Annotated in this window: 190 protein-coding genes and 3 pseudogenes (2 of these 193 only partly in view); 77 read left to right on the top strand and 116 right to left on the bottom strand. The window is 70.9% G+C overall.

Annotated elements, in window-relative coordinates; all coding sequences use genetic code 11:
* On the bottom strand, positions 1 to 217 hold the beginning of the coding sequence (gene rocD / locus K1X13_RS14335; RefSeq protein ID WP_221025696.1) for an ornithine--oxo-acid transaminase. The gene continues 1031 nt to the left of window position 1, outside the view; only the first 217 of its 1248 coding nucleotides appear in the window; it begins with the start codon at positions 215 to 217; its stop codon lies off the left edge, out of view.
* Positions 218 to 440: 223 nt separating this feature from the next.
* Here rocD and K1X13_RS14330 point away from each other — a divergent pair, with 223 nt between their 5' ends.
* The 3 genes and pseudogenes from K1X13_RS14330 to K1X13_RS19195 all read left to right on the top strand — a co-directional run.
* Complete coding sequence (locus K1X13_RS14330; RefSeq protein ID WP_221025695.1) at positions 441 to 728, top strand: amphi-Trp domain-containing protein; 288 nt, start codon at positions 441 to 443, stop codon at positions 726 to 728.
* Entirely contained in the window at positions 725 to 2056 is a 1332-nt protein-coding gene (locus K1X13_RS14325; RefSeq protein ID WP_221025694.1) for a diacylglycerol/lipid kinase family protein, read from the top strand. Before K1X13_RS14330 ends, K1X13_RS14325 begins: the two co-directional genes overlap by 4 nt.
* Positions 2057 to 2220: 164 nt before the next feature.
* Positions 2221 to 2535, top strand: a pseudogene (locus K1X13_RS19195) (phosphatase PAP2 family protein); the annotation flags it as partial.
* Between the two features lie 74 nt (positions 2536 to 2609).
* Here the strand turns inward: K1X13_RS19195 and K1X13_RS14320 are convergent.
* On the bottom strand, positions 2610 to 3653 hold the full coding sequence (locus K1X13_RS14320) for a YihY/virulence factor BrkB family protein (RefSeq protein ID WP_221025693.1): 1044 nt from the start codon (positions 3651 to 3653) through the stop codon (positions 2610 to 2612).
* Between the two features lie 217 nt (positions 3654 to 3870).
* On the opposite strand from K1X13_RS14320, the gene K1X13_RS14315 reads away from it, so the two are divergent.
* Positions 3871 to 5211: an acetamidase/formamidase family protein gene (locus K1X13_RS14315; RefSeq protein WP_221025692.1), complete on the top strand. Its 1341-nt coding sequence runs from the start codon at positions 3871 to 3873 to the stop codon at positions 5209 to 5211.
* Positions 5212 to 5221: 10 nt separating this feature from the next.
* Positions 5222 to 5446, top strand: coding sequence for a MoaD/ThiS family protein (locus K1X13_RS14310; protein ID WP_221025691.1), 225 nt, complete (start codon positions 5222 to 5224; stop codon positions 5444 to 5446).
* 13 nt (positions 5447 to 5459) lie between these two features.
* On the opposite strand, the gene K1X13_RS14305 is transcribed toward K1X13_RS14310, so the two are convergent.
* The 22 genes from K1X13_RS14305 to K1X13_RS14200 all read right to left on the bottom strand — a co-directional run bounded on the left by K1X13_RS14305 (position 5460) and on the right by K1X13_RS14200 (position 32928).
* Positions 5460 to 5843 (bottom strand): hypothetical protein, encoded by a 384-nt coding sequence (locus tag K1X13_RS14305; protein ID WP_221025690.1) that lies wholly within the window; start codon positions 5841 to 5843, stop codon positions 5460 to 5462.
* Positions 5830 to 6453, bottom strand: coding sequence for a hypothetical protein (locus K1X13_RS14300; protein WP_221025689.1), 624 nt, complete (start codon positions 6451 to 6453; stop codon positions 5830 to 5832). Before K1X13_RS14300 ends, K1X13_RS14305 begins: the two co-directional genes overlap by 14 nt.
* 27 nt (positions 6454 to 6480) lie before the next feature.
* Complete coding sequence (eutJ, locus tag K1X13_RS14295; RefSeq protein WP_221025688.1) at positions 6481 to 7347, bottom strand: ethanolamine utilization protein EutJ; 867 nt, start codon at positions 7345 to 7347, stop codon at positions 6481 to 6483.
* On the bottom strand, positions 7344 to 7907 hold the full coding sequence (locus K1X13_RS14290) for a cupin domain-containing protein (protein ID WP_221025687.1): 564 nt from the start codon (positions 7905 to 7907) through the stop codon (positions 7344 to 7346). Before K1X13_RS14290 ends, eutJ begins: the two co-directional genes overlap by 4 nt.
* A gap of 35 nt (positions 7908 to 7942) precedes the next feature.
* Positions 7943 to 8239 carry an ethanolamine utilization microcompartment protein EutM gene (gene eutM / locus K1X13_RS14285; protein ID WP_221026088.1) on the bottom strand — a complete coding sequence of 99 codons (297 nt, stop codon included), beginning with the start codon at positions 8237 to 8239 and terminating at the stop codon, positions 7943 to 7945.
* A 118-nt stretch (positions 8240 to 8357) separates the two neighbouring features.
* Positions 8358 to 9896: an aldehyde dehydrogenase family protein gene (locus K1X13_RS14280; protein WP_221025686.1), complete on the bottom strand. Its 1539-nt coding sequence runs from the start codon at positions 9894 to 9896 to the stop codon at positions 8358 to 8360.
* A gap of 3 nt (positions 9897 to 9899) precedes the next feature.
* The gene (eutL, locus tag K1X13_RS14275; protein WP_221025685.1) at positions 9900 to 10556 is read right to left on the bottom strand and encodes an ethanolamine utilization microcompartment protein EutL; all 657 of its coding nucleotides are present in this window, start codon (positions 10554 to 10556) and stop codon (positions 9900 to 9902) included.
* A complete protein-coding gene (gene eutC, locus K1X13_RS14270) occupies positions 10556 to 11572 on the bottom strand; it encodes an ethanolamine ammonia-lyase subunit EutC (protein ID WP_225914982.1) in 1017 nt (338 codons plus the stop codon). Before eutC ends, eutL begins: the two co-directional genes overlap by 1 nt.
* Positions 11573 to 11582: 10 nt before the next feature.
* The gene (locus K1X13_RS14265) at positions 11583 to 12950 is read right to left on the bottom strand and encodes an ethanolamine ammonia-lyase subunit EutB (protein WP_221025684.1); all 1368 of its coding nucleotides are present in this window, start codon (positions 12948 to 12950) and stop codon (positions 11583 to 11585) included.
* Between the two features lie 27 nt (positions 12951 to 12977).
* Positions 12978 to 14414: an ethanolamine ammonia-lyase reactivating factor EutA gene (locus tag K1X13_RS14260; RefSeq protein ID WP_221025683.1), complete on the bottom strand. Its 1437-nt coding sequence runs from the start codon at positions 14412 to 14414 to the stop codon at positions 12978 to 12980.
* Positions 14415 to 14422: 8 nt separating this feature from the next.
* On the bottom strand, positions 14423 to 14713 hold the full coding sequence (locus tag K1X13_RS14255; RefSeq protein WP_221025682.1) for a EutN/CcmL family microcompartment protein: 291 nt from the start codon (positions 14711 to 14713) through the stop codon (positions 14423 to 14425).
* 18 nt (positions 14714 to 14731) lie between these two features.
* On the bottom strand, positions 14732 to 16183 hold the full coding sequence (eat, locus tag K1X13_RS14250; protein ID WP_221025681.1) for an ethanolamine permease: 1452 nt from the start codon (positions 16181 to 16183) through the stop codon (positions 14732 to 14734).
* Between the two features lie 198 nt (positions 16184 to 16381).
* Positions 16382 to 17239, bottom strand: coding sequence for a hypothetical protein (locus K1X13_RS14245; RefSeq protein ID WP_221025680.1), 858 nt, complete (start codon positions 17237 to 17239; stop codon positions 16382 to 16384).
* Positions 17240 to 17713: 474 nt separating this feature from the next.
* Positions 17714 to 19474: an exodeoxyribonuclease V subunit alpha gene (recD, locus tag K1X13_RS14240; RefSeq protein ID WP_221025679.1), complete on the bottom strand. Its 1761-nt coding sequence runs from the start codon at positions 19472 to 19474 to the stop codon at positions 17714 to 17716.
* Complete coding sequence (locus K1X13_RS14235) at positions 19471 to 23010, bottom strand: UvrD-helicase domain-containing protein (protein ID WP_221025678.1); 3540 nt, start codon at positions 23008 to 23010, stop codon at positions 19471 to 19473. The genes recD and K1X13_RS14235 overlap by 4 nt, the downstream gene beginning before the upstream one ends.
* Positions 23007 to 26429: an exodeoxyribonuclease V subunit gamma gene (gene recC, locus K1X13_RS14230; RefSeq protein WP_221025677.1), complete on the bottom strand. Its 3423-nt coding sequence runs from the start codon at positions 26427 to 26429 to the stop codon at positions 23007 to 23009. Before recC ends, K1X13_RS14235 begins: the two co-directional genes overlap by 4 nt.
* 51 nt (positions 26430 to 26480) lie before the next feature.
* Positions 26481 to 26963, bottom strand: a complete 483-nt coding sequence (locus K1X13_RS14225) for a nucleoside deaminase (RefSeq protein WP_308249560.1) — start codon at positions 26961 to 26963, stop codon at positions 26481 to 26483.
* A gap of 42 nt (positions 26964 to 27005) precedes the next feature.
* Positions 27006 to 28310 (bottom strand): HNH endonuclease signature motif containing protein, encoded by a 1305-nt coding sequence (locus K1X13_RS14220; protein ID WP_221025675.1) that lies wholly within the window; start codon positions 28308 to 28310, stop codon positions 27006 to 27008.
* A gap of 150 nt (positions 28311 to 28460) precedes the next feature.
* A complete protein-coding gene (locus tag K1X13_RS14215) occupies positions 28461 to 29360 on the bottom strand; it encodes a carbohydrate ABC transporter permease (RefSeq protein WP_221025674.1) in 900 nt (299 codons plus the stop codon).
* Complete coding sequence (locus K1X13_RS14210; protein ID WP_221025673.1) at positions 29357 to 30457, bottom strand: carbohydrate ABC transporter permease; 1101 nt, start codon at positions 30455 to 30457, stop codon at positions 29357 to 29359. Before K1X13_RS14210 ends, K1X13_RS14215 begins: the two co-directional genes overlap by 4 nt.
* Before the next feature lie 64 nt (positions 30458 to 30521).
* Positions 30522 to 31796: a sugar ABC transporter substrate-binding protein gene (locus K1X13_RS14205; RefSeq protein ID WP_221025672.1), complete on the bottom strand. Its 1275-nt coding sequence runs from the start codon at positions 31794 to 31796 to the stop codon at positions 30522 to 30524.
* Between the two features lie 58 nt (positions 31797 to 31854).
* The gene (locus tag K1X13_RS14200; RefSeq protein ID WP_221025671.1) at positions 31855 to 32928 is read right to left on the bottom strand and encodes a LacI family DNA-binding transcriptional regulator; all 1074 of its coding nucleotides are present in this window, start codon (positions 32926 to 32928) and stop codon (positions 31855 to 31857) included.
* A 229-nt stretch (positions 32929 to 33157) separates the two neighbouring features.
* Here K1X13_RS14200 and K1X13_RS14195 point away from each other — a divergent pair, with 229 nt between their 5' ends.
* Both K1X13_RS14195 and K1X13_RS14190 read left to right on the top strand, forming a co-directional pair.
* Entirely contained in the window at positions 33158 to 35038 is a 1881-nt protein-coding gene (locus K1X13_RS14195) for an amylo-alpha-1,6-glucosidase (protein WP_221025670.1), read from the top strand.
* Between the two features lie 72 nt (positions 35039 to 35110).
* Positions 35111 to 35707 carry an endonuclease gene (locus K1X13_RS14190; protein WP_221025669.1) on the top strand — a complete coding sequence of 199 codons (597 nt, stop codon included), beginning with the start codon at positions 35111 to 35113 and terminating at the stop codon, positions 35705 to 35707.
* 61 nt (positions 35708 to 35768) lie between these two features.
* Here the strand turns inward: K1X13_RS14190 and K1X13_RS14185 are convergent, their stop codons facing one another.
* The 6 genes from K1X13_RS14185 to K1X13_RS14160 form a co-directional block, all read right to left on the bottom strand.
* Positions 35769 to 36218 carry a nucleoside deaminase gene (locus K1X13_RS14185; protein ID WP_221025668.1) on the bottom strand — a complete coding sequence of 150 codons (450 nt, stop codon included), beginning with the start codon at positions 36216 to 36218 and terminating at the stop codon, positions 35769 to 35771.
* 42 nt (positions 36219 to 36260) lie between these two features.
* On the bottom strand, positions 36261 to 37160 hold the full coding sequence (locus tag K1X13_RS14180) for an ABC transporter permease (protein ID WP_221025667.1): 900 nt from the start codon (positions 37158 to 37160) through the stop codon (positions 36261 to 36263).
* On the bottom strand, positions 37157 to 38251 hold the full coding sequence (locus K1X13_RS14175; protein WP_221025666.1) for an ABC transporter permease: 1095 nt from the start codon (positions 38249 to 38251) through the stop codon (positions 37157 to 37159). The genes K1X13_RS14180 and K1X13_RS14175 overlap by 4 nt, the downstream gene beginning before the upstream one ends.
* Positions 38248 to 39813 carry an ABC transporter ATP-binding protein gene (locus K1X13_RS14170; protein WP_221025665.1) on the bottom strand — a complete coding sequence of 522 codons (1566 nt, stop codon included), beginning with the start codon at positions 39811 to 39813 and terminating at the stop codon, positions 38248 to 38250. Before K1X13_RS14170 ends, K1X13_RS14175 begins: the two co-directional genes overlap by 4 nt.
* A complete protein-coding gene (locus K1X13_RS14165; RefSeq protein ID WP_221025664.1) occupies positions 39810 to 40883 on the bottom strand; it encodes a BMP family protein in 1074 nt (357 codons plus the stop codon). The genes K1X13_RS14170 and K1X13_RS14165 overlap by 4 nt, the downstream gene beginning before the upstream one ends.
* Positions 40884 to 41042: 159 nt before the next feature.
* Positions 41043 to 41810, bottom strand: a complete 768-nt coding sequence (locus K1X13_RS14160; RefSeq protein WP_221025663.1) for an IclR family transcriptional regulator — start codon at positions 41808 to 41810, stop codon at positions 41043 to 41045.
* A gap of 77 nt (positions 41811 to 41887) precedes the next feature.
* On the opposite strand from K1X13_RS14160, the gene K1X13_RS14155 reads away from it, so the two are divergent.
* From K1X13_RS14155 to K1X13_RS14135, 5 genes are read left to right on the top strand one after another with little or no spacing between them, the layout of a single operon-like run.
* Entirely contained in the window at positions 41888 to 43219 is a 1332-nt protein-coding gene (locus K1X13_RS14155) for an MFS transporter (protein ID WP_221025662.1), read from the top strand.
* A gap of 45 nt (positions 43220 to 43264) precedes the next feature.
* Complete coding sequence (locus K1X13_RS14150) at positions 43265 to 44407, top strand: cupin domain-containing protein (RefSeq protein WP_221025661.1); 1143 nt, start codon at positions 43265 to 43267, stop codon at positions 44405 to 44407.
* Between the two features lie 53 nt (positions 44408 to 44460).
* A complete protein-coding gene (locus K1X13_RS14145) occupies positions 44461 to 45303 on the top strand; it encodes a fumarylacetoacetate hydrolase family protein (RefSeq protein WP_221025660.1) in 843 nt (280 codons plus the stop codon).
* The gene (locus K1X13_RS14140) at positions 45300 to 46028 is read left to right on the top strand and encodes a maleylpyruvate isomerase family mycothiol-dependent enzyme (protein WP_221025659.1); all 729 of its coding nucleotides are present in this window, start codon (positions 45300 to 45302) and stop codon (positions 46026 to 46028) included. The genes K1X13_RS14145 and K1X13_RS14140 overlap by 4 nt, the downstream gene beginning before the upstream one ends.
* A 34-nt stretch (positions 46029 to 46062) precedes the next feature.
* On the top strand, positions 46063 to 47376 hold the full coding sequence (locus K1X13_RS14135) for an FAD-dependent oxidoreductase (protein ID WP_221025658.1): 1314 nt from the start codon (positions 46063 to 46065) through the stop codon (positions 47374 to 47376).
* A gap of 437 nt (positions 47377 to 47813) precedes the next feature.
* Here the strand turns inward: K1X13_RS14135 and K1X13_RS14130 are convergent, their stop codons facing one another.
* On the bottom strand, positions 47814 to 53273 hold the full coding sequence (locus K1X13_RS14130; protein ID WP_225915235.1) for a DUF3320 domain-containing protein: 5460 nt from the start codon (positions 53271 to 53273) through the stop codon (positions 47814 to 47816).
* Positions 53274 to 53290: 17 nt separating this feature from the next.
* Positions 53291 to 55558, bottom strand: a complete 2268-nt coding sequence (locus K1X13_RS14125; RefSeq protein WP_221025656.1) for a HelD family protein — start codon at positions 55556 to 55558, stop codon at positions 53291 to 53293.
* A 508-nt stretch (positions 55559 to 56066) separates the two neighbouring features.
* Here K1X13_RS14125 and K1X13_RS14120 point away from each other — a divergent pair.
* Together K1X13_RS14120 and K1X13_RS14115 are read left to right on the top strand one after the other, a co-directional pair.
* Entirely contained in the window at positions 56067 to 57854 is a 1788-nt protein-coding gene (locus K1X13_RS14120; protein ID WP_221025655.1) for an alpha/beta hydrolase, read from the top strand.
* Positions 57855 to 58214: 360 nt separating this feature from the next.
* Positions 58215 to 58700 carry a protein DA1 gene (locus K1X13_RS14115; protein WP_221025654.1) on the top strand — a complete coding sequence of 162 codons (486 nt, stop codon included), beginning with the start codon at positions 58215 to 58217 and terminating at the stop codon, positions 58698 to 58700.
* A 5-nt stretch (positions 58701 to 58705) separates the two neighbouring features.
* Here K1X13_RS14115 and K1X13_RS14110 read toward each other — a convergent pair whose 3' ends face one another.
* The 6 genes from K1X13_RS14110 to K1X13_RS14085 all read right to left on the bottom strand — a co-directional run bounded on the left by K1X13_RS14110 (position 58706) and on the right by K1X13_RS14085 (position 64491).
* On the bottom strand, positions 58706 to 59485 hold the full coding sequence (locus K1X13_RS14110; RefSeq protein ID WP_221025653.1) for a hypothetical protein: 780 nt from the start codon (positions 59483 to 59485) through the stop codon (positions 58706 to 58708).
* A gap of 392 nt (positions 59486 to 59877) precedes the next feature.
* Entirely contained in the window at positions 59878 to 60738 is an 861-nt protein-coding gene (locus tag K1X13_RS14105) for a protein kinase family protein (RefSeq protein WP_221025652.1), read from the bottom strand.
* Between the two features lie 92 nt (positions 60739 to 60830).
* Positions 60831 to 61781, bottom strand: a complete 951-nt coding sequence (locus tag K1X13_RS14100) for a protein phosphatase 2C domain-containing protein (protein ID WP_221025651.1) — start codon at positions 61779 to 61781, stop codon at positions 60831 to 60833.
* A 206-nt stretch (positions 61782 to 61987) separates the two neighbouring features.
* Positions 61988 to 62659 (bottom strand): vWA domain-containing protein, encoded by a 672-nt coding sequence (locus tag K1X13_RS14095; RefSeq protein WP_221025650.1) that lies wholly within the window; start codon positions 62657 to 62659, stop codon positions 61988 to 61990.
* A gap of 2 nt (positions 62660 to 62661) precedes the next feature.
* Entirely contained in the window at positions 62662 to 63015 is a 354-nt protein-coding gene (locus K1X13_RS14090) for a hypothetical protein (protein WP_221025649.1), read from the bottom strand.
* A 204-nt stretch (positions 63016 to 63219) separates the two neighbouring features.
* Complete coding sequence (locus tag K1X13_RS14085) at positions 63220 to 64491, bottom strand: hypothetical protein (protein ID WP_221025648.1); 1272 nt, start codon at positions 64489 to 64491, stop codon at positions 63220 to 63222.
* A gap of 1625 nt (positions 64492 to 66116) precedes the next feature.
* Here K1X13_RS14085 and K1X13_RS14080 point away from each other — a divergent pair.
* The 4 genes from K1X13_RS14080 to K1X13_RS14065 all read left to right on the top strand — a co-directional run bounded on the left by K1X13_RS14080 (position 66117) and on the right by K1X13_RS14065 (position 73363).
* Complete coding sequence (locus K1X13_RS14080; RefSeq protein WP_221025647.1) at positions 66117 to 67922, top strand: DUF262 domain-containing protein; 1806 nt, start codon at positions 66117 to 66119, stop codon at positions 67920 to 67922.
* Positions 67919 to 70198: a DUF262 domain-containing protein gene (locus K1X13_RS14075; RefSeq protein ID WP_221025646.1), complete on the top strand. Its 2280-nt coding sequence runs from the start codon at positions 67919 to 67921 to the stop codon at positions 70196 to 70198. Before K1X13_RS14080 ends, K1X13_RS14075 begins: the two co-directional genes overlap by 4 nt.
* A 1433-nt stretch (positions 70199 to 71631) precedes the next feature.
* Positions 71632 to 72246 carry a GTPase gene (locus K1X13_RS14070; RefSeq protein ID WP_221025645.1) on the top strand — a complete coding sequence of 205 codons (615 nt, stop codon included), beginning with the start codon at positions 71632 to 71634 and terminating at the stop codon, positions 72244 to 72246.
* A gap of 337 nt (positions 72247 to 72583) precedes the next feature.
* Positions 72584 to 73363 carry a Rossmann-fold NAD(P)-binding domain-containing protein gene (locus K1X13_RS14065; protein ID WP_221025644.1) on the top strand — a complete coding sequence of 260 codons (780 nt, stop codon included), beginning with the start codon at positions 72584 to 72586 and terminating at the stop codon, positions 73361 to 73363.
* Here the strand turns inward: K1X13_RS14065 and pglZ are convergent.
* The 8 genes and pseudogenes from pglZ to K1X13_RS19855 form a co-directional block, all read right to left on the bottom strand.
* On the bottom strand, positions 73360 to 75576 hold the full coding sequence (gene pglZ, locus K1X13_RS14060) for a BREX-2 system phosphatase PglZ (RefSeq protein ID WP_308249590.1): 2217 nt from the start codon (positions 75574 to 75576) through the stop codon (positions 73360 to 73362). The two genes, K1X13_RS14065 and pglZ, sit on opposite strands and share 4 nt — an antisense overlap.
* 56 nt (positions 75577 to 75632) lie before the next feature.
* Complete coding sequence (locus K1X13_RS14055) at positions 75633 to 79304, bottom strand: DUF6079 family protein (RefSeq protein ID WP_221025642.1); 3672 nt, start codon at positions 79302 to 79304, stop codon at positions 75633 to 75635.
* Between the two features lie 4 nt (positions 79305 to 79308).
* The gene (gene pglX, locus K1X13_RS14050; protein WP_221025641.1) at positions 79309 to 82857 is read right to left on the bottom strand and encodes a BREX-2 system adenine-specific DNA-methyltransferase PglX; all 3549 of its coding nucleotides are present in this window, start codon (positions 82855 to 82857) and stop codon (positions 79309 to 79311) included.
* A gap of 13 nt (positions 82858 to 82870) precedes the next feature.
* Positions 82871 to 86959 (bottom strand): BREX system serine/threonine kinase PglW, encoded by a 4089-nt coding sequence (gene pglW, locus K1X13_RS14045; protein ID WP_308249559.1) that lies wholly within the window; start codon positions 86957 to 86959, stop codon positions 82871 to 82873.
* 35 nt (positions 86960 to 86994) lie between these two features.
* A complete protein-coding gene (locus K1X13_RS14040) occupies positions 86995 to 87960 on the bottom strand; it encodes a PD-(D/E)XK motif protein (protein WP_221025639.1) in 966 nt (321 codons plus the stop codon).
* Positions 87960 to 90170, bottom strand: a complete 2211-nt coding sequence (locus K1X13_RS14035; protein WP_221025638.1) for a Z1 domain-containing protein — start codon at positions 90168 to 90170, stop codon at positions 87960 to 87962. Before K1X13_RS14035 ends, K1X13_RS14040 begins: the two co-directional genes overlap by 1 nt.
* Positions 90171 to 90195: 25 nt before the next feature.
* A complete protein-coding gene (locus tag K1X13_RS14030) occupies positions 90196 to 91752 on the bottom strand; it encodes an ATP-binding protein (protein ID WP_221025637.1) in 1557 nt (518 codons plus the stop codon).
* A pseudogene (locus tag K1X13_RS19855) lies at positions 91716 to 91997 on the bottom strand (hypothetical protein); the annotation flags it as partial. The gene K1X13_RS14030 and the pseudogene K1X13_RS19855, both read right to left, overlap by 37 nt.
* Here K1X13_RS19855 and K1X13_RS14025 point away from each other — a divergent pair.
* Positions 91902 to 92285 (top strand): very short patch repair endonuclease, encoded by a 384-nt coding sequence (locus K1X13_RS14025; RefSeq protein ID WP_221026086.1) that lies wholly within the window; start codon positions 91902 to 91904, stop codon positions 92283 to 92285. The pseudogene K1X13_RS19855 and the gene K1X13_RS14025 overlap by 96 nt on opposite strands.
* On the opposite strand, the gene dcm is transcribed toward K1X13_RS14025, so the two are convergent.
* Both dcm and K1X13_RS14015 read right to left on the bottom strand, forming a co-directional pair.
* Complete coding sequence (gene dcm, locus K1X13_RS14020) at positions 92282 to 93625, bottom strand: DNA (cytosine-5-)-methyltransferase (protein ID WP_221025636.1); 1344 nt, start codon at positions 93623 to 93625, stop codon at positions 92282 to 92284. The two genes, K1X13_RS14025 and dcm, sit on opposite strands and share 4 nt — an antisense overlap.
* A 64-nt stretch (positions 93626 to 93689) precedes the next feature.
* Positions 93690 to 93896 carry a hypothetical protein gene (locus K1X13_RS14015; RefSeq protein ID WP_221025635.1) on the bottom strand — a complete coding sequence of 69 codons (207 nt, stop codon included), beginning with the start codon at positions 93894 to 93896 and terminating at the stop codon, positions 93690 to 93692.
* Positions 93897 to 94536: 640 nt separating this feature from the next.
* Between K1X13_RS14015 and K1X13_RS14010 the strand changes: the two genes are divergently transcribed.
* The gene (locus tag K1X13_RS14010) at positions 94537 to 94704 is read left to right on the top strand and encodes a hypothetical protein (RefSeq protein WP_221025634.1); all 168 of its coding nucleotides are present in this window, start codon (positions 94537 to 94539) and stop codon (positions 94702 to 94704) included.
* A gap of 669 nt (positions 94705 to 95373) precedes the next feature.
* Here K1X13_RS14010 and K1X13_RS14005 read toward each other — a convergent pair.
* The 3 genes from K1X13_RS14005 to K1X13_RS13995 all read right to left on the bottom strand — a co-directional run bounded on the left by K1X13_RS14005 (position 95374) and on the right by K1X13_RS13995 (position 99937).
* Complete coding sequence (locus K1X13_RS14005; RefSeq protein WP_221025633.1) at positions 95374 to 98232, bottom strand: vitamin B12-dependent ribonucleotide reductase; 2859 nt, start codon at positions 98230 to 98232, stop codon at positions 95374 to 95376.
* Between the two features lie 104 nt (positions 98233 to 98336).
* Positions 98337 to 98834, bottom strand: a complete 498-nt coding sequence (gene nrdR, locus K1X13_RS14000) for a transcriptional regulator NrdR (RefSeq protein ID WP_221025632.1) — start codon at positions 98832 to 98834, stop codon at positions 98337 to 98339.
* 458 nt (positions 98835 to 99292) lie between these two features.
* Positions 99293 to 99937: a PadR family transcriptional regulator gene (locus tag K1X13_RS13995; RefSeq protein WP_308249558.1), complete on the bottom strand. Its 645-nt coding sequence runs from the start codon at positions 99935 to 99937 to the stop codon at positions 99293 to 99295.
* Between the two features lie 73 nt (positions 99938 to 100010).
* Between K1X13_RS13995 and K1X13_RS13990 the strand changes: the two genes are divergently transcribed.
* Both K1X13_RS13990 and K1X13_RS13985 read left to right on the top strand, forming a co-directional pair.
* On the top strand, positions 100011 to 100871 hold the full coding sequence (locus K1X13_RS13990; RefSeq protein WP_221025631.1) for a class I SAM-dependent methyltransferase: 861 nt from the start codon (positions 100011 to 100013) through the stop codon (positions 100869 to 100871).
* A gap of 142 nt (positions 100872 to 101013) precedes the next feature.
* On the top strand, positions 101014 to 101982 hold the full coding sequence (locus K1X13_RS13985; RefSeq protein ID WP_221025630.1) for a TAXI family TRAP transporter solute-binding subunit: 969 nt from the start codon (positions 101014 to 101016) through the stop codon (positions 101980 to 101982).
* On the opposite strand, the gene K1X13_RS13980 is transcribed toward K1X13_RS13985, so the two are convergent.
* A complete protein-coding gene (locus K1X13_RS13980) occupies positions 101921 to 103417 on the bottom strand; it encodes a sensor histidine kinase (RefSeq protein ID WP_221025629.1) in 1497 nt (498 codons plus the stop codon). The two genes, K1X13_RS13985 and K1X13_RS13980, sit on opposite strands and share 62 nt — an antisense overlap.
* A 4-nt stretch (positions 103418 to 103421) precedes the next feature.
* Entirely contained in the window at positions 103422 to 104099 is a 678-nt protein-coding gene (locus K1X13_RS13975) for a response regulator transcription factor (RefSeq protein ID WP_221025628.1), read from the bottom strand.
* A 108-nt stretch (positions 104100 to 104207) separates the two neighbouring features.
* On the opposite strand from K1X13_RS13975, the gene K1X13_RS13970 reads away from it, so the two are divergent.
* The 11 genes from K1X13_RS13970 to K1X13_RS13920 all read left to right on the top strand — a co-directional run bounded on the left by K1X13_RS13970 (position 104208) and on the right by K1X13_RS13920 (position 117030).
* Positions 104208 to 106418 carry a TRAP transporter permease gene (locus K1X13_RS13970; RefSeq protein ID WP_221025627.1) on the top strand — a complete coding sequence of 737 codons (2211 nt, stop codon included), beginning with the start codon at positions 104208 to 104210 and terminating at the stop codon, positions 106416 to 106418.
* A gap of 51 nt (positions 106419 to 106469) precedes the next feature.
* Positions 106470 to 107459 carry a TAXI family TRAP transporter solute-binding subunit gene (locus K1X13_RS13965; protein ID WP_221025626.1) on the top strand — a complete coding sequence of 330 codons (990 nt, stop codon included), beginning with the start codon at positions 106470 to 106472 and terminating at the stop codon, positions 107457 to 107459.
* A gap of 126 nt (positions 107460 to 107585) precedes the next feature.
* Positions 107586 to 108806 (top strand): acyl-CoA dehydrogenase family protein, encoded by a 1221-nt coding sequence (locus tag K1X13_RS13960; RefSeq protein WP_221025625.1) that lies wholly within the window; start codon positions 107586 to 107588, stop codon positions 108804 to 108806.
* The gene (locus tag K1X13_RS13955; protein ID WP_221025624.1) at positions 108803 to 109933 is read left to right on the top strand and encodes a CaiB/BaiF CoA transferase family protein; all 1131 of its coding nucleotides are present in this window, start codon (positions 108803 to 108805) and stop codon (positions 109931 to 109933) included. Before K1X13_RS13960 ends, K1X13_RS13955 begins: the two co-directional genes overlap by 4 nt.
* Positions 109930 to 111165, top strand: coding sequence for an L-2-hydroxyglutarate dehydrogenase (gene lhgD, locus K1X13_RS13950; protein ID WP_221025623.1), 1236 nt, complete (start codon positions 109930 to 109932; stop codon positions 111163 to 111165). Before K1X13_RS13955 ends, lhgD begins: the two co-directional genes overlap by 4 nt.
* Entirely contained in the window at positions 111162 to 112070 is a 909-nt protein-coding gene (locus K1X13_RS13945) for a dihydrodipicolinate synthase family protein (protein ID WP_221025622.1), read from the top strand. Before lhgD ends, K1X13_RS13945 begins: the two co-directional genes overlap by 4 nt.
* A gap of 1 nt (position 112071) precedes the next feature.
* Positions 112072 to 112845 (top strand): SDR family oxidoreductase, encoded by a 774-nt coding sequence (locus tag K1X13_RS13940; RefSeq protein WP_221025621.1) that lies wholly within the window; start codon positions 112072 to 112074, stop codon positions 112843 to 112845.
* A gap of 139 nt (positions 112846 to 112984) precedes the next feature.
* The gene (locus tag K1X13_RS13935) at positions 112985 to 113800 is read left to right on the top strand and encodes an ABC transporter ATP-binding protein (RefSeq protein WP_221025620.1); all 816 of its coding nucleotides are present in this window, start codon (positions 112985 to 112987) and stop codon (positions 113798 to 113800) included.
* A gap of 2 nt (positions 113801 to 113802) precedes the next feature.
* Positions 113803 to 116352, top strand: a complete 2550-nt coding sequence (locus tag K1X13_RS13930) for an ABC transporter permease (protein WP_221025619.1) — start codon at positions 113803 to 113805, stop codon at positions 116350 to 116352.
* A gap of 28 nt (positions 116353 to 116380) precedes the next feature.
* Complete coding sequence (locus tag K1X13_RS13925) at positions 116381 to 116620, top strand: hypothetical protein (protein ID WP_221025618.1); 240 nt, start codon at positions 116381 to 116383, stop codon at positions 116618 to 116620.
* The gene (locus K1X13_RS13920; protein ID WP_221025617.1) at positions 116617 to 117030 is read left to right on the top strand and encodes a hypothetical protein; all 414 of its coding nucleotides are present in this window, start codon (positions 116617 to 116619) and stop codon (positions 117028 to 117030) included. Before K1X13_RS13925 ends, K1X13_RS13920 begins: the two co-directional genes overlap by 4 nt.
* A gap of 172 nt (positions 117031 to 117202) precedes the next feature.
* Here K1X13_RS13920 and K1X13_RS13915 read toward each other — a convergent pair whose 3' ends face one another.
* The 3 genes from K1X13_RS13915 to K1X13_RS13905 form a co-directional block, all read right to left on the bottom strand.
* Positions 117203 to 118534, bottom strand: a complete 1332-nt coding sequence (locus K1X13_RS13915) for a DUF2254 domain-containing protein (protein WP_221025616.1) — start codon at positions 118532 to 118534, stop codon at positions 117203 to 117205.
* Between the two features lie 61 nt (positions 118535 to 118595).
* Positions 118596 to 119690 (bottom strand): calcium:cation antiporter, encoded by a 1095-nt coding sequence (locus K1X13_RS13910; protein WP_221025615.1) that lies wholly within the window; start codon positions 119688 to 119690, stop codon positions 118596 to 118598.
* Between the two features lie 12 nt (positions 119691 to 119702).
* Positions 119703 to 121028 (bottom strand): MFS transporter, encoded by a 1326-nt coding sequence (locus K1X13_RS13905; protein WP_221025614.1) that lies wholly within the window; start codon positions 121026 to 121028, stop codon positions 119703 to 119705.
* 234 nt (positions 121029 to 121262) lie between these two features.
* Here K1X13_RS13905 and K1X13_RS13900 point away from each other — a divergent pair, with 234 nt between their 5' ends.
* From K1X13_RS13900 to K1X13_RS13885, 4 genes are all read left to right on the top strand, one after another.
* On the top strand, positions 121263 to 121826 hold the full coding sequence (locus K1X13_RS13900) for a DUF6318 family protein (RefSeq protein ID WP_225915221.1): 564 nt from the start codon (positions 121263 to 121265) through the stop codon (positions 121824 to 121826).
* Positions 121826 to 122683 (top strand): hypothetical protein, encoded by an 858-nt coding sequence (locus tag K1X13_RS13895; RefSeq protein ID WP_221025612.1) that lies wholly within the window; start codon positions 121826 to 121828, stop codon positions 122681 to 122683. Before K1X13_RS13900 ends, K1X13_RS13895 begins: the two co-directional genes overlap by 1 nt.
* A gap of 114 nt (positions 122684 to 122797) precedes the next feature.
* Positions 122798 to 124294 carry an HNH endonuclease signature motif containing protein gene (locus K1X13_RS13890; protein ID WP_221025611.1) on the top strand — a complete coding sequence of 499 codons (1497 nt, stop codon included), beginning with the start codon at positions 122798 to 122800 and terminating at the stop codon, positions 124292 to 124294.
* 58 nt (positions 124295 to 124352) lie between these two features.
* A complete protein-coding gene (locus K1X13_RS13885; RefSeq protein WP_221025610.1) occupies positions 124353 to 125048 on the top strand; it encodes a lysoplasmalogenase in 696 nt (231 codons plus the stop codon).
* A gap of 197 nt (positions 125049 to 125245) precedes the next feature.
* Here the strand turns inward: K1X13_RS13885 and K1X13_RS13880 are convergent, their stop codons facing one another.
* Both K1X13_RS13880 and K1X13_RS13875 read right to left on the bottom strand, forming a co-directional pair.
* The gene (locus K1X13_RS13880) at positions 125246 to 125665 is read right to left on the bottom strand and encodes a LysM peptidoglycan-binding domain-containing protein (RefSeq protein WP_221025609.1); all 420 of its coding nucleotides are present in this window, start codon (positions 125663 to 125665) and stop codon (positions 125246 to 125248) included.
* A 157-nt stretch (positions 125666 to 125822) separates the two neighbouring features.
* Positions 125823 to 126623: an SDR family oxidoreductase gene (locus K1X13_RS13875; protein WP_221025608.1), complete on the bottom strand. Its 801-nt coding sequence runs from the start codon at positions 126621 to 126623 to the stop codon at positions 125823 to 125825.
* 101 nt (positions 126624 to 126724) lie between these two features.
* Between K1X13_RS13875 and lexA the strand changes: the two genes are divergently transcribed.
* Positions 126725 to 127429, top strand: a complete 705-nt coding sequence (lexA, locus tag K1X13_RS13870; RefSeq protein ID WP_221025607.1) for a transcriptional repressor LexA — start codon at positions 126725 to 126727, stop codon at positions 127427 to 127429.
* Between the two features lie 30 nt (positions 127430 to 127459).
* Here lexA and K1X13_RS13865 read toward each other — a convergent pair whose 3' ends face one another.
* A complete protein-coding gene (locus tag K1X13_RS13865) occupies positions 127460 to 128209 on the bottom strand; it encodes a metallophosphoesterase (RefSeq protein WP_221025606.1) in 750 nt (249 codons plus the stop codon).
* Positions 128210 to 128352: 143 nt separating this feature from the next.
* On the opposite strand from K1X13_RS13865, the gene K1X13_RS13860 reads away from it, so the two are divergent.
* Genes K1X13_RS13860 through K1X13_RS13850 form a run of 3 tightly spaced genes read left to right on the top strand, consistent with a single transcriptional unit; the run spans position 128353 to position 132323 of the window.
* A complete protein-coding gene (locus K1X13_RS13860; protein ID WP_221025605.1) occupies positions 128353 to 130035 on the top strand; it encodes an alkaline phosphatase D family protein in 1683 nt (560 codons plus the stop codon).
* The gene (locus K1X13_RS13855; protein ID WP_225914980.1) at positions 130035 to 131282 is read left to right on the top strand and encodes an alkaline phosphatase family protein; all 1248 of its coding nucleotides are present in this window, start codon (positions 130035 to 130037) and stop codon (positions 131280 to 131282) included. Before K1X13_RS13860 ends, K1X13_RS13855 begins: the two co-directional genes overlap by 1 nt.
* Before the next feature lie 39 nt (positions 131283 to 131321).
* On the top strand, positions 131322 to 132323 hold the full coding sequence (locus tag K1X13_RS13850; protein ID WP_221025604.1) for a M28 family metallopeptidase: 1002 nt from the start codon (positions 131322 to 131324) through the stop codon (positions 132321 to 132323).
* Here the strand turns inward: K1X13_RS13850 and K1X13_RS13845 are convergent.
* The 4 genes from K1X13_RS13845 to dapF all read right to left on the bottom strand — a co-directional run bounded on the left by K1X13_RS13845 (position 132311) and on the right by dapF (position 138509).
* On the bottom strand, positions 132311 to 133825 hold the full coding sequence (locus tag K1X13_RS13845; RefSeq protein WP_221025603.1) for a CapA family protein: 1515 nt from the start codon (positions 133823 to 133825) through the stop codon (positions 132311 to 132313). The genes K1X13_RS13850 and K1X13_RS13845 overlap by 13 nt on opposite strands.
* Before the next feature lie 26 nt (positions 133826 to 133851).
* Complete coding sequence (locus K1X13_RS13840) at positions 133852 to 135915, bottom strand: ATP-dependent DNA helicase (protein WP_308249557.1); 2064 nt, start codon at positions 135913 to 135915, stop codon at positions 133852 to 133854.
* A gap of 87 nt (positions 135916 to 136002) precedes the next feature.
* Entirely contained in the window at positions 136003 to 137559 is a 1557-nt protein-coding gene (gene hflX / locus K1X13_RS13835; RefSeq protein ID WP_221025602.1) for a GTPase HflX, read from the bottom strand.
* A gap of 65 nt (positions 137560 to 137624) precedes the next feature.
* A complete protein-coding gene (gene dapF / locus K1X13_RS13830) occupies positions 137625 to 138509 on the bottom strand; it encodes a diaminopimelate epimerase (RefSeq protein ID WP_221025601.1) in 885 nt (294 codons plus the stop codon).
* Between the two features lie 64 nt (positions 138510 to 138573).
* Here dapF and K1X13_RS13825 point away from each other — a divergent pair, with 64 nt between their 5' ends.
* Positions 138574 to 138774, top strand: coding sequence for a hypothetical protein (locus K1X13_RS13825; protein ID WP_221025600.1), 201 nt, complete (start codon positions 138574 to 138576; stop codon positions 138772 to 138774).
* 33 nt (positions 138775 to 138807) lie between these two features.
* Here the strand turns inward: K1X13_RS13825 and ggt are convergent, their stop codons facing one another.
* Entirely contained in the window at positions 138808 to 140628 is a 1821-nt protein-coding gene (ggt, locus tag K1X13_RS13820) for a gamma-glutamyltransferase (protein WP_221025599.1), read from the bottom strand.
* A 50-nt stretch (positions 140629 to 140678) separates the two neighbouring features.
* Positions 140679 to 141629, bottom strand: coding sequence for a tRNA (adenosine(37)-N6)-dimethylallyltransferase MiaA (gene miaA / locus K1X13_RS13815; protein WP_221025598.1), 951 nt, complete (start codon positions 141627 to 141629; stop codon positions 140679 to 140681).
* A gap of 17 nt (positions 141630 to 141646) precedes the next feature.
* On the opposite strand from miaA, the gene K1X13_RS13810 reads away from it, so the two are divergent.
* The 4 genes from K1X13_RS13810 to K1X13_RS13795 are packed head-to-tail and all read left to right on the top strand — an operon-like array spanning position 141647 to position 142979.
* The gene (locus K1X13_RS13810) at positions 141647 to 141850 is read left to right on the top strand and encodes an antitoxin (RefSeq protein ID WP_221025597.1); all 204 of its coding nucleotides are present in this window, start codon (positions 141647 to 141649) and stop codon (positions 141848 to 141850) included.
* Positions 141851 to 141886: 36 nt separating this feature from the next.
* Entirely contained in the window at positions 141887 to 142234 is a 348-nt protein-coding gene (locus tag K1X13_RS13805; RefSeq protein WP_221025596.1) for a hypothetical protein, read from the top strand.
* Positions 142235 to 142270: 36 nt separating this feature from the next.
* Positions 142271 to 142483, top strand: a complete 213-nt coding sequence (locus tag K1X13_RS13800; protein WP_221025595.1) for a hypothetical protein — start codon at positions 142271 to 142273, stop codon at positions 142481 to 142483.
* Positions 142484 to 142514: 31 nt separating this feature from the next.
* On the top strand, positions 142515 to 142979 hold the full coding sequence (locus K1X13_RS13795) for an NUDIX domain-containing protein (RefSeq protein WP_221025594.1): 465 nt from the start codon (positions 142515 to 142517) through the stop codon (positions 142977 to 142979).
* Between the two features lie 30 nt (positions 142980 to 143009).
* Here K1X13_RS13795 and miaB read toward each other — a convergent pair whose 3' ends face one another.
* From miaB to K1X13_RS13780, 3 genes are all read right to left on the bottom strand, one after another.
* The gene (gene miaB, locus K1X13_RS13790; RefSeq protein WP_221025593.1) at positions 143010 to 144566 is read right to left on the bottom strand and encodes a tRNA (N6-isopentenyl adenosine(37)-C2)-methylthiotransferase MiaB; all 1557 of its coding nucleotides are present in this window, start codon (positions 144564 to 144566) and stop codon (positions 143010 to 143012) included.
* A gap of 51 nt (positions 144567 to 144617) precedes the next feature.
* On the bottom strand, positions 144618 to 146216 hold the full coding sequence (gene dacB / locus K1X13_RS13785) for a D-alanyl-D-alanine carboxypeptidase/D-alanyl-D-alanine endopeptidase (protein WP_221025592.1): 1599 nt from the start codon (positions 146214 to 146216) through the stop codon (positions 144618 to 144620).
* Between the two features lie 249 nt (positions 146217 to 146465).
* Entirely contained in the window at positions 146466 to 147695 is a 1230-nt protein-coding gene (locus K1X13_RS13780) for a hypothetical protein (protein ID WP_221025591.1), read from the bottom strand.
* Positions 147696 to 147805: 110 nt separating this feature from the next.
* Here K1X13_RS13780 and K1X13_RS13775 point away from each other — a divergent pair, with 110 nt between their 5' ends.
* From K1X13_RS13775 to K1X13_RS13760, 4 genes are all read left to right on the top strand, one after another.
* On the top strand, positions 147806 to 148582 hold the full coding sequence (locus K1X13_RS13775; protein ID WP_372450700.1) for an amino acid ABC transporter ATP-binding protein: 777 nt from the start codon (positions 147806 to 147808) through the stop codon (positions 148580 to 148582).
* Between the two features lie 96 nt (positions 148583 to 148678).
* Positions 148679 to 149566 carry a glutamate ABC transporter substrate-binding protein gene (locus K1X13_RS13770; protein WP_221025590.1) on the top strand — a complete coding sequence of 296 codons (888 nt, stop codon included), beginning with the start codon at positions 148679 to 148681 and terminating at the stop codon, positions 149564 to 149566.
* Positions 149567 to 149678: 112 nt separating this feature from the next.
* Positions 149679 to 150320: an amino acid ABC transporter permease gene (locus K1X13_RS13765; protein WP_308249556.1), complete on the top strand. Its 642-nt coding sequence runs from the start codon at positions 149679 to 149681 to the stop codon at positions 150318 to 150320.
* Positions 150317 to 151156, top strand: a complete 840-nt coding sequence (locus K1X13_RS13760; RefSeq protein WP_221025588.1) for an amino acid ABC transporter permease — start codon at positions 150317 to 150319, stop codon at positions 151154 to 151156. Before K1X13_RS13765 ends, K1X13_RS13760 begins: the two co-directional genes overlap by 4 nt.
* 6 nt (positions 151157 to 151162) lie before the next feature.
* Here K1X13_RS13760 and K1X13_RS13755 read toward each other — a convergent pair whose 3' ends face one another.
* The 8 genes from K1X13_RS13755 to K1X13_RS13720 all read right to left on the bottom strand — a co-directional run bounded on the left by K1X13_RS13755 (position 151163) and on the right by K1X13_RS13720 (position 158310).
* Complete coding sequence (locus K1X13_RS13755) at positions 151163 to 151636, bottom strand: hotdog fold domain-containing protein (RefSeq protein ID WP_221025587.1); 474 nt, start codon at positions 151634 to 151636, stop codon at positions 151163 to 151165.
* A gap of 29 nt (positions 151637 to 151665) precedes the next feature.
* The gene (locus K1X13_RS13750) at positions 151666 to 152400 is read right to left on the bottom strand and encodes a GNAT family N-acetyltransferase (protein ID WP_225914979.1); all 735 of its coding nucleotides are present in this window, start codon (positions 152398 to 152400) and stop codon (positions 151666 to 151668) included.
* Complete coding sequence (rny, locus tag K1X13_RS13745; RefSeq protein ID WP_221025586.1) at positions 152397 to 153896, bottom strand: ribonuclease Y; 1500 nt, start codon at positions 153894 to 153896, stop codon at positions 152397 to 152399. Before rny ends, K1X13_RS13750 begins: the two co-directional genes overlap by 4 nt.
* 257 nt (positions 153897 to 154153) lie before the next feature.
* On the bottom strand, positions 154154 to 154846 hold the full coding sequence (locus K1X13_RS13740) for a regulatory protein RecX (RefSeq protein ID WP_221025585.1): 693 nt from the start codon (positions 154844 to 154846) through the stop codon (positions 154154 to 154156).
* Between the two features lie 7 nt (positions 154847 to 154853).
* Entirely contained in the window at positions 154854 to 155897 is a 1044-nt protein-coding gene (gene recA, locus K1X13_RS13735; RefSeq protein WP_221025584.1) for a recombinase RecA, read from the bottom strand.
* A gap of 222 nt (positions 155898 to 156119) precedes the next feature.
* Entirely contained in the window at positions 156120 to 157508 is a 1389-nt protein-coding gene (locus tag K1X13_RS13730) for an MFS transporter (protein ID WP_308249555.1), read from the bottom strand.
* Positions 157509 to 157703, bottom strand: a complete 195-nt coding sequence (locus K1X13_RS13725; protein ID WP_221025583.1) for a DUF3046 domain-containing protein — start codon at positions 157701 to 157703, stop codon at positions 157509 to 157511.
* A 79-nt stretch (positions 157704 to 157782) separates the two neighbouring features.
* Positions 157783 to 158310, bottom strand: a complete 528-nt coding sequence (locus K1X13_RS13720; protein WP_221025582.1) for a DinB family protein — start codon at positions 158308 to 158310, stop codon at positions 157783 to 157785.
* 30 nt (positions 158311 to 158340) lie between these two features.
* Here K1X13_RS13720 and K1X13_RS13715 point away from each other — a divergent pair, with 30 nt between their 5' ends.
* Positions 158341 to 158871 (top strand): GNAT family N-acetyltransferase, encoded by a 531-nt coding sequence (locus K1X13_RS13715; RefSeq protein ID WP_221025581.1) that lies wholly within the window; start codon positions 158341 to 158343, stop codon positions 158869 to 158871.
* A 129-nt stretch (positions 158872 to 159000) separates the two neighbouring features.
* Positions 159001 to 159807 (top strand): patatin-like phospholipase family protein, encoded by an 807-nt coding sequence (locus K1X13_RS13710; RefSeq protein WP_221025580.1) that lies wholly within the window; start codon positions 159001 to 159003, stop codon positions 159805 to 159807.
* Positions 159808 to 159890: 83 nt separating this feature from the next.
* Here the strand turns inward: K1X13_RS13710 and K1X13_RS13705 are convergent, their stop codons facing one another.
* From K1X13_RS13705 to K1X13_RS13695, 3 genes are read right to left on the bottom strand one after another with little or no spacing between them, the layout of a single operon-like run.
* Entirely contained in the window at positions 159891 to 160697 is an 807-nt protein-coding gene (locus K1X13_RS13705; RefSeq protein WP_221025579.1) for an ABC transporter permease, read from the bottom strand.
* A complete protein-coding gene (locus tag K1X13_RS13700) occupies positions 160697 to 161509 on the bottom strand; it encodes an ABC transporter permease (protein WP_221025578.1) in 813 nt (270 codons plus the stop codon). The genes K1X13_RS13705 and K1X13_RS13700 overlap by 1 nt, the downstream gene beginning before the upstream one ends.
* Entirely contained in the window at positions 161509 to 162489 is a 981-nt protein-coding gene (locus K1X13_RS13695) for an ABC transporter ATP-binding protein (protein ID WP_443678920.1), read from the bottom strand. The genes K1X13_RS13700 and K1X13_RS13695 overlap by 1 nt, the downstream gene beginning before the upstream one ends.
* 111 nt (positions 162490 to 162600) lie before the next feature.
* Here K1X13_RS13695 and K1X13_RS13690 point away from each other — a divergent pair, with 111 nt between their 5' ends.
* Both K1X13_RS13690 and K1X13_RS13685 read left to right on the top strand, forming a co-directional pair.
* Positions 162601 to 167328, top strand: a complete 4728-nt coding sequence (locus K1X13_RS13690) for an ATP-dependent helicase (protein WP_308249554.1) — start codon at positions 162601 to 162603, stop codon at positions 167326 to 167328.
* On the top strand, positions 167321 to 168121 hold the full coding sequence (locus tag K1X13_RS13685; RefSeq protein ID WP_221025577.1) for a DNA-formamidopyrimidine glycosylase family protein: 801 nt from the start codon (positions 167321 to 167323) through the stop codon (positions 168119 to 168121). Before K1X13_RS13690 ends, K1X13_RS13685 begins: the two co-directional genes overlap by 8 nt.
* A 178-nt stretch (positions 168122 to 168299) precedes the next feature.
* Here the strand turns inward: K1X13_RS13685 and K1X13_RS13680 are convergent.
* Together K1X13_RS13680 and K1X13_RS13675 are read right to left on the bottom strand one after the other, a co-directional pair.
* A pseudogene (locus K1X13_RS13680) lies at positions 168300 to 168533 on the bottom strand (helix-turn-helix domain-containing protein); the annotation flags it as partial.
* 132 nt (positions 168534 to 168665) lie between these two features.
* Positions 168666 to 169181 (bottom strand): CinA family protein, encoded by a 516-nt coding sequence (locus tag K1X13_RS13675; protein ID WP_221025575.1) that lies wholly within the window; start codon positions 169179 to 169181, stop codon positions 168666 to 168668.
* A 70-nt stretch (positions 169182 to 169251) separates the two neighbouring features.
* Here K1X13_RS13675 and K1X13_RS13670 point away from each other — a divergent pair, with 70 nt between their 5' ends.
* Complete coding sequence (locus K1X13_RS13670) at positions 169252 to 171030, top strand: glycoside hydrolase family 15 protein (protein ID WP_221025574.1); 1779 nt, start codon at positions 169252 to 169254, stop codon at positions 171028 to 171030.
* Between the two features lie 30 nt (positions 171031 to 171060).
* Here K1X13_RS13670 and pgsA read toward each other — a convergent pair whose 3' ends face one another.
* The 4 genes from pgsA to K1X13_RS13650 all read right to left on the bottom strand — a co-directional run bounded on the left by pgsA (position 171061) and on the right by K1X13_RS13650 (position 175621).
* Positions 171061 to 171678, bottom strand: coding sequence for a CDP-diacylglycerol--glycerol-3-phosphate 3-phosphatidyltransferase (pgsA, locus tag K1X13_RS13665; RefSeq protein WP_308249553.1), 618 nt, complete (start codon positions 171676 to 171678; stop codon positions 171061 to 171063).
* Positions 171679 to 171688: 10 nt separating this feature from the next.
* Positions 171689 to 173179 carry a 30S ribosomal protein S12 methylthiotransferase RimO gene (gene rimO, locus K1X13_RS13660; protein ID WP_221025573.1) on the bottom strand — a complete coding sequence of 497 codons (1491 nt, stop codon included), beginning with the start codon at positions 173177 to 173179 and terminating at the stop codon, positions 171689 to 171691.
* A 97-nt stretch (positions 173180 to 173276) separates the two neighbouring features.
* Positions 173277 to 173954 (bottom strand): response regulator, encoded by a 678-nt coding sequence (locus K1X13_RS19725; protein WP_221025572.1) that lies wholly within the window; start codon positions 173952 to 173954, stop codon positions 173277 to 173279.
* A complete protein-coding gene (locus K1X13_RS13650) occupies positions 173951 to 175621 on the bottom strand; it encodes a sensor histidine kinase (protein ID WP_221025571.1) in 1671 nt (556 codons plus the stop codon). The genes K1X13_RS19725 and K1X13_RS13650 overlap by 4 nt, the downstream gene beginning before the upstream one ends.
* Positions 175622 to 175780: 159 nt before the next feature.
* Here K1X13_RS13650 and K1X13_RS13645 point away from each other — a divergent pair, with 159 nt between their 5' ends.
* The 6 genes from K1X13_RS13645 to rraA are packed head-to-tail and all read left to right on the top strand — an operon-like array spanning position 175781 to position 180999.
* On the top strand, positions 175781 to 176782 hold the full coding sequence (locus K1X13_RS13645; protein WP_221025570.1) for a Bug family tripartite tricarboxylate transporter substrate binding protein: 1002 nt from the start codon (positions 175781 to 175783) through the stop codon (positions 176780 to 176782).
* Positions 176779 to 177282 carry a tripartite tricarboxylate transporter TctB family protein gene (locus K1X13_RS13640; RefSeq protein WP_221025569.1) on the top strand — a complete coding sequence of 168 codons (504 nt, stop codon included), beginning with the start codon at positions 176779 to 176781 and terminating at the stop codon, positions 177280 to 177282. The genes K1X13_RS13645 and K1X13_RS13640 overlap by 4 nt, the downstream gene beginning before the upstream one ends.
* Positions 177283 to 178899: a tripartite tricarboxylate transporter permease gene (locus K1X13_RS13635; protein WP_221025568.1), complete on the top strand. Its 1617-nt coding sequence runs from the start codon at positions 177283 to 177285 to the stop codon at positions 178897 to 178899. It begins immediately after the preceding gene.
* Positions 178896 to 179294: a universal stress protein gene (locus K1X13_RS13630; RefSeq protein WP_221025567.1), complete on the top strand. Its 399-nt coding sequence runs from the start codon at positions 178896 to 178898 to the stop codon at positions 179292 to 179294. Before K1X13_RS13635 ends, K1X13_RS13630 begins: the two co-directional genes overlap by 4 nt.
* On the top strand, positions 179291 to 180448 hold the full coding sequence (locus tag K1X13_RS13625; RefSeq protein WP_221025566.1) for an MFS transporter: 1158 nt from the start codon (positions 179291 to 179293) through the stop codon (positions 180446 to 180448). Before K1X13_RS13630 ends, K1X13_RS13625 begins: the two co-directional genes overlap by 4 nt.
* A 47-nt stretch (positions 180449 to 180495) precedes the next feature.
* Positions 180496 to 180999 carry a ribonuclease E activity regulator RraA gene (rraA, locus tag K1X13_RS13620; protein ID WP_221025565.1) on the top strand — a complete coding sequence of 168 codons (504 nt, stop codon included), beginning with the start codon at positions 180496 to 180498 and terminating at the stop codon, positions 180997 to 180999.
* A gap of 60 nt (positions 181000 to 181059) precedes the next feature.
* Here rraA and K1X13_RS13615 read toward each other — a convergent pair whose 3' ends face one another.
* The 4 genes from K1X13_RS13615 to K1X13_RS13600 form a co-directional block, all read right to left on the bottom strand.
* Entirely contained in the window at positions 181060 to 183129 is a 2070-nt protein-coding gene (locus K1X13_RS13615) for a helix-turn-helix domain-containing protein (RefSeq protein ID WP_225915209.1), read from the bottom strand.
* A gap of 5 nt (positions 183130 to 183134) precedes the next feature.
* Positions 183135 to 185717 (bottom strand): FtsK/SpoIIIE family DNA translocase, encoded by a 2583-nt coding sequence (locus K1X13_RS13610; RefSeq protein WP_221025563.1) that lies wholly within the window; start codon positions 185715 to 185717, stop codon positions 183135 to 183137.
* Positions 185718 to 185781: 64 nt separating this feature from the next.
* On the bottom strand, positions 185782 to 186711 hold the full coding sequence (locus tag K1X13_RS13605; protein WP_221025562.1) for a M56 family metallopeptidase: 930 nt from the start codon (positions 186709 to 186711) through the stop codon (positions 185782 to 185784).
* Between the two features lie 10 nt (positions 186712 to 186721).
* Positions 186722 to 187102 carry a BlaI/MecI/CopY family transcriptional regulator gene (locus tag K1X13_RS13600; protein WP_221025561.1) on the bottom strand — a complete coding sequence of 127 codons (381 nt, stop codon included), beginning with the start codon at positions 187100 to 187102 and terminating at the stop codon, positions 186722 to 186724.
* Between the two features lie 98 nt (positions 187103 to 187200).
* On the opposite strand from K1X13_RS13600, the gene K1X13_RS13595 reads away from it, so the two are divergent.
* The 3 genes from K1X13_RS13595 to cydD are packed head-to-tail and all read left to right on the top strand — an operon-like array spanning position 187201 to position 193158.
* Complete coding sequence (locus tag K1X13_RS13595) at positions 187201 to 188643, top strand: cytochrome ubiquinol oxidase subunit I (RefSeq protein WP_221025560.1); 1443 nt, start codon at positions 187201 to 187203, stop codon at positions 188641 to 188643.
* A 31-nt stretch (positions 188644 to 188674) separates the two neighbouring features.
* On the top strand, positions 188675 to 189697 hold the full coding sequence (cydB, locus tag K1X13_RS13590) for a cytochrome d ubiquinol oxidase subunit II (RefSeq protein WP_221025559.1): 1023 nt from the start codon (positions 188675 to 188677) through the stop codon (positions 189695 to 189697).
* A complete protein-coding gene (gene cydD, locus K1X13_RS13585) occupies positions 189694 to 193158 on the top strand; it encodes a thiol reductant ABC exporter subunit CydD (protein WP_221025558.1) in 3465 nt (1154 codons plus the stop codon). The genes cydB and cydD overlap by 4 nt, the downstream gene beginning before the upstream one ends.
* 119 nt (positions 193159 to 193277) lie before the next feature.
* Here the strand turns inward: cydD and K1X13_RS13580 are convergent, their stop codons facing one another.
* The 4 genes from K1X13_RS13580 to K1X13_RS13565 form a co-directional block, all read right to left on the bottom strand.
* Positions 193278 to 194969, bottom strand: coding sequence for a ribonuclease J (locus K1X13_RS13580; RefSeq protein WP_221025557.1), 1692 nt, complete (start codon positions 194967 to 194969; stop codon positions 193278 to 193280).
* On the bottom strand, positions 194966 to 195883 hold the full coding sequence (gene dapA, locus K1X13_RS13575) for a 4-hydroxy-tetrahydrodipicolinate synthase (protein ID WP_221025556.1): 918 nt from the start codon (positions 195881 to 195883) through the stop codon (positions 194966 to 194968). The genes K1X13_RS13580 and dapA overlap by 4 nt, the downstream gene beginning before the upstream one ends.
* Positions 195884 to 195984: 101 nt before the next feature.
* Positions 195985 to 196530, bottom strand: a complete 546-nt coding sequence (locus K1X13_RS13570) for a dihydrofolate reductase (protein ID WP_221025555.1) — start codon at positions 196528 to 196530, stop codon at positions 195985 to 195987.
* Positions 196527 to 197321 (bottom strand): thymidylate synthase, encoded by a 795-nt coding sequence (locus K1X13_RS13565; protein ID WP_221025554.1) that lies wholly within the window; start codon positions 197319 to 197321, stop codon positions 196527 to 196529. The genes K1X13_RS13570 and K1X13_RS13565 overlap by 4 nt, the downstream gene beginning before the upstream one ends.
* A gap of 52 nt (positions 197322 to 197373) precedes the next feature.
* Here K1X13_RS13565 and K1X13_RS13560 point away from each other — a divergent pair, with 52 nt between their 5' ends.
* On the top strand, positions 197374 to 197994 hold the full coding sequence (locus K1X13_RS13560) for an L-threonylcarbamoyladenylate synthase (RefSeq protein WP_221025553.1): 621 nt from the start codon (positions 197374 to 197376) through the stop codon (positions 197992 to 197994).
* 40 nt (positions 197995 to 198034) lie between these two features.
* On the opposite strand, the gene K1X13_RS13555 is transcribed toward K1X13_RS13560, so the two are convergent.
* Entirely contained in the window at positions 198035 to 198412 is a 378-nt protein-coding gene (locus tag K1X13_RS13555; protein ID WP_221025552.1) for a hypothetical protein, read from the bottom strand.
* Positions 198413 to 198573: 161 nt separating this feature from the next.
* Here K1X13_RS13555 and K1X13_RS13550 point away from each other — a divergent pair, with 161 nt between their 5' ends.
* The 4 genes from K1X13_RS13550 to K1X13_RS13535 all read left to right on the top strand — a co-directional run bounded on the left by K1X13_RS13550 (position 198574) and on the right by K1X13_RS13535 (position 200554).
* Positions 198574 to 199125, top strand: a complete 552-nt coding sequence (locus K1X13_RS13550; protein WP_221025551.1) for a GNAT family N-acetyltransferase — start codon at positions 198574 to 198576, stop codon at positions 199123 to 199125.
* Positions 199126 to 199238: 113 nt separating this feature from the next.
* Positions 199239 to 199478, top strand: coding sequence for a hypothetical protein (locus K1X13_RS13545; protein WP_221025550.1), 240 nt, complete (start codon positions 199239 to 199241; stop codon positions 199476 to 199478).
* 30 nt (positions 199479 to 199508) lie between these two features.
* Entirely contained in the window at positions 199509 to 200258 is a 750-nt protein-coding gene (locus K1X13_RS13540) for an AzlC family ABC transporter permease (RefSeq protein ID WP_221025549.1), read from the top strand.
* The gene (locus K1X13_RS13535) at positions 200255 to 200554 is read left to right on the top strand and encodes an AzlD domain-containing protein (RefSeq protein WP_221025548.1); all 300 of its coding nucleotides are present in this window, start codon (positions 200255 to 200257) and stop codon (positions 200552 to 200554) included. Before K1X13_RS13540 ends, K1X13_RS13535 begins: the two co-directional genes overlap by 4 nt.
* 182 nt (positions 200555 to 200736) lie before the next feature.
* Here the strand turns inward: K1X13_RS13535 and K1X13_RS13530 are convergent, their stop codons facing one another.
* Entirely contained in the window at positions 200737 to 200943 is a 207-nt protein-coding gene (locus tag K1X13_RS13530) for a hypothetical protein (RefSeq protein ID WP_221025547.1), read from the bottom strand.
* 420 nt (positions 200944 to 201363) lie between these two features.
* Between K1X13_RS13530 and K1X13_RS13525 the strand changes: the two genes are divergently transcribed.
* A complete protein-coding gene (locus K1X13_RS13525) occupies positions 201364 to 201933 on the top strand; it encodes a P-loop nucleotide/nucleoside kinase family protein (protein WP_221025546.1) in 570 nt (189 codons plus the stop codon).
* 338 nt (positions 201934 to 202271) lie between these two features.
* Here the strand turns inward: K1X13_RS13525 and K1X13_RS13520 are convergent, their stop codons facing one another.
* Entirely contained in the window at positions 202272 to 202673 is a 402-nt protein-coding gene (locus K1X13_RS13520) for a VOC family protein (RefSeq protein WP_221025545.1), read from the bottom strand.
* 355 nt (positions 202674 to 203028) lie between these two features.
* Positions 203029 to 203514, bottom strand: a complete 486-nt coding sequence (locus K1X13_RS13515; RefSeq protein ID WP_221025544.1) for an HIT family protein — start codon at positions 203512 to 203514, stop codon at positions 203029 to 203031.
* 140 nt (positions 203515 to 203654) lie between these two features.
* Here K1X13_RS13515 and K1X13_RS13510 point away from each other — a divergent pair, with 140 nt between their 5' ends.
* Positions 203655 to 204038, top strand: a complete 384-nt coding sequence (locus K1X13_RS13510; RefSeq protein WP_221025543.1) for a hypothetical protein — start codon at positions 203655 to 203657, stop codon at positions 204036 to 204038.
* Positions 204039 to 204195: 157 nt separating this feature from the next.
* Here the strand turns inward: K1X13_RS13510 and K1X13_RS13505 are convergent, their stop codons facing one another.
* The 9 genes from K1X13_RS13505 to K1X13_RS13465 form a co-directional block, all read right to left on the bottom strand.
* Entirely contained in the window at positions 204196 to 204642 is a 447-nt protein-coding gene (locus tag K1X13_RS13505; protein ID WP_221025542.1) for a VOC family protein, read from the bottom strand.
* A 114-nt stretch (positions 204643 to 204756) separates the two neighbouring features.
* Complete coding sequence (locus K1X13_RS13500) at positions 204757 to 206391, bottom strand: M4 family metallopeptidase (RefSeq protein WP_221025541.1); 1635 nt, start codon at positions 206389 to 206391, stop codon at positions 204757 to 204759.
* A gap of 109 nt (positions 206392 to 206500) precedes the next feature.
* Positions 206501 to 206953 (bottom strand): hypothetical protein, encoded by a 453-nt coding sequence (locus tag K1X13_RS13495; RefSeq protein ID WP_221025540.1) that lies wholly within the window; start codon positions 206951 to 206953, stop codon positions 206501 to 206503.
* The gene (dapB, locus tag K1X13_RS13490; protein ID WP_308249552.1) at positions 206950 to 207705 is read right to left on the bottom strand and encodes a 4-hydroxy-tetrahydrodipicolinate reductase; all 756 of its coding nucleotides are present in this window, start codon (positions 207703 to 207705) and stop codon (positions 206950 to 206952) included. The genes K1X13_RS13495 and dapB overlap by 4 nt, the downstream gene beginning before the upstream one ends.
* Positions 207706 to 207772: 67 nt before the next feature.
* A complete protein-coding gene (locus K1X13_RS13485; protein ID WP_221025539.1) occupies positions 207773 to 209131 on the bottom strand; it encodes a M16 family metallopeptidase in 1359 nt (452 codons plus the stop codon).
* Positions 209128 to 211356 (bottom strand): polyribonucleotide nucleotidyltransferase, encoded by a 2229-nt coding sequence (locus tag K1X13_RS13480; RefSeq protein ID WP_221025538.1) that lies wholly within the window; start codon positions 211354 to 211356, stop codon positions 209128 to 209130. The genes K1X13_RS13485 and K1X13_RS13480 overlap by 4 nt, the downstream gene beginning before the upstream one ends.
* A 294-nt stretch (positions 211357 to 211650) precedes the next feature.
* Entirely contained in the window at positions 211651 to 211926 is a 276-nt protein-coding gene (gene rpsO / locus K1X13_RS13475; protein ID WP_308249551.1) for a 30S ribosomal protein S15, read from the bottom strand.
* Between the two features lie 99 nt (positions 211927 to 212025).
* A complete protein-coding gene (locus K1X13_RS13470) occupies positions 212026 to 213141 on the bottom strand; it encodes an HAAS signaling domain-containing protein (RefSeq protein ID WP_221025537.1) in 1116 nt (371 codons plus the stop codon).
* Positions 213138 to 213470 carry a PadR family transcriptional regulator gene (locus K1X13_RS13465; protein WP_221025536.1) on the bottom strand — a complete coding sequence of 111 codons (333 nt, stop codon included), beginning with the start codon at positions 213468 to 213470 and terminating at the stop codon, positions 213138 to 213140. The genes K1X13_RS13470 and K1X13_RS13465 overlap by 4 nt, the downstream gene beginning before the upstream one ends.
* A 71-nt stretch (positions 213471 to 213541) precedes the next feature.
* Between K1X13_RS13465 and K1X13_RS13460 the strand changes: the two genes are divergently transcribed.
* Together K1X13_RS13460 and K1X13_RS13455 are read left to right on the top strand one after the other, a co-directional pair.
* A complete protein-coding gene (locus tag K1X13_RS13460) occupies positions 213542 to 215725 on the top strand; it encodes a molybdopterin-dependent oxidoreductase (RefSeq protein ID WP_221025535.1) in 2184 nt (727 codons plus the stop codon).
* The gene (locus K1X13_RS13455) at positions 215722 to 216297 is read left to right on the top strand and encodes a mycothiol transferase (RefSeq protein WP_221025534.1); all 576 of its coding nucleotides are present in this window, start codon (positions 215722 to 215724) and stop codon (positions 216295 to 216297) included. The genes K1X13_RS13460 and K1X13_RS13455 overlap by 4 nt, the downstream gene beginning before the upstream one ends.
* Before the next feature lie 28 nt (positions 216298 to 216325).
* Here the strand turns inward: K1X13_RS13455 and K1X13_RS13450 are convergent, their stop codons facing one another.
* Together K1X13_RS13450 and ptsP are read right to left on the bottom strand one after the other, a co-directional pair.
* Complete coding sequence (locus K1X13_RS13450) at positions 216326 to 216613, bottom strand: DUF1905 domain-containing protein (protein WP_221025533.1); 288 nt, start codon at positions 216611 to 216613, stop codon at positions 216326 to 216328.
* Positions 216614 to 216641: 28 nt separating this feature from the next.
* Positions 216642 to 218348 carry a phosphoenolpyruvate--protein phosphotransferase gene (ptsP, locus tag K1X13_RS13445; RefSeq protein ID WP_221025532.1) on the bottom strand — a complete coding sequence of 569 codons (1707 nt, stop codon included), beginning with the start codon at positions 218346 to 218348 and terminating at the stop codon, positions 216642 to 216644.
* Between the two features lie 114 nt (positions 218349 to 218462).
* Between ptsP and K1X13_RS13440 the strand changes: the two genes are divergently transcribed.
* From K1X13_RS13440 to K1X13_RS13425, 4 genes are read left to right on the top strand one after another with little or no spacing between them, the layout of a single operon-like run.
* Positions 218463 to 219230, top strand: coding sequence for a DeoR/GlpR family DNA-binding transcription regulator (locus K1X13_RS13440; protein WP_372450699.1), 768 nt, complete (start codon positions 218463 to 218465; stop codon positions 219228 to 219230).
* Positions 219227 to 220183 carry a 1-phosphofructokinase family hexose kinase gene (locus K1X13_RS13435; protein WP_221025530.1) on the top strand — a complete coding sequence of 319 codons (957 nt, stop codon included), beginning with the start codon at positions 219227 to 219229 and terminating at the stop codon, positions 220181 to 220183. The genes K1X13_RS13440 and K1X13_RS13435 overlap by 4 nt, the downstream gene beginning before the upstream one ends.
* A 7-nt stretch (positions 220184 to 220190) precedes the next feature.
* Positions 220191 to 222293: a PTS fructose transporter subunit IIABC gene (locus K1X13_RS13430; protein ID WP_221025529.1), complete on the top strand. Its 2103-nt coding sequence runs from the start codon at positions 220191 to 220193 to the stop codon at positions 222291 to 222293.
* A gap of 59 nt (positions 222294 to 222352) precedes the next feature.
* Positions 222353 to 222610 (top strand): HPr family phosphocarrier protein, encoded by a 258-nt coding sequence (locus K1X13_RS13425; RefSeq protein WP_221025528.1) that lies wholly within the window; start codon positions 222353 to 222355, stop codon positions 222608 to 222610.
* Positions 222611 to 222692: 82 nt separating this feature from the next.
* Here the strand turns inward: K1X13_RS13425 and K1X13_RS13420 are convergent, their stop codons facing one another.
* The 8 genes from K1X13_RS13420 to rimP form a co-directional block, all read right to left on the bottom strand.
* Positions 222693 to 223712, bottom strand: a complete 1020-nt coding sequence (locus K1X13_RS13420) for a hypothetical protein (protein WP_221025527.1) — start codon at positions 223710 to 223712, stop codon at positions 222693 to 222695.
* Positions 223709 to 224662, bottom strand: a complete 954-nt coding sequence (locus K1X13_RS13415; RefSeq protein ID WP_221025526.1) for a bifunctional riboflavin kinase/FAD synthetase — start codon at positions 224660 to 224662, stop codon at positions 223709 to 223711. The genes K1X13_RS13420 and K1X13_RS13415 overlap by 4 nt, the downstream gene beginning before the upstream one ends.
* A gap of 89 nt (positions 224663 to 224751) precedes the next feature.
* Positions 224752 to 225651, bottom strand: coding sequence for a tRNA pseudouridine(55) synthase TruB (gene truB / locus K1X13_RS13410; RefSeq protein WP_308249550.1), 900 nt, complete (start codon positions 225649 to 225651; stop codon positions 224752 to 224754).
* On the bottom strand, positions 225648 to 226127 hold the full coding sequence (gene rbfA / locus K1X13_RS13405; protein WP_221025525.1) for a 30S ribosome-binding factor RbfA: 480 nt from the start codon (positions 226125 to 226127) through the stop codon (positions 225648 to 225650). The genes truB and rbfA overlap by 4 nt, the downstream gene beginning before the upstream one ends.
* Positions 226128 to 226303: 176 nt before the next feature.
* Positions 226304 to 229180 carry a translation initiation factor IF-2 gene (gene infB / locus K1X13_RS13400; RefSeq protein ID WP_221025524.1) on the bottom strand — a complete coding sequence of 959 codons (2877 nt, stop codon included), beginning with the start codon at positions 229178 to 229180 and terminating at the stop codon, positions 226304 to 226306.
* A gap of 122 nt (positions 229181 to 229302) precedes the next feature.
* Complete coding sequence (locus K1X13_RS13395) at positions 229303 to 229566, bottom strand: YlxR family protein (RefSeq protein ID WP_308249589.1); 264 nt, start codon at positions 229564 to 229566, stop codon at positions 229303 to 229305.
* An 88-nt stretch (positions 229567 to 229654) separates the two neighbouring features.
* Positions 229655 to 230656, bottom strand: coding sequence for a transcription termination factor NusA (gene nusA / locus K1X13_RS13390; RefSeq protein WP_221025522.1), 1002 nt, complete (start codon positions 230654 to 230656; stop codon positions 229655 to 229657).
* 3 nt (positions 230657 to 230659) lie between these two features.
* Positions 230660 to 230686, bottom strand: partial view of a ribosome maturation factor RimP gene (gene rimP, locus K1X13_RS13385; protein ID WP_221025521.1) — the final stretch only. The gene runs 441 nt beyond the window's last position; 27 of the gene's 468 nt are visible here — the last part of the coding sequence; its start codon lies beyond the right edge, outside the window; its stop codon occupies positions 230660 to 230662.

Below are 230686 nucleotides of genomic sequence, written 5' to 3'. Positions count from 1 at the left end.
GCAGACGCGGGTGGCCGTGGCCGAAGTTCAGCGCCGAGTAGGAGGCCAGGCAGTCGAGGTAGCGCCGGCCCTCGACGTCGGTGACCCACGCGCCCTCGGCCGCGCTGAGCACGACCGGCAGCGGGTGGTAGTTGTGCGCTACCCGGCGCTCGGTCAGCTCGATGTGCGCTGCGGTGCCGCCGGACTCGAGGGCCGGCGTCAGGAGCGGCTCGCTCATGAGGTCATGCTGCCACCCGGCCGCGCGCCGCGTGCCCCGATCGGCCCGACCCGGCGCGCCCGGGTGACGGCGCCCGGCCCTGGCGCGGCGCCGACTTCATCCCGGCGAGGTGATGCGCGGCTCCGCCGCTCCCCGCAGGGTGAGCAAGGACGGTCGGGCAGCCGGTGGTCGGGCTTCGTGGTGAGGCCCGCCGCTGCCCTCCGACGTGGAGAGGATCGCGAGGATGTCTGACGTCAAGCTGGAGCGCAAGCAGTCGTTGTCCCGGGAGGAGGCGGCGGTCTGGCTCAAGGCGCTGTCCGAGGCGTTCGCGAAGGGCGGGCACGCGCAGCTGCCGCTCGGCCGCGCCACCGTCGACCTGCACATCCCGGACCGGGTCCAGGCGGAGTTCGAGGTCGAGGTCGAGGGTGACGAGGTCGAGGTCGAGGTCGAGTTCACCTGGTCCACCTCGCACCCGGCGGCCGGGCGTGAGGCGACGTCGACCCAGGACGCCGCGGCCGCAGTCACGCCTTGACCCTGCGGTCCGAGCGCGAGGGACTGTCCCGTCAGCGATGGCTGGCACGGCTTGTCTTCGCGCTCCTCGGTGTCTCGCTCGCGCTGCTCCTCGCGTTCACCTCGCGCGCGGACGGTCGCCTGCTCCTCGCTGCGGCCCTCGGCCTGGTCGTGGTCGTCGCGGCGACGTACTGGTTCCTCTCCCGCCGCGGGCTGGTGCGCTGGCTGGCCCTGGCGCTCATCGTCCTCACGCCGCTGGTCGTCATCGCGATCTTCGTCGCGGCCGGCCTGCTCGTGCTGACGGTCGTCCTGCTCGCCCTGCTGGCGGGTGTCGTCCTCGCCGGACGGGCCGCGCTCGCGCCGGACAACCGGCAGACCCCGATGCCGGAGCACGTGGTCCCGCCGCCGCGTCGCTCGTTCCTGATCATGAACCCCCGCTCGGGCGGCGGAAAGGTCGGTCGCTTCGGGCTGAAGGAGAAGGCCGAGGCGCTGGGCGCCGAGGTCGCCCTGCTCGGGCCGGACTCGGTCGACGTACGGACCCTCGCCGAGGACGCCGTGGCCCGGGGCGCGGACCTGCTCGGGGTCGCCGGCGGGGACGGCACGCAGGCGCTCGTCGCCGGCGTGGCCGCCGAGCACGACCTGCCCTTCCTCGTGGTCAGTGCCGGCACCCGGAACCACTTCGCGCTCGACCTCGGGCTCGACCGCGACGACCCGTCCACGTGCCTGGCCGCGCTCACCGAGGACGCCGTCGAGCTGCACGTGGACCTCGGCACGGTCGGTGGCCGCACCTTCGTGAACAACGCGTCGTTCGGCGCGTACGCCACGGTGGTGCAGAGCCCGGCGTACCGCGACGACAAGAGGCGGACGACGCTGCGGATCCTCCCCGACCTGATCAGCGCGCACGCCGAGCCCCGCCTCACCGCGCGCGCGGACGGGGTCGTCGTGGAGCAACCCCAGGCAGTGCTGGTCAGCGACAACCCGTACGGCCTGGGCGACGTGGCCGGGATGGGGCGCCGGGCCCGGCTCGACGGTGGGCTGCTCGGCATGGTCGCGGTCACCGTCGACAACGCCGTGCACGCGGTCGGTCTGCTGCGCGGCGGCAGCGACCGCGGACTGATCTCGGTGGCGGCCGCGGAGGTCGTCGTCGAGGCGGACACCCCGCAGATCCCGGTCGCCGTCGACGGCGAGGCGCTCGTCCTGCCGACCCCGGTGCGCTGCACGGTGCGCCCCCGGGCGCTCCGGGTCCGGGTGCCCCGCGACCGCCCGGGTGTGCCCCGGCACCGCCCCCCGTGGAGCTGGGTCCGGCTCCGCGAGCTCGCGTCGTTCTCCTCCCGGCGGTCGGTTCGGTGAGCGCGGCCGAGACGCTCCGGCAGGCGGGCCGGGAGCTCGTCGTCCTGGACCGCGCGGTGTACGACGCCGTGCACGCGACGCCCTCGCCGACCCTCGACCACGCCCTCGCCCGGATCTCGCACGCCGCCGACCACTCGCGGCTCTGGGTCTCGATCGCGCTGGGGATGAGCCTGCTCGGCGAGCGGCCACGTCGCGCCGCGCTCACCGGTCTCGCGGCGCTCGGAGCCACCTCGGCCATCGTGAACCTCGCGGTGAAGCCGGTGTTCCGGCGGGAGCGGCCGCTGCGCCTCGAGACCGTCCGCACCCACGTCGTCACGATGCCGCGGTCGGCGTCGTACCCGTCGGGCCACGCCGCCTCCGCGTTCGCGTTCTCCACGGCCGTGGGGACCGCCGTACCCCAGCTGGACTCGGCCCTCCGCGCGCTCGCCACCGTCGTCGCCTACTCACGGGTGCACACCGGGGTGCACTTCCCCGGGGACGTGGTCGCCGGCGCCACGATCGGGGCGGGCGTCGGCGCCGTGGTCCATCACCTCGCGGAGGGCCGGACGCTCGGTCACCTGGCGGCGTCGGTCGCCTCGGGGTCGCCCGTGCCCTCCGCCCCCGCGTCGCCCTCGGGGCCGGCGGTGTCCTTGGCGAAGGTGACCGACACGTGCTCGAAGCCCTTGTGGCGGGTGCTCTTCGCGGCGTCGGTGTAGACCCGCCGGTCGGCCTCGGTGAGGTCGACGTCGTCGGTGAACGGGGTGAGCAGCGAGCGCGGGTAGAGCCGCTTGGCGAGCACCACGTTGATCTCGATGCCGAGCACCGCCATCACCGCCGCCACGTAGAGCAGGGCGACCAGGCCGAGGACCAGGGCGAAGACGCCGTTCATGTCGCTCGCCCTGCTCAGCACCCGGGCGACGTAGATGCCGCCGAGGACCTGGAGCAGCTGCCACATCAGCGCCATCGCCACCGCCCCGGGGAGGACGACGCGCAGCGGGTGGTGCTCCGCGGTGGCGTGGCTCATCATCAGCGCGAGCACGAGGGCGCTGAGTGCCACCGCGGCCACCCGGAAGACCAGCCGCACGCTCAGGTCCACGTCGGTGCCGAAGACCTCCAGGTGGCTGGCCACGCTCGACAGCAGTGCCACGGCGAGGACCGCGAAGCCGGCCAGGACGAGCAGGAGGAAGCTGCGCACCCGGCTCACCACCGGGTTCAGCCGGCTGTTGCGCGGCACCGCCCAGGCCGCGTTGACCACGTTCTGCGCCGCCTGCCCCAGACCCACGACGCCGTACAGCGCGGCGAGCGAGCCGACCACCACGGCCGACGTGCTGCCCTGGAGTCCTTCGGGCCGGCCGAGCTGGGTGCCGACGATCGGGAACTGGCTGAGCGCCGAGGACAGGATGTCCCGCTCGAGCTCCTCGTTGCCCTGGAGCACGAAGCCGAGCACAGACGACGCGATCAGCAGCAGCGGGAAGATCGCGACGAAGGAGTAGTAGGTGATGATCGCGGCCAGGTAGTTGCCCTGGTCGTCGAAGAACTTGTAGACCACGGCCAACGGGGCCCCCACGACGCGGTGGCGTCGCTGGTAGTCGTCCGCGCGGTCGACGAGACCTGCCATACCTCGCACGGTACGGGCTCCGGGCGCCGGTGAGGTGGTTGTTCCCATGGTCGTCGCGGCGGCTCCGTGCCGGGACCTTCGGCCCTGTCGAGCCCCGGTCCCCCGTCGTACGTTCGACGCACGGGCACCCCCGGCGCGGGTCGGTGCCTCCAGGCTCCTCCCGCCGCGGCGGCCGGTGTCCCGACGACACCGCCACCTGCCCCGAGGAGGTCTTTCGATGACCGTCGAGCTCACCCACGACCTGGCCCAGGACCACGTCCTGGTGGACCGCTACACCGACATCGTCGGTCCCAGCAACGAGATGCTCGGCCCGGTCAAGGACGGGGGCCACATCGAGTACATCACCGTGCCCGGCTGCTGGGGTCCGATGATCACCCCGTCGATCCGCAGCGGCCACGAGGTGACGCTGCCGGTACGCGTGGACGGCGCGAAGGTCGGCGACGCGGTCGCGCTCTACATCGAGACGCTGGAGCAGACGTCACGTGCCACCACCTCGGGCACCCACGTCGGCGTGGAGGACCGGTTCATCAGCGACCCGTTCGTCGCGAACATCTGCCCGACCTGCCGGGACGACGGCCGCCACTTCCTCTACCCCGACACCTATCTCGACGGCATCGGCGAGTCCGCGGTGAAGTGCGCGACCTGTCACAGCGAGGTGATCCCGTTCCACATGATCGAGGGCTACACGATGGTCTTCGACGACCCGAAGGGCATCGGCGTCACGGTCGCGCCGGGCCGCGCCGAGGAGCTGGCCCGCGACGCCCGGGCGATGGTGGCGCTGACCGAGCACTCCACGCAGCACCCGATCGTGGCGCTCGGCCGGGCGGACCTGGTGGGCACGATGACCCGGTGCCGGATCTCCGCGGGCAACCTCGGCTCGATCCCCGCGATCGACCTGCCGAGCTCGCACAACTGCGGCGACTTCGGCGCGTTCCTGGTCGGCGCGGAGCACGAGTTCGCGGTCACCGAGGAGCAGCTCGAGATGCGCACCGACGTGCACATGGACGTCGACTCGGTGCGTCAGGGCAGCGTGGTGATCGTCCCCGTCAAGGTCGACGGCGCCGGCATCTACGCCGGGGACGTGCACGCGATGATCGGCGACGGCGAGGTCGCGGTGCACACCACCGACATCGGCGCCCGGCTCGTGGTCCGCGTCGACGTGATCAAGGGCCTGGAGCTCGACGGGCCGTTGCTGCTCCCGCCGGTCGAGGACCTGCCGTTCCTGGCCCGGCCGTTCACCGCGGACGAGGTCGCCCGCGGCCAGGCACTCGCCGCCGCGAACGCCACCTCGCTGGAGGGCCCGATGCTGCCGGTGCAGGTGCTCGGGTCCGGGCCGTTCCTCAACGCCGCCGTCGACAACGCGGTGGCCCGGGCGGCGAAGCTGTTCGAGATGACCGTGGACGAGGTGAAGAACCGGTCCACGATCTCCGGCGCGGTCGACATCGGCCGGCTGCCCGGGTTCGTGCAGCTGAGCCTCCTGGTGCCGCGGGAGCGCCTGGAACGGCTGGGCATCGACCACCTGGCGGAGGCGCAGTACGGCGAGCCCGCCGGCTGGTGAGGCGTCCCCGATGCGGGTCAGCGTCACGTTGAAGGGGCACCTGGCCGAGGGCCGGGCGCCGTACGACGAGCCGGTGACCCTCGCCGAGGGCGCGCGGACCGCCGACCTGCTCGCGGCGTGCGGCATCGACCCGCGCGCGTGCATCGTCGTGGTGAACGGGGTCGCGCTGACCCGCGGCGCACCGTTGTCGGACGGCGACCGCGCCCAGCTCTACCCCGCGCAGGCGGGCGGCTGAGCCTACCTGCGGCTCAGCGCGAGCGGCGCTGCAGCACCCGGTCGATCGCCGCGTCGAGCCCCGGTGGTTCGCTGCCGAGCTCGGCGACCACGGCCGCCCGGACGGCGCGACGCAGGTCGTCGGGCGACGCGTTCGCGGACCCGCCGGACGCCGGGTATGCGGGCCTCGCGGACGCCGGGGATGCGCTCGCGGCGGACCGCGTCGCGGACCTGGCGCCGCCGGCGCCCTCACGCTCGACGGCCACGCCCAGGTCGTTGGCCCGCTGGGCGGCCTCGTCGGTGAGCACGTCCCGGCCGCGCACCCGGATCGGCTGCCCGGCGTCCGCGGCGTCCTCGACGTCGTGCCGGGTGATGAACCGGCGGCGCTCGTGCCGGTCCCCGCGCTCACTCCCGGCCATCGATGCCCTCCAGCCCGGCGACCGCGGCGTTGCGCGCGGCCAGGATGTCGGACTCGGTCCCGGCCATCCAGAGCCGCCCGAAGACCCCGACCGAGGTGACGTGCATGAGGTTCACCGCCGCGGCCTTCTCCGCCTCGTTCGCGGCGAGGTTGATGTAGGCGGCGGGGGTGCACTCGATGACCAGCATCGTCTGGCCGGCGACCAGCATCATGCCGCGGGTGAACCGGTTGAGCAGCTGCGACTGGTAGGGGCTGACGTTCGTGATCACCTGCATCGAGGCGATCTGCGGCCGCTTGCGCTCGCCGACGTGCAGCCCCAGCTCGCCCAGCACGGCGTCGCCCGCCTGGAGCACCTCGGCCTGGGACTCCGAGTGCAGCTCGAACATGCCGAACTGCCGCTCGACGATCTGTGCGCCGGGCCGGGCCATGGTCGCCTTCACGGCGACGTCGACGACGCGGAACACGTGGTTTCCGGGGGCCATCTCGACGTACAGCGCGGCCATGCCCTCGATCGGCAGGTCACCCTGGGTCACGGTCCCCACGAAGGCGGCGTACTGCGGCTGCATCCGGTCGATGTAGCAGTACGCACGGAGCTCGAAGTCATCGGCCACGGCGGCACTTCTCCTCGTCATAGGGGGTCATCGGGACAGCTCCCGGGTGGGGGTGGGTCCGTACGCCGGCGCGGGGGCGGGAGCGCTCAGCGCGATCCCGAGCGGCGTGACGAACAGGGGCGACACGGGGACGACCGCCTCGCGGCGGAGGCTCTCCGAGACGACGTCGGCGAAGCCGGGGAACGTCACGCTCCCCCCGACCAGGCAGACCGGCGACGCCGGCCATCCGGCGGTGGCGCGGGCCACGATGCTGGCGACCTTCTCCATCACCGGGCGCACCAGCGGGAGGAGCCGGGACTGCTCCGCCGGGTCCAGCTTGAGCGCCTCGGCCTCCTCGAAGGAGATCCCGAGCGCACCGGCGACCACCAGGGTCAGGTGCGTCCCGCCGGTCGCCTCGTCGGCGGTGTGCACGACCTCGCCGTCCCGTACGACGGCGACCCCGGTCGTGCCTCCCCCGACGTCCACCACCACGCCGTCCCGGAGGCCGAGGACCGCGTTGGCGGCGGTGGGCTCGTCGACCAGGCCGCTGCACTCCAGGTCGGCGGCCTCGATCACGTGCCGGACGGCGCGCACCTCGCTCAGCGGTACGCCGGGCGGGTAGGCGCCGTGCGCGGAGCCGACGGTCGCGCCCAGCCGCGACTCGACCTCGCGCTTCAGCCGGCGGACCACGTCGATCGCGCCGAGGTAGTCGACGACGACCCCGTCGCGGACCACGTCCGCCCGTTCGTAGGCCACGGCGAGCGGGCGGTCCTCCTCGTCGAGCGCCACCAGGACCGTGTAGGCGGTGCCGAGGTCGACCCCGGCCCTGGCCACCACGGGCGCCTCGACGGGCGGACCGGACGTGCACGCCGCCTCCACCGCCGCCATGGTCTGCGCGAGCACGGACCCGTTCATGCCGCGCCTCCCCAGTCGGCCGGGTAGGTGACGTAGAGGAAGCGCGTCCACGACGGCGTCCCGAACGTGATCGAGGAACCCTTGGGCACCGCGATCACGTCACCGGGGTGCCCGACGACGGCCTGGTCGGCGGTGGTGATGTGCAGCTCCCCCTCGATCACGTACTCCACCTCGTCGTAGTCCAGCGTCCACGGGAAGCTCCCCTCCCGCAGGCTCATCACCCCGGCGGCCATCGGCAGCCCGTGCTCGGCGCCCACGACGTCGCGCAGCCGGACGTCCATCTCCGGCCGGTGCAGCTCCACCGGGAACGGCGCCAGCGGCATGGTGTGCACTCCCTTCACGTGCTGGAGCCGGGTGGTCCGCGGACGCGCCGGCCTCCCCCGGTCCCCGCCGGCGGGCCCGCCGCGGGGTTCGTCCGACACCACGACCCTCACCCCGCGCTCGCTCGCCACGTCGCGGGCCAGCGGCGTGAGCAGGTCTCCGGGCGCGACCACCAGCTCCGTCGCGCCCGTGAGCGCATGGCGGAGCACCTCGTCGGCGGTGTGGACCCGGCGGCTCATCGCGGTCTCCGGGGCTCAGCCGTCCGCTCGCCCGGTCACGTGGTGGTGGTCGCGGTCCCGGGATTCTGCCGGGGCAGGATGAACTCGACGTCGCCGTGCGGCCGCGGGATCACGTGCACGCTGACCAGGTCGCCGACCCGCTGGGCCGCGGCCGCGCCCGCGTCGGTGGCGGCCTTCACCGCACCGACGTCGCCGCGGACCATGACCGTCACGTAGCCGCCGCCGATCTGCTCCTTGCCGATCAGCGTGACGTTCGCTGCCTTGACCATTGCGTCGGCCGCCTCGATCGAGCCGACCAGGCCCCGCGTCTCGATCATGCCGAGCGCGATCATCTGGGGATTCGCCACTGGAGTGTCCTCTCACTGTGAAGCTGTTGCTGGGATGCTGCGGTTGTCGTGCGCCGGAGGGTCGGGTCCGCGCCCGGTGGCGGGCGGCCCGTGGTGGGGCATCTCATCGACCACCCCCCAGCTCCTGGAGCACCCGGCGGACGATCCGGTCCACCCGGTCGTCGCCCGCGCCGGCGGACGGTCCCGCGGTCGACGTACCGGACGCCGCGCCCGAGCGGGGCCGACCATCCTCCTGGCGGGGCGCCCCCCGGACGTCGGGTGCGTGCTCGTACGCCCCGGCGGGCGGGTCCTGCAGCGGGTAGGCGAGCCGCTTGACGTTCAGCAGGTGCGTCACCGTGATGTTGTCGCTGACCACCGCGCCGCCGATGCCGCCGGGCGCGAGCGTCATCGCCGGCATCACCCCGGTCGTGGCGCCGATCGCGCCGAGCGTGCCCCACGAGTTGACGACGATCCGGAAGGCCGGCTTCTCGATCCCGAAAGCGAGGATGACGTCCTCGTCGGTGGCGTGGATGACCAGCGAGTGCCCGTCGCCGCCGTACCGGAGCAGCTCGATCGAGCGTTCGCAGCCGGCGCGCCAGCCCTTCTCGACGTACCAGCCGAGCACCGTGGTCAGCTTCTCCGCGCTGAGCGGCTCCTCCCGGCCGACCCGGTCGAGCTCGGCCACCAGGATCCGGGCGTGGGCGGGGACGTCGATGCCGGCGAGTGCAGCGAGCTGCTGCGGGGTCTTGCCGACCGCGCGCGGGTTCATCCCCCCGCCGGGGTTGAACACGGTCCGGCCCAGGGCCTCCTTCTGAGCGGGGCTGACCCAGTACGCCCCGAGCCGCTCCATCTCGGCGCGCAGGGTGCCCGCGACCGGCTCGTCGGCGACGACCGACTGCTCGGTGGCGCAGATCGTGGAGCAGTCGAAGGCCTTGCTGTTCACGATCGCCTCGGCCGCCGCGAGCACGTCCGCGCTGCGGTCGACGTACACCGGGACGTTGCCGGGACCGACGCCGAGCGCGGGCTTGCCGGCGCTGTGGGCCGCGCGCACCATCGGCGTGCCACCGGTGGCCAGGATCAGCGAGGTGGCGTAGTGCCGCATCAGCTCCTGCGACCCGGGGAGGCTGACCTCCTGCATGCAGGCGACCAGGCCTTTGGGCATGCCGGCGCGCTCCCCCGCCTCGGCCATCAGCCGGACCGCCTCGTACGTGCTGCGCTTCGCCGACGGGTGCGGCCCGATGATGCAGCCGTTGCGCGCCTTGACCGAGATCAGCACCTTGTAGACCGCGGTGGAGTTGGGGTTGGTCGACGGGCACAGGCCGACGACCACACCGACCGGCCAGCCGATCTCGACGAGCCGCCGCTCCGGGTCGCGCCGCAGCACGCCGACCGTGGGGATGTCTTTGATCGACTCCCACACCGTCTTCGACGCGAACTCGATCTTGATCCGCTTGTGCCCGGCCACCCCGTAGCCGGTCTCCTCCTGCGCCATCTGGCCCAGCCGGGCGGCGTCGCGGAACACCGCGTCGGCCATCGCCGCGCAGATCCGGTCCACCTCGGCCTGCGAGGCGGAGGCGAACTCGCGCTGCGCGGTGCGGCAGGCCACCGCGAGCCGGCGCGCCTCCTGCACCGACCTCAGGTCGCTGTCGTACTCCTCCGGCATCGGTCACACCTCCCGCGGCATCGCCGCCACCTCGAGCACGGCGTCCCGGAACGCCCCGCAGGCCGCCACGACGGCGCTCTGCGGGCCGACCAGGTAGCCGCCTGAGAAGTTGGTCTCGGACGGCGGGGCGAACCACACCGCCAGCTCCACCTCGGCCGCCTTCAGCGCGGCGTCGAGGGCGTACGTCGCCTCCAGCGGCGGCGCGATCAGGTAGGCCATCGACGAGCCCTGCGCGACCTCCGCCTCCCGGCTCAGGTAGCTGCCCGTCCGGGAGATCGTGTGCGCGAAGAAGGCCAGGTCACCGGCCTCGTCGGCGGTGTGGAACCACGCCTCGTCCTGGGCGTAGGCGACGCAGGCCGCCAGACCCGCCCGCGCCTCGGCCGGGGAGGGGGCGGCGAGGATCCCGATGATCTCCCCGGACAGGGGCCCGGAGGCGTGCGCCGACCCCGCGTAGAAGCTGTGCGCGTAGACGACCTCGACGTCGGCCATCTTGGTCGCCTCGTCGAGGGAGACGTAGAGGCTGTCGTCGATGTCGCAGGTCACCAGCGCGATGCTCCGCTGGTCCTCGCGCAGGCCCAGCCGCGCGGCGAGGCCCCGGTCCACGTTGGGGATCACCCGGGCGGCCAGGATCGTCGGCTTGATCGGGTCCAGGACGGCCATCACCGGCTCCCGCTCTGCTTCAGGCGCAGCTCGACGCCGCTGGCCTGGTTCGCCACCACGTTCTTGGCGTGCTCGACCACGAAGGCGCCGGCCTCGAGCGGGTTGGTGCCGCCGTGTGCGGTGATCATGCAGATCACGTCGCGGTGCGCGTCGGACTTGCCCGTCTCGGGACGCCAGCCGGAGTAGACGCTCAGCGCGTCGGCGACGCCAAGGCCGGGGCGCTCGCCGATCAGCAGCAGCACCACGTCGGCCTGGATGATGTCGTTGAGGTCGTTGATGACGCCGACCCGGCAGTAGCGCACGAAGAATGGCGTGCCCAGGCTGAGTCCCGCGCTCTGCAGCCCCTGCTCGATGACCGGATAGATCTGCGGCAGGTTGTTGGTCACCGCGGCCGCCGACAGCCCGTCGCCGACCACGATCTGCACCTGCGGCTTCTTCACGCAGCGCTCGGCGACGACCGTGCGTGACTCGTCGTCGAGCTGCCGGCCGAGGTCGGGGCGCAGCAGGTACTCGTCCTGGTTGGTGACCCGGGTCTGCACCGTGAACAGGCCGAACTGCTCGAGCAGCTCGTGCGGGACGTCGCCGAAGATCGCGTCCTGGGTCACCGCGTGGTCGGCGCCGAACAGCAGCACGGTGCGGGTCCGCGGCCGCGGGCCGGCACGGCCCACCGCGAGGCGGGCGCCGGTCGAGCCGGCCAGGTTCGCGAGACCGCTGGCGTTGGCCGGGTGCTCGACGCCGATCCGGCGGCGCTCCTCGGGGGCATCCGGGTCGGGGACGTCGATGTCGCCGCCGTCCGACGTACCGCCGGCACGGCTCGGGCTCTGCGGGGCGGCGGACGCGGTGGCCCGGGCCTGCTCGGCCGCCGGCGGGGCGGTGGCGGCCGCGGCCGGCGGTGCCGCCGCTCCCTGCCCGTTCGTCGTCGAGGTCCGGGCGGACCCACCGTCCGGGTTGCGGGACAGCTCGGCGAGCACCGCCTCGACGATGCTGCGGATCTCGCTTGCGGACACGCTGCTCATCCCGTCCCCCTCACCGGCTCAGGAAGAAGGAGGCGTCGCCCGCCTTCTCGGTCAGTCGGCCGTCGCGCAGGAGCCCGATGTCTTCCATCCAGGCCTCGAACTCGGGCAGCGGGCGGAGGTGCAGCAGCTGGCGCAGGCTCGGCGCGTCGTGGAAGCTCGAGCTCTGGTAGCTGAGCATCGAGTCGTCGCCCATCGGGATGCCCATGATGTAGTTGACGCCCGCGGCGCCGAGCAGGACGGCGAGGTTCTCGAGCTCGTTCTGGGTCGACCGGGCGTGGTTGGTGTAGCAGACGTCGGCGCCCATCGAGATGCCGGTGAGCTTGCCCATGAAGTGGTCCTCGAGCCCGGCGCGCGTGATCTGTGTGGCGTCGTACAGGTACTCCGGCCCGATGAACCCGACCACGGTGTTGAGCTGGAACGGGTCCCACCGCTTCGCGAAGCCGTAGCAGCGCGCCTCCATCACCAGCTGGTCGGCGCCGTGGTGCGCGTCGGCGGACAGCTCCGCGCCCTGCCCGGTCTCGAAGTACATGAAGTTCGGCCCGGTCGCGACCGAGTAGCGCTTCGCCAGCGCGTACGCCTCGTCGAGCATGCCGGCGTCGATGCCGAACGACTCGTTGCCCTTCTGCGACCCGGCCAGGCTCTGGAACACCAGCCCGACCGGGGCCCCCTTGCGCATCGCCTCCATCTGGGTGGACACGTGGGCCAGCACGCAGTTCTGGGTGGGCACCTCCCAGCGGGTGATCACCTCGTAGGTCATCTCCAGCAGCTGCGCCACGCTGCCCAGCGAGTCGTCGGAGGGGTTGATCCCGATCACGCTGTCGCCGGAGCCGAAGCTGAGCCCCTCGTAGATCGCGGCCCGGATCCCCTCGACCGAGTCGGTCTGGTTGTTCGGCTGGCAGCGCGACCCCAGCGTGCCCGGCAGCCCGATCGTGTTGGTGGCGTGCTTGACCACCCGGATCTTGCTCGCGGCGAGCATCAGGTCCATGTTCGACATCAGCTTGGTGACCGCGGCGACCATCTCCGACGTGAGCCCGTTGCTGAGCCGCTTGATCATGTCCTCGCTGGTGGTGTCCGCGAGCAGCCACTCGCGCAGCTCGCCGACCTGCATGCCCTTGATCTCGGCGTAGACCGCCTCGTTGACCGCGTCGTCGATGACCCGGGTGACCTCGTCCTCCTCGTACGGGACGGCCGGGTTCTGCCGCAGCGTCTCCAGGGTGACCTCCGAGAGCACGAACCGGGCCGCCATCCGCTCGGCCGCGCTCTCGGCGGCGACCCCGGCGAGCTGGTCGCCGGACTTCTCCTCGTTGGCCTTGGCCAGCAGGTCCTTGATGTCGCGGAACGCGTAGTGCTCGCCGAACAGCGTCGCGGCCAGTTTCATCGGCTGCCCCCTGGGTGCTCCGCGGGCTCAGTCATAGAACACCAGCGTCTTGATGGACAGCGGGACCGCGCGGCCGTCCAGGACGGGCAGGCCGATGTCGATGAAGTCGCCCTCGCCGAGGCCGACCTGGTCGATCACGACGAGCGGAAGGCCCGGCCGGATCGTCTGGATCGTCTGGCCGAGGACCTGCGCGTAGTCCTGCTGGAGCACCAGCACGAGCGGACGGTGGCTGTGCCCGGCGTCGTGGTAGTCCACGATCTCGGCCGCCACGGCCTGCAGCGCCGCGTAGCCGAGCTCCTGGGGCAGGTCGACCACGACCGCGGCCTGGGCGTCCTCCTCCAGGTCCCAGCGGCGCAGCGCCTCGTGCACGGCGGCCGCGAACGACGGCCCTCCCCCGCGCCCGGGCATCGCGGGGCGCAGCACCGGCAGGTTCCGCAGCGGCAGCAGCTCCCGGGCCACCCAGATCGTCGAGCCGCTCAGGGTCACCGTCTGCCCCGCGGCCCCGAGCACCGTGGCGCGCAGCGTCTCCGGTGGCCGCCGTACGATGAGCCGCTGCAGCCGGTCGTTGCGACGCAGGGAGTCGGCGAGCAGCGGCCCCACGTCGCCGTACAGCGCCACCTCGGCCGTCGTGGTCACCGGCGTCGGCTCGTAGTAGCAGGCGCCGATCCCGCCGGTGAGGAACACCGACGAGGACGCCGCGGTCTCCTGGAGCGGCGGGGTGAGCTGCACGCCGTGGCCGACGCGCACCTCCCGGCCCGTCGCCAGGTCCACGATCAGGTCCGCCATCACGTCGCAGAACGCCCGCAGCTGTTCGAGCGTGGCGCGGGTGCCCTCCTTCACGCCCAGGCCGAGGTCCTCGATGATCGAGCGGCCGGGCGGCGCCACGTGCTGCACCAGGCCCGAGGGGTCGATCTCGACCTGGCGGCCGCCGACCGCGACCGCGGACGAGCACAGGTGCCGGCCCATCGTGAACACCGCCGCGTTCGACGTGCCGCCGCCGATGTCGACGCTGGTGACCTGCTCGTAATGGTCGCTGGACCAGCGCGCGGCCCCGGAGCCGCGCCCGGCGATCTGGGCCTCGGCGTTGGGGCCGGCGATGGTGACCACGAAGTCGCCCGCCGCCGCGGAGAGGGCCTGCAGGATGGCGTCGGCGTTCTTGGTCCGGGCCGTCTCCCCGGTGATGATCACCGCTCCGGTCTCGATGGAGTCCGGGGAGATGCCGGCCGCGTCGTACTCGCGCCTCACCAGCGTCGCGATCGCGTCGGCGTCGACCTGGTCGGGGGCCGACAGCGGCGTGGGGTGCACGTCCCCGCGGGAGAGCACGGACTTCTCGTCGACCTGGATCCGCGGTACCTGCCCGGGACGGGCCACGTCGCGCAGCAGCAGCCGGGAGAATACGACCTGCGTGGTCGTCGTACCGACGTCGATGCCGACGCTGAGGACCTCCCGCTGGGCGATGGGCACGGGACCGCTCAGCTCTTCCGGAACGTGACGGCGCCGTCGACCTCGAGTGAGTCCAGGATCCCCATGATCACCGCGTCGACCGGCTGGCCGGACGTGGTCCCGCTCTCCCGTGCCGCGCTGCCCTCGGAGACGAGGACCAGCTCCCCGGTGCCCGCACCGACGACGTCGACGGCGACGAACACCGGGCCGGTGAGCTCGCTGCGCTCGTCGGCCTCGCGGACCAACAGCAGCTTGTGCCCGACCAGGCTGGCCTCCTTCACGGTCGAGACTGCCGAGCCGATGACCCGCGCGATGCGCATGCGTTTCTCCTCGTGGCGTCAGTGCAGCTCCGACTCGGCGGACTCGATGAGCTCGAACTCCTCCTCCGGGGCCGTGGCCACGATGTGCTTGCGGCTGTAGAGGCCGAAGTAGGCGATGAAGATGGCGTAGACGATGGCGGTCGGGATGAGCACGCGCGGGTCGACCAGGAAGCCGGCGATCAGCGCCACGACCGCGAGCACGAGGGCGATCCCGGTGGTGACCACGCCACCCGGGGTGCGGTACGGCCGCTCGAGGTCCGGCTCCTTGAACCGCAGGATGATGTGCGACAGCGTCATCATCACGTAGGAGATGGTCGCGCCGAAGACGGCGACGAGGATGAGCAGGTCGCCCTGGTTGAACACGGCCATGACGAACCCGATGATGCCCGGCACGACCAGCGCCAGGATCGGGGTCTTCTGCTTGCCGGTGATCGACAGGATCTTCGGCAGGTAGCCGGCGCGGGAGAGCGCGAAGGTCTGCCGCGAGTAGGCGTAGATGATCGAGAAGAAGCTCGCGATCAGGCCGAGCAGCCCGACGACGTTGACGAAGCCGCTGACCAGGTTCTGGCCGTCGTAGGCGAGCGGCGCCTCGAGCGCCTCGACCAGCGGGTTGCCCGAGTCCTTGAGCAGGTCGGAGCCGGCGGCGCCGGGGGCGACGAGGAGGATGGCGGCGGCGAAGACGATCAGGGTCAGCATCGCGCCGATGATCCCCTTGGGCATGTCCTTGGCCGGGTCCTTGGACTCCTCGGCGGCCAGCGGCACACCCTCGACCGCGAGGAAGAACCAGATGGCGTACGGCAGCGCGGCCCAGATCCCGATCAGCCCGAACGGCAGGAACTCGCTCGACCCCACCGCCGAGGTGTCGACAGGGATGTTGTTCAGGTTGCCCGGGTCGAAGTGCGGGATGGCGGCGATGACGAACACCACGAGCGCGAAGACCGCGACCGCGGTGATCGCGAACATCACCTTGAGCGCCTCGCCCACGCCGAAGATGTGCAGGCCGACGAAGATCAGGTAGAAGAAGAGGTAGACGTACCAACCGTCGAGGCCGATCAGCGAGTCGACGTAGGCGCCGATGAAGTTCGCGATCGCCGCCGGGGCGATGGCGTACTCGATCAGGATGGCGGTGCCGGTGATGAAGCCGCCCCAGGGGCCCATGGCCCGCCGGGCGAACGCGTACCCGCCGCCGGTGGTGGAGATGGTCGAGGCGAGCTCGGCGAGCCCGAAGACCATGAACAGGTACATGATCGCCATGATGATCGTGGCGACCATCAGACCGCCCCAGCCGCCCTCGCCGAGGCCGAAGTTCCAGCCGGCGTAGTCGCCCGAGATGACGTAGGCGACGCCCAGGCCGGCCAGCAGGATCCAGCCCGCGACCCCGCCCTGGAGCTGTCGTTTCTCGAAGTACTCCTCGCTCTCGACGGTGCCCCTGACGCCGACGTGGTGAGCGTGTTTCGGTGTTTCTGCCATGACCGGGACCTCCATCGGCGACGCACACACCTGGTTCCCAAGCAACCGAGAACTCGACGCTAGACCTGCGCTGGCGGGCTCGGCAAGACACGTGTTGACCAGGTCATCTCGACAATCCGGGCATCCCCTGACCTATCGCACCACTCTCTGTGGCGGAGGGCGGAAGTCACCCGTCTTCCGGGTGCTCCTGGGGCGTTTTCAGTCGCTCGGCGCGGCGCTGGTGGGGGCCGGCTCGCTGGGTACCGCGGTGGTCTTCGTGGGGGTGGGAGTCGGTGTGGGGGCCGCGGTGGGCGTGGGGGTCGGGGTCGCCGTTGCGGTCGCCGTCGCCGTCCGGGTCGGCGCCCGGGTCGGCGCCGTCGTGCTGGTGCCGGCGACGGTCGGCTCGGTGGGAGGTACGGACCGGTCGCCGCCCTCCTCGTCCCCGGTCCGCGTGGGTCCGGAGGGGCTCGAGGTCGGGGTCGGGGTCGTGTCCGAGGCCGGGGCCGGCTCCTGCTTGCCGCCGCCGCCGAGCCCCGGGATCGAGGTACGCGGCCCGTTCGCGTCGCTGCCGCCGGTGTAGCTCGACACGGCGCGGCCGGTGAGGAGCTCGAAGGTCACGATGACGACCATCGCGGCCACGAAGACCACGGCCGCGACCGGGAGGATCTTGCGCCACGGGAGGGTGGCCAAAGCCTCCCGCCAGTGCACCGGCTCGGCCGCGGTCTCCTCGGCGACGTCCAGCCCGTGCTCGGCCTGGTCCAGCTCGCGCTGCGCCTCGTCGAGCCGTTCCTCCGCGCGCGGTGTCTCCGGCTCGGTGGCGGCCTGGTGCACGTGGGCGCGGGCACGCCGTACCCGCATCCGCGTGGAGGCCACCGCACCGACCCGCGACCGGCTGGCGTGCAGGGTGGCGGAGTAGACCTCGGCGCCGATCGTGACCAGCACGCTTCCCAGGGCGGCGCCGATGATCGTGCCGGCCACCCCGACGGTGGAGAGCAGCACGGCGGAGGACATCGCGGCCAGCGCACCGGCCGACGCCTGCACCCAGTTGATCTCGATCTTGCGCTGCTCGTCGCTCACCGGGTCCAGTGTGCGGGTGACCCTCGGGTAAAGACAGCCGGTCGGAAGAGTCGACGGGTTGGTGGCGGTTCGACCTCTCGGGGGTGGCTTGCCCTCGTATCTGTGGGGACGAAACCTCGGTGCTCCGGCGCATACCGGGAGGTGCGACGGGCACCGTCTCCTCAACACAAGAGAGGGAGGGAATCACATGAGCGGACTGATGAACATGGTGTCTCGCTTCACCCGGGGCCGCGGCGCGGCCGCCCCGACCCGCGGTCGGAAGCCCGCCGCCACCCGAGGAGCCGGCCGCGTGGGCGCACCGGCGGCCCGCGGACGCGGTGGCGCGGCGAGCGTCGAAGGCACCGCGCGCCGGTTCCTCAAGCGCGCACGCTGATCACCAGACGAAGCGAGCGTCTGCCCAGGCCGGGCGGGCGCTCGCTTCGGCGTTCCGGGACGCCCGGAGTCCCTTGACCCGGCCACCCGAGCACGCTGCGCCTACCCGGCCACGCCGGTCGCGTGCAGTCGCTGCCGCAGCCCGCTCGCGCGCTGAGCACGCCGCTCGACGGCGGCGCGCACCGACTCCTCCGAGCCGACCACCCGGACCTTCTTCTTCGCCCGGGTGACCGCGGTGTAGAAGAGCTCGCGCGTCAACAGCCGGGAGTCCTCCGGCGGCAGCAGCACGGTCACCTCGTCCGCCTGGCTGCCCTGGCTCTTGTGGATCGTGGTGGCGAACATCGTCTCCACGTCGCTCATCCGGCTGGTCGCGAAGGCGGTCAGCCCGTTCGCCCCCGCGATCACCGCCCGACGGCCGTCCGCCTCCCGGACGACCACACCGGCATCGCCGTTGTAGACGCCGAGGCCGTAGTCGTTGGCGGTCACCATCAGGGGCCGTCCGACGTACATCTCCTCGTAGAGCGGGTCACCGGTCGCCTCTGCGAGCCAGTGCTCGACCTGCCGGTTCCAGTGGCGGACGCCGTAGGGCCCCTCGCGGTGCGCACACAGCAGCCGGTGCCGGTCCAGCGCGGCCACGGCTTCCTCGGCCAGGCCGGCCTCGGCGGCCGACCGGACGGCGAGAGCAGCCGCGAGGATCGGTGCCCTCAGCAGCGAGGCGGGGTCATTGCTCTCCACGAACTCCACCTCGGTCGAGCCTGCCTGCAGCGCCGTGACCACATCGTCAGCCGAGCCGTCCCGCAGAGCAGCGGCCAACCGGCCGATGTCCTTGCCGAACCGGTGCGTCGTGGCGAGGCGCACGACCGGGCTCTCCCCGGCGTCGCCGAAGCCGGTCACCAGGTCGGACAGCACTGCCCCGGCGTCGACGGAGGCCAGCTGGTCGGCGTCACCGACGAGGATCAGCCGGGCATCCGGACGGACCGCCTCCACCAGCCGGGTCATCATCGTGAGCGAGACCATCGACGTCTCGTCGACCACGATCACGTCGTGGGGCAGCCGGTTCGCGCGGTGGTGGCGGAATCGGGTGCCGTTGTCGCGACGGGAGCCGAGGAGCCGGTGCAGCGTCGAGGCTTCGAGCGTGCCGAGCCGCTGCTGGTCCTCGGGCGCGAGCCTGGCCGTCGCCTCGGCTACCGCCTCCTTCAACCGGGCCGCGGCCTTGCCGGTCGGCGCGGTGAGGGCAACCCGCATCTCGTCGCCTAGGCCTGCGGCCTGCTCGGCCAGCAGCGCCAGGAGGCCCGCGACGGTCGTCGTCTTGCCGGTGCCCGGCCCACCCGTGAGCACCGTGGTCCACTGGGTCGCGGCGCGTCGCGACGCCGCCCGCTGCTCGACGTAGGTCGGCTCTCCGAAGACTCGGTCCAGGCCGGCGTCGAGGATGTCGTGCGCCACCATCGGGGGCGGCTGGGCGAGCCGCCGTCCCAGATCGGCGCAGACCTCCACCTCCTGGTGCCAGTAGCGGTCGAGGTAGAGCAGGTCGAACTCCCAGCGCAGCACGCCCTGGCTGACCAGCGCGCTGCCGGAGACCGCCCGCACCCACGCGTCGTACGCCGGCCAGGGCAGCGCGGGCGCGACGTCGCCCACCGTGGCGAGGTCGAGGCACACCGACCCGTGCCGCACCGCCCGGGTGGCCAGGGCCGCGGCCAGCAGGACGCGCTCGTCGGCCTCACCCGTGAGCTCGCCGAGCCGCCGTGCGACGTGGACGTCCGCGGCGGTGAGGACGCCTGCCTGGTTGAAGTCCCGAAGCATGCCGGTCGCACCGAGGGCGAGGCGTCGGTCGAAAGGCTCGGTGATCTCGAAGAGCTCGGTCATGCGGCGCCTTCCCTTCGGCTGGGCGGCCCCACGGCCGCCGTCGTGCGACCGGCCGGCCGGCGACCGCCCGGCGCGACCCCGTCGAGCAGGTCGGAGAGCGCCTCGACGAGGGCCACCGGCGGGTGCCAGGAGAACACCCCGCACGGATGCCCGTTGACGACCGGTGTCGAGGGACCGCACATCCCCCGCAGGTAGAGGTACAGCACCCCACCGAGATGGACGGCGGGGTCGTAGCCCGGCTGTCGCCAGCGCAGGAACCGGTGCAGCACGACGGCGTACAGCAGCGCCTGCAACGGGTAGTCGGAGTGCGCCATCGCCTCGCGCAGGGCCTCGGGACGGTAGTCGTCGGACGTCAGGGGCGGGCCGCCCTCGCCGGGGAAGCCACCGAGCCAATTGGTCTTGTAGTCGACCACGAGATACCGGGTGGCCTCGCCGGACAGGATCCGCAGGACCACGTCGACCGACCCGGTGAGGTAGCCACGCAGGTCCTGACCGCCGAGGGCGGGCGCGGCCAGCGCGTCGGCGTACCCCAGCAGCGGGTCACCCTCCGGCAGGTGCGCGCGCAGCAGAGGCGCCACGTCACCGAGCGTCACGGGGGCGGTCGGGTAGTCGCGCACGTCGCCCCCGGACAACGGGAGCTCGAACTCCATCTCGCGCAGTCGGTCGCGCAGCGGGATCTTGCGCAACGCGGTGTCGCCCGACAGCGGCCCGAGCGGGCTGTCGCACACCTGGACCAGGGCGTCGGCGAGCTCGTCGGGGTCGAGGGCGACCGGCCACCGCACGAGCTGCTCCTCGATGTGCGCGAGCAGCTCTGCCCGGAAGTCGTCGGCCTCGGGGTCGGCGTGCTCCAGGACGGCGTGCACCAGCGAGCCGAACGTCGCCCCCACCGGCAGCCCTCCCATCGGGGATGCCACCGCGTCCGGAGACGGTTCCGCGGGAGCCGGAGACGCGCTCTCCAGGAGGGTGCTCAGGTCGGGCTCGTCATCCTTCGGGCGCTCCTCGGGCTCGCTGCCGACCGGTGCCTGTGAGGGTTCGGAGTCGGTGGGCACCGAGCTCAGTGCGGTGTACGACGTGCGACGCCAGGTCGTGTCGATCGACCGGGTGAACGTCCGCACCGACAGGGGACGCTCGTCGGCCGGGAGCGCCACCTCGGGCAGCTGGGGCCACCGGGCCTCCTCCCACGACGGCCCGCCGAGGCCCTGCCAGATGCTGAGGATCCTGGCGACGTCGGCCTCGTCGTGCAGATCCTGGCTCGGAGGCACCGACGCCCAGCCCGGCTGGCGTCCGAACAGCATCCGCTGCAGCGCCGACCACGGGGTGTTGCGCGGCGCAGGCGCCCACCAGGCCACGACCTGGGACCGCGCCCGCGTCATCGCGACGTACAGCAGCCGCAGGGACTCGCCGTCGTCCTCGGCCATCGCCCGCGCCACGTTGCCCGACCATCGCGGGCCCCCCGCCCCGACGTCGATGCACCGCCGGCCGCGGTCGTCTCCCTCCGCCGAGTGGAACAACGGCACGTCCGGCTTCTGCGGGAAGCGGTCCCACAGCGTGGGCAGGTAGACGACCGGGTACTCGAGGCCCTTGCTGCCGTGGATGGTGACCAGCTGCACCGCGGCGGCGTCGCTGTCGAGCCGGCGGGTCCGGTCGCTGGCCACCTCGACCTTGTCGTCGGCCATCTGCGCGCGCAGCCAGGTCAGTGTCGCGACCAGACCCAGCCGCTCCTCCGTGGCGACCTGGTGCAAGGACTGTCCGACGTGGCGGAGGTCGGTGAGCAACCGTTCGCCGTCGACCCGCGAGAGGACTCGTGCGGTCAGTCCGCGCGCCGCGGCTGCCTCGAGCACCGCGGCCACGCCCCGGCTCGCGAACAGCTCGGCCCAGTCGCGGAGGAGGTCTGCGACCTCGTCGGTCAGGCTGTCGCCGCCGGCGTCGAGCTCGGCCGCGGAGTGCCCGACGAACCGGGTCAGCGCCGCGGACCGGACCCGGGACGACCGGTGCGGCTGCTCGAGCGCCTCCAGCAGCTGCAGCCACTCGGTCGCGGCCGGGGTCGCGAAGACGCTGCCGCTGCCGGCGACCACCGCAGGCACGCCGATGTCGGCGAGCGCGCGCTGCACCTCCTGGAGGTCGTTGTTCCTGTAGGCGATCACGGCGACGTCGCGCGGCTGCAGGGCACGCCCCTCGAACCGTGCGTCCGAGGTGAGCAGCCGTTTGATGTCGCGGGCAACGTCGGCGTATACGTGCGGGCGGATGTCGGGGACACCGAGCTTGGCGTTGGGACGCCTGCCGAGCACCTCGCGGTTGACCACGCGGAGCCGGAACGGCGCCCCGGCACCGGTCAGGCGCGAACCCTGGTGCGACGCGCCGACGTCGCGCACGACGATCCGGTCGTCGCCGAGCGCGGCGCCGCGCAGCATCACCTGCAGCGAGTCCACGAGGGCCGCGTCGGAGCGCCAGTTGGTGCCGAGGGTCTTGCGGGTCGTGGCGGTGGCGGCGGCCTGGAGGTACGTCGTCACGTCACCGCCGCGGAAGGCGTAGATCGCCTGCTTCGGGTCACCGATCAGCACCATCGTGGAGTGGCCGGTGAAGGCCCGGTCGAGCACCTGCCACTGCACCGGGTCCGTGTCCTGGAACTCGTCGACGAGCACCACGCTCCAGCGCTGACGCATCCGCTGCCGGGCGGGTGCGTCGTCGGAGGTGAGCGCGTCGGCGAGCTGGGACAGCAGGTCGTCGTAGCTGAGCACCCCCAGCCTGCGCTTGCGACGGTCGAGCTCGGTCCGCGCCTCGGCGGCGAACGCCAGCCTCCGGCCGGGGAGGGTCTCCGGGTCGGCATCGCGCGGCTCGAGCCGGGCCTGCGGGTCCCCCACCGCTTTCCGGGCCAGCTTCAACGCCTCCCGGTGGGTGAACGGAGGGTCGGCATCGCGCGGCTCGAGCCGGGCCTGCGGGTCACCGACCGCTTTCCGGGCCAGCTTCAACGCCTCCCGGTGGGTGAACGGAGGGTCGTCGTCGCTGCCGGCGAACGCGCGCAGGTAGAGGTCGTCGACCACGTCCTCGAGCAGGTCGTCGAGATCCTCCACCAGCGTGGCATTGGCGTCGGTGTCGCCCGCGACCCCGAGGCTGCGCAGCACCAGGTGGCAGAACTGGTGGGTCGTGGCGATGGTGGCGGCGTCGAAGGAGCCGAGGGCGTCGCGCAGCCGCTGCCTGCGTCGGTCTCGCTCCTCCGGCGTCGTGTCGAGCAGCAGCGTGACCAGGTCGCTGGAGCTGTGGTCGGCGTCCGGGTGGGCCAGGGCGTGCTCGGCCTCGACGAGCTGGGCGCGCACGCGCTCGCGGAGCTCCTGGCTCGCCGCCCGGCCGAACGTGACCACGAGCATCTGCTTGAGCGTGGCGATGCCTTCAGCGACGTACCGCGTCACGAGCGCCGCGATCGTCCAGGTCTTGCCGGTGCCGGCGCTGGCCTCGAGCAGGGTGGTGCCGGTCGGCAGCGGGTCGCAGATGTCGAAGACCTCGGGCTCGACGGCCGTCGTGCTCGTCTGCTCGTTCACAGCGCCCCCACGTTCTCCGCGCCTTCCAGCAGCGGCTGCCACAGGCGCCAGGCGTACTGCCCGAGCCGGTGCGGCTCGTCGTTCCAGGACTCGTCAGGACGCGGCGGCGTCATCAGCATCTCCAGCGGCGCCGCCTGGCCGAACACCTGGACGTGCGCCAGGTCGGCGTCCTCCCCCGGGATGCCCGTCGGAGAGAACCGGTCGGTCTCCCATTCCTTGTTGGCCTTCCACACCGGGTCGACGTGTGCGCCTCGACGCTTGGTGAAGCTCGCCTCGGCATAGGCACACGCGGCCTTGACGGGCAGCGGCAGGGGCTCGCGCATCCCCCGGTCGTAGATGTCGACGAGATCGCGCAGCCAGGCCTCGGCGCGATGGTCGAGCGGACCCGTCAACGCCCGGGTGGTGCCGGCGCGGCCGCGGCCGAGGGCGTGCGCTGTCCAGCTCTCGTCGGGGCGGCCTGCGCTCAACGCGAGCAGGTCGATCCAGGACCGGAGCCGGTGCTTGGCGGCGAGCCGTGAGTAGGTGACGGTCACGATCCGGTTGCCGAAGACCGACGACACGGTGCCGGTGAGGCGCCTGCCGCCGCCGAGGTCGACGTCCACGTCGAGGGTCCGCGGCGCACCCTGGCGCAGCCCGTTGGCCTGCACGACGAGCGGGCGGACCTGATCCTCCACCTCCTGCAGCGTGCGCGACCCCAGCGCTCCGGGCGGGAGGACACCGCGCAACCGCTCGGCCCGGACGCTCCTGGCGGGGTCCGTGCCACCGAGCACGGCGGCCAGCAGCCGGTCGCCGATCTGCCACTTCTCCAGGCCCTCGAGGCTGATCGGGATCGCGTCGCGGGTCTCCTCCGCCTCCAACGGCGAGGAGACGTCGAGGCGAGAGCGCAGGAACGCGCGGACCGGGTGGGCGAAGAACGCCTGCAGGTCCTCCAGGGCGACGTCCCCGACCGGCCGGGCGGGAAGCGGACCGGGGACGAGGGCGGCCACGGGTTCCCTCGGCTCGCGGGCGGCCTTCGCTCCGGCGAGTGCCGCCCGGTCGAAGCTGAACGGCTCGGCGCAGGCCAGCTCGCCCGGGACGAGGTTGCGTACGTCGAACGGCTGCAGCGGGTGCTTGACCAGCACGTGATCGCGCACCGGCTGCGCCGCGGTCACGTCGAGGGCGTCGAGCAGCTCACCGAGCGGCACCGCCGGGGGCCGCACGGCACCGGTGTGCTCGTTGGCGCCGGTGTACGTGACGACCAGCGTCTCCCGGGCCGCGAGGATCGCGTCGAGGAACAGCTGACGGTCCTCGCTGCGCATGTCGCGCTCCCCCGTCACCGGGTTGCGGGCGAGCACGTCGTCGCCGTCTGCGGAGCTGGTGCGCGGGAAGACTCCGTCGTCGAGACCGACGAGGCACACCACCCGGTGCGGCACCGAGCGCATGGGCACCATGGTGCACACCGTGAGGGTGCCGGTGCGGAAGTTGGACCGCGTCGGTCGGCCGCCGAGACGGTGGGCCAGGAGGTTGCGCACGTCGGCGAGGAGCAGCGGCGTGCTGCCGCCCCCGCTGGTCGCGACCCCGCTGGTCGAGCTCGTCGACACCCCGCCCGCGGAGTCGTGCATCCGGGCGAGCTCCCGGTCGAACTGCGCCGTCTGCCAGGCGTCGCGTGGCGTCACCGCCGCCACCTGCCCCACCGCCGTCGCGAGTGCGGTGGTCCACTCGGTGATCGTCGATGCGGACTCGGCGGCCCGGACGAACGCGTGGAGGCGGTCGACGTACTCGCTGAAGCGGCCGACTAGGTCGATGTCGCCACTCGAGACGTCGTCGACCGGCAGGGTCGCGTCGACGAAGCGCAGCTCGTCCTCGGCCATCGCGACGCCGAGCAGGATGCGTCCGAGGCCGGACCACCAGGTGTTGTCGGCCAGGTCGAGGCCGTAGGAGCCGCGGTGGCTCGCGTCGAGCCCCCAACGGATGCCCGCCTGGTCGACCCACATCGCGAGCTGGGCGAGGTCGTCGTCGCTGAAGCCGAACCGTCGCCGCACCGGGTCCGCCGAGGCCAGGTCGAGCACCTCCGTCGCGGTCACCCGGCCGCCCGCAAGCTCGACGAGGACGGCGGCCAGGCTGAGCAGGGGGTTGGTGCTCGACGGGGCCCGGTCGGCGAGGCGCACCCGCAGCCGGTGCGCCGGATGTCCCTCCCCCGTGCCGGTGACGTCGGCCAGCCCGAACCCTGCGTGCACCAGAGGCGCGTACGCCTCGATGTCCGGGCACATCACCAGGATGTCGCGAGGCTCCAGGGTCGGGTCGTCCGCGAGCAGACCGACCAGCACCTCGCGGAGTACGTCGACCTGACGTGCCGCGCCGTGGCACGCGTGCACCTGCACCGACCGGTCCCCGTCCCGGAGAGCCCGTGCCTCCCGCGTGGCCGCACCCGGCTCGGTGTTGGCCCGCAAGTCGTGCTGCAGCCAGCCGAGCAGCGTGTCGGCATGGTCACCGGCCGGCGGCAGCGGGGTGTCCCCTCCGCTGGTCGAGCCTGTCGAGACCACCGACAGCGTCCGCTGCAGCTCGCGTGCGTCCCGTCCGAGCGACCCGAGCAGCGGATGCCGGACGAGCCCCCCGGCCGTGTCCTCCTCGCGTGGCACCGGCCCGGACGCCGCACGACCGGCAAGGTCGTCCCACAGGGATCCGGAGACCTGGGGGAGCCACAGGTGCACGTCGCGCAGCTCCCCGAGCGCGCCGAGCAGCTCCACCTCGGTGACCGACAGACGGGTGTGCCCGAAGAGCGACAGCCGGGGCGGCAGGTCGAGGCCGTCACCACCACTGCGCAGCCGCTCCAGCGTCTCGGTGTGACGGATGTCGGGCGGCAGCTCACCCACCCGCTTCACGAGGCGGCGCCACAGCTCGGCCTGCCACAGGAGGTCGTCGTCGAGCTTGTTTCCGGCGCCGTCGAGGTCCTGGCCCTCGCGCCAGTCGGTGACCAGCCGGGGCCGCTGGACGGCGTACGACGCGAAGAGCCCGGCGATGCGACGGGCAACGGAGTAGCGGCGGCTGCGCCGAAGCTCGCCCTCGTCGCCGTTCACGCCGAACCCGAGGTGCGCCGAGAGCGTCGCACACCAGGGCTCTCCCATCGCCTCGTCGATGACCTCGAGCAGCGGCCAGACCATCCGGTCGGGGTCCCAGGCGTCGTCGCGATCCTTGCCGAGCAGCATCGCCACCAGCGAGTGCGGGCTCAGGAACCGGACCCCGGCGCACACCCCGTCACCGCCGCGCGCGCCGACCCCGAGCCGGTGCGAGAGCCGCTGCGTGAGCCAGCGCTCCACGCCCCGTGCGGGCACGACGACGAGCTCCTCGGCGAACGGGTCGTCGAGCGGCGTCGCGAGCAGGTCGCCCAGACCGTCGGCGAGGAGGTCGGTGCGCTCGGCACGATGGATCCGCAAGGTCACGGTCTGCAGGATGTCACGTCGTGCCGACACCTCGAGGAGGCACGCGCAGGCTCACCGACGCGCGAACCGCTGACGCTGCAGCTCCTTGATCTCCTCGACCAGTTCGTCCACCGGACCCTGCACGACGGCGCCGGGCACGAGGTCCGTGATGGGCAGGGTCGCTACCGGGCCGGCCGGCACCCCCCATTCCTCCAGCCACGACGCCAGCTGCGCGGACGACGCGACGTACACGATGCGCCCGAGGCCCATCCAGCCGTGCGCCGCAGCACACATGGGACAGTGCTCGCCCGACGTGTACACCGTGGCATCGCGGCGCTCTTCGGGCGTCAGGTGGTCGGCCGACCAGCGCGCGATCGCGAACTCGGGGTGTCGGGTCTCGTCGCCACCTTTGACCCGGTTGCGGTCCTCGAAGCGGACGGCGCCGGTCACGTCGACCAGCACGGATCCGAACGGCTCGTCGCCGTCCTCGAGCGCCTCGCGGGCCAGCTCGATGCACCGTCGCAGGTGGGTCAGGTCGGTCTCGGTGAGCTCCACGACGCCGAGTCTGCCAGGCATTTCTCAGAGCCCGCCGCCGGCCTATTGGCGTCGGCGGAACCGTACCGAGCCGTCGGGGTGACGGATCATGTCCCAGGACTCGGGGTGGTCGGCCATGTGGTGGTGCGGCGGGCAGAACGAGATGCCCTTCTTGGCGTCGGTGCTGCCGCCGAGGTGCCAGGGGTCCTCGTGGTGGTACTCCATCCACGCCTGCGGCCTGTCGCAGTTGTGTGCGGCGCAGCCGTGGTAGCGATGGTTGATCGCGATCTTCTGGTAGCGGTCGAACAGCCGCTGCTCGCGGCCGACGTCCAGCGCGGCCGAGTCGGCCCCGAGCACCATCGGGATGATGCCGGACTTGCAGGCGAGCCGACGCGCCTCGCCGGCCGAGATCCGGTGCCCCGTGTCCAGGGCGGCCACGCCGATTCCCGACATCAGCGCGTCGATCCCGATCGTGACCACGAGCGTGAACGGCGACCCGTTCACGCTCGGCATGTCGCTCAGGTGGTCCTCGAGCAGCTCCATGAGGCCGTGGCCGAGCACGGTGCCGTGCGGGAGCGTCTTCCCGGTGGCCGGGTCGAGGCGCCCGTCGCCGACCCGGCGCGGACTGGTGAGCGACTCCAACGCCTTCTTCAGCAGCTGTGCGTGCAGCGTGGGCAGCCTGAACCTTCCCTCGCTGGTGCCGTCGCCGTGGTCGCGGACCGAGAAGTGCGCGAGCGCACGGGCCTTGACCTCTTCTTTCTCCAGTTTCCTGCCCTCGGCAGCGTCGGCTGCCTCTGGACACACGACCTCGAAGAGCCGCTTGCCCATCTGCCTCAGGGTGGGAGCGTCGAAGCGGGTCGCCAGCTCGATCATGTGTGCCTCGGCGACCTCATGCGTTCCGGGCGGCAGGTCGTCGTACTCCGTGGTCAGGGACTCGACCGCGGCGGTGATGATGCCCGCCTTCTTGGCGTCGATGATCCCGGACGCCAGTGCCGCCCGCGTCGCGGTGAACCGGTCGTCGAGCTTCCTCGCGAGGTGCAGGTCGCGGTGACAGCTCGCCCCGGTGGTCCTGGTCGCATGCGCCAGCCACGCAGGGGTGCTGACCGCGCCGGAGTCCGCACCGATGTTGTCCCGGTCGGCCTGCACCAGCACCCGCAGCTCCAGCTCCTCGAGCCGCGCGCGCTGCCGGCGCAGCTCCACCAGCGCCTCCCGCTGCTCCGCCGGCGTCATCGACCAGGTCGGGACCTGCGCGAGCCGGTCCAACGCGCCCGAGAGCGAGGCGGCGAACCGCACCACCGCGTGCCCGGCCGGGGGCGGCCCAGCGGGTGGTTGCCCGACGGGCGGCGGAGGTGCGATCACCGTGGTCATGCCTCCACGCTAGGAGCGCAGAGTCAACGCCGCAGAACGGACGTTCGAACGGTGCAGATGCACCCGCCCCCGTTTTCTGGGGACGATTTCCGGCCAGTTTCCGCGCGACATCGAGCGCCGGCGGCGACGCACGGGCAACGGACGGTGAAGCTACTCCTTCAACGCCCCCGCGCTCGCGTTCATGATCCGCTTCTGGAACACGAAGAACACCACCGCGACCGGGATCGTCATCAGCACGGCCGCCGCAAGCTTGAGCGGGTACTGCGTGCCCTGGCTGAGCTGTCCGGACGCCAGCTGTGCCACCCCCTTGGTGAGCACGGTCAGGTCGGGGTCCTGGGTCGCGACGATGAAGTGGTTCAGCTCGTTCCACGACCCCTGGAACGACAGGATGACGATCGTCATCACCGCCGGCGCCGCCATCGGCAGCACGATCGACCAGAAGATGCGGAAGGTGCCGGCGCCGTCGATGCGGGCCTGCTCCTCGACGCTGACCGGGATCGACTCGAAGAAGTTCTTCATGATGAACACCCCGGCCGCGTCCGCGAGCAGCGGCACGATCATGCCCGTGTAGGAGTCGTAGATGCCGAGCTGGTTGATCACCAAGAACTTCGGGATCAGCAGTACGACGCCCGGCACCGCCATCACCGCGATCAGCAGCGCGAAGACGACGCCGCGTCCCCGGAACGGGATCCGCGCCAACGCGTAGCCGGCCAGCGAGTCGAAGAACACCCGCCCGGCGGTGACGACCGTCGTCACGATGATCGAGTTCGTCCCCCACTGCACATAGTCGGAGAAGCGGAACAACCGCTCGTATGCCGCCGTCGTCCAGTTCTCCGGGATCAGCCCGATCGGGTTCACCGCGGCCTCGGGCTCGGTCTTGAACGACGTCGAGATCTGGATCAGGAACGGCAGGATGTAGATCAGCGCCAGGACGACGAGCAGCAGGTACGTCGGTCCGCCGCTCGCCACGAAGCGGGAGCGTCGACCCGGGGCGGTCGACGTGGCGACGGCCGCGTCGGGTCGGGTGGCCTCGCGCATCGTCGTACTCATCGCTCCCCCTCCACGGCCACCGCACGGGCCCTGCGGCCGCGAGTCGACACCTTGTCCCTGTCCCGCAGCACCCAGCGCTGCACGAGCGTGAAGAACACGATGATCGCGAAGAGCAGGAACGCGATGGCGGCGCCCTCGCCCCAGTCCTGCTGGTTGAAGGCGGCGTTGAAGGAGAGGTACGCCGGGGTCAGCGTCGTCTTCGCCGGCCCTCCCCGCGTCCCGGTGTAGATCTGGTCGAAGACCTGCCACGTGCCGATCAGACCCAGCGTGAGCACGGTGAACAACGTTGGCCGCAGCATCGGCAGGGTGACGTGCCAGAAGCGCTGCCAGGCGTTGGCCTGGTCGATCATCGCCGCCTCGTGGATCTCCGGACCGATGTTCTGGAGCGCCGCGATGAAGAGCAGCATGAACGTGCCCGACGTCGTGAAGATGGCCATCATGATGAAGGCGCTCATCGCGACCGAGGGTCCGGCGAGCCACTCCCACCACGAGATCCCCAGGAACTCACTGCCCGCCAACGCCGAGGGCGCGGTGTCCACGCCGAGCACGCCGAAGACGATGTGGAGCACGCCGCGCGGGTCGGCGAACCAGTTGGGCCCGTCGATGCTCACCCACGAGAGGATCTTGTTGATCACTCCCGTCGCGTTGAACAGGAACAGCCAGAGCACGGTGATGGCGACCGAGCTGGTCACCGACGGGAAGTAGAAAGCGGTCCGGAAGAACCCCCGACCGCGCAGGATCCGCTTGCTGACCAGCACCGCGAGGAAGAGCGACAGGGCCGTCTGCAGCGGCACGACCAGCAGCACGTAGTAGAAGTTGTTGCGGATCGCCGTTCCGAAGTCCTGCGTGTCCAGCCCGCCGCCGAACAGGATCCGCGAGTAGTTCTCCGCCCCCACGAACCCGACGTCGGAGGAGAACGGGCTGCCGCGGCCGGTCCAGTCCGAGACGCTCACCCAGGCGGCCATCAACACCGGCACGAACAGGAAGAGGCCGAGCAGCACGACCACCGGAGCGATGAAGATCCACCCGGCGAACGCCTGCCGTGCCTTGTTGCTGCCCAACCCTCCACGGGCCCGGACCTTGCCTGGTGATGCCATCTGCCACTCCTGGGTCAGCGGTGGTCCCCGCCGCGGAGAGCGGGGACCACCGGACGGGAACCGACTACTGGGAGACGACCGCTTCCATGTTCTTCTGGACGCTGTCGAGGATCTGCTGCGGCTCCTTGTCCTTCAGCGTGGCGAGCTGCGCGTTCATCTCGGAGATGACGTCGGCCGCACCCTCCTGCGTGGGCAGGTTCGCCGCGGTGTCCGCACCGTCGATGAACGCCGCGAGGTCCGGGTACTTCGCCCTCCACTCGTCGGCGACCTCCTCGACGGACGGCATCACGCCGAACGCCTCGGCGAACGCCATCTGCTGCTCGGGCGTGGTCAGGTGCTCGACCAGGGACTTCGCGCCGTCGATGTTGTCGCTCTGGGCGGCGACGCCCCAGCAGTTGGTGTACTGCAGGGTGGCTTCGCCGGCGGGACCGGCGGGCAGCTTGACGACCTTGTAGTCGACGCCGGGGAAGTCGTTCTTCATCGCGCCTTCGATCCAGTTGCCCTCGATCGTCATCGCGCCGAGCTCCTTGCCGAACGCCTCACCGCCCCAGCCGGCGCCGACGTCGGAGGAGTACGCCGCGACGCCGTCCTTCATCATGTCCTTCACGAAGGTGAGCGCCTCGACGTTCTCCGGGCTGTTCACGGTGGCCTCGGTGCCCTCGTCGTTGGTCAGCCCGCCGCCGTTCTGCTCGAAGAACGTGCCGATCCGCTGGTACTCAGGACCGAACACCAGGCCGACCTGCTTGCCCTTGGTCAGCTTCTCGGCCGCCGCGCGCAGCCCGTCCCAGTCGGTGGGGATGTCTGCGTCGGTGAGACCGGCCTGGTCCCACAGCTTGGTGTTGATTACCAGCGCGAGCGTGGAGAAGTCCTTGGGCGCGCACCAGAACTCGTCGTCGTAGGTGAACGCCTCACGCAGCGACGGGAAGAACGCGTCGGCGTTCTCCAGGTCGGCCGCGTAGGGCTCGAGCGAGCCGTTCGAGGCGTACGACGCCAGCGAGTCGGTCGACAGGTAGAACACGTCCGGCGGCTCGCCACCGGCGAACCCCTGCGCAAGTTGCTGGTTGAGGTCCGAGGCCACCTGCACCTCGGCCTTGACGCCGGACTCGTCCGACCATGACTTCACCGAGTCCTCGACGGCCTTCGTCTCGGCGTCCCCGGAGGAGCCGATGAGCACGGAGATCGGGGCGTCGCTCTTCTGCTCGGCGGCGGCTCCCTGGTCCTCGAAGCCGGATCCGCCGCCGCATGCGGCGAGCATCATGGTCGCCGCGGCTCCGACCGACATGAGCGCGAGCCGGCGCCCCCTGCGTGTCCGACGGATCGTGTCCCCGTGAGGGTTCATCTACTGACTCCTTCATTGCTGCTATTGCGTGGACTGGTGGATGGCCTGACTCCCGGGGTCATGGGCGGGGGTGCCCCGGTCCCGGTGGCGGCAGGCCTAGGAGGTGGGGATCGGGCGTGCGCAGGACCAGCGACGCCGGCAGCAGCACGTGCTCGGGAGCCGCGGTGCCGCCGGCGCCTCCGGTGAACCGCTTCAGCAGCAGGGTGACTGTCTGCTCGGCGACCTGCTCGATCGGCTGGCGGACGCTGGAGAGGCCGAGGGCGGCGGCGACCGGGGTGTCGTCGAAGCCGATCACCGGCACCTCCGCGCTCGCGTCGGGTGTCCCCTGGCGCCAGGCGGCGACGGCGCCGATCGCCAGCGAGTCGCTCGCGCAGACCAGCGCGGTGGCGCCGCGGGCGAACAGGTCGCGGGCTCCCCGGGCACCCTCGGCCACGCTGTCCTCGACGCCGAGGGAGAGCTCGTCGGTCGCCGGATCGACCCCGGCGGCGTCTAGGGCGCGTTGCCACCCCCCGCGGCGGTCGTCGCCGACGCCGGACCCGGCCGGCCAGCCGAGGAACCCGATTCGGCGGTGGCCGCGTTCGAGCAGGTGGACGGTCGCGTCCGACGTACCGGATCCGCCGTCCACGTCCACCCACGGATGCGGGGCCTCGAACGGGTCCTCGCTGCTCCACGGCCGGCCAAAGGCGACGAAGGGTACGTCGTGCTCGAGCAGCCAGGCGGTGCGCGCGTCGTCGTGGTGGGTGCTGGTGAGCACGAAGCCGTCGATGTCGGCGGTGGAGAGCAGCTCGTCGATCGCGGCGACCTCGCCCTCGTCGTCCGGGGCGGTGAACAGGGTGAGCCGGTAGCCGTCGCGCTGGGCGGCCTCGGTGAGCGCGTGCAGGAACCGGTCGAGGATCGCGCCGTTGATGCCGTCGGCCGATGCGAAGAGCCGCATCGCGAGGTTGCGGGAGCGGCGGGTGCGCAGCTGGCGGCCGGCGACGTGCGGGCGGTAGCCGGACTCCTCGATCGCCGGGAGGACGCGCTCGAGGGTGCGGACGTTGACCCGGTGCGGCGCGTTGAGCGCGTTGGAGATGGTCTGGCGGGACACGCCGAGCTCGCGCGCGAGGGAGACGAGGGTGGGCTTGCCTGCCATCGTCCGCATCCCCCTTCCAACCCGAGATCGCCGCCCCGAGCAGTGGCGATCAGTGGTGCTGACGTGCGTACGATGAACGTTCAAAAGCCATACAAATCAGATTTTGAACGTTCAACGCGCTACCGGCATCGTGGTTTCACGCAGTCGCCCCTGTCAAGAGGTCGTCTCGCAGACGTGATGTAGCGATGTACGAACCGACCGTCGATCCATCCGCTCCAGGAGGCGCTGCATGACCCTCACCCAGCCGTACCTCGCCCATCTGACCGGTGTCTTCCACGCCCCGGTCCAGGCCTGGTCGCAACCGGACGGCGCGATGGGTGACGGCGCCGAGGGGATCTACTGCGGCGACGAGCGGATCGTCTCCGACGCCCGCCTCACCGTCGCCGAGCACGAGCTGCGGCACGTCTCGACGCAAATGCGCTCCGCGACCGAGGTCAGGTTCGTGTACGTCGTGACCGCGCCGGCCGAGGTGCCCGATCCCCTGCTCACCATCCACCGCACCCGGCGCGCCTCGGTCGACGGCGTGTCCGAGGAGCTCCGGATCGGCTCGGCGCTGCGCGAGCAGGTCGACCTCGACCTCGAGCTCGTGCTCGGCCTGGACCGGACGTCGATGGAGCAGATCAAGTCCGGTCGCAGCGCACGGGACCGGCCGCAGCCCGGCGGCTTCCGGTGGTCGTGGCGCGACGACGACACCACCGCCGAGGTGACCGTCGACGAGGGCGAGGCGGACGTGTTCGGCTCTGAGGTCGCCGTTCGGTGGCAGGTGAACCTCTCCCCCGGCGCCGAGGTCACCGTGGGCTGGTCGCTGCGTGCGGACGACGCGGCCGCGCCCATCCTCGGCACGCCGGCGCCGCCGGTTCCGACGCCGAAGGTCGACACCTCCGACCAGCGGCTCCAGCGGCTGGCAGACCGGGCCTTCTCGGACCTCAACAGTCTGCGCATCGCCGACCGCTCGCTTCGGGACGCGGTGTTCCTGGCCGCCGGCGCGCCGTGGTTCTACACGATGTTCGGCCGCGACTCGCTCATCGCGGCCCGGATGCTGCTGCCGGTGGACCGGTCCCTCGCCGAGGGAACGCTGCGCGCGCTCGCGGCACGGCAGGGGACGAAGGTCGACGAGGAGACGGCGGAGCAGCCCGGCAAGATCCTCCATGAGGTGCGGCGTACCGATGTCGCCCACGACTCCGAAGGCTTCCATCTGCCGCCGGTCTACTACGGCACCATCGACGCGACGCCGCTGTGGATCAACCTGCTCCACGACACCTGGCGAGCCGGCATGCCCGACGCCGACGTCACCGCGCTCCTCGACAACCTCGAGGCGGCGTTGACCTGGCTCGGGGAGTACGGCGACTCCGACGGCGACGGCTTCCTGGAGTACCTCGACACCACCGGCCACGGCCTGGCCAACCAGGGCTGGAAGGACTCCGGAGACTCGATCCGCTGGCACGACGGCACGATCGCCGAGGGTCCGATCGCGCTGTGCGAGGTGCAGGCCTACGCCTACGAGGCGGCACTGAACGGCGCGGCGCTGCTCGACGCCTTCGGCCGCTCCGGCGGCGACGCATGGCGCTCCTGGGCCGCAGCGCTGAAGGAGCGGTTCCGCACGGCGTTCTGGTGCTTGGACCAGCAGGGCCGCTACCCCGCCCTCGCACTCGACGCCAAGAAGCGACCCGTCGACGGGGTGAGCTCGAACATCGGGCACCTGCTCGGCACCGGCATCCTCGACCCCGAGGAGCAGCGGATCGTGGTGGAGCGCCTGCTCGACCCGACGATGTTCTCGGGCTACGGCATCCGCACGCTCTCGACCACCAACGGCGCCTACTGGCCGCTGCGGTACCACGCCGGCTCGGTGTGGTCGCACGACACCGGCATCGTCATCGACGGGATGCTTCGGGACGGGTTCACCGAAGAGGCAGCCCAGGTCGCCGAGGGCCTCCTGACCGCGGCCGAGGGGTTCGACTACCGGCTGCCCGAGCTGTTCGGCGGCCACCGGGCCGACGAGGTGTGGCCGCCGGTCCCCTACCCGGCCTCGTGCCGCCCCCAGGCCTGGGCCGCGACGTCAGTCGTACCGGTCGCACGAGCACTCGGGCGACGTGCGGGCAGGCGATCCTAGCCACAAGTGCTGGCGCTCCCGCCGTTTGTCCGCCGTGCTCCCCGGGTACGCCGCGGCATGTCGCGTCAGTCCGTGGTCGACGAGCTCCTGCGGGAGCACGGCACGACGTACGCCGAGGCCGCCGGGATCGAGCTCGCGGACAAGCCGTCCCCGCTTTTCGAGCTGCTGGTGCTGACCATGCTGTCCTCGACCCGGATCTCCGCCGACATCGCCGTGAAGGCCGCGCGGGAGCTGTTCCGCGCCGGCTGGCGCACCCCGCAGAAGATGCTCGACTCGACGTGGCGGCAGCGGGTCGAGGCGCTGGGCCGCGGCAGCTACCGACGCTACGACGAGAGCACGGCGACCAAGCTCGAGGAGCTGTCGAGGATGGTGCTCGACGAGTACGGCGGCGATCTGCGCCGGATCCGGCCCCAGGGCGAGAACGCCGCCGACGACCTGGCGAGGGTGATCGCGTCGTTCCCCCGCATCGGCCCGACCGGAGCCCGGATCTTCTGCCGCGAGGTGCAGGACGTGTGGCCGGAGGTGTGGCCGTACTTCGACGACCGTGCCTTGAAGTCGGCCGAGAAGCTCGGGCTTCCCGCCGAGCCGAGAGAGCTGGCCGACCTGGCACCCGAGGGCCGCGTCGCCGTCCTCGCCGCCGCACTCGCGCGCGTCAAGCCGAAGGAGTGACCCCGGCCGGGCCGGTTCGCGCTCGCCACGAGACCGTGGTCCGGCGGAGTGATGTGGTGGGTCAGGTCGACTCACCGATGTCCTCGTTCCAGAGCTCGGAGTTCTGGGCGATGAACTGTTCCATCATCGACACGCACTCCTGGCTGTCGAGCACGACCACCTCGACACCGCGAGAGCGCAGGTAGTCCTCCCCGCCGTAGAACGTCTTGTTCTCCCCCACGACGACCCGCGGGATGCCGTACAGCAAGATCGCGCCGGTGCACATGTCGCACGGTGACAGCGTGGTCGCCATCGTCGACTCGCTGTAGACCGTCGCGGGGAGCCGCCCGACGTTCTCCAGGCAGTCGGTCTCGCCGTGCCGGATGGCGCTGCCCATCTGGACGCGGCGGTTGTGGCCGACGCCGAGGAGCCGGTCTCCCTGGGCGAGCGCGGCGCCGATGGGGATGCCGCCTTCGGCCAGGCCCACCCTGGCCTCGGCGATCGCGAGGGTGAGGAGCTCTTCGTCTGTCATCGGTTCTCTCCTTGGTCGGTGGCATCAGATCGTCGGGTGGCGTCAGCCGCGCCGATACGCCTGCAGGTACGACGCCGGGTAGTGCACCTTGCGACCCCACACGGCGAGGGCCGCGATCACCGCGAGGTACGGCAGGGCGAGCATGAGCTCGCGCGGGATGTCGCTGAAGGTCTTCGTGATCGCCAGCTGCAGCTGCAGCGCATCCGTCCCGGCGAAGATCAGGGCGCCGAGCACGACCGGCCACACCCGCCACTTGGCGAAGATGACGAGCGCGATGCAGACCCACCCGCGCCCGTTGATGATGTCGAGGGTGAAGTTGCCGAGCACCGCGAGCGTGAGGAACGCGCCGCCGATCGCCATCAGTGCCCCGCCCACCATGAGCGCGACGTAGCGGGTCGCCGTCACGGAGATCCCCGCCACGTCGGCGGCCTCGAAGTTCTCCCCCACCGCCTGGAGCCGGTACCCCATGCCCGTGGCGCGCAGCACCCACCAGGCAGCCGGCGCGAGCACCAGGAAGGCGACGTAGGTCAGCCAGTGCTGGTCGAGCACCGGCACGTCGGGGAGCAGCACCTGGAACTTGTCCTCGAGGGTCGGACGAGCCCCGGTGTAGAGCAGGCGGAACGCGAACTCGCAGGCCGCGATCAACAGAAGCGTCACGCCGAGCCCGGACACGTGTTGGTTCAGGCCCAGCGTCACGGTGAGCAGCCCCATCAGGAGCCCTGCGACCACGCCTCCGCCGATCGCGGCGATGAGCCCGAGCCACGGCGAGCCGCTGCGCAGCGCGACCAGGAAGCCGATGAACGCCCCGAGGTACATCGTGCCCTCGATGCCGAGGTTGAGGACCCCGGTCTTCTCGACGATCAGCTCGCCGATGCCCGCCCACACCAGCGGCGTCGCGATGGTCAGCATGGCGCTGAGCAGCGCAAGGACGTTGATGCTCATGATGCCTCCTCCGCGGACACCGGCGTCGCTCCATGTCTTCGCCGACCCGATCGGGCGAGCCGGTAGTGCCGCAGCTCCATGGCGGAGAGCACCGTGAGCAGCAGCAGTGCCGCGAAGATCGCACCGAGCTGCGTTGGCACCTGGAGGACGAGCGACACGTTCTCCGCTCCCACCGCGATGTCGGCCAGGAGTACGGCGACCAGCACGACGCCCACGGGGCTGAGCGCGGCCAGCGTCGCGACGATGATGCCGGTGTAGCCGTAGTTGTTGGAGATGCCCTGCGTCAGCTGGTGCTGCACGCCCATGACTTGCGACGCCCCTCCGGCGCCGGCCACCGCACCCGACACCAGAGCGGAGCGAAAACGCAGCCTCGCGACGGGGATCCCGCTGAACTTCGCCGCGTCGGGCGCCTGCCCTGACGCCCGGATCTGCATCCCCACAGCGGTCTTGGTGAACACGAACCAGGTGATGACGACGATCACCACGGCCACGCCGAACCCCCAGTGCACGCGGCTGCCCGAGATGAGAGGCGGCAGGTCGTAGCCGGCCCCGAAGCGGTCGGAGTCGGTGAAGCCGGTCTCGCTGTTGCGCCACGGTCCGTTCAGAAGCCCCTGGACGACGAGCAGGGCGACCGGGTTGAGCAGCAGGGTCGTGACGACCTCGTCGATGGCCCCACGCCGCTTCAGCCAGGCGGGCAGCCAGGCCCAGGCCAGCCCGCCGAGCCCACCGGCGACGAACCCCAGCGGCAACGCGGCCCACGACGGGAGGTCGGGTGCGTTGAGCGCCACCGCGGTGGTGCCGACAGCACCCATGAGGAACTGCCCCTCGGCACCGATGTTCCAGTAGCCCGCCCGAAACGCGATCGCCACCGCGATGCCCGTGAACAGCAACGGTGTCGCGGTCAGCATCACCTCGTACAGCCCGAGGGTCGAGCTCAGCGGGACGAGGAGGTACCGCTCGAACGCCGCCCGCGGGTTCGCCCCGGCCAGCCGGATCGGGATCGCACTCAGCGCCACCGTGACCAGGACCGCGACGGCGACCGCGGCGACCGGCAACCACGCCGGCTCGTGGCCTCGACGGACGAGCCTCATACCTCCACCGACTCCCCCGTCATCATTGCGCCGAGGCGCTCGCTGGTCGCCTCGGCCACGGGCAGACCGCCGGTGATGGCGCCCCGGAACAGGACGAGGATCCGGTCGCACAGGCTGCGCAGCTCGTCCAGGTCCTCGGAGATGACCAGCACCCCGGCCCCCGTGTCGCGCAGCTCGTGGAGCTGCTCGTGGACGTAGCGGTACGCGCCGACGTCCAGGCCCCGGGTCGGCTGCGCCGCGACGAGCACCTTCGGCCGGCGCGAGAGTGCCCGCGCCAGGAGCACCTTCTGCATGTTGCCGCCCGAGAGGCTGGACACGGGGTCGGTCGGCGTGGCCCGGATGTCGAACCGCCGGATCACCTCCTCCGCATGCGCCCGGATCGCCGCCTTGTCGAGCATGCCGCGGCGCGTGAACGAGGGCAGGTCCTCGAGCACCAGGTTGTGCTCCACACTCAGCTGCGGGACCACGCTGCCGCGCCGGTCCTCGGTGAGCCGTCCGAGGCCGGCGTCGAGGCGCCCTCGGACATCGAGCCGCGTCACGGCGGCGCCGTCCACCTCGACGCGACCGCTCGTGGGCAGCTCCACCCCACCCAGGACGTTCATCAGCTCCGTCTGCCCGTTGCCGCTGATCCCCGCGAGGCCGACGATCTCCCCGGGCCTGACCTCGAAGGTGAGGTGGTCGAGAGCCGGTCGGCCGGGACGTTCGAGGGTCACGTCGGTCAGGATCAGCACGGGCCGACGCTCCGCCGTACCCGCGCCTTCTCGGGGCGCGACCGGCGCCTCCTCCGGAACCTCAGCCACAGGCAGGCCCACGGCCGAGGCGACGTCCTCCTCTGGCGCGGTGCCGCCCATCATGAGCGACGCCAGCTCGTGCGTGGTCACCTCGGCGGTCGCCCGCTCCCCCACCAGGCTGCCACGCCGGAGCACGACGACGCGGTCGGAGATCTCGGCGACCTCGCGCAGCTTGTGGGAGACGAACAGCACGCCGAGCCCGGTACGCCGCAGCCGCTGCACCGTCTCGAACAGCGCCCGCACGTCCTGGGGCGTCAGCACCGCCGTGGGCTCGTCGAGGATCAGCACCCGGCACTCGTGGAACAGCGCCTTCACGATCTCGACCCGCTGCCGCTCGCCGATGGACAGCGTGGAGATGAGCCGCTCGGGTTCGATCTGCACGCCGACGCGGTCCATGGCGTCGACGACACGCTGACGGGCGGCGCGTACGTCGACCCGGCCCAGCCCGACCGACGAGAGCGCGACGTTCTCGGTGACGGTCATGGTCTCCACGAGGGAGAACTCCTGGGTCACCATCCCGATGCCCGCCGCCATGGCGTCGCGCGGCGAGGAGATGTCCAGCGGCCGCCCGTCCATGGTGATCGTGCCGCCGTCGGGACGGACCAGGCCGTACACGATCTTCATCAGCGTCGACTTGCCCGCGCCGTTCTCGCCGAGCATCGCGACCACCTCGCCGGATGCGACCGAGAGACTCACCGCGTCATTCGCGACGAGGTCACCGAACCGCTTCGTGATGCCGCTCAGCTCCAGCAGCGGGCGGGTGGGGGTCACTGCTGCGAGACGTCGATCGAGCCCTTCGGGGCGGACTCGTCGACCGGTGTGGTGAACGAGCCGTCCAGGATCTCCTGCTTCTTGTCCTCCACCTGCCTCACCAGGTCGTCGGGGACACCGCCGACGATGTCGGTGTTGATCGGGGCGATGTCGCTCCCGCCCTCCTTCATGAAGGAGTACGTGCCGAGGTCCTCGGACGCCGGCTTCCCGGTCGCCTGCTCGGTGACGGCGTCGACGGTCGGGCGGACGTTCCAGAGCAGAGAGGTGACGACGTTCTTCGGCGCCTCCTCCTTCTGGTCGACCATCATGCCGACCACCGGGAGGTTCGCCTCCTCGGCCGCGGAGATGACGCCGTCCCGCTCGGCGAAGAGCACGTCCGCGCCGGCGGAGATCTGAGCCTGCGCTGCCTGCTTCGCTGCGGCCGGGTCGAAGAAGGTGTTGATGAACGAGACCTTCACCGTGGCGTCGGGGTTGGTCTCCTTCACGCCCAGCACGAACGCGTTGACGATCCGGTTGACCTCGGGGATCGGCATGGCGCCCACGACACCGATGATGTTGCTCTTGGTGAGCCCGCCGCACAGCATCCCGGCGAGGTACGCCGGGTCCTGGAGCCAGTTGTCGAACACGCTCATGTTCGGGTCGACCGGCTTCTCGCCCGAGCCGAACGCGAAGGGGATGTCGGGGAACTCCGCGGCGGCCTTGCGCACCGCCTCCTCCGCGGCGAACGCGTCCCCCATGATGGCGTCAGGCTGCTCGTTGGTCGCGATGTCGCGGAGCGTGCGCTCCATCGCGTCGGAGGTGCTCACGTTGTCGATGTGCTTGTACTCGATCTGGCCGTCCTCCACGGCGCTCTGGAGCGCGGAGTGGATGGCGCCGTCCCACGGCTCCTCGAGCGGGGTGGCGAAGACGCCGTAGATCAGGGGCAGCTCCTCGCCGCCACCTCCGCCGCCTCCCCCGGAGGGCTCCTCGCCTGTCTCGCCGCCGCAAGCCGCGGCGAGGAGCAACGCGGCGGTGCCCGCCAGGGCGGCGAGCCGGTGGTGCCCGCTCGACGTACGACGGATCTGAGCCATGGCGACCTCCGACTAGACGAGAAGGCCACTAAACCGCCCTGTTCCGTCCCGCGGCAAGACTCATTCGGCTCATCACCCCGACGGCTCGGTACGTTTCCGCCGGTCGGGGACCTGCGCGGGCCGGTCGGAGAGTCTGCGACTTCTGCGACTGACGTCGGCCTACCGCAGACCGTTCTCGATGGCCCGCGTCGCGAAGCCGAGCGCAGCGACGTGTGACCTGAGCTGGTGCGGGTCGTAGCGCACGCTCGGCATGGAGATGGACAGTCCGGCGAGCGCCTGGCCCTCGGCCCCGCGCACCGCCTTCCCCACGGCGACCACCCCGCGCTCGGAGCGGCCTTCGTTCAGCGCGAACCCGTTGGTGCGGATCTTCTCCAGGTCGCGGTGCAGCCTGGCCAGGTCCGGACGCTCATCGGGACGTTCGACGTACCGCTCGGGCGCGTAGACCGCCTCGACCTGCTCCTTGCTCAGCTCCGCGAGCGTGACCAGCCCGCCGGTCACCCGGTGCGCAGGGAAGACCATCCCCTCACGGTTGCCGACACGCAGCGCCTGCTGGCACTCGACCGAGGCGATGAACCGCGCGGTGTCGCCGGTCCTGATCATCAGGTTGGCCGACTCACCGACCACCTCCACGAGCTCCTCGAGGTGCGGCAGCGCCAGCGTGCGCAGCCGTGAGGTCTCCGACCGCGAGTGCGCGGCCAGCTCGAGGACCGGGCCGGCGCGGTAGGTCCGACTCGCGTCCTGCACCGCGAAGTCCCGGTAGACCAACATCGCCAGGAGCCGGTGCGCGGTCGACCTGGCGACACCGAGCCGCTCGGCGACCTCCGCGACGGTCAGCTCGCCCTCGAGCTGCAGCATCGTGGCGATCCGCAGGGCGTGGTCCACGCTGGCGATGGCGTACGGCGGGCGCTGCTTGAGCTCTCTCTCCACCAGACCACTCTAACGCAGGATTCTGCTATCCAGAATCTACTGTTCTTCCATGTGGTCGGCGTCTCACCATCGAATGCATGACCGAGACCGCTGTAACCCCCGTCACACCTCGCCTGGCCGGCACCCGCCCGGCCTGGCTGGTGATCGCGCTCTGCTGGCTGATCGTCGTCTTCGACGGCTACGACCTCATCGTCTACGGCACCACCATCCCGTCCCTGCTCGAGGAGCCCGGGTGGAACCTCACCCCCGCGAGCGCCGGCACGATCGGGAGCCTCGCGTTCGCCGGCATGCTGGTGGGCGCACTCGGCGCCGGCAACCTGGCCGACCGGCTCGGCCGCCGCCGGACGATCCTCGGGTCGGTCGCCTGGTTCACCGTGTTCACCGGGCTGAGCGGGCTCGCCCCCAACCCGGAGACCTTCGGCATCCTCCGGTTCGTCGCCGGAGTCGGCCTCGGCGGGCTGGTCCCGTCGGCCAACGCCCTCACCGCCGAGTTCGTGACGCCCCGGCTCCGCTCCGGTGTCTCGACGATCATGATGTCGGGCGTCCCGATCGGCGGTTCCATCGCGGCGCTCCTGGCGATCCCGGTGATCCCGAACCTGGGCTGGCAGTTCATGTACCTCTTCGCCTTCAGCGGCGTCCTCCTGCTCGTCCTCGCCGTCGCCCTGCTGCCGGAGTCGCCGACCTGGCTCCGCGCCCACGGCCGCGTCGAGGAGGCCGAGGCGGTCGAGCAGCAGTACGGCGTCGGGCATGCCACCACGCACTCGACCGAGCACCACCACCCGAGCATCCGCACCCTGTTCAAGCCGCGCTTCGCGCTCGCCACCTCGCTGTTCGCGCTCGCCTCGATCGCCACCCTCTTCGCCTGGTACGGCCTCGGCACCTGGCTCCCCAAGCTGATGGCCAGCGACGTCCGGTTCGACCTCGGCAGCAACCCGTTGACCTTCCTCCTCGCGCTCAACATCGGCGCCGTCGCCGGCTCCGCGGTGACCGCCTACGCGGCGATCAGGGTCGGTCCGTTGCGCAGCGCCATCGGCGCGGCAGCGGCCGCCGCCGTCGGGCTGTCGTTCCTGCTGACCTACCCGAGCTCGGCCACCGCCATCTACGCCGCGCTCATCCTGGCCGGTGTCGGCACACACGGCACCCAGTGCCTGATCATCGCCGCCGTCGCGTCCCACTACCCGCCGAAGCTGCGGGGTACGTCGCTCGGGTTCGCGCTCGGGGCGGGCCGCCTCGGCGCCGTGGCCGCTCCCCAGGTCGCCGGGTGGCTGCTCGCGGCGGGCCTCGGGGTCGGCTCGAGCTTCCTGCTCTTCGCCGGAGCAGCAGGCCTCGCCGCCGCGGTCCTGCTCGTCACCTACCTCGCCACCAAGCCGGCCACCACCAAGGTCGTCGTCGGCGAGCTCGCCCACTGACACCTACCCCTGACCAGACCCACCAGCCAACGAACGGAGACGACCATGACCACCACGCCGAACCCCTCCCCCGTCCAGCTCCACGCCGCCGACGAGCCGGGCCAGCCGACACCGACCCCGGCGCTCGAGGAGCTCTACCGCGGCTTCGAGAAGGAGCTGCTGGTGCCGCTGTGGACCGAGATCGGCGACCTGATGCCGGCGCACCCGCGGTCGAAGGCGCAGCCGCACCTGTGGCGGTGGAACGACCTGCTCCCCCTGGCCGAGCGCGCCGGCGAGCTCGTCCCGGTCGGCCGGGGCGGTGAGCGCAGGGCGATCGCGCTGGCCAACCCGTCCCTGGGCGGGCGGCCGTTCGTGGCCCCGACGCTCTGGGCGGCGATCCAGTACCTCATGCCCGGTGAGGATGCACCCGAGCACCGACACACCCAGCACGCCTTCCGCTTCGTCGTCGAGGGCGAGGGCGTGTGGACCGTCGTGGGCCGCGACCCGGTCCCGATGCGCCGCGGCGACTTCCTGCCGCAGGCGGGGTGGAACTGGCACGCGCACCACAACGCCTCGAGCACGCCGATGGCGTGGATCGACGGCCTGGATATCCCCTTCCAGTACGCCTCGGAGGCACAGTTCTTCGAGTTCGGCCGCGACGAGATCAGCGACGAGGAGCGGATCACCCCCGACCGGTCACGCTCCGAGCGGCTCTGGGGCCACCCGGGCCTGCGTCCCCTCGGCGCCCCCGCGACCGGCCCCGGCACGCCGCTGCTCGCCTACCGCTGGGAGCACACCGACCGCGCCCTCACCGACCAGCTCGAGCTCGAGGTCGAGGGGTACCCCGGGACGGTCGAGCCTGGCCACGCCGCGGTCCGGTTCAACGACCCGCGCACCGGGGTCGACGTACTCCCCACCATCCGCGCGGAGATGCACCGCGTCCGCCGTGGCGCCGAGACCGCTCCGGTCCGCGAGGTCGGCGCCTCGGTCTACCAGGTCTTCGACGGCTCCGGCACGGTCACGGTCGGCTCGGAGCAGTGGACCGTCACCCGCGGCGACCTGTTCGTCGTGCCGTCGTGGCAGCCGTTCAGCGTCCGCTCCGAGGCAGGCTCGACCGACTCCGACTCGGGCGCGCTGGACCTGTTCCGGTTCAGCGACTCCCCCGTCTTCGAGGCGCTCCAGCTGCACCGCTCCGAGACCACCCGCTGACACCTCCCGCAACCCCACCACCCCACGACAGACCCAACCCGAGAAGGATTCTCATGAAGCTCGCAACCGCCCGCATCGACGGGACCACCCGCGCCGTCCGCGTCGACGGGGACACGCTCGTCGACCTCGGCCACGCCGACCTCGGTGAGCTGCTGGCTCAGGACAACTGGCAGACGAAGGCCGAGTCGGCCACCGACCCGTCGTACCCGGCCGACGGCGTCGACCTCGCGCCGCTGGTCCCGCACCCGTCGAAGGTGGTCTGCGTCGGCCTCAACTACAAGAACCACATCCAGGAGATGGGCCGCGACCTGCCGGAGTACCCGACGCTGTTCTCGAAGTTCGCCGACACCCTGATCGGCGCGACCGACGACATCGCGCGTCCCGACGAGACCGACGCCTTCGACTGGGAGGTCGAGCTCGCCGTGGTGGTCGGCACGCAGGTGCGCCGCGCGTCGACCGCCGAGGCCGAGGCGGCGATCGCCGGCTTCACGGTCCTCAACGACATCACCGCTCGGGACTGGCAGTTCCGCACCCGCGAGTGGCTCCAGGGCAAGAACTGGGACTCGACCACGCCGGTCGGCCCCTACCTGGTGACGCCCGACGAGCTGCCCGGCGGCGTGCGGCCGACCCTCGACGTACGCCTGCTCGTGGACGGCGAGGTGATGCAGTCCGACACCACCGGCGACCTGCTGTTCGACCCGGTCGCACTGGTCGAGTACGTCTCCACCATGGTGCGGCTGAACCCCGGCGACGTCATCGCCACCGGTACGCCGGGCGGGGTCGGCCACGCTCGCAAGCCGGAGCGGTACCTCGTGGGTGGCGAGACCGTCGTCGCCGAGATCGACGGCATCGGCCGCCTCGAGAACTTGGTCGTCAAGGAAGGTGCGGCCCGATGAACCGCACCCTCCCCGACGCGCGCCTCTGGGTCGACCAGGGCACGAAGCTCGTCGCCGACGCACTCATCGGCCGGGACGAGGAGGATCTCGCTGCGCCGTCCGGACTCCCTGGCTGGAGCCGCAAGCACCTCCTCGCCCACCTGGCGGCCAACGCCGAGGCGGTCGGCAACCTCGTGCACTGGGCGGCCACCGGTGAGCGCACCCCGATGTACTCCTCCCCCGAGCAGCGCAACGCCGACATCGAGTCCGGCAGCAGGCTGGCCGGGTCGGAGCTCGTCGCGTGGTTCGGGCGCTCCGCCTCGGCCCTCGCGACCGCGATGGACTCGCTCTCTTCGGAGGCGTGGGAGGCCGAGGTCGTCACCGCCCAGGGCCGCACCGTGCCGGCCTCCGAGACGCCGTGGATGCGTGCGCGTGAGGTGATGGTGCACGCCGTCGACCTCGGGGTCGGCGTCAGCTTCGAGCACCTCCCGTCTGACTTCCTGGTGGCGCTGTGCGACGACATCGCTGCGAAGCGCAGCGCCGCCGCGGGCGGTCCGTCGGCGGGGCCGGCCCTCGCCGTCGCCGCGACCGACACCCCGAGCCGGTGGGACGTCGCCGGTGTGGGCGAGCCCGTCCTCGTCGAAGGCACGCTCGCCGCGGTCGCGGCGTACCTCGCCGGCCGCTCGGCCGACGGCGTCCGCACCTCGGGCGCAGACCCCGCCCCCGAGCTCCCCGCCTGGCTGTGACCGGGCATCCCTGACCTGACCTGAGGAGAACCCCATGAACACGCAGAACCAGCACACCGGACAGCCCGACGTCATCGTCGTCGGCGGCGGCATCGGCGGCCTCAGCGCCGCGTACGCCCTTGCTCGCAAGGGGTTGAACGTCCGCGTCCTCGAGCGGGCCAAGGAGTTCGGCGAGGTCGGGGCGGGCATGCAGATCGCGCCGAACTGCACGCGGATCCTGCACGAGTACGGCCTGCTCGACGAGGCCAAGCAGCTCGGCGTGCTGCCCGAGAGCATCGTGATGAAGGACGCCGTCGACAGCAGCGAGCTGACCCGGCTGGACCTGAAGGACCTGGAGCAGAAGTACGGCTTCCCCTACATGGTCATCCACCGCAGCGACCTGCACGGCATCTTCCTGCGCGCCTGCCGGCGGGCAGGTGTCGAGCTGCTCACCGACCAGGTGGCCGTCGACTTCCAGAACAGCGGCCGCGGCGCCCGGGTCACCTTCGAGGACGGACACGTCGAGGAGGCCGGCGTCGTCATCGCCGCCGACGGGCTGCACTCGGTCGCCCGGAAGCTCCTCGTCGACGACCAGCCGGTCAACAGCGCGTACGTCGCCTACCGCGGCGCCATGCCGATCGAGCAGGTCCGCGACAACGACATCTCCGAGACCGACGTCGTGCTGTACGTCGGACCGCAGTGCCACTTCGTGCAGTACCCGCTGCGCGGCGGCGCGATGTTCAACCAGGTCGCGGTCTTCGAGTCACCCAAGGCGATGGCCGGCGAGGACGACTGGGGTACGCCGGACGAGCTCGACGCCGCCTTCGAGGGAACCTGCTCGCAGGTCCAGCAGGGGCTCCCGCTGATGTGGCGCGACAAGTGGTGGCGGATGTTCGACCGCGACCCGATCATGAACTGGGTCCACGGCCGGATCGCCCTGCTCGGCGACGCCGCGCACCCTCCCCTGCAGTACATGGCCCAGGGCGCGATCATGGCGATCGAGGACGGCTGGGTCCTCGCCGAGCACGTCGGGCGGCAGCTGGCTACGGGGGCCGGCGTCGCGGACCTCGACTGGGCCGTTGCCCTGTCGGCGTACAACGCGGTGCGGCCCGAGCACTGCCGACGGGTGCTCACCACCGGCCGGGTCTGGGGCGAGCTGTGGCACCTCGACGGCATCCAGCGCCTGCAGCGCAACGCGATCATGCGTGCCCGCGACACCTACGACTACACCTTCACCGAGTGGATCTACGGCAACACCGCACTCTTCCCCGACGACGAGCCGCCGATGTACCCGACCATTCCCCTCGACTCGGTCGAGGTCGCCGAAGAGCAGGCGCAGGAGCCACGGGAGCTCGTCACGGTGGAGTGATCGGAATGACCGCATCCCGACAAGGTAAGCAGTCGGGTGAGGCCCCACCGGGTTCGGTCGACCCGACTCCGCCCCCGGCCGGCTCTTCCTGAGACTTGCCGGGCCTAGTCTCGCCTGCCTGTCCGGCCTGTTGATCTCGTTCGGCAGCACCCCGCCTCGACCCGTCCGCCAAGTTCTCATCACATGTCGGACATGTCGGCGGAGGAATCAGATCCTTCGTGAGCTGCTCGGCGAGCATCCCGCCGACGGCGGTGGAGATCTGCGGACCGTATGCCACGAAACCGGCCAGGAGAACCAATGACAGCACGAACTGCCTCAGCGACATCAACCCGGAGACGACACACCGCCGAGCTCGGTTGCCGCGACTCGGTCAGCGCTGACATCGTAGTTGGAATCTGCCGTATCGCGATCGCTCCGCGGCAACACCGCAGTCGGTATCAGCTCGTAGCGCGCAGTGCCCCGCGGGAGGTTCTCTCGAGCTTTCCGGCAGCCAGGCAACGCGCGACGGATGCGTTCACGGCCGCTTGGATGTCATTGCCCGCGCGACGCCAGCCGAAGAGCGCACGGAGCGCAAGGATGAGCCCACTCTCCTCCACGGTCACTGCATCTCTGACGACGCGACAGACCGCGGCGTCCATCTCTTCCGTTGGTGTCTGACCGACGGTCCGGATGTCGTCCTCGTTGGCGGGGACACGCACCCGCGTCTCTCGCCCCTTGAGCCTGAAGAATCCGTCGCCCCAAAGCCGCACGTGTTCTCCGTCTACAGTTAGTCGACTCGCGACGAAGTCGATGTTCTTCTTGATCTGATGCCCGACTCGGCCGACGCCGAAAGCTTCGCGAACCCTCTTGTACAGGAGGTCGGTGTGCAGCGGCGCCTCCGCCGCAAGCACACTGCCGATGTACGTCTGGAGGTGTGGACGGGCCTCAACGCTGGCGAGGGGAAAGCCACAGTAGGGCGCGCGCTCGGGTCCCCTCTCGTATGTCTCCGCCCACTCCGGGGGCGCGGTGTGGTCGATCTCGTCCATCTGAACCTCGACCGGCTCTTCCACCGCGTGAGGCAGCGAGTCCAAAGTTGGGGCGTTGCCTGCCACCGCTTGCGCGAGTGCCTGTTTGAGGAGGGCGGACTGCCCCTGCCTGTCGCGATACCAGCTGATACCCCAGATCCGGTAGATGTTCCAACCGAGGCCCCGAAGCACACTTGCACGCAATCGGTCTCGGTCCCGGGCTGTGGCTGCTGAGTGATACGCCGCGCCGTCACACTCGACCGCCAAGACGTACTCCCCCGGCCGGTCCGGGTGCCGAACCCCGAGGTCGATCCGGTAGCCGGCGCTTCCCACCTGGGGCACTACGTCGTAGCCCCAGGAGGAGATGACGCGCATGACGTCCTCCTCGAACGGGCTTTCTGCGTCGCCCTGGCTGCCATCGAGGTCGATGCCGAGCGCCGGCATCCCCCGTTCTGCAAAGTCGAGGTATCCACGTAGGTGACGCAATCCTGCGGATGCCGTGTCCCGCATGTCACCGGCCCGGAAGGAGCTCACGACCTCGACACGCTTTTTAGCGCGGGTGATCGCGACGTTCAGACGCCGCCACCCGCCGTCGCGGTTGATCGGACCGAAGTTCATCGCGAACTTGCCGTGCTCGTCCGGACCGTACCCGATGCTGAAGACGATGATGTCTCGCTCGTCCCCCTGAACGTTCTCGAGGTTCTTGACGAAGAAACCCGTCAGACGGTCGTGGTCGTCGAGGAGACCAGCGAGCGCTCTCTCACTCGCTGCCCTCCTCTCGAGCGCGGCGGAGATCGCTTCCTCCTGCGCCGACGAGAACGTGACGACCCCGATCGAGAGACCCGGGTGGTGGCTCCGATGGAACAGGATCCTGTCCACGACCGCCTCTGCCTCGATCGGGTTGTCGCGGGCTCCGCCCCGTCGGTAGACACCGTTGACAACGAACGACTCCACGCCGAGGTCCGGTGACTGGAAGGTCGCGCCGGGGAATGTCTGGAGTGCGTCGCCGTCAGGTGCGTAGAAGCGGTAGTTGGAGTAGGTGATCAGCGACTCGTGCTGACTCCGGTAGTGCCACGACAGTGGCAACGACGGCATCGAGCTCTTGCATAGCTTGAGCACGGACTCGAAGAGGTCGACCTCGTCGTCGGCCTCTTCGTCGCTGACCGCCTGGGTGAAGAAGGCTGTCGGTGGCAGCTGCTTTTCGTCGCCTGCCACGATCAGCTGACCACCACGGTAGATGCAATTGACAGCGTCTGATGGCAGAACCTGGGACGCCTCGTCGAAGATCACGGCGTCGAAGGTCATCTCGCCCGGCAGGTACTGCGACACCGAGAGTGGACTCATCATGAAGCAGGGCTTGAGCTCCTGGACAATCTCGCCGGTGCGGCTCAACAGTTCCCGAATCGGCAGGTGGCGGGTCTTCTTCTGCGCCTCTCTGCGGATGAGTTGCGCCGACGTACCCGCGAACGAGCTGGGGCGACGCGCGCTGCAGGCAGCAGCGACGCTGACGTTCGTCTTGCGGACGATCTCGGCGTCGAGCTCGCGAAAGCGGGCTACCAGCGCGTTCCGGTCGGTTGCCCGGTGCCGGGTAAGCCGTGAGTCGGCAGCGACGTGAGCCTCGACCCACGCCTGCAGCATTGCCCATTCGACGGTCTCAGCCACGATCGAGCGCTCAGCGACCCGCCCGCGCAGGTAATCCAACGTTTCGCCGAGCCCTGCCGCGGTCAGCTCGGTCACAGCACCCCCGTGGGCGTCCCACTCCTCGACGTCCGCGACGCACGTGTCAGCCATCTCTTGGAGAAGCTCGTGAGCGCCTGGCAGGTCCGACTCCAGATCCGCTGCGAGCTCGGCGCCACGTGCCTCGTCGAAGTGGGCCGTGAGGTCGTCCCGCGCCCTGCCCCACTTGGTCAGTCGATCCACCATCTCCTGTGGCAGAACGACGGGCGCTGCCATGCGGGCGGCGGACTCCTCCGACACCGGGGTGTGAACGATCTGGCGGATCGCGTTGGCCCACGCAACCGCTGTCTCTAGGGCGCGCCAGGCGGTCGTCAGACCTTCGTAGCGCTTGCCGAGAAGCGTCCGGTCCTCCTCGTAGCTGTCGTAGATGGTCGCCGACGCGTTACTTACCAGGGTCGCCAGGTGACGGGCCCGCTGCCCGCGCTCCAGCGTCAACGGCTGCCCTGCGACGTCGGTGACGTAGCGGGACGCTTCCACAAGCGGATGAAGGTATTCGGCCGCCTGACCGCTGAGCTCGGCCGCCTCGACGAACGGCCTCGCTGCCAGCGAGTCCGCCGGGGCGGCGCCGAGCTTTCCGTGCGCCTCCTTCAGCCAGGCCTCGCACCCGCGCTGGAGCCGACCGGCGACGATGGTCAGCCGGGGGTCGGGCCTGCCGTCGACGCTCAGCTGCTCCGCCAACGGGCCGGCGTTGAGGTCATTGCCTGCCAGTTCAACCGCTCGCTGGGCGATTTCGATTGCCTGAGCGACGCGGGAGAAGTTCGTCTCGGTCCGCTGGTAGTACCTGCCAAGCCTCGGAGCATGCTCGCTCTCGGCAGAGTTCAGCCGCTTCTCCGCTTTCTGCCACGCGACAGCCTCGTCCAGACGGGCGAGCACACCCTTGTCCACCTTGCCCGTGACCGTCACACCCTTGAGCAGCTTCTTGTCCGCGCGGGCCTGGCTGCTCCATCGCCGCAGACCCGTATGGGCCTCCTTGAACCGGGTGTTGAGTATCGCCAGGTCCAGCTCAAGCGCGTCGGGAGTGAACACCTGCTCGACAGCTTCCCGACGCTCGTTGACGACCTCCACGAGCGAGGCAAGAACCTTGTGCGACTCATTGAGCGCAGACTGGACCGACGGATTCAACCAGCCGCGCTCCGGCATCGCCGCGGCCCCGCCCAAGGCACCAAGGTGGGCGAGCTCAATGGCGCGCCTGAGCGATAGCGCGTCTGTGCTGATCCCGAGCATGGCGCCTAGTTGGCGTGCTTCCTCGACGAGAGGCGCCAGCTTCATCGGTGCCTCTGCGAGGAAGGAGACGGAGTCCGCGAACTCATCGGATCTCATGGAGCGCTCCGGCACCCACACGCCGGCTTCGGCGCGACCCAGTCTGTCGAAGCCCTGTGCCAACTCGGGATCCAAGCGGTCCCATGCCTCCCCGACGACGTCACGCAGATCATCGACGGAGCGCTCGTAGAGGGTGACCGCCTGCTTCAGCTCCTCGACGCGCCGAGGGAGAACTGACGGATCGGCCATGACAAGCCAGGATTGCTCAGCCTCGGGCCACTGGCTCAGGAGCTCCAACAGTCTCGCGCGTCTGCGCATCGAGGCGATGTCCATGGGCCAGGTGAGCAGCAGGTCCGCGTCCACGGCCCGCGCTCGGTCGATCAGCTCCTCGGTCGACTTCAGGAGGTGCTGGGTGCCCCGCTTGATCCGGTCGATGCCATTGGCGGCGTGCTGGTGCTCGGCCAGGCCTCGCCACAGGAAGTCGTCTCCTTCACTGATCGGGCGCCACGCCCGCTGCAGCCGGTGCCCAGCCGACAGGATCGACTCGAGCCTCCCCGGTGACAGGTCTCGCCAAGCGTCGGGCCTGTCCAGCGGCTTGTGGCCGACGTGCTGCAGCTCCATAAGGCGGCCGAGCACGTCGAAGATGCTGCGCCGCAGCGGCGCTCGCTCGTCGTTCATAGCGGCCGCAAAAGCAGACAGCTCCTCACGGGCGCTCTGCAGGCCAGCCCGCTGGCTAGTGCTGAAATCGCCCTTCACCTTGGCTCGCTGGGTGAGCGCGCGGTCGAGCTGCGCCACCACTTCCTTGCGCGTCGCCGCATGGCTGTGCAGCTCGAGCACGAAGTCGCCGAGTCCCTTGCTGGTCAGTCGGTCGCGCACGACGTCGAGCGCCGCAGCCTTCTCACTGACGAACAGGACGCTCCGACCCGCGGCCATCAGCTCGGCGATGATGTTAGAGATGGTCTGGCTCTTGCCGGTGCCCGGAGGTCCGTCCATGACGAAGCTCTTGCCGTCGCGGGCAGCGAGGACACATCGACGCTGGCTGGAGTCCGCATCAAGGATCGTCATCATCTGCTCGGGGGGCCAGACCGTGTCGAGGTCCCTGTCCTCCGGCGACTCGAACGCGAAGCGGGAGGCGAATGGCGCGTCCGGGCCGAGCGCGATCATCTGCACGATCGGGTGCGCGGACACCGTTGCCTCGTGGTCCGAGAGGTCTCGGTAGATAGCCTCCTTGTGGAAGCTGAAGGTGGTCAGGACCACGCGCGCGGTGACTGACCAGCCGTCCCAGCCGCTGACGGCCACCCGCACCTCGTCGAGCAGCTTGTCGACGTCTGGAGCGAACGGATCCGCCTGAGGCAGCTTCACGGAGAAGTCCTTCTCCATGTGCAGCCGGAGGGCGGGATTGACCACGGCCTCGTCCTCGTTGCGCGTGACGAAGTAAGGCGACTGGGCGCCGCTGCGAGCTACCTCGACCGGGCAGAGCAGCAGGGGGCTGTCGACCGACTTGCCGTCCGCTGGGTCGACCCAAGTAAGCATGCCGATACCGAGGTACAGCGTCCAGAAACCTCTGTCGGCGTACACCTGCTGGGAGAGTAGGTCGAGCCGGCGGCATGCGTTGCGCAGCTCGGTCTCCGTCTTGCCCGCAGCGACCAGGGAACCCGGGGGAGCAGTGGACTGCTCACCGTCCTGCGGCTGATGGGAAATCAGCTGGCGGCGTCCACTCACGCGCGTGAGGATCTCGGCCGCGGATGGTTCGACGATTTCGAGCGACGCCGACTTGGAGTGCTTGAAGTAAACGAGCCGCTGCCGGCGATCCAGTGTGAGGAGATCCTGCCGCCATGTGTCGAGTTGCTGCCTGAGGCGCTGAGCCAGCGGATCCGGCAGGTTCGACGCCTCCATCGTGTCCACGCCCGAGCTCACTGCGTGCAGTTCCCTTCATCGTGTTCCTGCTCCGCGTCGGTCAGGAGGCGCCGTACCAGTGCATGCACCATCTCACGATCCGACTTGCTGAGACGGTCGATGAGGACGGCAAGGTCGTCCATCCGATCGTGGTCCGGCCCGAGGGTCTCACGACGGTGCCGGCTTCCGCTGTCCGAGTCCTCGGACAGCGGACGGGTCTCCGGCTCATCCGCCGAGGCAGCGGGCGCAGCCCGGTAAGCCTCAAACCCTGGGGGCAGCGGCTCTGCATGCACGACTCCGAGCCGCTGGGTGCACCGGGTCATGGTCACGTAGAGCTGTCGTGGCCCCTGATCGGCCTCGCGCGCGATCGCTGCCGGTTCGACGAGAAGTACGGCGTCGAATTCCAGGCCCCTGCTCTGGGAGGCAGGCACAAGGGTCACGTCCCTCGAGAAGTCGCCGTCGCGGCCGTCGCCCGGGACGAGTCCGCCCTCCGTGAGAACCTGCAAATACTCGTCGAACCACGGATCGGCGACGATCACGGCGGTGGAGAGCCCACCCTCGGTCGTCGTCGCGGCCTGGTGCACGACAGTGTCCGCTAGGACCTCGGCCTCCGTGTAGACGACAAATGGCGGACCGAGCCCGTCACGGATGGATCGCGGAGGCACGAGGTCTGGCGAGGCAAGTGGGAGCTGCCGGGCGGCGAGATCCAGGACCGGGGCGGGTACCCGGTAGCCGATCGACAGCGAGAACTCAGCCTGTGACTCGGAGCCGTCGCTCAGGTGTGCGGTCAGCTCGGCCCAGGAATCACGAACCCAAAGGCCCGTGGCCTGAGCAAGATCACCCAGTACGGTGAAGGAGGAGCTCGGGCAACGCCGCGCGAGCGCGCGAGCCTGCATAGGTGACAGGTCCTGAGCCTCGTCCACCACGATGTGGCCGTACGTCAGGCGGTCGCGGCTGAGGAGGCCAGCAACCTCGTCCAGGCAGTAGAGGTCCGCTTCGGTCCAGGGTTCGTTGGCGACGCTGTCCGTTACGGGCCGGAAGAGCCGGGCGCGCTCGTCGACTGTCATGACTCCCTCCGCCGCAGCGACGAGCCAGGACTGGGTGCCGTAGAGACTGCGAAGAAACTCCTCCGGCGTGAAGGAGGGCCACATGCGGTCGACTGCGTTCGCGAAGGCGGAGAGCCGACGGATGGTCGCCTCGTTGGCACGAACCGGTCTGCCCAGGGCTTGCTGGTCCTCACGGTGCTTGTTCGCGGCGAGCGCGGCCAGAGCGTTGCGGACGAAGTCACGTCCCTCCGCGTAGGGCAGGTCTCGCATGCGCGCCTCGTCCAGCAAACGGTGCAGGTCCTCGGCGGACACACGGATCCGGTCCGCGCCAAGGCTGAGCACCAGGTCGTCGTCTCCCCACCCGACCCGGGCCTCTAGTGCTCGGCGGATGAGGACAGCCATTGACTCGGTGCCTTTCACACGAGCAGCCTCCGGCGGATCGGCGCCCACCACCCGCGCCTCACCGGCGTACAGGGCCTGGATCTCGACCTGGTCGACGTCGGTGACGTCGAGAGAGGGCAGGACACCGCTCACGTAAGTCAGGAATGTCGTCGACGGCGCCACGACGAGGATCCCGGCCCGGCGGAGCTGAGGGTAGTTGAACGCCAGCCAGGCGGCCCGGTGAAGCCCGACGACCGTCTTGCCGGTGCCAGGCCCACCCTGGACGACGACGACGCCGTCAAGGGGATGGCGAACGATCTGGAACTGCTCCGCCTGGATGGTCGCCACGACCTCCCGCATTGCGCCATCACGCGAACGCTCGAGCTCGTTGAGAAGCGCGTCGGAGATCGCCAGCTCACCGAGTCCGTCGGTTGCCGCATCCGCCGCGGCCACGAGGCTGATCTCGTCGAACATCCTGACCAGGCGACGCTGCTCCTCGGTGAACACCCGCTTTAGGGATAGATCACGAGGCTCTCCGGGTGACGCCTCATAGAACGGCTGAGCCGCCGGGGCGTGCCAGCCGATGACGACGGGGTTGTAGTCCTCATCGCGGACTCGGCGGCGACCGATGTACGACGTCTCACCGTCGCGCTGCATCTTGCCGAACACGAGCTGACCCGAACCCCTGGAGTCACGCAGGATGTCGAGCGCACGCTGAAGCGCACGAGCCGTCGACGCGTGCTGGGGGCGGTACTCCCCCACGCTGCGCTCGGTGTCCGCCAATCCCTTGTCGAACAGCGCGTAGGCACGGTCGACGAAGACCTGCTCCTCCTCGACCTCCGGATGAACAGCCGTCACAGATGGGCTCCTTAGTCAGTCTCGACTTCGCGGCCCGTCGCGGAAGTCCCCGTCACAACAAACCGCCTCACCTGAATCTCCAATGACAGCTGCCTCGCGTCGCCGTCACGGAGCCGACGCTCAGGATAGGAGAACACATCGGTTCGCACCGACAAGTCCCCGGCTATCGCCAGGCGGAGTCCATGCGGTCTCGACAGAAGTGTTATGGCCCTCGGCGAGCGCCTCACAGTCAGGAGCGTGGTGGTAACGGCCGCCCTTCGCCGTAGTCACCACGATGGTCATTTCCTGTGTCCTCCCCGAGACCCGTTGCTGGTCAGAGTAGGACGAACGGGACGCTGACTGTGGCCGAATCGTCGGAATCTCTGCCGTTCGACGAGACGCTCAGGTAACGGCAACGAACCCGGGATCGGGGGCCGTGGGCGCGACTATTCATGGCAGATAGAACTTTCTGCCCATATGGTGTCATTGGACTCGGATCGGAAGTAGCGGACCGTAGGGAGTGATAAGCGTGTCGGCGACGTTGCTGTACCTGCACGGTGTGGGACAAGGCGTTCGCAACGACCGCTGGTTGTCCGGGCTGAACGAAGCCTGGGCCGCAGCAGGCTTCGATCGGCTGGACCTCGAGTCTCGCTCGGTGGCTGCACCCGACTACGTCGACCTCCTCAAGACGCCCCCCGATGCCAGGGTCACTTTCCCGGAGGAGACCTTCTTCCCCTCCGAAGACCGCGCCGAGCGACTGACAAGCATCACCTCGTATGCGAGGGAACAGCGCCGGCTCGGCGATCTGGCATCCGACGATGCAGTAGCTGGCGGGTTCGGCACTTTCGGTCAGCGCATCACGGACGGTGCCGCACGGTGGGCCCCTCCGGTCAGTGACCTCGAAGACGCGGACCGGTATCTGCACAGCAAGCCGTTGCGGGCCGCAGTTCTTCAACGGGTTCTCAGCTGCCTCGGTGCGAGACGAGACCTCGTCGTGGTGGGACACAGCCTCGGTTCGTTGGTCGCCATCGATCTCATGGCTCATCTGCCCGAACGGGTCCGTATTCGAAGGATGGTCACCATCGGCAGTCCGGCGGGCCTCATGCCCATGCACCGAATGAGCCCGGACCGGCTGCTTCGTTCGTTCCCCCACCATCAGGTCCGCTCCTGGCTCAATGTCCTCTCCCGGTGGGACGCCGTCACCGGGGGCCGAGGCATCAGCTACCTGTTCCCCGCGGCACATGACATCCGAGTCGCCCTCCCTCCGCTTTCGCACAGCGCAAGCGCCTACCTTGCGCACCCTGTGGTCGCAGGCGCGGTCGCCGACGCATGGTCGAGGACCGTTACAGCGTCCGTGACCACGGGCCGCGCCGTGGACGTCCGTCTTGGAGACGACGAGAAGCAAGTGCTGCTGGGCGTGGTCTTCGCTCACCACACGGGGGAGCTGATCAAAAGCAAGTCTGAAAAGGACAGGGTTCGACTTGCTCTGCAAGACGTACAGTCCGGCGTCGCCCGGCTCCTGCAGGAACAGCGACTGGAGCAGGGCCGTCCGGTGCCCAATGCATTGGTCGATCTCGAGAAGGCCAAACGTCCTGCTGCGCCAGCTGGCTGGGATATCGAGACAGCGCTCCGCTCCGTCATCGTCGCTGCCACCACCAATCAGGTCGCGCCCTACGATATCGATGTCTCACCGAGCGACCTCAACGCTGTCCCGTCAGTCTGGCGCGACCTGGGCTTCACGAGCGCCGCAGGCGGGAAGGTACGTGACTCTCTGAAGGCGGCCATGAACGAGTTCTCCTCCACTGGCTGGGGCCGCTTCGCGGTCGGCGCTGTTGGTCTGGCTTTGCTCGCGACCGGCCCGATCGGGCTCATGCTTGCCGCTCCCGCGGGCCTCGCTGGGGCTGCGGCGATCACTGCTTCCCTCGCCGCGTTCGGGCCGGGAGGCATGGTCGGCGGAATGATTCTGGCCGGCGGACTCGTCGGGTCTGGCTCGGTCACGGCAGCTACCGCGGTACTCGCCCGAGACGTCTCCGCTCAGACGCTGGAGACGGAGATCGTACGGCGGATGGCAGTGGGCCATGCTCGCAAGGCCCTCGGCTTGGACCCGGACCACTCGAGCTGGCTTGTATTCGCCGAGATCGAGAGCTACTTGGCTGCCGAGCACGCGCGACTCTCGCCGTTGTCAGACGAGAAATCGGCAACGATCCGAGAGCTGAACCGCAAGGTCAGGATCGTGCGCAAGGCGATCGACTGGATGGTCCGACATGGACTCACCCCCACCGTCGACTGGTGCCCGGGACTTGCACGAAGCAGATAATTTCTTGGAGTTCGCGCTTGGTTTGCCCCGCAACTATTACAAGACCGCCCCATTCTGCGTGCGTGGAGTTAGGCTCTCGATGACATCTCGATGAGGCTTCCAGGGGCAGACGTGGCCGGTGGGCTGGCATCTCGTGGCGGAAACTGTGCCGTCTGCGGACTCGATGTCGGATTGCAGTGGATGGTGTCATCCACCGGCCAGGTCTGGTGCGTCTCTCACCGTCAGTTGCCGCTGTGCCGGTGGTGCGGACTGCCCGTGCGAAACGCCCTCTCGCATCCCGCGAGCTGTGAGAGCTGCAGCCGTCAGGCAGTGGAGAGCGTTGCGGACCTGGGGCAGCCGCTGCACCAGGTGGGGAGCCACATGGCATCTCTTGGCCTCACCATCCGTCATCCCGTCAAGCTGATTCTCAAGCCACCGGCGCAGCTCACATCGGCAGGGCTGTTCACGACGGGTCCTGACCAGCTCGGTGTGACGCAGTGGACCCACGACGGATATGGACGTCTCACGGGAGCAATCACGATCGGCATCGCTGCAGGGCTCCCTCGCCCACACTTCCGACGAGTGCTAGCGCATGAGTTCGGCCACGCGTTGCTCGCGCAGGCGGGCCCAGCGAAGGTATCACCGGTTGTTGCCGAAGGATTCTCAGAGGCACTCGCGCTGGAGCACCTGCGCGGATCAGGCGCGGGGGCGGTAGAGCGCCAGATCGCCGCCCAGATGATCGCCAGCGAGGACCCTCTCTACGGCGGAGGTTTACGCCTTGTAGCCTTTGCCGTCGACCGTTACGGACTGAAAGCGGTGCTCCATGCCCTCGAGACTGGTCGCGCTGCCGCCGTCGGCCTGCGGTGAGCTTGTCACCGCTGGAGTACGGCGAGCCATTCCGAGATCTGCGGCCGGGTTCCGGCGTGTCCTGCTGCACGCCTGAGCAAGGACTGCAAACCGTGCACGCCGCGTTGATCCAGACCAGAGATCGAGCCGACCCGTGTGGCGTCTTCCGGCCGAGAATCGAAGTCATGGGCGACAAGTAGCCGGTACACCAGCAGTGCGAACTTGTACCGGTCTGAATCGAAACTAGCGACCGCCCTGGAGCGGTCCTCCGGATCGTTCCAGTCAACGGTCTGCGCAGGGCGCTGTCTGGTGAAGGCCGGTCGACCGACTTGTCGTGTTGAGTCGAAGTCGAAGACGCAAAGCTCCACCTTGTCTCCGACGCTAAAGGCAAGATTGCCCCACGACAGGTCGCCGTACACCAGTTCTTCTCGGTGCATCGCCTCGAGGAATGCTGCAACGAGGCGAACCAGCTCCAATCTGTGGGTGTCGTCAGCTCGAAATGGGATCGAGACTGCCGACTCTCGCCGCACGGCGTACTGGAGCTCGCGCACCCTGCGTTTACCGCGGAAGAACTTCTTGTCCTGCCAGTAGAACTGGTCAGGTATCGAAGGCATCACATAGCCCGTGATCTCGCGCCCCGAGACGACGATCTCCTGCGGCCACGCCAGGGTGATGGGCTCGCCGGCAAGGAGCGCCCGAACATTCGCGCCGGCTAGCACGAGGCCCTCGAAGACTTCGTCCATCTCGGAGATCGGAGTGATGAAGTCCTTGACGACCCGCGACGGTTCACCAGCCAACTCGTGCACCTGTCCTTGACCCCCATCACCCAGCAAGACGCCGCGCCTGAGCCGACCGCTTTCGCGCCTGCGTGCTTGCACGGCTCGACGTCCCACGCTGCTCGGATAGGTGACTATTGGCAAACCGTTGCAAGTGGGTCGCTCTGCGGACACGACATCAAGTCGCGCGATGCACTGCTCCCGCGTCACGTGCCTGAATGACGGTGACGACTGCCCAGTCGCGTCCTGGCCTCCTGTCAGCATGTGGCCATCCTCTGGCCCCTGCTGCACCAACAGGTCGCCGTCGCCCACCGCTGCGTCCATCGGGGACCGACCGGTGTCCCCGGAGGCGTCGAGGCTGTCCCTTCGACCAAGCGATCTTCGCAACAGCCAGCCTGCCAGTCGTCGCCACCAACGCACGGTCACACCACCGGGGGCTCGACGGGGCGGTACTGGCGCGGCTGCGATGATCGGAGCAGTCCAGGTTTGGGGTCTGGCGCGGCACCCTTCGAACGAGTCGACGTCGATCCGACAGGACGCGAGTCTCGACCACTCAGGAGAGCAGCCCATTCATGCGCGCTCGGCCTGGACCCCACCGGTCCGGCTGCACGACCGAGGAGCTGGTTGACACTGCTGGCGAGACGGTCGCTGACGCCGGTGGGTGCTGGCTCCACGCGGTCCGCTCCGGGCCTGGCATCAAGACTCTTCGTCAGCACACGTATCACGGCAAGTGCGAGCTTGTAGCGGTCGCGGTCCATGTCGGTCCCTGCGCCAGGGGACGCCAAAGGATCGTTCCAGTCGATCGTCTCAGCCTGGGGTAGGACAGGCCTGGCGCCTTGTTTGCACATGCCGTCACAGTCGATCAGCATCATGCGGCCGGCTCCTCGTGCCGACCACAGGATGTTTGCGAAGGAGATGTCACCCAGGACGACCCCGCGCTGGTGGAGCGCCTGCACAGCCCCGGCGAGGTTGTGGAGAATCGCAAGTCGCTCAGGCAGCGTTGGCAGACGCAGGTCGCCCCAGAGCGGACTGGACTGCGCTGCGAGAAAGCTGAGCTCTGCCGGGTGGCGACGTCCGGATATCTGCACGAAGAACTCGTCCGGCACCCGTCGCATCAAGAAACCCACCGTGCTCGGGCCATCCACGACGACCTCGTTCGGCCACGCGGCCCATTCGTCGACCGGTTGCCCCGCGTAGGAGATCTTGTGCCGCTCCATCACGAGCTTGACGAGCGCATCGGAACTGAACGCTGGATTCTGCGGGTCGTGGTACCGCTTGAACACGACGTCCCGGCGACCCTCCACCTCGAGGACCGACCCCTGCCCGCCCGAGGCCAGCTCGCGCCCGACTCGTAGTGTGCTGAGCGCAGTGAAAGTCATGACTGTGCCGGGCCGGGGAAGTGGATGCCCACGAACGTTCGATCGTCGTCGAACGATTTCACCGTGGCATCGACGACCTCGAGCAACCGGGAAGGCGTCGGCGCACCGTCTTGCCACAGGCCGGCAAGAACGGACGCGTAGTCCGAGTTGGCCTGGAACATGTTCCCGACGCCGTCCGACACCAGGGCGAGCGTCTCACCGGCCTCGAAGGTCTCCCTCCACACCCGGGCCTCGTGATGAAGTGGCAGCGGGTCGACGGCGGTGCTGATGAGGGTCGAGCGATCGTCTGGCTCTTCACCGAGCTTGACCCATCCACCCTCCTCAGAGGAGCACCGCCAGGCGGTGGAGTCGCCGACCTGCAGCAGTGTCACCTCGAAAGCGATGCCTTGCTCAGACATCTGCCTAGTACGGACGGCCGCGGCAACCAAGGTGGTAGCAACTTCGCGAACGTCGACCCCGCGGTCAGCGGCCACGGCGGCGAGCTCTTCGGCCAGAGCCTCCATGGACACCGTCTCGAAGGGGGCGGCGTCACCGCAGGTCAACTCGAGAAAGCCTTTCCAACGAGCGGCTTCGGCGCTTGCCACGGCAGACCCCATGTGGGACCACTCCGCACTGCCAAGCCCGTCAGCCACCGAGATAACTAGGACATCCTCAACCAGTCCGAGCCCGTATGAGTCCTGCCGCACTTCCCCCAGATAGCGGTGCATGTGGCCACGCGCAGACACAGCGCGAACGTGACCGACCTCCGTATCGAGCCAGTCGATGGCGGTGTCAGGTACATGTTCCATGGCCGTATGCGGCCAGTCGGGCAGACGCGGCGGTTGAGGCTTGAGCACGGCTGCCGGTCCGAACGACAGTGGCTTCGTGACATCGTGGATCCCAGGAGTTCCGGCCGCAGGAAGTCCGGGTAACACCGCAGGGGTGAAGACTTGTTCAGTGGCCGCCATCTCCTGATGGGACTCGCAAGGGCTGCCTCCCATGGGGGCCGCGTCATCAGCTTCGAATCCGGGGCCCTCAGAAGCGAGCGCCCCATGCGCAGTCCGCGTTGACAACGGCTCATGCCGCACATCCGGACCAGTCGCGTTCCTGACGAGGTCCTCGGACTCTGCCTGCGCGGGGCCCTCATCAGGCTGCTCGGTTGGTTCGACGTGAGTCACAGAGCATCCACACTGAGGCTTGTGAACCCAGGGACCTGGTCAGGCGCTTGGAGAACCATTCCGCCGTCTCCAGCAGGCGTACTTCCGCTGCGCACGATCGACTTCGTCAGTGCCTTGGCGAACTCGTTCAAGGCGTCCGCAGGTGACGTGGAGTTGTCCGACATGAACGCTCGGAACGTCGCGATCGACGAGATGACGGTCGGGTCGGCCTCACCGATGCCGAACGCCACGATGTTGGGGTGGTACGGGAACGAAGGCGACGTCAAGGCTTGGTGATCGTCGCGCCAGTTCTCACCGTGGTTGGGGTAGCCATCGGTAAGGAAGAACACCACCGGACGGTAGACCTGGTGCCCCTCGCTCTTCAGGCGTGAGACGTCGGCCTCGATCTCGTCCTTCACGCAGCGCAGTGCGGCCCCGAAGCTGGTGCTGCCCTTGGTGCTGAGCACAGGAAGCGATGCCACCTGGCTCAGGTTGGAAAGTGGCAGGAGCACCTCGGCTCGATCGCTGAACCCGATGATCGCGAACTGCGTCTTGTCCGCGACGACGGGGTTGATGCCGATCTCATGGTGCAGTTCGGGCAGTGCCGTGTTGATGGCATCGATGGGCTCCCCGTCCATCGAGCCCGACTCGTCGCAGACGAGGTAGAAGGGGAGGATGTTCTGTCCCATGGTCAATCTCCTGTTGTTGTCTTCTGCTTGGTGGTGAAGAGGAACACCTCGAGCCGTGCCTTCCCGAGTGGCAGGGTGCCGTCCCAAAACGCCCTTGTCGCTGGGTTCCGGGCGAAGACGTTCGGGTCTGCACAACGGAGCTGTCTCGCCACTGCACGCGCGACGGCCTGCCCCGTCGAGACTTCGGGAGCTCCACCGAAAACCAGCACCATTGCTGCGCGATCACCGGCCATCGGCCGCGCCTTGCGTCCGAGGCTCCTGCAGATCTCCGCTCCCTCCCGGCGCGCTGAAGCAGCCCCTGCAAGGAGACCGCCTCCGTCGAAGGAGATGGAAAGCAACTCGGGGTTGGTCTTCATGCCGACGATGGGCGGAGGTTCCGGCGACTTCGAGACCTTGGGCTCCGGTTCAGGTGCTGGCGGCGGCTCCACCGGTACAGCTGTTCCCAATCCGACGATGAATAGCACGAGAAGTAGGTCAGCGAAGACCCACCCCGCCACAGACTCGATGGTCAGAAGGCGACCACGCCGCGCATCCCCTTGCAATGCCATCCAAAATCACGCTCAGAACGTTCTGGCGTGGCCGTTGGTCGACGCCTGCTGCTCCAGCTGAAGGAGCATGCGCTCTGCGGCATCCCGGGCAGATGTCAGCTCCGATACCTGCGCTTGCATGGCACTCTCGTGTCGGACCAGTGACGCGTCGACCTCCCTTACCGTCTCCTGCAGAGCGGCGATGAGCGTCTTCACGTCAGCACTGAAGTTGGTGCTCGTAGCGGACAATCTCGCGATCTCGTCGACGACACCACGCTGGACTTCGGCTACGGAAGTCACGCTCGAAACGACTTCATCCGCTGCGGCGCGAGCCGCTGTCCCGGCTGTATGGAGGGCACCCTGCGTCTCGCGTCGAAGCTCGGCCACGTGGGTCCCGACAGAGCTGGCGAACTTGTCGGTGTGCGCGCTCAACGAGGTGGCGAAGTGCTCGACGCGCGCTCCGAGGGAGTCGCCGAGATCCCCCATGATCCGCTTCAGGCCGGACTCTGTCTGGTCGACCGCGGCGATGAGGGCCTCGCTTGCCTGCTTCGCGCGTTCCGCAGACGAAGCCGACTCGGCGCTCGTGGCCTGGAGCGACGAGAGCACGGGTGTAAGGGCGTCCCGCACCTCCACCATTGTTTCCCGGAGTTCCTGAGCGCCTGCCTCGGTGGCGTCATGCGCCCGCAGCAACCGGCGTACAGACTCCTTGACCATTGCCCCGATCTGCTGATGGTTCTCCGCCCGCCGCGAGTTCAAGACGCGCTGAGCGTCAGTGAGGCAGGAAGCCAGTTCAGCTTGAGCTTCGCTGAGGCGTGCATCCTCGCGACGTACGTTGTACGACGCTGCTAGCCGGTGGGCCACGATGAACAGGACCGCGAAGATGATCAGCCCGACGGAGACAAGGGACATCGGGACGAGCAGGTGGCGGTCCTGGAGCCTGCCGTCGAACCCCGTGGTCCAGAGAGAGAGGAAGGTCCTTCCTTCCTCGGAGCCGGTCTGCAACAGGTTGTTGTACGCCTGTGAGGCACGGTGGAAGCTGAGCCAGGTCCAGGCCACCGGCATGAACACGGTTATGCCCGCAAGCACGCCGAGAAGATGCTCAAGACCGTCGCGGTGCCCGACTGTGACCGTTGACTCCTTGGGAAACGCCGCGAAGAGGTCGATGCCGCCCCAGGACTTCGGCGCGTCCATGTCGTCCGTCCCGACGTCCTCCGCCAGGGAACGCAGGTCCTCTGACCGCGACGCGAATCGTGGATCGGCTGACAACGCCGCGAGCCGCGCCGCGCAGTCGCTGGCAGGATCCATCACACGCCCCCCCGGGTACCGTCAAATCATGATATTTGCTGGCACCGAGGCTACTTGTCAGATGCAGTCAGCGTGGGACAAACGCACATAATCTCGGCAGCCATTCGGCGAGAATTGTTACCTCGAAGCCCGGGATCTTCCGGGCTTGCTATCGAGTCGTCGGGCGTCCCCTCATCGGGAGAATGCAGATCGAAGCACTCCCTCGGTCTTCGTGACCCGGCAGAGGACGTCGTCCGCACGATCTCCAGCCCTGGCGGTCCGCCGAAAGCCAACAGAAGTTGGGTCGCAGGGCCGATCGACCTGATCGGCGCGGGATGGCGGGGCCGTACCACGATCGACAACCAGGCGGTGGCGAAGTGTTCGCCTGATGAGGGGTCGTCGTCGCTTGGGATGAGCGTTAACCTGTCGCTCCTTCGCTGCCTCAGGGATCGGCGCGTCAATAGACGTAACCCAGAACTCAAGTGCCGCAGCCTAAGCAGACGTCACGCTCCATGCGGCCCTCGGGAGCCAACGGAGTGGCGCAGTATCGGCACGAGGAGAAGTTTCGCCACAGACGGCGGAGCAGATCTCTGACAAAGGACTCGATCACGGGCTGCGGCATGCTGGCGTCCAACGGGACAGGGTCAGGGATGTCGAACTCCAGGCCGGGACCGTTCCACCTTCCGGCAGAGAGACCGACACGTAGCCGGCCCCCCACGTCGATCTCCGCGGCAAGTTGAACCGGGTCGCCCCAGAGGAACGTGTCCGGGGCAAACAGCTCATCCCGGCTGCTCGACTCCACGCCCCGCCAACCGAGTCCGAAGAGGTCGCAGAACTCCTCGTCCGAGAAACCTTTAGCCGGCCGCCAGCCGCGAGTCGGGCGTCTCCGGTGTCGCCGTATCGCCTCGCCCTCGCACGCCTCCGGGAACAGCGACTTTGTCGACCGGGAGCAACACCGTGGGGCCGCTCCAAGGTCGCGCGCCGGGAGCCTCCAGGAGCTGTCCGGCACTCGAAGCCGAATCCACAATGCGCCTTGCCAGTGCCAGCCATCCCGCAGCATCACCTCGTACGTGCGCTGACCCGAAGCTGACGACGAGCTCATCCCGCTGCCAACGGAGGGGAAATTGCGGAGCCGAGCGGCGCCGCCTCGACCATCCAGGACATCCATCAGCTCCCCGGTCGAGATCGTTGCCATCCAGGATTTCCAGGGACGTCGAGACGACGACATACGTCTCTGGCCACGGATCATCCGGCGACGCCAGCCTGCTGAAATAGCCTCGCATCCCACGGCCGCCGGTTCCATCAAGCCGCGCGAGGTACCTCGCCGGACGCCGACTCTCAGGTGTCCGCCGACGTCCTTTCCATCGCTCCCAGTGCGTCCAGGAGATGCGCCCGCGGCGACCCCGGCAGTGCTCGGCGTACGTCGGCGGCCAGCGTCTCGGCGACTTACACACCGCGCAGCATGCTGTAGCGCCCGGCGACCGAAGGCGTTCGGCTCTGCGCGGCCGCGAGGTCGGTGCCCTGGACGACCGTGTCGAGCAGCCGGAGGTCCAGCGGCCACCCTCAATGACGCGGGCAGCGTTGACACGATCTTCGCCGTAGAGCGGCGAACCGGACCCGCGCAGTGTTGCACGAGATCTGCCGCATTGAGTATCGGATTCCCGATTTACTTCCGGTTGCCGGATTCCTTCGCCAAGATGGGCGGCATGTATCTTGGCACTCCCGCAATCCTGAAACCGCGCAAAGTCGGCGACCTCGAAGGAACCTTCTTCGTCCCCGATTATCAGCGCGGTTACCGCTGGGGCGAGGCCGAGGTCCGGCAGCTTCTGGACGACATCAAGGAGGCCGGAGCCTCGAACTACTACCTGCAACCGGTCGTGGTGAAGCCGATGGAGGACGGGTGCTGGGAGCTCGTGGACGGTCAGCAGCGCCTTACCACGCTCTATCTCATCCTTCGGAGCATCAAGAACTACTTGCCACAGTCAGAGCTGCGCTACACGCTCACATATGAGACCCGACCGGGCAGCGCAGAGTTTCTCGACGACCCTCAGGCAGAGGCGAGCTCGAGGAACATCGACTACTTCCACATGTATGAGGCGTTCGTCGTCGTACAGGCATGGTTCGCGGAACAGGAAAACGCGACCTTGGCCGCTATCAACCTCTTCCAGGCACTGACCAGTACGGTCTACGTCATCTGGTACGAGGCACCCCAGGAGCCTGAGTTCGACTCGCGTGCCTTGTTCACACGGCTCAATGTGGGGCGAATCCCGCTCACCGACGCCGAGCTCGTGAAAGCCTCACTGCTCTCGCGGATCGAGCGCGAGCATGAGACTGCGGCGCAGTGGGACAGCATCGAGCGCGATCTCTGGTCGCCGGAGATCTGGGCGTTCGCCACGGGCTCCTCGACCGGCCCAGCCACCCGCATTGGGCTGCTTCTCGACACCCTGGCCGACTCCATCTCGGGGAAGCAGCCCCGGCACCGGGTCCCGTTCCAGACGTTCGAGACGCTTCGGCCTCACATCGTGGCCGACCCCCAAGAGTTGTGGGACCAGGTGATCGACCTGCACTCTCTTGTCCTCGGGTGGCACGACGACCGGAACCTCTTTCACAAGATCGGTTATCTTGTCGCGTCAGGGCGGGCCACGTTCTTCGACCTCGTCGCACTCGCTCAGGGACTCGCCAAGTCGACCTTCGAGGCAGCCCTTGACTCACTCATCGCGAAGAGCCTCGATCTTCCGTGGCATGGGGTCGCCGCCCTCACGTACGGCGGCACCAAGACGAACCGGACCCTCCTGCTGATGAACGTCGAGACCATACGTCGAAACGAGCACTCGTCCGAGCGGTATTCATTCAACGCACATGCCCGCCAGCTCTGGTCCCTCGAGCACATTCATGCCCAGAACTCCCAAGGTCTGAATACCGTCGAGCAGTGGACGGCTTGGCTGAAAGAGCATCGAAAGGCTTTGGACGCCTTGGACGTCTCGTCCGACGAACGAGAAGCCCTGCAGAGCCGAATCGATGCAGCGCTGCCCACAATCTCCAGCGACACCTTCGAGCCGCTGCATCGTGAGATCGTCGCTTTGTTCACGCCCGGCGCGGACTCCGACGGAGCAGACGCACCAGAAGCAGCCGACCGAGACGAGGTCGATTCAATCGCGAACCTCGCTCTGTTGTCGCGCGAAGACAACAGCGTGCTGAGCAACTCTGTCTTCGAGGTCAAGCGCCGGCACATCATCAACCTCGACCAAAGCGGGTCGTACATTCCGGTGTGCACACGCAATGTGTTCCTGAAGTACTACGACAAGCGTTCGGCCGCGCAGCAGCTCCACTTCTGGGGGCCACGCGATCGGGAAGCCTATCTGGAGGCAATGCGCGCGACTCTGGACCCTTACCTTCTCGAAGACATTCCTGAGAACGACCAGCTCGACGAGTCCGAGGAGGTTGCCGCATGAGCGACAGGGGTATGACCGGCTATCGGACCAGCTTCCACCGCATGTTCGGCGAGCAGGTCGCAGGCGCACCTAGCGTTGATCAGGTGGAGATCCCGCTGATCCAGCGAGACTACGCCCAGGGCCGCCAGGACGCTCGGACCAACGCCATTCGTGGGACATTCCTCGATGCCCTACATACCGCGCTCACCGAGGACGTCGCGGTCGGACTCGACTTCATCTATGGCGAGGTCCGTGACGGCAAGTTCGAGCCTCTCGACGGACAGCAACGCCTCACCACACTCTTCCTCCTGCACTGGTACGTCGCCTTCCGCCGCGGCGGTCTGGATGGCCGGCAGCCGTGGGCAAGCTTCACTTACGCCACGCGTCCGAGTGCTCGTCTCTTCTGTGAGCGCATCGTGAAGTATCCGCCTCCCAGTGACCTCGCAGGACCGCCGTCCGCGTGGATCACGGACCAGAGCTGGTATCTGCATCTATGGCGCTTCGACCCCACGATCCGCGCGATGCTGGTGACCCTGGACGCTATCGCAGAGCGCTTCTCAGATGAGGACGCCGAAGAACTGTGGACACGACTCACGGACGACACGCACCCCGCCATCTGGTTCCAGTTGCTGCCCATCGACGAGATGGGCGCTGCCGAGGACCTGTACATCAAGATGAACTCGCGCGGGAAGCCCCTCACCGCATTCGAGGCATTCAAGGCCCACCTGGGCCAACTGGTCGCCGAGTCCGGAGCCGCTGACGACTTCGGACACAAGATCGACGGGGTGTGGACAGATCTCTTCTGGCCCTACCGCGGCGACAACGACATCGTCGACGACGAGTTCATGCGCTACTTCGACTTTCTCGTCGAGGTGTGCGAGTGGCGCGAGAACCGGATTCGAGGCGAAGAAGTCCTCACGCCCGAGCAACGCATCAATGCCTTGCTCAGCTGCAGCAACCCACGACGTAAGGAACATCTCGACTTCATCTGCGCCGCGTTCGATACCTGGGTTGCGGATCGCACGATTGCTGACGTCTTCGCCGACCTGTTCAAGAGCTCCATCGAAGGCGACGGCGTGCGGCTCTTCGGAGCACCCTCCACCGACCTGTTCCACGCCTGCTGTGAGAGGTACGGCGCGACGCGCGGCACGACACGACTGTTCTCACTGACCGACACGCTGCTCCTGTTCGCGGTTCTCACGCACCGGATCGACAAGACCGAAGATGCACGGACCCGGTTGCGCAGCCTGCGCAATGTCAATGAGGCATCCCAGTTCGAAATGCGTGTCCAGAACATGCCAAAGTTCATCGCTGAGGTAGCCGAGTTCATGCACAGCGGTGACCTCGCCAGCCTCGCCACCTTCAATCAGAACCAGGTGGCCGACGAGAACGCCAAGCGTGCGCTGCGAGGTCGCCACCCCGAGCTCGCTGCCTCGCTGGCTCGCCTCGAGGACCACAACATCCTGCGGGGCACCCTGTCAGCATTCGACCTGGGTTCCTCGATCGAGGCCCGTGCCGGGGCGTTCGAGGCCGTCTTCGACCCCAAGCATTGGCCTCTACTCACGGGTGCTCTCCTTGCGACGGGTGAGTACCAGCGCGACTACCCGGACTCGGACCGACACCGGTTCGGGTCCCCCACAACCGAGAGCGTGTGGCGGTTGCTCCTGGTAGACCGCGGTGACCGAGTCGCACTCACACGCGCTCGCACAGTGCTCGGCAAGCTTCTCGACCGCGTTGCCGGCTCCAACGCAGAGACCGATGTGTCGCTGTGCGCTATCAGCGACGAGTTCATCAACGATCGCTCCGCGAAGAACCACTACGACTGGCGTTACTACCTGGTTCGCTACTCGACGATGCGAGAGGGCAACTCCGGCATCTACTACGGCGCCGCCGAAAGACTAGGCTACGAGCTGACCATGTTGCGGAAGACGGTGCAGCGCAGCTGGTACCGAGACGCCTACCTCTATGCCATCTGGTGCCGGGCGGGCCAGCCGAGCGAAGCGGAAGATCCGTGGTTCTACGGCTACTCGACCACCCCACGGTGGATGAAGCTGACCCGGTCAGGCGTCGGCCTGCGCAGCGTGCCGACTGGTATCGCCATTCAGGTTCCTGCGTCGCCCGAAGCCAAAGAGATCCTCGAGAAGGTACTACAAGGCACAGCAGGAGCAGTCCCGTCCGACGACGAGTGGCTCCTGTCGATTCCGCAAGTCGATCTGAACGATGAACTCATCGACTCGGTAGATCGTGTGCAGGTCGGGGCTCGCTTCCTTCAGGACCTCATCAACGCCGGACTATGATCACAACTCGATCTCCGATATTTCTCTGCAGCCCTAGGTGTGGTCGGTCAAACATTTCCGGTCGACGGTCACAATGACATTGCGGGTCCCCGTTTGCCCGCCGCGCTACCCCTGCCTGATCCTGACGGCCGGACGTTCGACACCCTCGTTTCGCCGCATCGTGGCGAACTTGCCCGGATGGTGAACGCCTTGCCCAGGGGGATCGACCCTCGTCAGCGGCTCCTTCCGGATGTCCCAGCCGTCGATGTGGATCGCTCTGAGGGTGTCCTTGGCGTTGAGACCTTCTCGCGTGACGGTGCCCAGACCATGCCGCGCGGGTTCGAGGGCGGAGTAGAAGGAGACGTGCCCGTCGCGGAAGGTGCGAGCTCGTGGGACGAGGCGCGCCCATTTCTGTCGGGGGTACAGCTTCTCCCCGGGCACCGACAGTCGCCCGTCGCAGCGCCTCACTCACCACTGGAGCCGACCCCCGAGACGCTCCAACGCAGCACCTAGACGGCCAGCCGCCTGCTTCAATAACTCGCAAGCACTTGCGCTGACCAAGACTGACGATTGAGGTTCGCTGATGTCAGGCTCATTCCCCTCGCAAGCTCGAGACGAGAGCATGAGCGCCGGCGAGGACACCGTCGCAGGATACGGCGACGTCTTCGTGGTCAGATGAGACATCAGGAAACTGGCGTGTCACGCGTGGTACCTACCTACTGACACGGAGTGCAACCTGAGGTGGGCGTGGCTGCAGGAGGACCCCCAGCTAAAAGCCACCCTGAGCGCGTTTCGCATCGCCGACCGGCCAGCTGGATGGGGAGTCGACGGCAAACGAGTACACCCCTTGAACTCGAGGACAGTCGCCGCGCGACTCCTATCCTCGCCGCCATTCCGGTCGAGGGGACGAACGATCCCGCCTACCATCGCGAGACGCTGCGCCAGTTCGTCGTCGCGGCCAAGGCACTCCCTGGTCCACAAAAGACAGCACGGGCTCGGCCGCTCTGACCGTGCCCGTGATCGGTACTCGGCAGAGCGGCGGCTACTGGCACCGAGGCGCTCATCTTCGCTCCCTGCTCACGGGACTGGCCGAGGAAGCAGAGAAGCCAGGGGGTCGACATCGCTCTTGTCACGAACGACGGAGCCACTACTGCGGCCGCTCACGCGGTGCGTCGAAGCATGCCGTACTCGGCTCTCAGGTGGGAGGACCTGGATAGTGGTCTCAAAGAAGAAGCCGAAAGGCTCGCTGCGCTGGCACGCCGCGGTCGCCCCCGCGACGCCTCGTCCTTCGGCCGCAGGCCCGCTCCGCGGGCACGACTGTGAGGCCGCGCATCCGATCGCCCTCGCTGCACCGCTACCCCTATCCCCTGGATAGCGTCGCCGCGAAGAACGTCCCCAAATCCGGTGATTCCGCATATGCTCGTTTCGTCCCAACTGTCTCGGAGGCTCAACCGGTGCTACCGCTCCTTTATCCCGCCATCGTCGCCGGCGCCGTGGGCGTCTCCCTCGCGGGCTATCTAGCTCTCAAGTCGAAGGTCGCTGGCAAAAAGGTCGTTCTCATGGGTCCGAGCGGAGCCGGCAAGTCCACGCTCCAGGACCGGCTGACGAGCGACCAGCTCGCGCTCACCGAGATGGGAGCGGTGCAGGAGACCTTCGACCTGGGAGTCAGCAAGAAGAGCTTCAAGGACCTGGGCATTGAAGTAACCTTCGTCGACTCGTCCGGTCGAATCAGTCGAGTCAAGGAGGCACTAGACGCAGCCGCGGACGCAGACTTGCTGATCTTCGTCGTAGACGTTCGCGCTCTCCAGCGGCCGCGATACCAGTCCTTGGCCCGGTCTCAAGCCGTTGTTGTCACCAACCGCTACCCGGAGAAACGCAAGATGCTTGTGCTCTCTCACGCCGACCAGGCGCTCGGAGACCGGCCGTACCAGCATGAAGATCTCTCGGCAGTCCCGGAGCATGCCGAGATCGCCAAGCTGCTCGGCGACGAGGACCCGACTCTCGTCAACCTCCTCAGCGAGAAGTCCACCGAAGTTGTCCTACGGCGAGTGTTGGGGAGGCTCACGTGATTCGTTTGTCCGTCACCGCGCAAGCCCAGCCCGTCGACCCGGTGTTGGACGAAGTCAGCGTCACCGATGGAAGCGCCACCGTCGAAGGCTCTGGTGTCGCTACGCGCGGGCGCGCCTTCCGCGTACCGACGTCAACACTATCGGGGGGCAGGCGGCACGAGGTGCAGGTGACCGTAGGCCGTACCCGGTGGACGGTGCCTGAGCTTCGGGACCGCATAGTGCGAGACGTGGTTCTCGCAGCCGACGCGGCGGGCCTCGAGATCGACGTTGAGACGGTACGCCAGCATGCCGAGCGGTTCGCACGCCGCGAGCTCAGCTGGAGGCGGTGGTTCCAGTGATGCTGCTTCCTGAGAACCCGGCCGAGCGCAGGGTGCTGCTGGTGCTTGACGCCACGTCGTACACCGAGCTCGGGGGCACGGACCTGGCCCAGCTGCAGCGGAACAACGACGTACATGTCGTGAACCTCGCTGAGGCGACCGTGGCCACCGACGACACCCTGGCGGCCGACCTGATCGACCAGGGTCTCCTGGCGGCGGGTCGCGTGCTCATCCAGAGTCCGTTCGACCCGGGTGCCTACGCCGACGCCAACGAGGCAGTGACCACCTTCGCGTTGGAGAAGGCGACCACGTTCGCGCTCCTGTGCCAGTACCTGGGCGCGACGTCAGTGCGCATCAATCACCTGGAGGACGTGGCCGAGACCATGTCCAGGAGCGGACGTGCAGAGGGCGAACACGTCACGGGCACGGCTTCTGGGGGAGGGGGGTCGGAGACCAGCAGCCTCGAGAAGCGGGTGCTGGCGCTGGCCGACACGTATAGCGGCTCCAGACCCTCGGTTGAGAAGGCTCGCTCGCTCCTCGAACGGAGGCGACTCACCCACGACCCTGTGCTCATGGCTCTGCTGGAGAGCTTCGAGTTCACTGACAACCCGATGTGGGAGCGCTCCCTATCGTTGTCCCTGACGCAGGAGGCAAACCGCCGAATCGAAGCCTGGCTCGCGGTGAACGTGAAGGCAGGGCCCGTGCGGAGTGCACTCTCGGGCAAGTACGACTCGTTAGGTAAGCACCGTCGCGAGGTCGAAGCGTCGTACTCGCTCGTCTTCCGGGACGAAGCCGGCTAGCCGAACAGCCCCGGCGCCTGCACGTCCTCCGAACGTAGGTCCGGCTCGGCCGGACGGGTCCACCACGTGGGCTGACGGTCGCCTGCAGGCGTCCAGCCAGGCAGACTCTCCCCGCGCCGGGCGAGAACCACGAAGGGGATCGCCATCTCTGCCAGCGCCGCTCCGCCGTGGTACCCCTCGCTACGGGCGCGGTAGCGGAGCGTCTCCTTGACCGCCGCTACGACGTCACCATCCCCCAGGACCACGCGGCGTCCACGAAGGCGCACCTCGTCATTGGCGACCTGGCCGTCGAATGGCCGCCACCGCGCGCCACCACCGGACGCAGAGCGGAGTTCACCCTCGGTGGCGTCATCAACCACGTGACCGTGGTCGGAGGTGAGGACCACTACCCGGCCGGCCGCGCGGGCGCGCTCGAGAAGCGCTTGCAGGTGCCTGACCGCGGCGACGTCCCAGCGAGTCCGGCCGGGGTCACCGCCGGAGAGGCTGTCGTCGACGGCGTTCAGGACAGCGGCGACGACGCTGACTGACGTGTCCTGCACCGCCTCACGCACCTCGTCCGGCAGGTCCTGGCCGGGACGAGCCTCCAGGTCCCGGAGGTGGAAGAGACGCGACCTCACCCCCACGACCGCGCGCAGCCCGTCGCGCTCCTCACGTTGGCCGCCGCGCTGCAGCCTGCCGGTGACCAGGCTCGTGCGTGAGACCTCGGTGACGGTCGGCAAGCCAGCCATGAGGACGGTACGACGCTCGCTCCCCTCGGCCACGTGCTCCACCCAGCCGAGTCCCACAGCGGAGGCGACCACCTCGTTGGCGACCGCAGCCGACATCCCGTCGAGCACGAGCAGCAGGACCGGGCTCTCCCCTGCGAGCGGGGCCACGAGTCTGGTCAGGGCGTCCTCAACCGGGACAAGCTCGCCGAAGGGCTGGTCGTCCTCCACGGCAGTAGCCACGAGTCCTGCCGCAGCCGCGTCGATCGCACCACGCCGAGTCGTCGCAGCCTCGTGCACCGCTCGCAGGTGGCCGGCCACGACCGCGTCGTCTGCTCCGTTGGCCACCACCTGGCGTGCCGCGTCCACCCATCCACCCTCGGCCACCTGCCAGGCGAGCGCACCTTGCGCGTGCACCGGAGCTGAGGGGTTCGTTGCCAGCCAGCGCACCAGGCGGACTGCCATAGCCACGGCCTCCACGTCCTTGTGCCCCAGCGCCGCGAGCCGGTGCCGGCCCAGGCTCCGGAAGGCGGACTCTGCCCGCTCGACGTTCACCGGAGTCGCCGAGCTCGAGGCGGCCGCAGCAGCCTCCGCCGCGTCACGGGCTCGAGCCTGCAGCCCGCCCGGGAGGAGGTGGCTGGTAGCGACGTGCTGCGTGGCATGCACCTCGTCCATTAGCTGCTCCGCACGCTCGAGCATCCCACGGGCAGCCTCAGGGTCGCTGACCAGCCGCCGCTCCACCCAGCCCTCGCTGAGCTCGGACCAGTCCTTCGCTTCGCCAGCGGTCAAGGGCCGCCCGACCTTCTGGTCGACCCATCCTTGAGAGCGGGCAGCACCTGGGACGGTCCACAGGATTCCTGCCACGACGCCGAGAGGTACGGCGTCCGTGCCGTGTCCGTTCGCCACAAGGTCGAGGACCGGCCTGGTGGCGGCCCCTGTGTGCTGGAGGAGCCAGCTGACGACGCGGCTTCGAAGTGTCTCCTCCATGTCGTGAAGTGCCAGGACACCGGCGGGCTCAAGGGTCCAGTCCAGCAGGCCTGCCGCGTCCAGCTGGCGGGGCTTCAGTCCCAGCGTCGCTTCGACCAGCGAGCGGTAGGCGTGCTCCCGGGTAAGAACACCGGAGGGTGGTGGCGGCCAGCCACCGGGTGGAGCCTTATCCAGCAGCGCCCGAGCAAGGACCTCACCCTCACGTGCGACGCTGCCGTCGACGATCGCGGTCGCGCTCACGCCAAAGGCCGCACGAACCGTGTCCCAGGTGTCCACCGAGTTGACCCGCTGCCTGATTGCCAGCGACAGCAGATCCGGGCCGATCTCCGTCTCGTCGACGTCGGTGAGCACGACGAGGCGGTCGTAGGTCTCGCGGGTGATGAGATCCCTGAGTGCCAGGGGCGAGACGGCCGTGCCCACACGCACCCTGACCCCGGAGACGTCAACGTGGTCGTCGCCGTCCCACTCGGGCCGCCCGTGCAGGAGCAGCAGCCGCTGCTTGTACCGCTGCGGCTGCTGCACCCAGTAGCGCTCGACCACGGCTCTGACGTCGCGCGCCGACACTCGCTGCGCTGTGGTCACTCCTCGACCTGCCAGGTCACCTTGATGTTCTTGCCGGGATGCTCCTCGGCAGTCTTACGAACCCGCCCGAGCGCTTCCTCGATCTCGCCGGCCGGCACCTTAAGGCTGCCCCCACCACCCGGCGGCGGAGGCGGTGGTGGCGGCAGAGGGGGCGGGGTCACGGTGAAGAGCCTGATCGCCTCCCGCTGGATCACCGGCAGCTCCGACACCAGGCTGGCGGAGAGCTCATCGCGCGCGGCGGCGTCGCTCAACCGCTCAAGCAGGGCAACAGCCTCGTCCTTCCGATTGTCCGCGACGGTGCGAAGTGCGCGGAGGACGTCCCAGTTGGCGTTGTGCAGGGTCCGTCCGACCTGCTCTGCAGTCTCGAGCGAGCGCTTCGCCGCAGCGGCGCTCGTCGGCCACGCCGCCCGGGCGAGCTTCTCGATGAGCCTCTTGTCGTCGCTCTCCGTCATCAGGGAGTCGAGCAGCGCGCTGACTGCCGACGCCGTGGCCCAGCGGTCTGCGTCAGTGCGCTCCACGCCAAGGTCGGCGGCGTGCTGCGCGAGCAGACGCTCCAGGTCCCGCACGTTGCCGGCGTTCCGCTGCGCGAGCTCGCGAGCACCTGTCGCGAGCCGCACGACGTTGGCCGCGTTGAGGAGGTCGGTGACCTTGATGCCGAGGGCGTCGCGGCCGTTCTTCGCGGCGGCCTTCCAGACCGCCTCGTCGGGCAGGTCGGGCTTGCGCAGCTGGTAGGAGGTCGTCACCTGGTCCACGGCCGGCGGCTCCACGGCGACCGCGTCGCGAAACCACGCCAGGTCCTCCATGAGCGCGAACAACCGCAGGATGAGTCCGCTAGTGCCGCGGTCGAGACCTCGTGGCTCGGGCTCGTCAAGGTAGCCGAGCAGCGAGCTGACCGGGTACACGTCCTTGAGCCCTTCACGAGCGGCTGCCTGCTGCAGCCGCCTGCTCCAGGGGAAGGTGCTCTGGTCGAGCTGCAGGTGGTTCTCGTGGAACTTGCCGACGTCGAGCGTGTTGCAGATCCGGCGCAGGACAGGCCGGTCCCGCTGCTCGACCTGGTGACGTCCACCGGGGGCGTCGAACGCCTCCTCGCAGTGCTCCAGCACCTTCCGCAGGTCCGTCGTACGCACCTCCTGGTCGCCTGGCTCGAACCGCGGGTGCGCCGGCCACTGGAAGGTGAGTGCCTGGTCGACCAGGTGCCGTAAGGCGTCCTGGAGCGTCGCACCCACGGGTGCCTGCGGCCGGAACCCCTCGGCGAGGGTGTGGAAGGGCGACTCCAGCGAGTTGCCCGTGTCGATGTCCGCCTCGACGCGTGCGGCCGCGCCGTACGCCTGCTTGAGCACTCCGTCGAGCTTCTCGCGCAACAGATCGCGCCGCTGCCGCAGGAGCGCACGCGCCTGCTCCCGGTCGACCGGGCTGAGGTGCTGGGCGTGCTGGTGGAACCGGTCCCCCGTCCCGCCGAGAAGGTGGTCGAGCACGACGAGGGTCCCGAGGTCCTCGAGCCGCTGGCGGGTCAGGAAGGCTGGGATCCAGACCAGCGTGTTGCTGCGCACCCCGCTCTGCTGAAGCGTCTCAACGCGGGATAGGTCACTCAGAGGGCTCTGCCCCTCGGAGTCGAAAGGGTAGTCGACGACGACCTTCCAGCGCTCGCCCTCCGACATCAGGGCGGCGTCGGGGAGGTCGCCGTGGTCGCGGACGTTGCCGAAGACCAGGTCGACACTCACCCTTCGTCCACGCCAGGTCATGCTCTGTGCCTGGACGCCGTCGAGGGTGCTCTCCTCACGAATCCCGAGCTGCTTCCAGACCATTTCGCGAAGAGCACGGCGGCGGTTGCCCTCGTTGTCCACGCCTCGAGCCCGCTCGATGACTCCTTCGTAGTCGACCTCGGTCAGCTCGACGGTGATGACCGGGTCGTCGCCCTCGCCGACCTGGACCTCGCCGACCTGGGCGGCAATGTTTTTCATCTTCTGCAGCACCACCGCGACCTCCTGGCCGGGAAGCCAGGCCTGGATGGTGCCGTGGTTGAGCGCAGCGAGCCTGCTGGCGGTGAGCCCGGACAGGGCAGGGACGTCCGGCGCGAGTGCCGAGAGCAGGAGCGTCTTCACCAGCCGGTCGTCAGCGTGGAACGCGTGGTTGCGCGGCAGCTCCTGAGCCTGCTCGTCTGTTAGCTGGTGCAGGTCGAGCAGGACCCTGCGCAGCTTGACGTGGTAGAGCCGACGCGCGGTCTCGAACTGCTTCTTGAGCTCGTCGGTGACGGCCTGGGCCTGGCTGTCGACCAGCACGTCGAAGAGGTCCCCGACTGGGACCAGGTCGTTCACCTCGAGGTCGTCGCGGCCGTCGACGAGCAGCTGCAGCATCACCTTCAACGCGGTCCGCTCACGCTGCAGCGCCTGCGACAGGGCCACGAGGGTGGCGACGAGCGCCGGGCTGAAGGGATAGGTACGTCGGAAGGCGTCCTGGTCCGAGCCGGTGCCGCCGCCCTCGACCTGGGAGCCGGTCAGGAGCACGTCCCAGACCTCGGGGCGGCGCTCGACCTGCGCGAAGGCGTCGTCGATGACCTTGCGGGCGGATTCGTCCTTCGGCTTCAGCAAGCGCTTCTCGGCGATGACCGGGAGATTGCGGTCCTCGAGGCGGATGTCGTCGAAGCGACCTCGCGACCAGCCGAACACGTCCGCGAAAGCCGCGCGCTCCGCGCCAGGCACGTGGGTGCCGAGGAACTCGGTGATGTCCCGCTGCCGGGCGATCAGGCTGACCAGCGGGATCGCCCGGCGAGCATCCTGGGACTCGACAAGCTTGGCGAGCTTGGCGCCCTCGTTGGTGACGAACTCCCGGTTACCGAGGTGGGAGGCGAGCCAGAGGATCAGCTCGTCGAGGAACAGCACGACGGCGTCGTACCCGAGGTCGTGGGCGTGGCGGGAGATGACGGCGAGCCCGGTGTCGAGGTTGACGTACTGATTGCTGGACGCGAAGGCGGAGAACATCGTCCTGACCAGGTCGCTGACGAGCCGGTCACGTCGCGGATCGCCCTGGCTCCGCGACCGGGCGTCGGCGTAGGACTCCGCGTCCCAAATGCCGGCGCCGCCGCTGGCTACGGCACCCATTCCGCCGAAACCGCCGCTGGTCGCGGGCTTGTCGTTGAGCGCCTTGAAGAACGCGTCGTCCCCGAGCAGCTCGCGCTGCCGGTCGGCGTTGGCCATCAGCTCGTCGCTCTGGTGCAGCGCGGGGAGGTCGCATCCCGGGTGCGCCGCCCTGATCTGGCGGATGTAGCCCTGGAACAGCGCCTGCTCGAGGCTCTCGGCCCCGATCATGTGGAACGTGAGCGGCAGGACCCGCTTGCCCTGTAGGACCGCGTCATGCCTGTCGACGACCTCGGCGAGCTCGGGGACCGCCCGGGCGTCGGGGTCGTGCTCGAGCAGCATGTAGAGCACGGCCATGAAGTGGCTCTTTCCGGAGCCGAAGGAGCCGTGCAGGAACGCCGCCTGCGAGCGCTGGTCTTGCACCGCCTCGGAGACCAGCCCAAGCGACTTGTCGAAGCACTCCGCGAGCTGCGGGGTGACGACGTAGGTGGAGAGCGTCTCCTTCTTGTGCTCGACCCCCTCGGCCAGGCCGACGACGAAGTCGCTGGCGGTGACCCGCTCGGGGATGGAGATGACGTCGCGGAGCAGTGTCACTGACTCAGTCCTCCTTGGTCTTGCGTCGTCGCCCGCGCGTGGTGGGCTCCGGTCGCCAGGCTGTCAGGTCCTCACGGGTCAGGCCGAGCCGGGTCAGCTGCTGCTCCAGGGTTGCGGTGACGGCCTGTGCCGGGGACATGCCCATCCGAGGGTCAACGTCGGCGTGCCACTGGTGCACCCACGGCTCGAGCTCGGTGATGCCCGCGAGCAACGGTGTAAGCCGGACGGCGTCCCAGCCGTCCTGCTGGGCACGGTTCAGCGCGAGCGTTGCAAGTGCCATCGCTTGCTCGGCGTGGTCCCACCCTGCCCAGCCGAGCACGAGCGTTGCGTCAGCGCCGCGCTCGGCTCCCGGGTAGGAGATGAACCGCTCCTTGGGCACGTCGAGCTTACCGCGGTTGCGCCAGTACGACGTCCGCAAGAAGTCACCCGTAACGTATTTCGCTGGCACGGGGATCGTCCCGACGTCCTCCCGCGCGTCCTCACGACGCTGCAAGTCCCACGTCTGCTCCCACTCCGCACGCTTGCGCAACCCCGAGGGCTTGTACCGGTGCGCTGCCAGGAACGGCACGTGTTCCTCGCCGACGAGACGGCCGAGCTCGGCGGCCACGTCGGAGATGGTCCGCCCAGCCCACAGTTCAAGGGTGGCGAGGAACTCCTGGTCCGCGGCGAGCCGGTCCGTCAGCTGGGCAATGGACTGCGCGACAGGTCTTCCTGCTGAGTCGCGCCAGAGTTGCTCGTTCTCGAGACGGTCGAGCAACCAACCCTCCTGCGCCTCCCGGACCATGACGTCCCACGGGTCGGAGGCCCAGCGCCGCTTGCACTCTGGCCGTTCCAGGAGTGTCAGATGCGGATGACTCTCGAGCAGGTCCAGCCGTCGCTGCACGAGTTCACGGTACTCACCCGGCCAGTGGTCCGGGATCTCCGTGGTCGGCTTAGACCTGTGCCGGGTGAACCAGGCGTCGTCAGCCTCTCCGGCCGCAACCTTCCTGGCAAGTGCGATCTCGAATGCACGATGGCCGAGCTCTACACCTGGCAAGAGGTGCACCGGGCACGAGAGATCCTCCTCCACAAGCCCGTAGAGCCAGTAGACCGCCCAGTCCATCTCCTCCTGAAGGGAAACCATGCGAGCGCGTGCCGCAGCATAGCCGCGTTGAGCATCCAGCAAGATGTCACGGTCTCCGACGCTCCCGAACTCGGCATGGTGGCGTGGGTGATGGTGCCATAGCTTGAGGAGGGCCTCCTCCATCTCGCGCACGAGCTCCAAGGGGGATCCGTCGGGGAGCGGGAACTCATTGAGCTTGGTGCCGGTGAACTCGTAGAAGTTCTCCCAGTCCACTGTGGTCTGCCGCGCGCCACGCTGATCGACCGTACTGCCCTTGTTGTGGCTTACCTGTTTCAGCCAGAAGCAGGCGGTGGACGAGTTCAGGACCCCAAGCAATGCGAGGTGGTCGTCCTCTGTGGCTGATTCGGGCAGTTTGACCACCGGGGCAGAGCGGTTGCCGACTTGGCCGCTCTGGTCAAAGACGAAGTGGTTGTGCGTCGCCACAAACGCATAGGTGAGAGACCGAGGGTCCTTCAGTCGTTCATGGGCGACTTGATGCCACTCAAACCACGGCCGGCCCTCCGTGAAATACGTCAGGCGCGAGAAGGTGGCCCGATTTCCAAGAATGGTCCTGTTCGGCCAGAGGTACTTGAAGGCCTGTGAGCCCTCAGCAAGAGCGGGCCGAGCTCCCTGATATGGGAAGATTCCGCGCACCATTTCGCTAATGCGGAAGTCGCGCACTGCGTCGCCGACCGCGACATCACGCAATATGTGCTCCTCCACTCCTGCGCGAGTCATTGCCGACCCGTCAGCGAAGAATGCATCATCAGCGTTGGTTTGAGCGATGTATCCGATTGCGCTTGCCAATTGGCCGAGCCTAGTGCGATCTGATTCGACAATGGCCTTCAACTCGTCAGCACCGCCGCCGGCAAGTGACCATGGGTGCGCGTTGAGCCGGTCTCGAGGGAGGTCGCTGACAGAGATGTAAGCGTTCTCGAACCCAGGCTCCGTGAGGTGCTCAACGATCGAGCGCCAGACGGAGCCCTTGGCCGGGTCGCCTGGAGCGGATGGTTCGCCACGGATCCCCAGCACTGCCCGAAGGGTTTGGGTCCGCGGGATCCGGCGGCGACCTACCAAGATCACGGTAGGCGTCCCGTGTCCAGGGATGTACGCACCCGAGGTGTCGATGACGTGAGTGAGGTCCTGGCGGGGAAAGAACTCCTCGACGAGCTTCTTGCCGAACTCCCGCTTCATGAACGAGTTCGAGGTGATCTGACCGACGTACCCCGGTCTGCCTGGGTCCGAAACCGCCAGTTTGAAGAAGAGCTCGGCGAACGGCACCGAGAGCGCATACGACCGGTAGCAGGTGTCGTACCCGGCGCGGTAGGCCTCGTTGAGGGCCTTGTCCTTGACGGTGATGTAGGGCGGGTTGCCGACGACGACGTGGTACCGGCCGCGCTTGAGGATGCTCGGATGCTCGTCCAGGTCCTCGCTGGCGTACTGGTGGTGGGCGAGGCCAGAGTCGAAGAGCTGGCCATCGGCCTTGCCGTGGAGCAGCGAGTCGCCGGTGCCGATGTGCAGCTTGTAGCCCGGTGCGTCCTTGAGCCTGCTCAGGCCCGAGGCCCGCAGGGCGGACACAGTCAGGCGGAACTTCGCGATCGCGCTGGCGAACGGGTTCACGTCCACGCCGTGGATAGAGTCGAGCGACCTCTGCACGCGCTCTCGCAGGTCCATGCCGGGTGCATGCTTGGTCCAGCGGTCGAGCAACCGGTCGAACGCGCCTGTGAGGAAGTGCCCGGACCCACAGGTCGGATCGATCAGTTTCAGGTCCTCGAGGCCGAAGGTGTCGATCGCCGGGTCAAGGGTGAGGTCAAGGATGAGCTCCTCGACGAACTCCGGGGTCTGCAGGAGCGCGTACATCTTCCGCGCCGCGGCGGACAAGTCCTGGTAGAGGTCACCGAGGAACCGCGTGGACAGCGCCGCGTCGGTGAAGTCGTGGACGACCGCTCCGTCGTCGCCGCGCTTCCGCCAGAAGGCGACGAGGGACTCGGTCCCGTCCGCCGAGATCTCCAACCGGTAGAGCGGGTTGTGGTCGCGGTTGAACAGCGGCGCCACAGCCGGGTGCTCCGCCAGGTGCCCGAACGCGGCGAGCAGCCAGTCGCGGTCGTTCAGGTGCGGCTGGTCGATGAGGAACTGGGTCTGCCGCTCCCCCGCCTCACGCATGCGGTCACCTGGGCCAGAGATCCACGCGTCGTCGATCAGCCGGTTGTCCTCGCAGAACCGCACGAAGACCGTGCCGAGGACCCACGCCACCGCCGCCTGGGTCACCTGGCTGTCGAGCCACTCGGTGTACCCGGTGGCGGTGCGGCCTACCTCGAGAGCCCTGCGGTGCTCCTCCGCGAGCCGCGCCTTGACCTCGGGGGTGGCGGCGGCGCGCTCACGGATGTCGTCCTCGAAGAGCAGGACCTGCTTCTGCAGGTCGGCGAGGAGGGCGCGCTGGTCGACGGTCACGGAATGCTCCTGGTCAGGCGGGGACGGACGTGGGCGTGGAGACGGCCCAGGCGATCGGGATCTCGACGGCCTGGGTGGGCGCCGCCAGCGGCAGAGCCTGACCGTCGAGAGTGGGAGGGAAACTAGCGCTGGAGCGTGGCACGAGGAGCCACACGGCGTGCGGGCGGGCTGCGTCCAGCGCGGCGAGAGGCTGGAGCAGGTCGACGCAGCCGTGTCGGGCAAGAACCCCGGCACCGGTCAGCAGCACAGGTCCCTCCTGCCCATTCACCAGCTCGGGAAGTGCCTGGGCGACGTGTCGGACGATGCCGTTGAGCTCAGTGCGCTGCGGGTCGTGCCTGTCTTTGCTGTCCGCTCGCAGAACGAACTGCCAGTCCGCCCCTGTGCTGCTGGCAAGTTCCCGCAGCCGCTCCAGGAGCCATCGGTTCAGGTCGAGGTGGACCAGGTCGTGCTCGGCGAGGAGTCGCGTCTGGGCGTCGACGGCGTACCTGTGGGGCACCGACAGTGCAAGGAAGCCGCTCTCCTTCAGGCTGCGCTCCAGCCGGGCGCCGACGGCTGCCAGGTCACCCGTTGCCTGATCGCCGTGCCAGGTGCTGCTGACGCTGGAGGCGGCCCCAGTCAGTGACGCCTTGGGCGCGTACGCGTCGCCGTTCCAGTGCAGGTCGAGCCCAGCCTGCTCGATGAGCCTCGTAAGCTCCGGTCTGTTGGGAAGCTCCTGAGCCTCGGGGAACCGGGAGCGCACCCGCGCCCGGACGGTGGCCTCGTGCAGGCCTGACGCTCCGGCGACCAGAGCACCGCCGGCGAGCCGGAGAGCGCGCGCTGCGGACATGCCCGGCGGGTAGAGCTCTCCCCTCGCGCTCACAGCAACCCCACCAGCGGCAGCCGCGAGCGAGAGCAGCCGCGAGTCCGAGAGGACGCTGAGCGGCGTCTGCTCAGCCGTCTCGCGCAACCGCTCCTGTACGGTGGCCGGACTCGCCAGCGCATCCCCCTGGCAGAGCGTCTCCGCGGTCTGTCCGAGGAGCCGAGCTGCGTCGAGGTTCTCGTCCGCAGATGTCTGGTCGAGGTCGGGCCCGCCCGTCACCAGGACGCGGTCCCCGGTGCGTCGTACGGCGGTGGTCGCGGACGTGCCGGGCAGCTCGAGGGCGACCCTTACGAGGCCCTGAGTCTGGGCGGTGCGCAGCGGCTCATCCGCGTGTGACCCCCGGCGATCGAGGAGGCGCAGCGCGAGCTCGTCGACCACTGCCGTCCCGCGCAGGGTGTCCAGGATCTCGAGCACCTGGTCGTGAAGCGCAGCGACCGCCGGGCGGTCGGCGAGCGTCGCCAGGTGCTCCTGCCATGCCTGGGTGACCTCGGCGCGGGTGACGTCGAGCTCGTTCTCCACCTGCACGGCCGTGGGCCAGGACAGCGGACCACCCTGGGTGAGCGGGTCGACCTGACCCAGCATCAGCCGCACCACGCGGTCCTGGACAGTTCCCGCGTCGCCGGCCGGCAGCAGCAGCTGCACGAGGGCGTCGACCCCGCTGGCCTGGAGCTCGGTTCCGGTGACGAGCCGGCGACGCCACTGCTTCGCCAGCCGGACGACCTCGTCCTTCGTGGACTGGGCGGCGCCCGAAATGCGCGAGAGCTCCAGCGGCGGAAGGTCGAGCAGGTCCTTGACCGTCGCTACGACGTACTGCTCCAAGGCGGACAGTGCCTTGGCCGACAAGCCGGACTGGGGCAGCGGCGTGGTCAGGGTCGCGCGTGCCGCCTCCTCCTCAGGGTTGCGCGAGGACTCGCGCTGCTCGGCCGCGATGAAGACCGCGTCCCACGCCCGCGCCATGTCCTGCGGGTTGTGAAAGCGGGAGCCGGCGTCACGCGCGAGGGCCTTGCTAAAGAACGTCACGAGCCCGTCCGCGACCGTCTCGTCGAACGCTGATCGCTCGAGGGCGACCTCGGTGTGCAGCATCGCCGGATCGGTGCGCCCGTCGCCCCAGCGTGGCAGCGCACCGGTCGCCATCTCGTGCAAGGTCACTGACGCGCTGAACGTCTCGGCGGCAAGGTCGTAGGAGCGTCGCGCCGGTGCCCCCAGGAACGGGTCGCGGTAGCCGGCGGTCCCGGCCTCGAGATCGCTCGATGGCACCCCGGACAGGGAGAAGTCGAACAGCACCAGATGTGGCTGGCCGTCGCTCTTGCGGGTCACGACGCCGAGGTTTGCCGGTTTGATGTCGCGGTGGACGACGCCCTCGTGCTCGAGCAGCGCGACGATCTCGAGGAGGTCACGGCCCCACCGGCGAAGGCGGTCCAGGGTAAGGCGGCCGCGACTGATCTCGGCTGCGAGCGTGCGCTGCCCCGCCATCCCCACCAGCAGACAGGTCCGACCCCCAACCTCGACCGGGCCCTCGACGAGGTTCGCCACGAGGTTGGAGCCGGGCAGCTTCTGCAGAGCTGCCGCCTCCTCGTGGAGACGACGGGCCTTGCTGTCGTCCCGGGCTGCCTTGAGCACCAGCTCGGTGCCGTCCGGACGACGGACGAGAAGCGCCTTTGACGTGGCTCCCTCGCCGAGCCGTCGTACGACGGAGAGACCGCCTTCCAGCTCGTCGCCGGGCTGAGCGTCCAGGGGGTCGACCGTCCTCCTCGGCTCCTCGGGTGCGGTCAGCTCCTCGAGCACCAGGTCCAGCCCGGCGACGAAGTCCTCGACGCTGGCGGTGCGGCTGCTCACGACGGGACGGGTGGCCTCCAGCACCAGGTCGGCGACGTACCGCGGAGGGGCGTCCATCACCGCGCTGACGTCGAGGCCCCCATCCCGCTGGAGACGCTGGCGGAGCGACACCGGCTCGTCGGCCGGAGCGACGCCGGTGAGCACGAGGTAGGCCAGAGCGCCGAGCGAGAAGACATCCGAGGCCTTGCGATCGGTCGCGCCGCCCATGACCGTCTCTGGCGCTGCGTAGAGGGCGGTGTGTCCCTCCTTGTCGTGGACCAGGAGGTCACGGGCGTGGTGGGTCTCCGTCGTGGTCGTGGGGTCTGCGCTGCCGGCGGTCTGCCAGTCCTTGACCCGCACCTCGCCGCCTGGAGTGACGAGCACCGACGACGGGCTGAGGCCGCGGTGGACCAGGCCGTGCTCGTGGGCATAGCGGATCACCTCAGCCAGGCCCGCGAGCAGATCCAGCTTCGTGTCGATGCCTGCGCTGCCGCCGCGACGCTCCACCCACCGGTCGAGCGTGACTGCATCGGGGTCGTAGTCGTAGACGAGCGCGGCGACCGCACCCTCCATCTCGAGGTAGGCGTTGGGGCTGACCAAGCCTGGGTGGTCCAGGCCGCGCAGCATGCGGTACTCGCGCTCGGCAGCCCGTCGTACGGCGGCCTCGTCACCGGCAGATGAACCGGCCGGCACGAACCAGCGACGGACGCGTGCCACCTCGTCGGAGAAGCGGTCGTGGTGGGCGATGTTGTCGTGCCACCCCCAGCCGCTGTCGACCGGCTCCGGGTCGAGGACCCAAGAGCCAGCCCTCAGCTCACGGGTCTGGCGCCGTACCCCCGTCTTCTTCAGCAGCTCGACGAGGGCGCGCTCCCGGTTCGGTCCGAGAGGAGCGCCGCGGCCGGGCGGCATCGTGAGCCGGTCAAGCACGATCCGCCTCAGGTGGTTGCCCGTCACGTCGTCGCGCCCGAACACGCGCTGCTTGATCCGCTCGGGAAGCCGGCAGTCGACGGCCTGGCCGTGCAGGAAGAGCGACTCGTGGACGAAGGGCACGTTGACCGAGCCACCCTCACGGCGAGCGTGGTGCTCCAACCAGGAACGGAACGCCTGGGCCTTGCGCCGGGTCAGGCCGAGCGGATTGCTCCTGGTGATGACCCGGCCAGCCCCAGGGTTGTGCTCCTGCCACTCCAGCTCGTCACCGCGGATAGTCCCGGACCATGCCTTGAGCTCGACGAGATGGAAGCCTGCGGGACCGAGGACGAGCAGGTCGACCTCGTAGGGCGAGCCGTCGAGTGCGACGAACTCGAAGTTCGTCCAGGCGTGGTACGGCGACGCGTCCGGCAGCTGGTCCCGGACGTGTTCCAGACCCTCGCGCTCGTGGGGGTAGCGCGACGGGGACACCTCAGTCCAGCGCCCCGAGTCCGCTCGCACTGGTGTCGGCCCCCTTGCTTGTCTAGAACTGGTTACTAGCTGGTCACTGAACGTATCAAAGCGGCCAGCCCTTTCGGGTGGTATTCGGGTGGTACGTCGGTGCAGTCAACGGTGAGCCGGACGTCGATGACCGCGGGCGGCGGCGATGCTACGCGTGGGATCGCCGCCGCAGGAAGAACGACGAGCGACTGTATCCCCTGCTGCTCGTCAAAGCGGCGGTCGGTGTGCCTCACCCAGTCGGGACCCAGGGTGGCGGCCACCTGCTCGTGCACTCGCATCTGGCGTGTGGCGTCCCCGTCCAGGCGGCGTTCGACGCGCGAGACCAGCTCACCTATTGCGGTGCCCGCGTGGGTCTCCGTGGTCATGACGCTGGCTACCAGCACCTCGGCGCCCTCGACAGGCACCAACTGCCTGAGCGCGAACTCGTGCACGCGGGCGTCCCTCGTGGTCGCCTTGACCTCCAGGCGACTGCCTGCGGCAGCGAAGTCGAACCTGGCGTCTACGTACGCGTGCCAGGCGTCCACCATCCCAGCCACGTCCGTCGACCGGTCGATCACCAGGAGCTCGGCCCACAGCCCCAGAACGCTGCCCCGTGCCGGCTCGGCCCGGTCGAAGAGCCGGACCAGCCGGCGCATCGCCGTGCTCACCTCGCCCGGTGCCGGGGACTTGCCCAGCATCCGGATCACCGCGGCGGCGACGTCGAGGAACGGCTGGAGCAGCGCCTCGTCGTCGACGTGGAACTGCACCACGCCGAAGTCGTCCTCCAGTGTGCTCCCCTCGGCCTCGACGCGGCACCGCAGCCGCGGGTCCAGGGAGAGGCGCCTGAGCCGGGTGGGCGGTTCTGGAGCCTGGTCAGCGGGGGTCAGGAGCGCCACGGCGTTGTCCGCTCCCCTTCCCACGCGGTATCCGTCGGCCCCCGGGACCGGGAGGACGCTGAACCCGTGGTCCGCCGGAGGCGTGACGCGCTGAAGCGTGGCCCGGAGGTCGGCCCCCGTGGTCATCAGTCGTCCTCGTACTGGATGAGGACGCCGCCGGCGAGCGTGGCGGGGACCCGGAGGTTCACACCAGGCACAGGGTCACCCATCGGCTTCTTGTCCTCGCCGATGGGCTGGACCAGGTGCAGCTGAACCGAGACCCGCCCGTCGGTGAAGAAGTGCTGGTCCCCCTTGTAGGAGCCATCGGGGCTGCGACCCTGCTGGAGCGTGACGGTCGAGCCGTCAGCACCCACGGACCGCTTCCTGACGCCCCAGCTGTCCATGAGGTAGACGTCGGCCACCAGGTCCGGCTCCTCGTCGAGCCTGGCCCGCAGCAGCAGGACGGCCTGGTTGACCAGGGCCCGGTCGTCGGGGTGCCCCTGCCAGTCGAGGAGCAGCTGCTCGATCAGCTCCGCGACCGGCAACGAGAGGACCTTGTGCTTGGCCTCGGTCGTCCGCTGGTCGCGCGTGTCGGTGGTCAAGGCGGCCTTGTGCTTGCTGATGAGGGCCTGGACGGTGTGCCGGTTGCTGGCGCCCTCCTTGCCGTATCTGCCTAGCCGGTTGACCGAGACCCACCTGTCGCCAGGAATTCGGCCGTGCATGTAGGGCAGGTCGATCACGGCCTTGCGGGTCGGCTTGTACTTCGGGTCGAGCAGCATCATCCGCGTCCACTGCTTGAGGCTGATGCCCTTCTCCACCACATCCTGCAGCTCCTGCCGCAGCAGCTGCTCGTGCTCCACGTAGTGCTCGAAGGCGTCCGCCGTACCGCCTGCGAGCCAGGCACGGCATAGCAGCCCGTAAGAATTCTTGTAGCCGAAGAACCGGGCGCGCTGCTGGACGGAGTCGACCTGGCCGGCGCCCAGCTTGCGTGGCATGTAGGTGACCGCGAGCCCCTCGACCGTGAAGCCGCGGTCGAGCTTGTTGCCACCGACCAGGATCCAGCTCGGCGAGGCGTTCCACGCGATGTCGCTGTCGGCCGGGGTGCCGGAGTTGACGACGCGCACCTGGGTGGTGCCGATCCAGTGCGCCATGTGCTTCAGGAGCTCGTCGAGCGGCTTCAGATCGGCGCCGCCCTTGGCGAGGTCCTGGTACGCCGGGACGAACCAGGTCTCCACGAGCTCCCTGCGGTCCGGGTCGCCCTCGGGCCGCTTCAGCAGGTCGTGCCAGCTCGAACGGAGTGCCTGCACGAAGCCGCCGTACCTGTCGTGGAGGTCAGTCTTGTGGGAGGGGTGCACCAGCATCGAGACCGGCCCTTTGCCCCGGTTGGCCAGGACCAGGAAGTAGGTCGCCATGCTCTGCTGCAGGTCGTCCGGCGGCTCCACCAGGCCGGGGTCGAGCGCCTCCGTGACGGCCACATCGGTCAGCCGCTTGACGAAGGTCCCTTTGTGCTCGTCGAAGAAGTACTGCCCACCGGTGTAGCCCTCGCCCGGCTCCAGCACCGTGACGAAGTCCGGGGACAGGGTGTCCGCGAGGTTGACCAGCAGGGGGGCCTGCGGGGTCGCGGTGTACATGACGTAGCTGTGGTGCGGGAGCGCCTTCCTCAGGTCGATGATCCCCTGGTACGTCGCAGTCGTGTCGTCCTTGGCTACGCCTGCGTTGAGCCCCGCCTGGTCTGCCTCGTCGTCGACTACGAGCACCGGGACCTTGTCTAGGTCGACGCCGTACTGCTCGAGCTCCTGGATGAACTCCCTGACCCGCTTTAGCCTGGTCGGGTTCTTCATCACCGTGAGGACCGTCGTACGGCGGAACTGCTCCGGCGTCGAGCTGTCGAGCATGCCGGTGACGAAGTCGGCCACCGACTGGGCCTGCCCGGAGTGCGGGTTCGGGTTCTGAAGGGTGTACCACGGTGACAGTCCCCCGGCCCGCTCGACCGCCAGGTCCCTGGCCAGCCGGCTGGCTGTCTGCTCGTGGAGGTTCTCCTTCGTGCCCGCGAGCAGGACCACGAGCGGGAAGCCGTTGTCACGGGCGAGCCCGATGACCGTCGTGAACGACATGGTCTTTCCGCTCTGGACGTAGCCGACCACCAACCCGGTCCTGCTGCCGCCCTTGGCCCTCGGTGGGGCGCACCGCTGCAGGACCTCGACCGCCTGGGTCACGACGCTGCCCTGCGCGTTCTCGTCGAGGTCGGAGTCAGCCAGAAGCCTGGTGGTCTCCTCCCCCACGACAGGCTGCCAGAGGACCTGCTGGTTCTGGGCAACCGGCTCGTGGACGACCTCGACGTGCTGCTGCTGGGACATGCTCTCCTCGTTCATCGATCTCGGGTCAGCTCTTGTGAGACAGGACGGTACGCAGGAGCGTGTTGACCTTCTGGACCACCAGACCGGGCATCTTCGCGCCCCCCAGACGTGCTTGCTCCTGCGCCAGTCCGAGAGCGATCGCCACGCGCCACACCGGCTCCAGCTCCTGCCCGGGGAGCTCGCAGAACGCCCTCATGAACGGGTGCGCCTGGTTCACGCTCAGTGTGATCTGGTCGTGCCCGTCGTTCGTGTGGACCGTCAGCCAGTTCTGGTTCGCCTCGTCCGCGACCAGCCGCAGCGACACGTCCCACTTCTGTCCCTCGGTCGTGACCTCGAAGTCGCGGTCGACCTCGACGGCCTCGACGGTGGCGGGCTCCGGCTCCGCGCCCTCCTTGGGGGACAGTTCCTCGATCGGGAGCGTTGGCTCGCCACCGACCGGTGCGTCGACCTTCTCGAGGTCGAACTCCACGACGGAGAACGCCTCGACGATCTGGTCCAGCATGGTGCCCGCGACGTCCTTCGGCGGGATGGTCACCTCACGCGCGCGGTAGTTCTCAGCCTGCTTGAGGAGGGGCTTTGGCTCGGCCTCCAGGTCCGTCCTGAGGAGCTCGAGGAACTCGTCCTCCTCGTCGTACCAGACCAGCGCGTCCTTGGTGTAGGTGACGTTGAAGTCGTCCATGTGCAGCTCGCCGAAGACACGCTGGGAGGAGAAGCTGTTGGAGCGGCCGAAGATGTACTCCGGCTTGTACATCTCCTCTCCAGACCCGGTCACGACCTTGTGGCGGTAGAAGAGGGCGAGCCCAGCCTGTGAGGTCGAACCCTTCTCACGGATGCCGACGAAGCCGGTGACGCGCCGCCCCGAGCTCAGCCGGACGTCCACGTCCTTCCGCCACTCGATCGGCTCGCCGCCGCGGTCGTTGTAGCGAGGTGCCTTGAGGACCGGGGGCTCGTCGTACGCCACCTGCGAGCCGTTAAAGACGATGTCGACGTCGCCGTTGCGCAGGAACTGCCGGTAGATGCCACCTAAGTAGGTCCTGATCTTGTCCAGGGTTCGCGTCTGCGGGGCTCGGTAGAGGTTCGACATCCGGATCTCAGTGAAGTGCGTGCGCCAGTCCGTCGGCTCCTCGATCACGTCGAGCGTCTCGTCCCGGCTCGCCACGATCACCGGCACGTCGAACTCGACGCCGCGGATGACCTGCTCACCCAGGTGCGTCGTACGCAGTGACCACTCGCGGGAGAACCAGCAGCAGGCGGCCTTCATGCCGACACCGAACTGCGAGAGACCACTGTTGTCCGACGGGGGTTCGGCGACCTTGAAGGCGCGCTCCCAGTCGGTGTGGGCGATGCCGGCCGCGTTGTCCCGGACGACGATCAGCCCGCCGTCCTTGCGGTCGACCTCGATCTCGATGCGGAGCCTGTACCCCTCCGGGTTCGCCTCGTGCAGAGCGTCGCGGTTGGAGAGATAGCTCTGGATGGCGTTGTCGACGAGCTCACCCAGGGCGTACCAGGGCTGGTACTTCATGTGCGGGAACAGTCCCAGCATGGCTACCCCAGGCCGGATGCTGATCTCGTGCTCAGCCACGTGACTCCCCTCGACGATGATGACCTGACGGTCGAGCCTAGTGCGACGTCCTGTGTCGTTGACGCACATAAGACACTGGTTACGTGACTGATACCAGTGCGGCTGCCGAACCGGAGCGAGTTCGCCCAGGTCCGGAGCTCTCGGGCCGCATGTCTCGCTTGGCGCGTCGTCACACGAAGCCAGAGGTCGCGCTTCGGCGGGAGCTCCATCGGCGGGGGCTCCGCTTTCGGGTGCAGCTCCCCGTGCCAGGCAACAGACGCCGGACGATTGACATCGCCTTCACTCGGGTAAAGCTGGCGGTCTTCGTCGACGGCTGCTTCTGGCACGGCTGCCCGGAGCACGGGGTGAAGCCCTCGACGAACCCTGAATGGTGGCGCTGGAAGCTGGCCCGCAACCAGGAACGTGACGCCGACACGACTCGGCTGCTCGAGGAGGCCGGCTGGACAGTGCTTCGTCTCTGGGAGCACGAGGACGTGCTGGCCTCCGCCAGCACTGTGGAGCTGCGCTGGCGTGCGGCCGCTCCGGACGGCTAGCCCGTCTCTGCCGCGACGTCTGAGGCTGCTCGTTCAGCCTCGACCACTTGCATGACCGCCTCCACAACCGGATGGCCATCGACCTTCGCACCCGCTGCCTCGGCTGCTTCTATGTCATCGGCGTTCTGCTCGACGTACCTGGAGAAGACGTACCGCGCGGTCCCGATGTTGATCGCGTTGCCAAGCTGGCGATAGCTCAGCGAGTCGACCTGGCCCCCGAACTTGAAGCCACGCGGGAAACCTTGAAGCACCGCGGCTTCCTCGACGGTGAGCCGACGTCTCTCCGGGCCGTAGATTGACGTCTGTCCCATGGCGACCAGTGCAGGGGCGTACGTCGGACGTTTCGCACGGATCCCCGACGGTCGGAGGTGGAGGAGCAGCTGCCAGAGGTCCCGAGGGGCGTCCTGCGCCTGCCACTCCAACTTTCGCCGGCTGGCGGGAAACGTCCGCAGTCGCGGCTTCTCCTCCAGCCAGGCGTCGATCTGCTTCTTGTTGTCCACGTAGAACTGGACGTTCTTCGCGATGAAGCCCTTCTTCCAGTCCGGGTCCTCCGGCTTCGGCTGGAGGACACCCGTCCAGACGTCCGCCCAGAGGGGGTGGCCCGGCAGATGCGCACCAGGAGGCAGCAACTTCAGGAACCGGTTCCAGGTGTCGATCCACTCGATCTCGTCCGGCGTGAGCCTGTAGTTGCGGAGGTGTGTCGTCGGCTGAGCCGCAGCAACGACATGCTCCTTGATGGACCAGTGTTGGGGATCCCAACCCAGCTGTGGGCGATGCTCGACTGCGGGCGGCACGTCAACCTCATTGTGCGCTCGCTCAGGACCGACGTAGGTGGCCAGGATGTAGACACGCTCCCGCACCTGTGCCGCACCTCCTGCCTCCGGCGGCAGGAGGTGCGGGGAGAAGACGCACGGCTGGTCCGAGACCTTGTAGCCAACTTCTCGCAGCCCGTCCACGACTGCACGCCAGGTCGCGCGTTGCCGCGGTCCCGCGATGTTGCGGACGTTCTCCAAGAAAATGACTGGTGGCTTTTTGGCCTCGAGGATCGTCACGATCTCGTGGAAGAGCGTTCCTCGCTCCTCCGACATGCCTAGCTGACGGCCCGACTTGCTGAAGGGCTGACAGGGAAAGCCCGCTGCCAGCACCGCGTGGTCCTCAAGCGAGCCAGCCTCTTGCGCAAGGTCTCTGACGTCCTTGTCTGGCATCAGGTGCCAGTTCGGCTTGTACACCTCGCGGGCACGTCGGTCGAGCTCAGCCGCCCTTACGCCGCGTCCACCTAACGAGGCCAAAGAACCATGGAAGCCGCCGATGCCGGCAAAGAGGTCTACGAAGTCGAACACGGGACAAGCTTAAGCCCTTGCACCCTCATGAGCCTGGCGCCACGTGGAGGCCGTGGCAAATGCCTCAGTAGATGACGCGCCTGTCGGGCGTGCCGCCTTTCTCCACACCGAGGAAGTCGGGCAGCTCCCACGCGTCGACGCCAGCGCGGCGCGCAGAAGACAGCACGGCACGGTACGCCTCGCCCAGCTTCGCGAGGTCGTCGAGCAGGGCCTCGGAGACGGCCGGGTCGAAGCGCCCGCCGTGGCTGCGAGACCCGTCCAGGTTCGCCATCTTGGCGAGGATGCTCGAAGGGGGACGCCGGAACAACCGGGCCAGTTCTTGCACCGGGCTAGGCGCACCGGGTGCCGTCGAGCTTCCGAAGCGTCGATGGTCAACCCGCAAGGAGGCGCAAAGGCAGAGAACCGTTTCGCTAGGCAAGAAGACGCTCTGGCGCTTGCCCGGCGCGGGCCAGTCTCGCGACCGCAGCTCTCGCCACTCCTTGTCCAACGTCTGGCGGACCGGACTGAGGTAGTCGTTGAGAGTAGTAGGCATTCGAGCACGGTAGACAACGGCTCAGGGCGGCCCTCGAAGGATCCGCTGCGTGTCCCGAACCGTTACCCAGTAGTGATGAACCGCGATCCCGGATGCGTCCCCAAACGCAGGTCCGGGCGAACGACAGGTGGGAACGGCGCGGTCCCGCACCATCACCTCGGGTGACTGGTAACGCGAGTAGAGGCTGGGCAGCTTGGACTCGGCGGCAGTCTCTCATCCAGATCGTGAATCAGCTGCTCCGCCACAGCAACCCGAACCGCGTTGGAGAACGCGCCCGACCAGTGGTCGTAGCGCAGGGATCGGACAAGACCCGTACTCGCATCGACCAAGATGGCCCGGAACAAGACTGTGTCCGCCGACGAGCCGGTGCACGTCTGGCATGCTGAACGAGGACGTCCCGCCGAGCCCGACGCTCTGGTGGGAGATGAATGAAGTGAATCAGGCTGCACTCATTTGCCGCTGCTACTGGGCTGATAGACGCGTTGTGTTCGAGCACGAGCTCGTCAGCCAGGACCCGGACTACGCGGCGCTCGAGCGCGCCTTCTAGGCCTTGCACGCAACGGCTCGGAGTCCATCAGCACCGCAGGCACCCGCTTCTCTGCCTTGCTACTCCCACAGCCGAGCAGGTCCATGAATTCCACCAAGCGCTTACTCGAGATGACCAGAGCACCTCGTCTGCCACTGATTTTGATTCTGCCGCGCAAGCCGAACACCGCCTCCGCGGCAGCACGGACCTGTTCGAGCACGTCGAGAAACCAAGTTCGTGATCACCACGGACCAGGTCGAGCGACTCGTGTGCCCTTCCGAGAGATAGGCACTGCCTCGGCAGCTCAATGCTCTTTTCTGAGCCGTAGCGTGGGCGAGCTGGAAGGACGGGGAGGGCTGTAGGTTCAGAGCTCCAAGCCGCGCCATAGCTGATCGCGAGGTAGTCGCCAGCGACGACATCTTGGGCGAAGGCGATGGTTGGCTTTCCTCGCCCCGGCCCGCTTTGACACCAGGAGTGGCTTATCGGTTCGAAGAGCCGTGCCCGGCTTCCTCGGAGGCGCAGTGTGAGCGCAGGTCGGGATGCCATGTCTTGCTCCAGTCCCGACCCCTGGTTGCAGCGACGCGAAACATCCGATCAGTGGCCACCGACAAAAGAGGAGCGCCCGACCTCGCATCGAGGTCGGGCGCTCCCTTGGGGACTACTAAGTCAGTCTCTCGGGTCTCAGCAGGGTCAGCTGCAGCCGCTGGTGCTGCCGCAGCCTTCGCAGACGTAGCAGCTGCCCGCGGGGCGCATCTTGGTGCCGCAGGTGAAGCAGAGCGGGCTGTCAACCGCCGTACCGGTGATCGCCTCCATCAGCTCGGCGGAGGTGTGCGCCTGCTTCGGCGCCTCCTTGGCCTTGGCCTCGACGACGTCCTCGGCCTGGGCGACCTTGACCGAGGTCGACTCGAGCTTCAGCTCGGCCGGGGTGGTCTTGAGCGACTCGGCCTCGGGGGCCTCGACCTCCGCCGCCTCGTACGAGCCGGTCTCGAGCTGGCGCTGGCGCTCCTCCGCGGAGTAGATGCCCATCGCGGAGCGGGTCTCGAAGGGCAGGTAGTCCAGCGCGAGACGACGGAAGATGTAGTCCATGATCGACTGCGACATCCGCACGTCCGGGTCGTCGGTGAGGCCGGCCGGCTCGAACTTCATGTTGGTGAACTTCGAGACGTAGGTCTCCAGCGGGACGCCGTACTGCAGGGAGATGGAGATCGCCATCGAGAAGGCGTCCATCACACCGGCGAGCGTGGAGCCCTGCTTGCCGAGCTTGAGGAAGACCTCGCCGAGACCATCGTCGGGGTAGGAACCGGCGGTCATGTAGCCCTCGGCGCCACCCACGGTGAACGAGGTGGTGCGCGACGGACGCGACTTCGGCAGGCGCTTGCGGACGGGGCGCTCGACGATGACGGGAGCGACCTCCTCCTTCTCCACGGCCTTGGCCTTCGCCTTGCCGTCGGAGAGCGGCTGGCCGACCTTGCAGTTGTCGCGGTAGACCGCGGTCGCCTTGAGGCCGAGCTTCCACGACTGCAGGTAGATGTCCTCGATCTCCTCGACCGTGGCCGTCTCCGGCAGGTTCACGGTCTTGCTGATCGCACCGGACAGGAACGGCTGCGCCGCCGCCATCATCCGCACGTGACCCATCGGGGCCAGCGCCCGCGCACCCATCGCGGTGTCGAAGACCTCGTAGTGCTCGGTCTTCAGGCCGGGGGCGTCGATCACGTGGCCGTGCTCGGCGATGTACTCGACGATCGCCTCGATCTGCTCCTGCTGGTAGCCCAGCTTCTTCAGCGCACGCGGGATGGTCTGGTTGACGATCTGCATCGAGCCGCCGCCGACGAGCTTCTTGAACTTCACGAGGGAGAAGTCGGGCTCGATGCCGGTGGTGTCGCAGTCCATCATGAAGCCGATGGTGCCGGTCGGCGCGAGCACGGAGGCCTGCGCGTTGCGGTAGCCGTTCTTCTCGCCCAGCTTCACGACCTGGTCCCACGCCTTGGTGGCCAGCGTGTGCACGTCGCGGTCGTGGCTGTGGATCGAGCGGATCGCGTCGTTGGCGGCCTGGTGCTTGCGCATGACCCGCTTGTGCGCGTCGGCGTTGCGGGCGTAGCCGGTGTACGGGCCGACGACCGCGGCGAGCTCCGAGGAGCGCTTGTAGGACTGACCGGTCATCAGCGACGTGATCGCGGCGGCCATCGCGCGGCCACCGTCGGAGTCGTAGCCGAGACCCATCGCCATCAGCAGCGCGCCGAGGTTGGCGTAGCCGATGCCGAGCTGACGGTAGTCGCGGGTGGTGTCCCCGATCGACTCGGTCGGGAAGTCGGCGAAGCAGATCGAGATGTCCATCGCGGTGATGATCAGCTCGACGGCCTTCGCGAACAGCGGCGCGTCGAAGGTGTCGTCGTCCTTGAGGAACTTGAGCAGGTTCAGCGACGCGAGGTTGCAGGACGAGTTGTCCAGCGACATGTACTCCGAGCACGGGTTGGATGCGGTGATCCGGCCGGTCTCGGGGTTGGTGTGCCAGTCGTTGATCGTGTCGTCGTACTGCAGGCCCGGGTCGGCGCACTCCCAGGCGGCCTTCGCGATCTTGGTGAACAGCTCGCGGGCGTCGACCTCCTCGATGACCTCACCGGTGCCGCGGGCACGCAGGCCGAACGACGTGCCGTCCTCGACCGCGCGCATGAACTCGTCGGTGACGCGGACGGAGTTGTTGGCGTTCTGGTACTGGACGGAGGTGATGTCCTTGCCGCCGAGGTCCATGTCGAAGCCGGCGTCGCGCAGCGCGCGGATCTTGTCCTCCTCGCGCGCCTTGGTCTCGACGAACTCCTCGATGTCGGGGTGGTCCACGTCGAGGACGACCATCTTGGCCGCGCGACGGGTCGCACCGCCGGACTTGATGGTGCCCGCGGACGCGTCGGCGCCGCGCATGAACGAGACCGGGCCCGACGCCGTACCGCCGGACGAGAGCAGCTCCTTCGACGAGCGGATGCGCGACAGGTTCAGACCCGCGCCCGAGCCGCCCTTGAAGATGAAGCCCTCCTCCTTGTACCAGTTCAGGATGGAGTCCATCGAGTCGTCGACGGAGAGGATGAAGCACGCGGAGACCTGCTGGGGAGACGGCGTGCCGACGTTGAACCAGACGGGAGAGTTGAAGGAGAAGTACTGGTGCACGAGCAGCCAGGTGAGCTCGTGCTCGAAGAGCTCGGCGTCGGCGACGGAGGCGAAGTAGCCGTTGTCCTCGCCGCCCTTGCGGTAGGTCTTCACCACGCGGTCGACGAGCTGCTTGAGGCTCCACTCACGCGCGTCGGTGCCGACCGCGCCGCGGAAGTACTTGGTGGTGACGATCGTCGAGGCGTTCACCGACCAGAAGTCGGGAAACTCCACACCGCGCTGCTCGAAGACGGCCTCGCCGGTCTTCCAGTTGGTCTGGACGACGTCGCGACGCTCCCAGGTGATCTCGTCGTAGGGGTGCACGCCCTCGGTGCTGAAGACCCGCTCGATCTTCAGACCCTTGGCGCCCTTGCGCCCTGCACGTGCGGACCCGCTCACCGTCTCCGTCATGGTTCTCCTTCTCCCCGATTCTGACTCTCGTCGTCTGTCTTGGTACTTCTAAGTTGGTTTGCCCGACGCGCCGCTTCCCCACGACGCGCCGGGCAGTCTGGGGGTCAGCCCGTGCTCGACGGCACCGGCTGGGTGGGTATGGCGGTCTGCTCGACCGACCGCTCAGCGCGGAGGATGGCGATCTCCTCCTCGAACGCCTCGGCGCTCTCGAACGCCTTGTACACGCTCGCGAACCGGAGGTAGGCCACCTCGTCGAGCTCGCGGAGCGGACCGAGGATCGCCAGGCCCACCTCGTTGGCGGGCACCTCGGCCCAGCCGCTGGCGCGCAGCGCGTCCTCGACCTTCTGGCCCAGGCAGGCCAGGTCGTCCTCGGAGACCGGCCGGCCCTTGCACGCCTTGCGCACGCCGGCGACGGCCTTCTCGCGGGTGAACGGCTCGGTCGCGCCGGAGCGCTTCACCACGACGAGCTGCATCTGCTCGACGGTGCTGAACCGCTTCTCGCAGGCCGGGCAGGTGCGGCGACGGCGGATCGCGCCACCGTCGTCGGCGACCCGGCTGTCGACCACGCGGGTGTCGGTGTTGCGGCAGTACGGGCAGTGCATGTGATGCCGCTCCTCTCCCTCGGGTGACGCTTGTCTGACGTGGCTCCGAGACCGTCGGAGACCCTCTTAGTGCAACACCCCGCACCGACAGTTTCTGCCCGCCTCCGGGAGGCCTCGGCCAGGGGCTCGAGACGCCGGGTTGTGGGTGGATCTGTGGATGACTTGGGGACAACCAGCCCGTTGCCTGTGCGTAAGTGACCACTACCTGTGGAAACTTACATCCGTGTAACTACTAGATGTAGTGGTAACCCTAGGTGGGCGCACAGGGGCACGCAAGCCGAACCGCGAAAGTCGTCCAGGTTCTTCGGCAATGCGGACAAACCCGCAGGTCAGGGGCGTGACGCGACCTCGACGACCGGCGTGTCACGGTTCGCCGGGCGTGTCGGCGGAGGGGGCCGGGGACGGCGTCCGGCGGCGCCACAACCGCCCGTCCGGGTGGTTCTCCCTAGTCACACCCGTCACTGCGACGGGTCGGCCTCCGACCAGCCGGCGCGCTCCACGATGCGCGCGAACGCCTCCGCGTCCACGACCGCCCCTGCCGGGTCGTCCGGCCACCGCTCGACGAGGGCCGTCGCCCAGTCCGCCCACTCCGCGACCATCCGGTAGTACTCGGTCAGGAAGGACCCGCCGAGCATGTTCTGCGCCACCCGCGCCTGGAACTCCCCCTCGCCGGCGAGGTAGGCCCGGCCGGTCGCGAGGTTCTCCTCATTTCGCTCGACCGCCCAGGCGCGCACGGCGGCGAGGTGGGCGAGCGCGTCGCCGCGGGTGCCGTGCTCGGCGAAGGAGACCTTGAGCAGCCCCTCGAACTCCAGGCTCGGCCCCGCGGCCGGCTCCGCCATCCAGTCCGCGAGCGCGCGACGCCCCTCGGCGGTGATCCGGTAGACGGTGCGCGGCCGGTCGCCGACCCGCTCCTTCCGGGCCGTCGCGAGTCCGTGGTCGACGAGCTTCTTCGGCTCCTCGTAGAGCTTGCTCTGCGCCCGCGGCCAGAACCGGCCGAGGCTGTGCCGCATCTGCTGGGCCAACTCGTAGGTGGACATCGGCCGGACCGCGAGCAGGCTGAGCACGGCGTACGACGTGGTGGTGAGCCGCGGACTGCTTGACACGGAACCTCCTCGGGAGCAACCTGAGAATGATAGTCCCAAAGGGAGGATGGAGCATCGGGAAGAAGGTGCCACCGTGGGACACACCCAGCTGACCCGCGTGGACGAGACCAACCTCGAACAGGCGAAGGCCTGGGACGGGGACGAGGGGGACTACTGGGCCCGGCACGCCGAGCGCTTCGACACCTCGGTCGCCGCGTACCACGCCCACCTCTTCGACACGGTGCGGATCCGGGCCACCGACGCGGTGCTCGACCTCGGCTGCGGCACCGGCCAGACCACCCGCGACGCCGCCCGCCGCGCGATCGCGGGCTTCGCCCTCGGGGTGGACCTGTCGGCGCGGATGCTCGACGTCGCCCGCCGCCTCGCCGAGACCGAGGGGGTGCCCAACGCGCACTTCCTCCGGGCCGACGCGCAGGTCCACCCGTTCGAGCCCGCGGCGTTCGACGTGGCGATCAGCCGGACCGGGGCGATGTTCTTCGGCGACCAGGCGGCGGCCTTCGCCAACATCGCCCGTGCTCTGCGTCCCGGCGGGCAGCTGGCGCTGCTGGTCTGGCAGGGACCCGAGCGCAACGACTGGATGCTCGCCTTCGGCACCGCGATGGCCGCCGGGCGGAACCTGTCCCCTCCCCCGGTCGGCGCCCAGGGACCGTTCGGGCTGAGCGACCCGGACCTGGTGCGGGACGTCCTCACCGGGGCCGGCTTCACCGAGCCGCGCTTCGAGGACCTCACCGCCCCCATGTGGTTCGGCCCGGACGCGGACGACGCCACCGCCTTCGTCGGCGGGTTGCTGGCGTGGATGGTCGCGGACCTCGACGAGGCCGCCCGGGCCCGCGCGCTCGACGCCCTGAACGCGACGATGGTGCTGCACAGCACCCCGCGCGGCGTGGAGCTCGGCTCGGCGATGTGGCTGGTCACCGCCGTACGCCGCGGCTGACGCCCGCCTCGCTCGAAGCCGCAACCGTTCACGTGCGCCGGCGCGGCCCCTCCCACCCGTCCGACCCGGGCCACAACCGCTCGCGTGCGCCGTTGCGGCCCGGGCCCGGTGAAGCGGAGAGCCTGCGTGGGATGCTGGCGCGATGGTGGTCCGGGTCTCGCGGCGTACGGCGCTGTCCGCGCTCACCCTCCCCCTCGTCGCCTCCGCCACCGGCTGCCTCGCGCAGCGCTGGGACGACCTGCCGCCGAGCACGGTCACCATCGCGACCGGCAACCCGGGCGGGGTGTTCACCCGGTACGGCGCCGCGCTGAGCACGGTCCTCTCCGACCGGCTGACCAACGTCACCGCGGAGATCCGCCTCACCGACGCCTCGGTGCAGAACCTGCGCCTGGTCAGCGCCGGCACCTGTGACCTCGGCCTCTCCCTCGGCGACACCGCCTCGGACGCGGTGCGCGGCACCGGCCCGTTCGACGAGCCGCTCGACGTGGTCGCGCTGGCCCGTACCTACGACAGCTTCGTGCACCTCGTGGTCCGCGACGACTCCGGCATCCGCACCGCCGAGGACCTGCGCGGCCGCCGGGTCGGCCTCGGCGCCCCCGACTCCGGTACCCGGGTCGTCGCGCGGCGGGTGCTGAAGCAGTACGGGCTCACCCTGGCCGACATCGAGGTGGCGTCGGAGTCGCTCCAGGCCTCGGCGCAGGGGCTGCGCGACGGGCGGCTCGCGGCGTTCTTCTTCGTCAGCGGCCTGCCCAACCAGGCGGTGCTCGGCCTCAGCCGCGAGATCGGGATCCGGCTCCTCGAGCTCGACGACGTCGTGGGGTCGATGGTCGACGCCTACGGTCCGGAGTACGTCGCCGGGCCGGTCCCCGCGTCGACGTACGGTCTGCCCGGCGCCGTGGACACCGTCAGCGTGCGGAACTTCGTCGTGGTGCACCCGGAGATGCCCGACGACCTCGCCTACGCGATCACCCGAACCATGTTCGAGGCGCAGGACGCGATCGAGCGGGTCTCCCCCGGCGTACGGCAGCCGACCCTGGGCGCGGCGATCTTCACCTCGCCGCTGGACCTGCATCCGGGGGCGATGCGCTACTACCGGGAGCAGCGCCCCTGAACGCGGGCAGCCGTACGGCGACCTGCAGCCCGCCGCCCTCGGGACGGCTCACCTCCAGCGCTCCCCCGATGTCGAGCACCCGGGCGCGCACGATGGCCAGGCCCAGGCCGGTGCCCGCCACGTTCTGGTGCTGACGGCCGCGGAAGAACCGGGCCCCCACCTTCTCCACGTCCTCGGCGTCGAGCCCTGGCCCGTGGTCGCGCACCCGCAGCAGCACCTCGCCGGCGGCCCCGTCCGCACCACCGTCCGCGGCCCCGTCCGCGGCCGGCGGGGCCGTCACCGCGACCTCCACCGGCGCCCCGGCCGCGAACTTCGCGGCGTTGTCGAGCAGCGCGTCGAGGACCACGTCGACGATGTCGTCGCTGGCCAGGGCGAGCACGCTGGGCGGCGACTCCACGTCGAGCCGCTCGAACATCGGCGCCCACATCTCGCACCGGTGCCGGGTCTGCGCGGCCACGTCGACGCAGCCGGTCTCCACCCGGTGCGCGCCGACCTGGCTCAGGTCGAGCAGCGACTCCACGATCGTGTTCAGCCGGTCGGTCTCCTCCAGCGCCGTGTCGACCTGGTCCGGGTCGGCCCCCGCGACGCCGAGGTTCTCCACGCGCAGGCGCAGCGCGGTCAGCGGGTTGCCGAGCTGGTGCGCGGCGTCGGCGACGAGGTCGCGTTGCTGCTGCTGGGAGGTCTCGACGTGGTCGGCCATCACGTTGAACGAGGTGGCCAGGTCCTGCAGCTCGGGCGGCCCCGTCTTGTGCGGTACCCGCGAGCTGAGCTCGCCGTGCGCGAGCCGCCGGGCGGTGAGGTCGAGCTCGTGCACCGGGCGCAGGATCCAGCCGACGAACGGCACCACCACCCCGTAGGCGGTGAGCAGCAGCGTGGCCAGCCCGGCCACCACGAGCAGCAGCAGCCACCGGCTGACGCTCTCCTGGACCGGGGAGGTGGGCGCGACCAGGACGACCGCGCCGAGCACCTGGGCGTCGCGCCCCACCGGCGACCCGATCACGACCGGTTCCTCCACCCACGGCCAGGCGGTGCGCGGCGGCTCTGACCCGCTGCCGGACAGCGCGCGGTCCACCACCTCGGCGACCTGCGGGTTCTCGGGTACGCCGGACGCACCACCGGCCACGGACGCACCACCGGCCCCGCCCGAGGCACCACCGGCCCCGGCCGACGCGACGACCTCCCGGTTCGCGTTCGTGACGACCACCTGGCCGCCGTACACCTCGACGTAGCGCTGCAGGTCGATGGTCAGCCCGTCGAACCCGCCGCCCTCGAGCGCGTCCTCGGCGAGCACCGCGAACCGGGTGACGTCGCCGAGCCGGCCGACGAAGAGGTCCTGGGTGCGGTCCTCGGCGTGGGCGTTGAGCAGCGGCACCATCAGCGCGAGCAGGACGACGCCGACCAGCGTCATCGAGACCACGAGCAGCCTTCGGCGCACCGGCTCAGGCCTCGGCGCGGTCCGCGGTGTCGCTGGCCACGCGGTAGCCGACCCCCCGGACGGTCTCGATCAGCTCGGGCCGGCCCAGCCTGGCGCGGAGCGTGGCCACGTGCACGTCGAGCGTGCGCGAGGCGCCCACCCACGCGGTGTCCCAGATCCCCTCCATCAGGGCCTCCCGGGTGACCACGTCGCCGGTGCCCTGCACCAGCATGCTGAGCAGGTCGAACTCCTTGTGCGACAGCGTCACCGGCTCCCCGGCGACGTACGCCTGCCGGGAGCCGTGGTCGATCCGCACGTCCCCCACCTCCGCCACCGGCTCGACGGCCCGCTGCCCGAAGCGGCGCATCACCGCGTCGATCCGGGCCAGCAGCTCGGCGAGGCTGTACGGCTTGGTGACGTAGTCGTCCACCCCGGCCCGCAGCCCGGAGACCACCGCGGACTCCTCGCGCCGCGCGGTCACCGCGATGATCGGTACGTCGCTGGCGGAACGGATCTGCCGGCACAGCGCGAGGCCGTCCTGGTCGGGCAGCCCCATGTCGAGCAGCACCAGGTCGACGTCGGCGTACATCGCGCTCGCCTCCGCCGCCGTGGCGGCCCGGCGCACGTGCAGGTGGGCCCGCTGCAGCGCCGGCACGAGGGCGGCGACCACCCGGTCGTCGTCCTCCACCAGAAGAACCCGCATCCCAGCCTCTCCGCGCCCGAACGGCCCCATCGGGCGAACATCAAGCCTGTGTAAAGTCTGTGTGACGGCCGACACGATGTGACGGCGACCACGCCTACGTTACCGGGCATGCCTACGCAGAGCCCCACCCGCGTGCCGACCGAACGCCTCGACGTCGACGAGCTGGTCGCCGACTACGACGAGGAGCGTCCGGCCCGCCACCTCTCCCCCCGGGTCGACCGGTTCGTGGGGATCTGGTGCTTCGCGGTGGCGCTGTTCGTGCTGCGCCAGGTGTTCGCCCCGCTGGAGCAGGGCAGCCAGTACTACCTGATCCTGTTCCTCGGTGTCACCCTGCCGCTGGTGTTCCTCTGCTACCGGGTCCGCGCCACGAAGAAGGCCGTCTCGGACACCCCGGACACCACCCCCACCGAGGGCGCGGCCACCACCGCAACCGCCGTGCCGGCACCCGCGCGCAAGGACAACCCCGGGATCCTCGACTGGGTGCTGGCTGCGGTCGCGCTCGTCGTCGGCCTCTACCCGATCCTCCCGCTGCCGCTCACCGACCTCGGCGGCGGAGGCTTCACCGGCTTCCTCGACCGGCAGGGCTCGCTGCTCCTGCTCGACGTCGTCGCCGGCACGGTGCTGCTGGTGCTGGTCCTCGAGGCCACCCGCCGTACGACGGGCGTGGTGCTGCCCGCGGTCTGCCTGGTGTTCTTCGCCTACGCCTACTACGGCGGCTACCTGCCGATCGACTGGACCATCTCGCACATCGGCATGGACCTCGAGCAGATCATCAACGGCCTCTACAACGAGGCCAGCGGGTTCTTCGGCGTCCCGCTCGACGTCGCCGCGACGTACATCGTGCTGTTCACGATCTACGGCGCGGTCCTCGACCGGATGGGCGCGGGACGCTTCTTCGTCGAGTTCAGCTTCTCGCTGTTCCGCCGCTCCGGCACCGCCCCGGGCCGCACCGTGGCCACCTCCGGCTTCCTGCTCGGCACCGTGTCCGGCTCCGGCACGGCGACCGCGGTGACGCTGGGCTCGTTCGCGTGGCCGATCCTCAAGCGGGCCGGCTACCCCCGCGAGGCGGCCGGCGGCATGCTCGCGGCCTCCGGCATCGGCGCGATCCTCTCCCCGCCGACCCTGGGCGCGGCGGCGTTCATCATCGCGGAGTACCTCGGCGTCTCCTACATCTCCGTGCTCGGCTGGGCGATCGTGCCGACCCTGCTCTACTACCTCGGCATCTTCCTCGCCGTCGAGATCGACGCCCGCCGCTTCGGCGCCCGCCGGGTCGAGCTGGCGATCGGCAGCCCGCTGCGGCTGCTGGCCCGCTCCGGCTACCACTTCATCAGCCTCGGCGTGATCGTGTTCTTCCTCGCCATCGACGTCCCACCGTTCCGCGCGGTCGTCTACGCGACCGGGGTCGCCGCCCTGTTCGGCCTCCTGGAGGCGGTCCTCTCGCGGCGCCCCGTGGTCAGCGGCTTCGACGACCCGGACTACGAGCTCGAGACGATGCCGCTGAAGGAGTCGGTGACCTCCTACCTGCACCGGCTGTACGACGCCCTCTCTGGAGGCATCCGGTCCGGGCTGCCGGTGATCGCGGTCTGCGCCGCGGCCGGCGTGATCACCTCCACCATCGCGAAGACCGGCCTCGGCCAGATCCTCTCCGACCTGCTCGTCTCCGCGGCCGAGGCGATCGCCCCGAACGACGCCACCCTGCTGGTGCTCTCCGCGCTGTTCTCCGCGGCCGCGATCCTCATCCTCGGCCTCGCGGTCCCGGTCACCGCGTCGTTCATCCTGAGCTGGGTCATCATCGGCCCGGCGCTGATCTCGCTCGGGGTGGGCAGTCCCGAGGTGGCGATGTTCATCTTCTACTACGCCGTGCTCTCCGAGGTCTCCCCGCCGACCGCGCTGGCTGCGGTCGCCTCCGCCGCGATCACCGGCGGCAAGGTGATCCCGACGATGATGCAGGCCTGCAAGTACACGCTGCCCGCGTTCCTCGCACCGATGGCGTTCGTGGTCTCCGACAACGGCAGCCTGCTGCTCTCCCGCGGCGACCTGGTCGACGTGGTCTGGGCGACGCTCGTCTGCGCCGCCGCGGTCGCCGCGCTGGCCGTGGTCACCACCGGCTGGATGTTCGGCCCGACCGGCATGGCCGAGCGCATCCTGTGCGTCCCCGCGGCCCTGCTGCTGCTCTACCTCGTCCCGACCTCCATCGTCGCCGGCTTCGTCCTGCTCGCGGCCGCCGTGCTGCTGCACCTGGTCCGGCGGAGGAAGTCGACCTCGCGGCCCGCCGAGGTGTCCACGACCGACACCGCCGGAACCCCCGTGAACCCGTAACCGCACCACCCGCCCACCGCCGTACTGGCCCCTACCGGATTGGGAAACACCATGAAACGCATCACCACGCTCGCCGGCATCGCCCTCGCCTCCGCGCTGACGCTCAGCTCGTGCGGCGGCCAGCAGAACCGCGCCGCGGCCGGCTCCGGCGCCGACGAGAGCAGCTGCGACGCCGGCACCGGCAGCGTCAGCATCGCCACCGGCAACTCCACCGGCGTGTACTACGTCGTCGGCGGCGGCCTGGCCAAGGTCATCAACGCCGAGACCGACCTCCAGGCCACCTCCGCGGAGACCGGCGCCTCGGTGCAGAACATCCAGCAGCTCGTCGAGGGCGACTACGACATCGCCTTCTCCCTCGCCGACACCGCCGCGGACGCGGTCAACGGTGCCGGCGACTTCGACGGCCCGCAGGACGTCTCCACGCTCGGCCGGATCTACAACAACTACACCCAGGTCGTGGTCCAGGCCGACTCCGGCATCGACTCGGTCGAGGACTTCAAGGGCAAGCGGATCTCCACCGGCTCCCCCGAGTCCGGCACCGAGGTCATCGCAAACCGGATGATCGAGGTCGCCGGGCTGAAGACCAGCGACGTCAAGGCCCAGCGTCTCGACCTCACCAAGACCGTGGACGGCATGAAGGACGGCTCGCTCGACGGCTTCGTCTGGTCCGGCGGCCTGCCCACCCCGGCGGTCACCGACCTGTTCACCTCGATGGGTGAGGACGTGAAGTTCGTCGACGTCACCCCGCTGCTGCCGAAGCTGCAGGAGATCAGCCCGGTCTACGAGGAGGCGAGCATCCCCGGTGACACCTACGGGCTTGGCGAGGACATCCCCACCTTCCGGGTGCCGAACCTGCTGATGGTGCGCAACGACGCCCCGGACAACCTGACGTGCGCGCTGACCACCCTCATGCTGGAGAAGAAGGCCGACCTGGTGCAGGTGCACCCGGCCGCCGAGGAGATCAGCGTCGAGAACGCCGCGAAGACCGACCCGGTCCCGCTGCACCCCGGCTCCGAGCGCGCGCTCGAGAACCTGGGCTGACGCGTACGGCGTGACCTCACGTCACCCGCGTGGGCCGCTCCGCACCCGGGGCGGCCCACGCAGCACCCGTTCCACCGCCTGACCGAACCCGTGAAGACCAGCACCACCCGAGACGAGGAGAGCACGTTGTCCAGCAAGACCCCCCAGTCCCCGCTTGGCCTGTTCGGTACCGATGCGTTGGTCGGGGAGGAGGAGCTGGCGATCCGGGACACGGTGGCCCGGTTCGTGGAGCAGCGGGTCCGGCCGGAGGTGGCGGGCTGGTACGAGGCGGCGGCGTTGCCGGTGCGGGACCTGGCCAGGGAGCTCGGGTCGTTGGGGGTGCTGGGCATGCACCTGGACGGCTACGGCTGCGCGGGCACCTCGGCGACCGCGTACGGGTTGGCGTGCATGGAGCTGGAGGCCGGTGACTCCGGGCTGCGGTCGCTGGTCAGCGTGCAGGGGTCGCTGGCGATGTATGCGATCTACCGGCACGGCAGCGAGGAGCAGAAGCAGGCGTGGCTGCCGGCGATGGCCGCGGGGGAGGCGATCGGCTGCTTCGGGCTGACCGAGCCCGACTTCGGGTCCAACCCGGCCGGGATGCGCACCCGCGCCCGCCGGGACCCGGGCGGGGACTGGGTGCTGTCGGGGTCGAAGATGTGGATCACCAACGGGTCGGTCGCCGACGTCGCGGTGGTCTGGGCCCAGACCGACCCCGACGACGGCGACGGCACCGGCGACGGGCGGGGTGGGCCGGTGGTCCGCGGGTTCGTGGTGCCCACCGACACTCCCGGGTTCTCCGCCCCGGAGATCACCCGGAAGATGTCGCTGCGCGCCAGCGTCACCTCCGAGCTGGTCCTGGACGGGGTGCGGCTGCCCGCGGACGCGGTGCTGCCCGGGGCCAGGGGGTTGTCCGGGCCGCTGTCGTGTCTGAACGAGGCCCGGTACGGGATCGTGTTCGGTGCCCTGGGCGCGGCCCGGGACTGCCTGGAGACCACGATCGCCTACGCCGGCGAGCGCGAGATCTTCGACAAGCCGCTCGCCGCCTACCAGCTGACCCAGGCCAAGCTGGCCGACCTGACCCTCGAGCTCGGGAAGGGGATGCTGCTCGCGCTGCACCTCGGCGCGTTGAAGGACGCCGGGCGGCTGCGCCCCGAGCAGGTGTCGCTGGGCAAGCTGAACAACGTCCGGGAGGCGATCGCGATCGCCCGGGAGTGCCGCACCATCCTCGGCGCGGCCGGGATCACCCTGGAGTACCCGCTGATGCGGCACGCCAACAACCTGGAGTCCGTGCTCACCTACGAGGGCACCTCCGAGGTCCACCAGCTCGTCATCGGCCAGGCCCTCACCGGCCACGGAGCCTTCCGGTGACCGGTGCGCTCGACGGGGTCCGGGTCGCCGACTTCAGCCGGGTCCTCGCGGCGCCGTACGCCACGATGCTGCTCGCCGACCTCGGCGCCGAGGTGGTCAAGGTCGAGCGCCCCGACGGCGGCGACGAGACGCGCACCTGGGGCCCGCCCTGGTCCGGCGGCGAGTCGACGTACTTCCTCTCGGTCAACCGCAACAAGACCTCCCGGGTGGTGGACCTGCGCACCGAGGACGGCCGCCGCGAGGCGCGCGAGCTGGTCGGCACCTGCGACGTGCTGGTGGAGAACTTCCGGGACGGCACCATGGGGCGCTTCGGCCTCGGCTACGAGCAGCTCGCCGAGCGCCATCCCGGGCTCGTCTACTGCTCGGTGACCGGGTTCGGGCCGCACGCCGGCGCCGCGCTGCCCGGCTACGACCTGATCGTGCAGGCCGTCGGCGGGCTGATGTCGGTCACCGGCGACCCCGAGACCGGCCCCACCAAGGTCGGCGTCGCGCTGGTCGACGTGGTCACCGGCCTGCACGCGGCGCTCGGCGTCCTCGCCGCGCTGCGGCACCGCGACCGCACCGGCCGCGGCCAGCGGGTGGAGGTCAACCTGCTCTCCTCGCTGCTGTCCGCGCTGACCAACCAGTCCTCCGCGCACGTGACGACCGGGGCGGTGCCCGCGCCGATGGGCAACCGGCACCCGAGCATCGCGCCCTACGAGGTGCTCGCCACCGCGGACCGGCCGTTCGCGGTCGCCGCGGCCAACGACAAGCTGTTCGCCCGGCTCGCCGAGGGCCTGGGCCGTCCCGACCTCGCCGCCGACCCACGGTTCGCCACCAACGCGCACCGCGTCGCGCACCGCGAGGAGCTGGTCGCCGACCTCGAGGCCGAGCTGCGCCGCGAGAGCGCGGACCACTGGTTCGCCCGGCTGTCGGAGCTCGGCGTCCCCTGCGGCCCGATCAACGACCTCGGGCAGGCGTTCGCGCTCGCGGAGAGGCTCGGGCTGCAGCCGGTGCGGTACGTCGACGACCCGGGTCGTGACGCGCCCGTCGCCCAGGTCGCGCACCCGATCACGCTCTCGGAGACGCCGGCCACCTACCGGGCCGCTCCCCCGCTGTTCCTCGAGCCGCAGGCGGCGTCCCGGTGAGCGGGGTCCGCGTCGCGGTCGTCGGCGGCGGCATCATCGGCACCGCCGTCGCGCGGCACCTGAGCCGGCGTCTGGAGGGTGCAGAGGTCACTCTGTTCGAGAAGGAGGACGGCCTCGCCGCGCACCAGACCGGGCACAACAGCGGCGTCGTCCACGCCGGGCTCTACTACGACCCGGGCAGCCTCAAGGCGACGCTGTGCCGGCGCGGCGTCCACCTCCTCCAGGAGTTCGTGCAGCGCCACGACATCGCCTACGACGAGTGCGGCAAGGTCGTGGTGGCCCTCGACGAGCGGGAGTCCGCGCGGCTCGACGCGATCCACGCCCGCGCGGTCGCCAACGGAGTCCCCGACGTGCGGATCATCGACGCCGACGAGATCCGCGCGGTCGAGCCGCACTCCCGCGGCATCCGGGCCCTGCACTCCCCCCACACCGCGATCGTCGACTACCCCGCGATGACCACCGCGCTCGCCGCTGAGCTCCGCGACGCCGGCGGCACCCTGCGCCTCGGCCACGAGGTCACCGCCCTGGAGCAGCGCGGCAGCACGGTCCGGGTCGGCACCGCCGGTGGCACCGACGAGTTCGACCTGGTCATCACCTGCGCGGGGCTCCAGTCCGACCGGCTCGCCCGCCGGGCCGGGGAGACCCGCGACCCGCGGATCGTGCCGTTCTACGGCGACTACTTCATGCTCGCCCCGGCCAAGCGGCACCTGGTCAACGGGCTGATCTACCCCGTTCCCGACCCGCGCTACCCGTTCCTCGGCGTGCATCTGACCAAGCGCGTGGACGGAGCGGTGATGCTCGGCCCGAACGCGTTCCTGTCCCTGGGCCGCGAGGCGTACCGGCCGCGGCAGGTCGTGCCGCGCGACGTGCGCGACGCCGTGGGCTTCCCCGGCTTCTGGCGGTTCGCGGCCGGCAACGTCGCGGCCGCCGTACGGGAGTCGCGGACCGCGCTCAGCCCGGCCGCGTTCGTCGCCGAGGCCCGCAAGTACGTGCCCGGCATCGACACCGCCGACGTCACCCGCGGACCGCGCGGGATCCGGGCCCAGGCCATGGACGCCCGCGGCCGGCTCGTCGACGACTTCGTGATCACCGGCACCGACCGGGTCGTGCACGTGCGCAACGCACCCTCGCCCGGCGCCACCTCCGCGCTCGCGATCGCCGAGCACATCGTCACCGAGGCGCTCCGGCGCGGCCATCTCGGCACCTCCGCTGAAAGGAACCAGGACCGATGAACACCACTCCCCTGCGTCACGGGCTGTGGGGCGTGCTCGCCACCCCCTTCCACGGCCCCGCCCTCGAGGTGGACCACGACTCGCTGCGCCGCGAGGTCGACCTCTACCTCGGGGTCCCTACCGACGGGCTCGTCGTGCTCGGCGTCTTCGGCGAGGGTGTCGCGCTCGACTCCGCGGAGCAGTCCGCCGTCGTCGAGACGGTCGCGAAGCAGGCACCGGGGACTCCGCTGGTGGTCGGCGTCTCCGCCCGCACCACCGCGGTCGCCGTGGAGCAGGCGCGTACGGCGGCCGCCGCGGCCGGCCCGGCGCTGGCCGGGGTCATGGTGCAGGCCAACACCGCCGACCCGACCGTCCTGGCCCGGCACCTCGACGCGGTCCACCGCGTCACGGGCGCCGGCATCGTGCTCCAGGACTACCCGGAAGCCTCGGGCGTGCGGATCACCGCCGCCGCGGTGCTGCAGGTGCTCGCCGACTGCCCGTTCGTGGTGGCGGTGAAGTCCGAGGCTCCCCCGACCAGCGCGGCGATCGGCGCGCTCACCGCGGGGACCGACGTCCCCGTCTTCGGCGGGCTCGGCGGGGTGGGCCTGCTCGACGAGCTCGCCGCCGGCGCCGCGGGAGCGATGACCGGCTTCTCCCACCCCGAGGGGTTGCGTGCCGCGCTCGACGCCTGGGCACGTGGAGGCTTCACCGAGGCCCGGGCGGCGTTCGCGCCGTGGCTGCCGCTGGTGAACTTCGAGGCCCAGCCGGGCATCGGGCTCGCGCTGCGCAAGGAGATCCTGCGACGACGCGGGGTGTTCGCCGAGTCCTCGGTCCGGGCACCCGCGCGCACGGCGCCGGAGACGATACTGAGCCTGATGCCGGCGCACCTGGCCGCCGTCGCCGACTCGACAGAAGGAGCTTCCTGACATGGACACCGGACTCCGCGGGCGCACCGTGCTCATCCCCGGATCGACCTCGGGCATCGGCCTGGCCTGCGCCAAGGCCTTCGCCGCCGAGGGTGCCAACGTGGTGGTCGCCGGCCGCCGCGGCGACGTGGCGAAGGAGCAGGCGGCTGCGCTGCCCTCCGCGATCGGCGTCGCGGTCGACCTAGCGGACCCCGAGGCACCGGCCCGGCTCCACCAGCAGGCGGTCGAGGCGTTCGGCGCCGTCGACGTACTCGTGCTCAACGGCGGCGGACCGCCGCCCGGCACCGCGGCGGGCTTGGCCACCGACAAGCTCGAGGCCGCGCTGCAGACGCTGATGGTGCAGCACCACCGGCTCGTCGAGGCGGCGCTGCCGTCGATGCGCGAGCGCGGGTGGGGCCGGATCGTCGCGGTCGGCTCCAGCGGGGTGCAGGAGCCGATCGAGATGCTGGCGCTGTCGAACACCGGCCGCGCGGCGCTCTCGGGCTACCTCAAGACCCTTGCCGCCGAGGTCGCCGCGGACGGGGTCACCGTGAACATGGTGCTGCCCGGCCGGATCGACACCGACCGGGTCGCCGCGCTCGACCGGGCACGCGCCGAGCGCAGCGGGTCGACCCCGGAGGAGGTCCGCGCCGCGTCGGAGCAGGCGATCCCGGCACGGCGGTACGGCCGGCCCGAGGAGTTCGCCGCCGCCGTCGTCTTCCTGGCCAGCGAGCCCGCGTCGTACGTCACCGGGGTCCGGCTTCGCTGCGACGGCGGCATGGTCCGCTCCTTCTGAGCCGGGGTCGTCCCTGACCCGTCCCTGACCACACCCCGGTCCTCCCCCACAGTTCCCCTCGGCCGGCCCCAAAGCGGGTGCAGCGCTTCACCTGCCTCACTACGTTGGAGGGGCTACTTCAGCCGGGAGGGAACCCCTGATGACCAACAGCAACGGCGTGGCCGCGCGAGCGGTGGACCTGCACAAGGTGTACGGCGAGGGCGAGGCGGCCGTGGCCGCGGTCGACGGGGTCACCGTGGACTTCCTCCGCGGTGAGTTCACCGCCGTGATGGGGCCCTCCGGCTCCGGCAAGTCCACCCTCATGCACTGCATGGCGGCGCTGGACTCCCCCACGAGGGGGCAGGTCTACCTCGGCGGGACCGAGCTCGGCTCGCTCAAGGACAAGCAGCTGACCACCCTGCGTCGCGACAAGATCGGCTTCGTCTTCCAGAGCTTCAACCTGGTGCCGACGCTGACCGCGCGGGAGAACATCGAGCTGCCGCTGTCGATCGCCGGCCGCAAGCCCGACCCGGACTGGTTCGACGCGGTGATCGACACCGTGAACCTCCGCGACCGGCTGCACCACCGGCCCAATGAGCTCTCCGGCGGCCAGCAGCAGCGGGTGGCCTGTGCCCGCGCGCTCATGTCGCGGCCCGAGATCGCCTTCGCCGACGAGCCCACCGGCAACCTGGACTCCACGTCGGGCGCCGAGGTGCTCAGCCTCCTGCGACGCAGCGTCGACGAGTACCACCAGACGGTCGTGATGGTCACCCACGACCCGGTCGCGGCGGCGTACACCGACCGGGTCATCTTCCTCGCCGACGGACGCATCGTCGACGAGCTCCGCGACCCCACCGCCGAGCGGGTGCTCGAGGTGATGGGCACGCTCAGCGCCCACGCGGTGCCGGGCACGACCTCCGGGGCGGTCACCGGCGCGGTGACCGGCGCCGGCACCGGCACCAGCGCGGGGGCCTGACCATGTGGCGGGTCACCTGGCGCAACCTGTTCGCCCGCAAGGTCCGGCTGCTGCTCAGCGCCTTCGCGATCGTGCTCGGCGTCGCGTTCGTGGCGGGCTCGTTCATCTTCACCGACGCGATGGGCGGCGCGTTCAGCGGCATCATCAAGGGCGGGACGGCGGACGCCGAGATCGCCCCGACCGGCGCCAACGACTTCGACTCCCAGCAGGACAACCGCACCATCCCCGCGGCCGTCGTGGACCGGCTCCGCGCGCTGCCCGAGGCCGACGGGGTCCACCCGTACAACCAGCTGCAGAGCCTCTACGTGATCGGCAGCGAGGGCAAGCTCGTGGGCGGCAACGGCCCGCCCGGGCTCGCGTTCTCCGACGTGGACACCCGGTCGGTGACCGGCAACCGGATCGTGGAGTACGTCGAGGGCGAGCACCCGTCCGGCACCGGCGAGGTGGCGATCGACGTGGGCACCGCCGAGAAGGGGAAGCTCGAGGTCGGCGACACGATCACGCTGGTCACGCCGGGCGACCCGCCCACGATGAGGGCGAGGCTCGTCGGGCTCGTGGAGTTCGGGGAGGGCTCCCTGGCCGGCGCGACGCTGACCATCTTCGACCCCGAGGCGATGCAGGAGCTGTTCTTCGACGGCCGCGACGTCTACAACGGCATCTCGCTCAACGCCGCCGAGGACGTCTCGCAGCAGCAGCTCGTCGACGCCGCCGTACCCCTGCTGCCCGAAGGGGTCACCGCGCGCACCGGCGACGAGGTGATCGAGACCGGCGAGGAGGGGCTCTCGCAGGTGCTCGGCTTCCTGAACACCTTCCTGCTGGTCTTCGCGGCGATCGCGATGGTCGTCGGCACCTTCCTGATCATCAACACCTTCTCGATCCTGGTCGCCCAGCGCAGCCGCGAGCTCGCCCTGCTCCGCGCGATGGGGGCGTCGAAGAAGCAGGTGAACCGCTCCGTGCTCGCCGAGGCCTTCGCGGTCGGGCTGATCGGCTCCACGGTCGGGCTCGCCGCGGGCTACCTGCTCGCGCTCGGGCTGCGCGCGCTGTTCGGCGCGATCGGCCTGGACCTGTCCACCGCCGAGTTCCCGGTGAACCCCCGGACGGTGGTCGTCGCCTACGCGGTCGGCATCCTCGTGACGATGCTCGCGGCCTACCTGCCGGCCCGTCGCGCCTCGCGCATCCCGCCGGTCGCCGCGATGCGCGACGACGTGGCGCTGCCCGAGGCGTCGCTGCACCGCCGGATGCTCGTGGGCACCGCGATGGTGGTGCTCGGCATCGGTGGCATGGTGCTCGGCTTCGCGCTCGACGGCGGCACGGACGGGCTCTCCGCGATCGGCGGCGGGATGCTGCTGATCCTGGTCGGGGTGTCGCTGATGAGCCCGGTGCTCGGCAAGCCGCTCGTGCACGGCCTCGGCGCGGTGTACCGCCGGGTGTTCGGGACCGTGGGCCAGCTCGCGGCCCAGAACTCGCTGCGCAACCCCCGTCGTACGGCGGCCACCGCCTCGGCCCTGATGATCGGCCTCGCGCTCGTCGCGCTGATGTCGATCCTGGGCAGCTCGGCCACCGCGAGCACCGACAAGGCCGTCGAGGAGACGCTGACCTCGCAGTTCATCGTGTCCAACGTGGTCGGCACCCCGTTCTCCACCAGCGTCGCGGAGCAGATCCGCGACGTGGACGGGATCGAGACCGTGGCCCAGTTCCGGCAGGCCTACCCCGACCTCGTGGGCGGCGGCTCGGCGTTCGTCGGCGCGGCCGACCCCGACCAGCTCGCCGAGGCGCTGCAGTTCCCGATGGTCGCCGGGGCGCTGGCGACCCTGAAGCCCGGCACGGTGGTCGTGGACGCGGCCACCGCCCAGGAGAAGGGCTACCGGGTCGGCGACGAGATCGGGCTGAAGTTCCAGGGCGGCACCGTGGACCTCGAGATCGTCGGGATCTACGCCAACCCCGGCGCGATCCCGGCCAACTACCTGGTCACCCTCGACACGCTGGAGAAGGGCGGGCTCGCGCCGCTCGACTCGCTGGTGTTCCTCACCAAGGACGACGCGGCGGACACCGAGGCGATCCGTACGGCGGTCGAGGAGATCACCGCGGAGCTGCCCACGGTGACGCTGAAGGACCCGAGCCAGTTCGCCGAAGAGCAGCGCGAGCAGATCAACTTCTTCCTCTACGTGATCTACGCGCTGCTCGGCCTCGCGGTGATCATCGCGGTCCTCGGCATCGTGAACACCCTCGCGCTGTCGGTGATCGAGCGGACCCGGGAGGTCGGCCTACTCCGCGCGGTCGGGCTGAGCCGCGCCCAGCTGCGACGGATGGTGCGGCTGGAGTCGGTGATCGTCGCGGTGCTCGGGGCGGTGCTCGGCGTGCTGATGGGCATCGCGTTCGGGGTGGCACTGCAGCGGGCGATCGCCGACCAGGGCGTCGACGTGCTCGACATCCCGTGGGCCCGGCTCGGCGTGTTCGTGGTGCTCGCGGCCGCGGTCGGTGTGCTCGCCGCGGTGATCCCCGCACGACGTGCCGCGAAGCTCGATGTGCTCGAAGCGATCAGCACCGAGTGAGACCTGCCGATGACATAACCTGTGGCGCGTGAGCAACGAGGGGAAACCGATCAGCAGCGTGGTCGCCGTGTTCGTGACGGTGGCCCTCGGGGCGGTCATGGTCTACCTCGGGTTCCTGCTGGTCGCGACGAGCCTGGCCACCTTCGAGGCGGACGGCCCGGTCGTGGCGGCGGTCGGCCTGGGAGCCATCGGCATCGCGCTGGTGGTGCTCCCGATCATGGTGCTGCTCAGCCAGGTCCGGGCGTTGCTCGCCCACAGGTCCAAGTGAGCGAGACCAGCCGGCCGGTCGGGCGCCGCGCGGAGCCTTCCGGCCGCCGCGCGGAGCCGGGGGTGGTACGGAGCCAGGGCGGCGCCAGGCGCAGCGAGCCGGTCGCGCGTGGCCGTCGCAGCCAGGCCCGCTCGGGCCCCGGCCCCTGGCCGCAGGTCGCCGCCCACGGGCTCGGCGCGGTGCTGACCGGGATGGCGTGGTTCTACCTCGTCGGTGCCGCCACCGACTTCGGCGTGCTCGCGGTCCGCGGCCAGACCCCGGCGTGGGTGTTCACGATCGCCGCGTCGATCGGCGCGGTGGTGTGCCTGCTGCTCTTCCTGGTACTCGTCGGCCGCGGCCTCCGCACGCTCGGCATCGTCTCCGACTACCAGCCCCGCCGCGCCGCCCCCGGCCGGCGCCGCGCGTCGTAGACCGTCCTCGGCGGCCACCCGGGCGCCGGTCCGCCACGACGGCACAGGTGTGCGGTTGTGGCACGGTCCCCGCGCCGGAACGTGTCACAGCGGGACACGTGTGCCGTTGTGACCTGACGCGGGCCGGCCGGCCGGCGCGCCGCGCGACGCAGCCGCCTGCCGCCGTACCGCCTCAGGCCCGGCGCGACTCGACGGCGGCCAGCAGCACCGCGTGCCGCTCCTTCACCACGTCTTGGTCGGACTCGGCGGGCAGGTTCTCCCGGGCACCCTCGAGGACCAGACGGCCCTCGTCGAGCAGCGGCTGCAGCCGCCTCTCGTCCTCGACGCAGTAGGCGATCCGGGTCAGCGCCTCGAGCAGGTGCAGGTAGACCTGCGCGTGGAACTTCGCGGTCTGCCGGACCTGGTCGAACGCGCCACCCACCAGCCGCGGCCAGGTGACCGGGTCGCCGATGACCACCCGCAGGACGCCCGCCTCGTCGGCGATGTGCGGCGACGGGAACCGGCGCTGCGCGAGGTCGCAGAGGCCCGCGCTGAGCTGGTCGACACAGGTGCTGGCGGTGAACGGGTCGTTCAGCCCGGGCGACAGCGAGCGGACCGCGATCTCGACGAGCTGCCGGATCGGGAACTCGACGTCCTGGACCACGGTCCGCTTGGGGCCGGTGATGACCAGGTCCGCGATGTCGTCGGCGAGGTCGTCGCTCACACGGTTCGAGGGCCAGGCGTGGACGACGGTGGAGTTCGGTACGACGAACCGGCCGGGACGTTGTTCGAGCAGCAGCACCAGGTCGTGCTCGCGGGCGGTCGCGACGAGCCGGTCGAGGTCGATCAGGTCGACGTACCCGGTGCTCCCCGACCAGATCCGGCGTGCGTCGTCGTGGAAGCCGTCCGGCAGCTCGTGCCCGTGCGCCTCGGTGGCCTCGTCGACGCCGTCGAGGTCGGGGAAGAGCGCGTCCACGGCCTTGCGCAGGTCCCGGGTGATCGTCTCGATCAGCGTCGGCGCCTGGATCGTGACCGCGACGTGGTGGATGTAGTAGACGAGCACGCTGAGCCCGGCAATCGCGAAGGCCAGGGCCACCGTCACCGACAGGTGCGGCACCGAGGTCGGGTCGTCGCTGCGCAGGGTTCGCAGCGTCAGCAGGGAGTACAGGAACGCGGAGATGAACGTGCCGAGGGTGACCTGGTTGCCGCGGTCGCGGACGAAGTTGGCGAGCATCCGCGGGCCGAACTGTCCCGAGGCGAGCTGGAGGCTGACGATGGTGATCGAGAAGACCACGCCCGCCACCCCGATCATCGAGGCGGCGATCACGCCGAGCACCTCGCGGGCGCCGTCCGGTCCGCCCGAGTAGACGATCGGCTTGAGCCAGGCGACCTTCTCCGGATCGGCGTTGTCGTCGATCGCGACGGTGAGGAACGCCAGCACCGTCGTACCGGCGAGCATCAGGGCCGGGGTGAACCAGAAGCTGTTCCGGAGCCGCTCGCCGACCAGGCTGGCCTTGGTGTCCATCCACGCTCCTCGGTACGTCGGGACGCGGACGCGTCGTGACTTCGACGAACCTAGCGGACCGCTACGGCGAGATCGCCAGGAACAGGAACGCGGAGAACACCACGAGGTGCACGCTGCCCTGCAGCACGGTCGCGCGGCCCGTGGAGAGGGTGAGCACGTTGACCACGACGGTGAGCGCGAGCAGCACCATCTCGGTGCCGCCGAGGCCGAGGTGCAGCGGCCCCGCGAGCCAGATCGACGCGAGCCCGATCACCGGGATGGTGAGCCCGATGCTGGCCATCGCGGAGCCGAGCGCGAGGTTGAGGCTGGTCTGGATCCGGTTGAGCCGGGCGGCGCGTACGGCGGCCAGCGTCTCCGGCGCGAGCACGAGCAGCGCGATCACCACGCCGACACTGGAGATCGGCGCGCCCACCGCGAGCACACCCGACTCGATCGTCGGGGAGGCGATCTTCGCCAGCCCCACGACGGCGACCAGGCAGAGCACGAGCAGCCCAAGGCTGGCCCAGGCGGTGCGGTCGCTCGGCGCGGCGGCGTGCACGTCCTCCTCGTCGGCCGCCGTACCGACGGGGAGGAAGTAGTCACGATGGCGGACCGTCTGGACGAACACGAAGACGCCGTACAGCGCCAGCGACGCCACGCCCGCGAAGGCGAGCTGCGGTCCGGAGAACGTGGGGCCGGCGGTGGTCGAGGTGAACGTCGGCAGCACCAGGCTCAGCGTGACCATCGCGGTGAGCACGGCCAGCGCGCCGCTCGCGCCCTCGACGTGGAACTCCTGGACGCGGTGCCGGATCGTGCCGAGGATCAGGCTGAGCCCGATCACGCCGTTGCAGGTGATCATGATCGCGGCGAAGACCGTGTCCCGGGCCAGCGAGGCGGCCTTGTCCCCGCCGGAGCTCATCAGGGTGACGATCAGCGCGACCTCGATGACGGTCACGGCGACCGCCAGGATCAGCGTGCCGAACGGCTCCCCCACCCGCAGCGCGACGATCTCGGCATGATGCACGGCGGCGAGCACGCTGGCGCCGAGACCGAGCGACACGATCACGACCGGGAACCAGCCCAGCTCCCGGCCCCAGGTGGCGACGAGCAGGATGACGCCGAGGACGGGGACGAGCAGGGTCCACCGAGGGTTCGTCGCAACGTCGCCCGGGTTCATGTGGTTCAAACCCTATCGAGGCGTGCCAACCTCCCCTGCGGCGTCGCTGTCGGCGGTGTCGGTGGTGGCGGTGTCGGCGTCGGTGTCGGTGTCGGCGTCGGTGGCGGACCCGGCCAGCTCCGGCTCGATGCCGTGGTGCCGGACCGCCCGCGCGAACAGCAGCAGCGTCGGGGCGAGGAGCAGAGCCCCGGTCGCGAGAGCGGCGCGAACGCTCCACCGGGTGCCGACGAGGCCGAGCGCCGGCCCGCCGGCCCACTCCCCCGCGCTGCCCGCGACGCTGGTGATCGACAGGACGGTGGCCCGCACCGACGAGTCCGTGATGGTGCCGTTGAGCCAGGTCTGGAACGTCGGCCCCGTGAGGTTGCGTACGACGGACGTGGCGAGGTACGCCGCGACCGCGAGGGACTGCGACCCGGCGAGCGCGAACCCGAGGGCGCACAGCATCAGCACGCCGTGCAGGACGAGCAGCAGCCGCGCGAGGCGGGCGTTGTCGAACGCCTCGACGCGCCTCACCAACGGCCCCGCGACCGCGAAGGACAGCACCAGCGTCGCGGCAGCAAGGATGCCGAACCAGGCGACGTCGCCCAGAGGACCGAGCTCGGGAAGGCCCACCTCGAGCAGCAGCTGCGCCTCCCACAGCCGGTCGAAGCCCTCCTCGAACGCGCCGGTGCACAGGAAGATCCCCACCACGAGCAGCAGGATCGGCGTGCGGCGGACGAGACCGGCCCCGCCGCGAGCGGTGGCGAGTGCGTCGCGTACGACGGTCGTCGTGGCATCACGTTCCGGGCGGGTGAACCCGTGCTCGTGCATGACGCCCACGAGGACGAACGCGAGCGCGACCGCCGTACAGCCGGCGGCGACGAACGGCAGCCGGAGGTCGACCAGGGCCAGGGCGACCGCCGCCCCGATGCCGAGCAGGCCGGTCACGCGGGCGACCTGGGCGCCGCGCTGGTACGCCGCGCCCAGCCGGTGCGGTCCGAGCTCGTCGCCGAGCCACGCGTCCTCGGCGCCACTGCGGAACGTCCACGCGAAGCCCCACAAGCCCATGCCGGCGACGACCCAGCCGACGTCCGGCAGGGCGCCGATGCCGACCATGGCCAGGCCCGACAGCAGGGTGCCAACCACGACGGAGGCCTTGCGGGAGTACGTGTCGGCGACCACGCCGGTGGGGACCTCGAACAGGAAGTAGGCGATCTCGAGCGCGGTCCCCGCGAGGACGAGCTGGAGCGGTGACATCCCGACGTCGCGCAGGAAGTACACCGCGGCGGTCGTCCACGACAGGGTGCCGACGAATCCCCAGGTGCCGCGGTAGACCAGCCAGAGCGAGAGCGGGTGCACGGGTGCAAGCGTGTTGCCTTGCTACGGCGGCGGGCAACCGGTTTAGAGCTCACCCCTGAGTCGGACCGGGTCCAGCAGGACTCGTCCTGTCACCCAAGGGTTGTGCACAGGTGGGGCGCTGGGGTCTAGCGGGGAGGCGGCTCCGTCAGTAAGTTGCTGAAGGCCGTGTCCGGTTTGTACCGGGACGGCATCTCGGTGCGGTGCCGTACGAGGGGGTCGAATCACGTGACACGGATGCTGATGCGTCGAGGCGCCGTTGGGCTCAGCCTCGCCGGCCTGGTGCTCGCCGGCTGCACCTCCAACCCCGAGCCATCTCCGCTGCCGGAGCCGAGCGAGTCGGTCGGCTCACCCTCTCCCAGCAGCTCCCCCACCGTCGCGGCGCCGTCGCTGCCCCCAGAGGCGAAGGGCACCACAGAAGCCTCCGCCAAAGCCTTCGTCGGGCACTACGTCGAGGCCGTCAATTTTGGCATGCAGACCGGGGACACCAGCGCACTCGCTCGATTGGCATCCGATGACTGCAAGACGTGCGACGCCATTGAACAGCGCATCGAGGAGGTTTACGAGTCAGGTGGTCGCCTGGCGGGAGCAGGATGGTCCATACAAAGCGTGAACTCTCTCTCAACCGGGGACATCCGACAGCCGCTACTGGCGGTGAGCATCGACATCGCTGCCCAAACGATGTATGCCGATAGCACCAGCCCGCCGAGCCAGTCCCCAGCCAGCCAAGGGAATCTCGACTTTCATCTCCGCCGGTCCGATCAGACTTGGCAGGTGCATCGCCTGGAGGCGACCCAGTGATGGGGACTCCGCTTCCGCAGGTCACCACCGTCGGCATCGTTATGTTCGCTATCGCGTCCGCCGCTCCCGCTCATGCAGATACGAACGTGGACGGCGGCGTGCAAGGCGACACCGTGTTCGTCGCCGCAGTCAATGAGACCAATAAGGACTCCCAAGATGGGACAGTGATTGCTGCGCAGGGCGACGAAACCGCCTCCGCCTTCGTGCAGTATCGATGGATCATCGCTTGCGCGGATCCGGGGAGTAGCAACGAATCGTCGCTACTGGACTGCCAAGCAGCCCAAGCATGCGCCGACGGTCGCGAGCGCATGTACCGGCTCTGGGGCCGAACCGATCAGCCACCAGCTTGGCTGCCGCTGGGCACTCAGTGTTTCGGAGAACCGCCGACCGCCGCCGACACGCCCCGACCCCAGGTCACGGCGGCGCTGGTACTCAACGAGCTGCGCCGGATCGGCCTCCCGACGCTCGAGGCGAAGACCCAGCCGGCCGACAAGACGCTGGTGAACTTCGCGACGATCTTCTACACCGAGGCCGAGCCGTTCACGACCACGGTGCGGTTGCTCGGCCAGCAGGTCGACATCGAGGCCACGACGGCGCAGTTCTCCTGGCACTTCGGCGACGGCTCGACCCGGACCACGGCGTCGCCGGGCGCGCCGTACCCCTCCAAGGAGCTCACCTACTCGTACTCCGACGCCGACACCACGGTCCAGCCGAGCGTCGACGTCACCTACACCGCACGCTTCCGCGTGAACGCCGGCGCCTGGCAAGACATAGACGAGACCGTGACCATCACCGGTCCGCCAAGCAGCCTCCGCATCAGCGAGGCGACCGCAGTCCTATCCGGCAACTACGAGTAGGCCGTGCAGCGCACTCCGACAATCCGTACTCCACAGATTCCGTCTGACCATCGAAACCGTCGGCACTTCCGGATAGAGTCGAACATACGTTCGATTTGATCACCGGGGGAGCCAATGCACCCAACCAGCGCCGTACGGCGGCACGGCCACGACCCGACATCGCCACCCCAGCCCACGACCCCGCACCCGGCTCCCCCACCCCGGCCACCGGATCTTTCCGCCTGGGAGGACGAGGACTGGAGCCACACCGACCAGCAGCTCCTCGACCTGGCAGTGAGGCTGCAGGTCGAGGAGAACGCCGCTCGGGCGCGCCGGCTCAACGCCCTCCGAGACTTCCACCGCCGCCGGGTCGCCGAGTCCGCGTCCCAGCCGAACGACCGACCGTCCTACTTCACGCTCACGCCGCTCCAGGCGACGACAGCGGAGTTCGCTCCCCTGCTCGGCCTCTCCGAGATGACCGTGGAGATCCACCTCGACAACGCCACCGAGCTCCAGGACCGCTTCCCCGCGCTCTGGCGGCGCTGCGAGAGCGGTCGTCTCGACCTCGGCCGCGCCCTGCTCGTCCTCGAGCAGGCGAGGTCGCTGGCGAACGAGGAGGACATCGCGACGTTCGCCGCCGCCATGGAGGACTACTTCGCCAAGCTCGACGACCCGGCCCATCCGCTCTGCAGGATCTCGCGCTCCCAGCTGCAGCGAGCCGCGCGGTACCGCCGCCTCAAGCTGCCGCAGAAGACCGACGAGACTTCGTTCGCCGAGGCGTTCAAGCGACGCCGGGTCTCCCTGCGGCCCGGCGAGAACGGCATCGCGTACCTCAGCGTCAGCACCGCGCTACCCGACGCGATGGCAGCCGACTACCGACTGACGCTGATCGCCAAGCAGCTGTGCCAGAGCCCGGACGAGTCACGAACCCTGGAACAGCTGCGCTCCGACGTGCTCCTGGACCTCATCCACGGCCGCCTCACCGTCGGCGCTACGGACGCGGAGCTCGAGGACGACGAGACGTACGACGGACGAGACCCGGCTCGCACGATCGCCCACCACGAGTCACGCGGCAGCTACGCGCGGCCGGTCATCAACGTCACCGTTCCGATCCAGACGCTGATGGGGATGACCGACGCTCCGGGAGTCATGTCCGGTGGGCACGCGCTCCCGGCAGACCTCGTCCGCCAGCTGGCCCTGCACCCGGAGGCGACCTGGTACCGGATGCTCACCGACCAGGCCCGCACCTGTGTCGAGCTGTCGGTCGGGAGCTACGCGCCGACCAAACCGATCTGGCGTCAGGTCGTCGCCGCCGACCCGGCCTGCATCTGGCCGGGGTGCAGCAGGGCCTCGGTCACCGCGGAGCTGGACCACCGCACCGAGTACCCAGCCGGCGAGACGTCCACCGAGAACCTCCAGCCACTGTGCAGGAGGCACCACAGGATGAAGCACTCGAAGGGCTTCAGGGTCGTCCGGAACGACGACGGCTCCTACGACTGGACCACCCGCTTCGGAAGCAGGTTCCACGTCCACGCAACCGAGCAGCCCACCAGCGACTGGGCAGTGGACGGCCTCCTGGCGGACGAAGCCGCGGACGACATCTGGCAGGAGCTGCTTCTCGTCGACGCCTGATGGCGCAGGTCGAGCGGCCCGCGTGGCCGACGGGAACGGCGGCACGCAAGGATGACGCATGCCCGAAGCCCGCCTGCTTGCCCGCGCCGCATATATCGCCCTCGCCGCCACCGACTCGTACCTGGCCGGCCGGACCGGAGTGAGGGCGCGGCGGGCCCGGTTCGTCACGAAGCCACTGCTCATGCCGGCACTCGCGACCGTCACCACGGTCGAGACGAGGACCGCACCCGCCCCGATGCCGGCGCTCACCTCACGCACGCTCGCAGCGCAGGCGTTCTCCTGGGGCGGCGACGTGGCGCTGCTCCGCAAGAGCCAGGGCGCGTTCCTGACCGGGGTCGGGTCGTTCCTCGCCGCCCACGTCGCCTACCTCTCCGCCTTCGGATCGGCCCGCGACCCCCAGGCCCGGCTCAACGACTCCGGTCCCAAGCTTGCGGCCGCCTCCTGGGTCGCGACTGCGCCCGTCATGGCGTTCGCCGCCGGGCGCAGGGAGCCCGCCCTCGGCGTCCCGGTCGCGGCGTACTCCGCCGCTCTGGCCGCGATGTTCGGCGCCTCCACCGTCCTCGACCCCGAGCTTCCCCAGGCGGCCCGTCGGCGCATTGCGCTGGGAACCTCGCTGTTCCTGCTGTCGGACACCCTCCTCGGCGCTCAGGAGTTCCTGCGTCGCACGCCCTCCCCGAGGCTGGAGGTCGCGGTCATGGCGACGTACACCGCGGGCCAGTGGTTCATCGCCGACGGCGTCAGCCGGGCGACGTAACGGCCCCGGCGGGCGGGCCGCCCCCGCCGACAACGGTCCCCGCCCCCAAGCCGACTACGCCTGCCAATGCCGCCGCCCCAGAACACGCAGACATGCAACAGGGGCGGGACCACGCGTAGCGGCCCCGCCCCTGTTCTTCCCCTCGTCACCGGCTCCGGGTCGAGGGAAGCCGGCGGCAAGTCATACCCCTGTGCGCGTCAGCCCACAGGGACGGCGATCTCCTGGCCTTCGCTGAGGCTCGCGCCGGACAGAGCGTTGAGCTCCTCGATCTGGTGGATCATCTCCCGCACGTCGCCGGGGGCGGCCACCTCGGACGCGATCGCCCAGAGCGTGTCGCCCTCGTGCACCACGACGGTGCGCGTGGGGACCGGGTCACCGGCCTCACCGGTCGCCGCGGACTGACCACCGAGGCCCATGAGCGCCGCGGTCACCAGGCCGAGGAACAGCACCAGCAGCACGAGCCGGCCGCGGCGGGTCAGACGCACGTCGACGGGCGCGGCCGCCGGGCGGGGCGCGACGCGGCGGGTGGCCGTGGGTCGGCGGGTGCCGAAGCCGGGTGCTGCAGCGATGGTGCTCATGAGAGAGACCTCCTCGATGGTGCCGGTCGTGGTGTTCATGAACAGATGTCTATCGACGACCACCGACAGTTTCCGGCGGGAGTCGATCGAAAGCCTGTTCGATCGAACATGTGTACGAAGATAAACGCACCCAGAGCGGCAAATCAAGGAACACGCCGAACATTTGTTCGAACGACGTTCGAACAAACCGCGGGCGCTACCCCCGCTTGCGGATCACCCGCTGCCCCAGCGCCACGAACTGCGGCAGCCCCCGCATGGCCACCGACGGCGCCTGCGAGGTGACCCGCATGAGTCCCCCACGCCAGGCGGGGAGGGACCGCACCACCCGCGAGGAGCCGATCAGCCCGACCGCCTCCGCGGCGACCGCGTCGACCGTCAGCAGCCCGCCCCCGGAGTGGACCAGCGCCTTGGCCATGCCCCGCGGGTCCATCCCGTCCACCATCGCCGTGTCCACGCCGTCGGGGCAGAGCGCGTGCACCCGCACGTTCCGCGGCGTCTCGGCGTGGACCGAGGTGCTCAGCGAGACCACGGCCGCCTTCGTCGCGGCGTACACGCTGAGGCCCGGCACCGGCCCGAGGCCCGACAGCGAGGCGGTGTTCACGACGTCACCACCCTCGGGACCGAACGCCTCGAGCGCCGCCCGCATCCCCCACAGCACGCCCATCAGGTTGACCTGGACGAGCTGCTCCACCGACGCCGACGACAGCGCCGCCAGCGGGCCGTCGTTGCCGACGCCGGCGTTGTTGAACCACGCGGTGAGCGGACCGTGCACCAGCGCCTCCTTCGCGACGGCGCGGTGCGAGCCCTCGTCGCGGACGTCCTGGGCGAGCCCGGCGGCAGCCCCGATCTCGTCGGCGGTACGGCGCGCGGCCTCGCCGTCCACGTCGGTGACGACCACGGCGTGACCGCGGGCGACGAGCAGCTCGGCTACGGCGCGACCGATGCCGCGCGCGGCCCCGGTGACGACAACGGATGTGACGGCGGTCTCGGGAGTCATGGACGAACTCAAGCAGACACGCCCGTTCGAACAGATGTTTGAACCGGGCGTCGGATCGGTCTACCTTGTGCCTAACCGACCACGATGTAAGGGGCAGGGCAATGGCAGCAGGCAAGGGCAGGCCGAAGGTCGCGGAGCTTCCCGACGGTCCGCCGGACTCCACTGGCCTGACTCCGCGCCAGCAGCGCGTCCTCGCGGTGATCCGCGACTCGATCGAGAGCCGCGGCTACCCGCCGAGCATGCGCGAGATCGGCGAGCTCGTCGGACTCACCAGCTCCTCCTCCGTGGCGCACCAGCTGCGCACGCTCGAGGAGAAGGGCTACCTCAAGCGCGACCCGAACCGTCCCCGAGCGCTCCAGGTGTTCACCCCCGGCGAGCGCGACGCCGCCGAGCCCGTGGTCGACGAGACCGGGATGGGCGACGCGATGCCACAGGCCACCTACGTGCCGATGGTCGGCCGGATCGCCGCCGGCGGCCCGATCCTCGCCGAGGAGCGCGTCGAGGAGGTCTTCCCGCTGCCCAAGACCCTGGTCGGCGAGGGCACCCTGTTCCTGCTCGAGGTGGTCGGCGACTCCATGGTCGACGCCGCGATCTGCAACGGCGACTACGTGGTCGTGCGCCAGCAGCCCAACGCCGAGAACGGCGAGATCGTCGCCGCCATGCTCGACGGCGAGGCGACCGTGAAGACGTTCCAGCGCAAGGACGGCAAGGTCTGGCTGCTCCCCCACAACGAGCAGTACGACCCGATCGACGGCACCGACGCCACCATCCTCGGCAAGGTCACCGCCGTCCTCCGCCGCGTCTGACGGCCCGCGGCTCGCCGCGCGGCCTCGAGCTCAGTCCAGGCGTACGACGAGCAGCGGACCGCCGTCGTACCGGCCCCCGTCGATCGCGAGCACCCGCCCGTCCGCGTACAGGATCGGGTCGGTGACCTCGTGGGACGGGACGCCGAGCAACGACCCGATGATGCTGTGCCCGTGCACCACGGCCTCTCCCCCGAACGTCTCGAGCACCCCGGCGGCGACGTCGGCGCCCTGCGCCCCGGTGTAGTGGTAGCGCGTGGTCAGCCGCGCCCACACGTCCCAGTGCCCGTCGAGGTCGTCACCTGCGAGCTGCTCGCGCACCGTGGCGTTGACCTGGTCGACGCTCTCTCCCCAGGCGAGGTACTCGGTGGTGTCGGAGTGCACGAGCAGGAAGTCTCCGGCACGCCCCATCAGCGGCAGGTTCGTCAGCCACTCCACGTGCTCGGGGGTGAGTGCCTCCTGGTCCCGCCGGCGACCGCCGTTGATCCGCCAGCTGTCCTCGAAGCGGCTGCCCGGGAAGCGGTGCCGGCCGAGCGCGAGGATCTCGTGGTTGCCCATCAGCACGTGCACCTGGCCCGGCGCCTGCCGCTGCAGGCCCATCACCAGGTCGATGACGCCGATCCCGTCGGGGCCGCGGTCGGTGAGGTCACCGAGCACCCACAGCGCGTCGTCCTCGTGCCCGCGCCAGTCGCCGTCCGCGTCGAGCAGCCCCGCCTCGACCAGCACGTGCCGCAGGTCGTCGCGGTAGCCGTGCACGTCGCTGACCACGAACAAGGACCCCATGTGTCCATCCTGTCAGGGGGTACCGACCCCCGATCACCATCATCCGTGACCCAGGTCTCCCCGGCCATGAGGGATGGCTGAACGAGACGTGAACAACGCGCGCACCCCGTCACCTCCACCGGCCCCCGCTCGTTGACCCCCGCGTGACCCCCATCGAGATCGACCGTCGTTCCCTGCTCGTCGCGGGTGCCGCCGGAGCCGGCACGCTGACCCTCGGCCTCGGCGACCCCGAGCCCGCCGAGGCGGCCACCGCGGGCAACCGCTACTTCCGTCACGGCGTCGCCTCCGGCGACCCGCACCCCACCAGCGTGATCCTGTGGACCCGGCTCACGCCGACCCCCGACGCGACCCCCGGCTCCGGTCGCGGCCCGCGCGTGGCCGTGCGCTGGCAGGTCGCCCGCGACCGCCGCTTCACCGACGTGGTGGCCACGGGCGCGTTCACCACGAGCGCCCGTCGCGACCACACCGTGAAGCTCGAGGCGACCGGGCTCCGCCCGCGGACCACGTACTACTACCGGTTCCTCTACCGGGGGCTCGCGAGCCCGGTCGGGCGCACGAGGACCGCCCCCGCCGCGACCGCGAGCCCGGACCACCTGCGCTTCGGCGTGGTGTCCTGCGCGAACCTGCAGGCCGGGTACTTCGCCGCCTACCGGCACCTCGCGCGGCGCGACGACCTCGACGCCGTGATCCACCTCGGCGACTACTTCTACGAGTACGCCCCGGGTGAGTACGGCGCCGGCAACGACAACCAGGACGTGCGCCGGCACGTGCCGGCCCACGAGATCGTCACGCTGGCCGACTACCGGCAGCGGCACGCGCAGTACAAGCGCGACCACGACCTCCAGGCGCTGCACGCCACGGCCCCGTTCATCGTCACCTGGGACGACCACGAGACCACCAACGACGCCTACCGCGCCGGCGCCGAGAACCACCAGCCCGCCACCGAGGGCGACTGGTTCGAGCGCAAGGCCCGGGCCCGCCGCGCCTACGACGAGTGGATGCCGGTCCGGATGGGCGACACCGTCGACCTCGGCGACGGCACCGCGCTCTACCGCCGGCTCCGGTTCGGCACCCTCGCGGAGCTGTCCATGCTCGACCTGCGCACCTACCGGTCCAAGCAGGCCCAGATCCTGGCCGACGGCACGGTCAGCGACCCCGAGCGCACGATCACCGGCCACGCGCAGATGCGCTGGCTCAAGCAGTCGCTCACCCAGAACCGCACCCAGTGGAAGCTGGTCGGCAACCCGGTGATGATCTCGCCCGTCGTCTTCCCGCCCTTCCCGCAGGACGTCACCAGCGCCGTGAACGACGTGACCGGGCTGCTGCCGGAGGACGGCGCGCCGTACAACGTCGACCAGTGGGACGGCTACACCGCCGACCGTCGCGAGGTGTTCCGTCACCTCGCCGACCACGGGGTCAAGGACACCGTGTTCCTCACCGGCGACATCCACTCGGCGTGGGCGTGCGACCTGCCGCTCGACGCGGGCACCTACCCGACCGAGTCGGGCCGTTCGGTGGCCACCGAGTTCGTCTGCACCAGCGTGACGAGCAACAACCTCGACGACATCACGGGCAGCCCCCGCCGTACGACGAGCCTGGGGGTCGAGGCCGCGATCCAGACCAGCAACCGGCACATCAAGTACCTCAACTTCGACGACCACGGCTTCTCGGTCCTCGACGTGAGCTCGCGGAGGACCCAGATGGACTACTACGTCGTCGCGGACCGCACCGACCCTCGCTCGCCGGCGAGCTGGACGGCGTCGTGGGCGACGCGCGCGAACAGCCAGCAGGTCCACCCGGTCGACCACCCGGTGGGTGGTCGGTGATGACGAGCCTGAACCGTCGTTCCTTCCTCCGCGTCGGCGCGCTCGCCGGCGGGACCCTCGCCTACACCGCCGCCGCGGGCGCACCCCTCGCCCAGGCGGCCGTGGACGGCAAGCGCCGCGTGTACGTGCTCGTGGTGGACGGCTGCCGCCCCGACGAGATCGGCGCCGACCTGACGCCGCGGCTGGCCGCGCTGCGCAACCACGGGACGAACTTCCCGCGCGCCGAGTCGCTGCCGGTGATGGAGACCATCCCGAACCACGTGATGATGATGACCGGGGTCCGCCCCGACCGGTCCGGGGTCCCCGCGAACTCCGTCTACGACCGCGACGAGAAGGTCGTCCGCGACCTCGACCGGCCGGGTGACCTGCGGTTCCCGACCGTGATCTCGCGGCTCAACCGGCAGGGCTTCACCACCGGCACGGTGCTGTCGAAGGAGTACCTCTACGGGATCTTCGGCACGCGCGCGACCTACCGCTGGGAGCCGGAGCCGGTGCTGCCGATCACCGGCCACGCGCCCGACGCGTTCACGATGGACGCCGCGATCGGGATGGTCGAGCGGTTCGACCCGAACCTGGTCTTCGTCAACCTCGGCGACTGCGACCGGGTCGGGCACTCCGACCTGACCGGCACCACCCTGCAGGCCGCCCGGCAGGCCGCGCTGGCCGACGTGGACACCCAGGTCGGCCGGTTCGTGGACCTGCTCAAGAGCAGCGGCCGGTGGGAGCACTCGGTGGTGCTGGTCCTCGCCGACCACTCCATGGACTGGTCGCGGCCCGACCGGCTGGTCTCGCTGGCCCCGCGGTTCGAGGAGGACCCGATGCTCGCCGGCCGCGTGCAGATCGCGCAGAACGGCGGCGCGGACCTGCTGTACTGGACCGGCGCCGCGGACCGTCGTACGGCGGCGGTGGCGCGGATGCGTGAGATCGCGCTCGCCGCCGACGGGGTCCTCTCCGCGCACGCCCCGGCCGACCTGCGGCTGAGCGGCCTCGCCGGGGACCTCGTCGTGTTCTGCCGCTCCGGGTGGCGGTTCAGCGACCCGGCGCAGTACTCCAACCCGATCCCCGGCAACCACGGGCACCCGGCGACCCGGCCGATCCCGTTCTTCATCGGCGGCGGACACCGCCTGGTGAAGCACCGGAGCAGCTCCACCGCGCGCGCCCGCACGGTCGACGTTGCCCCGACCGTGGGCCGGGTGTTCGGTCTCGCGGAGCCGCGCGGCGGGTACGACGGGCACGCCCGCCTCTAGCGGACCGGAGCCGCCGGCGCCGCGGCGTACCCTGCGGGCATGAGGGTCCTCGTGGCCTCCGTGACCGCCGTCGTGGCGGCGCTGGCGCTCTCGTCGTGCACCGGTGACGCGCCGGCCGACCAGCCGTCCGGCGTGTCCGGGCCGTCCGGCCGGACGTCGGCTCCGCGACTCGGCCAGGCGCCGACGGTCACCCTGTCGCCGGCTCCCGAGCCGCCCCCGCCGGCTCCTGCCCGCTTCCGGGCGGCGAGGGCGATCGCGGACGTCCGCCTGCTCGCCGGCATAATCGGTCCGCGGCTGGCCACCGCGCCGGCCTACCGGGCCGCCGGCCGGACGGTGTCAGGCCGGCTCGACGGCCTCGGGTACGACGTCCGACGGCAGTGGTTCCGGGTCCCGGCCGGGGACTCGTGGGGGGTGCCGGTCGCGGCCGGCCGGTCGTTCAACGTGGTCGCCACACCGGCAGGGTTCGACCCCGGACGCCCGCACCTCCTGGTCGGGGCGCACCTCGACACCGTGGCCGTCGCTCCCGGCGCCGAGGACAACGCCAGCGGGGTCGCCGTGCTGCTCGAGGCCGCCCGCCTCGCCACGGAGCAGGGCACGCGTCTGCCGGTGGTGCTCGTCGCGTTCGGCGCCGAGGAGCCGCGCGGTCCCGGCGACGACGAGCACCACGTCGGCTCCCGGCACTACGTGCGGCACATGCCGCCCGCGCAGCGTGACGCGCTGAGGGCGATGGTGTCGCTGGACCGGGTGGGCGTCGGCCGCGACGTCCCGGTGTGCACCGGACCGCTGTCCCCGCCCGACGTGCGGCAGGCGCTGCTCCGCGACGCCCGCCGGGTCGCCGTACCGGCCCACCCCTGCGAGAACACCGCCAGCGACCACTGGTCGTTCGAGAAGGCCGGGTTCGCCGTGGCGCGGCTCGGCAGCACCAGCTACGCGGAGTACCACTCCGCGGCGGACAGGCCCCGGGTGGTCGACCCCCGTCAGCTCACCCGCACCGGGCGGCTGCTGTGGGCGTGGCTGGAGCGGCCGGGTCAGCCGCGGTAGGCGGTGCCGCTGGTCGCGCGCATCCGCCACAGGACGTCGAGGCCGCGCCGGAAGGACACCACCCGCGGCGCGAACGACTCGTCGAGGACGTAGGGCACCAGCTCTGCCGCCTTCAGCTCGTCGCCCCACCAGGTGAGCTCGAGCAGCAGCCCCTCCATCGTCTCCGGCATGAGGTCCATGTCGAATACGAAGTTGCCCAGCGAGTGCACCACGAGCCGCCCGTCCACGACCTCCACGCCCTGGACCCAGTGCGGGTGGCCGCCCACGACCAGGTCCGCCCCCGCGCGCACCAGCTCCGCCGCGACCCGGGACTGCACGGGCAGCTGCTGGTTCGTGTACTGCGTCCCCCAGTGCGGCATCACCACCACCACGTCCACCCGCCGGTCGAGGTGTCGTACGGCGGCCAGGAACCGGTCGAGCTGACGGCGGTCCAGCGGACCGGTGCGCGGCGGCATGCTCACCGACACCGCACCGGGCCGTCCCGGACCGACCTCCGGGGTCTCCCCGATCGCGTTGAAGCCGAGGAAGCCGAAGCGCACGCCCTGCCGCTCGAGGACCGCCGGGGCCCATGCCTGCCGCGGGTCCGCGCCGGCGCCGAACGTGCCCAGGCCGCGGTCGCGGAGCCGCTGCACGGTGCGCACCAGCGCGGTGGGCCCGAAGTCCCCGAGGTGGTTGTTCGCCAGGCCGAGCACGTCGAACCCCGACGCCCGCAGGCCGCGCACTACCCGCGGGCCGGCGGCGAAGGAGTCGTCGCCCTGGGTCGGGGCCCCCGCCCGGGACAGCGTGCTCTCGAGGTTGCCGACCGTGACGTCCGCGCGCGCCAGTCGTCGCCGGGTCGGCGCCAGCGCGGGCGCCGCCCCTCCCGTCCCAGGCGCGGCGTCGGCCACCCCCCGGCCGAGCATCACGTCGCCGACCACGGTCATCGTCACGACCGGGCCGGTGCTTCCCGCGGCGCGGGTGCGGACCGGGAAGTCGCCGGGCCGGCGTACGGGGCTGGTCCCGTTCACCCGCATCGCCCGCACCTGCGGGCCGAGCGCGGACGCGGGCACGACGGCCACCGTGTCGCGGTCGCGGACCACGGCGCGCACCGCCGCTCGGGCCGACCCCAGCTCGAACCGGTCCGGTGCCGGCGTCCCGGGGGCGGAGACGGTGCGCAGGAGAGTCGGCCCGGCGCCCGGCTCCGGTCCCACGCCGGGGACCCCGGGCACGCCGAGCTCGGACCAGGTGCGCACCGACCCGTCGATGATCTGGAGCGCGACCTCCTCGAACACGTCGAACCGCGGCCGGGTCATGTGCGTGACGATCACCAGGGGCTGCGTGCGCCGTTCCCGCTCCGACTGCGGAGGCCCTGACGTCGCCTCCGCCGGAGCCCCCGTCCGCGGTGCGGGCGACCCCCTCGTCGGCTCCGCGGGGCTCGGTGTGCTCACCGGCACGGTGCAGGCGGCGGCGACCAGGAGCACCGTCGCCGTCAGCAGGGCCGTGCGGGCCCGCGCCGTCGCCATGGCTCGACGGTAGCGCGGTGACTACCTCAGCCGGCGAGCCGCTTCAGGGCGGAGAGCACGACGGACCGCTCGGTGGTGGGCCACATCGGCGGCAGGGACGCGCGCAGGAAGCCGCCGTACCGGGCGGTGACCAGGCGCGGGTCGAGGATCGCCACCACGCCGCGGTCGGAGGTGGTGCGGATCAGCCGGCCGGCGCCCTGGGCGAGCAGCAGCGCGGCGTGCGTGGCCGCCACCGACATGAAGCCGTTGCCGCCGGCCTTGTCCGCGGCGCGCTGCCGCGCGGACATCAGCGGGTCGTCGGGCCGCGGGAACGGGATCCGGTCGATCAGCACCAGCTGGCAGGTGTCGCCGGGCACGTCGAGACCCTGCCAGAGGCTGAGCGTGCCGAAGAGGCAGGCGTGCGGGTCCTCGACGAACAGCCGCGCCAGCTCGGGAAGCTGGGCCTCGCCCTGGGCCAGGATGGTCAGGTGCGGCAGCCGCTCGCGCAGCGCCTCCGCGGCCGCGTCCGCCGCCCGGCGGCTGGAGAACAGGCCCAGGGTGCGCCCGTCGGCGGCGTCGATCAGGTCGCTGATCTCGTCGAGCTGGGCCTGGCCCAGGCCGTCGCGGCCCGGCGGCGGCAGGTGCCTGGCGACGTACAGGATCCCCTGGCGCGCGTAGTCGAACGGCGAGCCCACGTCGATCCCCCGCCAGGGCAGCGCCTTGTCCGAGGACTCCCCGGCCGCGGAGTCGGCGGCGGCCGGGCCGGTCGCGCCGGCGCCCTCGTCGACCGAGTGGGTCGCCCGCTCGCTGGGCTTGAGGCCGATGCTGGTCGCCACCGAGTTGAAGTCGCCGCCGAGCATCAGGGTGGCGGAGGTGAACACCACGGTCTTCTCGGTGAGCAGCTTGTCGCGCAGCGGCCCCCACACCTGCAGCGGTGCCACGCAGAGCTGGTTGCCGCCACGGTTCCGCTCGCGCTCGGCGAGCCAGAGCACGTCGGAGTCGACGTGGGCGGCCATCCGCTCGGCGGTCTTGTACAGCTCCTGGACCCAGCCGCGGGCCTGGGTGCGCCCGGGGTCGGAGTCACCGCCGGGGCCGCCCTGCCCTCCCGGAGCCTCCTTGGGGAACGCGGAGATCAGCGCGCGGGCGGAGTCACGGACCAGGGCGAGCGCGTCGGCGAGGGACACCGGCAGGCTGTCGAGCCGGCCGGGCGGCGTCTCGTCGAGCGCGTCGCGCAGCGCGTCGGCCGCGTCGGTGAGCTCGTCTGCCTCGTTGCCGTCGATGTGCCGCTGGCTGCGCCGGGCGGCCCGCTCGATCTCGGGCACGCTCAGCTCGTCGGTCGCCGCCTGGGTGACCCGGGCGGACAGCTCGTGCGCCTCGTCGATCACCACGACGTCGTACTCGGGGATCATCGGGACGCCCTCGATCGCGTCGATCGCGAGCAGGGAGTGGTTGGTCACCACGACCTGCGACTCGGCCGCCTTCTCCTTGGCGCGCTCCGCGAAGCACTCGGCTGCGTAGGGGCACTTGGCCGCGCCGAGGCACTCGCGGTGGTTGACCGAGACCTGGCGCCAGAGCTTGTCGGTGTGCTTGGGGGCGGAGTCCCGGTCGCCGGTGCCGCCGCGCTCGGACTCCTCCTCCGCCCAGGCGCGGAGCTTGAGCACCTCGGCGCCCATGGTGCCCTCGGGGATGTCGACGAGCGCGCCCTGGTCGTCGGGCACGCCCTCGCGGACCCGGTGCAGGCAGGCGTAGTTCGAGCGGCCCTTGAGCACGGCGTAGGTCGCCCGGCGCTGCTCGTCGCCCGGGGCGAGCACGTGCTCGGCCGCGTCGAGGAGGGCGGGGATGTCACGCTCGACGAGCTGGTGCTGCAGCGCCAGGGTGGCGGTGGCGACCACGACCCGGCGGTGGTGCAGCAGCGCCGGGACGAGGTAGCCCAGCGACTTGCCGGTGCCGGTGCCGGCCTGGACCAGCAGGTGCTCCCCGCTGCTCATCGCCCGGGCGACCGCCTCGGCCATCTGGATCTGGCCGGGGCGCTCCTCGCCGCCAAGGGACTCCACGGCGCCCGCGAGCACGTCGCGGACGGACGGCTTGACGGTGGTCTTGTCGGCGGGCACCGAAGCACCTTACCTACTCCCACCCCCAGGCACGGCGTCCCTCCACAGGGGCGTTCGTCACGGCGTCCGCGGGGGACGCCGCGACGGTCAGGCCCGCGCGCTCGAGGTGATGTACGGCGCGAGCTCCCCGGCGAGGTCCGCGTGCACCCTGCCCTTGACGACGGAGCCGTCCGCAGTGTGCTCGACGGACTCGATCTCACCGGTGGTGTGGATCCGGTTGAGCAGGTCGCCGCGCTCGTAGGGCAGCAGCGCCTCGAACGCGATGCCCGGCCGGGGCAGGTCCGCCTCGACCGCGCGCAGCGCCTTGTCGATGCCCTCCCCGGTCCGCGCGGAGACCGCGACCGAGTGCGGCTCGCGGGCCTTGATGCGGGAGACGACCATCGGGTCGGCGGCGTCGACCTTGTTGATCACGACCAGCTCGGGCACCTTGTCGGCGCCGATCTCGGCGAAGACCTCGCGCACCGCGGCGAGCTGGCCCTCCGGGTCGGGGTGCGAGCCGTCCACGACGTGCAGGATCAGGTCCGAGTCCGCGACCTCCTCCAGCGTCGAGCGGAACGCCTCGACGAGCTGGTGCGGCAGGTGCCGGACGAACCCGACGGTGTCGGACATCGTGTAGACGCGACCGTCCGCGGTCGTCGTACGCCGCGTCGTCGGGTCCAGCGTGGCGAACAGCGAGTCCTCGACCAGCACGCCGGCGTCGGTGAGCCGGTTCAGCAGCGACGACTTGCCGGCGTTGGTGTAACCGGCGATCGCCACCGAGGGGATCTCGTGGCGGCGGCGCTCGGAGCGCTTTGTGTCGCGGGTGGTGCGCATGTGCGCCAGCTCGCGGCGCAGCTTGGCGATCTTGGTGTTGATCCGGCGCCGGTCGGTCTCGATCTTGGTCTCACCGGGGCCACGGCCACCGATACCGCCACCCTGCGAGCCCACGCGGCCACCGGCCTGGCGGGACAGGTTGCCACCCCAGCCGCGGAGGCGCTGCTTCATGTAGTTGAGCTGGGCGAGCTCGACCTGGGCCTGGCCTTCACGGGACTTCGCGTGCTGGGCGAAGATGTCGAGGATCAGCGCGGTCCGGTCGACGACCTTGACCTTGACCCGGTCCTCGAGGTTCCTCAGCTGTGAGGGGGCTAGCTCTCCGTCGCAGATCACGGTGTCCGCGCCGGTGGCCTGGACGATCTCGCGCAGGCCGTCGACCTTGCCGCGGCCGATGAACGTGGCCGGGTCGGGCTTCTGGCGGCGCTGGTAGATCGCGTCGAGCACCTGCGAGCCGGCGGTCTCGGCGAGCAGCGCGAGCTCGGCCATGGAGTTCTCGGCGTCCTCGACCGAGCCCTCGGTCCACACGCCGACGAGCACCACGCGCTCGAGGCGCAGCTGGCGGTACTCGACCTCGGTGATGTCCTCGAGCTCGGTGGATAGCCCCGCGACGCGGCGCAGGGCGTGCCGCTCGGCGAGCTCGTAGGCGCCGGTGCCGGCGCTCTCCTCGGGGTCCTCGTCGGCGTAGCCCGACTCGCCCCAGTCGGAGGTCTCGTCGAGGGCGCCCTCGAGGTCGTCGAACTCGTCGACGTCGAGGTCGTCCTCGACCGGCAGGTCGACGGGCTGGACCGGGTCGGGCTGGTGTGCGCTCTGAGCGCTGCGAGATTCAGTCATATCCACCACTGGGAACATCGTCGGCGCCGGAAATGTTCCGGGCTGCGTCTCGATGCTCGCACGGTCTAGGCAACCGGGGCGAACGAATATGGCACCTGGCCCGACGCGACCAGCACCGCGGGCCCGGTCAGCAGCAGCCGGCCACCCGCGGTCCAGGTCACCGTGAGCTCCCCGCCCGGCACGTCGACCCGGTAGGCCACGTCGGCTCCGGCAGGCGCGTCCGCGCTCCTCGCGCCGTCGGCGACCGCGGCCGCGACCATCACCGCGCAGGCGCCCGTGCCACAGGACCGGGTCTCCCCCGAACCGCGCTCATGCACCCGCATCGCGACGTGCCGCTCACCGCGCCGTACGACGAACTCGACGTTGACGCCCCGCGGGTAGACCTGCGGGTCGTACGACGGCGCCTCCAGCAGCGGGCCCGCGTCGTCCAGCGAGTCCACGAACGCGACGGCGTGCGGGTTGCCCATGCCGACGTTGCTGGCGGCCCAGGTGCGCTCCCCGACCCCGACCTTGGTCTCCCCGTCGACGTCGGGCTCCCCCATGTCGACGGTGATCCGGCCGTCGTCCTCGAACCGGACGACCTTGACGCCGGCCCGGGTGCCGACCCGGAGCGGCTCGGTGGTGGGCACGTGCTCCTGGTCGGCGAGGTAGCGGGCGAAGACGCGCACCCCGTTGCCGCACATCTCCGAGACCGAGCCGTCGGCGTTGCGGTAGTCCATGAACCAGGTGGCCACGTCGCGCACCGCGACGGCGGCCGGGTCGTCGTACGCCGCGGTCCGGACCACCCGGATCACGCCGTCGGCGCCGAGGCCCGCCCGGCGGTCGCACAGCGCGGCGACAAGGCCGGGCGCGAGGTCGCCGTGCAGGGTCCCGTCGGGGTCCGGCAGGAGCACGAAGTCGTTCTCGGTGCCGTGGCCCTTGAGGAAGGGGAACGTGTCGTGGGAGGGCACCTCCCCAGGCTACCGGGCGGCGTGCCTCCGGAAACTGTCGGCGGAGCCGCCTACCGTTTCGGGCATGGAGAACACAACGGACGTGCTGATGCGCAGCGGCGTGGAGGCGTTCTGCGCCGACTGCGGTGACCGGGGCCTCTTCGTCCCGGTCGAGGAGGGCTGCGACTTCGACGGGTGCGAGTTCTGCTGCACCCGGTGCGACGCGGCGGTGTTCCTGCTCGAGGTCCTCGAGAACACCGGCGCGCCGCACCGGCGCGTGGCCTGACCCGGCGCCTGACCTACGCCGGGCCGGGCCCGCTCAGCGCCGGGGCGTGACCACCAGCGCGGAGCCGCCACCCCGGCGACGCGGCTCGGCGACGGCGGTCAGGAAGCCGTCCTCGCCGAACTCGATCGCGGTCGCGGCGCCGATCTCGGCGGCGCTGGTGAAGGCGTCGCCGGACTTCCGCAGCTCGTGCCCGTAGGGGGTGAGCAGCGCGCCGTACTCGTCGATGAACTCCGGCTCGGCGGTGACCGCCGTGGTGTTGCGCTGCGCCGCACGGGGCTCGGCGATGGCCTCCTCGAGGGTCATCTCCCGGTCGATCCGGTTGAACAGCATCTGGGTGACGGTGGTGATGATCGTCGACCCGCCGGGCGAGCCGAGCGCGAGGAACGGCTCGCCGTCCTTCAGCACGATCGTGGGCGACATCGAGGAGCGAGGGCGCTTGCCGGGCTGGATCCGGTTGGGGTCGCCCTCGTCGTACTCCAGCGAGAAGTCGGTGAGCTCGTTGTTGAGCAGGAAGCCCCGGTCGGGCACGACGATGCCGGAGCCGCCGGTCTGCTCGATGGTCAGGGTGTACTCCACGACGTTGCCCCACTTGTCGGCGACGGTGAGGTTGGTGGTGGAGATGTTCTCGTTGTCCTCCGCGACGCTGCCCGACGCGGTGTCGCTCGCGCACTCACCGTCGTAGTCGTCGACGTCCCCGGCCGCGACCGGCTTGGTCGCCGCCCGCTCCTCGTCGATCTCGCAGGCCCGCTCGGCGGCGTACTCGTCGGAGAGCAGGTCCTCGAGGGGTACGTCGACGAACGCCTCGTCACCGAGGTACTCCGCCCGGTCCGCGAAGGCGAGCGCGGTCGCCTCGAGGTAGTGGTGCAGGGCGTCGCCCGGGTCGGTGCCGGTGAGGTCGTAGCGCTCCATGATGTTGAGCGACTCCCCCACCGTCGAGCCGCCGCTGGACGACGGCGCCATCCCGTAGACGTCGTAGCCGCGGTAGCCGACGCGCGTCGGGTCCTGGGTGAGCGCCTCGTAGTCGGCGAGGTCGCTGGGCTCCATGTAGCCGGGCGGCACCGGGAGGTCGGTGTCCGGGCTGGTCGGCGGCTTCTGCACGGTGTCGGCGATCTGCGTGGCCAGTGGGCCCTCGTAGAAGGCGTCCGTGCCCTGACGGCCGAGCAGCCGGTAGGTCCCCGCCAGGTCGGGGTTCTTGAAGACCGACCCGACGGCGGGGGCGGCGCCCCCGGGCAGGAACAGGTCGCTGGTCGTGGTGAACGCCTCGAACCGCTCCCGGTTGTCCTCGGTCTGGGAGCGGAAGGTCTTGTCGACCACGAAGCCGCGCTCGGCCAGTCGCGTCGCCGGGCGCAGCGCCTCGCGCAGGGAGAGGCTGCCCCACTGGTCCAGCGCCGAGTCCCAGGTGGCCGGGGTGCCCGGGACTCCGACGGAGACGCCGCTGGTCACCAGCTCCGGGGTGAAGTCGTAGGGCTCGCCGGTCTCGGGGTCGATGAACGCGTCCCGCGGCATCGCCATCGGCGCGGTCTCGCGGCCGTCGATGGTCTGCACCTCGCCCGACGAGGCGTCGTAGTAGACGAAGTAGCCGCCTCCGCCGATGCCGGCGCTGTAGGGCTCGGTCACGCCGAGCGCGGCGGCCGTGGCGACCGCTGCGTCCACGGCGTTCCCGCCGTTCTTCAGCACGTCGAGGCCGACCTTGGAGGCCTCGGGGTCGACGGAGCTGACCGCTCCGCCGTAGCCCTTGCTGGTGGGGGTCTTGACCGGGTAGCGCGGGTCGGCCTGCACCGGCGCACTGACGAGCGTGACGCCGAGCAGGAGCGCGGCGCCGGCGGCGACCGCGGTGACGGGGCGGTGCGACATGGTTCCTCCCGAGATGAGACGTGACCTGCCCCTACCCAGGGAGGGGAAGGTCACACCTCCGCGGCGTCCCGGGCTGCGGCGACCGCGGCCATGGCCTTGGCCACCCGCTCCGGGTCGTCCCAGCCGACCCAGGTGATCCGGGGGTCCTTGCGGAACCAGCTGTCCTGGCGCCGGGCGAAGCGACGGGTGCCGGTGACCGTCTGCTCCAGGGCCTGCTCCTCGGTTATCTCGCCGTCGAGGAAGGCGAGTACCTGCTGGTAGCCCAGGGCGCGGCTCGCGGTGCGGCCCTCCCGCAGGCCGCGGTCGGCGAGGCGGCGTACCTCGTCGACGAAGCCGGCCTCCCACATCCGCTGCACCCGCAGCGCGATCCGCTCGTCGAGCACCGGGCGGGGGATGTCCACGCCGATCTGGTGCGCGTCCGGGTAGTGGTAGCGCAGCTCGGGCAGGCTCGCGCTGAACGGACGCCCGGTGATCGCGACCACCTCGAGCGCGCGGACGATCCGGCGGCCGTTGCCCGGCTCGATCTTGGCCGCGGCGTCGGCGTCCACGGCGGTCAGCCGGCGGTGCATCGCCTCGGGACCCACCTCGGCGAGCTCGTCCTCGAGCTGGCGCCGTACGGCGGGGTCGGTCCCCGGGAACTCGAACCGGTCCAGGACCGCCCGGGTGTAGAGCGCGGAGCCACCGACGAGGACCGGGGTGACGCCTCGGCCCCGGCAGTCGGCGATCACGTCGCGGGCCCAGCCCTGGAACTCCGCGACGGTGGCCGGCTCGGTCACCTCGAGCAGGTCGAGCAGGTGGTGCGGGATCCCCCGTCGCTCGTCGACGCCGAGCTTCGCGGTGCCGATGTCCATCCCGCGGTACACCTGCATCGAGTCTGTGTTGACGACCTCCCCGCCCAGCTCCTCGGCCAGCGACAGGGAGAGGTCCGACTTCCCGGCGGCGGTCGGCCCGACGATCGCGACGACCGGGGGCGGGCGGAACGTTGTCTCAGGAGCCGGCATGGGGCAGAGTCTTTCAAATGAGCTTCTTCGACAAGGCAAAGGCCGCCGCCCAGAAGGCCGTGCACGACCACGACGACAAGATCCGCACCGCGACCGAGAAGACCGGCAAGGTCATCGACGAGAAGACCGGCGGCAAGCACCACGACAAGATCCACAAGGGCACGCAGAAGCTGCACGAGACCCTCGACAACGTCAAGCGCAAGGGCGACGGCACCCGCTGACCGTTTCGCCGGTGGGCTGAGGGGTACGCCGAGGACATGGCTACCGCAGACGAGCACACCAAGTCCGGGCCCGCGAACCACCAGGGCTCCGACCTCGACGCCCCCACCCCTCCGGGCGGTCCGCAGCGCCAGGACGCCCCCGACGGCTCGGTCGCACCGGGCGGCCCGGGCACCCCCGCGCAGCCCGGAGAGCCGAAGAAGGTGGACGAGCCGGAGGGCTCGGCCCCCCCGGCCGCCGAGCCGGAGCCGGAGCCTCAGGTGCAGCCGTCCAGCAGCCCCGACGGCCCCACCACCGTCCCCGCTCCCGCGACGCCGACCGGCGAGCCCGGTCCCGACGACCAGGTGGAGAACGCCCAGACCTCCCAGGGCGAGCCGTCCTCCTAGGTCCCGATCCACGACCACGACCGGGAGGTCGAGACGATGAGCGACATGGGTGAGATCCTCGGGACCCCGCCCGCGGGCGACGACAACCCCGAGGGGTTCGTCTCCAACGACCAGTCCGAGGACCGGGCCGGCACGGCCGCTGGCGCCTCGACGGACACGGGCCCGGCTCCGGACACCGAGGCTGACTCCGGCGAGGTCGACGAGGAGAGCCTCGACACGGGCGACACGGAGACCGGTCCGCAGGCCTGAGACCTCCCGGCCCCACCAGTAGGTTGCGGGCATGACCGAGAGCTTCGCCGTCGTGCCCGCCGCTTACGTCCTGTTCCTCCGCGACACCCCCTCGGGTGCCGCGGAGGTCCTGTTACAGCTGCGTGAGGGCACCGGCTACATGGACGGCTACTGGGCCACCGCGGCCGCGGGCCACGTCGAGCGGGGCGAGTCCGTCTTCGACGCCGCCGCTCGCGAGGTCACCGAGGAGCTCGGGGTCACCGGGGTGCACCTCGCCCCGCTGTGCGCCATGCACCGCACCGGAGCCACCGGCGACCCGGTGGACGAGCGGGTCGACTACTTCCTCCGGGCCGACGCGTGGACCGGCGAGCCGGTGATCCAGGAGCCCGACAAGTGCGCGGACCTGAAGTGGTTCCCGCTGCACGACCTGCCCGACCCCGTCGTACCGCACGAGCTGGTGGTGCTCGAGGCGCTCCGCGCGGGCGCCGTACCGCCGATCCTCGACCACGGGTTCTGACCCGGGGCCACGACCCGGATGGTCAGCGCGTCAGAGCGCGCAGCCGCCGGTGCTCTCCGGCAGCGGTGCGGGCGCGCCGACCGTCGGCAGCCCCAGCATCACCTCGGGGCCACGGTCGGGGGCGAAGGTGCGCAGCTCCCAGGCGTCGCCGGCCCGGGTACGGCGCACCGAGCGCACCGGCGCGTCCGACACGAGGTGGTGCGGTGCGGCGTAGGTGACCTCGACCCCGACCATGTCGCCGGGGCGTACGTCGACCGGCCGGCCCGCCTCGTCGACGGCCGTGAAGTGCACCAGCCGGTTGTCGCGGGCGCGGCCGCTGAGCCGGTGGGTGGCGGCGTCCTTGCGCCCCTCCCCCTCGGCCACGAGCAGCTCGAGGGTGCTGCCGACCAGCCGCTTGTTCTCGTCCCAGGCGATGTCGTTGACCAGCGCGACCAGCCGCTCGTAGCGGTCCTGGACCACGTCGCGGGGCACCTGCTCCTCGAGCACCGCGGCGGGCGTGCCGGGGCGCTTGGAGTACTGGAAGGTGAACGCGCCGGAGAACCGGGCCCGCTCGACCACCTTCATCGTCTCGAGGAAGTCCTCCTCGGTCTCGCCGGGGAAGCCGACGATGATGTCGGTGGTGATCGCGGCCTCGGGCATCGCGGCGCGGACCCGCTCGATGATGCCGAGGTACTTCTCCTGGCGGTAGGAGCGGCGCATGTCCTTGAGCACCTTGTCCGAGCCGGACTGCAGCGGCATGTGCAGCTGCGGCATCACGTTCGGGGTCTCGGCCATCGCCGCGATCACGTCGTCGGTGAAGTCCTTGGGGTGCGGGCTGGTGAACCGCACCCGCTCGAGGCCCTCGATCTCACCGCAGGCGCGGAGCAGCTTGCCGAAGGCGAGGCGGTCGCCGAACTCGACGCCGTAGGAGTTCACGTTCTGCCCCAGCAGGGTCACCTCGGTGACGCCCTCGGCGACCAGCGCCTCGATCTCGGCGAGGATCTCGCCGGGCCGGCGGTCCTTCTCCTTGCCGCGGAGCGCGGGGACGATGCAGAACGTGCAGGTGTTGTTGCAGCCCACCGAGATCGACACCCAGGCGGCGTACGCCGACTCGCGCTTGGTGGGCAGCGTGGAGGGGAACACCTCGAGCGACTCGAGGATCTCGACCTGGGCCTCCTCCTGCACCCTGGCCCGCTCGAGCAGCACCGGCAGCGAGCCGATGTTGTGCGTGCCGAACACCACGTCCACCCAGGGCGCGCGGCGGGTGATCTCGCCGCGGTCCTTCTGCGCGAGGCAGCCGCCCACGGCGATCTGCATGCCGGGGTTGGCCGCCTTGACCGGAGCCAGGTGGCCGAGGTTGCCGTAGAGCTTGTTGTCGGCGTTCTCCCGCACCGCGCACGTGTTGAAGACGACCACGTCGGCGTGGTCTGCGTGACCCTCGCCGGAGCCGTCGTACGCCACGAGGCCCGCGCCCTCGAGCAGGCCGGTGAGCCGCTCGGAGTCGTGGACGTTCATCTGGCACCCGTAGGTGCGGACCTCGTAGGTGCGGGGACGCCCGGGGGCGGCGGCGGAGGCGGCCGGGACAGCGGTGGGAAGGGTGGCAGACATAGCGGGTCAAGGGTACGGCGGCCGATGCCGCATCCGGAAACCCCGGGAGGCTCAGCAGGCCTTGACCCAGGAGCACTCCACGCCCTCGGGGCCGTAGTCGGTGCTGCGCCGCAGCTCCCGGGCGCCCGGCTGGCGGGCCGTCTCGTCGCCGGACTCGCTCCACGACGCCAGCGTCACGCCGAGCGCGTCCTCCAGGCTGCGCGGCGAGGTCAGGTAGTTGTTCGAGATCATCGAGAACACCAGCTCGCGGCCGTCCGCGTTCGTGACGTAGCCCGACAGGGCGGTGACGCCGGTCAGCGACCCGGTCTTGCCGTGCAGGTTGTTCGCCGCAGCGGTGTTGCGCATCCGGCTGCGCAGCGTGCCGCCGGTGAACCGGTCGGGGTTGCCGGCGATCGGCAGGGCGTCGTACCAGGTGTCGAACCACGGCTCGTCGCGCACCGCGACCAGCAGGTCGGTCATGTCCTGGGCGCGCACCAGGTTCATCCGGGAGAGGCCCGACCCGTCGACGAGCCGGGTGCCGCCCGCGTCGACGCCCTCCGCGGTGAGGTAGGAGCGGACCGCGGCCAGGCCGGCCGCCCAGGTGCCGCTGCCCGTGGTCTCCGCGCCGAGCGCCTTGACCAGCACCTCCGCGTGCATGTTGTTGGAGAGCTTCATGTACGGCGTCAGCAGCTCGCCCACGGTCATCGACTCGTGGCTGGCCAGCACCAGCCCGCCCTCCGGCGCGGTCCCTTCGCGCACGCCGCCGAGGAGCTTGATCCCCTCGGCGTCGAGGGCGCGGGCGAACACGTCCGCGGCGTAGGCGGTCGGGTCCTGCACGGTGACCCACTCGGTGTCGGTGGCGGCACCGAGCGGGACGCTGCCGGTCACCAGGACCGTGTCGGAGGCGTGCTGACGCTCCACCGAGAGCGTGTTCGCGGTGCCCGCGGCGCCGGTCGTGGCCCGGTTGACGATGTCGAGGGCGCCGGTGGCCGGCTGGGTGGACACCGTGACGGCGCTGCCGACGGACGCACCGGGCGAGGTCCGCACGATCACCGTGCCGGAGTCGTAGTCGGTGTCCGGCGCGACGGTGAGCGCCGAGGTCACCGCGCTGTAGTAGTACGGCTCGTCGTCCCACGACCAGCCGGTGCCCAGCGGCACGTCGTCGAAGTAGGAGTCGTCGGCCACCAGGTCGCCCAGCACCTTGGTGACGCCCACCGCACGCAGGTCCACCGCCAGCGCGCGGTAGTCCGCGGCCAGCGTCGTGGGGTCTCCCCCGCCGCGCAGGTAGAGGTCGGAGCGGACCTTGCCGTCGCTCACCGGGCCGGAGGCGAGGACGTCGGTGGCGAACCGGAAGTCCTCGCCGAGCCCGTCGACGGCGGCGGCCGAGGAGAGCAGCTTGGCGTTCGAGGCGGGCAGCATCCGGAGGTCGGCGTCGCGCGCGTAGACCACCTCGCCGGTGCGCGCGTCCCGGACCTGGACCGCCACCTGCGAGCCGACGAGCCTCGGGTCGCCGAGCAGCGTGTCGATCGCGGCGGTCAGCGCCGGGTCGGAAGCCTCGGCGGTGTGCACGAGGCCGGCGACCGGGCCCGTCACGGCCCCGCCGACGTGGCCCGCGACGACCGTGGCGCCGAGCGCCGCAAGGCTGACGAGCGTGCTGGAGATCCTGGGCATGTGCGTCCCCCTCAGAGCGGTGACCGGAATATCCGGACAACGGTGAGTCTGCCTGGGTCAGCCGGTCTGGTCCGCCCGCTTCGGCTGCAGGTTTACGCACTGCGCAACCGTGCAGCGCGCCTCTGCCCCGAGGCCGGGGATCGCGGCGGCACACGAGCAGGCAGAGCAGAGCCTCGCGCCCACCCGGAGCCGGGCGGACGCGAGGCGAAGGTCGTGCGGTGAGCCGGTAGAGCTAGGCGGCTGCTCGGGTCACTCCGAGCCCGACTCCGACCCGGTGCTCTGCGGGGTGGCTGCCTGCGACGTGCTCCTCGCAGCCCCCTTCTTGGCAGGTGCCTTCTTGGCAGGTGCCTTCCTGGTGCCGGCCTTCTTGGCGGGGGTCTTGGCGGGGGTCTTGGCGGGGGTCTTGGCGGCGGGCGCCTTCTTCGTGACCGTCGTGGTGGCCGCCGTCTTCGCGGTCGTGCTCCTGGCCGCCTGGGTCTTCTTGGCGCCTTCGGAGGAGCCGCTCCCCTCGTTCGACGAGCTTCCGCCTTCGGTGCTCACGGGTGCGGAGGTTGCGCTGCCGGAGGGCTCGCCCTGCTCCGCGGGCTTCGAGCCGGGCAGCCTGTCGCCGGGCGTACCGGACGGCCGCGGGGCCGAAGTCTCCTCCGCCGGCTCTGCGGCGGGTGCCGACGTCGCCGGCGCCTTCTTGGCGGGGGCCTTCTTGGCGGCGGTCTTGGTGGCAGGCGCCTTCTTCGCGGTCGCCGCCTTCTTGGCCGCGGTCTTGGTGGCGGGGGCCTTCTTCGTGGTCGCCGCCTTCTTCGCCGCGGCCTTGGTGGCCGGGGTGGTGGCCGGCGTGGCCGCGGTCTTCTCCGGACTCTCCGCGACCGCCGCCTCGACGACCTCGGCCACCTCGGTGGGGCTCGCAGTCGGTGCGGGCGCCGCCTTCGCGGAGGCCTCGGCGGGGGCCGCGGCGGCCTTCTTCGTGGTCGCCGCCTTCTTCGTGGTCGCTGCCTTCTTCGCCGCGGTCTTCTTCGCCGCTGCCTTCTGGGAGGCCGCGGTCTTCTTCGCCGCGGTCTTCTTCGCCGCCGGCTTGCCGGCCGTCTTCGACGCGACCTTGGTGGCGGACTTCGTGGCGCCCTTCGTCGTGGGGGTCTTCGTCGCCGGCGTCTTGACCGGCGTAGGCGGGTGACCGGCCTCGTTGCCACCGGGGACCGCGCGCAGCGTGGGAGGCGAGACCGGCTGCTCGACACCGGCGGACCCCGCGGGCGTGGGCGTCCCGGTGGGCTCCGAGGACTTGCGGCCGGTCGCGCGACCGACGACCGCGCCCGCCGTACCGGCCGCCTTCGACACCGCCGCACGCCCCACGTGCTCGGCCACCGTCCGGCCCATGGCGGCGGTGCCCTTCGCCTGCTCGACCACCTTGCCGGCGGCCGCCTTGGGGTCCTTGATGGTGCTCAGTGCGGTCTCGGCGAGCTTGCCCACCGGGTTCTTCGGAGCCACGTGATTCCCTTTCGTCGGTGACGACAGCCGTTCCCGACTTAACCACATTGAAACGGTGCAGGGACCCCCACGTATAGGTAGTCGGGCGCCTTACTCGATACCGTGCTGCCATGACAGCCCCTGCGGAAGCCTCATCGGCGGCGCGCTCGAACGGCCCTCTGGTCGAGCTCGACCACGTGAACAAATGGTTCGGAGACCTGCACGTCCTCCAGGACATCAACCTGTCGATCAAGCAGGGCGAGGTCGTGGTGGTGATCGGCCCGTCCGGTTCGGGCAAGTCGACGCTGTGTCGCGCGATCAACCGTCTCGAGACCATCAACGACGGCCACATCAGCCTCGACGGCCAGCCCCTCCCCGAGGAGGGCAAGCAGCTCGCCCAGCTGCGGGCCGAGGTCGGCATGGTGTTCCAGTCCTTCAACCTCTTCGCGCACAAGACGATCCTCGAGAACGTCACGCTGGGCCCGATCCGGGTTCGCAAGCAGAAGAAGGAGGACGCCGAGCGCCGCGCCAAGGAGTTGCTCGACCGGGTCGGGGTGGGCCAGCAGGCCAACAAGTACCCCGCCCAGCTCTCCGGCGGTCAGCAGCAGCGGGTGGCCATCGCCCGTGCGCTGGCCATGGATCCCAAGGTGATGCTCTTCGACGAGCCCACGTCCGCGCTCGACCCGGAGATGATCAAGGAGGTCCTCGACGTCATGGTCGACCTCGCCGAGCGGGGCATGACGATGGTCGTGGTCACCCACGAGATGGGCTTCGCCCGTACGGCGGCCAACCGGGTCGTCTTCATGGCCGAGGGCCAGATCGTCGAGGAGAACACCCCCGAGGAGTTCTTCACCAACCCGCAGTCGGATCGCGCCAAGGACTTCCTCGGCAAGATCCTCAAGCACTGAGCTGTGCCCTCACCCGGGGCCTGTCCCGGGCGGGGAAGGAGCACTCGGTCGGGTGACAACGATGCGCCCGACCAGAACGAGGAAAAAGGGGAAACCATGCGTTTCAAGAGAACCAAGGCACTCCTGGTCGCGGCCGGGCTGACGCTCGCCGTGGCGGCGTGCGGCGAGGCGGGCACCGGCGGGTCGGAGAGCGTCGACGTCGAGGTCACCGAGAACGCCGCCGAGAACTTCGAGGACGGCACCCGGATGAAGGAGCTCGCCGAGAGCGGCGAGATCACCATCGGCGTGAAGTACGACCAGCCCGGGATCGGCTTCAAGAGCGCCGCCTCCGACACCCCCGAGGGCATCGACCCGGAGATGGGCAAGATCCTCGCGGCGTCGCTCGGCATCGCGCCCGAGGACATCACGTGGAAGGAGACCATCTCCGACAACCGTGAGCCGTTCCTCCAGAGCGGTGAGGTCGACCTCGTCATCGCGTCGTACTCGATCACCGACGAGCGTCGCCAGATCGTCGGCCAGGCCGGCCCGTACTACGTGACGGGTCAGCAGCTCCTGGTGAAGAAGGGCTCGGACATCAAGAGCGTCGACGACATCAAGGGCCAGGAGGTCTGCTCCGTCACCGGCTCGACGTCGCTGGACAACGTCGAGGCCAAGGGCGCGAACCCCCGCGGCTTCGACACCTACTCCGAGTGCCGCGACCAGGTGCTCAACGGCACCGTCGAGGCGATGACCACCGACGGCGCGATCCTGCTCGGCTACGCCGCGGAGGACCCCGAGGAGCTCGAGGTCGTCGGTGAGCCCTTCTCCGAGGAGCGCTACGGCGTCGGCTACAGCAAGGACTACCCGGAGATGTGCCAGTGGATCAGCGACACCCTCCAGGAGTCCTACGACAACGGCAAGTGGGCGGAGGCCTTCGAGGCGACGCTCGGCAAGTCGGGAGTCGAGACCCCGGAGCCGCCGGCCCTGGACCCGTGCAAGGCCTGACCCTGCACGACCATCCGTAATGCAGACGGGGGGCGGCCCGTTTTCGGGCCGCCCCTTCGCACGACCCAACCTCACCAGTCGAAAAGAGAGGCGGTGAACCACCGTGGATGACGTGTTCTCGAACTTCGACCTCGTGCTGAAGGCCTTCGCGCTCACGATCGAGCTGCTCGTGGTCTCAGCTCTGACCTCGCTCGTCCTCGGCACCCTGCTCGCCGCCTTCCGCGTAGGCCCGATCTCGGTGCTGGCCAAGGCCGGCACGCTGTACGTCAACCTCGTCAGGAACACCCCGCTCCTGATGATCTTCATCTTCGTGTTCATCGCGATGCCCGAGCTCGAGCTGAACATCGAGAACTTCTTCGTCAAGGGCTGCCTGGCGCTCACCGTCTACACGTCGGCGTTCGTCTGCGAGGCGATCCGGTCGGGGATCAACTCCGTGTCGCTCGGACAGGCCGAGGCCTCCCGGGCCGTCGGGTTCACGTTCGTGCAGTCCATGCGGCACGTCATCCTGCCGCAGGCCCTGCGCGCCGTCGTACCGCCGCTGGCCAGCGTGCTCATCGCCCTCGCGAAGAACACCTCCGTCGCGGCGGCGTTCGGCCTGCTCGAGGCCACCGCGCGGATGCGGTACTTCACCAACAACAACGCCGACGCCCGGCCGGAGATCTTCATCACCTTCGCGATCGGCTACATCATCATCGTCGAGGTGCTGTCCGCCGGCGCCATCGGCCTCGAGCGTCGCTGGAAGGTGGCCCGATGAGCAGCGTCCTCTTCGACAACCCCGGTCCCCGCACCAGGGCCCGGCACAAGGTCTACAGCGCTGCCGCCGCGGTCGCGCTCGTCCTCGTGGTCGCCGGGTTGGTGTGGCTGATGTACGTCAACGGCCAGTTCGCCTACGAGCTGTGGGAGCCGTTCCTGACGCCGGCGTACATCGAGGTGATGCTGGTCGACGGGCTGCTCAAGACCCTCCAGATGGCGTTCTTCTCGGTCATCTTCGCGCTGGGCCTCGGGCTGGTCCTCGGCGTGGCGAAGATGTCGGACCACGCCTGGGTCCGCTGGCCGAGCTGGGGGATCGTGGAGTTCTTCCGCGCGGTGCCGCTGCTGCTGCTGATCATCTTCATCTTCTTCACGTTCGGCACCGGGGGCGGCATCGGCTCGTTCTGGTCGGTCGTCCTCGGCCTCACGCTCTACAACGGCGCGGTGCTCGCCGAGGTCTTCCGGGCCGGCGTCAACGCCGTGCCGCACGGCCAGGCCGAGGCGGCCTACGCGATCGGCATGCGCAAGAGCCAGGTGATGAACGTGGTTCTCCTGCCGCAGGCGGTGAAGATCATGCTGCCGGCCATCATCAGCCAGATGGTGGTGGCGTTGAAGGACACCAGCCTCGGGTTCTACATCCTCGCGCCCGGCCTCACCGCCGTCGGCAAGCTGATCTACACCGAGTTCCGCAACCCGCTCCCCACCGCGATCGTGGTCACGTCGCTGTACGTCGCGGCCAACCTGGTGCTCAGCCTCATCGCGACCCGGGTCCAGCGCCGGCTGGTCGGGGAGCAGAAGGCCCTCGAGGCGCCCGACATGGCGGCCGGCAGCGCAGTCTGACCTGGGTCAGTCCGCCCTGGCCGGCTTCTCGGTAACCCAGAGCCGGATCACGCCCTCGACCACGACGACCCCGTCCTCCCGCACCGCGCGCACGCGCACCGGGAGGTCGGGGTCGTCGCCATTCCAGGCGTCGGGGTCGGTCTCGGCGATGCAGGTGATGTCCGTGGTGGCCTTCGCGGTGTACCGCACGTCCATCCCCTTGGGGATCCAGCGCTTGTGCGCGGGGACGCTCGCCTCGGCCAGCGAGCCCATCGCGGCCTCGAGGCCGTTGCAGATCGCGATCACGTGCACGGTCCCGAGGTGGTTCTGCACCCCGCGACGCTTGCCGATCCGGAGCTCGGCGTAGTTTGGCCGCAGCTCGACGAACCGCGGCCGCACCGTCGCGAAGTACGGCGCCTTGCGGGAGAACAGCTCGGAGAAGATGCGCTTGCCGGCCGGAAGCCGGGTGACCTGCTGGTAGAGGTCCATCACGTTCGCCATGGGCGCAGATATTACCCGCAGGTAACTTCTCAGTGCCAGCCGAGTACCCGCCGGACCTCGAGGGAGCACCCCACCACGGTGTCGACCCGCCCGTCGCGCTGCGGCTCGTCGAACCACAGGCCGCGCGCGAACCCGAGCTTGTCGAGCATGCGCAGGGACGCCGCGTTGCGGTGGTCGGGTGCGGCGAAGAACTCCCCCGCCTCCGGGTAACCGCTGCGCACGACGTCGCGCAGGTACACCCACAGGGCTCTCGTCCCGATGCCGCGGCCGACGAACGCCGGGGCGCCGATCGCGTAGTCGAGGCCGACGGCGTCGGGGCTGCCGGTGAGCAGCGCGTAGTCGGGGTGGTCGCCGATCCGGTAGTCCTGGACCCACCCGACCGAGCGCCCGTTGACCTCGAGCACCCAGAGCCGGGTCGGGTCGGTGCCGTCGATCCGGGCGCCGTACCTGCGTTCGGCCGCCGCCACGTCGCCGGTGTCGCCGTCCCACCAGCGCGACACGTGCGGCTCGGCCTGCCAGGCGACCATCGCGGGCAGGTCGGCCCGGGTCATCCTCCGGAAGCCGATGTGGGTGTCCCGGTCGCAGCCGAAGAGCTTGACTCCCCCGGACAGGTCGAGCGCGTCGGGTACGTCGGCGGGGTGGCCGCATTCGGCGAGCAGACGCGTCGCGGCGCCGTACCAGCTCTCGCCCGGCCCGGTCTCGCCGTCGAGCAGCGACCCGTCGCCGGCACGGACCCGGACAGGGACCGGCTGCCGGTGGGTCAACGGGCGACCTCGGTGGCCCTCGACTCCCGGATCACGGTGACCTTGATCTGACCGGGGTAGGTCAGCTCCTCCTCGAACTGCTTGGCGATGTCGCGGGCGAGCACCTGGGCGGCGATGTCGTCGACGACGTCGGGCAGCACCATGACGCGCACGTCGCGGCCGGCCTGCATCGCGAAGACCTTCTCCACCCCCGGCTTGCCGAGCGCGATCTCCTCGAGCCGGTGCAGCCGCTCGACGTAGGCCTCGAGCGACTCGCGCCGTGCGCCGGGGCGTCCGCCGCTGATCGCGTCGGCGGCCTGGGTGATCACGGCCTCGACGGTGCGCGGCTCGACCTCGTTGTGGTGGGCCTCGATCGCGTGGACGATGTCCTCGGACTCGCCGTGGGTGCGCGCGAGCTCGGCGCCGACGATCGCGTGCGAGCCCTCGACCTCGTGGGTCAGCGCCTTGCCGATGTCGTGCAGGAACGCGCCGCGCACGCAGGTCGTCCGGTCGAGGCCGAGCTCGTCGGCGAGCAGGCCCGCGGCGTGGCCGGACTCGACGAGGTGCTTGAGGACGTTCTGGCCGTACGACGTGCGGTACTTGAGCTTGCCGAGCGTGGCGACCAGCTCGGGGTGCAGGTCGGTGATCCCCATCTCGAACGCCGCGTCCTCGCCCGCCCGGACGCAGAGGCGCTGCACCTCCAGGCAGGAGCGCTCGTGCACCTCCTCGATCCGCGTGGGGTGGATCCGGCCGTCGGCGACGAGCTCCTCGAGCGTCAGCCTCGCCATCTCCCGGCGGACCGGGTCGAAGCAGCTGAGCAGCACCGCCTCGGGGGTGTCGTCGATGATCAGGTTGACCCCGGTGATCTGCTCGAAGGAGCGGATGTTGCGGCCCTCGCGGCCGATGATGCGGCCCTTCATGTCGTCGCCGGGAAGGTGCACGATGGAGACCACCGACTCGCTCGTCTGCTCCGAGGCGAGCCGCTGGATCACGGTCGCCAGCACCCGCTTGGCGCGCTCGTCGGCCTCCTCCTGGGCGTGCTTCTCGATGTCGCGGGCCAGGATCGCGGCCGTGCGCTTGGCGTCGGCCTCGATGCTCTCCACGAGCTGCCGCCGCGCATCCTCCGCGGTCAGCCCCGCGAGGCGCTCGAGGGTGAGCCGGCGCTCCTCCTCGATGTCGAGCAGCTCCGCTCGGCGCGTCTCGAGGTCGGTGTCGACCGCGGCGAGCTCGGCGACCCGATCCTCGAGGTGGCGCAGGTCCGCGTCGAGGCGGTCCTCGCGCTCGGAGAGGCGGTGCTCGCGGCGCTCGATGTCCTGGCGTTGCTCCTGGAGGTCCCGGTGCAGGTCGTGCTCCCGCTTGGACGCCCGCTGGCGGCCGAGGAGGACGACACCGAAGCCGACGGCGGCGATGACCACCACCACGGCGAGGACGGCGAGGAGAAGCTCCGTGACGTCGAGGCCGAGCACCATCGGGCTGGTCTCGGCGGCCTGGTGCACCGGTACTGCCAGTCGGTTCATTGCCAGGCTCCTGTCGCTATGGACGCGAGGACCGGGTCAGGTGGGCTCGAAGCGGACGCGGGTACGCCAGGACAGGCGACGGTCCGCCGCTCCTTCACCGTCATTCGATCAGTCGCGCATGTCCGGCTTGCGCCGGTTCAATGTCTTCTCAGGCCCGATCGCTCGGGTTTCGGGGTTCTCATTTCGAGGCTAGGTCGCGGACCTGGGCCGGTCAAGGAAAGGCGGCCCCGCGCCAGACAGTCGCTGCGAACCCCGGGCTAGTCCAGGCCGTGGAGCCCGTCGAGCTCGTCGGGGTCGTCGGCGCCGTGCTGGGCGGCGTCGAGCTCCTCGCGCACCACCTGCATCGCCACACCGGCGCCGTACCCCTTGCGGGCCAGCATCCCCGTCAGCCGCCGCATCGCGGTGGTGCGGTCCACCCTCTGCACCGACCGCAGCTTGCGTCGGACCAGGACCCGCGCCGAGGCGACCTCGTCGTCGGGGTCCACCTCGTCGAGCGCCTCCCGCGCGACCTCGTCGTCGATCCCCTTGCGGCGCAGCTCCTGGGCCAGCGCACGGCGGGCCAGCCCCTTGCCGGACTGCCGGGACTGCACCCAGGCCCGGGCGAACGCCGCGTCGTCGACCAGGCCGACCTCCTCGAACCGGGTCAGCAGCCGTTCGGAGACCTCGTCGGGCACGCCCTTGCGGGCCAGCTTGGTGGCCAGCTCCGAGCGACTGCGTGCCTGGCCGGTGAGCTGGTCGAGCAGGATCTTGCGGGCCACCTCCTCGTCGTCGGCGGCGGGACCGAGCCGGACCGGGTCCGCCGGCGGGGGCGGCGCGGCGTCGAGCCACGCGTCGACCCCGCGCCGCAGGTCGTCGGTCCCCGGCGCCTCGCCGTCCGGGCGCGCAGAACCGCCCGCCCGGACCCCTGGGAGGCGGGGTCCGGACGGGCGGTCGTCTGGATGTGCGGCCACGGACCGCTCAGAAGTCGATGTTCGTGGGCTCGGCCGGTGCCGCCTCAGCGTCCACCTGCGGCCCCACACCGAGCTTCTCGAGGATCCGCTTCTCGAGCTCGTTGGCCAGGTCCGGGTTGTCGCGCAGGAAGTTGCGCGAGTTCTCCTTGCCCTGACCGAGCTGGTCGCCCTCATAGGTGTACCAGGCTCCCGCCTTGCGCACGAGCCCCGCCTCGACGCCGACGTCGATCAGTCCGCCCTCACGGCTGATCCCCTGGCCGTACATGATGTCGAACTCGGCCTGCTTGAACGGCGGGGCGACCTTGTTCTTGACCACCTTGACGCGGGTCCGGTTGCCGACCATCTCCTGGCCGTCCTTCAGCGTCTCGATCCGGCGCACGTCGAGGCGCACCGAGGAGTAGAACTTCAGCGCGCGACCACCGGTCGTGGTCTCGGGCGAGCCGAACATCACGCCGATCTTCTCGCGCAGCTGGTTGATGAAGATCGCGGTGGTGCCGGCGCCGTTCAGCGCACCGGTCATCTTCCGCAGCGCCTGGCTCATCAGGCGGGCCTGGAGGCCCACGTGGCTGTCGCCCATCTCGCCCTCGATCTCGGCGCGCGGCACGAGCGCTGCCACCGAGTCGATCACGATCAGGTCCAGCGCGCCGGAACGGATCAGCATGTCGGCGATCTCCAGCGCCTGCTCGCCGGAGTCCGGCTGCGAGACGAGGAGCGCGTCGGTGTCGACGCCGAGGGCCTTGGCGTACTCCGGGTCGAGAGCGTGCTCGGCGTCGATGAACGCCACGATCCCCCCGGACTTCTGCGCGTTGGCCACCGCGTGCAGGGCGACCGTGGTCTTACCGGAGGACTCCGGACCGTAGATCTCCACCACGCGCCCGCGGGGCAGGCCGCCGAGGCCCAGCGCCACGTCGAGGGCGATCGCTCCGGTCGGGATGACCTCGAGCGGGGCACGCGTCTCGTCGCCGAGGCGCATGACCGAGCCCTTGCCGAACTGACGTTCGATGTTCGCGAGCGCGGCGTCCAGCGCCTTGTCGCGGTCTCCACCAGCCATTGAAGTAATCCGTCCGTCTGTCCGCCTGTTCGCGGAACCTGAAGTCTTTCTCATCGACGCAGACACTAGAGCGGACCTCCGACAGTTCGAGTTTCAAGACCTCATCTGTGGATGTCGACCCCACGCGTCTTGGTTGTGGACCCACACTAACCCGAACAGGTGTTCGACCCGAGCCCCGACACCCCGCGTGTCGCGGCGGGGCCCCGGAGACTTCCTCCGGGGTCAGAGCGCGAGCGGCTCACCGTCGTCGGACAGCGGCCCGCCGGTGGTCCGCCGGGCGAACTCCGCCGCGGTCGCCACCCCGGTGACCAGCAGCGCCGCGAACACGTTCAGGGCCGCGTAGCCGAACGCCCCCATCACGAGGCCGGCCAGCGCACCCGCGGCCGCCGCCACCAGCCCCATCACCAGGTCCGCCGCGCCCTGCACGTCGGTGCGCGCGTCGAGCGGCGCGGACTCCGACAGCAGCGTCGAGGCCGCGACGGTGCAGAACGACCAGCCGAGGCCGAGCAGGAACAGCCCTGCCCCGATCCCCCACGACGCGCCGGCGGGCGCCGTACCGGAGAGCAGCAGGGACGCGAACAGGACGCCGGCGCCGGCCGTCAGCACCGGCGGGCGGCCGAACCGGTCCGCCGCCCAGCCCACGACCGGCGCGAACGCGAACATGCCCAGCACGTGCGCGCTGATCACCACGCCGATGATCTCCAGGGTGGCACCCCCGTGGTGCATGTGCAGCGGGGTCATCACCATCACCGCGATCATCACCGCGTGCGCCAGCGCGAGCGCGGCCGCGCCGGCGGCCACCCCGGTGCGCGTGCGCGCCACCTCCCGTACCCGGGACCACTTCGTCGACGTGGGGGCGACGTACCCGCCTCGGGCGGCGACCGCGGCCTCGCGGGCCACGAGCAGCGGGTCCGGCCGGAGGAAGACCGCGATGACGATCGCGGAGGCGACCATCCCGACCACGCCGAACACGAACGGCCCGGTCAGCGCGGGCAGTCCTACCGCCCGCGCGGCCCGGCCGGCCACCCCGGTCAGGTTCGGGCCGGCTACCGCTCCGATGGTGGTGGCCCAGACCACGACGGCCAGCGACCGGGCACGGCGGCCGGGCGCGGCGAGGTCGGTGGCGGCGTACCGCGACTGGTTGTTCGCGGCCGTGGTCGAGCCGAGCAGGGTGGCGCCCACGAGCAGCAGCGGGAACGACCGGATCACCCCGGCGAGCACGCACAGCGTCCCACCGGCGGCGCCGAGGACGTACCCGACGAAGAGCCCGGGACGGCGTCCGCGGCGCCCCATCAGGTGGGCGAGCAGGAACGACGCGAGCGCCGCGCCGAGCACCTGCATCGTCTGCACCAGGCCCGCGAGCTCCTCCGAGCCGGAGATCTCCTCGGCCAGGATCGCTGCGACGGCGATGCCGACGGTGATCCCGAGGCCGCCGAGGGCCTGGGTCACGACCAGGGTCCAGATCGTGCGGCGCTGCACCTGGGCGATGCGGTGGTCCGGCCAGCGCACGCCGCCCACGACCCCACGGGCGAAGCCGGAGGCGCTGTCGCCGACCCAGCCGGCCACCCGCCGTCCCGCGCCGCTCCCCGGCGGCCCCTCCGAGGGGCCCACTCAGCGCTCGCTCGGCGGGAGGCCCAGGGTCTCCCAGACGGCGCGCCACACGTTCTTGGGGCTCTCCCCCGCGTCCAGCGCCTGCACGACGGTGCGGCCGCCGAGCCCGGCGATCACGTGCTCCCGCGACCAGACCGGGGCGTAGGCCGGGCCCAGCGCGGACTCCATGCGCGCCCAGAACTCGGTGTGCCGCACGACAGCTACCTCTCCCTCGGGGTCCGATCGGCCGGGGCGTCCACCGCCCACGGCCTCCGCGCACTCATGACGCTCATCCTCACGACGGGGTCGAGCGTACGTCGTACAGGTGGTGGGAGACGTCGTGCAGGTGGTAGCGCCCAAGCGTCTCCACGGTGAAGACCGACCCGTTGCTCCGGCGGCCGCGGCGGTGCCACTGCTCGCCGTGGACGGTGGCGTAGCGGCCCGCGGTCTGCCCGGCAGCCTCGATCAGCTCGATCTCGACGGTGGCGGGGTCCTGGGAGCCGTAGTCGTCGGCGACCGCGGTGGCGTCCTGGTCCCAGTTCTCGAAGGTCGGGTCGTCGTCGCTGAGCAGCAGCCACAGCCGGGAGTCGAAGATGCGGTGCACGTCGCGCACGTGGCAGGCGTACTCCAGCGTCGACCACACCGTGGGCGCCGGCCGCACCGCGACGTCCTCGTCGGCCAGCGCCTCGGACCAGCCGTGGGTGTTCTCGCGGATCAGGTCCGGGATCTGCTCGACGGGGAACCCGTTGGCGTCGAAACCGCACTCGTGGCAGGGGCGCTCGAGCACCCAGGTCCAGTCCTTGGTGTCCGGCTCGATGATCATGGCCTCAGTGTGCCTGAGACAATGGCGTCCATGCCCGCGCCTTTCGTCATCCGACCGGCCGTCGAAGAGGACCTCGCCGACATCGCGGCGATCTACGAGCACGAGATCGCGAACAGCATCGCCACCTTCGATCTGGAGCCTCCCGACCCGTCGTACTGGCACGAGAAGCTCGCGGGCGACCACCCCGGCGACCACCTGCTGGTCGCGGTCGACGAGGACGGCGACGTGGTCGGCTACGCCTACTCGTGGTCCTACCGGCCCCGCCCGGCGTACAGCCTGACCCGGGAGACCTCGATCTACCTCGACCCGTCGGTGCGCGGCAAGGGCGTCGGCACGATGCTCTACCCCGCGCTGCTGGACACCATGGCCGCCTCCGGCGTGCACACCGCGGTGGCGCTGGTGGCGCTGCCGAACCCGGGCAGCATCAAGCTGCACGAGGCGTGCGGGTTCGTCGAGGTCGGCCGGATGCGGGAGGTCGGCTTCAAGTTCGACCAGTGGATCGACGTCGCCTGGTTCCAGAAGATGCTGAATCCGCCGGTGCACGCCGTCCCGCCCAGCTGATCTGGGGCGTCTGCGGCCGACTTCGGGCCGAACGGCCCTTCCCCCGGCCCCTGCGCGGTGTCACCAAGGAAGGTAGAGGTTGGGGATGCCTCGGCCAGGGTGGGGATGCCTTGGCGGAGGGGAGGGGTGATGGCACACGAGCACAGCGGCCCGGGCACCGTCGACGTCGACGGCAGTCCCGAGGTCGTGACCGGCCAGCACCCGTTGGCGATGGTGTACGGCGGCGGGGGCGTGTTCGGCATCGCCTACACCGCCGGGATCGCGGCCGGCCTGGCGGCGGCCGGCGTCCCCGTGGAGTCCGCCCCCGTGCTCGGCACCTCCGCCGGCGCGTGGACCGCCTCGGCGATGGCGCTGGGGCTGAGCTACGAGGACTTCCTGGACGTGAGGACGCCCAGCGTGCCCAACCTGCGACCGGGCGTGCTGGTGGAGATCGCCCGCGGCCTGTTCGGCGAGGCGACGCACCCGCTGGTCGCGGTCTCCGCGGTCTGCGTGCGCACCCGGCGCCGCCACATCCTCGACGGCGGGGTGTACCCGCTGGCCGACCTCGTCGCCGCGTCGTCCGCGGTGCCGGGGCTCCTGCCGCCGCACCGGATCGACGGACGGCTGTACGTCGACGGCGGCATGTGGTCCGCGACCTCGGTGGACGCCTCCGCCGACGCCGACCAGGTGATCGTGGTCGCCCCGATCGCGGGCGCCGTGCTGGGTCCGATGGGTCGCACCGCCGGCTACCTGCTCGAGCGGGAGCTCGGGCACTGGCGGCTCCGCCACCCCGACCGGCAGGTCACGATGATCCGGCCGAACCGCGAGATCGCGAGGCTCGCGGGGCACAACCCGCTCGGCCTGTTCGACGGCGCACGGGCGCGCGGGGTGTACCCGCTGGCCTTCGAGCAGGGGCTGCGCTGGGCCGAGCGGCTCGACGACCGGTCGGCTGCCTGACTTGCTCCGCGTGACCTCCGGCGGTCCGGTGCGGCCGGGGGCGTCGTCGGGGAGGCCCGGGGCGTCGTCGGGGTGTGGCGGCCTCAGGAGAGCAGCAGCCGGTGCAGCCGCCGCGAGACCAGCACCATCCCGACCGAGCCCATCGCCGCGAGGTAGACCACCGACACCGCGGAGCTCCACGAGAGCGCCCCGGTGGTGAGCTCGCGGCACAGCACCACGCCGCGGTACAGCGGGGTGACCTCGACCAGCCAGCGCAGCGCCCCGTCGAACGCGGTGACCGGGAAGAACGTCGCGGAGAACAGGAACATCGGGATGATCGCGAGCTGGACGTACTCGAAGTCCTGCCAGGACTTCATCCACGTGGTCAGCGCCATCCCGGCCCCGGCGAACGCGAACCCGATCAGCCAGGTCGCGGGCCAGGCCAGCACCGCCCACCAGGAGTCGACCAGCCCCATCGCGACCATCACCAGCAGGAACCCGAGCGCGTAGGCGCCGGAGCGGAGCAGGCACCACATCATCTCGCCGGTCGCGATGTTGACCGGCCGCATGGGCGTGGCGAGCACCCCGTCGTACAGCTTCTGGTAGCGGAGCTTGAAGAAGATGCCGAAGGTGGAGTCGAGGATGGAGCCGTTCATCGCGGAGGCGGCAAGCATGCCGGGCGCGACGAACGCGGCGTAGGTGACCATCTGCCCGTTGAGCTCGAAGCCCTCGACCAGCTGGCCGACGCCGACGCCGATCGAGAACAGGTAGAACACGGGCTCGAAGAAGCCGGTGGCGAAGATCCACCACGCCGAGCGGTAGGTGATGAAGTTGCGCACCAGCAACGCGCGGCCGCTCGGGCGGGCCGACGTACGGGCTTCGCCGGCGAGGGCGAGGTTCACCAGGGCCATCAGAGCGCCAGCCTCTTCGTGAGCCGGGACGCCGCGAACCACCAGCCGAGGACGGTCAGCGCACCCAGGTACGCCACGTGCACCAGGGCCAGCGGCAGGTCGACGGTGCCGAGCAGGAGCATCCGGGTCAGGTCGACGCCGTGCCACAACGGGGTCAGCCTCGCCAGCCACTCCAGCGTCGGGGGCAGGTTGCCGATCGGGAAAAAGGCGCCGGAGAACAGGAACTGCGGGATCACGACCAGCCGGTAGACGATCGCGAAACCGGACTCGTTCTTGAGGATCGCCGAGAACGCGAAGAACACGGTGGCGAACGCCAGCCCGATGAGGATCTGCGCGAGCCAGGCGAGCAGCAGGCCGCCGGGCGAGGCGAACACCCCGAAGGCGGCCAGCACGAGGAGGAACACCCCGCAGGCGGTGGCGACCCGGAAGGTGACGAAGAGCAGCTGCGCGGCGACGATGTCGCTCGGCCGCAGTGGCGTCGCGGTCATCGCGTAGTAGGTGCGGCTCCACTTGATCATGGCCATCACCGGCCACATCGTCTCGCCGGTGGCGGTCTGCATCGCGTGCGCGGCGACCAGCCCGGGGGCGACGAAGGCGAGGTAGGTCGTCGCGCCCTCCAGCGTGGACGGGTCCTGCTCGATGAACCCGCCGAGCAGCACGCCCATCGCGGTGACGTAGAGCAACGGCATCACGAACGAGCTGACCGCCGAGCCGCGCCAGGTGCGCTTGTAGACGGTGACCCAGTAGTCGAGCTGGCGGCCGACCAGGTCGAGCCGGCCGATCCGGCGCGGGGTGGTTGCAACGTCGCTCATCAGTCGACCAGCGTCCGCCCGGTGAGCCGGAGGAAGACGTCCTCCAGCGTGGAGCGGCGCACCAGGAACGCGACCGGGCTGAGCCCGCGCTCGTGCACCCGGGCCAGTGCCTCCTCGCCGTCGGAGGTGTAGAGCAGCAGCCGGTCGGGCAGCACCTCCACCCGCTCGGCGAGGTCGGCGACCTTCTCCGCGAGCGCGCCGTGCTCGCCCACCCCGAACCGGAGCTCGGCGACCTCGCGGGTGGAGTGCTCGCGGATCAGCTCCAGCGGCGACCCCTCCGCGACGATGCGGCCGGCGTCCATCACCACGAGCCGGTCGCAGAGCTGCTCGGCCTCGTCCATGTAGTGCGTGGTCAGCACCAGAGTCACGCCCTGCTGCTTGAGCCGGAACAGCCGGTCCCAGAGCAGGTGCCGCGCCTGCGGGTCGAGGCCGGTGGTCGGCTCGTCGAGCAGGAGCAGGTCGGGACGGTTGACCAGGGAGCGGGCGATGGTGAGCCGCCGCTTCATGCCGCCGGAGAGATCCTCGACCTTCGCCTTCGCCCGGTCGGCCAGCTGCACGAACGAGAGCAGCTCGTCGGCCCGCTCGGCGACCTCCTTGCGCGGGATGCCGAAGTAGCGGCCGTAGACCACCAGGTTGTCGCGGACGTTGAGCTCGTTGTCGAGCGTGTCCTCCTGCGGGCAGACGCCGATCCGGGAGCGGATCTCGGGACCCTGTGTCGCCGGGTCCATGCCGAGGACGCGCAGGTCGCCGCCGCTCGGCGGGGAGACCGCGGCGATCATCCGCATGGTCGAGGACTTGCCGGCGCCGTTCGGCCCGAGGAAGCCGAACGCCTCCCCCGGGCGGACGTCGACGTCGATGCCGCGCACCGCCTCGAAGTCGCCGTACGCCTTGCGGAGCTCACGCGCACGGACCATCAAGGCAGGTGCCTCGGCGGCGTGCTGACCGGTCTTCACGCCCGTGTCGGGCTGGGAGGGGGACACAGGAGACCACCCTAGGTCCGGGCACCGACAGTTTCAGCGGGTTTTCCGGACCGGCCCGGCCGGTGTCCGCTCGCGCGTGGAACTGTCGGTGCCGTAAGACAAGATGGAGCGGTGACCAGAGCAGACGGTACGACGGGCGAGGGCGGCGTGCTCGCGAGCTTCAGCGAGCCCACCCGCGCCTGGTTCGAGGCCGCCTTCGCCGCGCCGACCCCCGCCCAGCTCGGCGCGTGGGAGGCGATCTCCGCGCGGCGCAACGCGCTGGTCGTCGCCCCCACCGGCTCCGGCAAGACCCTCTCCGCGTTCCTCTGGTCGCTCGACCGGCTCGCCGCCGAGCCGGTCCCCGAGGAGCGGCTGCACCGCTGCCGGGTCCTCTACGTCTCCCCGCTCAAGGCGCTCGCGGTCGACGTCGAGCGCAACCTCCGAGCACCGCTGACCGGCATCCGGCACACCGCCGAGCGGCTCGGCAGCCCCGTCCCCGACCTCACCGTCGGGGTGCGGTCGGGCGACACCCCGGCGGCCGAGCGCCGACGGTTGGCGACCTCGCCGCCGGACATCCTGATCACCACCCCCGAGTCGCTGTTCCTGATGCTCACCTCGCAGGCCCGGGAGGCGCTGCGCGGGGTGGAGACGGTGATCCTCGACGAGGTGCACGCCGTGGCCGGCACCAAGCGCGGCGCCCACCTCGCGCTCAGTCTCGAGCGGCTCGACGCGCTCCTCGACCAGCCCGCCCAGCGGATCGGCCTCTCCGCGACCGTGCGCCCCGTCGAGGAGGTGGCCCGCTTCCTCGGCGGCTCCCAGCCGGTCGAGGTGGTGGCCCCCGGGTCCACCAAGGAGTGGGACCTCCAGGTGGTCGTCCCGGTCGAGGACATGACCGAGCTGGCCCTGGCCGCGCAGGCCGACTCGGAGGTCCCCGAGGGGTCCGCGGCCGGCTCCGCCGAGCGCAGAGCCTCGATCTGGCCGCACGTCGAGGAGCGCGTGGTCGACCTGATCGAGCAGCACCGGTCCACCATCGTCTTCGCGAACTCCCGCCGCCTCGCCGAGCGCCTCACCGCCCGGTTCAACGAGATCGCCGCCGAGCGTGCCGAAGCCGTGGCCGGGCTCGACGACCGGGGCCGGGACGGGTCGCCGCTGTCGCAGACCCCGACCCCCACCCAGCCGGGGCCGCCCGCCCAGCTGATGGCGCAGAGCGGCCAGTCGTACGGCGCCTCGCCCGTGATCGCCCGCGCCCACCACGGCTCGGTCTCCAAGGACCAGCGGGCGCTGATCGAGGACGACCTCAAGCGCGGCGTGCTGCCGTGCGTGGTGGCCACGAGCAGCCTCGAGCTCGGCATCGACATGGGCGCGGTCGACCTGGTGGTCCAGATCGAGTCCCCGCCCAGCGTCGCCTCCGCCCTGCAGCGCGTCGGCCGCGCGGGCCACCAGGTCGGCGAGGTGTCCCGCGGCGTGCTGTTCCCCAAGCACCGCAGCGACCTCGTGCACACCGCGGTGGCCGTGGAGCGGATGCGCACCGGGCACATCGAGTCGCTGCGGGTTCCGGCGAACCCGCTCGACGTGCTCGCCCAGCAGGTGGTCGCGGCCACCGCCACCGACGCGTGGGACGCCGACGACCTCTTCGACCTGGTCCGCCGGGCGGCGTCGTTCACGGGTCTGCCGCGGTCGGCGTTCGACGCCACCCTCGACCTGCTCTCGGGGCGCTACCCCAGCGACGAGTTCGCCGAGCTCCGCCCACGGATCGTGTGGGACCGCGTCACCGGCGCGCTCACGGCCCGGCCCGGGGCGCAGCGGCTGGCGGTGACCTCCGGGGGCACGATCCCGGACCGCGGCCTGTTCGGGGTGTTCCTGGTCGGCGAGAAGGCCAGCCGCGTCGGTGAGCTCGACGAGGAGATGGTCTACGAGTCCCGGGTCGGCGACGTGTTCGCGCTCGGTGCCACCAGCTGGCGGATCGAGGACATCACCCACGACCGGGTGCTGGTCTCCCCTGCCCCGGGACAGCCGGGCCGGCTGCCGTTCTGGAAGGGCGACCAGCTCGGCCGCCCCGCGGAGCTCGGGCGCGCGATCGGGGCGTTCACTCGGGAGCTGACCGCGCTCGGGCACGACGAGGCGGTGCAGCGCTGTCGCGACGCCGGCCTCGACCCGTGGGCCGCGGACAACCTCGTGGCGTTCCTCGACGAGCAGCGCGAGGCGACCACCACCCTGCCCAGCGACAAGACGATCCTGGTCGAGAAGTTCCGCGACGAGCTCGGCGACTGGCGGATCGTGATCCACTCGCCGTACGGCGCCCAGGTGCACGCGCCGTGGGCGCTCGCGATCGGCACCCGCCTGCGCGAGCGGTACGGCATCGACGCGCAGGCCCTCCCCGGCGACGACGGCATCGTGCTGCGGGTGCCCGAGACCGACCAGGAGCCGCCGGGCGCCGAGGTCGTGGTCTTCGAGCCCGACGAGATCGAGGACGTGGTCACCACCGAGGTCGGCGGCTCGGCGCTGTTCGCCTCCCGGTTCCGCGAGTGCGCGGCGCGGGCGCTGCTGCTGCCCCGCCGCGACCCCGGACGCCGCTCCCCGTTGTGGCAGCAGCGGCAGAAGTCCGCCCAGCTGCTCGAGGTCGCGGTGAAGTACCCGTCCTTCCCGATCGTGCTGGAGGCGGTGCGCGAGTGCGTCCAGGACGTGTACGACGTCCCGGCGCTGGTCGGGCTCATGAAGGAGATCTCCTCGCGCCGGATCCGGCTCGTCGACGTCTCCACGCAGTCACCGTCGCCGTTCGCCCGGTCGCTGCTGTTCGGCTACGTCGCCGCGTTCATGTACGAGGGCGACTCCCCCCTCGCCGAGCGTCGCGCCGCAGCGCTCTCGCTCGACCAGGGCCTGCTCGCCGAGCTCCTCGGCCGCGCCGAGCTGCGGGAGCTGCTCGACGAGACCGTGCTCGCAGAGCTCGAGCTGGAGCTGCAGCGGCTCACCCCGGACCGGCAGGCCCGCGACGCCGAGGGCGTGGCCGACCTGCTGCGCCTGTTGGGGCCGCTGACCACCGACGAGGTCGCCGAGCGCACCGTCGGGGAGTCGAGGTCCGAGGCCGCAGGCTGGCTGGACCTGCTCCGGGAGTCCCGGCGCGCGGTCGCGGTGCGCCAGGCCGGGGAGGAACGCTGGGCCGCGATCGAGGACGTCGGCCGGCTCCGTGACGGCCTCGGCGTCCCGGTGCCGCCCGGCACCCCCGAGACGTTCACCGAGCCGGTGGCCGACCCGCTCGCCGACCTGGTGTCGCGGTTCGCGCGCACCCACGGCCCGTTCACCTCCGCCGACGTCGCGCAGCGGCTCGGGCTCGGGGTCGCGGTCGCGCACCAGACGCTGGTCCGCCTTGCCGGTCACGGCCGGGTGCTGGAGGGCGAGTTCCGCCCGACAGGCAGCGGCGCGGAGTGGTGCGACGCCGAGGTGCTGCGCCGCCTCCGCAGGCGCTCCCTGGCCGCGCTGCGCAAGGAGGTCGAGCCGGTCGAGCCGGCCACGCTCGGCCGCTTCCTGCCGGTGTGGCAGAACGTCAGCACGGCCAGCGGCCGGGGTCTGCGCGGCATCGACGGCGTGCTCAGCGTCGTGGACCAGCTCGCCGGCTGCGCCGTGCCCGCGTCCGGCCTCGAGCCGCTGGTGCTGAGCAGCCGGGTGGTGGACTACTCGCCGTCCATGCTCGACGAGCTGACCGCCACCGGCGAGGTGCTGTGGGCCGGCCACGGCACCCTGCCCGGCACCGACGGCTGGGTGTCGCTGCACCTCGCCGACTCCGCACACCTGACCCTGCCCGACCACGGCGAGCTCGAGTCGACCCCGCTGCACGACGCGGTCCTCGGCGCGCTGGCCGGGGGAGGCGCCTACTTCTTCCGCCAGCTCTCCGACGTGGTTCAGGCATCGGCGGGCCTCACCGACGACCAGACCATGCTCGCCGCACTGTGGGACCTGGTGTGGGCCGGCCGCGTCTCGAACGACACGCTGGCGCCGCTGCGCGCGCTCACCGGCGGCGGGCGTACGGCGCACCGCTCCCGGCGTACCCCTCCCCGGGCGCGGATGTCCTCCCGCCCCGGCCGGCCCGCCGGTCCCGGGCGCGGCCCGAGCCGCACCGGACCGCCCAGCGCGGCCGGCCGCTGGTCGCTGCTGCCCGAGCTCGAGGAGGACGTCACCCGGCGTGCCCACGCCAGCGCCGAGGCGCTGCTCGAGCGGCACGGGGTGGTCACCCGCGGCGCCGTCACGAGCGAGCGCGTCCCGGGGGGCTTCGCGGGCGTCTACAAGGTGCTCTCCGCCTTCGAGGACTCCGGCCGCTGCCGGCGCGGGTACTTCGTGGCCTCCCTCGGCGCCGCGCAGTTCGGCGTCCCCGGCGCGGTCGACCGGCTGCGCTCGTTCTCCCCCGACGTGGGCACGCCGCCCGGCGAGAAGCGGACCGCGGTCGCGCTGGCCGCCACCGACCCGGCCAACCCGTACGGCGCCGCGCTGCCCTGGCCGGAGCGGGGCGCGACCGACGCCGCCGGGGAGGCCGAGGCGGCGGGTGAGGCCGCCACGGGTCGCAGCACCCGGCACCGCCCGGGCCGCAAGGCGGGCGCGATGGTGGTGCTCGTGGACGGGGAGCTGACGCTCTACGTGGAGCGCGGCGGCCGGACCCTGCTGACCTTCGACGACGACCTCGAGGTGCTCTCCCCCGCCACCGAGGCGCTCGCCGCCGCGGTACGGCAGGGGGCACTGGGACGGCTGACCGTGGAGCGGGCCGACGGGGAGAGCATCCTCGGCCGGGGCGACCGCTCCAGCCCACTGCGGCAGGCGCTCCAGGGCGCCGGGTTCGTCGCGACGCCGAAGGGGCTGCGGATCCGTGCCTGAGGGCGACACCGTCTGGCGCACCGCGCACCACCTCGACCAGGCCCTGTCGGGGTCCGTGCTGGTCTCCAACGACTTCCGGGTGCCGGCGTTCGCCACGCTCGACCTCGCCGGGCGGCCGGTCGTGGAGACGGTGTCCCGTGGCAAGCACCTGCTGACCCGGATCGGCGACGACGTCACCCTGCACACGCACCTGAAGATGGAGGGCTCCTGGCACCTCTACCGCGAGGGCACGGCGTGGCGGCGGCCCGCGCACCAGGCCCGGGTGGTGCTGCGCACCGAGACCTGGACCGCCGTCGGGTTCTCGCTGGGGGTGGTCGAGGTGGTCGACCGCTCCGCCGAGGCCGACGTGGTCGGCCACCTCGGGCCCGATCTGCTCGGCCCCGACTGGGACGCCGCCGAGGCGGTGCGCCGGCTCTCCTCCGACCCTGCGCGCTCCGTGGGCGAGGCGCTGCTCGACCAGCGCAACCTCGCGGGGGTCGGCAACATGTACATGGCCGAGCTCTGCTTCCTGCTCGGTCTCGACCCGAGGCTCCCGGTGCGCGACGTGCCCGACCTGCCCGCGCTGGTGCGGCAGGCCAGGCGGGTGCTCGAGGCGAACAAGAACCGGGTGCAGCAGACCACCACGGGCGACACCCGGCGCGGGCGGCAGCTGTGGGTCTACCGCCGCGACAAGCAGCCCTGCCGCCGCTGCGGCACGCCGATCCGGGTGGCGATGCTCGGCCCGGACACCCAGGAGCGGGCGTCGTACTGGTGCCCGCGCTGCCAGCCCGCCCCAGGCTCCCGTCCTGACTGACGCGTACCCGCAACACCGCCGCGAAGCCGGCGGAGCTGGGCCGGGGCTCGGGTCAGGCGGCGGAGGCGACCACGTCGCCCGAGCGAGCACCACCGGACGCGGCGCCCGGCGGCAGCGCGGTCGTGGTGAGGCCCTTCGCAGGAGCGGTGGCCTCGTCGACGGCGACCGCCATCGCGGCCTCCTCGAGCGCCACGGCGTCGCTGACCTCGGCCAGGATCTCGGACAGGGGTACGTCGAGGGCGGCGCAGATCGACGCGAGCAGCTCGGAGGAGGCCTCCTTCTGGCCGCGCTCGATCTCGGAGATGTAGCCCAGGCTCACCCGAGCCTCGGCCGACACCTCACGCAGGGTGCGACCCTGCCGCATGCGCTTGGTCCGGAGGACGTCGCCGAGCAGCCGACGAAAGAGCACCATGTCGCCGCTCCCTTCCCTGTGCCGCCGGAGCGGCTCCTGCACCGTCGGGCTCACCACCGGCGAGACCCGTGATCTACCTCAACGCTACCGCCCGACGGAAACTTCTCGTCCGGCAACCGCCGATCCGTCACCCTAGCCCCGGGAACCGACCGGGGTCGCGGACACCGCCTCGAGGACCAGCGCCAGGGCGGAGGACACGGTCTGCTCCCGGATCTCGGCACGCTCGCCGTCGAGGTCGAGACGCTCGGTCCGCACGCCGTCGGGTCCGGCCACTGCCAGGAACACCAGGCCGACCGGCTTGTCCTCCTGCCGGGTGGGTCCGGCCACGCCCGTCGTACTGACCGCGAACTCCGCCCCGATCAGGTCCCGGACGCCACGGGCCATCTCGGCCGCGCACTCCGCCGAGACCACGCCGTGCCGTTCCACGGTCTCGGGGGACACCCCGAGGACCTTCTGCTTGACCTCGGTGGCATAGCTGACCACGCCGCCGAGGTAGGTGTCACTGGACCCGGGCGCGGCGCTGAGCACGTCGCCGAGCCGCCCCCCGGTCAGCGACTCGGCGGTCGCGAGCATCGCGCCGCGGCGCAGGAGCTCCGCCTGGAGCGTGGCGGCAAGGGTCATCGGGTCGGTGTCGTGAGCCGGGGCCATGGGCGTCATGTAACCACGCCGGCGCGCGCCGAAACGCCCCCGGTGTGGCCCGGGTCGCTAGCGTTCAGACATGGCGCTCCCGATCGAGGACTACGCGGTGATCGGCGACACCGCGACCGCGGCGCTGGTCGGCCGCGACGGGTCCGTGGACTGGCTCTGCCTTCCGCGCTTCGACTCCCACGCCTGCTTCGCCGCCCTCCTGGGCGACCCGCGGAACGGCCGGTGGCTGATCGGGCCGGCCGGTGAGCACACCTCCGCGCGGCGGTACGTCGGGAACAGCGCCGTCCTGGAGTCGACGTACACCACGCCCACCGGGGTGGTGCGCGTCGTCGACGTGATGCCCGTCGGCGACGGGCGCGCCGACATCGTGCGCCGGATCGAGGGGGTCGAGGGCACGGTGAGGATGCGCCACGAGTGGGTGGTGCGGTTCGGCTACGGGAAGATCCGGCCCTGGGTGAGCAGGCACCGGATCAACGGGACGCCCGTGATCACCGCGGTCGCCGGCCCGGACAAGCTCATCCTGCGCGGGCCCCGGCTGCCGGTGCCGGTGGACGGCCGGCACGCCGACGAGTTCGAGGTCAGGGCCGGCGACGAGCTCACGTTCGCGACCACCTGGATCCCCTCCCACCACGAGGTCCCGGACCTGCTCGCCTTCGACGAGCGGATCGCGCACACGGTCGCGGTCTCGGAGGCGTGGGCCGGGCACTGCTCGTACGCCGGCCCCTACCGCGACGAGGTGGTGCGCTCGCTGCTCACCCTGCGGCTGATGACGCACGCCGGCACCGGCGGCATCGTCGCCGCGCCCACCACCTCGTTGCCCGAGGACTTCGGCGGGGTCCGCAACTGGGACTACCGCTACTGCTGGCTGCGCGACGCCTCCCTCACCCTCGAGGCGCTGCTGGCCTGCGGATACCGGCTGGAGGCCCGGCTGTGGCGCGACTGGCTGCTGCGGGCGGTGGCCGGCGACCCCGGGGACCTGCAGATCATGTACGCCGTCGACGGCTCCCGGGACCTGCCGGAGCGGGAGCTGGGCCATCTCGCGGGGTACGCCGGCTCGACGCCGGTCCGGGTCGGCAACGGCGCGGTGGACCAGCGGCAGACCGACGTGCTCGGCGAGGTGATGATGGCGCTGGAGATGGCCCGTGACCAGCGCGTGCCCGAGACCGAGGACTCGTGGGCGCTCCAGCGCACCCTGGTCGAGCACCTGGCCGAGCACTGGGACGAGCCCGACCACGGCCTGTGGGAGATCCGGGGCGAGCCGCGGCACTTCACCCACTCCCGGGTGATGGTGTGGGTGGCCTTCGACCGCGCCGTGAAGGCCGTCGAGGAGCACGGCTGTGCGGGGCCGGTGGACCGGTGGCGCGAGCTGCGTGACCAGGTCCGCGAGGAGGTGCTCGTCAAGGGCTTCGACAGCGAGCGCAACACGTTCACCCAGCACTACGAGACCACCGACGTGGACGCCTCGCTGCTGGTGCTCCCGGCGGTCGGGTTCATCGCCGGGGACGACCCGCGGATGCTCGGCACGATCGCGGCCGTCCAGGAGGACCTCATGGTCGACGGGCTGCTCTACCGCTACCGGACGACCAGCGGCGTCGACGGAGTGCCCGGCGACGAGCACCCGTTCCTGGCCTGCTCGTTCTGGCTGGTCAACGCCTACGCCCGGGCCGGCCTCGTCGACGAGGCCCACGCGCTGATGCGGCGGCTGCTCCGGGTGCTCAACGACGTCGGGCTGGTCTCCGAGGAGTACGACCCGGTCCGGCAGCGGATGGCCGGGAACTTCCCGCAGGCGTTCTCCCACCTGGCCCTGGTCGGCGCGGCGATCGCGCTCGAGGAGCAGGCGCCGGGCTGAGGTCGCGTGCCGGGCTCCGGCCGCGGGCGGTCAGACGGAGGCGGGGGCCTTCGCGGCGCGGCGCTGCTGGAACGCGTCGCGGAAGAACTCGATCCCGGTCCAGACCGTCATCACCAGCGCGGCGGCCATCAGCACCACCGACACCCACCACAGGGCCAGGCCGACCGGCTCGAGGTTCCCCTCCAGCTCGCGCAGCGGCAGCAGCAGTCCGGCCAGGGCGAGGGTCTGCAGGACGGTCTTGATCTTGCCGCCCATCGCGGCCGCGATCACCACGTGCTTGGCCACCGAGAGCCGCATGAGCGTCACCGCCCACTCGCGGACCAGGATCACGATGGTCACCCACCACCACAGCTCGCCGATCAGCGAGAGGCCGATGAACGCCATCCCGGTCAGCGCCTTGTCGGCGATCGGGTCGGCGATCTTGCCGAAGTTCGTGACCAGGTTGTGCTTGCGGGCCAGGTCGCCGTCGATCTTGTCGGTGATCATCGCCAGGACGAAGAGCAGCCAGGCGACGCAGCGCCACAGGACGGAGTCACCGCCGTCGACGAGCAGCGCCCAGGCGAAGAAGGGCACCATCGCGATGCGCAGCACGGTGAGCGCGTTGGGCACGTTCCAGTTGCTCGGCGCGGTCTGGTCGGACGTCGGCACGGGCTCCACCCTATTCGTTCGTCGGCGCGGCGGCGCTCGCCACGAGGTCGACACCGTCGGAGGCGGTCACCACGGCGGTCAGCAGGTCGCCCACCCGGACGCCGTACGGCAGGTCGACGACGGTGGTCGACCCGTCCACCTCGGGCCCCTGGTGCGCGGCGCGGCCCTCGGCCTCACCGTCGCGGACGGACTCGACGAGGACCTCGAGCCGCTCCCCGAAGCGCTCCTCCGCACGCTGGGCGGTGAGCTCCTCGGCGAGGCGGGTGACGCGCTCGGTGCGCTCGCGAATCTCCTCCTCGTCGAGCTTCCCGTCGTACGACGCCGCCTCGGTGCCGTCCTCGTCGGAGTAGCCGAACACGCCGACCGCGTCGAGACGGGCCGCCTCGAGGAAGTCGCACAGGATCTCCACGTCCTCCTCGGTCTCGCCCGGGAACCCGACGATCACGTTGGAGCGGACGCCGGCCAGCGGCGCCTGCGCGCGGACCTGCTCGAGCAGGGCGAGGAAGCTCTCCGGGTCGCCGAAGCGACGCATCCGGCGGAGCACCGCATGGGAGGCGTGCTGGAAGGAGAGGTCGAAGTACGGCGCCACACCCGGCGTGGCGGCGATCGCGGTGACCAGGCCCGGACGGGTCTCGGCGGGCTGGAGGTAGGACACCCGGACCCGCTCCACGCCGTCGACCGCGGCGAGCTCGGGCAGCATCGTCTCGAGCAGGCGCAGGTCGCCGAGGTCCTTGCCGTAGGAGGTGGAGTTCTCGCTGACCAGGAACAGCTCCTTGACGCCCTGCTCACCGAGCCAGCGGGCCTCGCCGAGCACGTCGGAGGGCCGACGGGAGACGAACGAGCCTCGGAAGCTGGGGATCGCGCAGAACGCGCACCGGCGGTCGCAGCCGCTGGCGAGCTTGAGCGGGGCCATCGGGCCACCGTCGAGCCGGCGGCGGACCGCGCGGGGGCCGGCGGCCGGCGTCCCCTCGAGCGGCAGGTCGGGGGCGGCGATGGTGTGGCCGGGGACGACCACGGCCTCCGCGGACGCACCGCGCTCGGTCGGGGAGATCGGCAGCAGCCTGCGCCGGTCCAGCGGGGTGTGCGGGTGGTGCTGCTCCCCGGCCAGGATCGACCGGAGCCGGCCGGCGATGTCGGGGTAGTCGTCGAAGCCGAGGACCGCGTCGGCCTCGGGCAGCGACTCGGCGAGGTCCTTGCCGTAGCGCTCGGCGAGACAGCCGACCGCGACCACGGCCTTTGTGGTGCCCTCGGCCTTCAGGTCGGAGGCCTCGAGCAGCGTGTCGACCGAGTCCTTCTTGGCGGCCTCCACGAAGCCGCAGGTGTTGACCACCACCGTCTCGGCCTCGCTGGCGTCGTCGACGAGCCGGAAGCCGCCCGCCTCGAGCCGTCCGGCGAGCTCCTCGGAGTCGACCTCGTTGCGCGCGCAGCCCAAGGTGACCATGGCGACGGTGGTCAGCGCGGCCGGCGACGCGGGCGCGGATGTGTCAGCAGAAGTAGTCATAACCGCCTTCGAGTATGACGGCCCGACACCCTTCAGGGCTAACCCGACGCCCAACATCACACGCCGACGGCGACTCCGGGGCGCGTTGCGACGTCGCTCAGCGCCACTGGTAGCGGCGCTCCGGGCGGCCGACCTCGCCGTATCGGAGCCGGACCTCGGCCTTGCGGGTGTCCACCAGGTGCTCGAGGTAGCGCCGGGCGCTGACCCGGGACACCCCCAGCCGCGCCGCGGTCTCGGCCGCGGACAGGTCGGTCCCGGCCTCCCGCAGGTGCTCCTCGACGAGCCGCAGGGTCTCCGCGGAGAACCCCTTGGGCAGGCGCGTCTCGGCCCGCCCCCCGGCGAAACCGTGCCCGAAGAGCCGGTCCACCTCGGCCTGGTCGGTCTCCTCGCTCGCGGCCGCGAGGCCGCCGTACGCCTGCCGGTAGTGCTCGAGGCGCTCGCGCAGGTCGTCGTAGGAGAACGGCTTGATCAGGTAGTGCACGATCCCGCCGCGCAGCGCCCGGCGCACCGTCTCGGCCTCCCGGGCCGCGCTGATCACCAGGACGTCGAGGTCGGGCACCAGCTCGCGCATCCGCTGCAGCAGGTCCAGCCCGGTGGTGTCGGGCAGGTACACGTCGAGCAGCACCAGGTCCGGCTCGAGCCGCTCCACCTCGGCCAGCGCCTGGGCGCCGGTGTGCGCGACCCCGGCCACCTCGAAGCCGGGGGTGCGCGCCACGAAGCCGGTGTGGATCTTGGCCACCATGAAGTCGTCGTCGACGATGAGCACCCGGATCACGTCCGCACCTCCTGCCGGGGCAGCGTGGCGCTGAACACCGCCCCCTCGTCGTTGTGCACGGTCACGTCCCCGCCGCGGCGGCGGCACACCAGCCGGGTCAGGGCGAGCCCGAAGCCGCGGCCGCCGTCGGAGGAGTCCGCCTTGGTGGTGTACCCCTGCCGGAACACCTCGTCGGCGTGCTCCTGCGGCACACCCGGCCCGGAGTCGTGCACGGTGACGCGCACCGCGTCGGGGTCCTCCCGCAGGAGTACGTCGACCCGCGCGTCGGGCCGGCTCGCGACCGCGTCGAGGGCGTTGTCGACGAGGTTGCCCACCACCGTGGTCAGGTCCCGGGAGAGGGGGTCGTCCATCCGGCCCACCCGGGAGTCAGGCAGCAGGCGCAGCGCCACGCCGCGCTCGGTGGCCAGGCTGGCCTTCGCGATGAGCAGCGCGGCGACCGTGGGGTCGTCGACCCGGGAGGTCACCTCGTCGTACAGCGTGGTCCGGCTCCGGCTCACCCCGTCGACGAAGCGCACCACCTCGTCGTACTCCTGCAGGTGCAGCAGACCGGAGATCGTGTGCAGCTGGTTGGCGAACTCGTGGGTCTGCGCCCGCAGCGTGTCGGAGGTGGCCCGGGTGGTGCCGAGCTCCTGCTCCAGGGAGGAGAGCTCGGTGCGGTCACGCATGGTGGTGACCGAGCCGATCACCCGCCCGTGCGACTGCATCGGGCGTCGGTTGAAGGCCAGGACCCGGTCCCCGACGAGCACGAGCCGGTCCGGTTCCGAGCCCTGCGTGAGCACCTCGCGCAGCTGCGGGTCGACGCCGAGCTCCTCCAGGGTGCGCCCGACGCAGTCGCCGGGCAGGTCGAGCAGGGTGCGGGCGCTGTCGTTGGCGAGGGTGACCCGCTCGTGCGGGTCGACCGCGATCACGCCCTCCTTCAGGCCGTGCAGCATCGCCTCGCGGTGCTCGACGAGGCCGGCGATCTCGGACGGCTCCATGCCCAGGGTCTGCCGCTTCACCCGGCGCGCGAGCAGCAGCGACCCGGCCACGCCGATGGCGCTGCCGACGGCGAGGTAGGTCAGCAGGTTGGGCACCGCCCGGGCCATCCGCTCTCCGACCGAGGGGTACTCGCGGCCGATCACGGCGAAGCCGATCAGCTCGCCGCTGCTCATCTTCTGCACCGGCACGTGCGCGACCACCGACGCCCGGCCGCCGAGGTCGGTGACCCCGGTCCACGCCGCGCCGTCCAGCACCGTGCTGTCGCCGACGTCGAGCTTCCGGCCGATGAGGCTCGGGTCGGAGGAGGTCACCACAGTCCGGTCCCGGCGGGCCAGCAGCACGTCGGAGGCCCCCGACACGGTGCGGGTGGTCTCCCCCACCGCGGCCAGCGCCCGGTCCGTCCGCGGCTGCGCGACGGGCAGCCGGGTGCGCACGGTGGGGTTCGCGGCCAGGTTCTCCGCCGCGGAGAGCGCCCGGCGGCCCTCGACCCGGCGGACCTCCTCCTCGGACTGCGCCAGGGAGATCACCGGCACGATCACGAGCACGGTGAGGACGATGAGCAGCTGGAGGGCGAGGTACTGCCGCGCCAGGGACATCTCGCGTCGCCGCACGTCGGGCACCTCCTCCCCGGCCGCCGCCGGCGTCTCGTGGCCGACCCACCCGGGTCGACGTACCGTGATGGCCGTCACGGGCCGCCCCAAGGATGACACCGGACGGGGCCGTGGTGGCAGCCGGACGGCGTGACCACAACGAACACAACGTCCACTGAGAACGCAACCGTGACGGGCGTCACGCCGACCGCGAAGCATGGTCGTGACCCGCAACACACACGGAAACGAGGAACCACCATGCGCCGTACCCGAACCCTCCGGCTGGCCGCCCTGGCGACCGGACTCACCCTGGCCGCCTCCGCCTGTGGCGTCACCGGTGGCAACGGTGACGCCGGCGCCGCCGAGGGCGAGCCGCTGACCGACCTGCGCGTGATGGTCCCCAACTCGGCCGGCGGCGGGTACGACGTCACGGCGCGCACCGCCGCGAAGGTGATGGAGGACGAGGGCATCGCCTCCGGCGTCGAGGTGTTCAACCTCGAGGGCGCGGGCGGCACCGTCGGCCTGGCCCGCACCGTGAACGAGAAGGGCAACGGCGACTTCGCGATGCTGATGGGCCTCGGCGTGGTGGGCGCGAGCTACACCAACGAGACCGATGCGACGCTGAACGAGACCACCCCCCTGGCCCGGCTGATCGAGGAGCCCGGCGCGGTGATGGTGTCCAAGGACTCGCCGTACAAGACCATCGACGACCTCGTCGCCGCCTGGAAGGCCGACCCGGCGGGGGTCACCGTCGGCGGCGGCTCGTCGGCCGGCGGCCCGGACCACCTGCTGCCGATGCAGCTCGCGCAGACCGTCGGGATCGACCCCAAGGACGTGACCTACGTGACGTACGACGGCGGCGGCGACCTGCTCCCGGCGCTGCTCGGCAACAAGCTCGACTTCGCCACCTCGGGCGCCGGTGAGTTCCTCGACCAGATCGAGAGCGGCGAGATCCGGGTCCTGGCGACCAGCGGCGAGGAGCGCCTCGAGAGCGTCGACGCGCCGACCCTGACCGAGTCCGGCATCGACCTGGTCTTCACCAACTGGCGCGGCCTGGTCGCTCCCCCCGGCATCACCGAGGCCGACCGCGCGGAGCTCGTCGGCGCCCTCGAGGACATGCACGACAGCAAGGGCTGGGACGAGGCGCTCGCCCAGAACGGCTGGACCGACGCGTTCGTCACCGGCGACGAGTTCGGCGCGTTCCTCGAGGAGCAGGACGAGCGCGTGGTCAACGTGCTCTCCGAGCTGGGCCTGGCATGAGCGAGACGGCCACCCGGCTCCAGGGTCGCTCCGAGCTGGGCTTCGCGGCCCTGCTCGGGGCGGTCGGGGGGCTCGTCCTGTGGGACGCGACGCAGCTGAGCGCGCCGTACTCGCAGTCGGACCCGGTCGGTCCGAGGACGGTCCCCTACCTCGTGGCGGCGCTGCTGCTGGCGTGCGCCGTGTGGCTGGCCGTCGACGTGCTCCGCGGCGGCCGCGGTGAGGCCGAGGGCGGCGAGGACGTCGACCTCGACCACCCGACCGAGTGGCGCACTGTGGTCCCCCTCGTCGCGGTCTTCCTGGCCAACATCCTGCTCATCGACCGCCTCGGCTGGGTCATCTCCGGCGCGATCCTGTTCTGGGGCAGCGTGTGGGCGCTGGGCAGCCGGCACTACGTGCGCGACGCGCTGGTCGCCGTCGCGCTCTCGGTCCTGACGTTCTACGGCTTCTACCTCGGCCTCGGCATCTACCTGCCGGCCGGGATCCTGGAAGGGGTGCTCTAGATGGACGTCTGGTCCTCGCTCCTCGACGGGTTCGCCACTGCCGCCACCCCCGCGAACCTTCTCTACGCCCTCGTGGGCGTCCTGCTCGGCACCGCCGTCGGGGTGCTCCCCGGCCTCGGCCCCGCGATGACCGTGGCGCTGCTGCTGCCGGTCACCTACGCCCTCGAGCCCACCAGCGCGTTCATCATGTTCGCCGGCATCTACTACGGCGGCATGTACGGCGGCTCGACCACCTCGATCCTGCTGAACACCCCCGGCGAGTCGTCGTCGGTGGTCACCGCGATCGAGGGCAACAAGATGGCCAAGGCCGGACGCGCGTCGCAGGCACTCGCCACCGCCGCGATCGGCTCGTTCGTGGCCGGCACGATCGGCACCGCGCTGCTCGTGCTCTGCGCCCCCGTCGTGGTCGGCTTCGCGGTCAGCCTCGGCTCCCCGAGCTACTTCGCGATCATGGTCCTCGCGCTCCTCGCGGTGACCGCCGTGCTCGGCACGTCCCGGGTGCGCGGCTTCTCCGCCCTCGGCCTCGGCCTCGCGCTCGGCCTGGTCGGCATGGACTACACCACCGGGCAGCCCCGGCTCACCTTCGGGCTGCCGCTGCTCTCCGACGGTCTCGACGTGGTGGTGGTCGCGGTCGCGATCTTCGCCGTCGGCGAGGCGCTGTGGGTCGCCGCCCACCTGCGCCGTACCGCCTCGCAGATCATCCCCGTCGGCAAGCCGTGGATGGGCCGCGACGACTGGAAGCGCTCGTGGAAGCCGTGGCTGCGCGGCACGGCGTACGGGTTCCCCTTCGGCGCGCTGCCGGCCGGCGGCGCGGAGATCCCGACCTTCCTGTCCTACGTCACCGAGAAGCGCCTCACCACCAGGCCCGAGGAGTTCGGGCACGGCGCGATCGAGGGCGTCGCCGGCCCCGAGGCGGCGAACAACGCCTCCGCCGCCGGCACGCTGGTGCCGATGCTCTCGCTGGGCCTGCCGACGAACGCCACCGCGGCGGTCATGCTCGCGGCGTTCACCGGCTACGGCATCCAGCCCGGCCCGCTGCTGTTCGACCGCGAGCCGCAGCTGGTGTGGGCGCTGATCGCGAGCCTGTTCATCGGCAACGCGCTGCTGCTGCTGATCAACCTGCCGCTCGCCCCGGCCTGGGCCCGGCTGCTGCAGATCCCCCGGCCCTACCTGTACGCCGGGATCCTGTTCTTCGCCACGCTCGGCGCCTACTCGGTGAACCTCCAGGCGTTCGACCTCGCGATCCTGCTGGTGCTCGGCCTGCTCGGCTTCGCGATGCGCCGCTTCGGGCTGCCGGTGCTGCCCCTGGTGATCGGGCTGATCCTCGGCCCGCGCGCGGAGGAGCAGCTGCGCAAGTCGCTGCAGCTGAGCGGCGGCGAGGTGTCCGGGCTGTGGAGCGAGCCGGTCGCCGTCGTGGTCTACGTGATCGTCGCGGTGATCCTGGCCTGGCCGCTGCTGGCCAAGCTGCTCCGCCGCGGCGGGTCGGGCCCGTCGGGTGGCTCCGCCGCCGGGGGTACGACGGACGCTCCGCACGCGTCCGGCACCGCGGCCCTGGCCGGCGGGCGTGACCCCGAGCGCTCCCTGTCCCTGTCGCACCGATCGGAGGCCCGCGCATGAGCGTCGTCGTCGGCTACGTCCCCTCTCCCGAGGGCGAGGCCGCCCTGGAGCACGCGATGCGGGAGGTCGCGCAGCGCGCGACCCGTCTCGTGGTGGTGAACACCTCGCGCGGGGACGCGCTGGTGGACCAGCGCTACGCGCAGCCCGACCAGGTGCGCACGCTCGAGGAGAAGCTCGACGCCGCCGGGCTCGAGCACGTGCTCCAGCACACGATCCGTGGCCGGGACGCGGCCGAGGAGATCCTCGCCGCGGCCGCGGAGCACCGGGCGGAGCTGATCGTGCTCGGGCTCCGCCGCCGGACCCCGGTCGGGAAGCTGATCATGGGCAGCACGGCGCAGCGGGTCCTGCTCGACGCGCTGTGCCCGGTGCTGGCGGTGAAGGCCCCCACGTCGTGAGGTCCCGGCCGGGGACGGCGGTGTTCTTCGGGCACGCCGTCCCCGTCCAGGCCGTCACGTTCGTGCTGCGGCCCACCGCGACGTACCGGGCCGTCGAGCTCGATGTGCCGACCCACTGGCTCGGTGCGCTCGCGGCCAGCTTCGCGATCGTGCCGCTCGTGCTCGCGGTGCCCTCGGGGCACGCGGCGGACCGGTTCGGCGAGCGCCGGGTGATGGTCGTCGGCTCCCTCCTCGTGCTCCTCTCGTCGGCGGCGTTCGTGCTGCTCGCGGACTCCGTGGGAGGGATCGTCCTCGCCAGCGTGGTGCTCGGCCTGGGCCACCTGTGCTCGGTGGTCGGGCAGCAGGCGATGGTCGCGAACGGCACCCCGCGGGAGAGGTACGACACCGCCTTCGGCCACTACACCTTCGCCACGTCGGTGGGTCAGGCCGTGGGGCCCGGGCTGATCGTGCTCTTCGGTGGTGAGGCGACCATCCCACGCACCTCCGACATCTTCCTGTGGGCGACCGGGCTGACCGTCGTGCTCGTCGTCCTGTCCCTGCTGCTGCCGCGCACCCGTGGCCACGCGGGCACGGTGCAAGGCGCGGGCGGCTCGGTCCGCGACCTGCTCCGCAAGCCCGGCCTGGTCCGGGCGCTCACCGTCAGCTGCGTGGTGCTCGCGGCCGTGGACATCACGCTGGTCTACCTGCCCGCGCTCGGCGCCGAGCGCGGGATCGTCGCCGGTACCGTCGGCCTCCTGCTCACCCTGCGTGCGACCGCCTCGATGACCTCCCGTCTCTTCCTCGGCCGCCTCGTCGCGTGGATGGGGCGCCGCCGGCTGCTGCTCGGCAGCCTCGCGCTCTCCGCGACCAGCCTCGCGCTCACCCCCGTGCCGATGCCGCAGTGGCTGCTCGGGGTCGTGGTCGTGCTCCTCGGCCTCGGCCTCGGCGCCGGCCAGCCGCTGACCATGTCCTTGCTCGCCGAGACCACACCGCCCGGCATGCGCGGCCGCGCCATGTCGCTGCGCCTGACCGGCAACCGGCTCGGACAGGTGCTCGTGCCGAGCGCAGCGGGCCTGCTCGCCGTCGGCGCCGGCGCGAGCGGCGTCCTCGCCCTCACCGCGGCCGGCCTGGCCTCGGTCGGGGTCGCCGCCCGCCGGCTCCACACCGACCCCTGACCATGTCCGCGACCTCGCACCCACCCTCCGTCGAAGGAGCACCGCCGATGAGCACCTCCCACGTCGCGTCCCGCACGCCGGTCCCCGCCACCGCCGACCTCGTCGACGAGTACGGCGAGCGACTGGAGTCCTGCGACACCCAGCTGCGCTCCTTCGGCGGTCGGCGCGCCTTCGCGGGGCGGGTGGTGACCGTGCGCTGCCACCAGGACAACGCGCTGCTGAAGGCCGTGCTCGGCGAGCCCGGCCACGGCCAGGTGCTCGTCGTGGACGGCGGCGGGTCGCTGCACACCGCCCTGGTCGGGGACTTGATCGCCGCGCTCGCGGTCGAGAACGGCTGGGAGGGCCTGGTGCTGCACGGCGCCGTACGCGACTCCGACGCCCTGGCCGGGCTCGACCTCGGCATCAAGGCGCTCGGCACCAACCCGCGCAAGAGCGCCAAGACCGGTGCCGGAGAACGCGACGTGGAGGTCGCCTTCGGCTCGGCCCGCTTCACGCCGGGCGTCCGGCTGGTCAGCGACGCCGACGGGGTCGTCGTCCTCCCGAACGACTGACCTCTCAACGCCTAACGACTGACCTCTCAACGCCTCACGAGTGACCTCTCAACGAGGAGGTCAGCGGAAGGTGCGGCGGGTGGGGGTGCCGAGCTCGCCGAGGGGGCCCTTGTCCTTGCCGTCCACGATGATCTCCAGCGCCCCGCCGTTCCCGGTCCGCACGTGCACCGGCGGCGTGACGTCGAGCCGCTTGCGCTCCCCGATCACCATCTCGCCGCTGAACACGACCCGACCCTCGCCGTCGCGCACGGTCACCTTCGCGTCCGCCTGCGCCGCCGTGAGCTGCACCGCGATGGGCTCGGCCACCGGTCCCGAGGCGGGCGCGGGCTGCTGCGGCGCCGCGGCGTAGCCGCTGTCCACCCCGGCCGAGCCGTTGAGGACCGGCGCCGGGCTCTGGATGATCTCGGCCGGGTCGCTGGTGAACAGGCGCACCACGCCCCAGACCAGGACCAGGCTCAGCACCACGCCGATCATCAGACCCCAGTTGGGGCCACCGACGGTCGAGCGCATGCTGCCGGTCATCCCGGTGGCCAGCTCGGCCTCGAAGACGCGGCGGGCGTTGATCGGCGCGGTGGCGTACCGCTCCTCGAACTTCTCCAGCAGCGGCGCCGGGTCCTTGCCCAGCACCCGGGCCAGCGTGCGCAGGTGGCCGCGGGCGTAGAAGTCCCCGCCGCACGGCGCGAAGTCGTCGACCTCGATGGACTCGATCACGTGCGGCCGGATCCGGGTGCGGTCGGCGAGCTCGTCGACCGACAGGCCCAGCCTGGTCCGCGCCGCGGTGATCTCGGGGCCCACGACCGGGTCGTAGGCCGGCTCGGTGACGAAGTCGTCGATGACCAGCGGCTCGACGGGGTCGCCCAGCGTGGAGATCGGGCGGACCCGGTCGTTGCTGCGCTCGAAGACCAGGTCCACGCTGCCGGGGCGGCGCAGCTCGCGCGCCTCGGGTAGGCCGCGACCCGCGTCGGCCTCCTCGAGCGCCTCGAACAGCGCGGCGTTGCCGAGCGTGGCCGGGGCGTCGCGGGTGATCTCGGCGCGCTGGCCGGGCCGGGTCTCACGCAGCGGGAGCGCGGAGGCGGCGGTCAGTGTGGGCGCGCCGGCGGGCGGCGTCTGCCCGGGCGCGTCCGCGTCGTCGGCGGTGTCGGCGGTGTCGGCGGCGTCCTGGTCGGACCGGTCCGCGTCGACGTCGTGCCCGCGGCCCTTGGCGACTCGCGACACGATCGTGCCGATGCCGCCGAGGATGCTGCGCAGCTGGGGACGGGCGGCCGGCTCCCGCTCCGCACCGTCGTCGGCGGTGCCGTCGGCCGGGAGCCCGGCGAGGGCCGGCGTGCCGGTCGGTGCCGGGTCGTCGTGCCCGGGGGTGAGCGACGTGGCGGTGCCGGGGGTGGGCTCGGCGGGAGCCTCCTCGACCGGACCGGTCACGATCCGCGCCTCGGTGTCCTGGGGGGCCTTCGCGGCCTTGGGCTGCTTGGGGGCCTTCTCCGGCTTGGGCGCCTTGGCGGGCTTCGGGGCCTTGGCGGGCTTCCCGGGCTCGGTGCTCTCCGGCGCGACCTCGACGACCTCGGCCCGGCCGAGCGCGAGGGCGTCGATCTGGTCGGCGATGCTCTGCCCGCCGGCGGAGACCCGGGTGGTGATGCCCATCGGGACGGCGAGCGCGGCGCCGTACATCTTCTGGTTCGCGGCCGCGTGGCGGCGGCCCCGGCCGTCGAGGCCCTCGAGCGCGCGGCCGAGGCTGCGCGGGGTGAAGACCAGGCGCCCGTCGCGGAACCGGCCGCGGCGCGGGTGCACCGTGACCTGGCCGATCGCGTCCCAGGGCAGGCCGCGCCACTCGTCGCCGAGGCGGATCCGGACGCCGAGGTCGTCGGCGACCAGCAGCGGGGTGCGGGAATCGACCAGCGAGGAGAGGTAGATCGCGGCGATCACCGCCATCACCCCGCACAGCGCCCAGTCGAGCACCGTCATGGTCTGGGAGGCGCGCCACAGGTAGGCGATCGCGACCGCCGACGCGGTGGCGCCGACCAGGGCCGCGACGCCGGCGTGCCGGCGCACCACCACGGGCGTCCCGGCCACCACGGTCCGCTGGCCGTCGGTGTCGGTCACGTCGCCGCGGTTGTCGGCGTTCTCGGTGGGCATCGCGCTCACTGCTCCCCCTGCAAGGTGTCCAGGACTTCGTCGAGGTCGTCGGGTTTGATCAGGACGTCACGGGCCTTCGAGCCCTCGCTCGGGCCGACCACGCCGCGGCTCTCCAGGATGTCCATCAGCCGGCCGGCCTTGGCGAACCCGACGCGGAGCTTGCGCTGCAGCATCGAGGTCGAGCCGAACTGGGTGGAGACCACCAGCTCGATGGCCTGGACCACGAGGTCCATGTCGTCGCCGATGTCGTCGTCGAGGTCGCGCTTGGCCTGGGCGGGTGCGGTGACGTCCTCGCGGTACGTCGGGGTCAGCTGCTCCTTGCAGTGGCTGACCACCTGGTGCACCTCGGCCTCGGTCACCCACGACCCCTGCACACGCACCGGCTTGCCGGCGCCCATCGGCAGGAACAGCCCGTCACCCTGTCCGACCAGCTTCTCCGCGCCCGGCTGGTCGAGGATGACCCGGCTGTCGGCGAGAGAGCTGGTGGCGAACGCGAGCCGCGAGGGCACGTTGGCCTTGATCAGACCGGTGACCACGTCGACCGAGGGCCGCTGGGTGGCCAGGATCAGGTGGATGCCCGCGGCACGCGCGAGCTGGGTGATCCGCACGACCGAGTCCTCCACGTCGCGCGGTGCCACCATCATCAGGTCGGCGAGCTCGTCGACCACGACCAGCAGGTACGGGTACGGCGCCAGGACGCGCTCGCTGCCCGGGGGCACCTGCACCTTCCCGGCCCGGACCGCCTTGTTGAAGTCGTCGACGTGCCGGAAGCCGAACGCGGCGAGGTCGTCGTAGCGCATGTCCATCTCGCGGACGACCCACTGCAGCGCCTCGGCGGCCTTCTTCGGGCTCGTGATGATCGGCGTGATCAGGTGCGGGACGCCCTCGTAGACGTTGAGCTCGACCCGCTTGGGGTCGACCAGGATCATCCGCACCTCGTCGGGCGTGGACCGCATCAGGATCGAGGTGATCATCGAGTTCACGAAGCTCGACTTGCCGGATCCGGTGGCACCCGCGACGAGCAGGTGCGGCATCTTCGCCATGTTCGCGACCACGAAGCCGCCCTCGACGTCCTTGCCGAGCCCGACGATCATCGGGTGGTGGTCGTTGCGGGCGTTGTTCGACCGGAGCACGTCCCCGAGGGAGACGATCTCCTTGTCGGTGTTCGGGATCTCGATGCCGATCGCGGACTTGCCGGGGATCGGGGACAGGATCCGCACGTCGGCCGAGGCGACCGCGTAGGCGATGTTCTTGCCGAGCGCGGTGACCTTCTCCACCTTCACCGCGGGGCCGAGCTCGACCTCGTAGCGGGTGACCGTCGGGCCGCGGGTGTAGCCGGTGACCTGCGCGTCGATGTCGAACTGCTCGAGCACCTCGGTGAGCCGGTTGACCACCTCGTCGGAGGCCTTGGAGCGCGCCTTGTGCGGGCTTCCCGGCTTGAGCACCTCGTTGCCGGGCAGCGTGTAGGTGATGTCACCCGACAGCGCGAGCTGCTCGACCCGGGCGGGGAGCGGCGTGTGCGGCGGGGGCTCGAGGTCGCCCTTCTCCCCCGCTGCCGCGGGGGCGCCGGCGTCGGGGGTGGCGTCGGCGTCGACGTCGGGCGCACCGCCCTTCTTCCTCCCCCGGCGGCCGATCTCGCGACCTTCGAGGACCGGGCTGTCGTAGGGCTTGTCGCCGCTGTCCTCGTCGACCTCGTCGCCCTGCATCGAGCCGACGCGGCGACGGGGGCGGCTGCGCTTGAGCGGCTGCGTCTCCTCCGCGTCGGGCATGGCCTCCTCCGCCGTCGTACGGCCGAGGGCCCGGTCGCGGGCGGCGGCGAGCCGGGTGGGGATCTGGTACACCGGCGTGCCGGTGATGACGAGGACGCCGAAGACGGCGAGCAGCACGAGCAGCGGGACCACGACCAGCGTGCTGCGCAGCAGGTCCATCAGCAGCGAGGAGATCACGAAGCCGAGCGCGCCGCCGGCCTGCTGGAGGTCGGCGGTGTCGCCGAGCCGGGGCTCGGGCATGCCGTTGGCGATGTGCACGAGGCCGAGCACGCCGAACATCAGCGAGGACCAGCCGATCACCTGGCGGCCGGCGGGGCCGTTGCTGTCGGGGTTGCGCAGGTTGCGCCAGGCGATGAAGACGAGCAGCAGCGGGACGAACCAGGCGAGCAGCCCGACCGAGCCGGCGACCACGGTGCGGGTCAGGTCGCCGATGCGACCCGGCAGCTGCCACCAGACCGCGGCGGCGGTGACCACGGCGAGGCCGATGAGGAACAGGCCGGCCCCGTCGCGGCGGTGCTCGGGCTCGAGCTCACGCGCGGTGTGGCCGATCTTGCGGACGGTCGCACCGAGCACGTGCGCGATGCCGACCCACGTCGAGACCACGCCCCGTCCCAGGGCAGCAAACAGCGTTGCGATAGGTCCAGGCCCGTTGCGGACCGCCCGGGGCGCCGGCCGCTTCGACTTGCTCGAGGTGCGGCTCGACGACGAGGACTTCCGTCGGGTCTGGCTACCGGACGACCGGGGTCGGGAAGTTCCAGCACTGCTCTTGGCCTTGCTGGTGCTTCGCGACGCCGGTGGGGAAGACGTACGGGTCGCCATGGTGACGAGAGTAGGCGAAGGTCTCACCAGTCTCATGCGTTACACGCCGGGCGCCGGCCGGCAATCACCCCGCGGCGACCCCCGGCAACCACGTGAGCCCGGCCAGCCAGGGCAGCGCGACGAACGCTGTGGGCAACACCACGGTGGCCGCGGCCGCGGCGTACACGGCGACGGCGAGCAGCCGGTGCGGCCGGTCGTCCTCGAGCAGCCGGATCCGCTCGACCAGCCTCGCTCCCCCGGCGGCCAGCGCGGCCTCCGGCGCCCGGCTGTCGGCGAGCGCGACCAGGGCCCGGGCGACCGGCAGCCGGCCGTGGGTACGACGGGCGGCGCGGTCGGCGAGCACCTCCACCAGCAGCCGCACCTCACGCAGCGCCGTGGCGCTCGACACGAACCGCGGGAAGGCGGTGTGGAGCACGGTGAACGCCTCGAGGAGCAGGTCGTGCCGGGCCCGCAGGTGGGCCCGCTCGTGCGCCAGCACCGCGCCGACCTCCTCGGGGGCGAGCCGGTCGAAGGTGCCCGCGGAGACCACCACCCGGGACCGGGCCAGCCCCGGAAGGCAGTAGGCCAGCGGCGCCTGCGCGGCGAGGACCCGCACCCCGGCCTCGGCGGTCCGGCCGGCCGGCACCGAGGCGCGCTCCGGCGCCTCGTGCTCCCGCGTCGCGAGCAGGTCGACCAGGTCGCGGTGCCTCCGGCGGACGGCGCGGATGCGCGTGCCGACCCGGTGCCCGCTGAGCAGCATCCGGCCGAGCACCACGGCGGTGAGCAGCAGCGCGAGGAGCGCGACGCCGTACCCGGTCCAGCCCTCGCGAGTGCCGCGGTCGGTGACCAGGGACAGGCCGGCGCCGAGCGCGGAGAGCACCGCGGCCAGGGACACCGACTGCCACAGCGTCACCGCGGCGCGCGGCACTCGGCGCAGCAGCGGGGTCCGACCGAGCAGCGCGGGGACCGGCCCGGACAGCAGCACCGCGAGCGCGGAGAGGAACAGGGTGGTCACGACTGGCGGGTCAGCCGCTCTCGAGCGCGGCGAGCGCCTCGCGCAGGGCGGCCCGCTCCTCCGGGGAGGCCTCCCCGACGAACGCGACCAGCGCGCCGCGGCGGTCACGCTCGGAGAACTCCTCGAGCGCGCCGCGCATCAGGTCCGCGGTCATCGCGCCGCGGGAGGCGGCGGCCTGGTAGCGGTAGGCGCGCCCGTCCCGCTGCTGGCGGACCAGGGACTTCTTCGACAGCCGGTCCATCACCGTCATCACCGTGGTGTAGGCGATGTCGCGGCTGCGGGCGAGCCGCTCGTGGACCTCGCGCACCGTGAGCCAGCCGTCGTCGTCGACCGACCACAGCTCGTCCATCACCGCGCGCTCGAGCTCACCCATCCGGGACGTAAGTGCCACGGGCATGAGTCTAACGGCCCTGTCCGGTTCCTTACTACACGTCGTAGTATCTACTACACTTTGTAGTACCTACGCGCCCTACGAGGGAGGACCCGCCCGTGGATGTCGTCGACATCGCCCGGTGGCAGTTCGGGATCATCACCGTCTACCACTTCCTGTTCGTCCCCATCACGATCGGGATGTCGGCGATCATCGCCGGTTTCGAGACGATGTGGGTGCGCACGAACAACCCCGCCTACCTGCGGCTGACGAAGTTCTTCGGCAAGCTCTTCCTGATCAACTTCGCGATCGGCGTGGTCACCGGGATCGTGCAGGAGTTCCAGTTCGGGATGAACTGGAGCGACTACTCGCGATTCGTCGGCGACATCTTCGGCGCCCCGCTCGCGATCGAGGGGCTGCTCGCCTTCTTCCTCGAGTCGACCTTCCTCGGCCTGTGGATCTTCGGCTGGGACAAGCTCCCCCGCGGCCTGCACGCGGCGTGCATCTGGCTGGTCCACCTCGGGACCCTGCTCTCGTCGTACTTCATCCTCGCCGCCAACTCCTGGATGCAGAACCCGGTCGGCTACGAGTTCAACCCCGACACCGGCCGCGCGGAGCTCACCGACTTCTGGGCGGTGATGTTCAACAAGGTGCAGATGGTGTCCTTCCCGCACACCGTGACCGCCTGCTACCTGACCGGCGGCGCGTTCGTCGCCGGGGTCGCGTTCTGGCTGATGGTCCGCCGCTCGACCCCGGACGCCGACCGCCCGATGTACCGCACCGCGGTCCGGATCGGGGCGGTGGTGGCGCTGGTCGGCGGCCTGGGCGTGGCCGTGACCGGCGACTTCCAGGGCAAGGTGATGACCGACGTGCAGCCGATGAAGATGGCCGCGGCGGAGGCGCTCTACGAGACCGAGCAGCCGGCCGCGTTCTCGATCTTCACCATCGGCTCGCTCGACGGGTCCGAGGAGGTCTTCTCGATCAAGGTCCCGCGCCTGCTGTCCTTCCTGGCCGAGAACGACTTCGACTCCAAGGTGGTCGGGATCGACGAGCTGCGCGAGGAGTACCGGGCGACGTACGGCCAGGACCCGGGCGCGAAGTACTACTCCCCCGGTGACTACACCCCGGTCATCCCGGTCACCTACTGGACCTTCCGGCTGATGATCGGCCTCGGCGTCGTCGCGGCGGCCGGTGCCGCGGCGCTGCTGTGGGTCAGCCGGCGCGGTCGGCTTCCCCGGGGCAAGGCGTGGGTGTGGCTCGCGATCGCGATGCCGCTGCTGCCGGTCGCCGCGAACTCGTTCGGCTGGATCTTCACCGAGATGGGCCGCCAGCCCTGGGTGGTGTTCGGGCTGATGACCACCTCGAGCGCGGTCTCCCCCGGCGTCAGCGTCGGCGAGGCGCTCACCTCGGTCATCACGCTGACCCTGCTCTACGCCGTGCTCGCGGTGATCGAGGTCGGACTGATGCTCAAGTACGTCCGCCAGGGCGCGGAGCCGTTCGTCGAGCCGCCGAACCCCAAGCTCGGCGAGCACTCCGACGAGCCGCTCACCTTCGCCTACTGACCCGCGACCTGACGAGAAGAAGGAACTCCCCATGGAACTGACCACCGTCTGGTTCAGCCTGATCGCGGTGCTCTGGATCGGCTACTTCTGCCTCGAGGGCTTCGACTTCGGCGTCGGCATGCTGCTGCCGGTGCTGTCGCGCTCCGAGACCGAGCGCCGGGTCGTGATCAACACGATCGGCCCGGTGTGGGACGGCAACGAGGTGTGGGTGCTCGTCGCCGGCGGCGCCACCTTCGCCGCCTTCCCCGAGTGGTACGCCACCCTGTTCAGCGGCTTCTACCTGCCGCTGCTGCTGATCCTGGTCGCGCTGATCGTGCGCGGCCTGGCCTTCGAGTACCGCGCCAAGCGGGACGACGACACCTGGCGGGCCCGCTGGGACAAGGCGATCGTGATCGGCTCGCTGGTGCCCGCCGTGCTGTGGGGCGTGGCGTTCGCGAACATCGTGCGCGGCGTGCCCATCGACGCCGACAAGGAGTACGTCGGCACCACGCTGACCCTGCTCAACCCCTACGCGCTGCTCGGCGGGGTCACCACGCTGCTGCTCTTCCTCACCCACGGTGCGCTGTTCCTCGCGCTGAAGACCGACGGGGAGATCCGGCACCGGGCCAGGTCGCTGGGCCTGCTCCTCGGGCTCGCCGCCGCCGTGGCCGCGGTGGTGTTCCTGACCTGGACCCAGGCGATCACCGGGGACCTGACCTCCTCGGCGCTGTTCGTGGCCGCCGCCCTCGCCCTGCTCGGGGGGCTGTTCGCCGCGTGGCGGGCCCGGGAGGGCTGGGCGTTCCTCGGCACCTTCGCGGCGATCGCGCTCGCGGTGGCCGGCCTGTTCGTGGCGCTCTTCCCCGACGTCATGCCGACCACGCTCGAGGGCGGCCTGTCGCTGACCACGACGAACGCGGCCGCCACGTCGTACACGCTGACGATCATGACCTGGGTGGCGGTGCTGTTCACCCCGATCGTGCTGATGTACCAGGGCTGGACCTACTGGGTGTTCCGCAAGCGGATCGCGGTGCACCACATCCCCACCCCGCAGCTGGCGGCCGAGCCGACCCGATGAGGCCCCTCGACCCGCGGCTGCTGCCGCACCTCACGCCGGCCAGGCTCCCCCTGGCCGGCGTGGTGGCGGGCGGCGTCGTCTCGGGCGCGCTCCTGGTCGGACAGGCGTTCGCCGTGGCCGGCCTGGTCACCGCCCTGTTCGCCGGCGCCGGCACCGGCCGCTGGTCGGCTGCGGTGGACGCGGCGCTGCTGCTCGCCGCGGTGACCGCGGGCCGGGCGGTCACCTCGTGGCTGGTCGACGCCGCCGCGGCCTCGGCGTCGGCGCGGGTCACCTCCACCCTGCGACGGCGGCTGCTGGACGCCGCCGTCACGCTCGGCCCGTCCGGCCGCGCCGGCCGCCGGGACGGTGAGGTGGCCCTGCTCGCCACCCGCGGCGTCGCGGCGGTCGACCCGTACCTCACCCGCTACCTGCCCACCCTGGTGGTCGCCGCGGTGCTGCCTCCGCTGACCGTGCTGGCGATCGCGACCCAGGACCTGCTCAGCGCGGGCATCGTGCTGGTCACCCTGCCGCTGGTGCCGGTGTTCGCGGTCCTGGTCGGGCTCGCCACCCGCGACCGCGCCGACCGGCAGTGGCGCGCGCTCGCCTCGCTGTCCGGTCACTTCGTGGACGTGATGCGCGGCCTGCCCACGCTCGTCGCCTACCGCCGGGCCCGCGCGCAGTCGGCATCCATCCGGTCGGTCACCGACCGCTACCGGCGGGCGACGAACGAGACGCTCAAGCTGGCCTTCGCCTCCTCCGCGGTGCTCGAGCTGGTCGCGACCCTGTCGGTGGCGCTGGTCGCCGTCACCGTCGGCCTGCGGCTCTCGGGCGGCTCGCTGGACCTCGGTACGGCGCTGGTGGTGCTGCTGCTCGCGCCCGAGGCGTACTGGCCTCTACGCAGGGTGGGAGCGGAGTTCCACGCCGCAGCCGAGGGCACCGCCACCTTCGAGGCCGCCGACGCGGTCCTGTCGGGCGCACCCGAGCCCGCGGACGCCGCCCCCGGGGCAGCCCCCGCTCCCCGGCGGGAGCTGCACCTGGAGAGGGTCACCGCGGGCTATCCCGGCCGGGTCGAGCCGGTGCTCGACCGGCTGGACGCGGTCGTCCCCTCCCGGGGGCTCACCGCGGTGGTCGGTCCCTCGGGGTCCGGCAAGTCGACGCTCCTGGCCGTGCTCACCGGGCAGCTGCCGCTCTCCGCCGGCCGCCTCCTCGTCGACGGCGTGCCCCTGGACCCCGAGCGGGCGGACTGGCGCTCGCAGGTCGCCTGGGTCCCCCAGCGTCCCTGGGTGGCCGCCGCCCCGGTCCGCGACAACGTGCTGCTCGGTCGTCCCGGCGCCACCGACGCCGAGGTCTGGGCGGCCCTGGAGCGGGTCGCGCTCGGCGAGGTCGTCGCCGCGCTGCCCGGCGGGCTCGACGAGGTGCTGGGCGAGGACGGCGCCGGGCTGTCGGCCGGCGAGCGCGCGCGGCTGGTGCTGGCCCGGGCCGTCCTGGCGCAGCGGCCGCTGGTGCTGCTCGACGAGCCCACCGCCCACCTCGACCCGCTGACCGAGTCGGTGATCGCGGACACGATCCGCGACCTCGCGCGCGACAGCGCGGTCGTCGTGGTCGCCCACCGCGACAGCCTGGTGCGGATGGCCGACCACGTGGTCGAGATCCCCCTCCTGGCCGCCGCCTCCCCCGCTCGGGCGGCCACCGAGCCACTCCCCCAGGTGCTGACCGAGGCCTCCGCCACGGCGCCCGCCGCGCCGGACGCGGCCGCCGCCCCGCCCGCGTCCGCCGTGCCTCCGGCGGCCTCCGGGCCGCTCGCCCGGCCCCGGGTGCGGCTGGCTCTCGGCGCGCTGCTGGGGTCGCTCGCGGCCGCGTCGGGCGTGGCGCTGACCGCGACGGCCGGCTGGCTGATCGCCCGCGCCGCCGAGCACCCGCCGGTGCTCATGCTCATGGTCGCGATCGTCGGGGTACGCACCTTCGGCCTGGCCCGGCCGGTGCTGCGCTACGCCGAGCGGCTGGTCACCCACGACGTCGCGCTGCGCCTGCTCGCCGACCGGCGTGCCGCGGTCTACGACCTGCTCGTGCCGCTGGTGCCGGGCCGGCTCGGCCGGCAGCGCGGGGACGTCCTCGCCTCGGTGGTCGACGACGTCGACTCGCTCGTGGACCGGTACCTGCGGGTGCGCGGCCCGCTCACCACCTTCGCCGTGGTCACCGTGCTGAGCACCGGGTTCGCCGCCTGGGTGCTGCCCTCCGCCGGCCTGGTCACCGCGGCCACCCTGCTCGTCGGCGGCAGCCTGGCGTACGGCGTCAGCCGGGTCGGCGTGGCCCGCGCCGAGCGGTCCTTCGTCGCGCAGCGCGCCGCGCTGTCCGCGCAGGTCGTGCACCTGCTCCAGGGCGCGCAGGACCTGGTCCTGTGGCAGGCCACCGGACGTGAGCTGGACCGGGTCGACGAGTTGGGCGGCGCCGTCGCGACCGCGGCGACCCGCTCCGCCCGTGCGGTGGCCACCGGACGCGCCCTCGCGGTCCTGGTCACCGGGCTGGGCGTGCTCGCCGTGGCCCGCGTCGGCGCCGCCCCCCTGGCCTCGGGCGAGCTGTCCGCCCCCATGCTGGCACTGCTCGTGCTCCTCCCCCTCGCGCTGCTCGAGGTGGTCAGCCCGCTCGCCGACGTCGGGGCGCTCGCGGTGCGGGTCAGCGCCGCCGACCGGCGGCTCACCGCGCTGGCGCGGACCGCTCCGGCCGTCGCGGACCCGACCGCGCCCGGCCCGCAGTCCCGGGACGGGGCCGTGCCGGAGGTCCGGTTGGAGCGGGTGTCGGCCGGGTGGGGTGAGACGCCGGTGCTGCGCGACCTCGACCTCGACCTCGCACCGGGGTCGCGCGTCGCGGTGGTCGGCCCGAGCGGCTCCGGCAAGTCGACGCTGGCCGCACTGCTGCTGCGCTTCCTCGACCCCGCCTCGGGGCGGATGACGATCGGCGGTGTCCCGGCGACGTCACTGCTGCTCGACGACGTACGACGCACCACCGGCCTGGTCGACGACGACCCGCACGTGTTCTCGTCGACCCTGTTCGAGAACGTCCGGCTCGCGCGGCCCGACGCGTCGCGGGCGGAGGTCGCAGCCGCGCTGCGGGCGGTCCGGCTCGGGGACTGGCTCGACGGGCTCCCGGACGGGCTCGACACCCTGCTCGGCGACGGCCACGCGCACGTCTCCGGCGGGGAGCGCGCCCGGATCGGGATGGCCCGCGCCGTCCTCGCGGACCTGCCGGTGCTCGTGCTCGACGAGCCCACCGCCCACCTCGACTCGGCCACCGCCGAGGACGTCGCCGCCGACCTGCTCGACGCCGGCCGCGGCCGCTCGGTGGTCTGGGTCACCCACGGCACCGCCGGCCTGGACCGGGTCGACACCGTGCTGGACCTCGGCCGCCGGGCCGCGCAGCCCGCACCCCCCGCGCACGCACCCGACCGCGCGGGCGTGGCTCGCGCGGAGCATGTCGTGGGGTAGCCGCCGGGCGTACCGTCGGGAGCAGAGGTCCGGACGTCGGGAGGCGACGATGACCACCACCACCCGGGACTGGCGCAGGTTTCTGACCGTCCGGACCGCCCGCCGTCGCGCGCCCGGGCTCAGGCCTCGAGCACGACCGGGATGATCATCGGGCGGCGGCGGTGCTTGTTGCTCACCCAGCGCCCGACGACCCGGCGGATCGTCTGCTGCAGCTGGTAGGTGTCGTCGACCCCCTCGGCCACCGCGCGGTCGAGCGCCTCCGTCAACGAGGGCACGATCTCGTCGAAGGCGGCGTCGTTCTCGAGGAAGCCGCGGGCGTGGATCTCCGGGCCGCTGGACACCTTGCCGGTCACCGTGTCGACGACCACGACGACCGAGATGAAGCCCTCCTCGCCGAGGATCCGGCGGTCCTTGAGCGAGGACTCGGTGATGTCGCCGACCGACGACCCGTCCACGAAGACGTACCCGCAGTCGACCTTGCCGGCGATCTTGGCCTTGCCGTCGACGAGGTCGACGACGACGCCGTCCTCGGCGATCACGACCTGGTCGGCGGGGACCCCGGTCTGCCGGGCCAGCTCGGCGTTGGCCAGCATGTGCCGGATCTCGCCGTGCACCGGGAGCACGTTGCTCGGCCGGACGATGTTGTAGCAGTAGAGCAGCTCACCGGCCGACGCGTGGCCCGAGACGTGCACGAGCGCGTTGCCCTTGTGCACGACGTTCGCGCCCCAGCGGGACAGCCCGTTGATCACCCGGTAGACCGCGTTCTCGTTGCCGGGGATCAGCGAGGAGGCGAGCACGACGGTGTCGCCCTGCTCGATGTGCACGAAGTTGTGGTTGCGCTGCGCGATCCGCGACAGGGCCGAGAGCGGCTCGCCCTGCGACCCGGTCGAGATGAGCACGATCTTCTCCGGCGGGTAGCCGGCCAGCTCCTTGGCGTCGACCAGGGTGTCCGGCGGCACGTTGAGGTAGCCGAGCTCGCGGGCGACGCCCATGTTGCGCACCATCGAGCGGCCGACGTAGGCGACCTTCCGGCCGTGCGCCACGGCGGCGTCCATCACCTGCTGCACGCGGTGCACGTGCGAGGCGAAGCAGGCCACGATGATCCGCTGGTTGCTCTGGTGGAAGACCCGGTCGAGGACCGGGGAGATGTCCTTCTCGGCGGTGGTGAAGCCGGGCACCTCGGCGTTGGTGGAGTCGACCATGAACAGGTCCACGCCCTCCTCGCCGAGCCGGGCGAAGGCGCGCAGGTCGGTGATCCGCCCGTCGAGCGGGACCTGGTCCATCTTGAAGTCGCCGGTGTGCAGCACCAGACCGGCGCCGGTGCGGATCGCGACCGCCAGCGCGTCGGGGATGGAGTGGTTGACCGCGACGAACTCGAGGTCGAAGGGGCCGAAGGAGATCCGGTCGCCCTCCTTGACCTGGTGGTGCACGGTCTCCCTGAGCCGGTGCTCGCGCAGCTTGCTGGTGAGCAGGGCCAGGGTCAGCTGGGAGCCCACGAGCGGGATGTCGCCGCGCTCGCGCAGCAGGTACGGCGTCGCGCCGATGTGGTCCTCGTGGCCGTGCGTGAGCACCAGCGCCTCGACGTCGTCGAGCCTGTCCCGGATCGGGTCGAAGTCGGGGAGGATCAGGTCGACGCCCGGGTGGTGCTCCTCGGGGAACAGCACGCCGCAGTCGACGATCAGCAGCCGCCCGTCGTACTCGAAGACGGTCATGTTCCGTCCGACCTCACCGAGCCCTCCGAGGGGGATGATCCTCAGGCCGTTCTCGGGGAGCGGTCCGGGGGCGGAGAGCTCGGGATGGGGATGGCTCATGCGCGGGTTTCCTCCAGTAGTCCTGCGGCCGCCAGCTCGGCGCGCAGGTGTGCGACCAGCGCGTCGTCTGCGGGCACGAGCGGCAGGCGCACGTTGCGGTTGGGGATCACGCCGAGCAGCTCCATGGCGGCCTTGGCCATCATGGCGCCCGGCGCCTTGTTCATGATCGCGTCCACGACGGGGACGAGGCGGCGGTAGACGTCGAGGGCACCGGCGAGGTCACCGGCCTCCACGGCGCGGACCATCGCGGCGTACTGGTCGCCGGCGACGTGGCCGACCACCGAGACGATGCCCGAGCCGCCGTGGGTCAGCCAGGCGAGGTTGAGCACGTCGTCGCCGGAGTAGAACGCCAGGCCGGTCTCCTGCATGATCCGCACGCCGCGGTACAGGTCGCCGACGGCGTCCTTCACCGCGACGATCCGCTCGTGCCGGGCGACGCGGCGGTAGGTGTCCTCGGAGATCTGCAGCCCGGTGCGGCCGGGGATGTCGTAGAGCATGACCGGGAGCGCGCTGGCGTCGGCCACGGCCTCGAAGTGCGCGGCCAGGCCCTCCTGGGTGGGCTTGTTGTAGTACGGCGTCACGAGCAGCGCGCCGTGCGCCCCGATCTTGAAGGCCTGCTCGGCGAGCTCGACAGAGTGCGCGGTGTTGTTCGTGCCGACCCCGGCGACGACCTTGACCCGGTCCCCCACCGCGTCGACGACGGCGCGGAGGATCCGGCCGTCCTCCTCGGTGCTGGTGGTCGGCGATTCGCCGGTGGTGCCCGAGACCACGACGCCGTCGTGCCCGTGGTCGGCCAGGTGGGTCGCGACCCGGGCGGTGGCCTCGAGGTCGACCGACCCGTCCGCGGCGAACGGGGTGACCATGGCGGTGAGGACCCGCCCGAACGGAGCGGGCGCCAGAGAGTCCGAAGTCATGGCCTCAGGTTATCGGTTGTCGGTCGGGCCGGCGGAGCAGGGAGGCGCGGGACGGGCGCGGCGCGGTCTATCCCCTGCACCCGGGTGGGCGACCGGCCCCGCTAGGAGCCGGTGCGCTCGAGCCAGACGAACTCGTACCCGTCGTGCGGCTCCCGGCGGGTCTCGGTCCAGTCGGACCGGTCGAACTCCGGGTAGCGGGTGTCCCCCTCCGGGGCCTGGTGCACCTCGGTGAGCACCTGGACGTCGGCGAGGTGCATCGCGGCGGCGTAGATCTGCGCGCCGCCGATCACCATCACGTCGCCGTCGAAGTCCTGGGCCATCGAGACCGCGTCCTCGACGGTCCCGGCCACGAAGACCCCGTCGGCGCTCCAGCCGTCCTGCCGGGTGACCACGATGTTGGTCCGGTACGGCAGCGGGTGGCCGATGCTCTCGTAGGTGACCCGGCCCATCACCACCGTGTTGCCCTTGGTGGTCGCGCGGAAGTGCTTGAGGTCCTCCGGCAGGCTCCACGGGATGTCGCCGCCGAGGCCGATCACGCCGTTGTCCGCGACGGCGGCGACCATGACGACCCGCTTGCCCGTCGTACGGCGGCGCTCCTCCGCGTCGGGAGCGGCACCGGTCACGGGGTCGGTCCGGGGCGTCGTCATACCGCGATCGGCGCCTTGATGCCGGGGTGAGGGTCGTAGCCCTCGACCGCGATGTGCTCGAGGTCGAACGCGTCGAGCTCGGTCACCGAGGGGTCCAGGCGCAGCGTGGGCAGCGGCCTCGGGTCGCGGGTCAGCTGGAGCCGGGCCTGGTCGAGGTGGTTGAGGTAGAGGTGCGCGTCTCCGAGCGTGTGCACGAAGTCGCCGACGGCGAGGCCGGTGACCTGGGCGACCATGTGGGTGAGCAGGGCGTACGACGCGATGTTGAACGGCACGCCGAGGAAGACGTCGGCGGAGCGCTGGTAGAGCTGGCAGCTGAGCCGGCCCTCGGCGACGTAGAACTGGAACATGGTGTGGCAGGGCGCGAGCGCCATGTCCGGGATGTCCGCCACGTTCCAGGCGGAGACGATGTGGCGGCGGGAGTCGGGGTCGCGGCGGATCGCCTCGACCACCTCGGCGAGCTGGTCGACGTGCCGGCCGTCGGGCGTGGGCCAGGAGCGCCACTGGTAGCCGTAGATCGGGCCGAGGTCGCCGTTCTCGTCGGCCCACTCGTCCCAGATCGTGACGCCGCGGTCCTGGAGCCACTTCACGTTGGTGTCGCCGCGGAGGAACCACAGCAGCTCGGCGAAGACCGACCGGGTGTGCACCTTCTTGGTGGTCACCAGCGGGAACCCCGCGCTCAGGTCGAAGCGCAGCTGGTGGCCGAAGACCGACAGGGTGCCGGTGCCGGTGCGGTCGCCCTTCTCGGCGCCGTCGTCGAGGATCCGCTGGAGGAGGTCGAGGTACTGCTGCACCCGGCAAACCTAACACCGGCCGCCCCCACCCCCGGGCCGTACTCTCGTGCCCATGGCGAAGTACTTCGACGTCCACCCGGACAACCCCCAGCCGCGTGCGATCGCGCAGGCGGTGGAGATCATGCGCTCCGGCGGACTGATCGCCTACCCCACGGACTCGTGCTTCGCCCTCGGCTGCCAGCTCGGCAACGCCGAGGGCAAGGCCCGGATCACCGAGATCCGGCAGCTCGACGACAAGCACCACTTCACGCTGCTCTGCAAGGACTTCGCCCAGTTGGGGCAGCTCGTGCACATCGACAACGCGGTGTTCCGGGCGATCAAGGCGGCCACCCCGGGCTGCTACACGTTCATCCTGCCCGCCACCCGCGAGGTGCCGCGCCGGCTGCTGCACCCGAAGAAGAAGACGGTCGGCGTGCGGATCCCCGACCACAAGGTCGCCCAGGCGCTCCTGACCGAGCTCGGCGAGCCGATCCTCTCCAGCACGCTGCTGCTGCCCGGCGACGAGGAGCCGCTGACCCAGGGCTGGGAGATCAAGGAACGGCTCGACCACCAGGTCGACGCGGTGATCGACTCCGGCTGGTGCAACGACGTGCCGACCACCGTCGTGGACTTCTCCAGCGGCGCGCCGGAGATCGTGCGCCGGGGGTCAGGCGACCCGACCCGGTTCGAGTGACCTCCGGGGCCGGGCCGCCTCCGTCCCCTGACCGCCCGCGCTACCTGCCGAAGACGACCGCGGCGAGGTTGAGCACGAGGAAGGCGGCCGCCGCCGTCGCACCGATCACGGCGGGCGCCAGGCCCTTCTCGTCACCGGCGTGCCGGGCACGACTGCCGTAGAACCAGGCGACCACGCCCGGCGCGACCGCGATCGCCACCGCGGGAAGGCCCACCAGCAGCGCGTAGCCCAGCGGCGCCGCCTCGCCCGAGCCCGTCTCGTAGCCGAGCAGCGAGAGCGCGCCCTCGCCGAGCAGCGAGGCCACCACGAAGGTGACCGGGAACATCAGCAGCCACATCCATGCCTTGCGCACGTCCCGCTCCTCGTGGGTCACCTGTCGCCACCCACGGTGCTGCATCGCCGCCGCATGCCTGGCCATCACGCACCTCCTCGCGCACCCCCGCCACCCTCATGGTGACGCTGCGGCCGGGGCCCGCCCAGAGCCCAAGGGCCCCGGTCGCGCGGCCAAGGTCCCGGAGCGCGCGGCGGTCTCCGGGTGGCCGCTCCGGTTCCCCGGGCGGAGCCTGTCAGGATGTCCGCATGACCTCCCCCACCGCCGACGTGTCCGTTCGCGTCGCCTGGGCCGACGACGCCGAGGGCATCGCCGCCGTGCAGGTCCGGGCCTGGCGCACGGCGTACGACGGCCTCCTGCCCGCCGACGTGCTCGCGAGCCTCGACCCCGCCGAGATCGCCGCCGCGTGGCACGCCTCGCTGAGCACCCCCAAGGACGCGCGGAACCGGGTGCTGGTCGCACTCGAGCGCAACACCATCCGAGGCTTCGCGCTCACCTCCCCGGCCTCGGACCCCGACACCGACCCGATCGACGACGGCGAGGTGTCCGACCTGACCGTGGACCCGGCACAGACCGGACAGGGCCACGGCTCCCGGCTGATGCAGGCCTGCGCGGACACCCTGCGCGCGGACCGGTTCACCCGCGGCCTGCTCTGGATCGCCGCCACCGACGACGCGCTGCGCCGGTTCGCCACCGGCGCGGGCTGGGCCCCGGACGGGGCGCACCGCGAGCTCGACCTGCACGGCGACGGTGCGGTCACCGTGAAGCAGGTCCGCCTGCACACAGACCTGTCGGAATGACACATTTCTGCGACTGACACGTTTGGAATTCACCGAAAACGGCAACCATCTGCCCGTCTTGGACGTCTGACAAGACGTGAGGCTCAAACCGCGGGCCTCCGAAGAACCCGTCCGTGGGAGTGAATGTGCTCGGTCCGCTGCCCAAGCTCTACCGCGTCGCCGTCTCCGTGGTCGCCCTGCTCGTCTTCGTGGGCGCCGGCGCCTATGCGGCGTTCCTGCTGCCCTACCCGATCCTGATCAGCGTCGGCGCGAGCGTCGGGCTCGCCGTCGGGGCGCTGACCGCCTTCCTCCTGCTGCACGAGCCGCACCACGCCCCGCAGCCGCACCGGATCCGCCGTACCCGCCCGCACTGACCCACCCCGCGGGCTTGTTAGGTTCGGCGGGTGACCGCCTCGCCCGACCCTGTCCTCCCGCCCGGGGAGCGGTCCGCGATCGTCCGTGACGGCGTCGCGGTCGGGATCGCGACCGGCGCCTACGGCATCTCCTTCGGCGCGATCTCCGTCGCCGCCGGCCTCGACGTCTGGCAGACCTGCGCACTGTCCCTGCTCGTGTTCACGGGCGCCTCCCAGTTCGCCCTCGTCGGCGTCGTCGCCGCCGGCGGAAGCCCCCTCTCCGGCGCGGTGACCGGACTCCTGCTCGGCACCCGCAACACGCTCTACGGCATCCGCCTCGCGCCCCTGCTCGGATGGCGCGGCTGGCGCCGCGGGGCCGCAGCGCACCTGCTCATCGACGAGTCCACCGCGATGGCGGTGACCCGCGAGACCACGGCGGCCGCGCGGGTCGGCTTCCTCGCCACCGGCCTCGCGGTGTTCGTGCTCTGGAACCTCGCCACCCTCGGCGGGGCCCTGGCCGGAGAGGCCCTCGGCGACCCGCGGACCTACGGGCTCGACGCCGCGGTCGGCGGCGCGTTCCTGGCGCTGCTCTGGCCGCGGCTGAAGGACCGGCGCAACCAGCTGACCGCGGTGCTCGCCGCGGCCCTGGTACTGACGCTCGTGCCCGTCGCGCCCGCGGGCGTCCCGGTGCTCGCCGCGGCGGTCGTCGCGCTGGTGGTCGGCGTCGTCTCGCACGCCACCGACCCGACCGAGGTGCCCGGCCGGGACGACCTGCCCGGCGGGGGTGAGCACCAACGATGATGTGGACCGCGATCCTCCTCGCCGCCCTGGGCTGCTACCTGCTCAAGCTGGCCGGGCTGTCCATCCCGAGCCGGGTGCTCGAGCACCCGCTCGTGCACCGGATCGCCGACCTGCTGCCGGTCGCGCTGCTGGCCGCCCTGGTCGCCGTGCAGGTGCTCGCGGACGGACCCACGCTGCAGGTGGACGCCCGGCTGGCGGGTCTCGGCGCCGCCTTCGTCGCGCTGCTGCTGCGGGCGCCGTTCATCGTCGTCGTGCTCGTCGCCGCGGTCACCGCCGCCGGGCTCCGCCTGCTCTGACTGGGTGTGTCCCTATTCGGGGTTCACCGGCTTCCCTTGACCCACACCCCTACTGGGGTGCACGTGTTGATGACGGCTTCATAGACCGACCGGGCAAGTGCCATCGCGGGCAGCGGCAGTAGTTCGTCACCGGCCAGGATCGTGCGCCACGCCCTTGAGATGCTCTATGGCGGCGTGCATGTTCAGGGTGGCTGCGCGGTGTGCCCACCAGCGCAGCCCATCAGGTCTTCCTTGTCCGGGTGGCCGCTCACATGGTCGAGGTCAGCGCGGGCCGGCGTACTTGACGCAGGGTCATCAAGCGCGTCGGATGCGCCTCGGAGAAACACCCCGAGGCTGCGGAGCTGCTGGTCGATGACGCGCTGGGCGAGCACGCGCATGTCGGGATCCACGGCTGGAGGCTACGCGGTCATGTTGGGACGGGAGACGTACGACAACGGCGTCCGCAAGGCCATCTACGGCGATCCGGACGGCAACGAGATCGGAATCGGCGGCCCACCAAGCGGCGCATCCAGAACGGGCTGTCTCAGCGGTGACGCCGCCGACACCAGGGCAGCGTCGGCCACACCAACTACGGCATGAGCGTGCGACCAGCTGAGGTGGTGGGCAGCGGAGTGTCCCGTACCGTTGGAGGCCAGCCTGCTCAACGCCCAGCGCTGGTACTGGGCGTCACTGAACCCAGGGATGACGGCACCGTTCGAGTCGGGCCAGGCGCCAGGGGGCCGCCGTCCACCATGGGCGGCGACCCCCGAAAACCGTCTGACAGGGGCAGATGCGTGCGTTCCCACAAGGCACTCGTCCACAATGTCGCGGTGAACGTGAGCAGCGACGAGAACACTCCTCTGGGATCGAACGTCCGCGACGTGCTCGTTGTGTTGGCGGGTCTGCCCGGTACCGGCAAGACCACGATCGGAAGGTTGCTTGCTCGTCGGCTTCGGGCCGCGTATCTGCGCACCGATGTAATCGCTGGTCCGATGCTTCTCGAAGGTGTCACCGAGGACACCGCAGAAGCCGGGCGCGTCGCATACGGCATCGCCCGCGAGGTCGCGACCGAAAACTTGCGTGCGGGCGTTCCTGTCGTGGTTGACGGGGTGCACGCGACGCACGAGCGGAGAGCGCTGTGGCGCGGCGTATCCGAGGCAACCCAGAGCCGCCTGGTTCAGTTGGAGATGACTCTGGAGGACGAGGTGGAGCACCGCCTCAGGGTTGAGCACCGCCAGGCCCGGGGGTACGTAGGTCCCAATTGGGAGCAGATCCTGGACATGAACTACGACGAGTGGAACGAGGCGATCGATGGGTCTCGGCTGCTGGTGGATACCTTCGAGACCGACGCCGCCCTGGCATGCTGCCTCACGCGTGTGGCGAGCCCCGATCCAACGTGATGCGTGCTCATCGGCAGTTCACAGCTCTAGCTATCTGCGGCAGATGAGTTCGTTCGCGTCCATCGTGCGGCAGGCTGTGAGCCGTGGATTGGTCGGCCAGCGACGTGCAGACAGCGGTGCGCTCCGTACTGGCTTCGTACACACCGGACTCCTGGACGTTCGAGTGGGCCGATCTGACCTTCACCGTCGACGCGGCAGCACCGGTCCGACCGCCGTATGACCCCGGCACACGGTTCGCTGTGCACTACTCATTGACGGATCTACCTGAGTGCCGTCGCCGATGAAGGCGGCGGGCCTGAGCGTCCTGCGTTTGTCAGTCATCGGTATCCCAGGTCACCTCAACTCTGGCGAAATGCGACAAGCTGGAGCTGCATGTCGTCGGGGTCGCGGAAGTTCAGCGACGAGCCCCAGTCGTGGTCACTGATCGGGCTGTGCTTGATGCCCTTGTCGGACATGCGTGCTTCCCACTCCTCCAAGGTGGCGCGGTCGGCCACCGTGAAGCCGACATGGTCAAGCCCGGTCCGGCTCGGATCGAATGTCTCCCCTCCGTTCGTGGGGTGGGAGGCGAGGCCGATGCCCATGGACCAGTCCGGAGCGCCGAGAAGGACCGTCCGGCCTCCGGATCCACCGAAGTGCTCCTCGCGTGCCAGTTCGGCGAATCCGAACAGGTCGGTGTACCAGCCAACGCTTGCCTCGATGTCTCTCACCGTCAACACGACGTGGTGAAGGTTCGCGGTCATCTCGTCCTCCTTGTCAGCTGGGTCGTCTCAGTTCCAGACGTCCTCAGCATCCCACCGAGACCCTCGTCGATACATATGGAGGACCGACCTTCCGCGTCGATCCGCACCCCCCGCGCGCCGCACGCGGCTGCGAACGGCGGCCGTGGTCCCGGCCCGAACACCGGAACTCGGTGTGAGACCCCTGAAGACTGGGCTGCGGAGATCCGGTGGGACATGGACGAGAAGGTAGAAACCGGTGGCGTCGGACGGGCAGAGCACCTGCTCGCACCAGACGGTGTCGTCCACCTTCGATGGCGCTTGTGACCGTGTCCGCACATCGGCAGTTGCGCGCGGACAGCGGCAGATCAGGACGTTGCTAGACCGTCACTCCGAGACCCGCGAGTTCGGCAACGATGCGCGCACGAAGCTCGTCATGCCGGGGGGCGAGCGCCGCTTCGGCCGCGTAGAACTGCTCGGGGTCGTAGAGCCATGCGGGCCGGCCGATGTTCTCCGGTGGCTCCCACTCGTAGCGGGGGAACAGGTGTGCGTGGAGGTAGGCGTCGGTGTTGCCGAGGATCTCGTAGTTCATCCGTCGGAATGCTGAGTCGCTTGCCCGGCAGGCGGATTCGACCGCCTGGCCGAGCGTGTCCATGCTCTCGAGGAACTCCAGGCGCTGGCTCTTCGGCATGTCCGTTAGCCGGTCGATGCTGGGGTCGTCGACCAACAGAACGCAATACCCGGGAAGGAACTGCGTGTCGCCGATGACGGCATACGAGTGCGCCATCTTGGCAAGCACAGTGGGATTGGTGCCGGCTCGCGCGGAGCCAATGCGGTCCATCTTCCAGGCGTCGGACTCGGTCATCTGGGTATTCAACACGACTCGGGGCGGCAGCATCTCAAACAGCGCACGCGGGGCGGTCTCCTGTTCATCGGAATCTCAGCCACTTTGCTATCCGCGGCATGTCCGTCAGGGCACATGACGAGCACGACTAGGTTGTCGTCGTGGTCTTCATGCAGTCGTCGGGGTCCGGTGCGCCGGCCCAGGTCCCGGCCTGGGCGGTGGTGTTCTGTGCCATGTGCGCGCTTGTCTTGGCGCTGAACCATTGGAGGTTCCGGACGGGCTGGCACATGGATGCGCGGTACGGCATCGGTCCCATGGAGCGCGAGTTGGTCATCATGCTGGGGTACATCTCGCTGCCAGGGGCCATCGCCTTCGCGAGCTCCTTCGCCATGGTGTTGGTGGGCAGGGTCGCCTTTGCTACGAGCAACGAGTGGATCGGCTTCTCGGCGATGCTGCTTCTCGTCGTCGCCTTGGGGTCGTTCCTCTGGATGGCCAAGGAATGGGTCAAGCCGAGCCGACAACGGACGCCTGATTGGCTCAAGTGAGTGCGGCAGGCCGTCAAGACTTCGTGCGGCACCACGTAGTCGTCCATCAGTCCGCACATCGGCATGAGAGCGCGTTGCGCTCCCAGCTCGTCGGTCTCCTAGGAAATGGGACACACCCCGTGCAGCACGCCCGCGACGGGCCCGGACCCGATCGTGGTCAGGGGACCTCGATGCGACCGTGCTCGTCGACGGCGAAGCCGGGCGCGTAGGCGATCTCCCACAGGATCCCGTCGGGGTCGCTGAAGTAGCCTGAGTAGCCACCCCACTCGGCCCGGGTGGCCGGCTTCACGATCTTGCCGCCCACCTCCCGGACCCGGACGAACGCCAGGTCGACGGCCGCCTCGTCCGGCAGGTTGACCGCCAGGGTGATCCCCCGGTAGCGCGGGAGCTCGTCCTGCGGCGGCGCCTCGAGGTGGGCGTCGTCGGCCAGGGCGTCGTACCCGAAGAGGCCGAGCCAGGTCCCGGAGGTCTTGAACCACACGATGCCGTCGGTGATGTTGCCCCGCTGCTCCCAGCCGAGGTCGGTGTAGAAGCGGACGGACCGCTCGAGGTCGGTGACGCCGAGCGTCACGATGCTGAAGTTGGGCGGCACGGCGTCGGTCATGGCACACATTCTTACCGCAGGCCACCGACACCGGGACCGATCGCCACGGACCGGACCCGGCGCGGGCGCCGGGCTGGTGGCCCCCAGCCCGACGCCCGCGTCCCCGAGATGCCGTCAGCCGACGGAGACTGCGCTCCAGGCGGCCGCGACGGCGCTGTACTGCGCGCTGCCGGCGCCGTACAGGTCCCTGGCAGCGTTCAGGGTCGCGGTGCGCGCACCCGCGTAGTTCGTGTTCGAGGTCATGTAGACGGTGAGCCCTCGGAACCAGATCTTCGCCGCGGCGTCGCGGCCGATCCCGGTGACCGTCGAGCCGTTGCACGTCGTCGAGCTGTGCGCCACCCCGCCGATCGTCTTCGAGCCCGACCCCTCGGCGAGCAGGTAGTAGAAGTGGTTGCCCACACCCGAGGAGTAGTGGACGTCGAGCTGGCCGACCCCGGAGTCCCAGCAGTCCACCGAGGCGCCGTCGCTGCTCGGCTGGTCCATCCGGCGGAAGCCGAGGTGGGTCTGGAGGTCGAACTCCTCGCCGATCAGGTAGTCGGCGGGGTCCTCCGGGTTCGCCGCGTAGAACTCGACCATCGTGCCGAAGATGTCGCTCGTGGACTCGTTGAGGCCACCGGACTCGCCGGAGTAGGTCAGGTCGGCGGTGTTCTCGGTGACGCCGTGCGACATCTCGTGGCCGGCGACGTCGAGCGAGGTGAGCGGGCCGTAGTTGCTGCCGTCCCCGTCGCCGTACGTCATCCGGGCGCCGTCCCAGAAGGCGTTGGCGTAGTTGGTGCCGTAGTGCACGCGGTTGGAGGACCCGGACCCGTCACCGAAGATGCCGTTGCGTCCGTGGACCAGCTTGAAGTAGTCCCAGGTCTTGTCGGTGCCGTACTGCGCGTCGACCGCCGCCGACTCCCGGCTGCTCGTGGAGCCGTTGCCGAACAGGTTGTCGGAGCTGGTGAACAGCGTGCCCGTGGCGCACTTGGTGCCGAACAGCTGGCAGGTCATCGAGTCGGTCTTGTTGCCCATGTCCGCGGTGAAGCTGTTTCCGCGGGTCGGGTCCTTCAGCGAGTAGGTGCCGTTCGCCAGCGTCAGCTCGAGCGGGACCGTCCCGCCGTACAGCGAGTCACCCTCACCGCCGACGGTCTGGATCTCCTGCTCGGCGCGCAGCACCTCGCCGGTGCGGGCGTCGATGTACGTCGCCAGCCGGCTCGGCGTGCCGTCCTCCTGGACCCCGCCGCTGAGCACCTGCCAGGCCAGGCGGGGCCCACCGGCGACCGCGTCGACCACGAGGGTCGGGTCGGCCGCCACCTGCGCCCCGCGGACGTCGCGGTTGGCCTTGCTGGGCGCGAGCGCCGCCCGGGTCGCGGCGTCCGCGCCGACGGCCGGGGTGGTGTCGAAGGTCGGTGCGGAGCCCAGGGTCTGGCTGACGCCGCGCCAGCCGCCGTCGGCGCCACGGTGGACGACGAGGTCGCCGCCGAGCACCGGCAGGCCACGGTAGGTGCGGTCCATCCGGACGTGGGTGGCGCCACTGGGGTCCACCAGCGCGTCGGTGACGGTGAAACCTTGTCCGTCACCCACCTTGGCCACGCCCCGGTGGGCCTGGACCGCGGTGACGGCGGAGCGAGCGATCGAGCGGGGGTCGTCGACCTGGCGGGACACCGCCGGCACAGAACGGTCGTTTCCGGTAGCAACCGCCGTCGGCGCGGTGGCGGTGAGCGCCGCGGCGGCGAGGGCGGCGGCGCTGATTCCTGCAGTGGTTCGCATGGGCTTCCTTCCGAGAGGCGCGGGTGCGCGCACCTGCATGAGACAACGCCGACCGCGTGCAGGGGAAGGGGCAAGCTCTGCGTGTTCGTGCGATGCAGGGTTGTGCAGGCTAGGCGTCGTCCCGTTGCTCGGCGTGGAGCGCGATCGCCCGCCGTGCGGCCGAGCGGGCCCGGGTGCGGTCGCCGGCGTCGTCGTAGGCCAGCGCCAGCCGGTACCAGGCACGCCAGCTCTCCGGCGCCCGGTCCACCTCCGCCCTGCGCTCCTCGAAGACCGCGTCGGCCGCGACCCGGTCGACGCGACCGGACGGGCGACGGGGCAGGTCGTCGGTGGGGAGGCCGCCCTCGGCCTCGAGTACGGCGGCCAGCCGGGCGGTGCGGGCGCCGAACTGGAGCTCCCGCCCCACCGCCAGCACGCCGAGCACCGGCACGAGCAGGATGCCGACGCCGAGCAGGACGAGCACGACCTCGCCGCTGCCGAGGAGCGCGACGCCCTTCGCGCCGATCAGCAGCGCGTAGAACGCGAGCACCGCCACCAGGACCGCGACGACGACCTTGGTCCTCACCCGAGACCCATGAACTGTTCCAGACCGACGGTGAGGCCGGGGTGCGAGGCGATCGAGCGCACGCCGAGCAGCACGCCGGGCATGAACGACTCGCGGTCCATCGAGTCGTGCCGCAGGGTGAGGGTCTCCCCCGGCCCGCCGAGGATCACCTCCTGGTGCGCGACGAGGCCGCGCAGCCGCAGCCCGTGCACCCGGATCCCCTCCACGTCGGCCCCGCGGGCGCCCTCGAGGGAGGTGGAGGTGGCGTCGGGCATGGGGCCGGCGCCGGCCCGGCGGCGGGCCTCGGCGACCAGGGACGCCGTACGCCGGGCGGTGCCCGAGGGCGCGTCGGCCTTGTCGGGGTGGTGCAGCTCGATGATCTCGACCGACTCGTAGAACGGCGCCGCCTCGACCGCGAACCGCATCATCAGGATCGCGCCGATGGAGAAGTTGGGGGCGACCAGCACCCCGGTCTGCGGCGACGCGGCGAGCGCGGTGCGCAGCCGGCCGAGCCGCTCGTCGTCGAAGCCGGTGGTGCCGACCACCGCGTGGATGCCGTGGGAGATGCAGAACTCCAGGTTGTCCATCACCACGTCGGGGTGGGTGAAGTCGACGACCACCTGCGCGCCCGCGCTCACCAGGGTCTCGAGGTCGTCGCCCGCGTCGACCTGCGCGACGAGCTCCATGTCGTCGGCCTCCTCGACGGAGCGGCAGACCTGTCCGCCCACCTTGCCGCGGGCACCGAGCACACCAACTCTGATCGCTGTAGTCACGGCACCAACCTAGTCGGGCGCACGCGGGCGACGCTCCCCCGGTCCCGCGTGGCGGGCGGGGCGGACGCTACGGGGTCGGGGTCCCGGGCGGGACCGCGGACGGCCCGACCACGGCGAGGGTCTCGGGCTGGGCGAAGAGCTCCTTGGCGAGCAGCTGCACGTCCTCGAGCGTGACCGCGTCGATCCGGCCGATGACCTCCTCGAGCGTGGGCAGCTCGTCGTAGAGGAGCTCGGCCTTCGCGATCCGCGACATCCGGGAGCCGGAGTCCTCCAGGGAGAGCACGAGCCCGCCGCGGAGCTGGCCCTGGCCGCGCTCGAGCTCCTCCTCGGTGATGCCGTTCTCCGCGAGCTCGCGCATCTCGTCGCGGACCACGGCCAGCACCTCGTCGAGCTTCGACGGCAGGCAGCCGACCCCGACCCCGAACATGCCGGCGTCGTTGTAGTGCGAGGCGAACGAGTAGACGGAGTAGGCCAGCCCACGGTGCTCGCGGACCTCCTGGAACAGCCGCGAGGACGTGCCGCCGCCGAGGACCGCGTTGAGCACGCCGAGCGCGTAGCGGCGGTCGTCGGTGCGGGCGAGCGCGTTCACGCCGAGCACCACGTTGACCTGCTCGAACGGCCGGGAGACCGTCACCTCCCCCGCCGCGGACCGCTTGAACCGGTCGGAGCGGCGGACCGGGACGGGCCGCATGGTGGTGTCGGCGAGGAAGTTCGACCGCCCGAACGCCGTCCGGACCAGGCGTACGACGGCGGCGTGCTCGATGTTGCCGGCGACCGCGATCACCATGTTCTCGGGGCGGTACCGGGTGCGGTAGTAGCGCGCGATCTGGGCGCGGGTCAGGGACCGGATGGACTCCACGGTCCCCGCGATGGGGCGCCCGAGGGGTCCCGGTCCCCAGGCCTTCTCGGCCCAGAGGTTGTGCACGACGTCGTCGGGGTCGTCGTCGTGCATGGCGATCTCGTCGAGGATCACCTCGCGCTCGGCCTCGACGTCCTCGGCGGTGATCAGCGAGGAGGTGATCATGTCGCCGAGCACGTCGACCGCCAGCGGCAGGTCCTGGTCGAGCACCCGCGCGTGGAAGCAGGTGTACTCCTTGGCGGTGAAGGCGTTGAACTCGCCCCCGACCCGGTCGAGCGCGATGGAGATGTCCATCGCGCTGCGACCCGGGGTGCCCTTGAACAGCAGGTGCTCGAGGAAGTGCGAGGCCCCCGACAGCGTGGGGGCCTCGTCACGCGACCCGACGCCGACCCACGCACCGATGGTGGCGGACCGGACGCCGGGCATCGCCTCGGTGACGACCCGCAGTCCGCCGGGAAGGACCGTCCGGCGGACAGTGCTGATCACACTGCCGCCGCGGTCCTTCTCAACGGCGAGGGTGCGGGTCGTCCCGGGCTTCTGCTGGGAAGCGGTGAGCTTCCGGCTCACTGCTCGCCGTCGGTGGAGTCGGCCTCGGCGGCGTCGTCCTCGGAGCCCTCCACGACCGGGATCAGGGAGAGCTTGCCGCGGTCGTCGATCTCGGCGATCTGGACCTGGACCTTCTGGCCCACCGACACGACGTCCTCGACGGCGTCGACGCGCTTGCCGCCGGCGAGGGCGCGGAGCTTGCTGATGTGCAGCAGCCCGTCCTTGCCGGGGAGCAGCGAGACGAAGGCGCCGAAGTTGGTCGTCTTGACGACCGTGCCCAGGTAGCGCTCGCCGACCTCGGGCATCGTCGGGTTCGCGATGCCGTTGATGATCGAGCGGGCGGCCTCGGCGGACTCGCCGTTGGTGGCACCGATGTAGATGGTGCCGTCGTCCTCGATGCTGATCTGGGCGCCGGTGTCGTCCTGGATCTGGTTGATGACCTTGCCCTTGGGCCCGATCACCTCGCCGATCTTGTCGACCGGGACCTTCACGGTGATGATCCGCGGCGCGTTGAGCGACATCTCCTCGGGGGCGTCGATGGCCTCGGCCATCACCTCGAGGATCGCGAGACGGGCGTCCTTGGCCTGGGTCAGCGCGCCCGCGAGGACGTCGGCCGGGATGCCGTCGAGCTTGGTGTCGAGCTGGAGCGCGGTGACGAACTCCTTGGTGCCGGCGACCTTGAAGTCCATGTCGCCGAAGGCGTCCTCGGCGCCCAGGATGTCGGTCAGCGCGACGTACTGGGTCTCGCCGTCGACCTCACCGGAGATGAGGCCCATCGCGATGCCGGCGACGGCTGCGCGCAGCGGCACACCGGCCTGGAGCAGCGACAGCGTCGAGGCGCAGACCGAGCCCATCGAGGTGGAGCCGTTGGAGCCGAGAGCCTCGGAGACCTGACGGATCGCGTAGGGGAACTCCTCGCGGGTGGGCAGCACCGGCATGAGCGCACGGCCGGCGAGCGCACCGTGGCCGATCTCGCGACGCTTCGGGGAGCCGACGCGGCCGGTCTCACCGGTGGAGTACGGCGGGAAGTTGTAGTTGTGCAGGTAGCGCCGGCTCGTCTCCGGGGAGAGCGTGTCGAGCTTCTGCTCCATGGTCAGCATGTTCAGCGTGGTGACACCCAGGATCTGGGTCTCGCCGCGCTCGAACAGGGCCGAGCCGTGGACGCGCGGGATCACGCCGACCTCGGCGGACAGCGTCCGGATGTCGGTGAGGCCACGGCCGTCCATGCGGACCTTGTCGCGCAGCACGCGCTCGCGGACCAGGCTCTTGGTCAGCGACCGGAACGCGGCGCCGATCTCCTTCTCGCGGCCCTCGAAGTCCGGGCCGATCTTCTCGAGCAGGCTGGCGCGGACGGCGTCGATGGCCTCCTCGCGCTCGAGCTTGCCGGTGACGGCGAGCGCCGGGGTGAGGTCGGCCTTCGCGGCGGCCTCGACGGCGGCGTACACGTCGTCCTGGTAGTCCAGGAAGATCGGGAAGTCCTGGACGGGCTTCGCGGCCTGCTTGGCGAGCTCGGACTGGGCGTCGCAGAGCTGCTTGATGAACGGCTTGGCGGCGTCGAGACCGCCGGCCACGACCTCCTCGGTCGGCGCCTGGATGCCGGACTGCACCAGGTTCCAGGTGGCCTCGGTGGACTCGGCCTCGACCATCATGATCGCGACGTCGCCGGTGTCGGTGACGCGACCCGCGACGACCATGTCGAACACGGCCTCCTCGAGCTGGCTGTGCGTCGGGAAGCCGACCCACTGGCCGTCGATCAGCGCGACGCGGACGCCGCCGACCGGGCCGGAGAACGGCAGGCCGGAGAGCTGGGTGGACATCGACGCGGCGTTGATCGCGAGCACGTCGTACGGCGTGTCGGGCTCGAGCGCCATGACCGTGATGACGACCTGGACCTCGTTGCGCAGGCCCTTCTTGAAGGTCGGGCGCAGCGGGCGGTCGATCAGGCGGCAGGTGAGGATGGCGTCCTCGGAGGGGCGACCCTCACGACGGAAGAACGAGCCGGGGATGCGGCCCGCGGCGTACATCCGCTCCTCGACGTCGATGGTCAGCGGGAAGAAGTCGAAGTGGTCCTTCGGGTTCTTCGACGCGGTGGTGGCCGACAGGAGCATGGTCTCGTCGTCCAGGTAGGCGGTGACCGAGCCGGCGGCCTGGCGGGCCAGGTAGCCGGTCTCGAACTTGACGGTGCGGGTGCCGAACTTGCCGTTGTCGATCACGGTCTCGACGGCCGAAACGATGGGTCCCTCCACGGGATACCCCTTTCTCTCGCGGAGCGATCACGCGAGGGCGCCTCAAGAAATCTGAGAGGGCGCGGCCCTTGGTTGTTCCCAGATTTGGGGGGCCGGTCTTCGATCGAGGCCCGCGGGTGTCCCGGACGAACCGGTTCCCGAGAGCCACTACCGAGGACCGGGCCAGACGTCCGCGGTCGCTCCAGTGAATGGTGTTTGTTCAGTTGTCAGGCCGGACGGGACAGACCCTAGCGGTCGCTCGCCCGGAAAGTGAGCAGGAGCGGCCACCCACGCGGGTAGCCGCTCCTGCGACGCTCATCGGCGAAGGCCGAGTCGTTCCACGATGGAACGGTAACGGTTGATGTCGGTCTTCTGGAGGTAGTTCAGGAGACGGCGACGCTGACCGACCAGGATGAGCAGACCACGACGGCTGTGGTGGTCGTGCTTGTGCTCCTTCAGGTGCTCGGTCAGGTGGGAGATACGGTGGCTCAGCAGAGCAACCTGGACCTCGGGCGAGCCGGTGTCGCCTTCGGTGGTGCCGTACTCAGCGATGATCTTCTTCTTGGTCTCCGCGTCGGTACCGATGGACACGCGGGCTCCTCTCGGGGTTTGTCGTTGCGCGGCGCGCCGGGGCCTGTTCACCCGGGCACTCTCGTTCCGCGGCCGTTAGACGGCAACTGCCCAAGGCTATCAGCGTGACCGGGGTTTCTCCGAATCCGGTCCAACGCCCTCCCGGGCCTCCTCGGCGGGCCGCTGCGTGGGCTCCGCCGCGGGACTCGGCGCGGCGGTGGGCAGCGAGGCGGTCGGGACCGTGGCCTGCGGCGGCGTGGGTACGACGGGCGGGGTGTCGCTCTCCCACGCCTGCACGGTCACGCCGGGACCGTCCTGCGTGCGGACCGGCAGCGGGAACACGTTGTAGAGGCGGCTGTCCCCGTTGAGCCAGGGGTAGAGCATGGTGCCGTCCCGGTAGTCGTAGGCGCCGTGCGACACGGTGAGCGGCCGGCCGTCCTGGTCGAAGAGCTGGACCCCGGTCAGAGGGAGCCCGTCGGCGTCGTACGGGAAGACGTTCTCGACGTACGCGCCGCGGCTCACCAGTCCCGCACCGGGCCCGGGGCCGGCCGCGCCGTAGCCGTAGTCGAAGGCCCGCACCACGTCGTACTGCGTGGGCAGCTGCGGCACGACGAACAGCACGGCGAGCACGGCGATCAGGTTGAGCGCGAGCAGGACCACCCGGGAGACAGGCGAGGAGCCCGCGTGCGAGCCCGGCCAGAGCCGCCCCTGCCCCACGGCGACACTGCCGGCGACCGCGGCGCCGAGCAGGACCAGGTCCATCGGTGGGGCACTGAGCGTCGGGACCAGGTCCAGCCCGTCGCGGCCGTTGCCGAACGCGTAGTCGAACAGCTCGAGGGCGACCCAGGCACGCAGCACCCACCAGACGGGACGCAGGGTCACCAGGACGCTCCACGTGCCGCGCAGCGCGGGCGCCTGCATCGACTCCCGCCACGTGTCGGCGAGGGCGTCGAGCCAGCCCGTGAACGCCTGCCCGACCGGCCGACGTGCCGGCGCCGGCGACCGCGTGCCCGCGTCGAACCCGGCGGCGGCGCGGAGCTCGTCGGCGTAGGCCCGCGGGTCGCCGAGCTCGGAGACCGAGCCGCCGTCGGAGACCAGCTCGGCCAGGTCGGCCTCGAGGCCGCCCACGAGCTCCTCGCGCTCCTCCTCGTTCAGGTCGGCCAGCCTGGCGCGGACCCGGTCGACGAACCCGCGTACGTCGGGGCGGGTCTCCAGCTTGGTGGTCGGCTCGTTCATCGGGTGGCCCCCTGGTTCTTCAGCAGTGCGCTGACGGTGGTCGAGAAGTGGCCCCAGTCGTCGCGCTGCTGCGCGAGCAGGGCGCGTCCGGCGGTGGTGATGCCGTAGTACTTGCGGTGTGGGCCCTCGTCGGAGGGGACGACGTACGACGTCAGCGCCCCCGACGCGTAGAGCCGGCGCAGCGTCCCGTAGACCGACGCGTCGCCGACCCCGTCCAGCCCGCCCGCGCGCAGCCGGCGGAGCACGTCGTAGCCGTAGCCGTCCTCGGCGTCGACGACCGCGAGCACCGCGAGGTCGAGCACTCCCTTGAGGAGCTGTGTCGTGTCCATGCACCGCACACTACTGCGGGATGCGAAGTAGCGCGCGGAACGACACACCGGCGCGTGCGAGGATACGCGGCATGGAGAAGCGGCTCGGCGTGTGCAACCTGTGCGAGGCGATCTGCGGCCTTGAGCTCACCCTCGAGGACGGCCGGGTCACGTCCGTGCGCGGCAACCCCGAGGACCCCCTCTCCCGCGGGCACATCTGCCCCAAGGCGGTGGCGCTGCAGGACGTGCACGACGACCCGGACCGGCTGCGCCGCCCGGTGCGCCGTACGGCCGACGGCTGGAAGGAGGTGGACTGGGACACCGCGCTCGACCTGGTCGCCGACAACCTGGCGCGCACCGTGCGCGAGCACGGCCGCGACGCGCTGGCCGTCTACCTCGGCAACCCCAACGTGCACAGCCTCGGCGCGATGACGCACGGCACCGCGATGGTCCGCTCGCTGCGCACCCGCAACACCTACAGCGCCACGTCGGTCGACCAGCTCCCCCACCAGCTCGTCGCGCACCTGATGTACGGCCACCAGCTGCTGCTGCCGGTGCCCGACATCGACCGCACGCAGTACTTCGTGGTCTTCGGCGGCAACCCGATGGCCTCCAACGGCAGCCTGATGACCGTCCCGGACTTCCCGCGCCGGCTGCGCGAGCTCAAGGCGCGCGGCGGCAGGATGGTGGTCTTCGACCCGCGGCGCACCGAGACCGCCAAGGTCGCCACCGAGCACCATTTCGTCCGCCCCGGCACCGACGTGGTGGTGCTGCTCGCGATGCTGCACACGCTCTTCGACGAGGGGCTCACCCGCCCGGCGGCGTACGTCGACCGGGTCGGCGTCGTGGAGGAGGCGGTGCGGCCGTTCACCCCGGAGCGCGCCGCCGAGCTCAGCGGGGTCGCGGCGCAGGACATCCGCCGGGTCGCCCGGGAGTTCGCGACCAGCGGGGCCGGCGCGTTCTACGGCCGGATGGGCGTCTCCACTCAGGCGTTCGGGTCGGTGTGCCAGTGGGCCGTGCAGTGCATGAACCTGCTCACCGGCAACCTCGACCGCGAGGGCGGCACGATGTTCACCCGGCCGGCGATCGACGCGGTCGGGCGCGGCCTGATCGGCAGGGGCCACCGGGGCGTCTGGCACAGCCGGGTCCGGGGGCTGCCCGAGTTCGGTGGCGAGCTCCCGGTCTCCACGCTGGCCGACGAGATCCTCACGCCCGGCGAGGGCCAGGTCCGGGCGCTGCTCACCGTGGCCGGCAACCCGGTGCTCTCCACCCCTGACGGGAAGCGGCTCGCCGGGGCGGTCGAGAATCTCGACTTCGTCGCCGCGGTCGACTTCTACGTCAACGAGACCACCCGGCACGCCGACGTGATCCTGCCGCCGACGTCCGCGCTGGAGCGCGACCACTACGACCTGGTGTTCCACACCCTGGCCGTGCGCAACACGGCGCGGTTCACCCCGGCGGTGCTCCCGAAGCCGGAGGGCGCCCTCGAGGACTGGGAGATCTTCCGCGAGATCGCCCTGCGCACCGCGAAGCGGGTCGGCGCCCGGACCTCCCTGCGCAAGCGGCTGGTCGCCGCGGGCCGGCTCCGGCTGTCCCCCCGGCGCACGGTCGACCTGCTGCTGCGCACCGACCGCCCCCGACTCTCCCTGCGCACGCTCCGCAAGCACCCCGCGGGCGTCGACCTCGGGCCGCTGCGCCCGGCGCTGCCGGACCGGCTGATGACCCGGGACAAGCGGATCGACGCCGCCCCCCACCTCGTGCTCGACGACCTGTCCCGGGTCGAGGAGGCGCTCGCGGCGGGCCCCGGCGTCGGCGAGCTGCGGCTGGTGGGGCGCAGGCACCAGCGCGACTGCAACTCCTGGATGCATAACACCGAGCGGCTGACCCGCGGGCGCCCCCGACACCACCTGCTGATGCACCCCGAGGACCTCGCGGAACGCGGCATCGCCGACGGTACGACGGTCACCGTCACCTCGCGCGTCGGCGCGGTGGAGGTGGAGGTCCGGGCCAGCGAGGACATGATGCCCGGGGTGGTCAGCCTCCCCCACGGCTACGGGCACCAGCGGGACGATGTGCTCCTGGGCAACGCGACGACCGTCCCCGGCCCCTCGATCAACGACCTCACCGACCCTGGTGAGCTCGACGCGGTCAGCGGCAACGCCGTGCTCAACGGCGTCCCGGTGACGGTGGCGGCGTCCTCCCGGCGGTCGGCCCGGTCTGACTCCGCCCGAATCGGGGACGGAACGTCCGCGACGAGGTCTACCGTGGCGCCATGAGCGACAGCGACTACCCGTGGGAACCGCCCCTCGCCGGCAGCGAGACCGAGCACCTCGTGGGTGCGCTCGACCGCCTTCGCACGACCTTTCGCTGGAAGGCCGACGACCTCGACGCCGCCGGGCTGCAGACCCGCGTCGGCGCCTCCTCGCTGACCCTCGGCGGCCTGCTCAAGCATCTCGCCGCCGCGGAGGACTACCACTTCACCACCAAGCTCCGCGGTGAGCCGATCGGCGCACCGTGGGACACCACCGGCTGGGACGGCAGCGACGACTGGGACTTCACCTCGGCCGCCGACGACACCCCCGACGAGCTCTACGCGCTCTGGGACGGCGCCGTCGAACGGTCCCGCGCGAGGCTCGACGCGGCCCTCGCCGACGGTGGGCTCGACCAGCTCGTCCACGCCTCGGCCGCGGACGGTCGCCACGCCAGCCTGCGCCGGCTCGTCTGCGACCTGATCGAGGAGTACGGCCGGCACACCGGGCACGCCGACCTGCTCCGCGAGGCCGTGGACGGTCTGGTCGGCGAGGACCCTCCGGCCGGATGGCACGCACGATCGGGCCGGCGCGGCTGACCGCCGTACCGGCGAACGAGGCGACCGGTCAGACGTCCACGACCAGGCGGACCGTCACCAGGTCTCCGACGTCGAGCCCTTCGGTCCGCCGCACGACCGCCTTGACCGGCACGACGTAGCGACCGTCCTTGGGGAACAGCGACGTCGTCCAGCCGGTGCCCCCGATCCGAGCCGCCACCGGGATCATGCCCCAGCCGTAGCTCACGAACGCGGCCGTCGCCTCCAGCTCGTGACAGTCCTCCTCCGGCACGGTGACGAAGTGCCACGGCGCGGGCCCTCTCCAGAACCACATCTCGCCGCTGAACTCCAGCTCCATCGGCCTAGGACGGCGACCCGTTGACCGGTCAGCCGCCGAGGACCCGGCGCACCGCGTCGCGCGCGGCCATCGGGTCGCTCTGCGCGAGCGCCGCCTCGGCGGCGTGCTCGCACATGTCCATCGACACCGCGGCGAGCTGCGCGCCGACGGAGCGGACCGCGGCCGAGGCCATCGACAGCGAGGTGACCCCCATGCCGACGAGCGCCGCGGCCAGCGACGGGTCGGCCGCGGCCTCGCCGCACACGCCCACCGGCTTGCCGACCTGCTTGCCGGCCTCGGCGGTGATCGCGATCAGCGCGAGGACGGCCGGCTGCCAGGCGTCGGTCAGGTGCGCGAGGTCGCTGGCCATCCGGTCCGCGGCCATCGTGTACTGGGTCAGGTCGTTGGTGCCGATCGACAGGAAGTCGACGTGCTCGAGCATCTTGTGCGCCTGGAGCGCCGCACTCGGGATCTCCACCATCACCCCGGCCCGGAGGCCGTGCTCGTGGACCTGCGCGGCGAACTCCCTGGCCTCCACGACGGTGGCGACCATCGGCGCCATCACCCACGGGTCGGTGGAGGTCTGCCGCGCTGCGGCGGCGATGCCGGCGAGCTGGCGCTCGAGCAGACCCGGGTTGCCGAAGGAGAGCCGGAGGCCGCGCACGCCGAGCGCGGGGTTCTCCTCGCCCTCGTGGGTGGCGAAGGCGATCGGCTTGTCGGAGCCGGCGTCGAGGGTGCGGATCACCACGGTGCGCTCGGTGCCGAACGCGTCGAGCACCTCGGCGTACACCTCGGTCTGCTCCTCGACCGTCGGCTCGTCCTTGCGGTTGAGGAAGCACAGCTCGGTGCGGAACAGCCCGACGCCCTCGACCGGCCCGTCGGCCGCGGCGCGCGCGGACGCCCCGTCGGCGACGTTGGCCAGGATCTTCACCCGGGTACCGTCGCTCGTCCTCGCCGGACCGGTCCAGCTCTCCAGCGCGGCGCGGGCGGCGGCCGCCGCCTCGACCCGGGCCCGGGCGCTCGCCTCGTCCGGAGCCACCTCGATCTCGCCGGTGGTGCCGTCGACGAGCACCTTCGCCCCGCTGCGCAGGCCCATCGCCCCCGCCGCGGCCACCACGCAGGGGATGCCGAGCTGGCGGGCGATGATCGCGGTGTGGCTCGTCGGGCCACCCTTCTCGGTGACCAGCGCGACCACCCGGGCGGCGTCGAGGCCGGCGGTGTCCGCGGGGGCGAGGTCCTCGGCGACCAGCACCGACGGCTCCTCCGGGGTGGGCACGCCCGGCTCCGGCTCGCCGACCAGGGAGGCGGTGACCCGCTTCTCGATGTCACGCAGGTCGGTCACCCGCTCGGCCATCAGGCCACCCATCTGGGCGAACAGGTCCGCGAACTGGTCGACCCCGCCGTGCAGCGCGACCAGGAGCGGCTCCCCCGCCTTGACCCGCTTGGCCACGGCGGAGCGCAGACCCTTGTCCCGGGCGAGGCCGGCGGTGGCGGTGAGCACCTCCGCGGCCGAGCCGCTGACCTTCGACGCGCGCACGGCGAGCCGCTCGGCGACCACGACCACCGCCTCGTCGAAGCGGGCGAGGGCGGCCTGCTCGTCGAGCGCCTCGTGGTCGAAGGCGTCGATGGCGCTCTGCGCGATGGCGGTCGTGGCCACCACCACGGGCGCGTACGCCACGCCCGGTACGACCGGGGTACCCCTCAGCAGGGTCGGCTGGGCGGAGGACCCCTGGGGTGCGGAAGTTTCGATCGACATGCCAGCACTCTAAACCCGCCGCCCCCTTGACAGTCAACAGATACGGGCGTAAAACAACAGATACAAAGATCCACCCACGCAGGTGAAGACCGATACGCAGGGAGAGGTGGCAGGGTGTACGCCGAGGAACGTCGTCAGGCCATGTCGGACCTGATCGCCCAGCGCGGCCGGCTCTCGGTCAACGACCTCGCCGACGCCTACCGGGTGACCACCGAGACCGTGCGCCGCGACCTGTCGTTGCTCGAGCGGGCCGGGATCATCCGGCGCGTGCACGGCGGCGCCGTACCCGCCTCGGCGCTGGTCGCTCTCGAGACCGCCGTCAGCGACCGCGACCTCGCCCAGGCCGAGCAGAAGGAGCGGATCGCCAAGGCCGCCCTCGACCAGCTGCCCGGGCCCGGCGGCAGCATCCTGCTCGACGCCGGTACGACGACCGCGCGGCTGGCCTCCTACCTCCCCCACGACCTGCGGCTGACCGTGATCACCAACGCGGTGCCGATCGCGGGCCGGCTGGCCGGTCTCTCCAACGTCGATCTGCACCTGCTCCCCGGACGGGTCCGCCGCACCACCCAGGCCGCCGTCGGCGAGGACACCGTGGCCGCGGTGGACCTGCTCCGCACCGATGTCGCCTTCGTGGGCGCCAACGGCGTCTCCCTGGCCCACGGGCTCAGCACCCCCGACCACGCCGAGGCCGCCGCGAAGCGCGCGATGGTCAGGAGCGGACAACGGGTCGTGGTGCTGGCAGACTCGACGAAGATCGGCCAGGAGCACACCGTCCGATTCGCCGGCCTGGACGACATCGACGTCCTGGTCACCGACTCGGGCCTGTCCACCAAGACCGCCGCGGCACTCCGCGCCCGAGACATCGAAGTGGTGGTCGCATGATCGTCACCCTCACCCCCAACCCGAGCGTGGACAGGACCGTGGCCCTGACCTCCCGGCTTGAGCGCGGGGCGGTGCTCCGCGCCGAGTCGGTCATCTCCCAGTCCGGCGGCAAGGGCGTGAACATCTCGCGGGCGGCGGTCGCCGCCGGGGTGCCCACGATCGCGGTGCTCCCGGCGGAGAAGGACGACCCGTACGTCCTCGAGCTGCTCCGCGACGGCATCGACTGCCGTCCCGAGCGCCCGGTCGGCCCGGTGCGGGTGAACATCACGATCACCGAGCCCGACGGCACCACCACCAAGATCAACTCCCCCGGCGCGGTCGCCGACGACGCGTCGCTGCAGCGGCTCGAGGACGCCCTGCACCAGCGCGCGCAGTCCGCGCAGTGGGTGGTCCTGGCGGGGTCGCTCCCCCCGGGCGCACCCGCCGACTGGTACGCCACGCTCGTCGCCGACCTCGCCGGTACGGCGGCCCGGGTCAGCGTGGACACCTCCGGGGAGCCCCTCGTCGCGCTGACCGACGCCCTGGAAACGGCGGCGCCGGACCTCATGAAGCCCAACGGCGAGGAGCTCGCCACACTCACCGGAGGTGACGCCGACGCGATCGAGTCCGACCCCGCCGCGGCCGCGAAGGCGGCCCTGGTCCTCGTCGAACGGGGCGTGGGCGCGGTCCTCGCCACGCTGGGCGGGAACGGCGCCGTACTCGTGACCCGCGAGGGCGCCTGGCACGCCGGCCCGCCCCCGACGACCGTCGTCAGCACCGTCGGTGCCGGCGACTCCAGCCTCTTCGGCTACCTGCTCGGCCACCTCCGGGGCGCCGAGCCGGCCGAGAGGCTCCGACTCGCCGTGGCCTACGGCAGCGCCGCCGCCGGCCTCCCCGGAACGACCATTCCGACGCCTCACCACATCCACCCGGAGCTCGTCGAGGTTCACGAGCTCGCTCTCACCAGAGATTGAGGAACACATGTCCGAACTCATCACTGCGGACCTCGTGCGGCTCGACGCCTCGCTCGGCTCCGACAAGAACGAGGTGATCCGCGCCCTGGCGGCAGTGGTCGCCGAGGCAGGACGCACCGGCAACCCGGACGGTCTCGCCGAGGACGCCCTCACCCGTGAGGCCACCTCGTCGACGGGCCTCCCCGGTGGCATCGCGATCCCGCACTGCCGCACCGAGCATGTCGACGTACCCACGCTGGCCTTCGCCCGGCTCTCCCCCGCCACCGACTTCGGCGCCAAGGACGGCCCGGCGGACCTCGCGTTCCTCATCGCCGCCCCCGCCGGCGGCGACGCCACCCACCTCCAGCTGCTCACCCAGCTGGCCCGGTCCCTGGTGAAGAAGGACTTCACCGACGCGCTGCGCGCCGCCGAGACGCCCCAGGAGATCGTGGACACGGTCAGCGCAGTCGTCTCGGCGCCGGCTCCCGCCAAGGCTGCGGCCCCCGCCGCCGCCGCGGGGAGCCCGGCCACGCCCACGCCGGCCGCGGCCGCCACCGGGCAGCCGGCCGCCGAGCAACCTGCCGCGCCGCAGCGCCGCCGCAGCATCGTCGCGGTGACCTCCTGCCCGACCGGCATCGCGCACACCTACATGGCAGCGGAGTCGCTCGAGGCCGCCGGTGCCCGCGCCGGGGTGGACATCCACGTGGAGACCCAGGGGTCCGCAGGCTCCACGCCGCTGGACCCGGAGCTGATCCGCGCCGCCGACGCCGCCGTGTTCGCCGCCGACGTCGGGGTCAAGGACCGTGGCCGCTTCGCCGGCAAGCCGGTCGTCGCCGCCGGCGTGAAGCGCGGCATCGACGACGCCGACGGGATGATCGCCGAGGCGCTCTCCTACGTCGACGACCCGAACGCCCCCCGGGTGGAGGGCGACGCCGCGGCCGCCGGGGCGCCGGCCCGGTCCGGCGCCCAGGAGACCTGGGGGCTGAAGATCCGCCGCATCCTGATGACCGGCGTGTCGTACATGATCCCGTTCGTCGCCGCGGGCGGTCTCCTGATCGCGCTGGCCTTCCTGCTCGGCGGCTACGAGATCGCGCTCGAGGGCAAGGCCTCGGGGATCATCGCTGACAACACCCTGTTCAACCTTCCCGACCCCGCGGCGCTGGGTCTCGACCACGCGCTCGGCGCGATGGGCGCCTACCTCGGCGCGGTGCTGCTCACCATCGGCGGCGCGGCGTTCAGCTTCCTGGTGCCCGCCCTGGCCGGCTACATCGCCTACGCGATCGCCGACCGCCCGGGCATCGCCCCCGGCTTCGTGATGGGCGCGCTCGCTGCCGGCCCGGCCATCAACGCCGGCTTCCTCGGCGGCATCGTCGGCGGTGTCCTCGCCGGTGTCACCGCCCACTGGATCGCCCAGCGGAAGGTGCCGGTCTTCGTCCGCGGCCTGATGCCGGTGGTGATCATCCCGCTCGGCGCGACCCTCATCTCCGGGTTGATCATGCTGGTCCTGCTCGCCAAGCCGCTCGCCACGCTCATGGAAGCCCTCACCGAAGGCCTGAACAGCCTGGCGGGGGGCTCCGCCATCATCCTCGGCGTGGTCCTCGGCCTCATGATGGCCTTCGACATGGGCGGCCCGCTCAACAAGACCGCCTACGTCTTCGCGGTCACCGGCCTCGGCGCGGCGGCGACGGCGGGCGGCGACGCCCCGCAGCTCAAGATCATGGCCGCGGTGATGCTCGCCGGCATGGTGCCGCCGCTGGCGCTGGCCCTGGCCTGCGTCCTCCGTCCCAGCCTGTTCACGGAGGCCGAGCGGGAGAACGGCAAGGCGGCGTGGCTGCTCGGCGCCTCGTTCATCACCGAGGGTGCGATCCCGTTCGCGGCCGCCGACCCGCTGCGCGTGATCCCCTCGATCATGCTCGGGAGTGCGGTCACCGGTGCCATCGCGATGGGTGCCGACGTCACGTTGCGCGCCCCGCACGGCGGTATCTTCGTGCTGTTCGCGGTCGGCAACGTGCTGTGGTTCCTCATCGCCCTGGCCGCCGGCGTCATCGTCGCGGCAGCCAGCGTCATCGCACTGAAGAGCCTCACCGAGAGCAAGGAAGAGATCGAGGAGCTGTCCGAGGTCACCGTCTGACCTCCCGCAGCACCGCACGCCTCGCAGGTCGTCGGAACCCACCACAAGGAGAAACGCACATGCCCACGAAGACCGTCAACGTCGGCTCCGCCGTCGGACTCCACGCCCGGCCCGCCGCGATCATCTCCGAGGCGGCCGGCGAGCTCGACGCCGAGGTCACCATCGGTGTCCCTGGAGGTGAGGCCGTCGACGCCAGCTCCGCGCTGCTGATCATGACCCTCGGCGCCGGCAAGGGCGACGCGGTCGAGGTCTCCAGCGACGACCAGGGGGCGCTCGACAAGATCGCCGCGCTGGTCGAGCAGGACCTCGACGCCTGACCGCTCCCTCACACGACGTACGCCCCGACCGCTTGCGGTCGGGGCGTACGCCGTTGCGGCGTGAGGAGTCGTACGGCGGCGGTCAGGCCTGCGACTTCAGCGCGTGGTAGACCGTGCGCGCGCCGACCGCCCGCTCGAGCTCGTCGGTGATCGAGGTGAAGAACTGCCCGCGGTAGGTCTCGTCGGTCACCGCGTACACAGTGAAGTAGAGCCCGGAGAACGCGGCCAGGAAGACCGACACCTGGACCAGCTCCACGGTCAGCGTCGAGATGCCCAGCGGGTGCGACTCCGCGCCGATCCAGGACTCGACCACGCCCTCCTTCATCGCCACCGCGCCGAAGACGATGAAGAACAGGAACACCGCCACCGAGAGCAGGAGCACCTGCACCACCTGCGCGACCAGGAGCACCAGGATCAGGTTGGCCTTCTGGAAGCCCCTCACGGTCGCGTCCTGGTGCACGTGCTCCCCGGACTCGGCGAGCTGTCGGGCCGCCTCCTCCAGCGGGGTGCCCTTGCATGCGGCGACCAGCCGGCCGCCCTCGACCTCGTCGTCGACCTTGTCGAGCTCCTCGGGAAGCCGGACCAGCAGGAAGCCCACCGCCATGCCGGCGAAGAGCATCACCGCCAGCCACATGACGCCGCCGTCGAGGGTCGAGGAGACCTGCCAGACCTCGGCGTTGATGAACAGGAACGTGACGAACAGCAGCAGCAGCGGCAGCGCCCGGGTGACCAGCGGGAACATCAGCCCGAGGCTGCGCAGGGTCCGGGCCACCGCCCAGCGGGCCATGGCCCCCAGCCGCAGGGTCGTGAAGGCGTAGAACGCCGCGACCGCGCCCACGACGGCGAGCGCGGCGCTGATCCCGAGGGAGACGTCGACGGTGAGCCAGCCGAGCACCACGCCGACGGCGAGCCCCGCCACCACCGCGGTGGTCGCCACCGCGCCCAGCCGTCTCGGCTTCAGGCCGCGGCGGACCTCCTCGCGCTCGGAGTCGACGAAGTACGGCAGCCCGTGCCGGACGAACCACCGCTCGGCGGCCTCGATGGTCTGCGGGCTGGCGGCCCGACCGCCCCGCCAGCCGCGGACGCCGTGCTGCCCGCTCATGTCTGGTCTTCCCGGCCGAGCGCCACGCGGGCACGGGCCACGTCGTCGGCCATGGTGGCGACCAGGTCGTCGATGGAGTCGAAGCGCACCATGCCCCGCAGCCGCGCCACGAAGGCCACCTCCACCGGGACGCCGTACAGCTCGAGGTCGTCGCGGTCGAGGACGTAGGACTCCACCCGCCGCTCGCGGTCGCCGTCGAAGGTCGGGTTGGTGCCGACACTGATCGCGGCGGGTAGCGGGGTCGGGTCGCCCTCGAGGCGGCGCAGCCAGCCGGCGTACACCCCGTCGGCGGGGGCGGCGTGCATCCCGGTGGTCGGCACGTTCGCGGTCGGGTAGCCGAGCTCGCGGCCGCGCTGGTCGCCCTTGACGACCTCGCCGCGCACCGTGAAGGGACGTCCCAGCGCCTCCGCGGCGCCCTCGACGTCACCGGCCGCGAGGCAGTTCCGGACGTACGTCGACGACCAGACCTGCGGACCGCCGTCGAGCGCGATGCCCTCGGTCACGAAGTCGTGGCTCTTCCCCGCCTCGCGCAGCGTGCTGACGTCGCCCGCGGCGCGGTGGCCGAACCGGAAGTTGGCGCCGACCACCACCGCCGTCGCGTGGAGCGCGTCGACCAGGATCTCCTCGATGAACCGCTCGGGCGTCCAGGCCGCGATGTCGCGGGTGAACGGCACCACGAGCAGGTCGTCCACCCCCGCGTCCGCGAGGAGCACCGCGCGCGTCTCCACGGTGGTCAGGGTGGGCGGCGCGTGCTCGGGGCGCAGCACCGCGATCGGGTGCGGGTCGAAGGTGACCGCGACCAGGTGCTCCACGCCGCGGTCGCGGGCCACCTCGCGGGCGCGCCGCACCACGTGCTGGTGACCGAGGTGTACCCCGTCGAAGTTGCCGATCGTCACGACCGTCCGACCGAGGTCGGCGGGAACGTCGTCGATCGAGCGCCAGATCCGCACGTCCGTGGTGCTCCTGTCCTGGGAGTCGGGAGAGTCCGGCAAAAGCCTGCCACACGGGCGGGCGCCGCGCCCGGGAGACCTCGGGGCGCTCAGGAGGTGAAGACGGCGACCGCGGCGGCCACCGGGCCGCGCTGCTCGTACAGGGCGAGGAACCGGCCCTCGCCGTCGAGGACCGCGACCGGTCCCGGCGCACCCAGGTCCAGCTCGAGCTTGCGGCCGACGGCGACGTCCGCCGCACCCTGCTCGTCGACGGTGCGGGTCGGGAAGCAGCGGCGTGCCACGTCGTCGATCGCGACCATCGTGAACTCCGCGGCCAGCTGGTCGAGGGTCACGGCGTCGGCGAGGCCGAAGGGGCCGACGGCGGTACGGCGGAGCACGGTGAGGTGCCCGCCGACGCCGAGGGCGGCGCCCAGGTCGCGGGCCAACGCGCGGATGTAGGTGCCGCTGGAGCAGCGGACCGAGATCGCGACGTCGACCGTGCCGGCGTCTCTGGTAACCGCGCCCATGTCGAGCGCGTGGACGGTGACCGGCCGCGCGGCCAGCTCGACCTTCTCGCCGGCGCGGACCCTCGCGTAGGCGCGCCGGCCGTCGACCTTGATCGCGGATACCGAGGAGGGCACCTGCTCGATGTCGCCGACGAAGGCGGCCAGCGCCTCGCGCACCGTCGCGTCGGTGAGGTGGGAGGCGTCGGTGGTGGCCAGCACCTCGCCCTCGGCGTCGTCGGTGGTGGTGGAGACCCCGAGCCGGACGACCGCGTCGTACGCCTTCTCGGTGAGCATCAGGTGGCCGAGCAGCCGGGTGGCCCGGTTCACGCCGACCAGGAGGACCCCGGTCGCCATCGGGTCGAGGGTGCCCGCGTGGCCGACCTTGCGGGTGCCGGCCAGCCGGCGCAGCCGCGCGACCACGTCGTGCGACGTCATCCCGCCGGCCTTGTCGACCACGACCAGGCCGGCCCGGCCCGCCGCGCCGGCAGTGCCCGACGTGCTCACGCGTCGGTGGTGGGGTCCGCGGCCTCGTCGCCGTCGACGGTGTCGTCCTCGGCGTCCTCGTCGTGGGGCTTCTTGTAGGGATCCGCCTCACCGGCGTACTGCGCGCCGGCCGCCGCGGCGGCGACCTGGGCGTCGGACTCCCTGGCCTTGGCCAGCAGCTCGTCGAGGTGGCGGGCGGTGTCGGGCAGGGCGTCGTGGATGAACTCCAGCGTCGGGACGTGCCGCATCCCGAGCTGCTTGCCCACCTCGGAGCGCAGGATCCCCTTCGCCGACTCCAGCGCGACGGCAGTCCCCGCGAGCTCGTCGACCTCGCCCAGGACGGTGTAGAAGATCGTCGCGTTCTGGGTGTCACCGGAGACCCGGACGTCGGTGACGGTCACGAACCCCAGACGCGGGTCCTTGATCCGGCGCTCGAGCATCTCGGCCACGATGACCTGGATCCGGTCGGCGACCTTGCGCACGCGGGGCGAGCTCATGAGTGGTTCTCCTGGGTTGGTTCAGAGGTTCAGCATGACCCCCGGGCGTGCCCCCGCCCGTCCGGCTGACCGGACGGGCGGGGGCGCCGAGGGATGGTGGGCCTGGCCGCCGAGCGGGGGACGAGCGAGGCTGGTTGCCTCGGTGTCCCCCGGCCGGCAGGTCGGCCACGTGCGGGTCAGGCCCGCGGGATCTCGCGCATCTCGAAGCACTCGACGACGTCGCCCTGCTTGATGTCGTTGTAGCCACGCAGGGTCAGACCGCACTCGAAGCCCTCGCGGACCTCGGTGACGTCGTCCTTCTCGCGACGCAGCGACGACAGGTCGAGGTTGTCGGCCACCACGTTGTTGTCGCGCAGGAGACGCGCCTTGGCGTTCCGGCGGATGACGCCGTCGGTGACCATACAACCGGCGATGTTGCCGATCTTGCTGGAGCGGAAGATCTCGCGGATCTCGGCGTGGCCGAGCGAGACCTCCTCGTACTCCGGCTTGAGCATGCCCTTGAGCGCGGCCTCGATCTCCTCGATCGCCTGGTAGATGACCGAGTAGTAGCGGATCTCGACACCTTCCTTGTCCGCCATCTCGGTCGCCTTGCCCTGGGGCCGGACGTTGAAGCCGATGATGATGGCGTCGGAGGCGGCGGCCAGGTCGACGTTGGTCTCGGTGATCGCACCGACACCGCGGTCGATGACCCGCAGGGTGACCTCGTCGCCGACGTCGATCTTGGCCAGCGAGTCCTCGAGGGCCTCGACCGAACCGGACACATCGCCCTTCAGGATCAGGTTGAGCTCCTGGCTCTCGCCCTTCTCCATGGAGGCCATGAAGTCCTCGAGCGTACGACGCACGCGGCGCTTGGCCTGCATGGCCGCCCGCTCGCGGGACTCACGCTTCTCGGCGATCTGGCGCGCCATCCGGTCGTCGGCCACGACGATGAAGTTCTGGCCCGCGCCGGGAACGGCGGTCAGACCGAGCACCATCACCGGACGCGACGGGTCGGCCGCCTCCACGGACTCGCCGTGCTCGTCGAGCATCGCGCGGACTCGACCGTAGGCCGGTCCCGCCACGATGGACTCTCCGACGCGCAGCGTGCCGCGCTGCACCAGGATCGTGGCCACCGGACCACGACCGCGGTCGAGGTGCGCCTCGACCACGAGGCCCTGGGCGTCCTGCTCCGGGTTGGCCCGCAGGTCCAGCGACGCATCGGCGGTCAGCACGATCGCCTCGAGCAGCTTGTCGAGGTTGAGCTCGGACTTGGCCGAGACGTCGACGAACATGGTGTCGCCGCCGTACTCCTCGGGCACGAGGCCGTACTCGGTCAGCTGGCCCCGGACCTTGGTCGGGTCGGAGTCGGGCTTGTCGATCTTGTTCACCGCGACCACGATCGGCACGCCGGCGGCCTTGGCGTGGTTCAACGCCTCGACCGTCTGCGGCATCACGCCGTCGTCGGCCGCGACCACCAGCACCGCGATGTCGGTGGCCTGCGCACCACGGGCACGCATGGCGGTGAACGCCTCGTGACCCGGGGTGTCGATGAAGGTGATCCGGCGGTCCTCGCCGTCGACGTCGGTGGAGACCTGGTAGGCACCGATGTGCTGGGTGATGCCACCGGCCTCCTTGCCGGCCACGTTCGCGCTGCGGAGCGCGTCGAGCAGCTTGGTCTTTCCGTGGTCGACGTGACCCATGACCGTGACGACCGGCGGACGCGCGGCGAGGTCGGCCTCGGCGCCCTCGTCGGAGCCGAACTCCAGGTCGAAGGACTCGAGCAGCTCGCGGTCCTCGTCCTCGGGCGAGACGACCTGGACGTTGTAGTTGAGCTCCTCGCCGAGCAGCTCGAACGTCTCGTCGTTGACCGACTCGGTGGCGGTCACCATCTCGCCGAGCGAGAACAGCATCTGCACCAGCGCTGCAGCGTCGACGCCGATCCGCTCCGCGAAGTCGGTCAGCGACGCGCCGCGCGGCAGGCGGACGGTCTCGCCGTCGCCCTTGCGGACGCGCACGCCGCCGATCGTCGGGGCCTGCATCTGCTCGTACTCTTGACGACGCGCGCGCTTCGACTTGCGACCACGACGCGACGGACCGCCGGGACGCCCGAAGGCACCCTGGGTCTGGCCACGCTGGCCGGGACGGCCACCACCGGGACGGCCACCGCCGCTGGGGCCGAAGCCACCGGGACGGGCCGGAGCGCCTGCGCCGGCGCCACCGCGGGCGGGAGCGCCGCCACGACCGGGTGCACCGCCGCCGGGGCCACGGCCACCGGGGCCGGGACGTCCGCCGGGACCGCTCGGGCGGCCGCCGGGGCCACCGCCGAACGCGGCCGGGGACTTCGGCATCATCGCCGGGTTGGGACGCGGCATGCCCGAGCGACCGGGGGCGCCGCCGCCCTCACGGCCGGCCGGGGGACGCGGCGGACGGTTGTCGCCCGTGCCCGTGCCCGCGCCGGTGCCGGCACCGGCTCCCGCACCCTGGTCGCCGCGCGGCGGGGCGGAGGGACGTCGACCCATGCCCTGGGTCGACGAGAACGGGTTGTTGCCCGGACGCGGGGCGCCGGGACGGGCTCCGCCACCGGGACGCGGCGCCGACGGGGCGGGACCGCGCTTCTCGGGGGCCGACGGCCGCGGTGCGGTCGACGGCGCCTTGGCGCTCGCGGCGGGAGCAGCCGGCGCTGCCGGCTCCTCGGCCACGGGTGCGGGCTCGGGGGCCTTCTTGGGACCCGGCTTGGGGCCGGGACGGGGACCCGGACCGGGACGCACGGCCGCGGCGGGGGCCTCGGCGGCCGGGGACTCGGCCGGAGCCGAGGTGGGGGACGCAGCCTGGGCAGGGGCCTCCTCGGCCTTCGCCGGGGCGGCCTTCTTGGCCGGGGCAGCCTTCTTGGCCGCCGCGTCACCGGCGGACTTCAGCTCTGCGCCGAACTTGTCGGTGAATCGCTTCACCACGGGGGGCTCGACCGTCGACGACGCCGACTTGACGAACTCTCCCATTTCTCCGAGCTTGGCCAGAACGACCTTGCTCTCGACTCCGAGCTCTTTGGCGAGCTCGTGGACTCGGACCTTAGCCACGCTTCTCCTTCTGGTCCGAGCCCTTGGGTATGGCCGGACCGTTAGCTGGTGTGCATGCTCATCGCGAAGTACTCATCGAGTGCTCATGAGCTGCTGCTCCATCTTCTGTCGGTCAATCACGGTCATGTCTGCTGCTCCAGCCCCCGGAGGTACTCCTCCAGCGGCGCACCGGCAAGCCCGGTCCTGGCCCGGAGGGCCCTGACGAAAGCTCGGCGGCGAGTCGCGAGGTCGAAGCACTCGAGCGTGGGGTGCAGGTGCGCCCCACGGCCGGGTGCGGTGCCCCGCGGATCGGGTACGACGGCCGGGCCGTCGTCCGAACCGCCGGCGACCACGCGCAGCAGTTCTTGCTTCGGGGCCCGCGTGCGGCATCCGACACAGGTACGCACAGGAACATGTGCGCATGCGTCAGCGCCGTTGTCGCGAACCACCGTGAACCAGTCTAGCGCCTGCGGCCCTGAGAACCGAAACGCGCTGTCAGGCGTCCGGCGAGGCGGCCCGGGCCTGCTCGGCCGCTGCCTCGTCGGAACGGATGTCGATCCGCCAGCCGGTCAGCCGGGCCGCGAGGCGGGCGTTCTGGCCCTCCTTGCCGATGGCGAGAGACAGCTGGTAGTCGGGCACGATCACCCGGGCCGAGCGGGCGGCCAGGTCGACGATCTCCACGCTGGAGACCCGGGCCGGGGAGAGCGCGTGCGCGACCAGCTCGGCGGGGTCCTCGGCCCAGTCGACGATGTCGATCTTCTCCCCGTGCAGCTCGTGCATGATGTTGCGGACGCGCTGCCCCATCGGCCCGATGCACGACCCCTTGGCGTTGACGCCGGGGACCGTCGAGCGGACCGCGATCTTGGTGCGGTGCCCCGCCTCGCGGGCGATCGCGCAGATCTCGACGGTGCCGTCGGCGATCTCCGGGACCTCGAGGGCGAAGAGCTTCTTGACCAGGTTGGGGTGCGACCGGGACAGCATCACCTGCGGCCCGCGCATTCCCTTGCGGACGCTCACCACCAGGCACTTGATCCGGGTGCCGTGGTCGTAGCGCTCCCCCGGCACCCGCTCGGCCTGCGGCAGCAGCGCCTCGAGGCGTCCGAGGTCGACCATCACGTCCTGCGGGTCGCGGCCCTGCTGGATGATCCCGGAGACGATGTCGCCCTCCTTGCCGGAGAACTCCCCGAACTTGAGGTCGTCCTCGGCGTCGCGCAGCCGCTGCAGGATGATCTGCTTCGCGGTGGTCGCCGCGATCCGGCCGAAGCCGTCCGGGGTGTCGTCGAACTCGGCGACCGTGTTGCCCTCGTCGTCGGTCTCGGCGGCGAACACGGTCACGTGGCCGTTCTTCCGGTCGAGCTCGACGCGCGCCTTCGGCTGCGCGCCCGGGGTGCGCTGGTAGGCGATCAGCAGGGCCTGCTCGATGGCCTCGACCAGGATGTCGAAGGAGATCTCCTTCTCACGCTCGAGCGAGCGCAGGATCGTCATGTCGATGTCCATGCCTCAGCCCTCCTTCTTGTTGAACTCGAT

This window comes from Nocardioides jiangsuensis, from assembly GCF_019679455.1.
GTDB lineage: Bacteria > Actinomycetota > Actinomycetes > Propionibacteriales > Nocardioidaceae > Nocardioides_C > Nocardioides_C jiangsuensis.
The sequence above is the reverse complement of the archived record's forward strand: the minus strand, read 5'-3'. Positions and strand labels throughout refer to the sequence as shown.

Bases quoted from the DNA above. Each gene is read 5' to 3' on its own strand.
- K1X13_RS14035 (WP_221025638.1), bottom strand. From the start codon at position 90,170: ATGTCCCAGCAGCAGCACGTCGAGGTCGTCCACGAGCCGGTTGCCCAG.
- K1X13_RS14090 (WP_221025649.1), bottom strand. From the start codon at position 63,015: ATGAAGACCAACCCCGAGTTGCTTTCCATCTCCTTCGACGGAGGCGGT.
- K1X13_RS14145 (WP_221025660.1), top strand. From the start codon at position 44,461: ATGAAGCTCGCAACCGCCCGCATCGACGGGACCACCCGCGCCGTCCGC.
- K1X13_RS13975 (WP_221025628.1), bottom strand. From the start codon at position 104,099: ATGCGGGTTCTTCTGGTGGAGGACGACGACCGGGTGGTCGCCGCCCTC.
- nrdR (WP_221025632.1), bottom strand. From the start codon at position 98,834: ATGCACTGCCCGTACTGCCGCAACACCGACACCCGCGTGGTCGACAGC.
- K1X13_RS14100 (WP_221025651.1), bottom strand. From the start codon at position 61,781: ATGGCGGCCACTGAACAAGTCTTCACCCCTGCGGTGTTACCCGGACTT.
- K1X13_RS13450 (WP_221025533.1), bottom strand. From the start codon at position 216,613: ATGGAGCTGGAGTTCAGCGGCGAGATGTGGTTCTGGAGAGGGCCCGCG.
- K1X13_RS13850 (WP_221025604.1), top strand. From the start codon at position 131,322: ATGAGGGTCCTCGTGGCCTCCGTGACCGCCGTCGTGGCGGCGCTGGCG.
- K1X13_RS13805 (WP_221025596.1), top strand. From the start codon at position 141,887: ATGGCTACCGCAGACGAGCACACCAAGTCCGGGCCCGCGAACCACCAG.
- K1X13_RS14220 (WP_221025675.1), bottom strand. From the start codon at position 28,310: ATGACCACGGTGATCGCACCTCCGCCGCCCGTCGGGCAACCACCCGCT.
- K1X13_RS13705 (WP_221025579.1), bottom strand. From the start codon at position 160,697: ATGGCCCTGGTGAACCTCGCCCTCGCCGGCGAAGCCCGTACGTCGGCC.
- K1X13_RS14265 (WP_221025684.1), bottom strand. From the start codon at position 12,950: ATGAAACTGGCCGCGACGCTGTTCGGCGAGCACTACGCGTTCCGCGAC.
- K1X13_RS13985 (WP_221025630.1), top strand. From the start codon at position 101,014: ATGGTGGTCCGGGTCTCGCGGCGTACGGCGCTGTCCGCGCTCACCCTC.
- K1X13_RS13420 (WP_221025527.1), bottom strand. From the start codon at position 223,712: ATGAGCGGGCAGCACGGCGTCCGCGGCTGGCGGGGCGGTCGGGCCGCC.
- K1X13_RS14175 (WP_221025666.1), bottom strand. From the start codon at position 38,251: ATGAGGCTCGTCCGTCGAGGCCACGAGCCGGCGTGGTTGCCGGTCGCC.
- K1X13_RS14185 (WP_221025668.1), bottom strand. From the start codon at position 36,218: ATGACAGACGAAGAGCTCCTCACCCTCGCGATCGCCGAGGCCAGGGTG.
- K1X13_RS13710 (WP_221025580.1), top strand. From the start codon at position 159,001: ATGGCACACGAGCACAGCGGCCCGGGCACCGTCGACGTCGACGGCAGT.
- K1X13_RS13635 (WP_221025568.1), top strand. From the start codon at position 177,283: ATGGACGTCTGGTCCTCGCTCCTCGACGGGTTCGCCACTGCCGCCACC.
- K1X13_RS14155 (WP_221025662.1), top strand. From the start codon at position 41,888: ATGACCGAGACCGCTGTAACCCCCGTCACACCTCGCCTGGCCGGCACC.
- K1X13_RS13865 (WP_221025606.1), bottom strand. From the start codon at position 128,209: ATGGGGTCCTTGTTCGTGGTCAGCGACGTGCACGGCTACCGCGACGAC.
- cydB (WP_221025559.1), top strand. From the start codon at position 188,675: ATGGAACTGACCACCGTCTGGTTCAGCCTGATCGCGGTGCTCTGGATC.
- K1X13_RS14115 (WP_221025654.1), top strand. From the start codon at position 58,215: ATGGCATCTCTTGGCCTCACCATCCGTCATCCCGTCAAGCTGATTCTC.
- K1X13_RS13630 (WP_221025567.1), top strand. From the start codon at position 178,896: ATGAGCGTCGTCGTCGGCTACGTCCCCTCTCCCGAGGGCGAGGCCGCC.
- K1X13_RS14200 (WP_221025671.1), bottom strand. From the start codon at position 32,928: ATGGCAGGCAAGCCCACCCTCGTCTCCCTCGCGCGCGAGCTCGGCGTG.
- K1X13_RS14165 (WP_221025664.1), bottom strand. From the start codon at position 40,883: ATGGCTCAGATCCGTCGTACGTCGAGCGGGCACCACCGGCTCGCCGCC.
- K1X13_RS13800 (WP_221025595.1), top strand. From the start codon at position 142,271: ATGAGCGACATGGGTGAGATCCTCGGGACCCCGCCCGCGGGCGACGAC.
- K1X13_RS13460 (WP_221025535.1), top strand. From the start codon at position 213,542: ATGGAGAAGCGGCTCGGCGTGTGCAACCTGTGCGAGGCGATCTGCGGC.
- K1X13_RS14140 (WP_221025659.1), top strand. From the start codon at position 45,300: ATGAACCGCACCCTCCCCGACGCGCGCCTCTGGGTCGACCAGGGCACG.
- K1X13_RS13900 (WP_225915221.1), top strand. From the start codon at position 121,263: ATGCTGATGCGTCGAGGCGCCGTTGGGCTCAGCCTCGCCGGCCTGGTG.
- K1X13_RS14010 (WP_221025634.1), top strand. From the start codon at position 94,537: ATGCTGAACGAGGACGTCCCGCCGAGCCCGACGCTCTGGTGGGAGATG.
- K1X13_RS13940 (WP_221025621.1), top strand. From the start codon at position 112,072: ATGGACACCGGACTCCGCGGGCGCACCGTGCTCATCCCCGGATCGACC.
- K1X13_RS13520 (WP_221025545.1), bottom strand. From the start codon at position 202,673: ATGACCGCGAACCTTCACCACGTCGTGTTGACGGTGAGAGACATCGAG.
- K1X13_RS14305 (WP_221025690.1), bottom strand. From the start codon at position 5,843: ATGGCCGGGAGTGAGCGCGGGGACCGGCACGAGCGCCGCCGGTTCATC.
- miaA (WP_221025598.1), bottom strand. From the start codon at position 141,629: ATGCCGGCTCCTGAGACAACGTTCCGCCCGCCCCCGGTCGTCGCGATC.
- eutC (WP_225914982.1), bottom strand. From the start codon at position 11,572: ATGAGCAGCGTGTCCGCAAGCGAGATCCGCAGCATCGTCGAGGCGGTG.
- K1X13_RS13515 (WP_221025544.1), bottom strand. From the start codon at position 203,514: ATGACCGAGTCCGACGCCTGGAAGATGGACCGCATTGGCTCCGCGCGA.
- K1X13_RS14280 (WP_221025686.1), bottom strand. From the start codon at position 9,896: ATGCCGGAGGAGTACGACAGCGACCTGAGGTCGGTGCAGGAGGCGCGC.
- K1X13_RS14065 (WP_221025644.1), top strand. From the start codon at position 72,584: ATGCTGCTTCCTGAGAACCCGGCCGAGCGCAGGGTGCTGCTGGTGCTT.
- K1X13_RS14180 (WP_221025667.1), bottom strand. From the start codon at position 37,160: ATGAGCATCAACGTCCTTGCGCTGCTCAGCGCCATGCTGACCATCGCG.
- nusA (WP_221025522.1), bottom strand. From the start codon at position 230,656: ATGGACATCGACATGACGATCCTGCGCTCGCTCGAGCGTGAGAAGGAG.
- ggt (WP_221025599.1), bottom strand. From the start codon at position 140,628: ATGTCGCACCGCCCCGTCACCGCGGTCGCCGCCGGCGCCGCGCTCCTG.
- rbfA (WP_221025525.1), bottom strand. From the start codon at position 226,127: ATGAGCTCGCCCCGCGTGCGCAAGGTCGCCGACCGGATCCAGGTCATC.
- K1X13_RS14310 (WP_221025691.1), top strand. From the start codon at position 5,222: ATGCGGGTCAGCGTCACGTTGAAGGGGCACCTGGCCGAGGGCCGGGCG.
- K1X13_RS13580 (WP_221025557.1), bottom strand. From the start codon at position 194,969: ATGAGCCATCCCCATCCCGAGCTCTCCGCCCCCGGACCGCTCCCCGAG.
- K1X13_RS14195 (WP_221025670.1), top strand. From the start codon at position 33,158: ATGACCCTCACCCAGCCGTACCTCGCCCATCTGACCGGTGTCTTCCAC.
- K1X13_RS13895 (WP_221025612.1), top strand. From the start codon at position 121,826: ATGGGGACTCCGCTTCCGCAGGTCACCACCGTCGGCATCGTTATGTTC.
- K1X13_RS14085 (WP_221025648.1), bottom strand. From the start codon at position 64,491: ATGGATCCTGCCAGCGACTGCGCGGCGCGGCTCGCGGCGTTGTCAGCC.
- K1X13_RS13550 (WP_221025551.1), top strand. From the start codon at position 198,574: ATGACCTCCCCCACCGCCGACGTGTCCGTTCGCGTCGCCTGGGCCGAC.
- rraA (WP_221025565.1), top strand. From the start codon at position 180,496: ATGAGCACCTCCCACGTCGCGTCCCGCACGCCGGTCCCCGCCACCGCC.
- K1X13_RS13970 (WP_221025627.1), top strand. From the start codon at position 104,208: ATGCCTACGCAGAGCCCCACCCGCGTGCCGACCGAACGCCTCGACGTC.
- recD (WP_221025679.1), bottom strand. From the start codon at position 19,474: ATGACCGAGCTCTTCGAGATCACCGAGCCTTTCGACCGACGCCTCGCC.
- K1X13_RS13810 (WP_221025597.1), top strand. From the start codon at position 141,647: ATGAGCTTCTTCGACAAGGCAAAGGCCGCCGCCCAGAAGGCCGTGCAC.
- K1X13_RS13880 (WP_221025609.1), bottom strand. From the start codon at position 125,665: ATGAACACCACGACCGGCACCATCGAGGAGGTCTCTCTCATGAGCACC.
- K1X13_RS13965 (WP_221025626.1), top strand. From the start codon at position 106,470: ATGAAACGCATCACCACGCTCGCCGGCATCGCCCTCGCCTCCGCGCTG.
- K1X13_RS13675 (WP_221025575.1), bottom strand. From the start codon at position 169,181: ATGGCCCCGGCTCACGACACCGACCCGATGACCCTTGCCGCCACGCTC.
- K1X13_RS13910 (WP_221025615.1), bottom strand. From the start codon at position 119,690: ATGAACCCGGGCGACGTTGCGACGAACCCTCGGTGGACCCTGCTCGTC.
- K1X13_RS14290 (WP_221025687.1), bottom strand. From the start codon at position 7,907: ATGAGCCGCCGGGTCCACACCGCCGACGAGGTGCTCCGCCATGCGCTC.
- K1X13_RS14095 (WP_221025650.1), bottom strand. From the start codon at position 62,659: ATGGGACAGAACATCCTCCCCTTCTACCTCGTCTGCGACGAGTCGGGC.
- K1X13_RS13795 (WP_221025594.1), top strand. From the start codon at position 142,515: ATGACCGAGAGCTTCGCCGTCGTGCCCGCCGCTTACGTCCTGTTCCTC.
- K1X13_RS13425 (WP_221025528.1), top strand. From the start codon at position 222,353: ATGCCCACGAAGACCGTCAACGTCGGCTCCGCCGTCGGACTCCACGCC.
- dapA (WP_221025556.1), bottom strand. From the start codon at position 195,883: ATGACTTCGGACTCTCTGGCGCCCGCTCCGTTCGGGCGGGTCCTCACC.
- recA (WP_221025584.1), bottom strand. From the start codon at position 155,897: ATGGCTGGTGGAGACCGCGACAAGGCGCTGGACGCCGCGCTCGCGAAC.
- K1X13_RS14135 (WP_221025658.1), top strand. From the start codon at position 46,063: ATGAACACGCAGAACCAGCACACCGGACAGCCCGACGTCATCGTCGTC.
- K1X13_RS13755 (WP_221025587.1), bottom strand. From the start codon at position 151,636: ATGGCGAACGTGATGGACCTCTACCAGCAGGTCACCCGGCTTCCGGCC.
- rimO (WP_221025573.1), bottom strand. From the start codon at position 173,179: ATGACTACTTCTGCTGACACATCCGCGCCCGCGTCGCCGGCCGCGCTG.
- K1X13_RS13875 (WP_221025608.1), bottom strand. From the start codon at position 126,623: ATGACTCCCGAGACCGCCGTCACATCCGTTGTCGTCACCGGGGCCGCG.
- K1X13_RS13560 (WP_221025553.1), top strand. From the start codon at position 197,374: ATGGCGAAGTACTTCGACGTCCACCCGGACAACCCCCAGCCGCGTGCG.
- K1X13_RS14320 (WP_221025693.1), bottom strand. From the start codon at position 3,653: ATGGCAGGTCTCGTCGACCGCGCGGACGACTACCAGCGACGCCACCGC.
- K1X13_RS13615 (WP_225915209.1), bottom strand. From the start codon at position 183,129: ATGCCCACCGAGAACGCCGACAACCGCGGCGACGTGACCGACACCGAC.
- K1X13_RS13770 (WP_221025590.1), top strand. From the start codon at position 148,679: ATGCGTTTCAAGAGAACCAAGGCACTCCTGGTCGCGGCCGGGCTGACG.
- lexA (WP_221025607.1), top strand. From the start codon at position 126,725: ATGGCAGCAGGCAAGGGCAGGCCGAAGGTCGCGGAGCTTCCCGACGGT.
- K1X13_RS14255 (WP_221025682.1), bottom strand. From the start codon at position 14,713: ATGCGCATCGCGCGGGTCATCGGCTCGGCAGTCTCGACCGTGAAGGAG.
- K1X13_RS14215 (WP_221025674.1), bottom strand. From the start codon at position 29,360: ATGAGTACGACGATGCGCGAGGCCACCCGACCCGACGCGGCCGTCGCC.
- K1X13_RS13885 (WP_221025610.1), top strand. From the start codon at position 124,353: ATGCCCGAAGCCCGCCTGCTTGCCCGCGCCGCATATATCGCCCTCGCC.
- K1X13_RS13555 (WP_221025552.1), bottom strand. From the start codon at position 198,412: ATGGCCAGGCATGCGGCGGCGATGCAGCACCGTGGGTGGCGACAGGTG.
- K1X13_RS13855 (WP_225914980.1), top strand. From the start codon at position 130,035: ATGACGAGCCTGAACCGTCGTTCCTTCCTCCGCGTCGGCGCGCTCGCC.
- K1X13_RS13760 (WP_221025588.1), top strand. From the start codon at position 150,317: ATGAGCAGCGTCCTCTTCGACAACCCCGGTCCCCGCACCAGGGCCCGG.
- K1X13_RS13640 (WP_221025569.1), top strand. From the start codon at position 176,779: ATGAGCGAGACGGCCACCCGGCTCCAGGGTCGCTCCGAGCTGGGCTTC.
- K1X13_RS14210 (WP_221025673.1), bottom strand. From the start codon at position 30,457: ATGGCATCACCAGGCAAGGTCCGGGCCCGTGGAGGGTTGGGCAGCAAC.
- K1X13_RS13670 (WP_221025574.1), top strand. From the start codon at position 169,252: ATGGCGCTCCCGATCGAGGACTACGCGGTGATCGGCGACACCGCGACC.
- eutJ (WP_221025688.1), bottom strand. From the start codon at position 7,347: ATGAACGGGTCCGTGCTCGCGCAGACCATGGCGGCGGTGGAGGCGGCG.
- K1X13_RS14075 (WP_221025646.1), top strand. From the start codon at position 67,919: ATGAGCGACAGGGGTATGACCGGCTATCGGACCAGCTTCCACCGCATG.
- K1X13_RS13915 (WP_221025616.1), bottom strand. From the start codon at position 118,534: ATGGACACCAAGGCCAGCCTGGTCGGCGAGCGGCTCCGGAACAGCTTC.
- K1X13_RS13825 (WP_221025600.1), top strand. From the start codon at position 138,574: ATGGAGAACACAACGGACGTGCTGATGCGCAGCGGCGTGGAGGCGTTC.
- K1X13_RS14205 (WP_221025672.1), bottom strand. From the start codon at position 31,796: ATGAACCCTCACGGGGACACGATCCGTCGGACACGCAGGGGGCGCCGG.
- K1X13_RS13935 (WP_221025620.1), top strand. From the start codon at position 112,985: ATGACCAACAGCAACGGCGTGGCCGCGCGAGCGGTGGACCTGCACAAG.
- K1X13_RS13645 (WP_221025570.1), top strand. From the start codon at position 175,781: ATGCGCCGTACCCGAACCCTCCGGCTGGCCGCCCTGGCGACCGGACTC.
- cydD (WP_221025558.1), top strand. From the start codon at position 189,694: ATGAGGCCCCTCGACCCGCGGCTGCTGCCGCACCTCACGCCGGCCAGG.
- K1X13_RS14025 (WP_221026086.1), top strand. From the start codon at position 91,902: ATGTCTCGCTTGGCGCGTCGTCACACGAAGCCAGAGGTCGCGCTTCGG.
- K1X13_RS14130 (WP_225915235.1), bottom strand. From the start codon at position 53,273: ATGGAGGCGTCGAACCTGCCGGATCCGCTGGCTCAGCGCCTCAGGCAG.
- K1X13_RS13930 (WP_221025619.1), top strand. From the start codon at position 113,803: ATGTGGCGGGTCACCTGGCGCAACCTGTTCGCCCGCAAGGTCCGGCTG.
- K1X13_RS13720 (WP_221025582.1), bottom strand. From the start codon at position 158,310: ATGATCATCGAGCCGGACACCAAGGACTGGACCTGGGTGCTCGAGCGC.
- K1X13_RS13535 (WP_221025548.1), top strand. From the start codon at position 200,255: ATGATGTGGACCGCGATCCTCCTCGCCGCCCTGGGCTGCTACCTGCTC.
- K1X13_RS13430 (WP_221025529.1), top strand. From the start codon at position 220,191: ATGTCCGAACTCATCACTGCGGACCTCGTGCGGCTCGACGCCTCGCTC.
- K1X13_RS13700 (WP_221025578.1), bottom strand. From the start codon at position 161,509: ATGAGCGACGTTGCAACCACCCCGCGCCGGATCGGCCGGCTCGACCTG.
- K1X13_RS13610 (WP_221025563.1), bottom strand. From the start codon at position 185,717: ATGGCGACCCGTACGTCTTCCCCACCGGCGTCGCGAAGCACCAGCAAG.
- K1X13_RS13465 (WP_221025536.1), bottom strand. From the start codon at position 213,470: ATGGACACGACACAGCTCCTCAAGGGAGTGCTCGACCTCGCGGTGCTC.
- K1X13_RS13715 (WP_221025581.1), top strand. From the start codon at position 158,341: ATGCCCGCGCCTTTCGTCATCCGACCGGCCGTCGAAGAGGACCTCGCC.
- K1X13_RS14150 (WP_221025661.1), top strand. From the start codon at position 43,265: ATGACCACCACGCCGAACCCCTCCCCCGTCCAGCTCCACGCCGCCGAC.
- K1X13_RS13435 (WP_221025530.1), top strand. From the start codon at position 219,227: ATGATCGTCACCCTCACCCCCAACCCGAGCGTGGACAGGACCGTGGCC.
- hflX (WP_221025602.1), bottom strand. From the start codon at position 137,559: ATGACTGAATCTCGCAGCGCTCAGAGCGCACACCAGCCCGACCCGGTC.
- K1X13_RS13890 (WP_221025611.1), top strand. From the start codon at position 122,798: ATGCACCCAACCAGCGCCGTACGGCGGCACGGCCACGACCCGACATCG.
- eutL (WP_221025685.1), bottom strand. From the start codon at position 10,556: ATGGCCGTCCTGGACCCGATCAAGCCGACGATCCTGGCCGCCCGGGTG.
- miaB (WP_221025593.1), bottom strand. From the start codon at position 144,566: ATGTCTGCCACCCTTCCCACCGCTGTCCCGGCCGCCTCCGCCGCCGCC.
- K1X13_RS13775 (WP_372450700.1), top strand. From the start codon at position 147,806: ATGACAGCCCCTGCGGAAGCCTCATCGGCGGCGCGCTCGAACGGCCCT.
- dacB (WP_221025592.1), bottom strand. From the start codon at position 146,216: ATGCCCAGGATCTCCAGCACGCTCGTCAGCCTTGCGGCGCTCGGCGCC.
- K1X13_RS13845 (WP_221025603.1), bottom strand. From the start codon at position 133,825: ATGGCGACGGCGCGGGCCCGCACGGCCCTGCTGACGGCGACGGTGCTC.
- eat (WP_221025681.1), bottom strand. From the start codon at position 16,183: ATGGCAGAAACACCGAAACACGCTCACCACGTCGGCGTCAGGGGCACC.
- K1X13_RS13570 (WP_221025555.1), bottom strand. From the start codon at position 196,530: ATGACGACGCCCCGGACCGACCCCGTGACCGGTGCCGCTCCCGACGCG.
- K1X13_RS13470 (WP_221025537.1), bottom strand. From the start codon at position 213,141: ATGAACGAGCCGACCACCAAGCTGGAGACCCGCCCCGACGTACGCGGG.
- K1X13_RS14015 (WP_221025635.1), bottom strand. From the start codon at position 93,896: ATGGCGAACCTGGACGGGTCTCGCAGCCACGGCGGGCGCTTCGACCCG.
- rny (WP_221025586.1), bottom strand. From the start codon at position 153,896: ATGAACCGACTGGCAGTACCGGTGCACCAGGCCGCCGAGACCAGCCCG.
- ptsP (WP_221025532.1), bottom strand. From the start codon at position 218,348: ATGTCGATCGAAACTTCCGCACCCCAGGGGTCCTCCGCCCAGCCGACC.
- eutM (WP_221026088.1), bottom strand. From the start codon at position 8,239: ATGATCGCGCTCGGCATGATCGAGACGCGGGGCCTGGTCGGCTCGATC.
- K1X13_RS14330 (WP_221025695.1), top strand. From the start codon at position 441: ATGTCTGACGTCAAGCTGGAGCGCAAGCAGTCGTTGTCCCGGGAGGAG.
- K1X13_RS13455 (WP_221025534.1), top strand. From the start codon at position 215,722: ATGAGCGACAGCGACTACCCGTGGGAACCGCCCCTCGCCGGCAGCGAG.
- K1X13_RS13945 (WP_221025622.1), top strand. From the start codon at position 111,162: ATGAACACCACTCCCCTGCGTCACGGGCTGTGGGGCGTGCTCGCCACC.
- K1X13_RS14005 (WP_221025633.1), bottom strand. From the start codon at position 98,232: ATGACGGAGACGGTGAGCGGGTCCGCACGTGCAGGGCGCAAGGGCGCC.
- K1X13_RS13500 (WP_221025541.1), bottom strand. From the start codon at position 206,391: ATGCGAACCACTGCAGGAATCAGCGCCGCCGCCCTCGCCGCCGCGGCG.
- K1X13_RS13505 (WP_221025542.1), bottom strand. From the start codon at position 204,642: ATGACCGACGCCGTGCCGCCCAACTTCAGCATCGTGACGCTCGGCGTC.
- K1X13_RS14315 (WP_221025692.1), top strand. From the start codon at position 3,871: ATGACCGTCGAGCTCACCCACGACCTGGCCCAGGACCACGTCCTGGTG.
- K1X13_RS14040 (WP_221025639.1), bottom strand. From the start codon at position 87,960: ATGACCACGGGGGCCGACCTCCGGGCCACGCTTCAGCGCGTCACGCCT.